Consider the following 189032-nt stretch of genomic DNA (forward strand, 5'->3'; position numbering starts at 1 on the left):
CAAAACGAACATCGTATTCTTTAAGATAATCTGATAAGCTTTTTTGATCCATTGCCTGATCATCCACAACTAAAACGTCAACTATGCTGTTCAACTCCTGATCGTTTGTTTTATTCTCTTTCATCAATTGCTTTGGTTATAATATCTGTATTCTCTTATTCAGGATCATTTTATAAGCGTCGGATACGGGGACGAAATTTTTATGCATAATCAAAGTATTCCCTTCAACCGTATCTATTTTGCCCACATTGATAATGAACGAACGATGTACACGCAAAAAAGTCTGTCCGGGCAGCTTGTCTTCAATAGATTTTAAAGAAGAGTGTACAGAATATACCTTTTCATTTAAGTAAATCTTTACATAGTCGCCTTTGGCCTCCAGATAATTAATATCGTTTAGTTTAATACGCCTGATTACGCCAGAATCCCTGATAAAAACAAAATCGTCTTGCTGGTTATTCAAAAATAAGTTTTGGATATTATGAATTTCCTTTGCCTTATTTATGGCGATTAAAAACCGGTCTGGGGTGATCGGTTTGGTAATAAAGTCAACAACATTCAAATCAAACGCAGTGGCCGCATAATCTTTTTTAGAAGTAATAAATATAATCAGCGGACGTGTATCACCCAGGCCTTTAACCAGCTCTATCCCAGATATGCCCGGCATCTCGATATCAAGCAAGAGTAAGTCTATTTTATGAACGGCTAAATTTCGATAAGCCTCGGCGGCATTTTCGCATTCAGCAATCAATTTTAAAGCTGGATCAACCTGCAAAAGGTGGCTCACTACCCGCCTGGCGATTACATGATCATCAACTATTAAACAATTCATTACTATGGGATTATCGTTGCAATTAAAACTAAGCATAACCTGCAGGAATATTTTGATAAATAAATAATGAACAAAATGAATAAAATATATATTTGTAGAAAATTTTCCCCATTTTCAACGCGCGCATTGCCCCATTCGTCTAGGTTTTTTGCCTTTCTAAAGACTAGATATAGTCAAAACAAACATCCAGGAGTAGATTTGTATAGTATTTAACAGCAATCGTCAATCATAAAAAATAAAAAAACAAAATGAACAAAATTAGAACAATCGCATTCGCTACATTAAGTATCCTATCCGTTTATAGTGCGAAAGCGCAAAACTTTAAGGAGCCTGTTAGCTATAAACTTAAGAATGGCATGAATATCATTATTTCGGAAAATGAACGTTCACCAAAGGCATATTCGAGCTTTACTTTAGATACTAAAGCCTTTGAAGGCAAAAAAGATGGTATAGTGGAGTTGTTAAATGCCGTGTTAAACGAAAACGTAAGCAAAAACGCAAATATTAGCTTTAAGGAAAACAGCGGTAAACTGGCTACATCAAATGCTGATCTGGATAAAGACCTGGCAACAATGGCTTCGGTTATTCAACATGCCAATTTCGATCAAAAAACTTTTAATACCGCAAAAGCAAAATTAATTGCCAGTATAAAATTGCAGGATTACGATTACGACCAAACGGTAAATGAAAATTCGATTAATGCATTAACCCTGGCCGATGTAAAAAACTTTTACAGTCAGATTTCTCCTGAAAAAACCTTTTTAACCATTGCAGGTGATGTTGAATTAAATACAGCCAAAGCATCAGCTAAAAAAGCTTTTGGCAACTGGAACCGGACACAAGAACTTGCATTAACTGTGGCAAGGTAATATTAAAATTAAATTCAGGCCCTTTGATTAATTTCAAAGGGCTTTTTTTATGCCCAAAATGTTACAAGTGATTGGGCTTTAACTATCCGTATTCAAAGAATCATTCAATATATTCGCTTGAAATAAAATCATCATTTCTGAAAAAAAAGATATATGAAAAAATTCTATATACCCCTACTTTTTGTTGCTTTAAGTTTATCTCTGCAGGCTCAAATTGTAGTTAACCGAAATCAGGATATTGATAAAATGGTTAAGGCCGTCAACCAGGATTCACTAAAATCGTATATCAGTAAAATGGTTTCATTCGGAACAAGAAATACGCTCAGTGATATTAAAAGTAAAACAAAAGGAATTGGAGCCGCCAGAAACTGGGTGGTGAATAAATTTAATCAGTTTGCAAAGCAAAGCGATGGCAGGCTTACCGCATACCTCGATACCATTACTTTTAAACCTGATGGCAAAAGAGTAGACCAGCCTACCCTTTTGGGCAATGCTGTAGCCATACTGAAAGGCACTGATGTAAACGATAAACGCGTTTATGTGGTGAGCGGGCACCTCGATAGCCGTGTTACCGATGTAATGAACAGAACCAGTGATGCGCCAGGCGCCAATGATGATGGCAGTGGTGTTGCAGGGGTAATCGAGGCTGCAAGGATTATGAGTCAGTATAAATTTTCAGCAACCATAATTTTTGTAGCAGTAAGCGGTGAAGAACAATCTTTATTAGGCTCTGGTTTTATGGCTGCAAAAGCAAAAAAAGAAAACTGGAATGTAGATGCCATGTTAAACAATGATATGATTGGCAGCAATAACAGTAGCGAAACACAAATCATCGATAATACCAGGTTACGCGTATTTAGCGAGGGTTTACCCAGCTTCGACCTGGATAAAAATGCAAAAAGTATCCGTCAGTTTGGTTTAGAGAATGATGGCAAAAGCCGTCAGTTGGCACGATATGTTAAAGAAATCGGCGAGCGTTATGTAGATCAGTTGGAAGTTAAATTAATTTACAGAAACGACAGGTTTCTCCGCGGCGGAGACCATACCCCATTTGTAGAAAATGGATTTACTGCAGTGCGCATCACTGAAATGAACGAAAACTTCGATCACCAGCACCAGGACCTTAGAACGGAGAAAGGTATTAGATATGGCGACCTTCAGGAATTTATGGATTTCGAATATTTATGTAAAAATACAGGTGTAAATATTGCTGTTTTGGCCAACCTGGCTAAAGCCCCATCAAGTCCTATCGAAGTAAAAGTTGATGTCAAAAACCTGAGTAACGCTACCTTTTTATACTGGAAAGCACCTGCTAATGGTAGTGTAAAGGGTTATTATGTTTTAATGCGCGAAACCAGCAGCGCCGTTTGGGAAAAGAAATTTTTCACCTCATCCACCGAATTAAGATTGCCTTACAGTAAAGACAATTATTTATTTGCCGTTCAAAGTATCGGAAATGACGATATTGAGAGCCTACCGGTAGTGCCGGGTATTGGCAGATGATAAAACATTTAGGGTTTGCCGTTGTTTAAATCCAAATTTAGCGTATGAAATTTAAACCTTTAGCTTTTATTGTTAATATTGCCATCACACTGGGGGTTGGTGCTTTAGGAGGCTGGGCAACCGCGCAATCGGTTAAAACCTGGTACCCCACATTAAACAAACCATCCTTTAATCCACCAAACTGGCTTTTCGCACCCGTTTGGACGACACTTTATGTCCTTATTGGCATCGCTGCTTATCTGGTATGGATCAGGCGCGATAAAATTGTTCATTTCCCACGGACAGTTGCGATTTACCTTATCCAGTTAATTTTAAATCTAGGCTGGTCATTTATTTTCTTTTACCTGCATGAGATAGGCTTTGCCCTGGCCGAAATTATTTTACTGTTAATAATCATTGTGGTTAATGCTTTTATGTTCTATAGAATAAACAAATGGGCGGGTTTAATATTTATCCCCTACATCCTTTGGGTAACTTTTGCATCATTTTTAACATACAACATTTTCATATTGAATTAATTTTAAAAGAAAACCCTATTTTTAGGAAGTGGTAACTTTTAAAAGATCTTTGCTGATACTCTTCGTTCTGTGCTGTAACCAATTGCAGGCGCAAAAGGTAGGTCTTGTGTTTAGCGGTGGTGGTGCAAAAGGATTGGCGCACATTGGCACCTTAAAGGCGCTGGAAGAAAACCACATCCCTATCGATTACATTACGGGCACATCGATGGGTGGCATTGTTGGTGCCATGTATGCCGCAGGTTATAGCCCTGCAGAAATAGAAAAAATTGCACTGAGCAACGACTTCCAAAATTGGGTAAATGGTCGATACACCAGCGATTACACCTATTACTTCCAGAAAAATGCGCCCAATGCTTCTATGCTTACGGCAAAAGTGGCTATTGATACGGGTTTTCATTTTAGTTTCCGTTCTAACCTGATTAACGATATTCCGTTAAATTTTGCCTTTCTTGAGCTTTTTTCGCAGGCTTCAGCTGTTTCTAAAGATAATTTCGATAATCTTTTTGTTCCCTATCGCTGTATGGTAGCAGATGTGCTTTCGCAAAAAAGTATCACCGTAAGCAAGGGGAGTTTAGCCGAAGCAGTAAGGGCAACCATGACGGTTCCGATCATCTATCGCCCGATTAAACTAGACGGAAAATATGTTTTTGACGGGGGCCTGTACAACAATTTCCCTGCCGATGTAATGGAAAGAGATTTTAAACCTGATTTTGTAATCGGCGCCAATGTTTCGTCCAAAACCTACAACGAATACCCTAAAAACATCGACGATCGTTTAATGAACCGCTTTTTGGTATACATGTTTCTCTCCAAATCGGATTCGACCATGATCGGGAAAAACGGTGTATACATCCAACCCAATTTAGCTACTTATAGTGTAACTAATTTTGCTCCGGTAGAAGAACTGATCAAAAAAGGCTATGATGCAACAATAGCCGATATGCCAAGAATTAAAGCGTTAATCAGCAAAAGGGTGAGCGATGAAGAACTGGCAAAAAGAAGGGAAAAATTTAATGCAAAAAAACCAGACCTGAAATTCAGCAACATCATCGTAACAGGCGTAAACAGCCAACAAAAAAAATATGTGGAAAGGCTTTTTAAGAGCGATAAAGTTAGTTTTAACCTGCAAGACATTAAACGTGGATATTATAAACTGGTTGCCGATCAAACTTTCGAAACAGTATATCCTAAAATCACTTATCAGGCGGCAACAGACAGTTATACTTTTGAGGTAGTGGCACAGCCCAAAAAGAGTTTCAAACTCGAATTAGGCGGCAATATCTCTACAAGACCCATCAGCAATGTTTTTTTGGGCGCCCAGTATAATTACCTTAACCGAAAATCTTACACTTTTGGAACCAGCTTTTACTCCGGCCGTTTTTACGAATCGGTACAGGTAAATGGCCGGGTAGATTATCCAACCAGGCTACCCTTGTTTCTGGCGGCCGAGTTAACCTATAATCACTGGAATTTTTATAATACCAGCCAGATCTTTATCGAAAACCCACGCCCTATTTACATCGAACAATCCGACCGGAAGATTGATCTCATGATGGGAATGCCTTTAAATTACAACACCAAAATTGTGCTCCATGCTACATTTATCAACAACAATGACCGTTACAGCCCAAACAATACCTTTGCCGTAGGCGATTTATTAGATCAAACCATATTTAATGGTTTCAGAGGCTCACTAAACTTCGAAAAAAACTCGTTGAACAGAAAACAATATGCCACCAATGGGCAAAGCTTTTCGCTAAGTTTTAACTATACTACGGGTCGCGAAAATTATAATCCTGGTAACATTTTCCGCAATACCCCTGGTTTTGTTAAAATTCCCGGCAGTAGCCGGCTCCACCAATGGGGCAGCATTAAGCTCACTCAGGAAAACTACTTTTTACACCTTAAAAAATATACTTTGGGTTATATTATTGAAGGTGTTATTTCCAACCAACCCTTATTTAGCAATTATTACGCAACCCTCTTAACCGCTCCGGCCTTCTACCCCCTGCAAGATAGCCGCTCGTTATTTCTGGATAAGTTTAGGGCAACTACCTATGCCGCCGGCGGCATAAAAAACATTTATAATGTTAAAAAAAATCTAGACTTTAGATTAGAAGGTTATTTATTTTTACCGCATAAAGAGTTTGAGCTGAATAATTTCCAGGATATAAATTATGCAAAGCCCATTACAAAAATACGCTATGCAGGTACTGCTGGACTGGTTTATCACTCACCGCTGGGGCCGGTTAGCCTAAGTTATAATTTATATAATGATGCTGTTAAAAGAAATGGTGTATTATTGCATATCGGTTATTTAATTTACAATAAACGTTCTATCGAATGAAACGAATCTTACTCATGCTTTCACTGTGTTTAATCGGGCTTTTCAGCTTTGCACAAACCGCAGCAATCAATAATTTTCTGGTAAAAGAGAATTTGCTTAAAAACAATAAGCTGGCCATTATAGCTGCCGATTCGTTAAACAACCCTAACGAAAATATAAACGGAACCTATACTTTTAGCGTAAGTGGTTTTACACAGGTACTGAAATTTAACGATGGTATAGCCGTGTTACCTTTACCAATTGATAAATCTACCTTCGTATATATTAAACATCAAAACGACTCCGGCACGCACAGCAAACTGGTGTACGTGTATAAAAAAGATACCGATTTAAGTCCGTATGCCATAAATAGTTTATGGCTTTTCATCATTCCCATTATACTCGTTATTATTGCTTTTGCTTTCCGCAAACTCATCATATTTGTGGTCATTATATTTTTGGTATTCGTGTATTTTAACCATAGTAATGGCTTAAACCTTTCTACCTTTTTCGAAAGTATATTTGATGGGTTAAAGAATTTGATTTGATGTAAGGAGAAAAGAGTTGTCAACTTTTATAGCTTGGTTCCCTCGCCAAAATCGTCATTTCAAGGCTGGGCTAGCGCGAGCCGAAGCAACCTTTCCCTATAAATTTAATGCGTTCTATTTTTTAGAAAAGCAATACCTGTGGTACTTCGGTTATACCCGTCCCGCGCTTTGCCTAATCCCGATATAATTATACAATGATAAAGAAATCACCTAAATCGGGATAACGCTGTCGGTCGGGTTTATTTTACTACAGATAGCAGCACTGTTATAGCCCCTTAAGCCCGATCGAAGCGAGATGCCGGTTATTTCAATCGGCAGAAGCGGGAGCGGGACTACAGAGAACCAATAGCTTCTGCAACTGCCTTCCAATAAAAGAAGCTGAAGTTAAGATCTGTTTAGCTTTTAAATAAAAAAATCATCATTGCGAGGCTGGGCTAGTGCGAGCCGAAGCAACCTTTCCCCATAAATTGAAATGCGAATTCTATTTTTTTAGAAAAGCAATACCTGTGGTACTTCGGTTATACCCGTCCCGCCCTTTGCTTAATCCGATATAATTAAGCAATAATAAAAGAAAATCACCTAAATCGGGATAACACTGTCGGTCGGGTTTATTTTACTACAGGTAGCAATACCATTGTAGTGCCTTAAGCCTTTCGTGTGGACACATCTTTTGGTTTGGGTTTTTTATACGTTTTGCTAGCTTGCTTTAATAAATTACAGGTTTAACCGAAGAACACCGTCAATCCCAAGGGCCGGGAGAATCAAAAAAACAGGAGTAGTTCATTACAATTGGCACGAACAAACCTGAAACGCAGTGGTTTTGTGTTCGTAATCACTGAATTAAATCTTAAAAGAGCATTGAACACAAAACAAAGTGCCGTTGTTTTTTTGATGTACGTGAGATTGTGTAAAGGGCCCATTGCTGGATTGACAAAGCGCTTTGGGTACTTTGGCGCTCCAAAGTACCATGCCACCGCGGCATAGAGCGGAAAAATAAATATTTTGCGTTCACGCTCGTTTCTGACGAGTATGAAAATAACAAATCGTTTTTTAAGGATTAATCATTATTTTTTTTACTAAATTTTTTAGTAAATTTGATTCATGGAAAATCTATTTTTAGTGTGTTTGGTCCCTCCTGTTTCTATCGTGGAAGACATCGACGAGATCAGGACATACATTTCAGACAAATTTAATGTGTACGAATCATTAAAACGCCCTGCGCACATCACCCTGTACCCTCCGGTAAAGCTGTCGGCATTTGATGCGGAAAAAAGATTTTTTAGTGCTTTATCGGATGCTTCTTTCAGTCAACCCTTTACACAGGTGCTTAGAAACTTCAATTCATTTTTAGAGCATACCTTTTATCTCGACGTTGAGCAAAATGAAGGACTGATGGCGCTGGAAAAACAGATCACTAAAGCATTACAACCTTTAAAATTGCTGGAGAAAAAAGAAAAGTTTAATCCGCATTTAACTTTAGCTTTCAGGGATGTAAAACCACCTATTTTCAAACAGATTTCTGCCGAATTTAAAGACCGGAAATTTAAACGCGAATTCCCCGTTTCATCCTTTTCAGTTTATAAACACATGGATAAAAGATGGCAACCCTTTAAAGAATTCTCTTTTAAAGATCCCGATACTAAGCCCACAGCATTAAACCTTTTCGGTTAATTAGAATGGCATGCCAATGCCAAAGTTGTATTGTATAAAACGATAGGTATCAGGTCCGTGTGTGGCGTTATAGCTATCTTTAAAATCTCTTGCCCCAGATAAAAATTTGCTGATTACCCACTGATCTGATCCCACAAACTGAGGATCTTTCAGTTTCAGTCCTACATCAAACCTGAAAACAAAATACTGTACATCATACCTTAATCCAATACCAGTACCAATAGCAATTTGCTTGGCCAATTTACTAAGTTTAAATACGGTTAACTCATCCAGCTCTGGCGATTGATAAGCAATCGACTGGCCTTTACGGATATTCCAGATATTACCCGCATCCACAAAAGCGGCGCCTTTCAAAGTTGCACCGAAAAATTTCCGGGCAAGCGTAAACCTATATTCGAAATTAGTCTCGATCCGCATTTCTCCAATCTGGTCAATTCCAAAAACTGCCTTTCGCACTTCATCACTGGCAAGCACCTCTCTGTTATAATTACCAGGGCCAATGGTTCTGGCTTGCCAGGCCCTCAGGCCATTTGATCCCCCCGCAAAAAATAGTTTTTCAAAAGGAATCCCCGTTAAAACGGAATTACCATAGGCATAGGCCAATCCGGTGTTTAAACGGGCAATAAATAGCCTTTCGCCGCCCAAGTGTTTATACCACCTGATATCTACCTCTGGTCTGGAGTACTGATTAAAAGGCAAACCTAATATCTTTGCCGGGTCGTCGTTTGCAGGGTTATGTTTAGATCCCGTTAACTTGGAGATACCTTGCAGCATATTACCTGCTATATCCATCCCTGCCCTTAAATAAACAAAAGTCCTGAATTGGTTTAACTTATCAGCATTCAGCGTATACGTATATTTCATGCCCAATGTTAAATCTTTACGATCGAGCAGCGCAGAATAATAAAGGTTGTTAAACCGGGTAACGGCATCGATCTTGGTCGTATCCAGGTTACCAAAACGGTACTCAAAATTTAATGGCGTAAAAGAGTGCAGCTTAGATTTGGTTTCAAACCAATCGTAAGTAATGGAGTTGATAAAAATCCTCCTTACCGAAACATCTTTTTGTAAGGCATAAATGTAACTCGTTGAAAAGGTGGTGTGCGGCATTCCGTTTCCACCTAAAACCGGGTTGTAAAAAGGAATCATCAATCTCGGTACCGAAATACTGGCACTGATTGAAAAGTCGCGCTGATAAATATCACTAAAAACCTTGGCTCCGTTACCAATCCGCGATTGCAAACCACCTTTTACCTGAAGTTCAAATCGTTCTGCTCCCCTGAAAATATTGTTATTGGTATAGGTATTTCCGATGGTAAAGCCAACTGTTCCCCCATTAAACGGCACCTCACCCTCCACGCGGTTGCTCATTACCTTTTGAGGAGTGAGCAAAATGATCGCATTGATTTTATTAGAAGTACTATCTCTTCTGAAATAATCGATCTTTACATTTTTGAAAACATTGAGCTCATACAAGCGATCGTAAGTGAGGTTTTCATTCCGGATATCATAAAGATCACCTTGCTTCAGAAAATCGTACCGAACGATTGGATTACGCCTGTAGCGCTTGGAAAAATCAGTATATATAATCCCATTCAAAGTATCTTTGCTTAATTTATATCTTGCCGAATCGGGCAAACCATCAGGATTTGGTGCAATTAACAAATGGGTGTAGCCGATATTAAACTGCTTATGCGGACCATTCGCAGGATCGGTTACATTAAGATTCAAATCTATTTTATTAGTCTTGGAGCTTGCTTCGGCACCATACACATCAAAATTCACATAAGGCCTTAAGAAATAGAAATACCCATTTTCTTTCATAATGCGATAAATCTGCTCCCTTTCATAAGTTAAAGAGTCTTCATCGTACTGCATGCCCTTATGTAAATGCGTCATTTTAGCCTTATTCGATTCGTAAAGGTTCTTAATATTTGCATTTGGGATCGAATCGGAAAGTTTCTCAATAAAATAAGCAGGTCCGGGTTTTGCACTGAATACAATTTCGGCCTTTTTATCTGCAATCTTTATGGCAGAAGTTACTTCAGCCTGGCGATAACCCTTACTTTTTAAAAATTTTTGTATCTGTGTTCTCGAAATCTCCACCAGTGTGCTATCCAGAATGGCTGGTGGCGTCCCAAATGGTTTAATGTCGCTGGTTTTATAGCGACCATCTTTTGTATTGAACAAATTGTACAAAGGTACATTGATGCTCAACTTCGATGCTGGTCTGATATCTTTCTGAACATAATTGTAAGCCTGTTCTTCAAATTTAGCATCAACGCTATCGATCGTTACCTTTTTCACTATCGATTGATAGTCGGCAATGTACTTAGTTGATGAGCAGGCCTGAATTAAAACAATAATAAATAGTAATATTGCAGTGCTTTTCAGTTTAATATTTATTGAGTTTTGGTATGCTTTCAAAATCACAGATTAGTTTTATAAAGTCGTTACATCAAAAAAAATACCGTAAAGAACATGGTTTATTTATTGTTGAAGGTATAAAATCCATAAAAGAATTTTTCCAATCAAACTACCAGATCCATACTGTATTTTACAACAGCGAACAATACAATTTGTTACCCAAATTGCCTGCAAATATAAACTTATTTGAAGTAAAGAACGCTGAATTAGACAAGATTAGTACGCTGCAAACGCCACAAGGCTTTTTAGCACTCGTCTACATCCCTAAAAACAAAGAATTAGATCTAAAAGCGCTAAAAAATCAGTTCACTTTGGTTTTAGATGGTGTTCAGGATCCGGGCAATATGGGTACCATCATCAGAACGGCCGATTGGTTTGGCTTTAAAAACATCATCTGCTCTGCAGACTGTGTAGAAGTATTCAATCCAAAAACGGTACAGGCCACAATGGGCTCTTTGGCAAGGGTAAGTATTTATGAAGCAGATTTACCAGCACTACTGGAGAAAAATACCATCCCCGTATTTGGGGCATTGTTAGATGGCGAATCGATTTACAAAACGCAATGGGGAACTGAAGGACTGGTGATTTTAGGCAATGAAGGAAAGGGAATATCGGCAGAAGTGATCAAAAAAATAAATAAACCGGTAACCATTCCGAGAATTGGAGAAGCCGAATCGTTAAACGTGGCCGTAAGTGCAGCAATCTTTTGTGCTGAGTTAGTGCGAGTTCGAAATTAAATTGAGATATTATTTGCGGGCTAACTAATAATTGCTATTTTTGCAGCCTTGAATTTAAGGGTCGAGTGGCCGAGTGGCTAGGCAGAGGTCTGCAAAACCTTCTACAGCGGTTCGAATCCGCTCTCGACCTCCATTTGTACAAATAAAATAATTAAAAGGTTATTACCATGGCAGTTACCAGATTAAAAAGAAAAGACAGAAGAAATAAAAATACAGCTCACCAAGAGGTAGCATTTTTAAAGAGAGCAACTAACATCGAGTTAGGAAGCCGCTCTGCACAACCTAAAAACGATCAATTAGCTAAAAACAATGCTGTTTTAGCTACTTTGGCAAAATAGTTTTTAGAAATCTCTTCTTAAAGATTTAAAGCATCCTTCTGATCAAAGGATGCTTTTTTTTATGCACGGATATTTTTAATACACCAGGTGATAAAAGAATAAATCAAACAGATTCCAATAACCTGCCAATCATCATTCATCCACATTCATCTGGAAGGGCGGAAATATTGTCCAGGTTATACCAAAACTTAGTGTCCTACCCGAATCAACAAAACGATAATTGTAATTATCGTGTCCAAAAGTATAATTGGCAAAAAAACCAAACGCTTTCGTTTTTGGAAATGGATAAACGGTAAGTATGGTTTCACTTCTAAAAGGATCTACAAAAGGATGCGCGCCTTGAATAAGCTCCATCCGCTCCGCAACAGAAGCACGAACATTTTTCAATTGCTTAATAAATTCATATCGAAGCTGCCACCGGTATCGCCCGTAGATCCGAATATCGTTTTCGGTAAAACCACCGAAATTACCTACACCCAAAAACCGGTTATGGTACAACAAAAGCCCGCCTGTAACAGAATGCGTTCTTGAAGGTAGATTTTCACTATTTTTATTATTCCGGTAATTAATCAGCAGTTCGGTTAGATTAGTGGAAAAATTCGCACTTCTACGGTTCAGGATTGCCGAAAGATTGGTTTCTGGTGTAATTTTATCATAAAGCGCCTCACTTTCCGGTGATCCATCAACGAGGGCCTCAGAAAAGGCACTTCCAGACTGCCCATTCGAATAATGGCCACTTTCTAAGGAAATGGCAATAAAATTATTATCATTCAACCTACGCATCATTTGGCCACCAAGCTGTACCCTATACGAGGGCATAATCACAGGCAAAGACTCACTGTCGTACATTCTAAGCTGCGATCTAAAAGCAACGTATGCAGCAAATACATTCTTTTTCAAAGGTTTTTCCATTAAACCTTTCTCCATATTATTAAAAAAGCTGTAACGTACATTTGGGTTTGCTTCGAAAACAAGTTTTTCGGAAGAAAGCACACTGGTTTTATAACCTAGATTTGCATCTTCACCAATCGGATAATACTCGTGGAAATCATTAAAGCTCTTTTGAGCTTTTACTGAAAATACAACACAAGCGAACAACAGCGTTAAAATATTTTTTTTCATATTTTGGGTATTAAAGCATAATATTTTCAATTTTATCAAACAGCGCCGGGTCTATCTTTCCTGTATAGATACGGGAGCCTGATGCTATTTTATTAAAATACCATAAATAGGTAAACCCTTGTTGATTCAACTCAGCAATCAATGATTTCCTGAGATCAATGGAAGTTATTTCCAGAAAAAAAGTCGCATCAATCCGTTCTACTATCGCACCAGACTGAGCGATAAACGTCTTGATGTTATTGAGCTGGGCTTCAGAAGCTCCCGTTACCACAAGAACATTGGCATACAACATAACTAGCTTATTTTAAGAGATTTAATTAATAACTGTATTAAATCTATGCTTAAAGCAGGGCCTGCACAATACCTAGTATTAAGTATTTTTGGAAGATATTTAATGGAGGGGCAATTTTAGTTATTGTTAATTACGGGAACCAGACGAATGGAATAATGCTCCTACAAGAATTCATCTGGATATTTTCAAGTACAGACATCTTTTTTAAGATCAAAAACTTAATTTTATATTATTGTTCATTTATTTTTAAAGTATATGAATCTTAAAAATGTATTAGATCAGCTTAAATCACTGGCAGATGAGAAAGTCCGTGCCATGCATATTAAAAACGGCGCCAGAGAAAACATTTTTGGTGTTAAAATGGGCGACATCAGGGCAGTAGCGAAAAAGATCAAAACCGATCATGAGCTTGCACTTCAACTTTGGGAAACCGAAAATATTGATGCCAGGTTGCTTGCCATTTTAATCCTGAAACCAAAAGCACTATCGGCAGCACAAATTGAGCAGATGGTCGCTTCAGAAAATTTTACCTGGGCTGCAGATTGGTTTTACAACTACATTGTTAAAGAATACCCGGATAAAGAGCAGTTTCGTGAAAAGTGGATGAATTCGGGTAATATTATGCTGGCCCGGGCAGGCTGGAGCCTAACCAGCGGACGTATAAGCCGGGCTCCTGAAGGACTGGACATTCCTGCCATTCTCGATCGGATTGAAAAAGAAATGCCTAAAGTAGCCCCAGAAATCCAATGGACAATGAACACCGCATTGGCGCAGATTGGCATTAACCATCCAGATTATCGAGAAAGCGCTTTAGCTATAGGCGAAAAACTTGGCATATATCGCGATTACCCTGTCTCTAAAGGCTGTACCTCCCCCTTTGCGCCCATCTGGATTAATGAGATGGTAAGCCGGCAGAAGTAGTCTTTTACCTATTATCAGCATATTTCATGTATGCTATCCCTCTATTTGAAGCAGGCCCGACAAATAGTATTTAATCATAAATTCAGGCCTTGTTAAATAAACAATCGTAAGCATCCCGATTATTTTCAATCGGGATAAGGCGAATGGCGGAAAACAAGTACCTATGAAATGCTGTCCTTCATTTTCTAAACATAAAAGACTTTTATAATCATTAGGAAATGAGGCTTCTGTTCTTTTGGCTATTTCAGACCCGCTTTTGGTGCGAGTTCCGATGCTGATTTAGTGCCGATTTATCGGTCAAGGATCGGAAGCTCTCCCCGACAATCGGGTTTATTTAACCTGGGTCGGCGCACTGAAAGCAAGCCGTTGTTTATAAACCCGACAGAAGCGAACACGAATCCGGTTTTTTTCATCGGGTGAAGTAAAGCGGATGGCGGGGCTACAGTACCCATGAAACGTTAAACTTTCATTTCCTAAAAAAGAAAAAATTAATAATGATTAAGAAACGGCTGGTTCTGCTCTTTTGGCAATTTCAGCCCCGATTTTATAGGCAAACCTTGCTAACTAAACCTGATAATAGCGTAAAACCCGCAGGAGAGAAACGAGTGATGGCTCGGTGCAGGGTGACGACTATATTTAAACCAGTTCTTTACAGATGCTTTTGATCAAGCCTGGTCCTTCATATATAAAACCCGTATACAATTGAACTAAAGATGCACCAGCATCTAATTTCTCTTTTGCATCTTTTGCGGAATGTATTCCACCTACTCCAATAATTGGAAATGCTTTGTTTGATTTCGCTGAAAGATAACGAATGACTTCCGTAGAGCGTTCTTTAACAGGTTTACCACTCAAACCACCGGTTTCACCAGTTAAATCTTTCTCAGTAGCCAGATTTTCCCGGCTAATGGTTGTATTGGTGGCAATAATGCCTGCAATTTTGGTTTCCGCAACAATTTCGATAATATCGTCTAATTGCGCATCAGTTAAATCAGGCGCGATTTTTAATAAAATCGGACGTGAGATATCGTTTTTACGATTACGTTGCTGTAAAGTATTCAGGATTTTCTTCAGGGGTTCTTTTTCCTGAAGTTCGCGTAGGCCTGGTGTATTGGGCGAACTTACATTGACCACAAAATAATCGACCACATCAAAAAGGCGATCGAAACATTTAATATAGTCGCTTACGGCATCTTCATTTGGGGTAGCTTTGTTTTTACCAATATTTCCACCTACAACAATATCAGGATGTTTATCTTTTAGCAGACGCAAACGCTCGGCCATTACATCTACCCCCTTATTGTTAAAACCCATCCGGTTAATTAAAGCTTCATCATTAGGTAAGCGGAACATCCGGGGTTTATCGTTTCCGGGCTGAGGCATTGGCGTTACGGTACCCACTTCGATAAATCCGAAGCCTAAATTGCTAAGCGGCTCTACATATTCACCGTTTTTATCAAATCCGGCAGCCAAACCCACAGGATTTCTGAATTTGATGCCAAAAACCTCGCGTTCTAAACCTTTAATATGCACATCAAAGCTGCTACGGATAATGGTTTTACCAAGCGGAAATTTATCATTAAACCATTTTAACCGCTTAACTACAAAATAATGTACGTTTTCAGGGTCAAATTTGAAGAATATTGGTTTAATAAGGCGATACATGGCACGAAGATAAGAACTTAATGCTAATTATGGAAGATGGAAAATGTAAAAGGAAAGATGGAAACCTTTATGACGTACAAAATTTTGGTTGATGACTCATCGTCAATAGTAAAATTGCCATGAGCAGATAGTACACTAGCCTATCAACCATTTACCAAAAGCAATCAACTACAAACCAGCTCACAACTTCCATTCTACATCTTCCATCCTACATCTTCCATCCTACATCTTCCCTTTTACATCCCTAATATGCTGCCGTAAACTGCTCCTGGTGGTGTGCATTATTTTCCAGCTCATCGGCAATAACAATTGCTAAATCTTCCACCGATAAAATAGAACGGCCTTCTTCATTAAAAACCGGACTTGTTTTACCCAAACGGTATTTTCCGGTGCGGCCAGTTGTGATGCCTTGATGCATCTCAATAGCCGGACTAAAAAACAACCAATCCAATTCTTTCTCTTGCTTTAAGGTATTAAAATAATCCCTTACTGCTGTTGCACCTGGCTTGTATTCGGCTGGGAAGTTTGGTCCATCTACAATTTGGTGACCATCGATCTGCAAAGTACCCGCTCCACCAATAAAAATATAACGTTTAACACCCGATGCTTTTACAGCAGCCTGAATGGCCTCTGCGCCCTGTACCGTATCGTTGTATAAATTTGGATTGGCCCAACCCGCGTTAAAAGCACTTACTACTGCATCGGCACCAGTTAAAGCTGTTGCTAGTTTTTCAGTGTCCAAAACATCAACAGCGATCTTACGCACATGATCATCGTTATGCTCAATTTTAGTGGTATCGCGCGCAATGGCGATCACTTCATTCCCACGACTTACTAATTCGTTCAAAATGGCTTTGCCTACAAATCCAGAGGCTCCTATTAATGCTACTTTCATATTATTTAATTTTTAAAATTGATTAATCTGTCTTAAATTGTAATATTTTTTATTACAGTTATGTTTAAAATTTTTTATTTAAAACCTGCACTAAAATCTTTTAAAGTTTTAGCCGAAAGATTCTTTACTAAAGCAGTTTCTGCTTCATCATATAAATCGGTTAAATGTTTAGTGATCTGTCTACCTACCGGACAATCGGGATTAGGTTCATTTTTGCTTTCGCCTAACAGGCTTTTTTGTTTAACGGCCCGGTAAACATCTCCAAGGTTAATATCAGCAGGGTTTTTAGCTAGGGTTGAGCCACCACCCTTCCCTTCTTTACTTTGAACAAAACCGTATTTATGCAAATTGGCCAGTTCCTTTCTCACCAGAACAGGATTACAGTTGATACTACCTGCAATGTATTCAGAATTCAATAGCTGCCCCTTCACCTGATCGAGGAGCGTAAGAATGTGAAGCGATATAGAAAAATGACTGCTATTCATACTGTAACTATTTTTATTACAGAACAAAGGTATGATAATTTTTATACATCATAAAAATTTAACATCATTTAACCCTGCACTGACAATTGTAATGCCTTACCGTTTTATTGATCAATTAAAATTTGAGGATATTGAGCAGATAGGCGTTATATCGAGTATCAATTTAAAACAGTAATAATGATTAAACAGGCACTTAAAAGCTTTTGTTTTTACAAAAATTGTTTTCTAATGTTGATGTCACACGAATTAGCCCCGTATTACCTCACTATAAATATTAATGTTGCTGGCTTATCCTATTTGACTTTCCAGCTGAAAAAAGCCTTTAAATTTCGTACTTTTGCAGCCGAAATGATTTCAATAAATAATTTAACCTTCCTGATTGGCTCAAGGGCCTTGTACGATGACGCGAACTGGCACATTAAACCTGGCGACAGAGCTGGTTTAATCGGCGCCAATGGAACAGGAAAATCAACACTTTTAAAAATAATTGTAGGCGAATACGCACCAAGTTCGGGTACCGTTTCCATGTCGAAAGACTTGAAAATTGGTTACTTAAACCAGGATTTACTCTCTTACGATTCGCACCATAGCATTTTGCATGTGGCCATGGAGGCTTTTGAGCGCCAAAACCAATTGCATGATGAGATTGAAGAACTGCTTAAAAAAATCGAAACCGATTATAGCGAAGAGGTTTTATTTAAATTAAGCGATAAACAGCAAGAGTTTGAAGCTTTAGATGGCTATAACATCGAATATAGGGCCAACGAAATTTTAGCTGGTTTGGGTTTCAGTACGGCAGATCAGTTACGCCCTTTAAATACCTTCTCAGGAGGTTGGCGTATGCGTGTAATGCTGGCAAAAATTTTATTGCAAACACCTGATATCTTATTACTGGATGAGCCTACCAACCACATGGATTTACCTTCCATTAAATGGTTGGAAAACTATTTAATGGGTTTTGAAGGTGCCATTGTAATTGTATCTCACGATAGGTATTTCTTAGATAAAATTGTAAACCGTACGGTAGAATCGCGTAAGGGGAAATTAACCGTTTATGCGGGTAATTATAGCTTCTATGTGGAAGAAAAAGCCTTGCGTGGCGAAATCCAGAAAGGCGAGTTTAAAAACCAACAGGCCAAAATCAAACAGGAAGAACGTTTAATTGAGCGTTTTAAAGCGAAGGCGAGTAAGGCTAAAATGGCACAATCGCGCATGAAAGCTTTAGATAAGATGGAGCGTATTGATGATGTGGATGATGATAACCCAACCGTAAACTTTGCTTTCAAATTCTCTAAACCTTCGGGCAGGCACGTAGTGCGTATAGAACATGCCAATAAGAGTTATCCAAATGTGCATATTTTGGATGATGCTGAAGGCGTGATTGAAAAAGGGGATAAAATTGCCTTGATCGGTGCAAACGGTAAGGGTAAATCTACTCTATTGAGAATGATTGCCGGAGCCGAAAAATTTGAAGGTTTCTGCGAAACTGGTCATAACGTAACCACCACTTTCTTTGCGCAGCACCAATTGGAATCGCTGCATTTAGAAAATTCAATTTTAGAAGAATTACAAGCCTTTGCTCCAAAACATAGCGATACGGAATTACGTAGTATTTTAGGTTGTTTCCTTTTTACCGGTGATGATGTTTTCAAAAAAATCAAAGTACTTTCGGGGGGAGAAAAATCACGCGTGGCCCTGGCTAAATCGTTAACCACAGATTCTAATTTCCTGATTCTGGATGAGCCCACCAACCACCTGGATATCCAGTCGGTTAATATCCTGATTCAGGCATTGCAACAGTTTGAAGGTACTTTTATTGCCGTATCTCACGACAGGTATTTCCTGGATAATGTAGCCAACAAAATCTGGTTTATCGAAAGCGGAAAAATTAAACAATACCCTGGTACTTATGCCGAATATGAAGAATGGAATAGCAAAAGGATAATTCCGGCGGCTAAACCTATTCCGGTTAAAATGCCAGAAAAGCAAAAGGAACAGCCAAAACCTGTTACGCCAAATGCAGCCAATCAATTAAAAAAACTGAACGACGAGCTGCAAAAAACAGAGAAGTTAATTACCGAACTGGAGCAGCAGGTTAAAAATATAGAAGCAGAATTGGCAGATGAGCATGTTTATGCCAACGCCGATAAATTAGCAGAAGCCAACAAACGTTATTTGGCCACTAAACAGGAGTTAGATCTTAGCCAAAATAAATGGGAAAGTTTAGCTGCTGAAATTATGGAGCTGGAGGCTTAGTTTAAGTTAATATAGATATACGGCCGTCTCGATTTATATCGGAACGGCTTTTTTGTTTTGTAATGATTCTTTTTGCCACGGAAACACGGATTAGCACGGAAGGAGTTAAATTCTTCGTCCCGTCATCTCGACTGGAAAGCAGTGGAATGGAGAGGTCTATCTCGAGTTAGATTTCTCGACTTCGTTGCACTCCGCTCGAAATGACAGCACTGGGATCTTCCTTGCCAATCCCTGCCTCGGTGGCTAAACTTAAAGATGGGTTTTGCCACTTCCCAATAAAACTTTACTTTTAACCATGCAGAAAATATTAATTCCGGTTTTATTTTTCATCTCCAGCCTGGCCTTTGCGCAAAACGACAAAACGTTTACCAACGAGAATAAAATTTATCTTCCAAATATTAAAACTGTACTTTGTTATAACAGTAATAAAGAGCAGAGTTTACCTGTAATTATGCTCAACTCGTCAGAAACGATAACTTTTTCGTTCGATGACTTACTGGCGGGGACCCAAAACTACTGGTATACCATTGAACATTGCACCGCAGAATGGGAAACATCGAAAATTTCGAGCATCGATTATTTAGGGAGTTTTAATGATGACCGCATCATCAATTACCGCTACTCTTCTAATACCGCACGAAAATATACACATTACGAAATCAGCTTACCCAATACCCAAATCCAGCCAAAAATTGGGGGAAATTATGTGTTGAAAGTGTATTTAGATGGCGACAAAAACAAACCTGTTATTTCGCAACGCTTTTACATGCTCGACAATCAGGTTGCTGTGGCCGCTGATGTAAATAACTCCATGCAGGTGGAAAACAGGAATTATAAACAAAAAATCAATTTCACCATTAATCACGCCTTCCCTATCCCAAACCCCTATCAGGATGTAAAGGCTGTGGTGATGCAAAACTTTAATGCCAATACCATTCAGGTCAATACCAAACCATCATTTGTAAGGCCGAACCAATTGGTTTATAACGACCTTAATACCAACGATTTTTGGGGAGATAACGAATTCAGGAAGTTTGATACCAGGAGTTTAAGGTATAAGGCTGATAATGTGAAGGATATTTATCGCGATAATCAATCTGTAAACGTAATGCTTTTTCAGGATGCACCCAGAACGGTCGGTGCTTTTGCCAATCAGTACGATGAAAATGGAAACTTTTTTATCCGCAATACCGACGGACGGGACGATAAAACGGAGGCAGAATACATGAGTGTTTTATTTACCTTAAATGCCCCTGCACCCAGCCCGAATGGCGATGCTTATGTTGTTGGCCGGTTTAACAATTACACCATGAGTAATGAAAACAAACTACTTTACGATGCCGGCAGGAAACAGTTTTATGGCAATGTGATACTTAAACAAGGCCTCTACGATTATGAGTTTGCCTGGTATAATAAAGACACCAGGATAATGGAAACTAAACCTTTTGAGGGCGCATTTTTCCAGACTGAAAACAGCTATCAGATTTTTGTTTATTATCGTCGCCCCGGCGCACGCTGGGATACCCTCGTTGGTTACACCAACCTGAGCAATAAAGTTACCGATAGAAGGTAAGTCAGCTTGCAATGTTAATACATCAAAAATGCAAAACAAACGATGTAAGATATATAAGCTTAAATGACCTTGTATTCTTAAGTGGTAAATGAGCTTTTACCTATAATACTCTTAGACAATTAATTATAACTAAGATCGATTTAAAAGATCTTCGCCAATTAGATCCTGAAACAAGTTTAGGATGACGATAGCTTTAATTGTCAACTTGACTTTTAATGTGACAATACTTACCTTTATTGTTACATAAATTTTCTTTGTTTTAAATGTGGTTATTTACTTTAGCATTTCAGAAAGTAACCAGATAAACACCTAGAGAATAAGTGTATCTAACCAAAAATTATGTTTAAAAAGTTAATTGCCGCAGCATTAATAGCCTATCCTTGTGCACACATTTCAGCACAAACTTCCAGTGATTCGTACACACAATCCATTAACGGAACAAAACTAAAATTCGACATGCAGGCTATACCAGCAGGCAAATTTAAGATGGGAAGTAAAACAGGGAAAGCAGATGAGCAACCTGTTCATGAGGTTAAACTCGATGCCTTCTGGATAGGGAAACATGAAGTAACCTGGGATATTTTTGAGCCTTTCCTGTATCGTGATTACGAAAAACAAGCCAGCATAAGTGCTATTCCGGCTGAAGTAGATGCCGTTACCAGACCTACAAAACCTTATCTCGACATGACTTTTGGTATGGGTAAAGAACACCAGCCAGCCGTAGCCATGACCCAATATAACGCCATCCAATTTTGCAAATGGCTATATGTACGTACAGGTATTTTTTACCGTTTGCCAACCGAAGCAGAATGGGAATATGCCTGTAAAGCCGGTACTGAAACCAATTATTCTTTTGGAAATGATGCATCAAAACTAGGTGATTATGCCTGGTACAAGGATAATAGCGATAACAAAACACATCAGGTAGGACAAAAAAAACCGAATGCATGGGGATTATTTGATATGTATGGCAATGTGAGCGAATGGACCTATGATCAATATATCGCTGATTTTTACAGCCAAAGCAAAGATAAAACTGCAGAAAACCCTGTAGCCGTACCTGAAAAACTCTACCCAAATGCAGTTCGTGGCGGCTCCTATGATGAAACGCCCAACAACTTAACTTCAACAGCCAGATTAGCGTCTGATCCATCCTGGAAACAATTAGATCCACAGATTCCTAAAAGCAATTGGTGGTTCCCCGAAGCTCCGTTTGTAGGTATGCGCCTGGTACGTCCGGTAAAAACACCATCGAAAGCAGAAATAGATGCTTATTACAATAAACAACCTATAAAAGACTTTTAAAAAACACAAGCAACCACAATAAAAAAACTAAACACATGAAAAAACCAATTAACCAACAAGATCGTCGCGATTTTTTAAAGGCAACCGCCATGCTGGCAGGTGGAGCCATGATAAGCAGTATTCCATTGGCCGGGGCTTATGCTTCGGGCTCTGACACCATAAAAATTGCCTTGATTGGCTGTGGCGACCGCGGAACAGGCGCTGCTTTCCAGGCATTAAGTACCAAATTCAATATTAAGCTGGTGGCTATGGCCGATGCCTTTCAGGATCGCTTAGACAGCAGTTATCAATCATTAAACGGAAAATTCGCAGCGAAGATGGATGTTCCTAAAGAACGCCAGTTTGTGGGTTTCGATGCTTATTTAAAAGCTATTCCATTAGCTGATGTAGTGTTGTTAACCACTCCTCCGGGCTTCCGTCCTATCCATTTCGAAGAAGCGGTTAAACAGAACAAACAAGTTTTCATGGAAAAACCGGTTGCTGTAGATGCTCCAGGTATTAGAAAGGTTTTGGCCGCAGCGGAAGAAGCTAAAAAGAAAAAATTAAATGTGGTGGTAGGCTTGCAACGCCGTTACCAGACCAACTATCGCGAATCGATGAAACGCATTAACGATGGTGCTATTGGCGATATCATGTCGGGCCAGGTTTACTGGAACAGTGGTGGCGTTTGGGTACGTCCGCGTAAAGCGAACCAAACCGAAATGGAATACCAAATGAGAAACTGGTATTATTTCAACTGGTTATGCGGCGATCATATCGTTGAGCAACATGTACACAATATCGATATTGCCAACTGGATAAAAAACGGACATCCCACCTCCGTACAGGGAACAGGTAGCCGCGCCTGGAGAACAGGGAAAGACTATGGCGAGATTTACGACAATCACTCTATCGAATTAACTTATGCAGATGGCGCGGTAATCCATAGCCAGTGCCGACATTTCGAAGGCATCAGTAACCGGGTGGATGAATCTTTCCAGGGTACCAAAGGTAAGATTTACCTTTCCGGCAGCAACCAGGCCATCATGAAAGATTACAGCGGTAAAGAACTCTATAACCACAATACCAAAGGAAACGCAAATCCTTACCAAACAGAACACGACGAACTGTTCGATGCGGTTTCTAAGGGAGAATACAGATTTAGTAATGTAGATTATGCTGCAACCAGTACGTTCTCTGCAATTATCGGTCGTTATGCCACTTATTCTGGTCAAACCATTAAATGGGATGAGGCTTTAGCGTCGAACATCAGTTTAATGCCTGAGCGTTTTGCATGGGATGCGAACCCAAGATTAATGCCTGATGAAAAAGGACTATACCCTATTGCCATGCCTGGACAAGCAAAGGTGATCTAACACGAAATTGATGCGTTATAGATTTTTGCTTTTCCTGTTACCACTGATTTTTGCTTTCTCTTTGAAAAAGGAGTTAAGGCAATACAAAATCAATGGTCTTGCACAGGGAACTGATTATGCTATAATGTACTATGCTACTGATAGTTTAGCCACTCAGGCAGGCATAGATAGTTTATTAAACCAAATTGATTTATCGATGTCGCTTTACAAAAAGGGATCATTGATAAATCAGTTTAATTCGGCAGAAAAAGAAATCAAAACCGATCGTTTAATAAATGATGTGTTGAAAAGGAGTTTCGAGATCAATCAGGATACAAAAGGAGTTTTCGATATTACTGTTGCCCCACTGGTTCAGGTCTGGGGCTTTGGTCCGAAAGAGTCTAAAACCGAACCAGATCCCTCCGCCATTAAATCGATACTGGCCTGCGTAGGCATGAAAAACCTGAAGCTAAAGAATGGCTTATTAACCAAACTGAAACCCTGCGTGCAAATTGATTTAAACGGAATTGCCCAGGGATACAGCGTCGATTTAATTGCTGCTTATCTCGAAAAAAAAGGCATTAAACAGTATGTGGCCGAATTAGGAGGTGAAATTCGGATTTCAGGACCTAAACCCAATGGCGAAACGATGAAAATTGGTATTGAAGGACCCGATAAAGATGGCACTCCCGTAATCAGGCACATTGCCGCCATCAATTCTGGCGCCATTACCACCTCTGGCAATTACCGGAAATTCCACCAGAGCGGGAAGAAAAAGATTTCTCACCTGATCGATTCTAAAACCGGTTATCCTTTAGATAATGAGATGATTAGCGTAACCGTATACGCCAATGATGCCATTACAGCAGATGGCTATGACAATGCCTTAATGGCCATGCACCTTAAAGATGCCATTGCCTTTGTAGAAAGCAGAAAAAACCTCGAAGCTTATTTTGTGTACCACCAAAAAGATGGCAAAGTAGCCGACACCTTAACCACAGGATTTAAAAAATTAATTACACACTAGTATCTATCCGTTTAATAACAAACCGATGAAAAGAAGTGAATTTATAAGAAACAGCTTATTCACTGCCGGTGCAATTGCTACCGGGGCAGGAATTAACAATACTTTTGCGGCTGAAAAGTCTAATATCCTAAGCGATAAGGTTTTTAACATGGATTATGCCCCACATCAGGGCATGTTCGAAAACCATGCAGGCAAGAATTTTTTAGATCAGATCCAGTTTATGTACGATAAGGGTTTCCGTGCTATCGAAGATAACGGTTACCTCAACCGCTCGATAGAAGAACAGGAAAAAATTGGAAACCTGCTGGCCAAACTGGGTATGCGCATGGGTGTTTTCGTTGTAGATGGCGGCGATAACTGGAAAACCTCTTTAACCACCGGAAAAAAGGAGTTTAAAGATAAATTTGTCGAAACCTGTAAAAAATCAGTAGAAGCAGCTAAACGCTGTAATGCTAAATGGCTTACCGTAGTACCTGGTTTTTACGAACGTAATTTACCTTATGGCAATCAATTTGCCAATGTAATTGATGCCATGCGTGCCGGTGCAGAGATTTTTGAACCCCACGGTTTAATTATGGTTTTGGAAACCTTGAGCGATACCCCGGAGCTTTTCCTTCAAAAAACAAATGAAACTTATGCAGTTTGTAAAGCGGTAAAAAGTCCTTCGTGTAAAATCCTTTATGATATTTACCACATGCAACGTACAGAAGGTGATTTAATCAAAACCATCGATCGCTGCTGGGACGAAATTGCATACATCCAGATTGGTGATAATCCAGGGCGGAAAGAACCTACCACCGGAGAGATCAATTATAAAAACCTCTTTAAACACCTGCACAAAAAAGGTTATAAGGGTGTGATGGGGATGGAACATGGCAACTCCAAAGGTGGAAAAGAAGGCGAACTGGCTGTTATTTCGGCTTACCGGGCTGAGGATAACTTTTTGTAAATAAAAAAATTCGTTGTTGCGAGAAGGAACGACAGCCTGCCCCAAATTTCGGGAAAGCAATCTTAAAACAATCACCACTAGCGGGCGCATTAAGATTCCCGTCTGCACGGGAATGACGCGTGGAGGGTTAGATGTCAGCGTCATTCCCAACTTGATTGGGAATCGTAATGCGTTGAAACGGCATTAAGCTGCTAGGATTCTATTCTGCACAGGAATGGCGCGTATGGTTAAATGTCACCGTCATTGTGAGAAGGAACGATAGCCTGTCCCGAATTTCGGGAAAGCAATCTTAAAACAATCACCACTAGCGGGCGCATTAAGATTCCCATCTGCACGGGAATGACGCGTGGAGGATTAGATGTCAGCGTCATTCCCAACTTGATTGGGAATCGTAATGCGTCGAAAAGGCATTAAAGCTACTTGGATTCTAGTCTGCACAGGAATGGTGTGTATGGTAAATGTCAGCGTCATTCCCAACTTGATTGGGAATCTTAATGCGTTGAAACGGCATTAAGCCAACGCCGTGGTCTGTGTCCCCACAGACCACAATATCACCCTCTTCTCCTACCCCACCTTCAACACCCAAACCGATACACTTCCGGCATTACAGTGAAACTCGGCCCAGCCATTTTCATCAATGATTACCTCCTGCTCCCTATAACCTAAGGCATCAACAAAGGTTTTTCCGGCAAAGTGTTTACCGATTTCCATTTCTTTAAAGCCTTCTTCTCCTGTGCTCATCAATACCGCCAGGCCGCTATTTTCATGTTCCTCATCACCTGTACGGGTCCAGCCGACACAAATACTATGGTCAAAATAATCGCGCTGCTCGCCATAGGCTAAAGCTGTACGGATTTTACTCATGGTTTCTACCACCGGAATTGGAACCAACTCTACATGTACCTCATCCCCTTCTTTGTCTTTATCATCATAAATTCCCCCATACAGATCGGGAAAGAACAAACATGGAATACCCTGTATACGCAACAGGATAATCGCATAAGCCAAAGGCCTGAACCAAAAATCGACATAAGATTCGAGTGCCTGCAAAGGTTGCGAATCATGATTATCAACAAATGTTACGGCCAAATCCGGCTTCACCTGAACCAGGGTTCCATCAAAAATCGTTTGCATATCAAATGCTTCATCCTTACTCGCCAGGAAAAAATTATGGTGCAAAAGTGAATCGAATATTTGCGTTCTGCCACCGGTGATTTCGATATAGTTTAATTGCCCCTCTCTATCCACCACATTCCAATCTTCGGCCACAATAAAAAACTCCCGGTTAAATTTTTGATTCAGGTGATCGATCCACTCTACAATAAAATCCGGATTGATGTGTTTAACCGCATCCAATCGAAAACCATCTACTTTGGTGGTTTCGACAACCCATTCACCCCAGTATTTTAACTCTTCCACAACCGCCCTGTTGCGGTAATCGATATCATTAAACATCAGGTAATCGTAATTGCCAAATTCAGTAGAAGGAACTTCTTCAAAACCTTCACCTAAATAATTCTGGATCGAATAAATGGCTGTTTCTTGGAGGTCTTCTGCCCAGTCTACGCCGCTAAAGCATTCATGATTCCAAATGAATTCAGAATATTTCCCTTGCCGCGCAGGAAAAGTAAACTTCGTCCAGGCTTCTATTTCGAAAACATCGCTGGTAAATTCGTTTCTATTTTCAGGGTTTACAGTTCTAACGGCTACTTTTTCAAGTTCATCACCCCCAGCTTTGTGGTTAAAAACCACATCGGCTAAAACACCAATCCCATTATCGTGAAGTGCTTCAATCGCTTTGATATATTCGTCTTTCGAGCCATGTTTGGTATTTACACTTCCTTTCTGGTCGAACTCACCTAAATCGAATAAATCATAAACGGCATAACCAACATCATAGGCCGCATTATTCGATTTATAAGCCGGAGGCAGCCAAACGGATGTTATACCAATTTCTTTTAAATGACTGGCTTCGGCAGCTACTTTAGTCCACAAATTTTGTTCTTCATTATAATACCAATGGAAAAATTGGATCAGGGTCTGGTTTTGCATTAATTCGATTTTTTTAAGGATAACATGATTGCTGATGAATTGTTTTCGGATTTACATCAGGAACCCTGCAAATTCTTGTCCCGCTGATGGCGCTGATCACCGCAGAAAAAACAAATAAATCTGCGAAAATCGATTAAATCTGCGGGAATATACTTACATATCTTGTCCCACTGATGGCGCAGATCAACGCAGAAAAACAAACAGATCTGCGAAAATCTATTGAATCTGCGGGAACATAACTTACACATTCTTGTCCCGCTGATGGCGCAGATCACCGCAGAAAAACAAACAGATCTGCGAAAATCTATTGAATCTGCGGGAACATAACTTACACATCTTGTCCCGCTGATGGCGCAGATCACCGCAGAAAAACAAACAGATCTGCGAAAATCTATTGAATCTGCGGGAACATAACTTACACATCTTCTCCTGCTGATTGCGCAGGTCACCGCAGAAAAAACAAATAAATCTGCGAAAATCTATTAAATCTGCGGCAACATAACTTATACATCTTGTCCCGCTGACTGCGCACATCACCGCAGAAAACGGATGGCATATTGCGAACCCATAACATTATGCTGATCATGAAATAGATCCTGAAATAAATTCAGGATGACGACCGCCTATCTTATTTTAACCACATTTTACTTACTTTTGCGCTTAAATGAGTTTAAAAAAGAAATTTGCCAGAGAAAGTTTTACCATCATGAATGAATTGGTATTACCAAACGATACCAATACCTTAAATAACCTGATGGGTGGGCGTTTGCTTCACTGGATGGATATTGCAGCGGCAATTTCGGCTCAAAAACACTGTAACCGCATTGTAGTAACCGCTTCGGTTGATAACGTTTCTTTTAAGCACCCCATTAAATTAGGCGATGTAATTACCATTGAGGCCAAAGTAACCAGGGCTTTTAATACTTCGGTGGAGGTTCGTTTAGATGTTTGGGCAGAGAATATTCCAAGTGGTGCACGCCAAAAAAGTAACGAGGCTTACTATACCTTTGTTGCAGTTGACCAGAGTGCCCGTACCATACCTGTACCAGAACTTATCCCGGAAACGCCCGAAGAAAAGGATTTGTTTGATGGCGCTTTACGCCGCAGGCAATTACGTTTGGTTTTAGGCGGAAAAATGAATCCTGATGATGCCAGCGAACTAAAAGCACTTTTCTTTAAAGCATAATTTTTACATTAAATTCCTTTCTGCTTAGCATGATTGTTTTATTTTAGCGCTTTACCCTACGCTGAAAAATATGACAACTTATACCATTCTTATTATTTTAAGCGGATTAGTTATTTTCTCTTATCTGTTTGATTTAGTGGCGAGTAAAACCAAAATACCCTCGGTTTTATTACTACTGCTTTTGGGTATTGGTTTACGTTTACTGGTTGATAACCTGAAGATACAAACCTTCAATTTTCTCTCTATCCTACCCACATTGGGTACTGTAGGTTTGATTTTGATTGTTTTTGAGGGCTCGCTGGAACTTAAATACGACCGGCATAAAAACAAGATTATCCGCAGTGCCTTTTTCTCTGCTTTAAGCATTTTATTGGGTACGATCGCTGTAATTACCACTATTATTTACCAGATCAGCCACCACGATTTATATACCTGTATTGCAAATGCCATTCCCTTCAGCGTAATCAGTTCGGCTATTGCCATCCCTTCGGCAGCGGCATTAAACAACCACGACAAAGAATTTGTAATTTATGAATCTTCTTTCTCCGATATTTTAGGGATTATCATCTTCAATTTTGCCATTACCAACCATTCGATCACTACATCGGCTTTTATTGGCTTAGGTTTAAGTACCTTCCTAATCCTTTTACTATCGGCCATTGCCTGTGTGGTGTTGCTGTACGTGATGGGACGATTGGTGCATCACATTAAATTCTTTTTAATTATAGCCATCCTAATACTGGTTTATGCCATTGGTCAATCCTACCACCTCTCCTCCCTGGTGTTAATTTTAAGCACGGGCCTGTTCCTGAACAATGCTGATGCCATTGAGAATGCCTGGTTCAGAAGTGTCTTTTTATACAAAAATTTAACGGCCGATTTATCCCAGCTCTATCAGTTATCGGCAGAAAGCGCCTTTATCCTCCGTACTTTTTTCTTCGTAATTTTTGGCTTTACCATGAATATAAGCAGCCTGAACGATAAAATTGTACTGGCCAATGGTTTCTTCATGCTTATATCGATTTACATCATCAGAGTGGTGTTTCTCAAAATATTCAAAAAAGAAAACCTGAGTCCGATTTTATACATTGCACCCCGCGGACTCATTAGTATTTTGCTTTATTTTAACCTGCCAGATTCTTTAAAAATACCGGAGGTTGGTACACCGTTTCTGTTCCTGGTGGTCTTGGGATCGAGTATTGTCATGACGCTGGGGATAACCTTGAGTAAAAGAAATAGTGTGGTTCATTAGTCATTGGTTCATTGGTCATTAGTTGATTTGGTTAATTGTATAAACTGGTTAACCGATTAATTGAGGCCAGTCATTAGTTCATTGGTCATTAGTTCATTTGGTTAATTGTATAAACTGGTAACTCTCCAAACGCCATACGCCCATCGCAATACGCCCTACGCCTAAGGCTTAAACTTAGCCGAAATGGTTTTTAGCTGGTGCAACTCGGCCAGTACATTTGGATTGGCCTGATAATAAATAGAATAATAACTGAGTTCGTTTAACTTATTTCCATCTGGTTTACGAAAGTTAAAACGTGCAAGATTCGGATTAATGGCATGAATAGGTAGTGCAACAGCATTTGCAAGTACCGTAAAAATGACAGAAAAAAAAGTAGCTGATACATCTTCCTTAAAGGTCGGCTCTTCCTTACCCCATTGATCAACCATTCTACCACTAGCGTCCATTTTATATTCTTCAGACCGGGTTTCACCAATTTTAATAAAACTCATCCCTTCATAGCCTTTTTTAATCGTTCTGATCTGTACGGTTTTAATTTCGCTTACCGGAACCTTGATAAATTCGCCGTCATGATTCAGAATGGCATTCACTGAATCAACTTTATATAAAATGCCTTTGTATTTCCCATTTTGGGTTTTAAGAACGGCGATATAGGGTTTTATACTTTGCGCCTGTGCCAGAGTAAGCAAGAAGAAAAAGAGAAGTGTAAAATAGATGGTTTTCATATGAGGTATTAAGAACTTATTTAAGTTAATACATTTTTTACTTAATTTAAAGATTTCTGTAAAGGTGAGGATTAATTTATTGTATAAAATTCAATATTAATGATGTATACATTTATTTTTTTGGCTCCGGGCAAAGCCTTGCCTCGGCTCGCCGCCGCCGAAGGGCTTTTTCTTTTTGATGTCAAAAAGACCAGCGGAGCTAGCTAGAACGCAGTTAAAAAAATGAAAACAGGTGAAAAAACAAAAAACACCGGCTGAAAATTTTTCTTTCGAAGCTAGTGAGACGGCTTTTTCAGTGGAGCCCGAAAAATTTGTTAGGCCGGATTTAAGTAGAACGGAGACTTAATGCTACGGCCTAGCTATGCGGAAATGCCTAGGCACTACAAGTACTCATCAACAGACAACTGCAAGATAACATCATTGATAGCGGAGTCGAAATGTTACAAAAAACAGCTCATTAAGGTTTATCAGTATAATAAGCTTTTGAATACTTTTCAAGTTTCTGATACTCGTTTGCAAAAAGACTCATGTCTTTATTAATTCTGAGCATCATTTTATTGGCTAAAATCTCACAGGCCAATCCATAACCTACACCAGCTACAACCCCGGCAGATGTTATAGTCGCTAAAATAGTCAACTGCGAATCATCAGGAAGATCGCTCAAAAATGCTGTAGAACCAATAGCGGCACCGCAAATGGTACCGTACAACAAGCCTTGTGCAGTTGTAAAGCTATTTTTCTTCAAACGAATACTCATGATGTTTTGAGCCTTGATCACCACAGATTTTCCATGATCCATAACCGTAAGTCCTTCACTATTTATTTTCTCCAAAATTCCTTTATGGGTGCCTAAAGAATCCGTTCTTACCTTAACCTGGTAATTGATATATTCCTGCGACCTGCTTTCGCTTACAAACAGGCAGGTAACCAGAATAATAATGGTAGCGATTATGTTAAACTTCATGTTGAGTGCGTTAATATTAAACTGAAAACTGTTAATTGCTAACTGTTAATTGCTAACTGAAAACTGCAAACTGATCAGCTTCCCATTTCCAGAATCTTATCAAATTCTGCTGCTTTTAAGGGCATAACTGATAACCGTCCTTGTCTAACCAACGAAATATCGGTTAAACTAGGTTCAGCCTTAATTTGTTCGAGTGAAACCGGGTTTTTCAGCGTTTCTACAGGAGATAAATCAACCACTACCCAGTTGGCATCATCAGTAGTGGGATCCTGATAAAACTCTTTTACTACTTTTGCAATACCCACCACATTTTTACCTTCATTACTGTGATAAAAAAGCACCAAATCACCCTCTTTCATCGCTTTTAGGTTATTCCGTGCCTGATAATTACGAACGCCATCCCAAAAGGTACGACCATCTTTGTTAAACTTTTCCCAACTGTATTTAAAAGGCTCTGATTTTACTAACCAATGATTCATGCTACGCTTTGTTTATTTCTATGATTGAAGCTCAAAACTAACAAAACGGAATGGAATAGGAAATAGGTGATGAAGAATGGTGGAAGTATAAGAAGATTAAGAGCTGCGCTTCATCCCAGATAAATCTAGTCCGGCTCCCTACGCTGGCGCACGCGTGCCGCGTGTGCATTTCCATATCACCTTTACAGTTCATCTAAATCTATTAATCCTTTGCCTCCGCTATAATCTATTGCACTGCTATATTTCCAATGCCAGGCCTCGTTAACAAAATCACCAACAACAGGATTGTCATGCAAATAATCTGCCTTTTGCTCAATAACTGAGGTACTCCACAATTCTATTGGTTTATTATTATGCTGCCAAAATTGATATCCTTTAACCTTACTGCTTTTTGAGCCTGCCCGCTTAAACATCCATAGCAGCCATTCTTTTCTACTTTCCTGGCTGTTCTCTATAATTGCTTTTACAATTTCTTTGGAAGTAAATTCTTTAATCCGTCCTAGCAGAATATCTGGATTATGATTTTTTGCACTAAAAATTAAATGTATGTGACTTGACATAATGCACCAGCAATAAATTTCTAAACCTAGGTTTTTCTTGCAGTAAATTAAGCTATCAACGACAATATCGCAATATAAATGCCTCACAAATATATCTATCCAATATACTGTTGCAAAACTTACAAAATATAATCCTTCCTTATTGTAAAATTTATATTTACGGCTCATTCCTTTATGTTTTATCCACACCTGCGCTAGCAGAAACATGTACATCTTCTTATATACCGGGATGAATTAACCATTTTGACCATGGGATAGCTGGTGGTAAAATGGCTTTAATTAGGAGACTTTATTCTGATTTAAATATATGGAAAGAAAATTGTACTTTATTAAATACTATTGGATACTTGCTAAGGATTTACTTTAGCAATTATTTGTATATTCCTTCAGCAATGTTGCACACGCGGCACGCGTGCGCCAGCGAGGTAGATTAAATGAAGTAAACAATTTTACCTTAATTTATTATATTGTATATATCAACCTTCTAATAATCATAAATCCTATAACACTCTCGCATGAAACGTTTCAAAGAAGACATAAAGACCATCATTGAGCTTATTACATTTGGCTTGGTATACCTAAGTGTTTTGACGATAGACAACCCAGTGCTATGTTACATCTTCTTAGGGATATGGGTAGTTTATTGGTGTGCTAACATTTATTCTAAAATTCAATACAGAAAAGGTAATGCAGAATACCTTTTGATTCCTACAATTAATGACGAATATTCTAAAATGACCTCAATAATATTAGGAGTAATACTTATTTCATTAGGTGGCATATTTGCGTTCTGGATGCCGAATATTTTCCAGCTTAACCTAATCATGTTTATTGTAGGAATATTGCTATTTATAAATGGTATACTAGATTTACCGAAAGGTAGAATCGAAAGTGATGGAAAAATTCTATCAATAACGGGACTTAAGGAGAAGATCGAAATCAAGAACATCGAGACACTAGAAATAATCACTAATAAAATTATTATCACTGACAATATAAATAAGGTTACAAGAATTGATAATTTCAACCTTGATCTAAATTACGCCGAGAGAATCAGGGTCTACCTTCAACAAAAAAGTAATGGTCTTGGATTTGTTATTAAAAACAAGGTTGAATAAGATAGATAATTAATCGTTAAACTGCTCCCTCTAATCCGATCGGATTGTAATTAGATAAATTGTGCTGGTGCGAGTCTTCAACTCGTACCAATATAAAAATTCTAAAATTTAGAAAGTCGAAATCCTAAACTTCCATAATTTTCGAGATATAATAATCACATAATTAGGGCACGCGCGTGAGAAAAACATAGTTAAGCCTATTATCTATTTTCGTGGTGAACTGCACACGCGGCACGCGTGCGCCAGCGAGCGACAAAAATAATGCTCCACTGACAAACGCGAGGGCGGCATTTCCCTGAAAAATACTTCATCTAAAAATCAAATGCCGGCTATAATTTCAGACCGGCATTTGTTCAGTTTTATTAATTTATCTGGCGGTTAGTACAGAAAATGTTCCCTTTATCGGGTTAGCATTAGGCTTAATCTGAATAAAATAAACATAGGCCCCTTCGGCCAATGGGGCGCCGTTATACTGACCATCCCAATCGTTGCTATAATTGGTTTTACTATAAACCAGTTTGCCGTTAGTAGAAAATACCCTCACCCAGTTTTTCGGATACTGTTCGATATTCTTAATCAGCCATATATCATTTACACCATCGCCATTGGGTGTTAAAATATTTTGCACTTTAATTTCTTGATCGGTCTGCTCAAGCGTTAAATTTTCATCCAGCTTCATTTTTTTCGGTGGTGCCTTGGCCATGAGCAGCGGTGCCTGCATATTTAAGCCTTCTATATTTTGTGTCGTATCTACGGTATACTCAATATAGGGTTTATAGGCTGCAGCACCCTCTTTTGTAGAGAATGAAGTAAAAACAGCATCGGTGAGTGCTGTGATTTTTAAACTCAGCAAACTATCAGACGGCATATGCTGCAATTGATTGGTCACATCAAAAGCCACAGAAGCTGCCGCAGGGGTGCCATCCTGAACATTAATTAAGGTATCGGCCGCAGGCGCATTAGCCCATTTAAGGGTACTTTCGGTCCAGTTATTGTTGTTAACCTTTTCTAGTCGCCATTTAGTGGTGGAGGCGCCTAAACTATATAATTTTACCTTGGCGCTGATTACTTTCCCTTTAACATTGTGAAGGTCGAATTTAAGGTAACCTTCTCTCCGGTAACTTACACCATCGCTTTTAACCTCCATGTAGGTATAACTACCAAAATTATTATTGGCAAAAGTACCGTCTTTAACAAATGCATCAGCAATTACAGGTGCAGTTTTAACAGCTAATGCCGAAACCGCCGTATCTACAGTGAAGAGTATTTTGGGCGGAAAACTACCTTGTCTGGAAGATACTGCCGACCAAATATATCCCACATTTGATGGTACATCTATTTTGACAGATAAAATGCTATCCGTACCCAGGCTATTTAACAATGGCGTAACATCAAAATAGACATAACCAACAGCACTCGCCCCTGCTACGCCCGAAATTACCGCGGCATCTGCAGCAGGTTTATTATTCCAGATAATTCCTGTTTCGGTCCAGCTATTATTACTCACTTTGTGTAAGTTCCATTGGGTGCTTACGGCGCCTGTAACATATAACCTGAGTTTTGCGTTGATGGCATTGCCCTTTACACCATGCATATCAAACTTCAAATAAGCTTCTCTGGTATAACCATTACTGCCATAACTCATGGCCAGATAAGAATTTAAACCATAGTTGGTTGTAGCGTAAGTACCATCCTGCACAAACGAATCGGCAAGGGTAACTGTACTATCGCTTTTTATGGTTGATGTTCCTTTTAAAGCCTTGATTTGTATGGGTTCACCTTCGTAGAGATCGCTAACTTTGGCGGTGTTTACGGTAACCATAGAAGAATCTGCTGCTGGCGTAATTTGCACCGGGCCATTAGCCCTTACAGGCGTAAAAGAGTTGTTTTGGAAAATCCTGTTAAAACCCAGTTTGATTTCGTTATTGGTGTTAAAAGCATTTTTCACATCACTTACATGAATATCTAAACCTGTCGGTTTACGTTTTAATAAGAGCGCAACAGGTTTATCGGCCGATACGCTGAGGTTATCAGCGCCTAAATTAATGGCCTTCGCGTTACTTGTACCCGTAAAAAACACCCCTGTATAACCATTGTAACTGGCAGAAATCAGGTTGGCAGCATTGTAGTTAATATACAGGGATGTAGAATCGGCAGCTAATATTTTAGCATTGAAAAAATTAATCAGATCCGTTTTACTAACCGACGGGACAATTACATAACGATAAGAATCATCTTTTCCTGAACCTGTTGTACCATGGTTAATACTCAGCTGAAAAATATTGACCGATACAGTAGCATTGGTATTTCTTTTATCCAGGTTATACCAGTTGCCTGAGCGCGTTTCGGCTCTTAAAACAGCAGTGGTAGCTATGGTGCTTTTAGGTAAAATAACGTAGCCCACACTATCTTGCCAAAACCACGATGCCGAGGTAATATCTAAAGAAGTTGCCACACTGCTGCCCAAAGCAACAGTTTGTTCTGCTCCACCATTAATTTTGTAATAAGTATCGGTTCTGCGTTGGGTTTGGTTAAGTGTAGTATAAATATCGCCTGCTGCTGCGTCTGCATCACTTACCGCGTTGCCTACACAAATTAAGGCGTCTTTAAAAGCAAAATAAGCCTTGTTTGCTTTTGTTTTGGTATAGGTATGGGTGCGGCTTAAATTGAACATGCCGATACTTACATTCCCATCTGATACGCCCCCTGCAATATCGTTATTACTTTCAGTTCCTGCGCTCCAGGGTACCAGCGGTAGTGTACCTGTTTTTTGTTTAACGGTAGTACCTGGTATGCACCGCCAGTTCCAGCCTACTCTGGCGGTATCATATTCATTTCCCCTGCGGTATAACATCATAGAACCATCTGCAACAAAAAAGTTCATGAGGCCTGCACCACCCGAAGCATCAGAAGATTCTGCCCCTACGGTTCTTTTAGAGAGCATACGGATGACGGTAAAATATTTTGCTGAATGATTTAATATGATATGGGAGTTCCAAAAATATTTAGTCGAATCTATCTGATAGGTTTTATACCCGCTATTGGCAAGTTTAGTTTGTAATGCTTTAACACGTTTATATGGTGCTATTGTCGAATCTGCAACGCTGGTAAATTCGCTGGGCATGGCTGTTAACTGTGTACCAAGTGCCCCTTTAACTGCATTATGCCGGCCAGCAATATTATGCCCGGTAATATTGCCTTTGTAAGCCATCCATTGCATGCCATTTAAGATGATATTCCCCCAGGCCTCTTGTTGTGATTTTGTTAATGCCCACTTACTATTTTTCACCCAAATGGCATATCTCGAAAGATCACGAAGATAATCGGAACCATAACTTGTATTTTGATATTGAGAACCCAATGTAGATGATGCACTGTGCTGGAATAATGTACCATCATAGGCAGCTCCCACAATACCCGAGGAGAGGGTTGTTTTATTGATTTGCAGCGGAATTTGATTGGATATAATAATAGAAATCGTATCCATTGAGGTGCTATCGTCGCATCCTGCTGCAATGCCGGTGTAGCCTAATATCCTGTAACCCACATTCCCCATCCGTTGCCAATCGTAAGTCGCGCCAGGGTTGTTTCCTAAATTAGGGTTATTAAAGGTGCTTTTGCTGGCACCGTTGCTCCAGGTATACCTTAAAAACTGTTTAGCTTTGGTTTTGATGTTTGAGATAATACCACTATAGGAAGGGTTAGCTGCATCGGCCTGAAAATTATCATTTAGTTTCGCCAATATCATCCCTAATGAAGAAGGTTGCGCCATGGCACTTCCCGTCCATGCAAAACCGGGATAATGGTTCAGCCAATAGTTGACAGCATTATACAGTTTAACTTTGGTTGCCTCATTCTGGTAATAAGCAGTAGAATCTGGTCGCTCAAACACATAGAGCAACTTAAAAATCGTATCGGTTAAATCAGCCTGAACACTGTTTCTATTGGTTCTTTTAAAACTTCCGTCTGTATCAATACGGGATAGAATATGGCTTGCAGGTATGGCTTTTACAGCATTGGAATAAGCGTAATTGAAATAATAACTGGATAAGTAGGCATTACGAACCTTTGAAATATCGGTTTGTGCAGCAGCGGTTATGCTACAAAAAATGAAGATGCCGCATAACAGTAATAATTTATAAAACTTTAACATAGGGCGTACTTTTAAGTGAAATTTAGGATGAGTTAAGTTTGTCCAAAGTTGGTTAGCCATTATTCCACACTGTTCATGAGTAGGTAATTTAGCTTCCAGTAAACAAAACCTGTTATGAATGCCGGGGTAACAGCATGATGGATTTAACCCGGCAGGGGCATTTGTTTAATAATATGGTTTGGGCACAGGTTGCATTATCCCGACAGCAGGCCAGGAAACCGCAGCCTAAGGGCATTGCCAGCCCGGAGAGGATTTGAAGTAAATTCATATTGTTTTCTTTAGTATTTGGTTAGCAGGAAGTTGACAGAAAAATAAAAATTGCCTGGTGATCAATAATCTTTTCACTATCGCGATCCTTCAATAAATTTAGATTGAAAAGAAAAAACAATAGGGGTAATATCATAAGTAAATAGGGGTGAAATCTTGAATTTCAATCGGTTATAAACAAATTAGATTCTATAAACACCAAAAAAGGCAATGTTTGAAATTTCATTCACAACATAACATCCATGACGCTTATTGCAAAGAATTTTCAAGACATTGCCCTTAAACAAACGGAACAATAGAGAAATAAACTATCCTTGTTTCTCCATCTCTATAATCAATACCATTGTTATCGACATAAAAACATATTGCCTGTTAGCAAGCAGTTCTTTTATTTATAAACCCTGACGTAATCTATTTCATATTTAAGGGGGAGAATATTTTCATCCAGCCGCCCGCCCAGCGTACCTTCCCTGCCTAAAGCTAAATTAAGAAGGAGGTAAAATTTACTTCTAAAAATTTTTTGGATATTTTGATCTGCTTTTGATATATCAAATTCGAAATATTTAACCGAATCGTAATACATCGCCATTTTATCCTTATCCCATTCAAATGTGTAAAGATGAAAGCCATCATAAGGGCTGCCTACATTAGGATGTTCACCCTTCATACCATATTTCCCGTCAATATCCGAATAGTGCACTGTACCATAAACAGCAGCAGAATCTTTTCCTATATATTCTAAAATATCAATTTCGCCGCAATTTGGCCACTTTACTTCTGTTCGGTTTATGCCCAGCATCCAAATGGCCGGCCATCCTCCAATTCCTTTGGGTACTTTTGCCCGTACTTCTATTTTACCATATTTAAAGTGCTTCTTATTGAGGGTAATGATACTGGCTGATGTAAATTTTGCATCTTTATAATTCTCCTTTTTAGCTTCGATGATGAGGTTTCCATTTGCTACCCTGGCATTTTCTAACCTCGCCTTTGTATAATACTGCGGTTCTTTATTGCGCACAAAACCAACTTCATAATCCCATTTTGTAGAATCGGGCAAGCCTTTGTAGTTAAATTCATCCGCCCATACTAATTTTTTGAAACGGGAAGCATCTTGTGCATTTGCAGTGGTGATGCAAAACCATAGGAAAACGGCAATAAAAAGTTTTGAATACATAAATAAAAAAATAGGAGAAAAAGCTGGGGCATAGCCCCAGCAAAACAAAGAACTAAACAATTAAAAGGATACTAAGGGACAATTTCAATTGGGATTTCCTTTATCACTTTGCTGGTTTCATCAATAGAGTTATTAAAAATGATAAATGTTGCTTTATACTTGCCAACCGTTAGGTATTTGTAATTGTAGGTGGTCAGATTGGCATTTCCGATATTCTTAAGTCCTACGGCCCAGTCTGGTGCCACCCTGCTTACAAACAGGGGCTTCGATATTATCCAGGAAACATTATCAGGTGCAGTAGCCGTGCCGCCAACTACCTGTAATTGTGCAGTTGTTGTTGTCCAGTTAGCAGCCGACGTTCCTTCACTGAATTTTGTCCAGTACGGATTATCATTTGCTAAATTTGAAATAACCTGTGGTCCTTCAGGCAAAATGGTATTTACAGCAAAGTTGGTAATCGTCCAGGTTCTTTGTGTAGAACCCGTTTTCCCGGAATACTTAAATGCAATAAATAAAGAATCGGACGTGCTTTTTACCAGGTCTGATAAATCTATGGTTCCAGATGCGATTGCTGTTCCGGTTGATAACGTTGCCCTGCCCGTAATATCTACCCAGTTAGCGGCCAAAGCACTCTGGGCATCTAACTTAGGCAGGCCATTAATGGCTAAAACCTGTAAAGTATTGCTTTGTGTACCAAACTGCGCCAACGAAGTAAATGATAATTGCGGCTTACCACTTACCGCTGTACGTTCGCGATAATCGTAATTACGACCCGCATCGCCCGTATAAACCGATACATTGGCTGCATATCCGCTGAAAGCGAACTGTACTGTCTCACCAAGCTTAAAAGTGGATACACCATTAATCAACTGACCATTTGTTACCGTAACATTTAATGTTGGAGCCTCTACTCCTAATTTTTTACTACATGACAGGCCTAAACATAACGCCGGCAAGACCATATAAAAAAGATATTTTGATTTCATAATTTTTAGGATTAATAGCCGGGATTTTGTGTTAATGAGGTATTTAATGAAATATCGTATTGAGGGATTGGCAGCAAAAGATTTCTTGGGCTGACATTGTTGGCCGGAGTAGCAGGTCCGGTGGCGCCAGGTTGTCCATTGGTTAAATTAGGTACACCATTCGCCAATGCGTAGGCAAGAAAATCTTTCATGTCGTTGTAAAAATTCCCCCATCTGATCAAATCCTGGCGCCTTACCCCCTCATAACATAACTCGCGGGCTCTTTCATCCCGAATGGCTTTTTGAAAATCATCTTTTGATAGGTTTGCAGGTAAGTCTGCATCGGTTGCCGATGTTATGGTTGCAGTAGCAGCTGCACCTGTGCCACCACCGCCGCTAAAAGCAATGGTTGGTGCAACCGTATAATATGGTGCGGCTATATTACCTTTATTTGTGAGTATAACACCCGTAACTTTACCGCCAGAAATGGTAGCCGTACCAGTTGCACCCGAGCCACCACCGCCCGTGATGGTAACCGTTGGCACCGTAGTATACCCACTGCCACCATTTGTTATGGTAACCGCTTTTACCAAATTCCCCTGTAATATCCCAAAACCCCTTCTTCTTATCTGATTGATATCACTATAGGCCTGTGGAGTTGGTCCATTAATATAATTTTCGGCTTCCGCACGCATTAATAAAACATCAGCATATCGGATAATCGGGTAATTTTGTGGTGTTGTATTTTTATCTTTCGGCGTAGCAACTTCGTACTCCCGTCTAAACTTACCGGCATACATTAACCAGGGGTTGGTAATTGGCGCCGATTTTACACCAGGTATGCCTGTTCCCCAGTTATAATTGGCGCAGTTCCAGTCTCTTCTTAAATCAAATGATACTTTTGGATTTGCTGTACTAGCAGGATCTACATCATAAGAATCGAATAGTTTTTTACTTACGGTCAACCAGCCTGCAGAGCCACCTATATTCAGATCGGATGAGGGTGTACCCATATAGTTTCCTAATGCACCACCACCTGCACCATATATGGTAACGTTCGAGCCGTAAAACTCTACTTCCCACATACTTTCTTTGATATCATACTTATCCTGGGCAATGTTGATGAATATCTGCTGGTAGTTTGGGTTTAATGCATGTTCTCCCGAATTAATAACTTTATTTGTCCAGGTTAACACATCATTATATTTAGAAATATCATTTATCGGAAAACCTGCCATCCTCAGACAAACCTTCGCTAAAATGGCTTGTACAGCAGTTTGCGTAACCACCCCGCTGCTGACTACCTTTGTTGTTTTTTGCGAAGCCAGAAGGCCTTCGGCAGTGGTCATATCCGCCAGCACCTGGTTAAAAACGTCTTTTTGTGGTGTGCGCGCAACATTTACATCCTGGATAGATCCTGTTGGCTTTAAAATAAGCGGAACATCGCCAAAATTGCTGGCCAGGATAAAATAAAAGTACGCCCTTAAAAAAAGAGTTTCTCCTTTAATTAAGCTCCTTTTACTTTCATCCATGACAGGTTTGTTAATATTTTCAATCAATAAATTAGCCCTTTCAATCCCAAAATACAGATCCCGCCACATGGTGGTTACCGAAGCATTATTGGAATCGTAATTATACATGGTTTCCTGTGGTACTCCAGTAGCTCTTGTACAAACCTCATCAGTACTTATATTCAGGTGAAAGGAATAAATGGCCTGATATAACCCGCTTGTAGCAAGGGTTCGGTAAACGCCGTTTAATGCCGTTTGCAGTTCGGCGGCTGTGTTATAATAGTTTGTTGGCGTAACAAATTCTGTTGGTGTAGTATCCAACACTTTTTTACAAGAGCACATTGCTGCCACAAAAAAGATAAGTGTTATATATATACGTTTCATAACGAAATCTGATTTAAAATGAAGTGTTTAATCCAAATACAATTGTTCTGGGACGAGGATATGCTGAAAAATCAAATCCAGGGGTCAGCACTGAATTCCGGGTCGAAACTTCAGGATCAGGACCTGAATAATTGGTCATGGTAAACAAGTTTTGAGCACTGGCATACACCCTTAAACTCGATAGCTTTATTTTATCCAATAGTTTCTTCGAAAAATTGTAGCCGAGAGATACTGTTTTCAACCTGAGGTAAGAACCATCTTCAACTACATTGGATGAATAGGTGTTTATACCGCCACCTGCTCTATAATAGGTATTGCTCGGATTGGTAGGCGACCATCTATCGATATAAGTTGCAAATTGATTAAGGAATGGATTATTGGATGTAGATCCTTCAAACATTAATCTATTGGCATTAATTAAATTATTACCGTACGACCATTGGAAGAATACATTTAAATCGAAATTTTTATAGGTAAAATTGTTAGAAAAACCACCTACATGTAATGGAAGGCCACGACCGATAATTGTTCTGTCCTGCTCGTTCACGACGCCATCCCCGTTGATGTCTTTAAATTTGATATCACCAGGTTTAATGTTTGCACGGGCATTGCTGTTTGTTGGGATATTTGATTTTAAAGCATATGCGCCGTTAGGCATTCTATCAAAATCGCTGTACTGGTAAATACCATCAAATATGTGTCCGTATAGCTGGCCTACAGACTGTCCAAGTACCGATATGTAAGGAGGAATGTTTGAATATCTGGTATCAAAACCAACTGTAGTAGCCAGATATTGTTGATTTTCGGCTAAAGCAACCACTTTATTCTTGTTAAAGCTAATATTGAAGTTGGTCGTCCACCGGAAATTTTTGCTCTGAATATTTACCGTATTCAGGGTAAGCTCTAAACCGTCATTTTGCATGGCACCAACATTCTTGAAAGCATTACTGGCACCTGTTGTATAAGGTAATTGGGCATTCAATAATAAATCACTGGTTTTTTTACGGTAAATATCTGCCGTAAGGAGTATGCGTTGTTTTAAAAAGCCTAGATCTATTCCGATATTGGTTTGCCTGGAAGTTTCCCATTTCAAACCTTCGTTTCCAAAGGTTCCGATCATTGCACTTAACTCTGGCGGGTTATTGTTAAAAGAATAACTTTGGTTTAAAGGAAATGCAAGTTGAGATAAGTATGCAAAGTCTGATACACGGTTATTACCAGTTTCTCCATAACTTGTTCTGATCTTAGCGTCAGAAAGAATTTTAGCATCCTTAAGGAAACTTTCATTTTTTATTTTCCAGGCTGCCGATAACGCGGGGAAATATCCCCATTTCTCGCCAGGAGCAAATCTGGATGAACCATCTGCACGATAAGAAGCGGTAAACAGGTAAGTTGATTTGTAATCATAACTAACGCGGGTAAAAAATGACTGCATGCCCCAGGTAGAATTTACCGATCTTGCTACAATTGAGGTTGATAGGTCTAATGCATCAAGTCCAAGCGATTCATTCGGCACATTGGTGGCACTAAAACCAGCCGATCCGGTTTTGGCAAATTGATTACTGAAACCAATTACTGCATTTAAGTTATGCGCATTATTAATTTTCTTTGCATAAGTAAGCGTATTTTCATTTAACCAGGTAGAACCTGTGTTATTGTAAATAGAACCGTTAACTTTCTGTGCAGTATAAGGACCCCCTAAAGCAGTATTCGAACCATAAAAGACATTCACCCTTGCATTGGCAATTGAAATGCCACCGGTAGATTTTAATTTTAATCCTTTTATTATCTCATATTCTACATAAGCGTTTGCATCAAGGTTATTTGATTTGTTGTTATTGATGCGGTTTTTTAAATCAAGAATCGGATTAGCCCTGTAATCGGAATATACATTTACTGCGGGAAGTCCGGGATCATACAGCTGATCATCAATCGGCAATAAACTTCCTGTTATCGGACGGTAACCCCATATCGAATAGAGTGTATTAATTGATGCCGAGAAATTAGATGATCCGATAGGCCCACCATACGATTGGGTATAACTGTAATTAACATTTATGCCCGCTTTAACTTTTTTACTAACGTTATGATCAAGCGTAAACCTACTTTGTATGCGACTAAACCCTGAATTAATGATAATGCCTTCCTGATCCTGATAGTTGGTTGATAACGAATATTTAGTCTGATCTGCACCACCTCTTAAAGATAAAGAGTGGTTTTGATAAGGTGCAATTTTAAACAGTTGGTCCTGGTAATCTGTTCCCTGTAAACCCTGGTACGATTCCAGTGTTCTTCCCTCAATAAAATACCCCTGAGCAGTACCTACAGGATCCAGTTCATTGGCCAGTTTAACAAAATTATAAGGATCCATTACAGCAATTCTCTTTGTATTTTCCTGTAAACCATAATAGCCGTTATAGGCTACAACAGGCTTGCCTGTTTTTCCTCTTTTGGTTACAATCTGAATTACGCCATTCGCTCCTCTTGACCCATAAATAGCGGTTGCCGCAGCATCTTTCAATACATCGATACTTTCAATATCATCGGGATTTATAGAATTGTTATTTGCATTGTCCATCGGAAAACCATCGATAACATAAAGTGGCGAGTTATCCTGCGTAATCGAACCCGCACCACGGATTACAATGTTTGATACCGCCCCCGGCTGTCCATCGCTACCTGCTACCTGAACGCCTGCAACACGTCCTGCCAGGGCTTCTTCGAATGATTTAACCGGGGCTTTTTCAAAATCACTCATTTTCACTGAAGCAATTGAAGTTGACAGGTCGTTTCTGTTTGCCGATCCATAACCGATTACAACAACATCACTTAGGCCTATTGATGATGGTTTTAAGGTTATATTGATAGTTGTTTTGGCACCTACACTCACCGTTTCAGCCTGGTAGCCAACATAATTGAACACCAACTGATCGGCAGGCAATGCCTGGATTCTGTACCTTCCCTCTTCATCTGTCTGCGTAATGATTTTAGAACCTTTTACCTGGATAGTTACCCCAGGTATCGTTTGCTTCTGCCCATCAGTAACTACCCCTATAATGGTTTTGCTCTGCGCAAAAACCTGGGTACCGACTATTGACATTAAGAGTACTAATAAAAGTTCAGTGAAATTCCGCGCCCGGATTATAGCGCCTATGGCCCTACGCCCTCTGTAAAGTTTATTCATAATTTAAGAATTAGTTTGGTTAGTATATCGGCCCGCTTCTTTTGAATAAGATATCGGTCAACAGCAAACCTATCATTATTGAATGGTTAGATAGGGGTTATTTTCTAACGAATTAGGGGTTGTTTTCTATAAATAGCATTACAAATCGAAGGAAATAATACCTTCATCGTTCAAACCAGACAGCAGTTAATTCTAAGCAAAAACGACAGCGTTATTTAACCGCATTATTTTTTAAATACCATAAAATCCGGGGCTGGGCAGCGGGCGAAGGCAAATCCTTCTATAGAAAAAAATAATCTTTTATAAAAACACCCCTATATATTTAGAATTGCAACACCTCTTTATTATCCACTGTGATTATTTTAGCATAAAAAATCGAAGTGTAGTGAAAGAAACAATTCCTTTATCACTTAGATTTAGTTGCCCTTGAGTTTTATCCTTTGAGCAGCTGTATCTGCTTATCATTTCTGGACTAAGGGTAGCGGAATGGGTACTTTCCTGGAAGATAATTTTATAGATAAATTGGGTATTTCTTATAAAAATTTAGTTTATTATTGTACTAACTCCCTAACCAATATGTTATTCTCGTGCTAAAGTTTACTTACAGCTTTATAAGTGCAGTAGTAATGACGTTCATTGCTGTACTCCTATCTCCCTTGCGGATCAGTGCGCAGCAGCAAATTTATTTCGACCATTTTAATGTTGAAAAAGGACTTTCTCAAAACTCGGTTTTAACTATTATTCAGGATAAAGAGGGCTTTATGTGGTTCGGCACACAATATGGCTTAAATAGATACGATGGCTATCGCTTTAAAATATACCGCAACACCGGTTTAAAAAATGCCATAAGCGCAAATGAAATAAATTATTTGTTTAACGACCATGAACAAAACCTTTGGGTGGCTACATCTAATGGATTAAACAAGTATAATCCTGAAAAAGATGCATTTGAAAAAATCGTTATCAATAGCTCAAAAAAATGGTCTGGCAGCCATGTTATTACCTGCATTTATGAGGATCGTAAGTCTAACTTATGGATAGGCTCGATAAACGGTCTGACTAAGATGGTTAAAAACCCGCCCTATAAATCGGAGCTTTTTCTCAAATCAGGATTAAATGGTTTAGCCTCAAACGAGATAAAAGCGATATCCGAAGATGATTCGGGCAAAATCTGGGTGGGCACAACCAAAGGACTAACCGTTATTGATCAGATAAACGGCCATTATGCATTTAAAACCTACCAAGCAGATGGCAAACCAGGCAGCCTGGCCGATAATTATATCACCACAATTGTTACCGACAAACAGCACCGCATGTGGGTAGGAACGCAAAGCGGTGGATTTAGTACTTTCAATAAAAAAACAAATGCATTTGTAAATTATAATAACGGAAAAAATGGCGCTGTAAATGATAATATCAGAAAAATGATATTTGACAATAAAGGGAACTTATGGATAGGCTCTTTAGAAGGATTAATGATTATGAATCCTTCAACTGGCAAAATCTCATCTATTAAACATGATACAGAGAACCGAAAAAGCTTAAGTCAAAATTCCGTCTATAGTTTATTTATGGATAAAGCCAATGCTATTTGGGTGGGCACCTATTTTGGCGGGGTAAATGTAACCTACCCTACTACTACCGTCTTCAACAATTTTCAAAACGGACATATAAATCCAGCTTTCAGCGACAATGTGGTGAGTTCTGTTTTAGAAGAAAATGGAGGCAAAAATTTATGGATAGGAACTGAAGGCGGCGGATTGAACTTTTATGAAAAATCATCTAACAAAAACACTTTATACAAAAACATTCAGAACAACAGCAGTAGTCTAGGTTCAAATCTTATTAAGGTATTATTAAAGGATAAAGATGAAAATCTGTGGATCGGAACCCATGGTGGTGGTTTAAATTATCTAGCCAGGGGCAGCAACGTTTTTAAACGGTTTTTATACAATGCTGAAGACCAGATTGCAACCAGCAGAGAAATACCTGCCCTGGCAGAAGATGAAGAGGGAATCATTTGGGTGGGCACACAAAACGGACTATACAAAAGCAATGAATTAAAAAATATATTTACACGTTATAACGTAAATACAGCTTCAGGCATCGTTGAAAAACCATCCATAAAATGTTTGTTAAATGATGCAGAAGACAATCTCTGGATGGGCACCACCTCAGAGCTGTATATCAAACCCAACGGACAAGACACGTTTGCCCCGGTTTTGCAGCGCATCAAAAACATCAGGCCCAAAATAAAATACATCAACACCATTGCACAAGATTCGAAAAAGCAAATTTGGATCGGTAGTTATTATGGTGGCCTATATTGTTACCGGCCTCAAAATAATACCATAGAAATTTTTACGGAAGAAAACGGTCTGCCGAGCAACAATATCCAGGCAATTTTGGAAGATGATGGCCATAATTTATGGATTAGTACGAGTAACGGCCTTTCTGTATATAACCCCGGAACCAGGCACTTTAAAAATTATAATACGAGTGATGGCCTGCTCAACAATGTTTTCAATAAAAATGCAAGGCTAAAAAGCGTAAATGGAGCGCTTTACTTTGGTGGTTATAATGGTTTAACCAGTTTTTATCCTAACAATATCCAGAGCAATAATGTGGCCTCACCAGTTGTTTTTACAGATTTAAAACTGTTTAACACTTCGATAAGCGTGGATGATGAAAGCGGTTTGCTAAAAGCCGATATAAATTTTACAAATAAACTGGTATTAGCTTATGATCAGAATACATTAACCATCGAATTTGCCTTATTAAATTTTATTAAATCAGGCAAAAATCATTTTGCCTATAAGCTGGATGGCTACGATAAAAACTGGAATACGGTTAGTGTGCCTGCAGCCACCTATACAAACCTGCCTTCTGGTTCTTATACCTTTTTGGTTAAAGGTATAAACAATGATGGGGTGTATAGTGCAAACATCCGTCGGATTGAAATTGTAGTGAACCCACCTTTTTACGGAACCTGGTGGGCTTATCTATTTTATTTCTGTGTAGCAGCAGCCATTTTAGTTATCATTATCCGCTATTTATTAATTAGGGCCATATTTAAAAAGGAAAAAGAAATTAACGAACATAAACTCGAATTTTTCACCAATATTTCTCACGAGATACGCACACCACTTACGCTAATTGTTGGACCATTAGAAGACCTGATTGAAACCGAAAAAGATAATCCTCAACTTTATAGATCGCTTCAGCCCATTAAAAACAATGCCGACCGTTTGATGAACCTGGTTACCGAATTACTGGATTTCAGGAAAGCTGAAAGCGGGAAAATGCCATTACATGTCGGTTCAGGAAACATTGTTAAATTCTGCCGCGAAATTTTCATGGCATTTCAGAATATGGCCATTTCCAAGCAAATCGAATATAATTTCGAAGCCGATAAAGAAGAAATACAACTATACTTCGACAAGGTTCAACTGGAGAAAGTGTTTTTCAATTTACTGTCTAACGCTTTTAAATTTACACCTAAAGAAGGTAAGATTAATTTTAAAATTGAGGAAAGCGATCATTTAGTCACGATTAAAATTTGTGATAATGGACCGGGTATTCCCCTGGCTGAACAGGAAAATTTATTTGAGCGCTTTTATCAGGCAAAATCAGCCAGTACAATTGGTACGGGTTTAGGTTTGTCTTTTTCGAAAAGCATTTTAGACCTCCACCATGGAAATATCACTTTTGAAAATATTCCGCAAAATGCAGATGCATCCGGGCTCACCTGTTTTAAAGTAAGCCTGAAAACCGGCAAAAGCCATTTTAAGGAAAGTGATTTTGTCACAGATGATGTTTACGACCATGATGAAGCCAGGTATGGCAACTTCTTAACAAATGCTGTAGAAAACGAAAGCGCAGGTGAAAATCTGGTATTAGCCGAAGAACAAAGTTATCATGTTTTGCTGGTGGAGGATAATGATGATGTACGTTCATTTCTTAAGAAATCGCTGGAAACAAAATATCATGTACATGAGAGCGAAAATGGCTTAAAAGGATTGGAAAAGGCATTTGAAATCATCCCTGATATTATTATTAGCGATGTAATGATGCCCGTATTGGATGGTTTGGAACTTTGCCGCCGGTTAAAAACAGATGAAAGGACCAGTCACATTCCAATTGTTTTATTAACAGCGAGGTCGGCCTATGTTCATCAGGTAAATGGCCTCGAAAATGGGGCAGACAGCTATATCATGAAACCTTTTAACTTAAAGATTTTGCAGCTCCATATCCAGAATCTTTTAAATGCCCGCGAAAAGATTAAACAAAAATTTGCAGGCATCATTCAACTCGAGCCTAAAAACCTGCTTGTCAATACCACCGAGCAAAATTTCCTGCATAAAATTATTCAAATCATTGAAACAAAAATGACAGACCCTGATTTTGATGTACCCATGCTCTCCTCAGAAATTGGTATGAGCCAACCAACCCTTTATAAAAAAATCAGGGCCCTGACCGACTTATCTGTAAATGAATTTATCAAGTCTATCCGGTTAAAAAGGGCAGCTCAATTACTAAAACAAAAAATTGGTAACATATCAGATGTGGCCTATGCTGTTGGCTATACGGACAGGAAATATTTTAGTATAGAATTTAAAAAATATTTTGGCAAATCACCAACCGAGTTCATACAGGATGAACTTTAGCGGGTTCTTCATATATGGAAATTGTGATCCAGATCGCCCATGATCCCCCATTTCCTATTTTTTAAAAATCGTTTAAAATCCCTCCTTTCTGGTTAAAGATTTAAACCTAAGCTCAACCTATCTATTTCGTTACACAACAGCAAACGTTTGCGTATACAGACTAGCCTGAAAATGGCATTATTTTAATCAGCAAATTACTAATTTGGAGGATGAAATATCTATTCTTACTCTGTTTCTTAGGTTTTTATCTAACCACTGAGGCTCAAAACAGGCCTAATGCTAATATCGATTGGAGCAAAGTTAACCCTGGATTGCAGGTTAGTTTTGCCTCTTCAAATATACGTTTTGCAAAAGAAGCGCCGCCTGAAATAGCGATGCAGAAAACATGGTCGACAAAAGCATGGAAAGGTGAAAAAATAAACACCCAAGTGTTGTTGTGGAGCGGAGCACAAACAAAATCGATCAAACTACAGGTTTCTGACCTGAAAGATGCACAAGGAAATGTATTAAAAAAAGAAAACATCAGCAGCGGATTTTTAAAATATGTAATTACCGACGAATTTAAAGGTGGTTGTGGTTACCGAAAAGCAAAAGATTTCGATTCTTCTTACGTAGCCGACATTATAGATACTAAAACCGCAGCACTTAGCCTGTCAAAAAACAATACCCAACCCGTTTGGTTAAGTATAAAAGTACCGGCAAATGCTAAAGCAGGCAATTATACTGGCCAGATTAAAGTAATTGGCGATAAAGAACAGGTGTTACAAATTGCTGTTCATGTATTAGACAGAACGCTCCCTCCTGCCAGCAAATGGAAGTACGATTTAGATCTTTGGCAACACCCACAAGCCATTGCGCGTGTACACAATGTTGAAACCTGGAGTGCCGAACATTTCTCCTTAATGAAAGAATATTATCAAATGTTGGCCAATGCAGGGCAAAAAACAATCACAGCCAGTATCGTAAACGAGCCCTGGGGCCATCAAACTTTTGACGATTATCCGAGTTTGATTAAATGGACCAAAAAGAAGGATGGCAGCTGGAAATATGATTATAGTTTATTTGATAAATACATCGCTTTTGTAATGGAATGTGGCATTACAGACCGTATAAACTGCTATAGTATGGTGCCTTGGAAAATTGCCTTCACCTATTATGATGAAAATCTTGGGAAAGAAGCTGTACTTAAGGATGCCATTGGATCGGAACCTTATAATCTTTTCTGGAAAACCATGTTGATTGATTTCACTGCGCATTTAAAACAAAAAGGATGGTTTGCCAAAACTTATATTGCGATGGACGAGAGGCCTATGGAAGCCATGAAAGCAGTCATCAAATTACTGAAAGAAACAGATAAAGATTGGAAAATAGCGCTTGCCGGAGATTACCATGGCGAGATAGAAGGTGATATTGATAACTATTGCATCGCTTCGAAATGGGATTTCCCGGCCGAGGTACTACAAAAGCGTAAACAACAAGGCAAAATTAGCACCTGGTATACTTGCTGCACCGAACCCTATCCAAATGCTTTTACCTTCTCTTCACCAGCAGAACAGGTTTGGATGGGCTGGTATTCGGCAAATAAAGCCTTGGATGGATATGTAAGATGGGCTTATAACAGCTGGACAAAAAATCCGCTGGTTGATAGTCGTTTTACGGCCTGGCCAGCTGGCGATACCTATCAGATTTATCCAGGTCCATTGAGTTCGGTTAGGTTTGAAAAGCTTATTGAAGGCGCCCAGGATTTTGAAAAGATTTTGTTATTGAAAGCGCAGTATACCGCCAATAAAAATACCAAACAACTTCATGCGCTGAATAGTGCATTGGCCACCTTCGACATTAAATTATTGGCAAACACCTCAGCAGATGAAATGCTGCAAAAAGTAAAAAACCTGTTAAATGACTAAGAGCATAAGTTTAAAGATTCAATTTTTGGTATGTACGTTGTGCTTTTTTAGCGCATCTTACGCACAAAAAAACACCGATTTTAAGTGGTTTAACCCACGATCTAATGATTACACCACCTTAAAAGGTAAGGCCTGGCAAAATACCGATAGTGCAAATTATTTTACCAGAATACCTGCAAAAGCCGAAAAAAATGTACGAGATGCGGTGTGGAACCTGGCTAAAAACACTGCCGGTGAGTACCTTGATTTTGTAACCAACGCCAGCCAAATCCGGGTTAACTATCAGGTAACCGGAGGAAAAAGCATGGAAAATATGGTGACCATTGGGGTCAGCGGCGTAGACCTCTATGCACAGGACACCAAAAATAACTGGCATTGGGTTAAAGGGGCATACAGTTTTGGTGATACCATCAGTTTTAAATATCAAAACTTCGACAGTACGGTAAATATTAAAAAATATCGTCTATATCTGCCACTATACAATACACCGAAATGGCTTAAAATAGGTGTAGAAAAGAAGTTCGACTTTAAGGTAGAAATGGCTGACGAAAAATTGCCACTGGTTTTTTATGGCACCTCTATTATGCAAGGTGCATCGGCCAGCAGGCCAGGTTTAGCCTGGTCAAATATTCTGGGCAGGAAATTAGATAAACCTGTAATTAACCTGGGCTTTTCGGGCAATGGCCGCCTGGAAAAACCATTGATTGATTTAATGAATGAAATTGATGCACAGCTTTTCGTTTTAGACTGTCAGCCTAATTTACACGACAAAAAAACTTATAGTGAAACCGAGATTGAAACCAGGATTGTTAATGCGGTAAATGATCTTAAACAAAAACACCCTAAAGTTCCGATTTTGCTGGTAGAACATAGCGGTGGTTTGGCTCACCTCAATTTAGACTCGGAATTAACCGGCAGGTATATCTGGACATCGAAGATTCTGGCCAATACTTATCAAAAATTAAAAAAAGAGGGTAACAAAAATATTTTCATCCTTACTGCCCAACAGATTGGTTTTACCGATGAGAGTACAATTGACGGCACCCATCCTAACGATTTAGGCATGATGCAATATGCAGATGCTTATCAAAAAATAATCAATAAAATTCTGGGACAAAAGAACCAGTAAATACAAAAAGCAGTTGGTGTAGAAATACCAACTGCTTTTTATTTATTCAATACACAGACTGATTTTTGTTGCTTGTATTACTTTTTAATTTTGCTGGTATCAACGTCCCAATTATCGGTTCTGAAAGGGGCTACAGGTAAACCAGCTTTACTAAAGAGATTGCCTATACCTGCATTGCTAAATTGATAGCGCACCGCGGCAGGGGTTTTTACCTGTCCGTTTGAAACAAAAAGCTTATTACCTTTTACTTTAACCTTTGCCGGATAAAATAACTTATCTGCACCAGCGATAAAAATTTCCTTTGGCGTATCTCCTTTAATTGTCAATCCACTTTCTGCATTATTGAATTCGATTACGATATCGCTTTTTTCTACTGTAAAGGATTTAAAAAGTGGATTTTTATAACCTGCTTTTTTCTGTCCATAGGTTTCGGCCAATGCTAAATTTGCCAGACGTAAGCCTACATCTTTTTTATTATTAGGGTGAATATTTAAAGTATCAGTAACCAGATCAGAAATAACAACCATTCCCGTTTTTGATGTTGACAGGTTCCTGGTTTGCGCCTCCCGTACCAATGCGCCGACATTGTATTTATCGTATTTAAAAGGGGCGATCTGCACGTAATAAAAAGGGAAATCATTGTTCCAGGCCTTGCGCCAGGCACCTAACATTGTATTAATTAATTCGGTATAACTTGCAGGTGTATCTCTGTTACTTTCCCCCTGGTACCAAATGGTTCCTGCAATACTGTAATTAACCATAGGGGCAATCATGGCGTTGTAAGTATAACCAGGCGCTACCGGCCACCAGGCAGTAGGTGCATTTTTCGTTGCTGCGTCTTTCAATACCGCATTATTTTCTACCAGTTGCTCAGGCGTCCAGGTTTCGGCAGGAGTACCACCCCAATTGCTGTTAATCAGACCTATAGGGATATTCAGGTCCTGGTTGAGGTGTTTACCAAAGTAATAGCCTACTGCACTAAAAGTTTTTAAGGTATTGCTGTCGCAAACGGTCCACGTGCTATTGATATCATCTTGCGGTGTTTTCGAAGTGGTTTTTGGCACATTGAATAGTTTGATATTCAGTTTGCTCAGGTGTTCGAACTCTTCTTTGATGCTTTTAATTCCGGTACTGTAATTCCATTCCATGTTCGATTGCCCGCTACATACCCATACCTCTCCTATCCACACATTTTCGAGTACAATTTTGTTTCCAGCCTGAAAAGTGATGTTGTACGGACCGCCAGCTTGTGGGGTTTTCAGTTCAACCTGCCAGGCCGCATTTCCATCGGCGCTAACTTCGGTTACCTGATTATCCCAGGAGGTGGTAATTTTTATTTTCTCCGCAGGCGAAGCCCAACCCCATAGTTTGGTCGTCGATTTTTGCTGCAATACCATATTGCTGCTTAATATACCCGGCAGGCGGATATTGGCATGAAGTGATAACGCTAAAAAGCTGAGAATAATGGAAAATATTGTTTTTTTCATCTTGAGTAAAATTTTAAAGTTTTGCCATAATGCTTTTGGCATCCTGGTCTTCATATTGATCGATAAGCTTGTTTAATTTGCCTTTTAGCTGGGCAACAATACCTTCGTATCCTTTTTTGCCATATAAATTATTTTCTTCTGAAGGGTCATTTTTCAGATCGTATAACTCCCAGGCATTAACACGTTTGTAAAAGCGGATTAACTTATATCGCTCAGTTCTCACACCAAAATGCGGTGATACCGAATGTTCTCCATTTTCATAATAATGATAAAACATGGCATCCCTAAAGGCCACTTTTTTTGATTGAAACAAAGGCAGCATCGATTTTCCCTGCATGGCCTGTGGTATGTTAAGTTTTGCGGCATCGAGCAATGTTGGTGCAATATCCAGATTCATGACTAATGTTTCACTTTTGCTACCTGGTTTAATTACGCCGGGGTAACTCATTACCATGGGTGTTCTGAAAGATTCTTCATACATAAAACGTTTATCAAACCAACCATGCTCACCTAAATAAAAACCCTGATCTGAAAGGTAGATAACAATGGTATTTTTCGTCAGATTGTGTTTGTCAAGGTAATCTAGTGTACGGCCAATGTTTCGGTCGAGCGATGCAGCTGTGCTTAAATAATCGCGCATGTAACGCTCATACTTCCATTCTACCAAAGCCTTACCGGTTAAATTCCGGCTTTTTAAATCTGCTTCAATGGGCTTATAGTAAGCATCAAACCTCGCTCGTTGTGCTACATTCATTCGGTTAACGCTACCCTCTCCATTTTTACTGTAAGAAAGCATTTTCAGATCGTAGCCCATTAACATGGTTTTATCAATCGTCATATCCTGTACTTTTGCAGCTTCCCGGTTTACATAATTGTCGTAAAAGTTTTTAGGCATAGGGAATTTCACCTGATCAAATTTTCCCATATCAGTCGTATCAGGAAGCCAGGTACGGTGTGTGGCTTTGTGTCCTATAACCAGGCAAAACGGCTTTGACTGGTCTCTGTTATCTAACCATTGTTCAGATGCATCTTCAATTAAATTGGTTACATAACCTTCTTTGTGTACCGCTTTACCGTTCATATCGATAAAATCGGGGTTGTAGTATTGTCCCTGATCTGGCAGGATGCTGTAATAATCAAATCCCTGAGGTTTATCGCCCAGGTGCAACTTGCCTATCCACGCGGTTTGATATCCGCCAGCCTGAAGATGTTTGGCGAAATTATCCTGACCATGATCAAAATGAGAGGTCTCGTTATCTTTAAAGCCATTTTTATGACTGTATAATCCTGTTAATATAACTGCCCGGCTTGGCCCGCAAATAGAATTGGTTACATAAGCTTTGTTAAAGGTTACCCCCGATTGGGCAATACGATCAATATTGGGTGTTTTAGTTAATTTACTGCCGTAACTGCTTATGGCCTGAAAAGCATGATCATCGGAAATAATGATTACAATATTGGGCTTTTGCTGGGCATAGCTTAATTTACAAAGTAATAGTGCACTGATTAATATTATTTTTTTCATTTGTGGTTTGATATAGATCGTATTAAAAGGTTTGTTATTACATTTTCAGGTCTCCCTTAGGCAGGATGACAATTCTACCTTGATGATACCTACCCGTAAATTTACAATCTAATTTTAATACCCTTTCATTTCGCCTGATGAAAGTATCTTAAAGGCATCTATTGTATCCTATTTATCATAAACACTCATTTCTCAGCTAATAACTTTGTAATGATTGGTTTTAAAGCCATTGCCCAGGCCTTGTAGCCGTCTGCCTGTAAATGAATACCATCGCTTCCATATTTTGTGGGATCTAAATCGCCATTTGCCAATAAAAACGGAGAGGCAATTGATTGGTAAGTATAATTTTTACGCGGCAATTTGGCCAGTAATAAATGAACCTTTTCATACTTCGCTCTCCTTTCATCATCTCTTTTTATCCCAACAGGCAAAGGCCCCAATAGGAGTATCTTGGTTGAAGGCATATTTTTGCTGGTCCAATCGGTTACTTTACTAATGGCTGCTACAATTTCTTCAGGACTATCGCCTGCACTAATGTTGTTCACACCAATCATCACCACCATTACCTTTGGTTTAGCTTTTGCATAATTGCCATTTTGCAAACGCCATAATATATTTTGGCTTCTATCGCCAGAAATACCTGCGCTTTCCCATTTTAAGTTTACAAAAACACTGTCAAAAGCTTTAAAGCCAGGTTTATAGGTTACCGAGGTTCTATGTCCGCCTGTGCCCTGGGTAATCGAATTGCCTAAAAAAAGAATATCGAGGTTTTTCTCGGCCAGCAACAAACTATCTATATTTTCATGCTGTGCCCACCAGTCTTTACCTGGAGTCCAGCCTGCACCCGATCTGTATTCTGAACTTGGAGCCGCAATCGCTGCGAAATTTACCTTCTGTCCGGTTGCCCTTAAAATAAAATCGGTAATAGGTGTAGGATTTGGCAAACTATGTGGATGATGGTTAACATTTGCTTTATGGATTACGGTAATATTGCCCCCGTTTTCGCGTACTATTTTTTCAAAAGGTGTGGTATTTTCGGCAATAGGTACCACATCATCCACATCTCCTACCACATGCAGCATCGGGAAACCCAGTTTGGCAATTTTTGCGGCGTGATCTAAGGGGCTGTTTTTAAAATTATCGGCCTGTGTTTCTGTAAGGTTATAATCTTTTTTAAAATCTTCCCAGGGCTCTCTTGCTCCGGCATTTCTTTTTTTGCCCGGCCAGCTTTTTAAATCGAGTACAGGCGCATCTGCATAAATACAAGCTACTTTTTCGGGATTGGCCAGGGCCCAATTATACACATATACGCCACCACGACTCATACCTTCTAAAGCTACTTTTTTCGAAAGTCCGCATGTTTGCATCAGGTTATAAAACTTATTCCACAAGCCAACGGCTTCGGCATTGCCAAAAAGCTCTGCTACATCGCAGTAAACAATATGGAAACCACGTTCCAGTAAAGAAACATCTGTTTGTGGCTCATGCCCCCAGAAACGGGCACGCCATACCCATGGATGGCCTTTCGCCACCACTTTTGGTTTAACTACTTTACAATCACGGCCGTTAAGTTTAAAGCTGGCACATTCAAAGCCATTAAATTCAGTGATATTTTTGTCTTCATTTATTTTAGAAAAAATGTCGGAATTTTCAGTTCTGTTTTGAGTGATGGCCTCATACAACCTCGTTGCAATAATGGAAGCACCAATTGATGCAGGGTGGATTTTATCCGGAAACATACTTTCCTTATCAACAAACAGCGGATGAAGATTAATGATTTCCAGTTTTTCACGATATGCTACATGCTGTATCATTGGAATAATCCGGTTCACCAGAACAGGATCGGAAATGTAAGTGGTATCGGTAGAAAATGCAGCTACAGGGGCAACTAAGATAATGCGGGGTTTAGTTGATAAATGCCTAAAGCTGTTAATCAGTTCCTTGTATGTATTTTCAAATTCATCATATCTGTTTCTATTTTGTCCTTTACTATCGTTGGTACCTAATTTGATCAGTACGATATTGGGTTCGCTCTTTAAGGCATCGGCGTATGCTTTAGTTTTCCAATAAGGATTGACGGTATTTTTTAACACGGTAGCGCCGCTATGACCGAAGTTCATGACCTCGTATCCACTGCCTAACATATTTTGCAACTGTGCCGGGTAACTGTTTTTTTCGCGGTTGGCAATGCCCATGCCATAGGTAATGCTGTTGCCTACGCAGGCTATTTTTATTTTTTGGGCAAAGCCTGAAGTGCTGGCTACAACAAATAAAATAGTGGTAAAAATTATGGTTTTCATCCGTGAGTAACTTGTTTTTAGTGGTGATGAGGCTATTATGATTTTATAGTTGTTCTGTTTAGGTGGTATTTTTCAAAAATAAATGTTTACAAAAAACAATAAAAAGTTTAGCATAACTACACAAATATACATAGTTTAAAAAAACTTTTACAGCTGCTTATCTCTTTTTTAATAAAGATGATATCACATTGTGCAGCAATAAGATTGCAATTTAAAAAGCATACAAAGATTAGCTAAGATTTTAATTTCATGATGTATGTTATAACTTTTATAATTAAGACAATCTAATCAAAAAACCTAAACCTGTTTTCTTTTAAAAGCTTCAAAATCCACTCATTTTCTGATTGAACACGATACATTTTAACGAAATCAATTATGGGTTCATCAGCACTTGCTCAATCAACAGACCTATCAGCTTTGTACTTACAGTTTTAAAAACCTGTGCCCTTTGATTAAAAAACTGCTTAAATTTCATCAATTATCATTCAGCAGGATAGATGCAAATGCTTAAAAATTTTGCTTTTAGATATCATAATTACAGTTAATTGGGATACAGGCTAAAGCATTCATGGAATCTATCGATCCATTCATAGAGTGTTTATGCCTATTCATCTATTATCTATTTTAAGAAATACTAATATGTGCTACGTTTGTCATGATCATATTAATGCAATACACAGGTAACTAAGCTAATAAAGGGACACTAGGGATGGAATCCACTTTTTAGTTACATTCTTACTGTGATGTTAATAATGACTATAGAGGGGGCATTCCGGGATGATTTCGCCCCCTCTGCTTTTTTGAAGATTATTTACTTATCGCTCTCAATCCTTTCGATTTCCGGTCTGCAACAGAAAAATGGCTAATCGAAGGTATTCCTTTTGAAGAAATAATATTCAACCTGATTTTTGAAGCATTTACATATTCGGGTAAATTAATAATCTTACAGGCTTCTACCCTTTCATCGGTATAAATGGTTTGCCATTCGCCATTAAAAACAGTTATACTATACTGCTGAATGTGGAACTTACGGATGGATGAAAAGCCATCTTTAAGATCAATCATTTCCGGTTGCTCCATTAAGGTAATCCTGTTGATTTTTTTCGGACCTTTTAAATCCATGGTTAAGGTCGCCGTGGTATCGCCAGCCGTCCACCAGGTTTCTAAACTGTAATCGTTGGCTTTTTCAGGTGCATTCTTTTTATCCGCACTCGAATTGGATGCTTCAATAGGTACATTGAAAGCCAGATTGGTATAACCACCCGGCAATTGATTTTTACCATCCCTAATGCCTATCCTATCTGCCAGTGCTAAAATCCGTAAACGTTCATGCGCCCTGATTTGTCCGTGCTGATCTGGCGGAACATTTAAAATCATGATATTGTTGTTGGCCGTTGTCCAATAGAATAACTCTTCCAACTCATCTACTCCCCGTGCAGGTAACATTTCCTTTTTCTGGAACCAGTTCCACCGATCGGATAAACACAAGGTATGCTCTAATATTAAATAATGCGAAGCACCGTCGCGCGTAAACATTTTGGGGTCGTCCCATCGTGCCAGATTCGGATCCTTAGTCCTAAAATCAACTGGCCACCAGCGGATAGGGTCGCCTTTCTGCATGTCGGTCGGGTTTTGTATGGCCGTAATTTTCTCAGGCTTACCAATGGTATGGTTTACGGTAATTAAACAATTGGGCTGTAATTTGCGGATATGACTGTAAAGCTCAGGAATATGCCAGTCGGCATCTTTTTTTGCCCAGCCTCCATCGAACCAGATTTCACATATCTTACCATAATTGGTTAATAGTTCAGTTAACTGGTTTTTCATAAAGTTAACATAAACCTGCGGGTCAGGATTGTTATGCGCAGGTTCATGCCGATCCCATAACGAATAATAGAAACCCAGTTCGATTCCATATTTTTTACAGGCTTTAGCTACTGCAGCAACAACATCTGTTTTTACAGGTGATGATGCAACATCGTAATCGGTATACTGACTATCCCATAAAGCAAAACCGTCATGATGTTTGGTTACCAAAATAACATACCTAAACCCAGCTTCTTTTGCCGTTTTCACCCATTGATCACAATCTAATTGATCAGGCCGGTAAGAGGAAACAGGAAGTTTACCATCAGACCATTCCACTTCATTAAAAGTATTTAAGCCAAAGTGCATAAACATGCCGTATCCCCGTTTAATTTGGCTAAGCTGTAAGGCTGATGGGCTTTGTGCTTTTAGCGAACAGCTTATTAATATCAAAAACCAGCTTAAACCTATTGATGTATAACTTGCTGCTTTTTTAAATCTGATTTTATACATGAGAATGGTTGATATTTATAGTTTTGTTAATTTAACCGCAAAGGACGCGGCGTGAAAGCTCAGCGTCCTTTGCAGTTTGATCTTTTTTACTAAAGTATTATTCGTAACCGTTTTCAAAAACAATGGTCTGTTGCTTTTTCAGGTTCACTTCGGCAATTCCATCATCGCCCATTTTCACCGTTCCGGCAGGCAGATTTTTCGCCACATAGGTTTTAAAAGGTAGTTTTATCCTAAGTACACCTGCTTTTTCTGCATACACTTTTACTTTTGTTGGCACACCGTTTTCTTTATTACCGCTTACTAAAAAGGCACCTTCGGCACGCAGGTTATTAAAAGTAACATCCTTCCAGCTTTGTGGTACAGCCGGAAATGCCTGTATATAACCATTTCTGCTCTGTAATAAAAGCTCCTGTACGCCCTGTGCAAAAGCAAAATTGCCCTCTAAGGTAAACGGACGATAGGTAAAACCAGAGTACTGCCCCCCTTTCTGATCGCCGTTTAAGTGGAAACTATTTGGTGAACAGAAATTTGAAGCAAAAATTTCCAGTTGTTTCGCGGCTTTATCAGCCTGGTAAGCTCTTGCATATAAAGATGCCATCCAGCTAAAAGAGTAACCACACCATGCCCTTGTACCAATTTCTTCTAACTGTTTTAAGGAGTTCTCAATAATAGTTTTATCTTTTTCGTGGTTAACATCTAATAAGTCGAGCGGATAAATGGCCATATATTGCGAAAAGTGTCTGTGCGAACTCGTTAAGTTAGATCCGGGTGCTATCGTAAAACCGGTTTCATTTATTTCATAATCGGGCAATTGATTTAAAATTTCTGCCCAATGTTTACTTTCGTCTATTTTACCGTTTGCTTTGCTTACTTCGGCTGCAGCTTTAAACAAAAATTTTGCTAAGCCTAAATCAAAATTCGTCCAGTTTAAGAACCAGGCTTTAATACTGTTATCGTTATACTCCGGACTAGAGCTCAGTGGTAATTTTCTTTTACCATCTTTTAAGCGCGTTATATTTTCGAGATAGGTTGCCGCTTCATGGATGTACGGATAGGCCCTGGTTTTAAGAAAAGTATCGTCCATGCTGTACTTCCACTGCCAATAAAAATGCTGCGAGGTCCATGCACTTACCGTTGGTGAAAGCGCATATTGGATCCATCCACCCATTGGGTCGCCATTTAGTGTAATTACGCCTGGAACATTTAAACCTTCAACGCCAAAATATTGCTTCGTATAAGTCAGATTACGTTCTCTGATTTTCCATAACCAATCGGTAAAGGTGGCACCTTCAGCCAGGTGGTTAGCGGTATAAGTTGGCCAATAACTCAACTGGGTATTTAAGTCGTTATGAAAATCGCCCTTCCAGGGTGGTAAGCTCCCGTTATCAGCCGTCCAAACGGCTTGTAAAGTGATGGCTGGCGCACCTTTTCTCGCTACGCAACCCAATTTGTATAGCTCTAAATAATATTGTTTTTGTATGAGTTGATCCGGCACGGAAATACTCGATTTATTCCAGAAATCCTTCCACCATTTGGTATGTGTATCCCAGCCGGTAGGCTCTTTAGCGGTTGATGAGATAACAGCTAAAGTTGCCGTTTTATCATTGCTGATGGTCCAGGAGCCGATTACATTGCCATTGGCCATTTTTTTCCATTGCACCAACACTTCATAATAATGACCTTCGTAGGTAGGCTGACGATATCGGATACTGTTTGCAGTATGGGTAACAGTTCCTTTGCTATAACCCAGTTTTTGTAAACCTTCGCCTGCATGACTGTTATCGCCTTTTTCTGTTACATTATTGGCGTAATTATGCACAATTAAGTTCGGTAAGATGGCCGTTGATTTAAGGTTTTCAAAACTAAAATATCCTTGTTGCTGGGCGGCATGGATATAACAGTTAAAAACGGTACCATTTTCGAATTTAACGGTGTTTAAAGCCGTTTCGATATCCAATCCGTTCGATACAACTTTACCTAGTTTAGCAATATCAAATTCCATTGCCGCGGCAGGCAACTTAGTTGGATAGGGACTTCTGTCATAAGGTTCATCGCCTATTTTTTGAACGGCAGCGTAGTTGTTTTTGAGAACCTGCTCTTCTACCCATTTAAAGTTAAGCTTCGAAATATCCAGCGCTTTTCGTTCATCCCACAAATCTGCACGATCTAATGAAAGGCGAAGTTTATTGTTTTTTTCCCAGATTAAAACACCTAACATTCCGTTTCCCAAAGGCATGGCTTCATCCCACTTGTTGGCGAGTTTAGGAAAGGAAAGATTATAAGGTTTTAATGATTGTGCAAAGCCTGCGCCAGAAAAGCACAGGAGTAATAAAACGATGGCAATTTTAGTTTTCATTTGTGTTTAGAAATGGTTAGCACTTGTATGTGTATCAATTTCTAAAATAATGATATTAAATTACAATAAAACGCCTAAAATTTACGCAAACGTTTGACAGTGAATATAGAACAGGCTTTTGCGAAAAAAAGATTAGTGCACGATTTTGAAAACGAGTTCTTTTAAAAGTTCTCCGTCGTCAACATTGCCGGTACTATCTAAACCTTTGCTTTTTAAATCGTACTCGCGGAGGAGGCCAATTACCTGGAAAACTTTTCCAGTGTTGTAATTTCTTGCCGCTACCTCATAATCTTTGATAAAAAATGGAGGCACCCCCAAAGCTGAAGCGGCATCGGCCTTATTGGGGATATAGTGGTATTTTAGCAGTTTAGTAAAATACCCCCCTAAATTGGCCAAAACCATTACTGTTGGGTTAGCTTTAGGGTTACTGGCGAAATAATTGATAATTTTATTGCATTTTAATACATCGCGGATGGCCAAAGCTTTCTGCAATTCGAAAACGTTATATTCTTTACTAATGCCAATGTTTTTCTGAACCAGATCGGTATTAATGGTTACCTCTTTTGAAACATTGAGCATTAACTTTTCGATCTCATTGGCAATTTTAGAAAGATCGGTTCCTAAATATTCGGCCATTAAAGCCGATGCCTGCTGATCGATTTTGTAACCTTTATCTTTAATAAATTCTTCAATCCAGGGCACCAGTTTATAATCGCGGACCGGATCTGACTGAAAAATCAGTCCGCTTTTATTAATGGCCTTATATATTTTTTTGCGTTTATCGAAGTTTGCATACTTAAAAGCTAAAACTAAAATGGTACTTGGCAAAGGTTTTTCGAAATAGTTGAGTACAAACTCGCCCTCTTTGCTACTCGAATCTTCTTTACCCCATTTTAAATCCTGTGCTTCCTTAACAATAACCACCTGATAATCAGACATCATTGGGTAGCGCTTCGCTGCACCCAGAACGGTAGCCATATCGGTATCTTTTCCGTACAAAACAGTCTGATTGAAGCCTTTTTCGGCATCGTTCAATAGTTTATCCTCAATATAATCTGTTACTTGATCGATATAGTAAGATTCTTCGCCATGTAATAAGTACACGGGTTTGAATTTGCGGGCTTTGATATCTTTAATAATTTCGGCAGCAGTCATTGTTGGTAAAATTACGATTTAGGTTTAAGGATTTGGGTAAATGTTTATAATTTAAGATATGAGATTTGAGATGTGAGATACCAGATTTGAGATACCAGATTTGAGGCATGAGATAGTAGGTGGGTGTTTTCCTTGCATATCTTAGAATTAATTAACTTTGGCGCTGTAAAAATTGACAGATTGCTTTATTTACAGAAAACTGAATTGTTAACTACCAACCGAAACTGCCAAAGAAATGTTTACGCCTACCCCGCTTAACCTTCCGCCCTATCCCTTTAAAATTACACAGAAAGATGACGTGGTTTTTATTTTCGATGAGCTCAGGAAGAAACATCTGGTACTTACGCCCGAAGAATGGGTCCGGCAGCATTTTATACAGAACCTGATTTTGGAAAAGAAATTTCCGCGTACGTTAATCCAGATTGAAGGTGGTTTGGTTTTAAACCAATTACAAAAGCGGAGCGACATTTTAGTATACAATACCGCAGGCGAAAAGCTGATGTTAATTGAATGTAAAGCACCAAAAGTAAAGATTACCCAATCGGTTTTCGATCAGGCATCGCGCTACAACTCCATACACCAGGCAAAATGGATAGTGCTAACCAATGGTTTGCAGCATGTTTATGCGAGGATGGATACGGAAAAGGGTAGCTTTAATTTCGTACAGGAAATGCCTGAATATTTGGGATTATAGTTTTTTTTTTGCCACGGAAGCACGGAAAAACACGGAGTTAAATTTTTACGAAAGATCTGTAGTCGAAGAACATCTGCTCATTGGAGAAAATCATTCATAGCATGTACGGTGATTTGATGGAAATCAGATACAGTAGCCTTTAGGTTTATCCAGCCCCGCTCCCGCTTCTCCCCACTTTATGCCGGGCTCCTGCTTTGATCGGGTTTAGGGCACAGCCAGCAAAACCATTAGGGGTTGCATAGCGCAAGAATAACGGCTTTTTTCTAAATCATGCGATTCATCTATCGGAGTGTTTCACCGACCGAAACTAAATTGCCACGGAAGCACGGAATAGCATTACCTATTTTCATCATACTATTCAGCCCTCCATAGCAGCAAAAACCCTCCGACTTTAAACTTGATTGAAATAAAAAGCTCACAGCGTAGCGAGGACTTGTAATGAAAACCAGGACGAACTTTAAAAAAAATTTACAACAACTGCTTTCCAAAAAACATGAAAAGACTTGATTTACAATTATCGTAGTTTGAACCTTATCAAGCCCTTAATCTATCGGTTGGTGTTTCACCGACCGAAACTAAATTTGCCACGGAAACACGGAAGCACGGAATAGCATTACCTATTTTCATCATACTATTCAGCCCTCCATAGCAGCAAAAACCCTCCGGCTTTAAACCTGATTGAAATGAAAAGCCCACAGCGTAGCGAGGACTTGTAATGAAAAGCAGGACGAACTTTAAAAAGATTTACAACAACTGCTTTCCAAAAAACATGAAAAGACTTGATTCACAGCCACGATAAAATTGAACCTTATCAAAGCCCATAATCTATCGGTTGGTGTCTCACCGACCGAAACTAAATTTGCCACGGAAGCACGGAATAGCATTATCTATTTTCATCATACTATTCAACCCTCCATAGCAGCAAAAACCCTCCGGCTTTAAACCTGATTGAAATGAAAAGCCCACAGCGTAGTGAGGACTTGTAATGAAAAGCAGGACGAACTTTAAAAGAAGAACAACAACTGCTTTCCAAAAAACATGAAAAGATTTGATTCACAATTACGATACTTTGAACCTTATCAAAGCACGCCAAAAACAATCCTTCGACAAGCTCAGGATGCTACATGAGCTACACACTATATTCTTTCTTCCAAACCTGCTTATTACCGGTGTAAATGGCTTCGTTACACATGGCTACACATATAGCCGCCTGGGTGCCGGTATTGATGTTCGATGCAGGTTCCTTTTTGGTAGTAATCGATTTATAAAATTCATCTAAGGCATAATTCGTACCATCGATAGTGGCTTTATCCAAAATCGGGATTCCGCCATCTTTATTCACTACAATTTTTGTGGCTCCGGTTACCCCATCGACAATACCCAATTCTTTTTTAGTGCTTTCTTCGGGATAAAATAAGCCCGTATTGGTAAGCAAAGAAACCGAACCTTTGGTGCCTTTTATTTTAAACAGATAACCATCGTGTGCATTGCCGCAAGTGGCTCCAAAGTTGCCGATCATGCCTTTTTCGTTATAACGGAGAATGGCCTGAATATTATCGTAGGTTTCGCGACCGTCTTTAAACACATCTATCCCACCCGAGCCCATAATTTCATCGGGTTGTGTTTCGAAAGCCCAGTTGATAAAATCGATCTGGTGCGATAAAAGTTCGGCAGCCAAACCGCCGGAATATTCCTTGTACATCCGCCAGTTAATTTTACGTTCTAAAGCCGGTTCCGGAACGGCTCTGCGCCAGTTACCATTGCGGTCCCAACGGCAATCGATCTGACTAACCTTGCCCAAATAACCGCTTTGGATCATATCCTTCACCTTAAAATACAAAGGCGAATAACGGTATTGATACCCTACCTGAAAAACCTGGTTGGGATATTGTTTTACCAGTTTTTTAAGTTCGAGTGCCTGAGCAATATTGTAGGTCATGGTTTTTTCTACATACACATGTTTGCCGGCCAGCACAGCATCTTTAGCAATGCTGAAATGCTCGCTTAAAGGGGTAGCAATAAAAACCGCGTTAATGGTTTTATCGTCTAAAACTTTATGGTAATCTTTTATGGCTTTTGCATCAGCGGGAACGTACTTTTCGGTTTCCTTAAGCCTAAAATCGAGTAAATCGCAATAGGCTTTAATTTTATATTTTGCAGGCATTGATTTAATTACCGACAAAACACCTTTACCGCGATCGCCACAACCAATCATGGCCACATTAATGATTTCATCGGCTACTAAACTGGCAAAACCCTGGTTGCCCAAAAATAAACCAGAACCTATTATAGCAGATGTTTTAACAAAAGATCGACGATGCATGGTATGTTAATATTTTTTTTCTTTATTCGTAAATATATTTAATCACAGATTAATTCAGATAACCTAAATCCGATTATTAATATTGGCTTAGAGTTTTCTCCGATATTTTTAACTCACAATCGTCACCCTGAATTTATTTCAGGGTCTATCTAACAAGAAAGATGCTGATCCCGAACATTCGTGACAGCATGACGATCGCGTTAAGAAAAGTAGGTTAAAACTAATCAAAACGCATAAATATTAATCGAACTCAGGTTACAATGTTTTAATTTTAATGGTCCTAAAATCGACCTTATTACCATGGTCCTGCAGAAGGATATGCCCTTTTGGTGCCTCACCAAAGTTTTTCCAATCTTTATATTTACTGATGGCAACCAGTTTTTTAAATTCTTCTGAGCCACGGGTATATTCTAAAACTTTTACGCCATTTAAATAATGTTCTACCTTGTTATTCGGGTATACCACCAAACGGCCATTGTTCCAGCTTCCGATTGGGCGCAGGTAACGGGCTTCTTTTTTCGAAGTCATTAAATCGTATAACGATGCCAAAGTGCGGTTTCCATCTCTGCCCAATTTTGCATCAGGATGCAGTACATCATCTAAAACCTGATACTCGAGACCAATAGCAGAGCCAGTATTTTTTTCGCTCAGGGTAACAAAATATTTTACGCCACTGTTGGCACCCGGAGTCAGCTTAAATTCGAAGGACAGATCAAAAGCGGCATATTCTGCTTTGGTTACAATATCACCTCCATTGGTTGATTCGGCACCTCCTGATGGTTCTACGCTGATTACACCATCGGCAATTTTCCATCCTTTGGCAGGGAAAGTAGTTTTATAAGCACCAACCCAGCCCGCATTGCTTTTACCATCGAACAATAATTTATAACCTTCTGATTTTTCGTAGGCAGATAAGGTATTGGGGGTTAAATTAACGGTATAAATTCCTTTTGGAAAAGCTTTGGCTTTTAAACCTTCGGTTTGAATATTGATGTTCTTGAAATAAACTTTCTTGCCATCGTTATCTAAATTAGCGCCAATTCCGTGAACCTGTAAACCAATAAACCCTGATTTATCCAAGGTATCGATCACATAGGCAACTGGTGTTCCATTTACCCAGGTTTTAGTTTCGTTGCCAATACATTCTATTTTGTAATGGTTAAACTCATTCTTTTTATACAATGGTTTTGCTGATGGATTAAGTTCTAAAGGATATAGCCATAATCTTCTGGCTTCGTCGTAAATTCCACCTGTCCATGCGCGGGGTGTGGGATCTATTTCCATCTGTCTGCCAAAAACCAATCCTTTACCGTTATTCCCTTCTGGTTTAATATGACTGCGTGTTTGCACGCCCGAGTTGGTGGTTTCGCCTTCTAATTTTACATCAAGTTCTAAAATGAAATCGCCATATTCTTTTTCGGTGATCAAAAATGAATTTGGTGTGCCTTTGGTCATCGTTCCGATAATCATTCCATCTTCAACTTTATACGGAGCAACACCTGCTACGGCTTTCCAACCGGTAAGTGTTTTACCGTCAAATAAGGGTTTTGCTTTTTGAGCAGCAGCTGATAAACTGATTAGCGAAAGGGCTAGAATACTATATTTTTTGAAATTTAACATGGTTGGTTTTTTCTTGCCGTCATTGCGAGGAAGAATGACGAAGCAATCTTTCTGGAAGGTCGATTGCTTTGCACTCCCAATGACGATATTTCTATTTTTTTAATATTTAAATACTTTTCCGTTTGCAATTACTTCTTGTCTGCTTTCATCGAAAGTAGCTTTCGCGCCTGTTCTCACAGCCGCATTCGTCATGATATTGGCAATAGAGTGCGAATAACCTGCTTCTACAGGTGCATTTGGTGTTTTACGGCTACGCACACATTCCATCCAGTTACGCATATGGCCAGAGGTTAAGGCATCACCGCCCATATTGGCTCCGGTTGCTGCTTTAATTTCGCTTTTACTTAAATCAAACTCAGGCAAAAGATTGGCTTTCAACCCCATGGCTGCAGCTTCTTTTTCTTTTAAGCCACCTTTCGGCGATACTTTATTGGTCATCAGATTCAACTCACCACCGTTCGAATAGTAAACCTCGCCTACATCACCCACACTATTCTGCATCCTAGAGGTAAAAGTAACCTGAAAACCGTCGGTGGTATCGGGCTGGCCATAATCGAATACAGCAACCATCGAATCCCAGTTTCTGCGGCCATCTTTCCAGGTGTAAATACCGCCGTTGGCCACTACACTCCGTGGATGTTTTAAATTGGTAAACCAATGTACCGTATCAATCTGGTGCGACATCCATTGCCCGGGCATTCCCGACGAATAAGGCCAGAATAATCTATATTCCAGGTATTTTCTCGGATCGAAGGCTTCAACGGGACGATTCAATAAGAAACGTTTCCAATCAATATCCTCTTCTTTTAGTTTGGCTACCAAATCGGGTCTGCGCCACCTGCCTGGCTGGTTTACATTCCAGACTAAATCGACAGCAGTGATCGGCCCAAATTTTCCATCCTGAATAAATTTTGCCGCATTGGTATAATTCTCCCCACTTCTTCGCTGTGAGCCAATCTGTACAATCTGTTTACTCGCCTTAACGGCTTTAAATGCAGCTTTGGCGTCGTCCATGGTTTCGGCAAAGGGTTTTTCTACATAGGCATCGCAACTGGCTTTTACGGCCTCGATGGTGTGAAGCGCATGCTGAAAATCGGCTGTACTGATAATTACCGCATCAAGATCTTTAGTTGCATAAAGCTCATCATTGTTCCGGCAGGCTTTAATATCGTGACCAAATTTTGCTTTTAAATGGGCAATTCCTAAATCCCTCCGGTAGTTCCACAAATCAGAAAGACCAACGATATCGAAATTCAGCTCCTTGTGGTGGTTCATAAAACAAGGCAACAGCGTTTCTTTAAAACGATCAGAAAATCCAACAACACCAACACGTACCCTATCGTTTGCACCAATAATACGACCATAACTTTTAGCACTCATACCCATGGTACCTGCATAGGTGGCCGCAGCAAATATTGCCGATTGCTTAATAAATTTTCTTCTGGAATTTTCCATTTACGGATATTAGGTTAGATTATCGCTTAACTGGTTTGCCATTTGACAAACTATTTTAATAAAACCTAAAATATGGTTAATAAAAACAAACCTTAAATTTTAGTAAGTAATATTTTTGAAACTTTATATTAAAATAATGGCTTACAATCGTATTAACCTTAAATAAATAGCCAGGAGGCCAGTTTTTAAAGCAATATGTTATTTTTATCGCTGGCTAGGAAAACGTTTGAAATAATTTATTCAGGTAATTTTATTGGAGTATTAAAAAATTACCTGAAAGGCTTTTATTGCCTCCAGTTATTCGTTGTTGTTTGAATAACCAAAGTATCGCGATCTTGTAGCTCATTTAAGAAACGATCATTGAAATCACCAAACAGGTGACCGCTAAAAAGAGCAGTTCTATTATACAAGCGCAATTTATAAAGATAACCAGGGATAGTAAGGGCTTTTTTGTTCCCAGTAGCTTTAAATCCTAAATCTGCCCTGTAAATAACGGAAGGCGTTGATGTTGGCTGATTAATTACCCTTACAGGCTGGGTATAAATACTGGTCCTATATATTAAAAAAGACCGGTCAAGTGAAGCCTGGTTTCCGAACACCGTTCCAGAAAATAGATGAATATCTCCCTTAAAATCAATATTGGCAGAATCTTTCACTTTATAAGTCCAAAATCCTTCTAATGCACCTGGATATTTAATTTCAGCAGAATCGGGTTTGGTGAATTTTATCTGATAAAAATTTGCATCAAAAGAATTGGCAAAGGCATTTCCCGCAAAATTGGTAATTTTTTGTTGATCCAAAACTTCACCATCTCTGGTCCACATCCTCATTTTCCCTCTACTATAAGATTTATAATTTAAGGAAATTGGATATTTCAGTTCTTCTTCCTTATCGCTCTCTTTTTTACAGGAAACAATAAATAATAATAAGCAGGAAAAGATGTATAATAAATTTCGAGAGCGCATCATATTTTTTAATTAAAGATCTACAAGGTTTTTAGAACCTTATAGATCTATAAGGGTATTATCCTAAAACCGCTAAACTTTCTTCAATAATTTTGATTTTAGCTTCAGCATCAGCCTTTTTATTACGCTCGTTGGCAATAATTTCGGGCTTTGCGTTTTGCACAAAACGTTCGTTGCTCAATTTAGCATCTACCGACTTTAAAAAGCCCTGTAAATATACTAAATCCGCATTTAAACGCTCGCGTTCTGCTTCTATATCAACGTTTTCGGTTAACGGAATAAAGAATTCGTCTTTACCAGCCATAAAAGCAGTTGCACCAACAATTTTATCGTTCACTATTTCAGCTTCTGATACATTGGCCAATTTGAAAACAATGTTTAACCATTTCTCGTAATCGAGATCAGAATTTATTTTGATGCTTAACGGCAACGCTTCCTTAGGCGAAATCTGTTTCTGATTTCTTACATTCCTAATTTCAGCTACCACGGTTTTAATTACCTCTGCATCTTTCAGCAGTTTCTCATCAAATGTTCCGCCTTTCGGGAATTCGGCCACAATACAGCAATCCATTTCTCCACGGTCGGCAAACAAATCATCATGCCATAACTCTTCGGTAATGAAAGGCATGTTCGGGTGCAATAATTTGATGATATTTTCAAAGAATGCAATCGTCGCTTTATAACTCTCTGCGTCTATCGGCTGCTGGTAAGCAGGTTTAACCATTTCTAAATACCATGCACAGAAATCATCCCAAACCAGCTTGTAGGTAATCATTAATGCTTCCGACAGGCGGTATTGCTTAAAGTTAGCTTCAATTTCAACCAGGGCTTCGTTAAAGCGGTTTTCGAACCATGAAATGGCCTGGGTATTCGGGTTAGCGAGATTCTCGTCTACTTCCCATCCCTTTACTAAACGGAAGGCATTCCAGATTTTGCTGGCAAAGTTACGCCCCTGTTCACAGTAGCTTTCATCGAACATTAAATCATTGCCTGCAGGCGATGACATTAACATCCCTACACGAACCGCATCGGCACCATATTTTTCGATCAATCCAATCGGATCAGGCGAATTACCCAACGATTTAGACATTTTACGGCCTAATTTATCCCGTACAATACCCGTTAAATACACATTGGTAAATGGCTTTTTCCCCATAAACTCATGCCCAGCCATAATCATACGGGCCACCCAGAAGAATAAAATCTCAGGAGCCGTTACCAGATCGTTGGTTGGATAATAATAATTGATGTCTTTATTTTCAGGATTTTTAAACCCATCGAAAACCGAAATCGGCCATAACCATGATGAAAACCAGGTATCCATCACATCATCATCTTGCCTTAAAAATGGCTCTAACTGATGTTTGAATCCTGCTTTTTCCGTTTCGGAACAACTTTCGTCCAGGTGTTTTTTCTTCCAGAATTCTTCTAATGCTTCGTCTTTGGTTTTGGCAACCACCCAATTTCCTTTATCATCATACCAGGCCGGAATTCTCTGTCCCCACCATAACTGGCGACTAATGTTCCAATCGCGGACATTTTCCATCCAGTGGCGGTATGTATTTTCAAATTTATTTGGGATCAGGTTTACTTCACCATTCAATACATCATCCAAAGCTGGTTGTGCCATTTCTTTCATCTTCACAAACCATTGCATCGAAAGCTTAGGTTCGATAGCGGCATCAGTACGTTCAGAAAAACCAACCTGCGATTTATAATCTTCCACTTTCTCTAAATGACCGGCCTCTTCCAGCATTTTGGCGATTTTTTTACGGGCAACAAACCTGTCCTCACCCACTAAAATAACGGCTAATTCATTTAAAGTTCCATCATCGTTTAAGATATCGGTAACCGGCAAATTATGTTTAACACCCAGTTCATAATCGTTCAGATCGTGCGCTGGTGTAACTTTTAGGCAGCCTGTACCGAATTCGATATCAACATACTCATCTTCAATAACTGGGATTTCGTGATTAACCAAAGGCACAAAAACTTTTTTGCCTTTTAAGTGCATAAAACGTTCGTCATTCGGGTTGATACAGATTGCGGCATCGGCCATAATCGTTTCAGGACGCGTAGTCGCGATCGTTAAAAACTGATCTTCGGTTCCCGAAATCAGGTATTTAATATAGTATAGTTTTTGGTTTACTTCCTTACGGATAACCTCTTCATCAGATACAGCCGTTTTACCAGCCGGATCCCAGTTTACCATGCGGATACCGCGATAAATCCATCCTTTTTTGTACAAGTGAATAAATGAATCGATAACCGCTTCAGAAAGATCTTCTTCCATCGTAAAGCGGGTACGGTCCCAATCGCAACTTGCACCTAATTTCTTTAACTGCTCTAAAATAATGCCACCGTATTTTTCCTTCCACTCCCAGGCATATTTTAAAAATTCTTCGCGGGAAAGGTCTTTTTTGTTAATCCCCTGCTCTTTTAACATGGCCACAACCTTTGCTTCGGTAGCAATAGAGGCATGATCAGTTCCGGGAACCCAACAAGCATTTTTACCTTGCATACGAGCCTTACGGATTAAAACGTCCTGAATGGTATTGTTAAGCATATGCCCCATGTGCAGCACACCCGTTACGTTTGGCGGCGGAATGACGATGGTGTAAGGTTCGCGCTCATCGGGTTCTGAGTGAAAAAATTTCTTCGATAGCCAATAGCTATACCATTTATCTTCTGTTTCTGCAGGATTGTACTTGGTGGATATGCTCATGAATGATATTAAAAGTCCAAAAATAGCTAATTAAGCTGAAAGCTGAAAGACTAAAACAGCTAACGCCATTTCATTCTGTACAGAAGAGAAATATGTTTTATTTTTTTGAAAAGCAGGTGCAGCATTCCATTTTAAAGTTAGTCCTGCTTTCCGTTTCAAGTCCTCCCCCGATGCTAATTAAGTGCCGATTCACCGGTAAAGAACCGGGATGCGGGCTTTACACTTCAATCAGGTTTATAAATATGGGTTTGTGTCACCTAAATTATACGCTAATACATATGCTTGGATAGATAATTGTATTTTAGTATAGAAATAATATTCAAACTACTATGAATACAAAAAACTTCAAAATTGGTTATGCTATCTTACGCGTATCAATGGCCATCATTTTATTATCTCACAGTGTGTTTGGGATGTTTGATGGCGGCATTAATGATTTCGGAAATTTTTATTTAAATAAAATTGGTTTTGCGCCGTTTGGAGTAGCGATTGCCTGGATAATTAAACTTTCACATATAGTTTGTGCGCTATTGCTAGTGATGAACAAATATATCCGGCTGGCATGTTTTGCAACAATATTCGTATTGACTATGGGAATAATCATGGTTCACTTTAAAGAAGGTTGGTTTGTGGTGGGCGGTGGAAGAAATGGTATAGAGTATAATTTTGTACTGATAAGTGTACTTATTGCAATTGTGTTTTTTAATACTCCTGATCAAAATAAAGCAGCAGGCTAATCTAGATCATCAAAAACATCATCTAAAATCAACTCAAAACCTGGCAGTACCGATGAAGTGATTTTTTCGCTATGGGTAAATATTTTAGAAGGCTGGAATTTACCTTCCTCGTTTAAGGTATAAATTAAAATATTCTGATCGCTTTGGCTCACCACCCAATATTCTTTAACGCCGAATTCTTCGTAAACACGATATTTATTAAGCAGTTCCATTTTGGCATTTCCTGGAGATAAAATTTCAATCACCACATCAGGCGCACCGATACAGCCGCGGGCATCCAACTTACTTTTATCACAAACAACACAAATATCGGGTTGTAGGACAGTAAAAACATCTTTATCAGCTTTACTTGCTTTTGGAAAGCGAACATCGAACGGAGCGGAATAAACTTTGCATGGTTTATCGCTCAAAAAATTGATTAATGGCTTTAATAAATTGATAGATACCTCTTGATGCACCCTTGATGGCGCAGGACTCATCTTAAAGATTTTCCCTTTAATCAGTTCTACCCTTTCAGGGAAAAGCCAGTTTAAATAATTGGCATAGCTATATGTTAATGATGCATCAAGTTCATTGAACTGCTTAACGGGCTCATCATCGTTTAAAATCGGATATGGAACAGGTTTAGACATCATCGAAATCATTAACAAAATTGACACACAAAAATGATGATTTTACAAATCCTCAAAAACATCATCCAAGGCCAATTCGAAACCTGGTAATACCGATGATGTAATTTTTTCGCTAAGGGTAAATATTTTAGAAGGCTGGAATTTACCTTCCTCGTTTAAGGTATAAATTAAAATATTCTGGTCGCTTTGGCTCACCACCCAATATTCTTTAACGCCAAATTCTTCGTAAACACGGTATTTATTAAGCAGTTCCATTTTGGTATTTCCTGGAGATAAAACCTCGACAACAAGATCAGGCGCGCCGATACAACCGCGGGCATCCAACTTACTTTTATCACAAACAACACAAATATCAGGTTGCAGGACAGTAAAAACATCTTTATCAGCTTTGCTTTTTTTAGGGAAACGAACATCAAACGGAGCAGAATAAACTTTGCAAGGTTTATCTTTTAGAAAAACACCTAAATTCAAAAAAATGCTGCCGGCCACTTCCTGATGAACTCTTGAGGGCGCAGGACTCATTTTAAAGATTTTACCTTTAATCAGTTCTACCCTTTCAGGAAAAAGCCAGTTTAAATAATTTGCATAGCTATATGTTAATGATGCATCAAGCTCATTAAATTGCATAACGGGCTCATCATCTAATATTGGATATGGAACAGGTTTAGACATAAACGAATATACTAATTTTTATAGTAATACATTTTATCTATTTTTCAACATATCTTACTTATCCTTAATGAATTAAGAACATTAAATTCTAAATAACTCCTTAACTATCTCAATTTACTTAATGGTAAAAGTATAAGTGTACTAGAATTTCATCTTCTGAATTCTTACGGCATTTAAGATAGCCAAAAGTGCCACACCAACATCTGCAAAAACGGCTTCCCACATGGTAGCAATACCGCCTGCACCTAAAATCAAAACCAGCGCTTTTACCGCAAATGCCAATGCGATATTCTGGATTACCACATTTTTAGTTGCCTTACCTATTTTCACTGCAGTTGCAATTTTAGAAGGTTGATCAGTTTGAATAACCACATCTGCGGTTTCAATAGCTGCGTCGCTACCCATCGCGCCCATGGCAATACCAATATCGCTGATGGCCAGTACAGGTGTATCATTAATTCCATCACCAACAAAGGCCACCACTTTGCTTTTGTCGCTTTTAATTTCCTCAAGCTTGGCTACTTTATCTTCAGGCATTAAATCGCCAAAGTAAGTATCAATACCTAAACTTGTTGCCACTTTTTTAACAATGGAGGTTTTGTCACCACTCAACATCACAACCTGTTTTATTCCGTTTTCATGAAGTTGTTTAATGGCTGCTGCAGCATCTTCTTTTATTTCATCAGCAATCAGCACATAGCCGATATATTTCTGGTCAGCAGCAACTACTACAATGCTTTCTTCGATATCGTTTATTGCAGCATCAAATTCAATATTAAATTTCGCTAACAATTTAGCGTTGCCAGCCAAAACCGATTTACCATTGACCAATCCGCTTAAACCCATTCCGGCAATTTCCTCAATGTTTTCTGCAGGATGAATTTCTTTCTGGCCTGCATATGCTACAATAGCCTTAGCAATTGGGTGGGTTGATTTGGCTTCAACAGCGGTTAATAGGTTTAAAAATTCTGTTTCATCAATACTACTTTCTACTTTCTGAACATTAAAAACGCCCTTTGTTAAGGTCCCTGTTTTGTCCATTACAACAGTGTTGAGTTTAGTAATTAAATCGAGAAAGTTAGAGCCTTTAAAAAGAATTCCATTTGCCGATGCCGCACCAATCCCTCCAAAATAACCTAAAGGGATAGAAATAACCAGCGCACAAGGGCAGGATATCACCAGGAAAACCAGCGAACGATACAACCAGGTTTGGAAATGATATTCGCTTCCTAAAACCAAAATTGGAATAGTAACCAGCGCGAGGGCTAAAAAGAAAACAATTGGTGTATATATTTTCGCAAACTTGCGGATAAAGAGTTCGGTTTTAGCTTTACGCGTAGTAGCATTTTGAACCATTTCCAAAATCCGCGACAAGGCACTATCGGCAAAAGCTTTGGTTACTTTTACTTCGATTACTTTATCCAGATTAAGCATCCCCGCTAAAATCGATTCACCTTTATTAATGGTACGCGGTTTACTTTCGCCTGTTAAAGCAGCGGTATTAAAACTGCTTTTATCACTGATGAGTTCCCCGTCTAAAGGGATTTTTTCCCCAGCCTTTACTTGTATGGTTTCGCCAATTTCTACCTTTTCGGGATTAATATCCTCGTATTTTCCGTTGCGGAATACATGTGCTATATCTGCGCGAACATCAAGCAAAGCTTTAATATTTCTTTTGGCGCGATTTACCGCTGCCATTTGAAACAACTCACCAATGGTATAAAAAAGCATCACCGTTACCCCTTCGGGATATTCACCAATGGCAAAAGCACCAATAGTAGCGATAGACATTAAAGAGAATTCGGTAAAGAAATCTTTTGCTTTAAAAGTTTCCCAAACCTCTCGTAAAACCGGAATTCCAACAGGTAAATAAGCCAAGATATACCAATATGGCCGGATGATCTGAAATGCAGGCACCGTAAAAAGGTTATCAAATGCAATTCCGATCAGCAACATAAGCAATGTTACAATGGCCGGCAAATAAGTTTGAAAGGCTGAAGGATCTCCGCCATGGTCGTGATCGTGGTCATCACCTTCTTCATGTGCATGATCGTGGTTATGTTTTGGTTCAGCATGTACTTTAGTGCTGCAACAGCTATCTTCTTTATCGTGGGAATGGCTCATTATTATAAATTATAACATCATTTATCAATTGATTTAAACCTCAACGATTTAAAAAAGGATGAGGTTGAGTTAAGCATTTTCAAATTTATGGAAAATAAAATGCTTTATCCCGAATCATTCTTAATAGCAATAATTTTTACAAGCACACAATAAATTTTGTTAAAAAATGTTAATAGTGTATAAAAGATTTAAAATCATGAAATCTATTAAAATTTCCTTTTCAGCGTCCGAACTGATCAGACGACTTGGTTTAGCAAAAATTTACTATTGGTTTAACAAGTAATATTCTTAATATATAACACCAGTATTAATTAGTATTTCATAAATTTCGCATAATTACTAACTTATTAAGCGAATGAAATACCAAAATTTGAAAAGATATTTTGCGGCACTGGGTATAGTCGCTGCTGGCTTTTCTGCAAATGCACAAACCAAAAAATTTATCGACCCTGCTAACATGGATCTTTCCGTTAAGCCAGGCAACGATTTCTACACCTACGCAAGTGGCAACTGGATAAAAAACAATCCTGTTCCTGCCAAAGAAACACGCTGGGGTTCATTTAACGAATTGCGCGATTTCAACATCAATGCCGTAAAGTCTTTAGTTGAAGATGCAGCTGCTGATCAATCTGCTCCTGCAGGCTCCGTTAAACGTAGAGTTGGCGATTTTTATACGGCTGCCATGGATAGTGCAACCATCGAAAAACTGGGCTATACACCAATAAAAGCCGATCTACAAAAAATTAAACAGATTAAAAACATTCAGGGCGTGCTTGATCAGGTGGCTTACATGCGAACCAATGGTTTAGGCGGTGGAATGTTCGGACTGGGCGTTGGGCAAGACCGCAAGAATGTAAACAAATACATGGTGAATATCGGTCAGGGCGGCACAACGCTTCCCGATCGCGATTATTATCTGAAAGATGATACACGCAGTGTTAAAATCCGCGAGGCTTACAACACGTACATGGTTACTTTGTTTACTTTAACAGGAAGTACGCCTGAAGAAGCAAAACAAAAAGCAGCAACCGTTTATGCCATTGAAAAGCAATTTGCTGAAGCACAAATGAGCCGTTTAGAAATGCGTGATCCTTACGCTATCTATAACAAGCTTACTGTTGCGGAATTAAATAAAAAAACACCAGACATTAACTGGACAACTTATTTGCCTAAATTCAAAATCAAAAACCAAGATACCGTTCTGGTTTCTTCGCCTAAATTTATGGTGAGTCTGGATGGAATGTTGAAATCGGTTCCGGTTGCAGATTGGCAAACTTATTTAGAATGGAACATTTTAAAAGGTTCTGCTTCCAGTTTAAGTTCTCCGTTTGTTAAGGCGAGTTTCGCTTTTACGCAGGCACAAACTGGTCAGAAAGTACAAACACCACGTTGGCAACGGATGTCATCTTTAACCGATGGCACTATTGGCGAATTATTAGGTCAGCTTTACGTAGCCAAGTATTTTAAACCCGAAGCTAAAGAACGCATGAACCAGATGATTGTGAACTTGCGTAAAGCATTCGAAATCAGAATTAATGGTTTAGAGTGGATGAGCCCTGAAACCAAGCAAAAAGCATTAGCTAAACTACATGCATTTACGCCAAAAGTAGGTTATCCGGAAAAATGGAAAAACTACGATGGTTTAGCGATTAATAAAGATACTTATTTCCAAAACTTACGTAATGCAAGTGTTTGGGGCTATAACGAAATGGTTGATCAGTTAGGTAAACCCGTTGACCGCAAACGTTTTGGCATGACACCTCCAACCGTTAATGCTTACTACAGCCCTACTTTGAACGAAATTGTTTTCCCTGCCGGTATTTTGCAATTCCCTTTCTTCGATCCAAATGCTGATGATGCTGTTAATTACGGTGGTATTGGTGCAGTAATTGGTCACGAAATGAGCCATGGTTTTGATGATAGCGGAAGCCAGTACGATGCTGCCGGTAACTTAAAAAACTGGTGGACAGCTGAAGACAAAGCAAAATTTGATGCTAAAACCAAAGCTTTGGGTGAGCAGTTTGATGCTTATACCGTTTTAGATACGGTCCATGTAATCGGCAAATTAACCATGGGCGAAAACATTGGCGATTTAGGTGGCTTAAATGCAGCTTACACTGCTTTTAAAATGACTAAACAAGGTCAAAGTAATGAGAAAATTGATGGTTTTACGCCAGATCAGCGTTTCTTCCTGGCTTGGGCACAGGTATGGAGAGGTAATATTTTGCCAGAAAGTGCTGCTCAGTTAATTAAAACCGATCCACACTCTCCTGGCCCATACCGTACCATTGGTGCTCCTGTAAATATGGATGCATGGTACAATGCTTTTGATGTTAAACCTGGCGATAAATTATATAAAAAACCAGAAGACAGAATTAGAATGTGGTAGATTGAGGTGAAAGGCGGAAGGTTAAAAGGTGGAGGGTTTAAGGTTCTCCATTCGATAGCTTAGAATCAAGTATTTTATATCATCCCTATATTACAAGCGCCCCGATTTAATTGGGGCGTTTTGTTTTATTACCGTGCAGCCAGATGCTAACATCCTGCTGCACGATTAGTTCGTGTCTCCACGAATCAAAAATTAAACTAAGCTTAATATTTCTTCCCAGACAAAAATTAATCTATCTCCTTTCAAAAATTCTTAATTATCATTCTATCTTTGGAAAAACATAAACCCTTTTCATGAAAAGCATATTCAAAGCCCTCTTTGTCCTAGGTTTAACTTTATTTTCTTCAACAAGCTTTGCTCAGGATAATAAGTTAATCAGTCTTGAAGCACTGGTAAATAAAACCGATCCGGCCTGGCCTTTGGTAAAAAAGTGGATCGACTCTGCAAAAAATAAGGTGGAGATTCTGCCTGTTGATTCTGCAAAAGCAAAAGAAGTTTTATATCATTCACAAATGACTACCTATGCTACCTTGGGCTCGGTAATTTACAATACCGGGGGCATAATGGTGGATAACGGCTGGATTAGAATTTTAGGTTCAGGCAGTGAAAGACTGAGCCGGAATATTGCCGAATGGAATAAAGGAAAAACCATAAAAGAGTACGGCGATAACATTCCTTATCTTTTAATTGCCGATGATGCGGTAGGCGGTTTCTTTGCCATTAATTACGGCGGTTTAGGCAAAGACATTAAAAACGTGTATTACCTTGAACCAAACAGTTTAACCTGGCAACCACTTGGCGCCGGCTATGGTGAGTTTCTTGTTTTTTGTTTCGATAGCGATCTTTCTAAATTTTATAAAGGCCTACGTTGGAGCAGCTGGAACCAGTTTATTGCAAATTTAGATGGCACCAAAACCTATAGCTTTCGCCCTTATTTATGGGAGGAAGGAACCGACATCGATAAGTGTACACGGAAACTGGTCGGGATTGAAGAAATGTATCGTTTTAATATCATGAAGTCGAAAGAACTGAATGCTGATAAAGGCATAAAAAAAGACGATACAAAAAAGGAGGAAACCAAAAACGAACAATAAGTTCCCAGAGAAAGAAACTTGTATCAGAATTGTATTGAAGTTATTCAGTGACTCTATGCCAGAATTTAAGCATATTTAGCCTGTGTTTTCTTAGGTAGTTTAGCCAAGACCATCGCTCTTGAATCGGCTACTCTTTTTTTCAGTTCTGTTTCATTAAACACCTCCAGGTTTTCAACACGAATCCATTGTCGTTTAGCCATGTGATGGGCCTGCTGTATGCCATCTCTGGCCGTTAAGGTATCAAACTCTTCGGGATCACACTTTATAGAAAAACTGTTGTCTTCATCGATAGCGATTATGAAATACATTTTTTCTTCAATCATAAAGCATAAATGCCCCCATTTCATTCCCTCGGTTGTACCAGGTAAATTCAGGCAATATTCTCTGAAAGATTCGATATCCATATTTTGTTTAGGGTTTAGGGTTTAGGGTTTAGGGTTTAGGGTTTAGGGTAAGATCAAAACTAATAACAAAAGATTAAAGCTGAAAGGGCAAAGAGAAAATTCAGGGCTCGGGAGTCCGATGTGCGAAGATTAAAGCGTATTAGCATTCCACCTTAGTCAGGCTAATTATCTTGAAATCCAAAAATCCTATTCATCCTGTTCCTATATTTGTATCATTATCTTGAAAAACCCAGGAATCCTTAAAATCTAAGCTCATGAATATTATAACGCCTACTGCTGATGGCTCGAATACACTCTACAATGAAACTATAGGCGAACACTACCACAGTAAACATGGCGCATTACAGGAAAGCAAACATGTATTTATTGATGCTGGGTTGAAATTTGCTTCTGCCGATCAGACTGAAATCTCCATTTTGGAAATTGGCTTTGGCACCGGACTCAATTTTATTTTAAGTTTCGAATATTGTGTTGCCAACGGTCTTCATCTTAATTATACCAGCATTGAGGCCTTTCCACTTACCACAGCAGTAATTGAGCAAACTGGTTATGCAGCATATGTGCCCGAGACAATATGGACCGATTTTATTTCAAATTATCCTGAGGCGTTAAAATCCCCTCAAAAATTAACTTCGCTTTGCACATTGGAAATTCCGCACACTACCCTGGCCGAATACCAGAGCAACCAACAATTTGACCTGATTTATTATGATGCCTTTTCGGTACAACACCAGCCCGAAATGTGGAGTGATGAAATTATTGCGCATGCCTGCAGTTTCTTAAAACCCGGCGGAACTTTTGTTACCTATGCAATTACCGGAAAATTGAAAAGAGCCGTTAAGGCCTGCGGATTTACCATCGAAAAATTACCCGGTGCTCCAGGAAAAAGGGAAATGCTGAGAGCAATTAAAGAGATGTAATAATGGAAAATGTAAGATGGATGATGGGCGATTTGCAGAAACACGTTAATAGAAGAGCTGCCAGAAGTAGCTAAACCTGGGTGAAGCGGCAGCCTCCGTTTTTTCTACGGAGCTACAGCGCAACACAGGAATAACAATAAAAGCGGCTGTTGATTGCTTTCCGAAAAAAAAACTCCCTCATCTCATTTTGACATAATTTCGACCTCCCATAAAAACTGCTGGCTCCAGGATTTGTTAGTTAAACATTAACATTCGTATCATGGAAAAAAGAATTTTAGGAAAAACCGATTTAAATATTGCACCCATTGTATTTGGAGGAAATGTATTTGGCTGGACGGTTGATGAGCAAAAGTCGTTCGAGATATTAAACCAATTTGTAGAAAGCGGCTTCAATTTTATCGATACGGCCGATGTGTATTCGCGTTGGGTACCTGGCAATAAAGGTGGCGAATCGGAAACGATTATTGGCAAATGGCTTAAGAAACATAACAAACGCCACGACATTATTATCGCCACCAAGGTAGGCGCTGACATGGGCCAGGGCAAATCGTTAAAGAAAGATTACATCATAAACGAAGTAGAACATTCTTTATCACGCCTGCAAACAGATTATGTCGATCTCTATTTTTCTCATTACGATGACGAAAATACGCCAGTTGAAGAAACCTTAAGTGCTTACGAAACTTTAATCAAAGCCGGTAAAGTCCGTTGGATTGGTGCATCAAACTTTTCTGCTGATCGATTGAAAGAATCTCTGATTTATGCTACCCAACACAGCCTGCCGCGTTACGAAGTTTACCAACCCGGATACAACCTTTACGAAAGAGAAAACTTTGAGCAGGAACACAAAAAAATCTGTCTGGATTATGGCTTAGGAGTGGTGAGCTATTATTCGTTGGCCAGTGGTTTCTTAACCGGAAAATACCGTAGCGAAAATGATCTGAATAAAAGCCAGCGTGGTGGTGGCATTAAAAAATTCCTGAACGAACGGGGTTTTAAAATTTTAACAGCGTTGGATAAGCTTGCTGAAAAGCACCATGTTGAGCCAGCTTCGGTAGCGCTGGCCTGGTTAATTCATCACCCGTCAATCACCGCACCAATCGCAAGTGTTACCGATTTAAGTCAGTTAAAATCGTTTATTGAAGCAGCAAATTTAAAATTATCAACTGAAGATATTTCCCTTTTAGATAAAGCGAGCAGCTATTAAGAAATAATCTCTTATATTTAAATGCCCGATTAATGAAACAATTAATCGGGCATTTTGTATTAAACAGGATTTAAATTATATGAAAGACAAACTATCGTTTCTACCTAAGCTTGCACTGGTTCTTTTCTGTTTAATTAGCTTAACCTACATTGCCATTTTAGGGCAATCGCTGTTAGCTCCTTTACTTTTCTCCTTTTTGATGGCGATTTTATTGCTGCCGGTGGGCAACTTTTTAGAACGGCGATTAAAGTTTAAACGAAGTTTATCTACCATCGTTTCGGTCATCCTGATGATAGCTGTTATTGGGGGAATTATCTATTTCTTCGGTAATCAATTAAGCGATTTATGGGCCGATTGGCCTTTGCTTAAAGAAAAAGCGAATGTTTCTTACCATGAACTCCAAAAATGGATTTCGCACACTTTCGGGGTAAATTCTCAGAAACAACTCGATTATTTAAATGACAGCACAGAGAAAGCTTTGGCCACCAGCGCCGCAATTGTCGCGACCACCCTGGCTACCCTATCCTCTACCCTGTTGTTTTTAGGTTTCACGCTACTTTTTACCTTCTTTATTTTAAACTACCGCAGGGTTTTATTTACGTTTTTAACTTCGGTGTTTAGAGAAGAACATAAAGAAAAGGTTTCCGAAATTGTTAGTCAGATTCAGTACATCATTAAAAAATATATCATCGGTTTATTTCTCCAGATGCTTATTGTTACGGTATTAATGATTACCGTACTGAGTTTATTAGGTGTTAAATATGCGGTCCTGTTAGGTCTGGTGGCCGGTATTTTTAATGTGGTGCCTTATTTGGGGATATTCTTTGCCCTGTTAATAAGCTGCCTGATTACTTTTGCAACAGCAGGTGCAGGTAAAGTACTCCTGGTTTTGATTGCTTTTGTTGGCGTTCATGCTATAGATGGAAATGTACTAATGCCACTGGTGGTGGGTTCGAAAGTAAAAATAAATGCTTTATTTGCCTTTATTGGTATTGTAGTGGGCGAAATGATTTGGGGCATATCGGGTATGTTCTTATGCATCCCTTATCTGGCCATGCTAAAAATAATTTTCGATAGAGTGGATAACTTAAAACCATGGGGCATTTTAATGGGCGAAGAACATAAACCCGACAAAAAGAAACGTGTTTACCGGATTACCAAAAAGATTAAATTAGAAGAAAAAGATTAATATGGCCGAAAACAGATCGCCTCATATTTTAAGCACTTCGGCCAATCTCTTGGGCATTTGCTTTATTGTACTTACTTCTTTAAAAAAACTTGCACTTACCGATGGTTCCTTAATTGACGAATTTGCCGTAGCTGCCGTTATGTTTTTTATGACCAGTTGCATCTTATCTTTTATCTCGATGAGAAGACAAAAAACGACAAGCCAGCGGCTAGAAAAAGTTGCCGACTTCGTATTTTTGTCTGGCTTATTGGTATTGTTTATTGCTACAATTTTAATAGCCTTTAATTTAATAAAATAGATTTCTGTTCATGAAACCCTTATTCGTACTCATCATCGTTTATGTGGCACTACTGGCTTTTGGTGGCCACACTACCTTTGATAAAGGAAATATTTTTGCAGGTAATATCGCCATGGGCGTGATGTTACTTTTTACCGCTATCGGGCATTTCAAGTTTAAAACCAGTATGGCTGCGATGATCCCCTTATTTATCCCTAAAAAAGTAGAAATCGTACTTTTAACAGGGGTTCTGGAAATCTTATTCGCAGTTGGATTGGCAATAGTAAGCACCAGACAATTGACCGGAATAGCATTGATTATTTTCTACATAGCCATTTTACCCGCAAATATTTATGCAGCCAAACACCGCATCAATTATGAAGATCTGCATAAACCAGGACCGGGGCCAAAATATTTATGGTTCAGAATACCTTTTCAGCTTTTCTTAATCGCCTGGGTTTGGTACTTTAGCGTTCGATAAATATAGTTCAACCATAAAACATGCCTAACAATCCAATTCCTGCAAGTGCCGGTAATCCGGCTGATGCCTTTACCCGCTTACTCACTGTTTTAGATACGTTGCGTACGCAATGCCCCTGGGATAAAAAACAGACCATGGAAACACTGCGCCATTTAACTATAGAAGAAACTTATGAGTTGAGTGATGCCATTTTAGAGGGTGATTTAGACGAAATAAAAAAGGAACTTGGCGATGTGATGATGCATTTGGTTTTCTATTCGAGAATTGCTTCAGAAACCAACGATTTTAATATTACCGATGTGTTAAACGGAGTTTGCGATAAACTGGTAAACCGGCACCCACATATTTATGGCGATGTTGAGGTGCAGAACGAAGAAGATGTAAAACGCAATTGGGAACAGATAAAACTAAAAGAAGGCAATAAATCAGTGTTGGCTGGTGTTCCATCATCACTACCTGCGCTGGTTAAGGCTTCCCGCATTCAGGAAAAAGCCCGCGGCGTAGGTTTCGATTGGGAAGATAAAAATCAGGTATGGGAAAAAGTAGAAGAAGAACTGCAGGAATTTAAAACGGAATTTAATGTTAGCGATAATACGGCCATTGATATCGAAAAGGCAGAATCAGAATTTGGCGATGTACTTTTCTCCCTCATCAATTATGCACGTTTCATTAACATCAATCCCGAAAATGCATTAGAAAAAACGAATAAAAAATTCATCAAACGTTTTCAATACCTCGAAACCAAAGCTAAAGAAAACGGAAAAGCCTTAGCCGACATGACCCTTGCGGAGATGGACATCTATTGGAATGAAGCGAAGAAAATATAGCTAAAAGGAGTAAAATCGCAAAATTCATATTAAATTTGCGATTACATTCGCAAAATTTATATTAAATTTGCGATTATGATTTCCAGAGCAATATCAAATTCGATTGAAAAACACCTAAAGGATGAAAAAGCAATCATCCTTTTAGGCCCAAGGCAAGTTGGAAAAAGTACGCTCTTACAGCAACTATCTTCAAAATTTGCCAAACCAATTATGTGGTGGAATGGTGATGATGCAGATGTTAGAACAATATTAACCGATACCACCTCTACATCCTTACGTGCCCTTCTCGGAAAATCAAAAACATTGGTAATTGATGAAGCACAACGAATTGATAACATTGGCCTGTCTATAAAATTAATAATCGACCAGCTTAAAGATGTAAAAGTAATTGCTACTGGTTCTTCGGCTTTTGAGTTGGCTAATCATATTAACGAACCGCTTACCGGTAGAAAATGGGAATATAATCTGTTTCCTTTTTCATTTGGAGAAATGGTAGCGGAACATGGCCTGCTTACCGAAAAAAGGTTATTACATCACCGTTTGGTTTACGGCTACTATCCCGAAATAGTGAATAATCCGGGAGGAGAAGAAATACGGTTAAAACAATTATCAGATAGTTATCTCTATAAGGACGTCTTAACCTGGGAAAAAATACAAAAGCCAGATAAGATGGAAAAATTAATCCAGGCTTTAGCTTTTCAGGTTGGCAATGAGGTATCGTACAACGAACTGGGCCAATTATCGGGTTTAGACAATCAAACAACAGAGAAATATATCGATTTGCTCGAAAAAGCATTCATCGTATTCAGATTGGGTTCTTTAAGCAGAAACTTAAGAAATGAACTAAAGAAAAGCCGGAAAATCTACTTTTACGACAATGGGATCAGAAATGCAGTCATTAATCAATTCAGTCCGGCAGTGTTAAGACAGGATATTGGTGCCATTTGGGAAAATTTCGTCATTAGTGAACGGGTTAAGTTTCTCGCTTACAAACAGATTAACTGTAACCAATACTTTTGGCGCACACATGCACAACAGGAAGTTGATTATATTGAAGAAAGAAACGGGTTAATGAATGCCTACGAATTTAAATGGAATCCAAAATCAAATGTGAAATTTCCAAAAACATTTTTAGCTGCTTACGAAAATGTGGAAACCAAAGTCATTACGCCAGACAATGTAAGCGAATTTCTGCTATAGATAAAATTCCCCATCTACGTAATACCATTTCCCGTCTTCTAACCTGAAATTAGATTTTTCATGCAATATTTCAGTTTGGAACTTCTTGTTCAGGTAATAGGCTTTAAACTCCACGACATCAAAATCTGAAAAAACAATTTCGAGTTTTAGCCATTTTGTGTTTTTCGCACTGCTTAAATATGCGCTTTTCGAATGCCCTTTTCTTTTACTGGGGTGTGTGGTGTCGTAAAGGTATCCAGCATCAGCTACCACAAAAGCTGCATACCTTGAACGCATTAAAGCCTCTGCAGTGGGTGCCACTTTCGCTTTTAAATGATAAGGCTGGCAACAATTTTTAAAGCTGGTCCCACTTCCGCAAGGACAGTTTATTAAATCCATGATTAAATTTTACGACACAAAAATATGATTTAATATTCCTGCTGCTAAAATTTCCGTAAAATTGCAGCTGAAAAATGAGGTATTTCTTTCACATTGCATATCAAGGCCAGTACTATAGTGGATGGCAAAAACAACCTGGGGTTAAAAGCGTTCAGGAAGTTATTGAGCAAACCCTATCGAAGATTTTAAAATCGCCTATTGCTATTAATGGCTGTGGACGGACAGATGCGCATGTACATGCCAGTCAGTTTTTTTTCCATGCTGATATTGAAAAAGATATTGATTTCGATCTGCTTTACATTTTGAATAAAGCCTTACCTTATAATATTGCGGTATTCGACATTATTAAGATGGAAGGAAAGCCTCATGCCCGTTTTGATGCTGTACAACGGAAATATGATTACTTTATCCATACCTATAAAGATCCTTTTTTAAGCACCCAGAGTTCCTTTTATCAATTGAACAATCTCGATTTTGATAAAATGAAAGCCGTTGTAAAATTATTATCCCAATACAAAGATTACCGGGCTTTTTGTACCCATCCTGATAAATACGAACATACCATCTGCAATGTAATGGAGGCCGATTTATTTGTAAATCCAAAGGGCGACAGGCTGAGGTTTCATATTGCCAGTAACCGCTTTTTGGGTAAAATGATCCGCATTATTATGGGTAAAATGCTAATGGTAGGCAAAGGAGAACTCAGCTTTGATGAATTTGAAAGCGAACTGATTACCTTACAGCCTTCAAAACTATCGTTACCTGCTCATCCCACAGGCCTATACCTATCGAAAGTCACCTATCCTTATTTAAACCTCGAACCCAGGACTGAATTTATCCATAGTACACAGGGTATAGACTGGATTTCAATTGAAGTGTAGCGTTTTGATTTTGAACTCCGTTTAAGGGGTATGAAAGTTCAAATCTGTATCTTCCTGTTTGCCCTGGTCCTATCTTTAGGCTGTAAAAAATCTACAACTGTAGATGTTTTATTGGATGGAAACTATACAGGTGTATTGGTAATTACCAATAGTACCAGATCTGTGCCCGTAACCCGCCCCATTTCAATCTCGTTACAGGGTGGAAAATTCAACATTACACCAGGAGCTGATGCCAACCTAAAACCATCGGGAGGCAAGGGAACCTATACTTTTAAAAACGGGATCGGATATTTCACTGATGAGGGTGTTTGGACTGCAGATTTTGATTGGAATATGATTTTAAACGGCGAATACGATATCAGAAGTAGTGGAGTGGATTTAACCCTTAGAAAAAGGTTCAGTGCAAAAACAGATTCTTCGCCTACGACCTCTTATGCGACTATAGATTATGAATATATTTTAAAAAGAAGTAATTAATCCATATATAAATGAAAAAATTAATACCCTCCTTTTTAATCTTAGTTATGTTCGCTTTTGGATGCGAGAAGAAATCCGAAACAAAAACGACGAATTACGAATTTGAAATCAATACTTCAAAATCAATTGGTGCATCTACATTAGTACTAAAAACGATTAGTGATAGCCGTTGCCCAATAAATGCTGATTGTATTAGCGCCGGGGGAGCAAAAGCATATTTCAAATTAACAGGCAATAATACTGATCAGGAAATTATTTTATGCAAAGGAGATTGTGGCACCTTAGCAAGTGTAGCCATCATTAAAATTAACGGCGTAGATTATTCACTCAAATTAATTGACATCACACCATATCCTCAACTCCAGAAAAGTAGTGTTACACAAACTGTAAAAGTTGAGTTGACAAGAGCTTAAGTTTAGGTTTGCTTGGGCATCGGAAATGATCTGTTCGGTGACCCAAGTTTTTTCCTTATTTAAACCGGATTGCTTTTAGCGGAGAAACCTTACTGATCAATAGCGAAGGGATAATCAAAACCGTTAAACACACCACTACCGTAACGATATTAAGCAGCAGCACATCGATAAAATGAAATTCTATTGGTGCATATGCTAAAAAATAAGAAGCCTGGTTAAGTTTGAAAATGTGGGTGGCCTGTTGTAAAAAACCGAGGCCTAAGCCTAAAATATTTCCAAGTAATAAGCCAATACCAATTAAATAAGCTGCATTATAAAGAAAAATCTTCATAATGCTCCAGTTACTGGCGCCAAAAGATTTTAGCATCCCGATCATATTTGTTTTTTCTAAAATCATGATCAGCAATGCCGTAACCATGTTAATTACCCCTACAATGAGCATCAGGATTAAAAGCACTTTGGTGTTTACATCAAGAAGGCCTAACCAGGTAAAAATATTAGGAAAATTTTCTTCAATGGAATAGGAGCGCAAATTGCGTGGAAGCTTTTCATAAATATCATCGGCAATAGGCTTAAGTCTGTTAAAATCTTTGATCCTGATTTCTAAACCACCAATTTCATCGGCTTTCCAATTATTAAGGCGTTTAATGATGTTCAGGTTGCCCAGCACAAAGCCCTTATCAATATCTTCTACACCAATATCGTAAATGCCGACAATTTTAAATTTACGCGGCCGCAACTGGTTTTGAACAAAATACATGATAAAATCATCACCGGTTTTAAGCTTTAAACGATTTGCGGTATAATTCGAAATGAGCAGTTCTTGCATGGCAGCCGTACTATCAGAAAAATCGATAATGGTTCCGCTGATAATGTGCTGTTTAATGTAATCCCATTTATAGTTTTTGTCTACCCCTTTAAAATTAATGCCTTCAATTTCATTATTGGCCGAAAGGATGCCCGGTTTTGTAGCAAAGGGATAATAATATTCAATATCGGGATTGTTTTTGAGCATCTTTTTCGTTTCTCCATCAAGGACAAAGGGAGAATGCTCAAATGAATTATTCAGGTCGTAACGGGTAATCTGTACATCGCCTAAATATCCCCGTACTTTATCCTGAATTTCAGTTTTAAAGCCTTTGATAATGGCTATAGAAAGAATCATAACAGCCAAACTCAACATCACGCCTGCTATTGCAATGCGGACAATAAGTTTTGAAAAAGTACGCTCAGATTTAATGGCTATCCGCCCTGCTATGAAATATTCGAAATTCAATTTAATCAATTTGTGGTAACAAAAATGCTCAATTCCTTTTTAAAAATGGCATTTTCGAAAATAAATAACCAACTTTAAACATCAGTCATTAAGTTATAACCAGAAAACACCAATAGCATAATTAAAATATGTTGTAAATTGTTTTGTTATAATACCGGAAGATTAGAATAATAATAAAAATGAAAAATTATATCAGCTTTGCGCTAACCAGTTTAATTGCATTATCGGCCTGCGGACAACCAAAACCGCTTGAACAGGAAGTTCTTGGAAAGAAAAGTCCTGAAAACAGAAAACTGATGATTAAGACTGTTAAACTGCCTTCGACAATTAAAACCGGTGCAGAGCAGACCGAAAAATACCTCCCGCTTTTAAAAGGAAAACGTGTGGGTATGGTGGTTAACCCTACCTCGATTATTGGTGCGCAGACTTCGGTTGATAGCCTGTTGAAACGAGGAGTTAAAATCCAGAAGATATTTGGTCCTGAGCATGGCTTTAGAGGCAACGCCAGTGCTGGTGTTACTGTTAATGATGATGTTGACACCAAAACAGGCATAAAAGCCATTTCACTTTATGGCAAACACAGTACACCTACAGCTGAAGATTTAGCCGATATCGACATTATGGTGTTCGATATTCAGGATGTTGGTGTTCGTTTTTACACTTATATCAACACGCTGCAACACGTTATGGAAGCTTGTGCAGCAAACAATAAAACGTTGTTGATTTTAGATCGACCGAATCCAAATGGCTATTTAATCGACGGACCAATTTTAGATCCTAAATTTAAATCGGGTATTGGCGTACAACCTATTCCAATTGCCCATGGCTTAACAGTTGGCGAATATGCGCAGATGCTAAACGGTGAAGGCTGGTTAAAGGATAAGGTGAAATGTAAGATTACCATTATCAAAAACGCCGGTTATAATCATGATATGGAGTACACCTTACCTGTTAAACCTTCTCCTAACCTGAATACACAGCAATCTATTTTGCTTTACCCTTCGACCTGTTTATTCGAGGGTACGTATTTAAATCACGGACGTGGCACAATGTTTCCTTTTACCGTTGTTGGAGCACCTTACCTTAAGGGGAAATTTGATTTCAGTTTTACGCCAAAAAGCATAAAAGGTATGTCTGAAACGCCATTATTTCAAGATCAGGTTTGTTATGGTTTAGATTTAAGAACTTACGATACTTCAAAACTGGTAAAATCGAAACAGGTAAACATTAGCTGGTTAATTGAGTTGTATAAGGCATCGCCAAGAAAGGAGGATTTCTTTAACACCAAACTGAGTAAGGAAATGGGTACTATTGAAAGATTAGTTGGTGTGGCAGATTTCAGGCAACAGGTAATTGATGGAAAGAGTGAAGCCGAAATTAGAGCAAGCTGGGAACCAGGCTTAAGTGCTTATAAAACCATGCGCAAGAAATATTTGCTTTATAATTAAGGAGTGAATGACAGAAGGATTGAATGATTGAATTGTCCTTGCAATTATTTTCAAACTTAACAGAAGGAGGTTTGTTATTATAGATAATTGATAGGCACTGTGCTATTCAATCATTCAAACTCAATCATTTAATCATTACAACCATGAGCGGTCCAAAAATCAAAAGTGATAAACCAGGAAGCAATTATCAGGAAGAAGTACCTAAAGGCCGGGAACCTGTTGACCATAAAACGGTACGGCACGAGAATGACAGTACACCTAATAAAGCACCAAAAACAAGTAACCCGGCTAAGCAGCGTGAGCTTGAGGAGCAACCTGTTCATCCGATAAAAAAGGCGCCTAAAGAATAAAAAGTTACACCAGTTAATCGTGAATTAGTGTAATTAAATTTTTAGTGCAAAACAAAATGTGGCGCCTTGCCCCTCTTCGCTCTCTACCCAAATTCTTCCTCCTTCATTTTTGATAATTTCTGCCGAAATGTAAAGCCCCAGGCCTAAACCCGGATAGGTATGTTGCAGATTTCCACCCACCCGATAAAACTGATCGAAAACCATATGCTGTAGTGCTTTCGAAATCCCGATTCCATAATCGCGTACAAACAAAATAACTTCATCGTTCAATGCATAAGTATGCACATCAATCTGATTGGCATCGCTAGAATATTTAATGGCATTTGATAAAAAATTGGTGATTACCTGGCCAATACGTTCGCGATCGACATAAACCCAGCTGTTGCTTTTAAAATCGGTTTTGATCTGATGTTTAGACGTGATATGCTGCATTTCATCGACTATTTCACCTACAGCCTGATCAAAATCAAATTTTATGGGATTAAAAGTCATTTTGCCCGATTGTATTTTGGTTACATCAAGCAAATCGCCAATTAAACCGGTTAAGCGGTTCAATTGTAAATCCATTTTGCGTACCATGCCAGCCTTTTTCTCATCACCTTCATTCCTGATCATCTTCTCCAATACCTGGGCATAAGCTTTTATACTGGTTACCGGCGTTTTAAGCTCATGACTCGCAATGCCCAAAAATTCGTCTTTCTGTTGCTGAAGCTGAACCTGTTTCGTCACATCCATTGCTGCATGTAAAATGGCGTAAACCTTTCCCTGGGCATTTCTCAAAGGTTTATAGGTAAAATTAAACCAAAGCTTTTCCATCTTACCGTTAACAGGTAATACCGCCTCCTGCTGATCGGCATGATAAGGAATCCCTGTACGATAAACCTCTTTTAAAATATCGATAAAAGGTTGTCCTTTTAACTCAGGAATGGCTTCTTCCATCGGCTTTCCGATTACGCGCTTATCTTTCCCCCAAAACCGCAGCATTTCATCGTTAGCCAGCGAGATGATAATATCTTCCGTTTCGTAATAACCTGTGGCCATTGGGGTATCCAATAATAAATTCCTGAAACGTTCTTCGCTTTTAGCCATTTCCATCCGCGAATGTACCAGCGAGGTAATTTCGTTCGCAACGACCATAATGCCAGTTACGATATTATGCTGATCGCGGATAGGATCATAAACAAAATTGAAATAAAAATCCTGAAGCACACCATCACGCTCCAACCTCGCCATTGTCTCATAGCCATAGTGGGCCACCCCTGTTTGGTAAACCTGAGTTAGCAAATCGGGAAAGGGTTGTCCTTTCAGTTCAGGCAAACCATCAATTAAATTCAGCCCGATTACTGCTTCTGTTTTACCCCATAGTTTTAAAAGATCTGCATTTGCCTGTTCGATTATAAAATTTTCGCCCCTCAAAATGCCAATGGCTACAGGTGCATCCTGAATCATCTTGCGAAAAAGTTCTTCACTGGCTTTAACCTTTAACCGGGCATTTACCAGTTCGGTAACATCTGTTGCATTATTCAGAATTCCCCAAACCTTGCCATCATTATCTTTTAGGGGTTTATAAATAAAATCGAAATAAAAGGTCTGTAAAACACCATTGTTAATCAGCATTACCCGGTCTTCTTTGGTTTCGTAAGCAATACCGGTTTCGCGTACGTTCTGAAGGATCTCTAAAAAAGGCTGCTCTTTAAGCTCGGGCAAAGCAATGGCAAGTTCTTGTCCAATTACCGAATGATCTCTTCCCCATGCTTTAAGCATTGCTTTATTAGCTACTTTAATGTTCATTTTCTCCCCAATATACAGTCCGATCGGCATTGGAGATTCTTCGATTAACGTATAAAAAACAGCAGCGTTATCGTCAAGGTTAATTTGCATAAAGGGATAAAAAAAACAAATATAATGGGTTTTCTATTTACTACCTGATTTTAAGAATGATAATAAAACTTTCTCGTCATGTGCCAAACCTAATTTACCTGATACTTTATTATTATTCATTTTTTTCATGTATTTACTTAGCTCATTGTTTTCGTAAGCGGTAAGCAATAAAGGATATACGTAAGAACTCTTGCAAACAGCTCTCGTATTGCCTAATTTTTTTGCTACACAATCTAAAACCGTTACAATTGTTTTTTTCGAATTCAGGTTCAAATTTTCGTCAGCACTGCACTTCGAAAACTGGCGTAATGCCTCTAACGTTCCGCCCCAGGTTCTAAAATCTTTTGCGGTAAAGTCGTCGCCTGTAATTTCTTTAATGTAAGTATTGATTTTGCCCGAATCGATACTTTTATGCTCTTTTCCATTCGAATAAAACTGAAATAATTCCTGTCCGGGGATGTCCCTGCATTTCTTAACCAGTTTTGCCAGCGACCGATCATTTAACTCAACTTTTTGCTGAACGCCCTTTTTACCAACAAAATCCATCGTGATTGTACTACCGTTTATTTTAACATGTTTATCCCTAAGTGTAGTTAAACCAAACGAGCCATACAGTTGCTTATAACTTTCGTTCCCCACACGGATGAGTGTTTTTTGGAGTACATCTACCGAAATGGCCAGTACTTTTCGTTCGTCGAAATCTTTTCTTCGCAAGTCTTTTTCCAGATTTTTCCGCGCATTGGGTAATGCTTTTCCAAATTCCAATAAACGAAAATATTTATCCTCCGATCGGCGACTTGTCCACTTGGCGTGGTATTTATATTGTTTCCTGCCGGCAGCATCAATACCTGTAACCTGAAGGTATGCATTTGGTTTATTGGCAATCCATACATTTTGCCATGCTGGTGGAATAACCAAAGCTTTTATCCGATCGAGGTATTTCTCATCGGTGATTTTGTTTCCATCTTTATCTTCGTAATGAAATTTACCTGGTTTTCCTTTACGGTAAATCCCAGGTAGCGCATCAGTTACATATACTAATCCACTTGCCCGAACAACATCTTTGCCTTGTACCATTTTTTGCCTATAAGTATGGGTTTATTTTTAGTTATTTTGCAAAACTTTAACGCGGGCAGCCGCGTTATTTTAAAACACAACACTTTCTTTATGAAAATAGTTTTTATGGGCACGCCCGATTTCGCGGTAGCCTCTTTAGATGCCTTGGTACAAGCCAATTTCGATGTAGTTGCAGTAGTTACTGCGCCAGATAAACCTGCCGGCCGCGGCCAAAAACTGAATGAAAGTGCCGTAAAAAAATATGCCGTAGAAAAAGGAATCCCTGTTCTACAGCCTGAAAAATTAAAGAATCCCGAATTTATTGAGGAACTGAGATCTTATCAAGCCGATTTACAAGTGGTTGTGGCTTTTAGGATGTTACCGGAAATAGTTTGGAATATGCCAGCTAAAGGAACCATCAATTTACATGGTTCGCTGTTGCCGCAATACCGCGGCGCTGCCCCGATTAACCATGCCATTATAAACGGCGAAAAAGAAAGTGGTGTCACTACATTTTTCCTTAAACAGGAAATTGATACAGGTGATATTATCCTTAGTGACAGCGTTCCCATTGCCGACGATGAAACTGCGGGCGACTTGCACGATAAACTAATGGTTGTAGGCGCAAATCTTTTAGTAAAAACACTTCATGCCGTTGAAGCCAATAATATAACCGAACAGCCCCAGCCACAAAATGAGGATTTAAAACATGCGCCAAAGATTTTTAAAGAAGATTGCAAAATCGACTGGAACAATCCGGCGCAAACCATTCATAATTTAATCCGCGGTTTAAGCCCTTATCCAACCGCTTTTACCATACTTAATGACAAAAACTTAAAGGTATTTAAGGCCGAAATAGAAGATAAAGAACCAGGTATTGTAGCCGGAGGCTTTTTAACTGATGGTAAAACTTATTTAAAATTTGCCGCAAAAGATGGCTTTATCAAACTTTTAGATATCCAGTACGAAGGCAAAAAGCGGATGCTTATTGAAGATTTTTTAAGGGGGATGCGGTTGTAATTAAAAATTTGAGTTGTCAACTTTAATAGCCATGTTGCTAAAAAGTTGAGAACTCTTCTAATAGATTTTACAACAGCATGAAAGATTGAGCAGTCCAATTATTTGGGTTTAAATTGCATAGTAGAACTGTTCATTGTTAAATAAACCCGACCGACAGCGTTATCCCGATTTCTCCATCGGGATTAAGCAAAGGGCGGGACTAGCGGAATCGAAGCACCACAGGTATTGCTTTCCAAAAAAATAATGAATTTAGGCTAAAGATCTCAGCATTCTGTTGTCAATTTGAAAGGATCTATACAGCATGAAAGATGCTGAAATAAATTCAGCATGACGGCAGTGATACTAGCGAAACCGAAGCACCACAGGTATTGCTTTCCAAAAAAAAATGAAATTAGTTTATCTGTTGGCAATTTGAAAGGATCTCTACGTAGCATGAAAGATGCTGAAATAAATTCAGCATGACGACAAGAGGTAGTCTGTACGCCAAGATCATGGAATAGCATTATAAATGATTCAATTTCTCAATCAAAAATTTTGATACCTCGTTAAAATAACGTTTCCTGCCGTAGCCCATCACCCATTGAATACCCTGGGTGGCGTTGGTGATAAAAACTTCTTCGGCTTCTTTTAATATTTCTGGGTTGATCTGTGCTTCGATTAATGGCATGTCGTGCATTTTACACAATTGCATAATGGCGGTACGCATTACACCACTTATACAACCTTCAGCAAGTGAGGGGGTATAAATCTGTTTGTTGTACACTACAAAAACATTGGCACTGATGCTTTCGCAAAGAAAACCATATTGGTTCAGAATCATGGCCTCATCTAAGCGGTTCTGGCTTTTAAAAAGTCCGGCCATTACATAAAGCAGCGCATTGGCTGTTTTAAAATTCGAGAGTTTATTAACGGGTTTGGTCATTTCATCAAAAACATCAATGATTAAACCTTTGCTGTTCAACTCATATGTAGATGCTTTTAAGGGAATACCTTCCAAAATGTAACCTGCTTTATTTATTTCGGGGGTATAAACGCCTGCTCCTCCCCTGTAAACCGAAAGGCGGAAACGAACATTACCATTCCATTTATTACGTTTGGCCAAATCGGCGGTTTTCTGACGCAGAAAATAATCATCCATTAAAGCGTGACCGTCAATTTTAAGCGCTTTCATGCCAGCCGTTAGTCTATCGGCATGTAAGTCGGCAAATTGCAGCTTATTATTGATCATCCGCATACTTTCGAATAATCCATCGCCAAATTTGAAACTTCTGTTCGAAGCTGTTAAAATCGGGGCATCTACCGTCTGGAATTCATCATTAAATAAAAGGTACTCCTGAAGCATATTTTATGATGTAGCGATATAATTTTCCCACTTGGTTAAGCCAGCTTTAAAATCGGGCGGCAACGGCGATTCAAAATACATATACTCTTTAGTGGTTGGGTGAATAAAACCCAAACTTTGTGCATGTAAAGCCTGACGTGGCAACAATTCAAAACAATTATCTACGAACTGTTTGTACTTGTTAAACGTAGTTCCTTTTAAAATCTTATCACCACCATACATGGCATCATTAAAAAGAGGATGCCCGATGTGCTGCATGTGTGCCCTGATCTGGTGTGTACGGCCGGTTTCAAGCTCGCAGCTGATCAAGGTAACATAACCCAAACGCTTCAATACCTTATAGTGCGTTACAGACCATTTCCCTTTTTCTTCATCATCATAAATATCCATCACACGGCGGTCTTTCGCACTTCTGCCAATGTAACCGGTTACGGTTCCATCGTTTTCGATATCGCCCCAAACCAGTGCAATATATTTACGGGTAATGCTGTGATCGAAAAACTGGCGGGCCAAATGCGTAATCGATTTTTCATTTTTACTGATCAGCAATAAACCCGAGGTATCCTTATCAATGCGGTGAACCAATCCTGGCCTGCCATCATTACCCGGCAGCTGAGGGAGTTGCTCAAAATGGAAGGCCAAAGCATTAACCAGGGTTCCGGTATAGTTATTAAAACCAGGGTGTACTACCATCCCGGCAGCTTTATTTACCACCAAAAGATCGCTATCCTCGTAAATGATATCAAGTGGTAAATCTTCAGGATAAACTTCGGTGTCGCGCGGTGGGTGCGGTAAAACAATCGATATTTCATCATAAGGTTTAACCTTATAACTCGCTTTTATCTGTTTTTGATTAACCAGCACATTCCCCGCATCAATTGCATTTTGAATACGGTTTCGGGAGGCATTTTCTACGCGCACCATCAAAAATTTATCAATGCGCAGCAAAGACTGCCCTTTATCGACAATTATTTTTAAATGTTCATATAATTCCTGCTCTTCTGATTCCTGCAATTCGACCACATTTTCCATGGCGCAAAAATAAACTTTTAACTTCAAGAATTTTTCAATGATTGCAGTTTTCGGAAAAACAGCCCTATCTTTACTGTCAATCAAAACATTCTAAATTTTTTATATGAAAAAATGCTACTCTTTAAAGGCGTTATGCGCCTTATTTTTATTGGTAACGGCTCAAAAAGCAAGTGCTCAACAAGATGTTGGAGACCTGTTTGTGGGCGGACCGGCTGATGCAACTAAATTGGTAAATGCCTATTTTGACCCTTTGTACAAAGGTTTGGGTTTGGGATTGACTGATGGATGGTCGAACACAGCCAAATCGAAAGGTTTTTTAAAATTTGACGTGCGGGTATCTGCCTCTGCAGCATTTGTGCCGCAATCGGCCAGAAGTTATGATGTAAATACCTTGGGTTTAAGTAATATCAAACCTGCACCTGGAGCATCATCTATAGGTCCTACTGCATTTGGCGATGACCATGAAGGTGGTAAAATGGAAGTTTACACGAACAATGGTATTCCAACGGGTAAATTTTTCAATTTGCCACAAGGTGTAGGTTTCCATGTGGTGCCTTCGGCACAAATTCAGGCAACATTAGGCTTACCTAAAAACATTGATGTTACTTTAAGAGCGATGCCAAAAATTAAATTAGGCAGCGACTTAGGCAGCTTATCAATGATCGGCTTCGGTGCTAAAGTTGAACTTTTACCGCTTTTTATGGGTTCAACTACAGAGAAATTAGTTCCTGTTGATATTGCAATAGCAGGAGGTTTTACCCAGTACAAATATAATTTGCCTTTGAATATCAATAATACGACAAATTCAGATCAGCATATTGATGCCAAATTCAATGGTGTAAATTTTGACGCCATCGTTTCTAAAAAGATCCTGTTCTTCACCCCTTTTGCCAGCATCGGTTACCAAACCTCGAACACCAATTTAAAGGCACTTGGTACTTATAAATTTGAAGATGGTGGTAGCAATGCCACTTATGTTGATCCCATTTCGGTGAAACAAACGGATATTGACGGCGTAAGGGGAAGTTTAGGCTTCCAGTTGAAATTCGGTTTCTTTAAATTTTATGGTTCATATACTGCTGCAAAATACAGTATGGTTAATGCTGGTTTCGGTTTCGGTATTGGCAAGTAATTAATATAACGTGGTATTATTAAGGTAGTATGGTCATCCTGAGCTTGTCGAAGGAGGTTTTATATATTTAAACCGTTTCGACAGGCTCAACCTGACATATTCTAATTCAGATTAATGATACCGCTTTTATTTATTTTAACACGTGTTCGAAGAAATATATAGTCCTGTACAAAAAATAACATTTGCACCTTTCAACAACCTGTTTGTTAAACGGGATGATCTTATTGACCCTTATATTTCTGGCAATAAATGGCGGAAGCTAAAATATATCTTAGCCAGGGCCAAAGCAGCACACAAATCGCATCTGGTTACTTTCGGGGGTGCCTATTCTAATCACCTTGTAGCCACCGCAGCCGCAGCATCGAGATCAGGCTTAACCGCTACCGCTTTTGTACGTGGCGAAGAGGTAAAGAATGAGCTGTTATTGCTGTGCCGTTTATTTGGAATGAAACTCATTTTCACCGACCGCGAAAGTTATCGGAATAAGCAAAAACTGTTTCAACAGCATTTTGAAAATGACCACCAGGCTTATTTTATTGATGAAGGCGGCGCTTCGGCTGAAGCCACTATAGGCTGCGCAGAGGTAATCAGCGAATTGACAGAAACATACGATCACATTTTTTGTGCTGCCGGAACAGGAACAACTGCTGCAGGCTTATTGAGCGGTATTCAGCAACAGGGTTTAAGCACAAAACTCCATATCATACCCGTACTAAAAGGGGGCTTGTTTATCAAAGATGAAATAGCTAAATATACTCCCCTATCCAATCATCTTGAGCTTCACCTCGATTATCATTTTGGGGGCTATGCAAAAACCACTCCTGAATTGATCAGTTTTATCAAAACCTTTACTTCAAAAACCGGACTGCTTTTAGATCCGGTTTATACGGCAAAAATGTTTTATGCCATCCAGGACCTGGTAAACCAAGGCATTATTGGTAAAGATGAAAAAGTGCTGGCCATTCATACGGGCGGGCTTATGGGGCTATTTGGCATGAAGGATAAGTTTTAACAAACAGCCTTCATTATTTATAGACTCCAAAAACAAATTGAATAAAAAAAGGGTCCTCATTGCTGAGGAACCCCAATAAGATCTCTAAAATCGTCCCGTGATTTGATTCTTGTTATAAAAGTATCGCTCCTTTCTTTGGAATGAAATAAAAATAGAGCAAGGCTACAATATAATAGATGAAGATGCACTATCTATATACATTGAATAATAAATCAGCTCACATCATCGGCATTTAGTTCTTTTTATGATCTTCTTTCATTAAAAACCTGAAATTCGGCAATGGATGGTGTCTCTTTGGCATGTGTAATACGGATGCGAACTTTACTGGTCCAAATGCGATCGAAGCGGTGAATTTTAATGCGATCTTCATTTTTTCCCTCAAAAGCTTTTTTCCATTCCGCACCGTTCCAATATTCAAGTACATAAGTATCTATATTTTCTTTTTGCTCTGCTACAACAATCATATTTATAGCTTTCTCATTTTTAAAATCAACTTCGTACCAAGGATTTGTGACCGCACTATTCGATTCCCATGACGACCTGTAGCTATCGTCATTTGCAAAGTCCATAATATTCATATCATTGCTCCAGCTCGAGTTGCTTGCCTGGTTTTTGGCGAGATTACTGGAAATGATCGGCAAAGCCAATGGTGGGAGTGTTTTGGTTGGTCCTTCATTCTTCCATAATTGGCCAACTTCTTTTAAGGCAGCCAGTGCATTATCATCAATTAAGCCATCTTTGTTTGGTGCTACGTTGAGAATAAAATTACAGCTTGCGGTATTTAAAGGTTTAATTAACCCATCTACAATTTCCTGTGGTTTTCTTACCGGAACCGTTGGAAAATCGGTTTTCCAAAACCATGAAGTATTAATGGGTAAACAAGCTAAAGTTGGCATCACTTTACTTTCTTTAGGCATCCGCTGGCCTGCGCCCATTTCGTAAGTTTTAATGTCAGTATAATAAAGCCCTTCGGATGGATATTTTGCACCGTTTAAATCCATCACTAAGCAATCAGGTTGCAGCGTTTTAATCAAAGTATAAATATCTTCGAAAGGTACATCATCATAAGAGATTCTCGACCATGGCGCATCCCAACCATCAATAATTAAAGCTTCAATTTTGCCGTATTTGGTTAACAGCTCGGTTAATTGCTGTTTAATCATATCGATATGTTTTGGCGTAATCTGATTGGGCCTCAATTTATGGTGTGTATCCAAAATGGAATAATACAGCATCACTTTTAATCCATTTGCCCGGAAAGCGTCGGTAAACTGCTTTACCACATCTTTTCCATAAGGACTGTTCATTACATTATAATCGGTGCTTTTGGTATCCCAGATACAAAATCCGCTGTGGTGTTTGGTGGTTAAACAGCCATAACTCATGTTAGCCGATTTAGCCGCTTTTGCCCACTGGCTTGCGTCGAGCTTTTTGGGATTGAACAATTTCGGAGAAGCTTCAGGATCAGGCCAATCTGCATTTGCATAAGTTGGAATGTTATAATGGATAAACATGCCAAAACGCAGGTCAACAAATTGCTGCTGAAGTGTATTTAATTTCTTCGAGGCATCAGTAGGAGTCCCTTGCGCTAAGGCGCCGAAGGAAAGCAGCATGAAAACAATTACTAAAACGTTTTTCTGAATGGTTACGAGTTTCATTTTTGTGCGTAGTATAGTTTAAGAATGTGGAATGGTTTTTCGGTAAAGTTAATTTTCTTAAACGATATTGCACAATATATCTGGTGTTATGTTTAACATAAAAAGGGGCATATCACCCCCTGCAAATCGCGCAGAAAAGCGCTGATTTGTAATTTTATGCTGCGTAATCTGTGTGGTTATTGTTTACCGATTAATCGTTTTCACGCACTTTGTTCCAGATATCAGCGTAAAGTTCTTCGTGGCGTTTAAATTGCAGGTGTACATAAGGGCAGAGTGGAATGACCTTCAGCTTATTTGTACGCACATAATTGACCATTGCATCAAGCAATAGCTTTGCGTAACCTTTGCCTTCTTTTTCGGGATCAATTTCGGTATGATAAACGGTTAGATCTCCTCCCTGAATATCAAAAACCATTTCTCCATATTTTTCACCTTCATCATAAAGTTCGAAGGCGCTTGGCTCTTCCTTTTGAATATTTAATTTAACTTCTGCCATAATTTACCTAATATAATTTTTAAAATTTGATGCTCCACTGATGCAGCATTAAATAGCTGCCCAATCAATTAAAGGTAACCAATATCTGTTGATTTATGTATATCTGCCATCATACCTTAACCATTTTATGACCTGGCATTCTTTAGCGCCTTATTCTTCTTACCCCAGGCGCTTAATTGACAAAAAATCGGGAGAAAATCCAAGGCTATCGGTGTTAGCTCATATTCTACCCTAGGCGGAACCTCTGCATAAACAGTTCTTTTAACCAGCTCATCCTGCTCTAATGCACGCAACTGCAAAGTCAACATCCGTTCTGTTATATATGGGAATTCTTTTTTCAATTCGCTAAACCTCAATTTTCGGTTTCCAAGTTTATCCAATATTACAATTTTCCATCTCCCGCCTATTTTGTTGGCGGCGTAAGTCAGATCGCAATCTGTTATAAATTTTTCGTTGAGGGTATAGGTCGAATTTTCTTTTCGTGCCGTCATTACTTACAAATTTGTTTGTACCATACAAATGGTGGTGTATCCTATAAAAATACGTGGTATGGGTTATTATTGCAAGGTCATTTTAATCACAAGAAAATATGGACTTATATTTAACCGGAAAAACGGCATTGGTAACCGGGGCCTCTAAAGGAATTGGCCGAGCAATAGCAAAAGAGCTGGCAAAAGAAGGGGTAAAAGTTTTTGCCACAGGCCGCAACCAACAATCATTAGATAACCTTTTCACTGAGATTGTCGCCGAAGGCAGCCCCGCTCCCATTGTTTTTGCACAAGACCTATTGGCGTCCGACGCACCTTACAAAATTGCCACTGCAGCCTTAGCTTCACTTGGCCATATCGACATCCTCATCAATAATGCAGGGCAAAGTCAGCCTGTAGATGTTGCAGGTCAGGAAGAACCCTGGACCAGATCGATGGCTTTAGATTTTGAGCGGCCCAGACTACTCACGCAAGCGTTATTACCACATTTCATAGACCGGAAACAAGGCACAATACTTAATCTGACCAGTACTTACGAATTACGCTCCCTAAATGTTTCTGCGGTGGCCAAGGCGGCAGTGGCCATGTGGTCGAAACAACTTGCCGGTGAGTTGGGCAAATATGGAATCAGGGTAAACTGTTTGCAACCGGGACTTATCGACACTGAAAACATCAGGCCTTATTTCCCTGGCGATGAGCGCCGGAAATATGCAGAAAGTGAAATTCCTTTGCAAGATTTTGGTGAAGTGCAGGATATGGCAAATATGGCTGTTTTCCTGGTTTCGCCACGGGCCAAATATGTAACAGGAACGGTTTCGGTGGTAGATGGCGGAGCAAGGCGTTCGGCATTCTGATACTTACTATTAAACAGGAAATAAGAGAATCAATCAGTTTATCGAATTTACGATGAAGCAGTTTATAAACGATCAAAGCCCACAGAAAAAATGAGTCTATATAACTTTCACTGTTTCAAAACATAATTACAGTAGAACTGTAAGACTACCACTAAATTGCTTACAGTCTGGAGCTAAATTGATTACATAAAAATAAACACCTGCAGGTAGTGCTGTGCCATTCATCTTTCCATCAAAAGATTTTTGATAACCTTCAGAGGTAAAAACCACATTGCCATTTCTGTTAAAAACTTTCACACTTGCCTTAGGATATTGATTAATATTTTTGATTTGCCATATATCATTAATCCCGTCATCGTTAGGACTAATTGAACTGGGAATCTCTATTGTCTTTTCAGAAAATATAACAGGTACAGCAGCCCTTTCACTTTCACATGTTCCATTTGCCAAACTAATGAAGAAAGTAGAAGACCTTGATATTTTCAATTTAAAAATACCCGTTTCATTACTGGCCAATAAATTTCCATTTGTAGCTTTATCATACAGATTAAAGACTCCTGAAGTGGCGGCACTAGCCCTGATCATACCATCACCTTCTGCGCAAAGCAAAGATGGGCTTACAATAGGCGGACTGATGACTTCTCCTAAATTGGAAATTGTAAAACTGAGGCTTTGTTCAGAACAAACGGAGTTACTATTATCTGTTATGGTTAAAGTGTAAATACCTTTCTTAACATTGTTTAATTCAGCTTTTGTAGATATAATTTCATGATCAGCATTTCTCCAAACATATTGATAGGGAACAATACCACCCTGAATAGAAATATTTGTAATAGACCCTACCCCCATTCCACAACGATCATCCATAATATTTGCACTTTCAGCATCAATTAAAAGCGGAATAATCTTTTTAATTACATAGGAATTATAAAAACTCTCGCATCCATTTTCATCTTGTAGATAAAGCTGATAATTTCCTTCACTTAAATTTAAAATTTCATTATTATCACCAATTTGTGCTCCTGCCTCATTTAACCACTTAAATCTGACCGCCCCCTGGTAACCTGAGACATTTACTTTAATTGCACCATTGTTCAAATTACAGGTTGCAGGCGTAACCGCAAATGGAAAATCGGGATAAGCTACGGGACTTTGTCGGATGATGTTAAAAGTACGATTAGCTGTACAGTACCCATTACTAACTATTAAGGTATATTTTCCCGCAGCCAAATTTTCGAGTTCAGGCTTATCCCCTACCAATGCACCAGATCCGTTAATCCATTTAAAGTTAAAATTGGCATCTGAAGATGTAATAACAAGTTTTTTAATATAACCGTCATCTGCCATACAGCTCGCATTTTGTATGTCTGCTGTTTGATCGCTTATGGTTATTGCATTTAATATCGGAATATCAAAATCGTAGAACGCCGCTCCACAAGTACCTTCATCACTTACCTCAAGATAATACTTTCCCCCAGGTACATTAGTTAGTTCACTATCTCGGCTGATTATTTTTCCTTCTCCATCCTTCCAAACCAGTTTAATTTTACCCACACCTGAAACAATAATATTTGTAATGCTCCCATTTGCGCTACCACAACCAGCTTTAGTAACATTAACCTTATCATTGTCTATTGAAGGCACACCCTTAGCCAGAATTTCGAAAGGACCAAAAATTGCGGAGCAGTCATCAGAAGTTAGTACCTGTAATGTGTATTTCCCACTTTTCACGTTGCTCAGGGTTAAACTGTTTCCTTTTACTTCTCCCTTTTCATTTATCCATTTCAGTGATTTTGTGGTAAAATCACTTTGGTTAGATATAAAAAGATTTTTAATTCCGCCGTCTGATTGATTACAATTTTCAGGACTAATAGACATAATGCCCGTAAAAAGCTGAGGCTGCCCGTCTTTTACTTGATAGGATAAAGTTTGTGTTTTACAGGTGGTACCTAAAAATGCCTGAAAGGTGTATATATCAGGTTTAACATTTATTAGTTCTTCTGTATTTCCTACAAAATTACCCTTACTATCTTGCCACTGTATGCGTGTTGCCCCCTGAACTTTTAAACCTTTAATGGATCCATTGGCCAGGCCGCAACTGGTATTTTTAACAATAACATTTCCAGCCAGAAAGCTGAGGCCAAGGAATTTAGATGTCCGGTTATTTATGCTAGCTGACGCGGTAAAACCGATATCAGAAGGAATAGTGATACTCCAGTTACCTGATGCATCGGCCGTAGTAGTTGCGGCATAAGCTTTAGCTTCACATTGCATACATTCGCCATCGGTATATACTTCAATTTCAGCATTAGGAGTAGCCGTACCAATCAGCGTTCCATTACTATAACTTGTGATGCTTATCACCGGAAGCTCTACCTTGCTATTTTCAGGTTTATAAACAATGCTCTGTGCAGTACAATAAATCGAATTTCTCTGCAAAAGGATATCACCACAATTATTTGCATAAACACCTGGTCCAAATCCTCCATATTTGTTGTTGGCCAATGTATTTGCCTGTGCTCCATCCTTTCCACCGATCAATACGTTATTGCAAGCATCGAAATTAAGCAAAGAATGCGCATAAGAACCTTGGGCATTTAGCGCACCTACACCGAAGCTATTCCCCTGTATAAGCATTGTAACCGATATATCCTTAAAACTGAAACCGGCACTCATCGAAGTAAAATTATTAAGTAGTTCTACTCTTTTGAAATTTTGAATGTTATGCGGTTCTGATAAACCACCTTTAAGCAGCTCATCGCCAAAAACATTATTTTTAATCACGCAGATTTCACCTCTTTGCTGCGCACTTTGTGTAGATGGATCAATACCGGTAATCAGCATGCCATTGTAAATATATCCACACTGATTGCCTTCTGCCTTGGTATCACCCCCTATTACAATATTATCACATTGATAAAACCTTAACATAGAACCAAATGCAGTTCCCAATAATTCGGTACGTTCCGGATTGAAGGCAAACCAATTGTTTGAAACTTTGATTTTATTGCACTTGAACATATTAATATTCACATCGATGTTACCATATACATTTCCTTTATTTGGCGCCCCTATAATAATATTTTCGCAATTATTGAGAGAGATTGGAGTAGACGATCTTGAGGCTCCATTGGCAAAAAAAGAAAAGTAAAAGCCGTAGATTTCCAGATTCTTTAAATTCGTGCCTAAAAAACCAATCGGAGTTATATTAGAAATGTAGGATATACTGGTTTTCATCGTTACTTTTGCGCTAGATAAGCCTAGTCCAGGTCCAGATAAAGTTGTGGCATCGATTACTAAGTTTGACGAAAGTATTAATGGGCTCTCTATACTAATCAGAGCCGGCAGATTGGTGATATTGAAATAAATATAGTCTGTTTCGGCAATACCGTTAGCTGCCGCCATTTGCAGCGCTTCCCTTAATGAACCTGTCCCGCTGTCTCCATTACTGCTAACAGTGAAAACAGCAGCTCTTAAAACATACGAATACAAAACAAAAAGTAACAGAAGAGCGATAATCTTTCGCATGTTTAATAAGAAAATTTAGATGTGCAAATATATAAAACCTGTAGAGTTTAACATAACTGTCTATGCAATGAGTTTGCAAAGCATTCACTAAGGTAATTATTTGAACAACGAGTTCTTAAATGGAGCTTTCCTGTAAAAAAGTTTTCCACATCTGTGAAGTCCAAAATCCGATTTTGTCTATAATCATACTTTAAACTGTTTAAACCTATTTTTTATGCTACGGGTACAAAAAGTGCTTAAATTTTGATTTTAGGCACATTTAACTAAATTTGAAATATACCAAATCCAAGTTTATGTATCAATTAACAGTACCTGCAGATCGCGTTAACGAATCGTTAAGTAAGCACATTTTGGCCGATGGTTTCGACCTGACTTATGATATGGAAAAGAGTCATGGTGCTTACATTTACGATGCTAAACACAACAGAACTTTACTCGATTTTTTTACCTGTTTCGCATCAGTTCCTTTAGGTTATAACCACCCTAAAATGATCAATGATGAAGCGTTTAAAAAGAATCTTTTCCTCGCGGCTTTGGCCAACCCATCTAACTCTGATGTGTACACGCAGCAATATGCACAGTTTGTTGAAACATTCTCTAAAGTTGGTATTCCTGATTATCTGCCCCATGCTTTTTTTATTGCAGGGGGCGGTTTGGCCGTAGAAAACGCAATTAAGGTAGCCATGGACTGGAAAGTTCAAAAAAACTTTGCAAAAGGATACACTGAAGAAAAAGGTTTTAAAGTTTTACACTTCGAAAGGGCTTTTCATGGCAGAACGGGTTATACTTTAAGCTTAACGAATACGCTACCCGATAAAACCAAATGGTTTGCGAAATTCGATTGGCCAAGGGTTGCTGTTCCGGAAGTTAAATTTCCACTTTCAGGAAATAATTTAAGTCATGCCATTCAAACCGAAGAAACATCTTTAGCTCAGATCAAAAAAGCATTCGCTGATAATAAAGATGATATCTGCGCCATCATTGTAGAACCCATACAATCTGAAGGTGGCGATAACCACCTGCGGGAAGAGTTTTTAATTCAAATCAAGGCCCTGGCGGATGAAAATGATGCTTTCCTGATTTATGATGAAGTGCAAACCGGCGTTGGTTTAACCGGTAAATTCTGGTGCCACCAACATTTTAGCGAAAAAGCGAGGCCCGATATTTTGGCTTTTGGTAAAAAAATGCAGGTTTGCGGCATCCTCGTTGGCCATAAAGTAGATGAAGTTGAAACCAATGTATTTAAAGTGCCGAGCCGGATTAACTCTACCTGGGGCGGTAATCTGGTGGATATGGTCCGTTCGACACAGATTTTACAGATAGTAGAGGAAGATCAGCTATGTGAGAATGCTACAAAAATAGGTTTGTATTTAAAAGATCAACTCGAAAATCTATCGCACAGGTTCGATCAAATGACCAATGTGCGTGGAAGAGGTTTGTTATGTTCTTTTGATTTCCCTACCAAAGAAATGCGCAATACATTTATTGCTAAAGGATTGGAAAACAATGTGATGTTTTTGGGCTGTGGAGAGAAAACCATTCGCTTTCGCCCGGCACTTTGCATTGAGCAAAAACATATTGACGAAGGCTTGACGGTTATGGATAAAATATTGCCTTTATTGTAGGCATGAATAGAAAATTGTTAGTTTATTTTGTAGTTGCAGGGGTTTTAATACTGATCTTTTTCATGGTTAAAGATGTTTTTGATCAGCCTGGAATTGAGGATATGAAAGCTGGTTTTAAAGAAATTGCAAAGTATAGAAACGCAAATAACACTGGCCCTGTACAACGGATTTACATCTTAACAGTTAAAGATTCGGTATGGAAAGAAATGGAAGATTATGGCAATTTAATGCCCCATACCAAATACGGCAATACAAAAGTTTACTTCTTCATGCAAAGCGAAAATGTTCCAAAAACATTGCAGCCTGGAGCAGTAAATTTTGACCCACAGTTTAACAAAGCCTGCATTGCCTTATATGAAAAAAGTGCAATGAGTCAGGTAGCATTTAATAAACATCCTTTTTAACAGAAGGTAAAATCTGGGAAGTTAATTGCCTAAAGGTTAATGCTTATTGATTTGGAAATGAAGGATCCGGTGCATTTGGCATCTTCAGTCCCGCTTTTGTTTCTGCCGATGCTAAGCTAGTGCCGATTTATCGGTATAGAATCGGCATTCACGACAATCGGATTTATAAACAAAGTTAGTTCCCGGAGAACCAGCCCTTCTTCAATAAACCTGACAGCAGCGAAATCCTTTTTGCTTGCAGCAACCCTTAGTATGTTAGCACTACAAAACCGCAAAAAGATTGTAGCGAATGGCAGGACTACAGTACCTATGAAATACTGACAATCATTTCCAAATCCTAAAATTTCATTATTTATTGTCCGCATGAGCCTTCGACTATGCTTAGACGGACAAACTATTTTAAAATTAAACAAAAGCAGAAAAACCTGTTATGGCCCGCCCTACAATCAGCGTATTAATTTCTTTTGTGCCCTCATACGAATAAATTGCTTCTGCATCCGCCACGAAACGTGCTACATTATACTCGAGCAAAATACCATTCCCACCCATCACTTCTCTTGCCCTGCTCACCACATCGCGTGTTCTTAACGAACAGAATACTTTAGCTAAAGAGGCATGTTCATCTTTCAACAAACCCTGATCCTGTAATTGCGACAAGCGAAAACAGAGCGTTTGCATCGCCGTTAAGTTCGACAGCATTTCGACCAGGTGGTTTTGGATTAATTGAAAAGAAGCTATAGGTTTCCCAAACTGTTTTCGTGTACGGGTATAATCCAAAGCATTTTCATAGGCTCCGCGGGCACAGCCAACCGCCTGCCAGGCGACACCTGCCCTTGTCATTTGTAATACCTTGGCCGTATCTTTAAATGAATTTGCATTTTGCAGGCGATCAGCTTCTTCAACTTCGCAATTGGTTAATGTAATAATGCCATTCTGCACAATCCGCAAGGCCATTTTATCCTGCATTTTTTCTACGGCAAAACCAGGATTATCTTTTTTTACAATAAAGCCTTTCACTTCGCCACTTTCTTCGTCTCGTGCCCAAATAATTAAAATATCGGCGAAAGTAGCGTTACCAATCCATTTTTTCTGTCCATTCAATATCCATTTGCCATCAACTTTTTTACAGGTGGTGGTTAAGCCTCCAGCTGCTGCCGAACCCACTTCAGGTTCCGTTAACCCAAATGCACCAATAATTTTAAATTGCTGCATTATCGGCAGCCATTGCTGTTTTTGTTCCTCTGAGCCACATAAATAGATTGATCCCATGGCGAGGCCACTCTGTACACCAAAAAATGTAGAAATGGAGGTATCAATCCGCGCCATTTCCATTGCTAAAATCCCTTCCATTAAATTCGATTTCCCCGGACAGCCATAACCTTTGTAGGTTAAACCACAAATATTGAGTTCGGCAAGTTTTGGAATGATTTCGAAAGGGAATTCTGCCTTGTTCCAGTAATGGTTAACAATGGGTTTTACTTCCTTCTCTAGAAAGGCACGTACCTTTAACTGAAGCTCACGATCTTCATCTTTTAACGCCTCATCGCCCAAATGGTAGAAATCGCCTTCAATTGGCGGTAATTCTTTCTTTTCACCCGATCCACCCATCATTTTCATCATCCCCTGAATTTGTTTATCATCCAGGTTGGATATGGTCTCGACCATTTTGGGTAAATCGACTTTTTTCGATAAAGCCTCTAATTTATCGAAATCAACATGTTTGAAAAGATTGTACGCGTTTTTGAGAGAAGAGAATATATTCGCCATTATTATTCGTTTTGAGAATAACAAACGAAGCGCAGTTTTGTTGGGCTGTTTTTTTCCCACCACCTAAGGCACCTGAGATCATCTGAGCAATTTAAAATAGTGCACCGCCTAAGGTGTTCTCAGGTGGTTAATCCTTTACCTCAAATCAAATAAACTATCAACACCCAGCAATTTCCGGGAAGTAAAGCCTTCGCCAAAAGTGGAACCAATGCTTTTACCGAATTCCCTGGCACGGCCAATCACACTTTCGAAAAACTCCGGCGACGAAATATAAGTTTGCAATCCATCCACCTCAGGGTTATAAAACTGTGTTTTAAAAGCCTTAATAGATTCAATTTTCTTATCTATATGATCAGATATATCCACAATAATATCAGGTTTTAAGTATCTATCCTGAATGTATTGCAATAATAATCGTGGGCGATGTGCTTCCTGCTGAACACCATCAATTGAAGTTTCTATTTTTGGTAAGCCTGATAAAAAAACAGAATCGTAAACCAGATCGCCTGCTCTTCCATGATCAGGGTGACGGTCTTCTAAAGCATTGCTTAAAATAATTTCGGGTTGATATTTCCTGATGGCTTTAATCACTTCCAAACGGTGAAACTCATCATTCTGAAAAAAGCCATCCCTCAATCTTAAATTTTCACGGGCATGTAAACCTAAAATTTCCGCCGAGGCTGCTGCTTCTTCATCTCTTGTTTCTGCTGTACCTCGTGTACCCAGTTCGCCTCTGGTTAAATCTACAATTCCAACTTTTTTACCAAGGGCAATATGTTTTAAAATAGTACCTGAACAGCAAAGCTCTGCGTCATCAGGATGCACGGCTATAACTAAAATATCTAACTTCATGATGTAATTATTGGGCATTTTGGTTCAGCAGTTGCTGAATTTTCTTTTTAATTTTCGAACTTAATGGCTTGGTGAAGGGTAAAAAATAATCTTCCAGCTCGCCATTTCTGTTCACGATATATTTATGAAAGTTCCAACGGGGTTTCGAACTTAATTTTGTGTTTTGCTTTTTCTCACTCAGGAATTGATAAAGCGGATGGGCATGTGCGCCCCGAACCATAATCTTATCAAAAACAGGAAATTTTACACCATGGTTAACCTCGCAAAAAGAGGAGATATCAGCACCGTTTAGTGGTTCCTGTTTTCCAAAATCGTTCGTAGGGAAACCCAGGATTTCAAAATCAGGACTATTAATTTCGTCTTTAAGCTGCTGTAATTCCTTTAATTGCGGCGTAAAACCACATTCTGATGCGGTATTTACAATTAAAATAACCTTGTTCCGGTAGGCTGATAACGGCTGTTCTTCGCCATTAATTTTCTTAACCTTAAATGAATAAATATTCGGAATGCGTTCCTGCATTATATGTTATTGATAAAATCCTGAAGTGCGGATAATGGATTCGATATCCCTATCCTCATTCGGATCGTAAGTGCTTTTTAAATTATGTCCTACCACGCGGGCCACAATCTGATACGAAAATGCAGCAAAACCACCTTTGGTTTGCTTCACAATATCGTATGTTGTTCTACCCACTTCTCTGTCGATCAGTTTCGTTAAAATCTGACCTTGTGTAATCGTTAATTCTTTGATTTCGCGGTTAAACATGTCTTTAATTTCTTTATCACATTGCTTAACCAGTTGTTTTTGTTCCTTTTTCTCTGGGGTCCGGGCTAAATCCTGCTCCAGTTGCTCGTACCTGCGTTTAGCAAACAATGCATATGGCATTACTTTTAATACGTTATACCTTAGGCGATTATATGCAGCTTGTTCTGCCGGCGATTTCCAGATTCTGGCGGCATAAATAGATACATCGTTAAGCTGCATCCACGGAATCATTACACCATTATCGTTTGTTGAGGCTACTCTTATTGTATCGCTTTTACCCAATTTAGGAAATATTGGTGCCGCAGGATCCTGAGCTCGTAGCGAAATGCTACAAATCATTACAATACAAAGAAAAAAGAGCCCTTTAATTTTCATAAATTTATACTTTTACAAAGTTAGGTGTTATTTCATATATTAGTTGTTTCACAAAACTAATATAAGTTTTATTCATAAATAAGACGCAATTTTTACGCAAAAAATACAAATGAAAACAGAGTTAGTGATTGATTTAGAGGCGGAAAAGCAAGAAATTCTAAAAAGATATAGGGCATTATTACGGGCAAGCAAATCTACTTTACAGAAGGGCGATAAAAAAGAAATCAGGAAAGCTTTTGATATGGCATTGGAAAGCCATAAAGATATGCGCCGAAAATCTGGCGAACCCTATATTTACCATCCTATTGCGGTGGCGCAGATTGCTGCTGAAGAAATCGGACTTGGAACAACTTCTATTGTATGTGCCTTATTGCACGATGTGGTAGAAGACACCGATATCACTTTAGAAGATATTGAACGTGAATTTGGCAAAAAAACCGCCAAAATTATCGACGGGTTGACCAAGATTTCTGGCGTTTTCGATACCAATAGCTCTTTGCAGGCCGAGAATTTCCGTAAAATGCTGCTTACCCTGGCTGATGATGTAAGGGTGATCCTCATCAAACTTGCCGATCGTTTGCATAACATGCGTACCATGGATTTTATGCCCCGCCACAAGCAGCTTAAAATCGCTTCAGAAACCATTTACCTGTATGCACCACTGGCCCATCGCCTGGGCTTATATGCCATAAAATCAGAGCTGGAAGATCTTTCGATGAAATATCTCGACCCTGATACTTACAAATTCATCGCAAAAAAATTAAACGAGAAAAAGGCAGAACGTGCGCTTTTCATCAAAAAATTCGTAGAACCAATTGACGAGATTGTTCACGAACAGGGTTTAGTGGCTGATGTTTATGGCAGACCAAAATCAATCCACTCCATCTGGAATAAGATGAAAAAGAAAAATATTCCTTTCGAAGAGGTTTATGATCTTTTTGCCATCCGGATTATTTTGGATTCGGCACCAGAAAATGAAAAAGCTGATTGCTGGAAAGCATATTCTATTGTAACCGATTTATACCGCCCAAATCCAGATCGTTTACGCGATTGGGTTTCTTCACCAAAAGGAAATGGCTACGAAAGTTTGCATACCACGGTAATGGGACCCCGCGGGCAATGGGTTGAGGTACAGATCCGTACACAACGTATGAACGAAATTGCCGAGAAAGGTTTTGCGGCACACTGGAAATATAAAGAATCGAGTAACGATAATGGATTAGATCAGTGGATCCAGAAAGTTCGTGAAATGCTGAGCAATCCTGAAGCCAATGCTTTAGATTTCCTGGATGATTTCAAAATGAACCTTTTCTCGGATGAGATTTTTATTTTCACGCCAAAAGGTGCTTTGATCCAATTGCCTTTAGGTGCTACCGCATTAGATTTTGCTTTCGAAATCCATACCGATGTAGGCGCTACCTGTATCGGCGCAAAAGTGAACCACAAACTCGTTCCTATTTCGTACAAGCTGCAAAATGGCGATCAGGTCGAAATTATCACCTCAAGCAAACAAACTCCTAAAGAAGACTGGCTGAATGTAGTGGTTACTGCTAAAGCTAAATCAAAAATTAAGTCATCTTTAAAGGAAGAAAAGCGGAAAATTGCCGAAAATGGCAAGGAAATCTTAGAAAGGAAGCTGAAATCATTAAAAATCACCTACAATACCGATAATTTACAAAAGCTGAGTTATTTCTTTAAACTGCCTTCTACCCAAGAACTTTTTGTAAATGTTGCATTAGGAAAAATCGAACTGAAAGATATAAAAGAATATCTATCCAGCGAGAAAGAAGTAGAAAATCGCGGACCAGAACGTCCTGAAAACCTTTCAGTTGACGGAATTAAGAGTAAAATTAAAGGTGGAGAATCTGATATTTTACTGATCGGCGAAGACATGCAGCGCATTGATTATACCTTGGCCGCCTGTTGCAACCCTATACCAGGCGATGATGTTTTTGGATTTATCACTGTGAGTGAAGGCATAAAGATACACCGCACCAACTGCCCTAATGCGGCACAATTAATGGCCAATTATGGTTATCGGGTAGTCAAAGCCAAATGGAACAAACAACAGGAATTAACTTTCTTAACTGGTTTACGCATTGTAGGTATTGATGACGTTGGCTTAATCAACAACATTACCAGGGTTATTTCTACCGACTTTAAAGTAAATATGAGATCGATTACGGTTGATACCAATGAAGGAATTTTTGATGGTTCGATTATGATTTTTGTAAACGATACCGAACACCTGGAAAACCTGATTAAAAATTTATTAAAAGTGAGAGGTGTTACAGGCGTAACGCGGTTTGATGCATAGTTAGTCCGAAAGTCGGAAGTCCGGAGTCAGAAGTCTAGATGCTAAGTTACACGCTATTTGCAAATTGAACTTCGGACAGCCGTCTTCCGACCTCCGACTTATTACAACATTTCAACAATCAAACGCTATAACAATCAAACAATTTACCTACCTTTGAATGGAGTTTAAAAACTATGTCAGAACAAAAAACAAATGAGCTCGTTCGCAAGATTTTTGAGGCTTATTTAGAAAACAAAAATCTACGTAAAACACCAGAGCGTTTCGCGATACTGGAAGAGATCTATTCAAGAAACGATCACTTTGATGTAGAAACCCTTTATATCCACATGAAAAACCAAAAGTACCGCGTAAGTCGTGCTACGGTTTACAACACATTGGAGTTATTGGTTTCATGCGATTTAGTTACCAAGCACCAGTTTGGTAAAAACATGGCACAATTCGAAAAATCTTATGGTTACCGCCAGCACGATCACGTAATTTGTATCGAATGTGGTAAAGTAGTAGAATTCTGCGATCCCCGAATCCACCAGATCCAAACCATGGTTGGTGATCTTTTAAAATTTGATGTTAAACACCATTCGTTAAACCTTTATGGCTTCTGCTCTGATTGCAGTATGGCCAGAAAAGTAAGCGAAAGTGCAGTAACAGCCGAAAAAATTGAACAAAATTAAATCATAATACAAATAAAACCAGCTTAATTTATTAAATAATGACGCAAGTAGATGTACTTCTCGGCCTGCAATGGGGTGATGAAGGAAAGGGAAAAATCGTTGATGTACTAAGTCCAAAATATGATCTTATTGCCCGTTTTCAGGGTGGCCCAAATGCCGGACATACTTTAGAGTTCGATGGCAAAAAATTCGTTTTAAACACTATCCCTTCAGGAATTTTTAACGAAAAAACCATGAACCTGATTGGTAATGGTGTAGTAATCGACCCTATTATCCTAAAAAGAGAGTTAGATAATTTAAAAAAAGCTGGTCATGATCCTGTTGCCGATGGCAAACTGGTAATTGCCCGTAAAGCACACTTAATTTTACCAACCCACCAATTATTGGATGCTGCTAACGAAGCACGCATGGGTAAAAATAAAATTGGATCAACTTTAAAAGGTATCGGTCCAACTTATATGGATAAAACCGGCCGTAACGGTTTACGTGTTGGCGATACTACCCTACCTGATTTCAAAGAGCGTTATGCTAAATTGGTAGAAAAACACACTGAAATTCTTTCGCATTACGAAGGTTTCGAATATGAACTGGCTGAGAAAGAAGCATCATTCTTCGAAGCAATCGAATTCTTAAAAACCATTCCTCACGTTGATAGCGAACATTATGTAAATGGTTTCTTAAAAGAAGGAAAAGCGGTTTTAGCAGAAGGTGCACAGGGAACATTACTGGATGTAGATTTCGGTTCATATCCTTTCGTAACCTCAAGTAACACGACCACTGCTGGTGCCTGTACTGGTTTGGGTATTGCACCTAATAAAGTCGGTGCTGTTTATGGTATCTTCAAAGCCTATTGCACACGCGTTGGTGGCGGTCCTTTCCCTACCGAATTAGATAATGAAGTTGGCGAAAATTTACGCGCTTTAGGTCACGAGTTTGGTGCAACTACAGGTCGCGCACGTCGTTGTGGCTGGATTGATCTTCCTGCTTTAAAATATGCCATCATGTTAAACGGTGTAACCGAGTTAATTATGATGAAAGCTGACGTGCTGGATACTTTCGATACCATTTATGCTTGTACCCACTATGAATATAATGGAGAAACGATTGATTACATGCCGTATGACATCATTTCTATCGAACCAAAACCAGTATTAAAAGCCATTGATGGTTGGGCTACCGATGTAACTAAAATTACTTCTGTGGATGAAATTCCAGCTAAATTAACTGATTATATTGCCTTCTTAGAAAAAGAATTAGAAGTGCCAATCAAATTCCTTTCTGTAGGACCAGATAGGGCACAAACTTTAGAGTTACGTTAATAATACTCAGTTCGTAATGCTGAATTTATTTCAGCATCTATATTGTTCGTTAACTAATAGTCCCTGAAATAAATTCAGGGTGAAGACCAGAAAAAAAGCAACCTGCAAGGGTTGCTTTTTTTTGTTTAGTTAATTATCATAAAAAAATCGTCATCTCGACCGTAGCAAAGCGAAGCGGAGAGATCTGCCTAACAGATTTCTCCACTCCGCTCGAAATGACGATCGCCCGATAAAAAAATTAATTTCTTACAATTATCAATGCTATTTTTACCTTTGCCGCAGCTTGAAAACCACACAAAACATATCCCATTTTAAACAAAAAGCTTTGCATTGGGCCAACCAGTTCGAGGTTTGCTGCTTTTTAGATTCAAATAACTACAAAGATGCTTACTCAGCTTACGATTTCATTATTGCTGTCGACGCAGATCATGAACTAAAATGCGCCACCGGGAATGCATTTGATCAACTAAAAAGTTTTTATGCACTACATAAACAGTGGATTTTTGGCTTTTTCGGCTACGATTTAAAAAACGAAATAGAAGATCTTCATTCTAATAATTCAGATCATTTAAATTTTCCAGATTTATACTTTTTTGTCCCAAAATACCTGATTGCCTTTAAAAACGGCAATGCCGAGGTGCTGATTGGCCCTGAATCGATTTTAACAGAGATTGATTCCTTTCAGCTTAAAACAGAAATCCAATCTAAAAAAGCAAAAGTAACACATCGGTTGTCGAAAGGCCAATATGTTCAAAAAGTAGAAGCCTTAAGAGACCATATTATTCGTGGTGATATTTATGAAGTTAATTTCTGCCAGGAGTTTTTTGCTGAAAATGCAGAAATAGATCCTGTTCAAACTTTCGAAGCATTAAACAGCGTCTCACCCACTCCATTTGCCGGTTATTTTAAAGTTCAGCGCAACTATATTTTATCTGCAACACCAGAAAGATTTTTGTGCAAACGCGGATCGAAACTCACCTCGCAACCCATTAAAGGAACCGCGAAAAGAAGTTTAGACCCAATGGAAGATGAGGCTATAAAACTGCAGCTCAGGAACGACATTAAAGAACAGGCCGAAAATGTAATGATAGTTGATCTGGTACGCCACGACCTCACCAAATCGGCTGTTAAAGGTTCTGTTACCGTCGACGAGTTATTCGGCATCTACAGCTTCCCTCAGGTGCATCAAATGATTTCTACCATTAGTTGCGAATTAAATCCAGCAATCCATTTTATCGACGCCATCAAAAATGCATTTCCAATGGGCTCTATGACGGGCGCTCCAAAGGTTAAAGCCATGAAATTGATCGAAGCATACGAAGTGACTAAAAGGGGCATTTATTCGGGCTCCTTTGGCTGCATCAGTGCAGCTGGTGATTTCGATTTTAATGTAGTGATCAGAAGCATCTTATATAATGCCGCATCCAAATATTTATCTTTTCAGGTTGGAGGAGCCATCACCTACCAAAGCAATGCTGTTTTAGAATACGAAGAGTGTTTACTGAAAGCCAGTGCTATTTTGAAGGTACTTGAAGGTTAATTGGTTCACTAGTCATTGGCCATTGGTTAAAGGGGGCACTCTCCAAGCGATTCGACTATATAAATCGTCGTCATCTCGACTGGAACGCAGTGGAATGGAGAGATCTATCAGTTATATCCTCTCCTCTCGTCGTAGCGTCTCGCTACGACGTAAATAAAACTTAAAAGGTCTTAGCGAGACACTAAGACCAGATAATGTTAAAAAGACCCTGAAATAAATCTTTCTCGTCGTAGCGTCTCGCTACGACATAAATAAAACTTAAAAGGTGGGGGTGGAATGGAGAGATCTATCTATCCAGATTTCTCGACTGCGTTACACTCCGCTCGAAATGACGGTAATTTAAAACGGGACGAAAACAAAAAAAGGTGGAATTTTCTGCATCATGCAAAACCTTCCACCTTAAACCTTAAGCCCTAAACCTTATTTCTTATAATACTGCTGTGCTTCTGGTAAATATTTTTGGATCTGAGCAATACGGGTAGCATCACTTGGGTGAGTACTTAAAAACTCAGCTGGTTTTTGAGCTCCTGCAGATGCAGCAGACATCCTGTTCCAGAAACTGGTTGCATTTTGAGGATTGTAGCCGGCCATTGCCATAAAAATCAAGCCTAAACGGTCGGCCTCTAATTCCTGATTGCGACTGAATTTTAACATCGCTACCGGCGTACCCACACCATAAAGGGTATTAAAAATAGATTGTGTTTTTGGGTTTTTAGATAATGCAACACCTGCTGCTGCACCAATACCTTGTGCAACCATTTCCTGCGACATCCGTTCTGCAGAGTGACCTGCAATGGCATGGGCAATCTCGTGTCCCATTACCGTTGCTAAACCCGCATCATCCTGGGTAACAGGCAAAATACCGGTATAAACCACAATCTTACCTCCTGGCATACACCAGGCATTTTTCTCATTATTTTGTACAACGTTCACTTCCCACTGGTAATCTGCAATGAGGTTACCATAGTTATTGCTGTTCATATACGATTTCACAGCTGTGATTAATCTACTGCCAATGGTTTTAACTTTCAAAGCCTGCGCATTCGAAGCGGGTAAAACCGTCGTTTTATTTTCTGTTAAAAAGGTGCTGTACGCCTGGAATGCCATTGGCAAAACCTGGTCGTTACTCACTAAATCAAATCGGCTACGACCTGTTAAAGGAACAGTGGAACAGGAGTTAAATAATAAAATCCCAGCAACACTTGCTGTTAAAAATAACTTTTTCATAAATTCGATTTTAAATGATTTGTAAATAAGGTGATAAGCAAAACCGATGATTAAACAGTAAGCCTATCAATAAGTTTTAATGAAATGTGTTTTGTTTAATTAATTAGTTTTCTTCCTAAACAAATACACTTTAGATTCTTTGCCTTTCAGCAATCTTTCGAGATTTTTTTGGTGGGTAACCAGGATTAGAATACAAACCACCATGCCGTAAAGCACTTCAGATTTGATCGAAACCTGAAACAAAAAGACCACACTCAGTGGAAAAGTAAATCCCGCGCAAATGGAGCTTAATGAAACATATTTGGTTAACAACAATACCACCACAAAAACCAGAACACAAAGCATAGATGCTTCGAAGTTAACTGCCAAAATCATTCCAAAAAGTGTGGCTACACCTTTTCCACCCCTAAAGCCGGCAAAAACAGGAAATAAATGTCCCATTACTGCGGTTACACCGAGTGCAAGTTGATAATTAACAAAAACAACTGAATTTTGTGGCCCGGTAACCGACATGCCAATCAGATAGGCCAGATTGGTTGCGGTATAACCTTTTGCAATATCGATGATCATTACTGCAATTCCGGCTTTTTTACCCAGCACCCTGAAGGTATTGGTTGCGCCAGCGTTACCACTGCCATACTCTCTTACATCAACGCCATAAAAGGCCTGACCAAGCCATACAGCTGTTGGTATAGATCCAAAAAGGTAGGCAATTAATAACGCGCTGAGAGAATAAACCGTAACCATAGCCTACAATGATACAAAAAATAAGCTTTTAATTTTATAGCAAATCACTTTAGTATGCTTTTAAACTCATATCCAGGCTTTTCACAGAGTGTGTAAGTGCGCCCATCGAAATAAAATCTACTCCACAAGCGGCATATGCTGCCACATTCTCTTCTGTAATGCCACCGGAAGCCTCTGTGATAAATTTACCATCGATTAATTTAACCGCTGCCCTTAAGTTTTCGAAACTGAAATTATCAAGCATAATACGGTCTACACCACCAATAGCCAAAACCTGAGATAATTCATCTAAATTCCTCACTTCAATTTCGATCTGAAGGGTTTTATTTTGATCAATCAGATATTTTTTAGCAGCTGTAATGGCATTTGAAATCCCTCCTGCATAATCTACATGATTGTCTTTAATCAAGATCATATCATACAAGCCAATACGGTGATTTACACCTCCACCAATCCGAACAGCCCACTTTTCTAAATAGCGAAGCCCTGGGGTAGTTTTACGGGTATCTAAAATTTTGGTTTTGGTTGTTTTTAACAAAGAAACAATCCGATGGGTTTTAGTAGCAATGCCACTCATGCGCTGCATACAGTTTAAAACCAACCGTTCGGCAATTAAAATGGCATGTGTACTTCCGGAAACGGTTAAGGCAATATCGCCCACTTTTACTTCGGCACCATCCTGTAACAATACATCAACTTTCAGTTCGGCATCAACCTCCTTAAAAATCTCAAGAGCCAGTTCAATTCCAGCCAAAACACCATTTTCTTTGATAATCAGTTTTGCTTTTCCCTGCGTTCCGGCTGGAATTGTTGAAAGTGAAGTATGATCACCATCGCCAACATCTTCGGTAAGGGCATTTTTTATGAATTGATGTATAAGTTGAGTATCCAAAATGTAGATTTTATGCCGCAAAAATAAGAATTATTTGTTAGCAGACAATTTACTGACGGGTTAAAGTGAATTGTAACTTATAAAACGCAGTTGGATATGCAGATGGAAACTTCGAAAGTCGAGCTGATTCTATTTACCTTAATCTTTAGCAGGCTCTATCCTTAATTCGGTAATCGAAAAGCTGGTGTTGAATTTTTTCATCGTGATGGAAACCCTGAAAGTCTCTTTTGCAGTACCTAAAATAATTACGCCAAAACGATAATTTGGATTGGTATTAATTTTATGAAAAATACTTGTTTTTACCGGCGGATGTTTGACAAAAAAATCTCTTAAAATCTGTTCACCCTGTGCTTTTGAGTATACATCTTCCTCGTCAACAATAATCAGTTCGATGGTTGAGGCGAAACTTTTGGCAATTTCTTTCGAGTTGCCAGCCTTAAAATACGAGGATAAATCATCAATAATATCTGCCTGAAGAGCTGTAGGGTGATATAATGATGACAAACTAATAATGAGTAAAAATAAGCTCCGGATCATTTCTGTATTTTATACAGAACCCTATAGCTAAAATTATGCCATTAGCGTATCAAAAAAAGGATTTCTTCATTTGTATAAGCTTCAATAAAGTTATATTTGCCATATAAACAAAACACTAAAACATGTTATACATGAAAATGTTTTAATGTGGATCAATAAATTTTACAATAAAAATGGTAAACGATAAAAAACTCGCGCTTATAATTCTAGATGGTTGGGGCTACGGAAAACAAGATAATTCTGATGCTGCATATGCCGCCAACACTCCTTTTTTCGATTCTTTACTACAGCATTACCCAAATTCTAAACTTGAAGCGTCTGGTGAAGCAGTAGGCCTGCCAGCCGGACAGATGGGAAACTCGGAAGTTGGGCACATGAACTTAGGTGCAGGCCGGGTAGTTTACCAGGAGCTTGGCCGGATCAACAAATCAATTACCGATAGAGAATTGCATAGCAATCCGGTTTTGGTAAGTGCGTTCGATTATGCGAAACAGCATAACAAAGCAGTTCACTTTATCGGTCTGGTTTCAAACGGTGGTGTGCATGCCCATATCGAACATTTAAAAGCTTTATGCGATGCTGCTAATGAAGCTAATGTGCCAAATACTTTTGTTCATGCTTTTTTAGATGGCCGCGATACCGATCCAAACTCTGGCCTGGGCTTTATTGCTGATCTGGAAAACCATATCCAAAACAGCAATGCTAAATTGGCGACCATGGTTGGCCGTTATTACGCAATGGACCGCGATAACCGTTGGGAGCGCGTTAAACAAGCTTACGATGTAATGGTAAATGGCATTGGTGAAAAAACACAAGATGCTTTGGCGGCGATCAAAAAATCCTATGCTGATGGCGTAACTGATGAGTTTTTAAAACCAATTGTATTAACACAGGGTAATGGTGCACCAGTAGCTACCATTCAAAATGATGATGTGGTAATCTGTTTTAATTTCCGTACCGATAGAGGTCGTGAAATTACCACTGCATTAACGCAAAAAGATTTCCCGGAACAGCAGATGCATAAACTGCCGTTGTATTATGTTACCATGACTACTTACGATGAGAGTTTCGAAAAGGTAAACGTAATTTTCACCAAAGATGATTTAACCCAAACCATTGGTGAAGTATTGGCTGATAACAATAAAAATCAGATCCGTATTGCTGAAACCGAAAAATATCCTCACGTAACTTTCTTCTTTTCCGGAGGACGGGAAGCCGAATTTAAAAACGAAAAACGCCTTTTAATTCCTTCCCCAAAAGTAGCTACCTACGATCTTCAGCCTGAAATGAGTGCCGCAGGAATTACCGATGCCATTACCAAAGAAATGGAAACAGGATGGGCCGATTTTATTTGCTTAAACTTTGCCAATCCAGATATGGTTGGTCACACAGGCGTTTTTGAGGCTGTGGTAAAAGCAGTAGAAACTGCAGATAAATGTGCAGAAACGGTGGTAAAAAAAGGTTTGGAAAATGGTTATTCGTTTATTCTTTTGGCCGATCACGGAAACTCTGAATTTATGGTGAATGGTGATGGATCTGCCAATACAGCGCATACCACCAACCTGGTTCCTTGTATTTTAATCGATAAGGATTATAAAAGCATTGCAGATGGCAAGTTAGGCGACATTGCCCCTACTATTTTAAAAATATTAGGCGTGGCTATTCCAGCAGAAATGACAGGAAATGTTTTAGTATAATGATTAAAAAACTTGTTATCCTGGTATTTACTTTGGCAATGTTTTCCTGCAATCAGCGAAAAGAAGCTGAAGCAAATACCGATTTATTGTATTTTGATCTAAAGGGATATTTTGGAAAGGAAATTTCGCGCTTACAAAAGCTAAACCCAGTCGTTAATAAAACCGTTAGTGTAAATGGAACAGCCGAAAACAAAACCGCTAAAATTGCTGACTGGGCAAAAGAATTAGCCATTTTCGTTAATGCTGATATCAATAAAACCTCGTGGAAAGGAAGTTTTAAAGCAACAGCACAAAATGGCGTAGATATTTATACTTCTGATAATAGAAAAATCCCTGTTAAGAAGGTTTCTATCACCTGGAATGGTCAGAAAGCAGGTAAAATAGAGATTATTATCGATAACAAAAATATCTTATACCAATCTCAGGATACCTTAACCTACTGTCCGGATAGCCTGTACGCGATCAGAAAACAGCAGAAAATTAGATTGCTAAAGCAAAAGAAGTATTCAGTGATTGGAAAGCTGAAATAAAAAAAATGGGACCCGAAAATATTCGAGTCCCATTTTTCTTTAAAGGCTATATTTTATTTTAGGCTTGCAATTTGCGCCTTATCGTAGGTTACCCAATCGACAATATCTTTTCTTAATGGCTGCAAGGTTAATACTTTCTGAAAATCAGCGATAGAGTTATTGAACAACGCTACACAAGCTGCTTTTTCTTCCTTTTTCTTTGCTTTAAAAGATCTGAAAATTGCATAATCTTTATAAGCTAAACCACGGTTCTGAAACATCTGGGCATCTTCATCTCCATTAATTTCAATGGCTTTTGTAAAATCTTTGAGAGATGCCAAATAAAAGTTTTCGCGCATGCTATTTAACGATTCTTTAGGATCGTTAGCGATTTTTAACCTGGCTATACCACGATAATAATAAGCAGAAACCTCAGTAGGTTTAATGGTTAATAACCGGCTGTAAGTGGCAATACATTTCTCGTATTCGCGATTTTGGAAATAAGAATATCCAAGCATCTGGAGCACATTTGCATTATCAGGCGTTTTAGTATCAGCTTTTTCTAATTGTATAGCGGCAGTTTTATAATCACCTTTCATCATCGCCTGCATGCTTCTTTCGTAATTGCCTTGCGCGAAACTACTGGTTGATGTAAAAATAATTAATCCTAAAATCGCCTTTTTAAAATAGTTCATGTATGAGTAATAAGTTTAACAAATCTAACGCCTAACCAAATTTATAGGAGAAATTTTTTGCAATATAATCCTATTCTGATAATTTAAAAGTTTTTAATTTTCTTTCATTCAAAACCAATTGTCCTAAACATTAGCTTAAACGCTAAAATATGCTTTATATGATATTGGCGGAAATATTTATATTACTCTGCCTTTTTAACATAAGATTAATATTATTTTCACTTTGGCACAAGAGTTGAATTTATTAACTTAATACCAAAATTAAACAAAGTGAATACGATTAAACTGCCAGTTTGTCGTTAGCGGAAAATGTGATAATGAGTAAACAAGATATATTTGATTTCCATACAGCAATGCCAATCATAAACGAGGATACCGAATTTTTTCCCTTAATGTCTCAGCAAGACGAGGAGGAAATGAACAATGAGGAAACGCCCGAAACGTTGGCCATATTGCCTTTGCGAAACACAGTTTTATTTCCAGGAGTAGTTATCCCTATTACGGTTGGAAGAGATAAATCAATTAAGTTAATTAAAGAAGCTTACAAAGGAAATAAGATTATTGGGGTTGTTTCTCAAAAAGACGTTTCCATTGAAGACCCTACTTTTGAGCAGCTTAACACGGTTGGTACTGTTGCAAACATCATTAAGCTATTGCAGATGCCTGATGGAAATACCACCGTAATTATTCAGGGTAAACAACGTTTCAGCTTAATTGAAGAGGTGCAGAACGAGCCTTACATTAAAGCGGTTGTTAAAAAATTCGAAGAGCAAAAGCACAAGGCAGATAAAGAGTTTAAAACGTTAATCGCTTCTATACGCGAGATGTCTGCTCAGATTATCCAGCTTTCGCCAAATATTCCAAGTGAAGCCAGTATTGCACTTAAAAACATCGAGAGCAATTCATTTTTGATCAATTTCATTTCATCAAACATGAATGCCGAAATGGCTGATAAGCAAAAAATCCTTGAAATGGATAAACTGCAGGAAAGGGCACAAAAGGTAATGGAACTGCTAATGGTCGAATTGCAGATGCTGGAACTGAGAAATCAGATCCAATCGAAAGTACGTACCGATTTAGACAAACAACAACGCGATTATTTCTTAAATCAACAATTAAAAACCATTCAGGAAGAATTGGGCGGTAACTCTGCCGATTTAGAATTTGATGCTTTACAGGAAAAGGCCAAAAAGAAAAAATGGGCCAAAGCTGTTGCCGAACATTTTGATAAGGAGTTAGATAAGTTGGGAAGAATGAATCCTGCTGCTCCCGATTATTCTGTTCAGTTAAACTATTTAGAACTCCTTTTAGATTTACCCTGGAGCGAGTTTACAAAAGATAATTTCGACCTAAAAAGAGCACAACGTATCTTAGATAAAGATCACTTTGGTTTAGAAAAAGTGAAGCAGCGTATTATCGAATACTTAGCCGTTCTAAAACTAAAGCGCAATATGAAAGCGCCAATTTTATGTTTGGTTGGCCCTCCGGGAGTTGGTAAAACATCTTTAGGAAAGTCGATTGCCAAAGCATTAGGGCGTAAGTATGTACGTATGGCTTTAGGCGGTATCCGCGATGAAGCAGAAATCAGAGGTCACCGTAAAACTTATATCGGTGCAATGCCAGGCCGTATTATTTCATCGATTAAAAAAGCGGGTGCAGATAATCCTGTTTTTGTTTTGGATGAGATTGATAAAGTAGGCACCGACCACCGTGGCGATCCATCATCAGCTTTGCTTGAGGTATTAGATCCCGAGCAAAACAGCGCCTTCTACGATCATTATGTAGAAATGGACTACGATTTATCGAACATCCTGTTTATTGCAACAGCAAACTCATTAAGCACCATACAACCTGCATTATTAGATCGTATGGAGATTATTGAAGTAAACGGATATACGATTGAAGAAAAAATAGAAATCGCTAAAAAATACCTGTTGCCAAAACAGAAAGAAAACCATGGTTTACAAACCAAGGATATTAACCTGAAAACGCCGCTGATTGAAAAGGTGATTGAAGATTATACCAGAGAATCGGGTGTGCGTGGTTTGGAGAAAAAAATAGGTTCTCTAGTGCGTGGTGTGGCTACAAAAATTGCGATGGAAGAAACCTACGATTCAAATTTAAACAATGAAGATGTAGAGCGTATTTTAGGTGCACCGATATACGATAAAGACTTGTACGAAGGAAATGAAGTGGCTGGAGTAGTAACAGGTTTGGCCTGGACAAGTGTTGGAGGAGATATTTTATTTATCGAATCGAGCTTAAGTCCCGGAAAAGGTAAACTTACTTTAACGGGTAACCTGGGTGATGTAATGAAAGAATCGGCAGTTATTGCACTAGCCTATTTACGTGCACACGCAGCCGAATTTGATATAGATTACACTTTATTTGATAACTGGGATGTTCACGTACACGTGCCGGCTGGTGCTACACCAAAAGACGGACCTTCGGCCGGGGTAACCATGCTTACTGCCTTAACGTCGGCATTTACACAACGTAAAGTAAAACAGCATTTAGCCATGACTGGTGAGATTACCCTACGTGGAAAAGTACTTCCGGTTGGTGGGATTAAAGAAAAAATTCTTGCAGCAAAAAGGGCAAACATTAAAGAAATTATCCTTTGCAAAAGCAACCGCAAAGATATTTTAGAAATTAAAGAAAGTTACATTAAGGATTTAAAATTCCATTATGTAACCGAAATGAGCGAAGTAATTGAATTGGCCTTAACCAAGAATAAGGTAAAAAAACCTTTAGATTTAAGTGTTAAAATTGCGCCGATTGTAAACTAATTACAATTCTTTTGGATTAATAATCAAAAATCCAATTACAATAAATACTTTTATAGCCCAGGTAAATTGCCTGGGCTTTTTTATGAGATCATTTTTATTCACCATAGTTTTTTGTTTGGTTGTTTCAACCAGTTTTGCTCAATCCTTTAAAAACGAATTCGGTTTTAAAACCGAAAACGATGCCTATTTGGCTACATTAAATGACCGGTATTATACCAACGGATTATTTATCTACTTCCGCCATGCCCTAAACACCGAAAAATTATCGGATAAAATAGAGAAAAAGACCTACGAAATTTCTGCCGGACAGAAAATGTATACGCCTTATTGGGGTCAGGTTCCAAACAAAGAAGATCAGGACAGGCCTTTTGCAGGTTATCTTTATGCTGGTGGGGCTTACTCTGTTTTTTATAAAAATGAAAGTATTTTAAAAACCAGTGTAGAACTGGGAACCGTAGGTCCTAACTCGCTTGCCCAAACAGCACAACGTTTCCTGCACAAAACCGTAGGATTTTATACGCCTGCAGGCTGGGATTACCAGATTAAAAATGAACTGGCTGCAAACCTTACTGCAAATTACAGCAAATTGCTTCTCCGACCTGAAGACCCGATTGTGGATATCAGTGCGCAAGGTTATGCCAATTTAGGCACAACTTTTTCGGGTTTGGGTGCATCGGTACTTTTTAGGGCCGGTAAATTAAATCAATTGTTCAACAGTGCTTATCATAATGCAGTCATCGGAAATTCGAAAACAAAAAGCTTAAACAATTCGGAATTTTTCTTTTATGTAAAACCGCAGCTAAACTTTGTTGCTTACGATGCCACCATACAGGGAAGTCTTTTTAATGATAACAGCCCGTTAACCTTTGGGGTAAAACCCATTGTTTTTGAACAACAGTTTGGTGTAAATTATAGTTCAAAAAGATTTACAGCCGATTTTAACATCATCTTTAAAACCAAAGAAGTTAAAAGTGTGGCGAAGCCACAGAATTATGGCGGTTTAAGTTTGTATTATCGGTTTGGGAAAAGTTAGGTAATTGTTAGATTGTTAATTTGTTTCATTGTTGAACAGTCCATCGCCCAAGCAATCGTTAGAAGATTATTAATAATCAGTTACTTTCCGATTTCTTTTCTTTTCGGCATTCACAGCCTTATTCTTCAATCTTTTTTGAATAACTGCTTTAGGGATTTTGGTTGCTTTTCTTTTCTTCTGAACCTGAAGCGATCGTTTTAACAATTCAATCAACTTGGCTACAGTTTTTTCTTTATTCAGTAACTGGCTCCGGTCTTCCTGAGAAACAATATGTAATAATCCTTCAGTATCCAGGCGGTGCGCTAACCTGGATTTTAAGAGCGTTTTTTCATCTTCGTCGAAATAAGCCGCAGTTTCGAGGTCGAAAATCAATTCTACCTTACTCGAAACTTTATTTACATTTTGCCCACCTTTGCCCCCACTTCTGGAAGTTTTAAAACTAACTGATCGTAAAATTTCTTCTCTTGTAGGCAACATGCCGCAAAAGTAAGAATTTGTAAACAGGAAAAAAACAGGTTATTCTCCTTCTTTTGTTTCGCTTACCTTACTGCGTAAACCCACAATATCCTTATCCAACTGATAAATTCCTCCCCGATCACTACCCACTAACTGAAGTTTCTCTAACATCGTTTTCGCCATTTTTTCTTCTTCAAGCTGTTCATCTAAATACCATTGTAAAAATTTAAAGGTGAGATAATCTTTCTCATTCAATGAAAGTTCTACCAAATCGTTGATACTTTTTGACACCAGCAACTCATTATCCAGAAAATCCTGAAACACTTCTATCACCTGCCCGAAAGAATTTCTGGGCATTTCAAGAGCAGTAATAATCGCATGTCCATCGCGATCATTGATATAATGGATCAATTTGAGCATATGATGACGTTCTTCGTCACTCTGGCGGTAAAAAAACTCAGTATACCCCTCTAAACCCGGCTGCGTTTCTAGCCAAGAGGCAATGCCCAGATAAACTTGTGATGATTCGGCTTCCAATTTAACCTGGTTATTCAGCGCCGTCAACATTTTTTCAGATAGTAACATAAACTTGTATTTATTTTATAGGTAAACACATTACAATAAATCAATGTTTTAGCATGAGCTTGTTTAGAATCTATCTTTATATTCTCAAAAAAATTCAGCATTCTGTTTGTATTTTTTACCTTTGTGCTACGATGAAGAAAAACCTGGTAATAGCAATAGATGGCTATTCATCTTGCGGAAAAAGCACATTAGCGAAAGCATTGGCTAAAAAATTAGGTTTCATTTATGTAGATAGCGGAGCGATGTATCGTGCCGTTACGCTCTATTTCTTAAGAAATAACATCGATATTACTGATGATACTAAAGTTGTTGATGCACTACAACATATCGAATTAAATTTCCATTCCCGCGATTACGAATCCCATATCACACTTAATGGTGAAGAAGTTTCAGATGAAATCCGTTTGATGCCGGTTTCTGAAAATGTAAGTGAGGTTTCTGCCCATAAAATCGTTCGTCATGAAATGGTGAAACAACAGCAACGCATGGGTAAATCGAAAAACATTGTAATGGATGGCCGTGATATCGGCACTACCGTTTTCCCTGATGCCCCCGTGAAATTCTTTATGACAGCCGATCCGAAAATCAGGGCCGAACGCAGATTTAAGGAACTGGAGAGCAAAGGCAATAACGAAACCACTTTGGAAGAGGTTTTTGAAAACCTGGCACACCGCGACTACGCCGATACGACTAGAAAGGAAAGTCCATTGGTTCGGGCTGATGATGCCATTATTTTAGATAATACCGATCTTACCCAGGAAGAACAACTGGCTTTTGCAATGGAAAAAGTAGAACCGTTTTTGGTTCATTAGACCATTTGTTCACTGGTCATTTGTTCATTAGTTCATTGGTTCATTGGTTCATTGGTTAATGGTTAATGGTTTAAATCGGTTAACTGATGTCTATTGCTGCATCCTAAATGCATAGCTTAGTTAATCGCCTTAAGACTAGGGATTTTAGACTAAATAGATTTCTCCATTTCCGCGGTGCTCCAATCGAAATGACGTATCTCTAAGGTTAATTGCTGTCGGTTAACTGGTTCCAAGCTATGAGCTACAAGACTATCAACCATGAACTATCCGACTATTATCCATAGACTTCGGACTCCCGACTTCCCTCCGTTTCCTGAGATAGAAAAAATTTCATATTTTTAGCACTTAACCCAAATGTTACTATGAAATTAAAATCAATTTATCTGGCGGTATTATTTTTATCGCTTAGTATTCTGAATGCAAATGCTCAAAAAGGCTGGATCAATCTCTTTAATGGAAAAGATTTAAAAGATTGGAACATCAAAATTGCCAAACACGAATACAAAGAAAATTTTGCCAATACTTTCCGCGTAGAAAATGGTGTGATGAAAGTAAGTTATGATGGATACAATGAATTTGACAGACAATACGGGCATATCTTCTATAAAAAACCGTTTTCGGCCTATCTTTTAAAAGTTACTTATCGTTTTGTTGGCGATCAGGCTAAAGGCGGTGAAGGTTGGGCAACCAGAAATAGCGGCGCCATGTTACATTGCCAGGACCCGGCAACGATGTTAAAAGACCAGGATTTTCCGATTTCAATTGAGGCCCAAATTCTGGGTGGAGACGGTGAACATGAACGCCACACCAGTAACGTTTGCACACCGGGAACATTAATAAATTATAATGGGAAACTATTTACCGGACACTGTTTAGATTCTAAATCGAAAACTTATGCTGGCGACCAATGGGTAACTGCTGAATTTTTAGTGTTAGGTGATTCGGTTGTAAAACACATTATAGCAGGCGAAGTGGTTTTAGAATACACTAAACCTCAAATTGGGGGCGGTAGCGTTTCTAATTTCGACCCGAAAGTTAAAATAGACGGCAAAGCATTAACTTCAGGTTACATTTCTTTACAAAGTGAAAGCCATCCGATAGAATTTAAAACGGTGCAACTTTACGATTTGGAAGCGTACATGAAAGATAAAGCAAAACTGGACAAGGTATTGGCTAAAATATTAAAAGAGTAAACCATATTAATACTCAGTTGTTAAATGATGATGTAAAAACCTTACACCTAAATTTACACGATGCTCAACCGTCACTTATTTAAACCCGCTACCCTACTATTCTTTCTTTTACTTGCCAATATTACTTTTGGGCAAACTGCTTACAAAGTAAAAGACATTCCAGATCCCAAAAAAAATGGTGAAGGTTATGTAAGTGATCCTGATGATATTTTGGGAAGTAGTGCGGTTTCGGGTTTAAATAATACCATTGCCCGGTTTGAACGTGAAACCAATGTTCAGGTGGCAGTGGTAATTGTTAACGATTTCGATCACGATAAAGAAGATTTCGATTTTGCCTACGAGCTTTTTAATACCTGGGGAATCGGGCAAAAGACGAGCAATAACGGATTGTTGTTATTTATTGCGAAAGATCGCCGCAAATACCGCTTTATTACAGGCACCGGAACGGAAGGTGTATTACCGGATGTAAAGCTTAAACATATTGCCGAGCAAAACCTCTTGCCTGCTTTCAGACAAAATGATTTCAATACAGGGATTACCAATACCCTAAATGCCATTGGGGTAATTATTTTAAACCCTGAACATCAATCAGAACTCAACCAGTTTTTCACTCAACGCGAAAGCAACAGTTCGCTCGAAAATTTTTGGCTCCCTACGGGAATTATCCTGCTGGCCTTTTTCGGGGTGTTCAAAATCGTAAACAGGCAGGCTAAAAATGGTCTAAATTTAAAAGGTTTTGACAAGAATAAAAATAGTTATGATACAACCATAGCGAAAGGCTGTGGCGTGATTTTCTTTATAGTATTTGTTTCTATTTTCATCTTTGTTTTTACCGGTGCTTTTGACCTATTTAAAAAAATAAAATTAACGCACATTCCCTACATCCTTTTTGCTATACTGGCCATCGCGCTTTTCTTTCGGTACCTCTTCTATTTGTCGGCACTGAGAAAAGCACACCAGGACGATAAAAATTTCTTTGATGCTGTAGTGGCTTTCCATAAAAAGAACTGGTGGTTAATACTATTCTCTCCTATCATTTTAATTGCAATGATACTCCACCTCATCAGGCGTGTTAAAACAATTGATCGTTTCAAACCAGTTTTGGATAGTAAAAACAAGCCGATGATCCGGGTTGATCGCGATATCAATACCGAAGGAAAACCATTTTTAACGGCAGGGCAGCGAAAAGAAGAAGTTGTTTTAGCATACGACTACGATATCTGGGAAAGTGCTGATCATCAACAACACATCATTAAGGCATGGCCTGCAGAAGAATACAATAGTTATACCGAATGCCCTGAGTGCGCTTTTAGAACTTACAAACTGAATAAACGGGTAACCGTTAAAAAGGCTACATACAGTCATGAGGGCCAGGCGAAGCTAATAAACGAATGTAGTTTTTGTAAAAAAACAGAATTTATAAAATGGATAACATTGGCCATGCTGGTCGAATCGAGTTCATCATCAAGTTCCTCTTCTTCCGGCAGCTCATCGTCTTCATCATCAGGCAGTAGCTGGGGTGGTGGTAGCAGCAGCGGTGGTGGTACCGGCGGAAGCTGGTAATTGACTCAAAAAATAAACTATGAAAAAGATCATCTTCATTACTGCAGTTTTTTTTGTCATTCTTGTATGCTTTTGGATTAGCATCAGGTTTTTCGGAATTTTTAACACCTACAAGAATGTTTCCGCTGCAAACGAACCCAATGTGGCCGTTGATCAAATTGTGACGGCATCTAACTTAAAAGAAGCTAAAAGAGGTGATTTCGTAGTAGTAAAAACGAATGGTGAGCGTTGCATATACCGACTTTGTGCCCTGGCCGGAGATAAAATTGAACTAAAAATGGGCGAAGTTTATCTAAACGGCAAGTTGATGGTCCAAAATTACGACACTAAGCATAGCTATAATTTCAGCAATAAAATATACAATGACTTAGTTAGTTCAGGTAAAATAAAGGCTGAAGAAACCATGTATGCCATTGGAGACGACATTCATATGGAGCTTATTGATGCTCAGGCTAAAAAAGCTGGTATTTATCAGTACAAAGAAGTAAAAACGCCTGCATACCGTGATGAGCAAATCGAGCAACAATGGTCAAGGAAGTGGAATGTAGATAATTTTGGTCCTGCCCTGGTTCCAAAAGACAGCTTTTTTGTGCTCGGAGATAACAGAAACAACGCCCGAGACTCCAGATATATTGGTTTTGTCAAAAAAAGTGATCTGCAAGGTGTAGTTTTATAACCATATCGTTTTTACTTTTTTCAATCTTATCCCCTCCTATTAAATTATTTTCTAATTTTGAAACACTTAGCACGGTGTTTGCTTATAGCGTGTTTGCAATTACCTATTAAAACTGTTTCGCAGAATCCAATACTTATGACCAGAATTTTTTTCCTCCTCATCGCTCTTTCTATTTTTGCTAACCGATTAAATGCGCAGGAATTGTATCGCGTTAAGGCCGACAAATTGCGTGTAAGGGAAAGCAGCGATCCGAAAAGTAAGGTTATTGGAAATATTGCCCAAAATGAAAACATTACGGTTTTAGATGCCAGCAATGCCAAGTTCTACAAAGTAAAGTTTAAAAACCGCGAAGGCTGGGTAAGCAAAGATTTTATCGAAAAAATTGTTCCGGCAGCCAAACCAGCAACTCCTCAGGCAAATACCGCACCGCCTGCAGCTACTACTCAAACGGCAACCAGCACTGACATGTACCGCTCAACTGCAGATGATTTGAGGGTTAGGGAAAAAGCTGATCCGAAAAGTAAGATTATCGGATACCTGCCCAAAGATGAAAATGTTGCCGTTATTGATTCCTCAAACACAAGTTTCTACAAAATCAAGGTTACCAACGGCGAAGGATGGGTGAGTAAAGAATTTTTGGTGAGAATCTCTCCGGTGAAAACTACAGCCGAAAAAACAAGCATTGCCGCATCGGTACCTCAAGAAAACAAAGATTATACGAATATTATCTTTTTTGCGGTTGTGGCCTTAATCCTGATCACCATATTGTACTTTTCGATTAAATATGCCAGCGGCAATAAATTTTTAATCGGCTTTTCAGTAATTGTAATCCTGGTAACCGGTTATTTCTGCTACATTACTTTTATACAGGCAAAAGTGGTAACAGGTACTTTTGCAAGCAATGAAGATATACAGTACAAAACTTTCAACTTTAAATCGAAAGATTCGGTAACCGTTACCGATGCCTATACTGATTCTATTTTCACTTCTAAATATGTGATCGAAGGTGACATGATCAAACTTTACGATCAGCAGAACACGATTATGTTATTAATCAGGGATGATGAAACGTTAATTGGCGAAGGTTTTACCAGAGGGACGTTTACCAAGAAATAAATCCAGGATCATCAAACGTTATACCGATGATTCGTTCTGTTGGGACGAGTCATAAACCAAGGCAACCAATTTTAAATACGGTTCGTCCCATCGGGACGGTTTATGGGTAGCAAATAACATTTTTGTTATTTGTGTAACGTTCTGTAGGAACGTTTGGTGGGAAATTGTGCACAATCCTTTGTTTTTAAACCTGATAGAGCGGAATAGCCCGGAGCGTAGCGAGGACTATAAGCGATAGCAGGGCTGCAGTTTCCGATGAAATGCGGGGCGCTCATTTTCAAATCATTAACAAACAAAACCTACAATATTTCTGAATTTAGCCTGATAGATGCTGAAATAAATTCAGCATGACGCAAAAGCTGATTCTTAATCCGCTAAAAATCAGCAACATTTATTAAAAAAATCTTTTCTATTAATTAAAAATTTTTTACCTTTGCAGTCCCTAAATAGGGAAAAAAGGAGATAATTAATTAATGGCTAAAAAACAAGTAGCAGAAAAAGAATTAGCAGCTAAAACAGCTGAACTTCAGGGAGAAGGCGGACGCCTGACTGAAAAAGAAACGATTGAATCAGAAGCTGATTCAGTTTCGATCGAATCGATCAAATCATCATTGGCTACACCATCGGAAGATTTCGATTGGGATGCAGATGAAAAAGTTTTCGGTAATTACAATGATGCAGACCGTAAAAAGTTTGAAGATATGTATGCCGGAACATTCAATCAGATCACTAAAGGTGAAATCATTAGCGGTATCGTTGTTTCAATTAACAACAAAGACGTAGTATTAAACGTTGGTTTTAAATCAGACGGTTTAGTTTCTACTTCAGAATTCCGTGATACACCAGATCTTAAAATCGGCGATTCAGTTGACGTTTTCGTTGAAGCACCAGAAGATGCTAACGGTCAATTGATCCTTTCTCGCAAAAGAGCTAAAACCCAAAGATCATGGGAAGCAATTAACGAGGCACTTGAAAATGATAGAATCATCAATGGTTTCGTTAAGAGCCGTACTAAAGGTGGTTTAATCGTTGATATCATGGGCGTTGAAGCTTTCTTACCAGGATCTCAAATTGATATTAAACCTATCCGCGATTACGATGTATACGTGGGTAAAACAATGGAATTTAAAGTTGTTAAAATTAACCATGAGTTTAAAAACGTAGTTGTTTCTCATAAAGTGTTAATTGAAGACGATTTAGAAAGCCAAAAAGTAGAGATCGTTTCTAAATTAGAAAAAGGTCAGGTATTAGAAGGTACTGTTAAAAACATTACTGATTTCGGTGTGTTCATCGATTTAGGTGGTGTTGATGGTTTACTTCACATTACTGATATTTCTTGGGGCCGCATAGAGCATCCAAAAGAAGTATTATCATTAGATGAAAAAATCAACGTGGTTGTTTTAGATTTCGATGATGAGAAAAAACGTATCGCTTTAGGCTTAAAACAATTAACTCCACACCCTTGGGAGAACTTAAGCACCGACATTCAGGTTGGTTCTAAAGTAAAAGGAAAAATCGTAACTGTTGCAGATTACGGTGCTTTCTTAGAAATCATACCAGGTGTTGAAGGTTTAATCCACGTTTCTGAAATGAGCTGGTCACAAAACTTAAGAAATCCACAAGAATTCTTAAAAGTTGGTGATGAGATCGAAGCTGAAGTTTTAACTTTAGACAGAGACGAGCGCAAAATGAGCTTAGGTATTAAACAATTATCTAACGATCCATGGCAAGAAGTTGCGGCTAAATTCCCAGTTGGAAGCAAGCACAAAGCAACTGTTAAAAACATGACTAACTTCGGTGTTTTTGTTGAAATCGAAGAAGGTATTGATGGTTTAATCCACATCTCTGATTTATCTTGGTCTAAAAAAGTAAACCACCCTAACGAATTCACTAAAGTTGGTGATGTATTAGACGTAGTTGTTTTAGAACTTGATGTTGATAACCGTAAATTAAGCTTAGGTCACAAACAATTAGAAGAAAACCCTTGGGATACTTTCGAAACGATCTTCACTTTAGATTCGGTTCACCAGGGTACTGTTGTTAAAGTAACTGATAAAGGTGCTGTTATTGCTTTACCATATGGTGTAGAAGGTTTCGTACCAACTAAACACATGGTTAAAGAAGATGGTACTTCAGTTAAAGCTGAAGAAACCAATGACTTCAAAATCATTGAATTCAACAAAGAAGCAAAACGCATTGTAGTATCTCACGCCCGTATCTGGGAAGAGGTTAAAGCTGAAGCTGTTGCTGAAGAAAGAGCAACTAAGAAAAAAGAAGCTAAAGCTGCTGTAACTGCGGTTAAAAAAGTTAAAGATTCTGTAGAGAAATCTACTTTAGGAGACTTAGACGTATTGGCTCAATTGAAATCGCAATTAGAAGGCGAAGAAAGCAAAGCTAAAAAAGGCTAGTTCTTTTTAACTGATCATATTAATCCCGATAGCGAAAGTTATCGGGATTTTTTTTTGAGTTTTTTTACTACAGAGAACATGGCTTTATTCATTACCTTGATTGATCGTCATTTCGAGCGTAGTGCAACGAAGTCGAGAAATCTAATTAGCAGATCTCTCCATTTCGCTGCGCTTCAGTCGAGATGACGATTTCTATATGAGTTTATCATGCTGAGGCACGAAGCATCTTTCTCACTGATTGCTATAGAGTTTATGTAACAAAACAATCCATTCTTATATACTTATTCCGTGCATCCCTCTTATTATTACTATTTTTGAAAATCATAACCAAGCCTTTTCAGCATGAGAAAAATTATTCTTTTATTTTTTACGATTATTTCCTTCAATCTTTCTGCTCAAGAAGTAAATATTATCCCACAACCAGCAAAACTGGAAGTAAAATCAAAAGAATTGCCGTTTAAAATAGATAGCGCTACCGTAATATATACAAATGATTCATTGGCTAATCCATCGGTAGCTTTTCTTCAAAATTACCTTAGTAAAAATTATAATTTCCAACTCAAAATCAATAGAATCCCAGACATAAGTCGAACTAACGTTATAAATTTGATAATTGACGAAAAGTTTTCTAATCGGAAAGAATACATCCTAACGGTTACGAATAAATCAATAATTATAGGCGCTACTTCTGACACCTCTATCTTTCAAGGCATTCAAACCTTGATTCAACTATTACCAACTTCAAAATCAATTCCATTCCAAATCCCATCGGTTTCCATTACCGATTACCCCCGTTTCGATTACCGTGGTATGCACCTCGATGTAAGTCGCCATTTTTTTGATGTGGCTTTTGTAAAACAGTATATCGATTATTTAGCGCTTCATAAAATGAATTATTTCCACTGGCATTTAACTGATGACCATGGCTGGCGGATTGAAATCAAAAAATATCCTAAGCTTACGGAAATTGGCGCCTGGAGGAATGGCAGCATCATTGGTTTGTGGCCAGGACAAGGGAACGAAAATATAAAATATCAGGTATTGCCGGCAGAAGTAAAAATTACACCAAAAGATGCTGTTATTAAAACAGATGGTATCCGTCATGGTGGTTATTACACCCAGGAACAAATTAAAGATGTGGTTGATTATGCTGCTAAACGTTACATCACCATCATTCCGGAAATAGAAATGCCTGCACACAGCATGGCCTTATTAGCGGCTTACCCCGAGTTAGGAACAACACCGGACAAAAAATACCAGGTTGCCGAAACCTGGGGAATGATGAATAAATACAACAATGTACTCCAGGCTTCTGACACCACTTTTAAATTTTTGGAGAATGTACTAAGTGAGGTAATGGCCTTGTTTCCGTCGCAATACATTCACATTGGTGGCGATGAAGCTTCTAAAGTGTGGTGGAAACAATCTGCTGTTTCGCAACAGGTGATGAAAGCCAATGGTTTGAAAAATGAAAGCGAACTGCAAAGTTATTTCATCCGCAGGATGGAAAAATTTGTCAACAGTAAAGGTAAAACCATCATCGGCTGGAATGAGATTTTACAAGGTGGATTAGCACCCAATGCAGTGGTGATGAGCTGGCAAAGCGAAAAAGGAGGAATTGAAGCCGCTAAGCAAAATCATAAAGCCATTATGACACCGGAAGATAAGCTGTACTTTAACCATGGCCAGTTCGTAAAAGAAGATAGCCTCGCTGCAAATAAATTTTCGCCTTTAATTGATGTGTACAATTATGAACCCATACCGGCAGAATTAAATGCCGAACAGGCAAAATACATTTGGGGCGCACAGGGCTGCTTGTGGAGTGAATACATTACCAATCCGGCGAAAGTGCAATACTTGCTTTTTCCAAGGTTAGATGCCTTAAGTGAAATTTTATGGAGTCCGAAAGAAAAGCGGAATTATCCGGATTTTCAAAAAAGGCTAAAAACGCAGTTTAAACGCTACGATTTAATGGGAATTACCTATTCTAAAAGGTATTTAGAAAATTAATTTCCGATTGCTGTAATTTTCCCATGCTGTTGCTTACTAACTGTTCAAATCAATTAAAATAGCAATGGAAAACAACAATTCAAAATTAGGTATCGCTGCATTTTTAAGTATCGTAGCCAATACAACAGGCGTTCAAGGTTATACCAAATATTTCTTATTCACGGTGGCCCTGATCTCGTTAGTCATCGGAATTTATCAATACCAGAAGATATTTAAAGCGAATCAATTATCGAAAGGCAGATAAGCTATAACATATGATTGAAAAATCTTATCTCAACAAACTGGAAGCACATAAAGGCATTATCTATAAAATGGTAAACCTTTATGCCGATGATGAAGAGGACCGCAAAGATTTGTATCAGGAAATTGTTTTTCAAAGCTGGAGTGCTTATGGCAGGTTTAAGGGTGATGCTAAATTTTCTACCTGGCTTTACAAGCTTAGTTTAAATGTATCGCTTTCATTTCTGAGCAAACAGAAAAAGCATAGCCAGGTTAAAGAACGGGGGCAATTTGATCATTACTTCGAGCCGCCCGAATTATCAGAACGGGCCGATTGGCTGTATCGCTGTATCAAACAATTAACCGAAATCGACCGAAGTATCATCATGCTTCATCTTGATGGTTTCGATAACACCGAAATAAGCGAAATGACAGGAATATCACGAAACAACACCAATGTGAAGTTACATCGGATTAAACAACAATTAAGTACACTGCTAACCCGTAAATAAAATGAATTTAGAACAAGAATGGCAAAATTTGAGTGGAGAATTTAACTCAGGGGTAGACAAAATAGACATCTCGAATATCACCATTGATGAAAAATCGCACAGTCTTCTGCAAGATTTACTATTTAAGCTAAAATGGAAATTAAGATGGATCAGAATTATCGATTTACCCATCTTGGCTATGGCCTTTTTTATAAAAGGAGATTTAAAGTTCCTCCTGCTTTTTGTGTTTATCACTTATGAAATTTCGAGGGCTTTAGGAGTTAACAGCTTCAGGAAAATAAAAACCGGTATAGATTATAATGCCAACACTAAACAAGTACTTACTGACAATTTGAAGGCTATTAAAAGAATTTTAAGAGGTGAAACCATTTATGGATATATTTTCTTGCCGCTTGCGGGACCAACTGGCTGGCTAGCATATCAGCTATATGTACATCAAACTTTTGAAAAGGTATTCAGTTTACCCCATTTTTTTATTCAAATGGTATTACTTATCCTCATTGGCATACCGTTTATTTACATCGCAAAAAAAATGAACGATAGCATATTTGCTAAACCTTTAAAAGAACTTAACGAAAAAATAAATGATTTAATGGATTAACTGATTTGCCACCTGCATTTGATATGCGCCCGGCGTAATCCCAACTATCTTTTTAAATGCCCTGATAAAGTAATTGGCATCACTAAAACCAAGCTCGTAACTGATTGAGGCTACCTTAGCACCAGGTTGAGCCAGTAAAAGTTTGGCTTTATTAATCTTTTCGGTTAAAATAAAATCATTTGGGCTGATGCCAAGCTCGCGTTTAAACAACCGGTAAAATGTGGCTTTGCTCATGCAGGCCTTATCGCTCAGGCTATTGATACTGATTTTTTCGTTCAGGTTGGTTTTAATATAGTTCAATACAAAAGCCAGTGGGTTTTGGTTTAGGTTATAACCATCATCGCTAATGGTTTTAAGATTTTGGGTCTGCATAATGCGGACCAACAGTTCTTTTAAGGTTAAATCAGCTAAAACATCTTTTTCTTTTGTCCGCTCCGAGCAAATCCTGATCACCTTATTAATCAGGTAGGCAATTTCTTCATTGTTATAAAAATGGTATTCATCGTAATTTAGCAGCCATTTCTCATTACTCCCCTCTTTCGGAAAAAACTCGTTTAAATAAGCAATTGTTTTTTGAATCTGCTCCTGATCGATAGCCAGGGCAATACATTGGGTTGGATTAAGGTTAGTCGCCTCCGGAAAATCAATTTCCATGGTAACGGCAGGCGGAACAATAACAGTTTGGCCAGGGAAATAATCAAAGCCTTTCTTATCAAATAAATGCATCACTTTTTTCCCCCTCAACATACTCGTAATTACGAAGTCGTTAAAAGTAAGCGGAACTCTATACGATTCGGTATAGGTTTCGAAAACATTTAATTCGCATCGCTCTAAGGTATAGGAAGTCCTGTTCTCTACCAGAGTTTGCAACGTTTCCGAAGCACTGAGCTTTACCTGATCTAATGTATGCTGCATAAACCGAAATAATTTGATTAGAAATATTTGCTATAAATCAAATATAATTATTTCATCTTATTATACCTCCACGTCCAAAACACCTATTACAGCTATACAAGCCTCAATCTTCGCTGGCTGGGTCTAAGATCGTTTAGCGTTTCAATATGGTTACATAAGCTGAAACAATAGTGCTATCAATTGATCCGATTATACTATCTGCTCCATCTGCTTTGCCATTAGGTTTGTATTAACCAAATCTTATAACCGCAAAAATCATGATGAGCAATCCCTTTAAAATCCTTTACCTAAACCGCTCATGATGGTTTTTAAGCATTTAAAAATCAATAATAATTATGGAAAATTTAATTGAGAAACCATCATTTAAACCCCAGTACGATAACTATATCGGAGGGAAATTTGTAGCACCTGTTAAAGGAGCTTACTTCGATAATATTTCACCGATTGATGGCAAAGTTTTTACCAAAGCAGCACACTCCACCAAAGAAGATTTAGAGTTAGCCGTTGATGCTGCTCACGAAGCATTTAAAACCTGGAGCAAAACCTCTTCTACGGAAAGAAGCATCATTTTAAACAAGATTGCACAACGGATGGAAGATAACCTCGAATATCTGGCAGCAGTTGAAACCATAGATAACGGAAAAGCGGTTAGAGAAACCTTAGCAGCAGATTTACCGCTGGGTGTAGACCACTTCAGATACTTTGCAGGGGTTATCCGTGCAGAAGAAGGTTCATTATCAGAACTCGATCAGAATACCGTTTCGTTAATTGTACATGAACCAATTGGTGTTGTGGCCCAGATAATTCCCTGGAATTTTCCATTGTTAATGGGCATCTGGAAACTGGCTCCTGCCCTGGCTGCCAGCAACTGCGTGGTTTTAAAACCAGCAGAAAGTACCCCGGTTTCGATTATGGTTTTAATGGAATTAATCGGCGATTTATTGCCTCCGGGTGTGGTAAATGTGGTAAACGGATTTGGTTCAGAGCTTGGCCGTGCATTGGTTACGAATCCTAAAGTTTCGAAAGCTGCCTTTACGGGCTCTACCCCTACGGGCAGATTAGTCATGCAATATGCAACCGAAAATATTATCCCCGTTACACTGGAACTTGGTGGAAAATCGCCTAACATTTTCTTCAGCTCGGTAATGGCCGAAGATGATGCCTTTTTAGATAAAGCGGTAGAAGGAGCGGTAATGTTTGCTTTAAACCAGGGCGAAATCTGTACCTGCCCATCTCGTTTATTGATCCAGGAAGATATTTACGAAAAATTTATTGCAAAGGTAATTGAGCGAACCAAAGCAATAAAAATAGGCAGTCCGCTGGATAGAACCGTGATGATGGGTGCCCAGGCCTCTAAAATCCAGTTCGAAAAAATTGCCGCTTACATTAAGTTAGGTAAAGAAGAAGGTGCTGAAGTTTTAACCGGGGGAGAAATTAATGAACTACCTGGCGAATTGGGTGGTGGTTATTACATCAAACCAACCATTTTTAAAGGTCACAACAAAATGAGGATTTTCCAGGAGGAAATTTTCGGTCCGGTATTGGCCGTTACAACCTTTAAAACAGTTGAAGAAGCCATTGAAATTGCAAACGACACTTTGTATGGTTTAGGTGCTGGTGTATGGACCCGCGATGCACATGAGCTTTACCAGGTGCCAAGAGCCATTCAGGCAGGCCGTGTTTGGGTTAACCAATACCACGCCTACCCTGCTGGTGCACCTTTTGGCGGCTACAAACAATCGGGTGTGGGTAGAGAAAACCATAAAATGATGTTGGGACACTACCGCCAGACTAAAAACATGCTCATTTCTTACGATAAAAATAAATTAGGTTTCTTTTAACAGGAAATAAAGATTTACAAATCTAGTTCCGCTGATTTTGTCGATTACCGCAGGTCTTAAAGATCTGCGGTTTTCAAAAAAAAAATCCATTTCAACCTAAAAAACAGATCATGATCAAGCGTATAGACAGTACAGAAAAAGCAAAAGAGCTGATTGCCGTACTTAAAGAAAAACACGGCGAACTGATGTTTTATCAGGCTGGTGGATGTTGCGAAGGTACACAGCCACAATGTTTCGAAAAAGGAGGCTACTACCTGCGGATGCGCGACGTTTGTTTGGGTGAAATAGAAGGCTGTGAGTTTTGGGTAGACCGGGATCTTTTCGAATACTGGAAATTCTCGCACTTTACTTTAGATGTGCTGGATGGATTTGGCGTGGGTGGTTTTTCTTTAGAAACCCCGCTTCAAAAAACATTTAAAATTCACTACAGACTGTTCTCTGAAGAAGAACTAAAAGACCTTGAGCCCGTTAAAACGGCAGAATAAAATATTGTTAGTTGGTAAACACAGGTCAGTTTGGAGAAATCCGGCTGACCTTTTTTGATTACTGTTTCGTCATGCTGAATTTATTTCAGCATCTACCATGCTAAAAAGCCCCTGACCATGAACCAGACATTAGGCTTTAAACGATCTGTCTTGTAGTTTATTCATTAATCAAATCTGGCTAAAAATAACTTCCATTGAAGACTTACGTAATTTTGAAAATTAATGCAATCTTTGCATTAAAAATTAAACCATGCGTAAACTATTTGCCGTCCTTTCTACCATTATTACCTTATTTGCCATCAAAGAAACGGTATACGTATTTACTTCCACTGAGGCAGACATGGTTAAGCAAAAAGCGATCATGATTGTAATTGCCTTAAGTATCACTATTCCGTTAATTATTTTAACACTTTGGCTTTGGTCGCCGGGCAGAAAGAAAAATGATCAGCAAAACTAAGCGATAAACTTACTTTTCAATTCGGGTGTTGGTACCCAGCAACTTTCCTGCCTACCCCACCATTGGTAACGGTTTTTGGCAATAATGTCGTAAAACCAATCACGGATAAATTTCGGAACCAGGAGAAATACATAAAGAAGCGGAATCAATCCATTAAGTTTTCCGGCTACCCGTAATGCGGCTGATGATTTGGTGTAAAGCCTTCCCGCTTGCAGTAACAAAATGGTATTTAATTTCTGAGGATCAGCATTAAATTTCGACAAAACTTCTTTGGCATAATCACCCTGCAGTGCAGTAAATTTGAATTGATCTTTTTTATCGTGTGCAATAACAAACTGGACCGATGCATTGCACAGATTACAAACGCCATCAAAGAAGATTACAGGTTGCCCGATCATATGCTATAAAAATAAAGCTTTTTAATAAGATAAATATCTGAGGAATGTCTAATAAAGATGAATTGATCAGCAGAACAATCCACGTGCAGAAAATTGGATCTTTGATCAATACAGCGCTTTGGTTTTTACCCCCAATAACTGCAAAAAAAGGCCATCTAAACCGGATGGAAACGGCAGCTCGCGGTTGAAAACCGGGACTATAGTGTACAGCCGGACTCACATTAAAATGAAAAACAGTCTTTGCTTTTCAAATTTAAGCTGAAAATAGAAAGTCTGAATGAGCTAGAAGCGTAAAGACTAAAGCTTAAAGGCATAAATGATAACGCCAAAACTATGATCAAACAAATTGACCTTTGGTCTTTTTGCTTTGGTCTTTAATCTCTCTACCTATAAAAATTTATTTTATGCATTTACATTTTGATAAAGAACTATTTAACTATAAAACGTTAAAACAATCTCCATTCAACTTTCTTACCTTAAAACATTTTTATATATTTGCCCAATCCTTCTTCAATGCAAAAGAAAACACTTCTTGACGGACAAAAAATTCAGATTACAATTAAGAGGCTCTGCCATCAATTAATTGAAAACCACGACGATTTCGCGAATACCGTTTTAATTGGCATCCAGCCGCGGGGTATTTTTCTGGCAGATCGCATACATCAGGATCTTCAGCTTATCCTAAAAAACAAGAAAATTTTAAAGGGAAACCTTGATATTACTTTCTTTAGGGATGATTTCCGCCGTAAAGACGGACTGGTTACTGCGAGCAGCAACTCGATTGATTTTATCATCGAAGGCAAAAAAGTAATCTTAATTGATGATGTACTTTGGACCGGCAGAACCATTAGGGCTGCACTTGATGCCCTGCTTGCTTATGGCCGCCCGGAGAAAGTGGAACTTTTGGTTTTAATAGACCGCAGGTTTAGCAGACATCTACCTATCGAACCCGATTACATTGGGCATCAGGTAGATAGCTTAAACTCACAACAGGTAAAAGTAACCTGGGCGAGTGAAGGAAGTGAAGACAAAGTGATTTTAATATCGGAACCGCCCTTGCCAAAATGAGCATAGACACCTTCCAGAATAATTATTTTGGCATGGAAGCTCTATCTGACAATTAAAACGATATAATAAACAGATAAAAATAATAAATAAAAATGGCAGCAGAAAAACTATCAACCCGACATCTTTTAGGCATTAAAGATATTAACCGGAATGATATCGAATTGATTTTCGAAACTGCAGATAATTTCAAGGAAGTGATTAACAGACCGATAAAAAAGGTTCCTTCACTTCGTGATATTACGATTGCCAATATCTTTTTCGAAAACTCTACCCGTACCAAACTTTCATTCGAACTTGCCGAAAAAAGGCTTTCGGCCGATGTGGTTAATTTTGCGGCCTCATCTTCATCAGTAAGCAAGGGCGAAACCCTGATCGATACCGTGAACAACATCTTATCGATGAAAGTGGATATGGTGGTAATGCGTCATCCTTATGCTGGTGCTGGTCAGTTTTTAAGTAAACATGTAAAGGCCCAGATTGTAAATGCCGGAGATGGTGCCCACGAGCACCCAACACAGGCCTTGCTTGATGCCTTCTCTATCCGCCAGAAACTGGGCGACGTAGCGGGCAAAAAAGTAGTCATTGTAGGCGACATCCTGCACTCGCGTGTAGCCATTTCAAACATCCTGTGCCTGCAGCGTTTAGGCGCAGAGGTAATGGTTTGCGGGCCTACCACCTTAATCCCGAAACACATTCATCAACTTGGAGTAAAGGTTGAGCATAACCTAATCAAAGCCCTGAACTGGTGCGATGTAGCCAACATGCTCCGTATCCAGCTGGAGCGTCAGGACATTAAATATTTCCCATCTTTAAGGGAATATGCCATGATGTACGGCTTAAACAAACAGATCTTAGATAACCTCGATAAAGAAATCATTGTCATGCACCCAGGCCCTATAAACAGAGGCGTGGAGATTACCAGTGATGTAGCCGACAGCAAACAATCAATCATTCTTGAACAGGTAGAAAACGGAGTGGCCGTGAGGATGGCGGTGCTGTATCTATTGGCAAGTCAGGGGTAGGTTAGTTTGGAGTTCTTAGTCTTGAGTCTATAGTCGGGAGTCGGAAGTCCTAAGTTCAGAGTAATCAGCTGCATTGGTTGATGGTTTGATATAGTTCAAGATTTCATGGTGGCATATGGCAACTTAACAATCCCCAACAATTTAACAATTACTACAATACAGTTAAACAATTAACCGGTTAACCAAGAAGAGCAATCTCACACTAGGCGGTCAATCTACCAATTAATAATGACCAATAAACCTAACTTTTCCACATTCGTTCAGCCCTTAATACCAAACCAAAAATCCTGTCGTTAATTTGTGTTATTAACAGATGTTAATTACTTCTGTTGATAAGCTTTGATACTATTTCTAATTTAGTACCAACCATATTTGAAACCAATGCAGAAAAAATACCTACTAATTCCGCTAATTTTAGCAGGAAGTTTTAGCACCTACGCTCAGGTTAGCGCTGTGCAAAACCTCAACAAAAACTATCAAACGGGCTTAGAATTATTAGACAAAGAAAAATACACTGCAGCTGCGCAACAGTTTAAACTTGTTGAGCTGCAACGTTATAAACCTTCTACCCAAACGGAGAGCAATGCTGAATTATCTTTACTGAAAGAGAATGCCAAATTTTATGCCGCCGTTTGCGCACTGGAGTTAACCAATAGCGATGCCGAAAGTTTGTTTCAGGCGTTTATACGCGATTATCCGTTAAACCCGAACACCAAACTGGCTTATTTCTACGTTGGAAAAACTTATTTCAACCAGAAAAACTATAAAAAAGCTTTAGAATGGTTCGAAAAAACAGATCCTTCTACCCTTTTGGGCAAACAAAGAAACGAATACCAGTTTAAACAAGGTTATGCTTATTTCGAACTTAAAGATTACGACAAGGCAGAACCTTTATTCGAAAAAGTTAAAAAAGAAGAAGGCGATTTTCAGGAAAGTGCCACCTACTACTTTGCTTATATCAATTACTTAAATAAAGAGTATAAAACGGCATTGGCCAACTTCGAAAAGTTAAAAGGCTCTCCTACTTACGAGGCCAGTTATCCATACTACATCACTTCGATGTACTATCTTGACGAGCGTTACGATGATGTAATCAGCTATGCTTTGGCAGCTATTCAAAAAACCAAACAACAGTTCGAACCAGAAATGCTGAGTTTAGTTGCCGCATCTTATTTTGCAAAATCGGAATTTAAAAATGCTGAAAAGTATTTCGCCGAATATTATGCAAAAGATAAAAGCGAAACCAAGAATAACCTCTTCATTTACCAGTACGGATACTCTTTATTCCAGAATAAAAAGTACAAAGAATCGGTTGCCGTTTTAGAAAAACTAAATACCGATGATGTTTACCTTCAAAATGGTATGCATACTTTGGGTAAAGCCTTTATTCAATTGGGCGATAAACCAAAAGCGCAGAGTGCTTTTTTCAGGGCATCGCGTTTAAGTTTTGATAAAGGGATACAGGAAGAAGCCTGGTTAAATTATGCCAAATTAAGTTACGAATTAGAATTCCACCAACAGGCTTTAGAGGCCACGCAGGGTTTCTTAAAAACTTTCCCTAAATCGCGTAAAATAAACGAAGCGAAAACTTTATTGGGTGAGGTTTTATTAACCACCAAAAACTATCAGGCAGCTGTAGATATTTTAGAACCTATTCCGGATAAAAACCTTGAAGCGAAAGAAGCTTACCAGAAGGTGACCTATTTCCGCGGATTAGAGTTTTATAACGAAAGGGCTTTCCCTAATGCATTATCAATGTTTTTACGTTCTGAAAAGTTCCCTGAAGACAATGAAATTAATGCTTTAAACACGTACTGGAAAGCAGAATCGATGTACGAGCTGCGTAAGTTCGGCGAAGCGGTTACCACCTTCGAGAAATTCCTGAAGATGCCCGATGCCGATAAAACCGGTGTTTATAATTTCGCGAATTATGCCCTGGCATATGCGGCTTTCGAAGATGAGAAATACAGCAAGGCAGCCAATTATTTCGAAAAATTCCTGGCTGGTAATGATAAAGACCAAAAAACCATTGATGATGCCACCATCCGTTTAGCCGATTCGTATTTCGTAAACAAAAACTACGGTGATGCAATGGCTAATTATAACAAAATCATCAGCCGCAACACCACATCAGAAGATTATGCCACTTTCCAGAAAGGAATGATCCAGGGACTGGAAAACCAGTACGATGCAAAAATTGCAACCATGCAGAGTTTATTAAAGGCTTTTCCAAACTCAAACTATGCAGATGATGCCGGCTTCGAAACAGCTTATACCTATTTCAACAAAGGCGATTTTGATAAATCTAAATCAGATCTGGTAGAACTGGTTGCTAAATATCCGCGCAGTAGTTATGTAGCAAAAGCTTTGGTTACCATTGGTTTGGTACAATATAACCAGGATCAGGATGATGCTGCTTTAGAATCGTTCAAAAAGGTAATCCGTGATTATCCAACTGCCGACGAAGCTAAACAGGCCATGGAATCGATCAAGAACATCTATGTAGACCGTGGCGATGCGAATGGTTTTATTGCTTATGCCGCTACCACCCCCCTTGGAAATTACTCCGGTTCAGAACAGGATAACATCGTTTTTGCCGCAGCCAATAATACTTATTTAAAGGGCGATGCCAACGGTGCATTCCAGGCTGTAAATGCTTATTTTGATAAATTCCCTAAAGCCAACCACGAAAAAGAAGCTAAATTTATCAGGGCAGAATCGCTGGTTAAATTAGGTCGTCCGGATGAAGCCATTCCAGATTACGAGTTTATCTTAAACGACTGGACAAGCGATTATACCGAACGTTCTTTGGTGAGCATCTCTCAGCTTTTCTTAAACCAAAAGAAATATAACGAGGCGATTGTTTACCTGAAAAGATTAGAAACGACAACCGATTACAAATCGCACTATAGTTTTGCCATCAACAATTTGTTAAAGGCTTACACGGCCTTAAACATGCCTGATGACATGCTTAAATATGCACAATTGACCAAAGAATCGGAAAAAGCTTCAGAAGAAGAAAAAAACAGTTCGAGTTTATACTCTGGTAAAGCTTACTTGTTAAAAGGTGATACCACCACAGCCATTAAAGAATTTAAAAATGTAGTGGCCAAAACAAAAACCATTGCAGCCGCAGAAGCCAAATACAATCTGGCTTTATTGGAATACAACAAAGGTGATTTCAAAACCTCATCTAAAACCTGTTTTGATCTGGTTAACAACATGGCTGCTTACGATTACTGGGTAGCGAAGGCATTTATCCTTTTATCTGATAATTATGTAGCCCTGAAAGACAATTTACAGGCAAAAAGTACACTTCTCAGTATAATTGATAATTACGAAGGCAAGGATGATATCATCCCGACAGCCAAAGAAAAACTAGAAAAACTAAACCAGAAGAAGTAGCATTATGAAATCGATTAAATATATATATAGTTCACTGTTTTTGTTAGCTGCTGGATTAATGACTGCTCAGGCGCAGGATAAAAAAACTGAGGAAAAAGGGGTGGTAAACGAAGAGATTGAAGTAGTGCGCCCGTACAAACCAATTTTGGCCGAGGCTGTAAAGCTGAGAAGAAGCCCGAATCTGGATGATGTTAAAACTTACAAAGCAAAACTGAACTACAGCATTTTGGATAGAAAGCTGGAGTTGAACAGTGATATCCAGAAGTTACAGGCACAGGCTTTAGCCGAAGAAAAAGAAAGCATTTTAGTTAATAATTATGTAAAAGGTGCGTTCGGATCGCTGGCTACACTTTTAGGCGAAGCTTATTTTAATACCGGTAAAGATGAAGGTTTACAGGTTGGTGGATACTTTAAACATTTTAGTCAGGAAGGAAAGCTGAATAAACAAAACAGCAGCAACCAACAGTTAAGCATTTTTGGTCGTAGCATTTTAGAGCAGAATACCGTGAGTGGCCGCATCAATTTTGAGCGTAATGGTACTTACTTTTATGGCATAGATGATACCAGACCTACGCTAAATCCTAACCCTGATAAACAAGCTTTAACCACCATTGAACTGGAAGGCGAACTGGTAAAAAACTTTACCGAAGATGAAGATGCTTTTAGTTATGCATTAAAAGCCAATGCTTATATCTGGAATGATAAATTCAGTGCAAAGGAAAATTACCTGAGCTTAAACGGTTATGTAAACAAACGCATTAATTCGTTAAACTTAGGCTTAGCCGCCTCAACCGAATTTGGTAACAGCAAAGATGCTTTAACCAGTGTTGGTAATAACCTCCTGCGTTTAAATCCATACATCCGTTTACAGGTTAAAGGTGCTAAAATTACTGCCGGGATTAATTTCGTACAGGAGTTTGGTGCATTCAGCAGCTCTAAAATCTTCCCTGCCGTTACGGCCGATTTCACTTTAATTCCTGATTATCTACAGGTTTTTGGAGAAGTTAAAGGTGATGTCAACAGAAACTCCCTAAAAGGGTTTACGGATGAAAACCCCTGGTTAAACAGCAATATCGTAGTGAGAAACACGGTTGAAAAGTTAAGTTTCAGTGCTGGTATTAAAGGTACCGGTGGACCGGGTTTTGGTTACAAAGCACGGGTATATGTAAAACAGTTTGATGACATGCCATTGTTCATCAACAACTTTACTGATTTTAACAAATTTGATGTAATATATGATTTCGGTAAAACGAAATTAACAGGTTTAGAAGGTGAAATTTCTGTTCAGGTAAGCGATGCCTTAAAATGGACAGGTAAATTAAACATCGACGATTGGAAGCCTGCTGCCGAGACTTATTCGTGGTTTAAACCAGGTTTAAAAGTAAGTTCGAACTTTGTTTATACCTACAATAAAAAACTAAGCTTTAACGCAGGTGTGGTTATTCAGGACGATATTAAAGCAAAAGTAAACATTTCTAATCCGGTTAATCCTGCACAATATGTGGTGCCGAATCCATTAATAGAGGAAATTAAAACAGTGAAGGGTTATGTTGATTTAGGCCTTGGTGCTGATTACCGCATCAACAAAAAATTCTCTGTTTTTGCCAAAGCAAACAATATCTTAAATACCAACTACAGCAGATATTTGTATTATCAGGCAAACGGATTTAATATTTTTGGTGGTTTGACTTACTCCTTTTAAAAAATAAAATTTATTTTTAATGTGTTATACGCCTTTAAGTTAAACTTAAAGGCGTATTTTGTTTATCATTAAATAGAAACATAGCGAACCTCAAAAACAACCTGGCATGAAACAAATATTCACAACCATCTTAACTATTTTGGCCTTGACTTCTTACGGTCAGGATAAAAACAACTATACTCATTTTAATAAATTAACAGAAGTTGAAGGGACAGATTATGTGATTGCAAGCGTTGAAAATTGGAGAAAAGTAGCTGATGCCAAAAACAAATACCTGTTGTTCATTAATACTAAAAACGGACAAAGCAAACAGGTAGATTTCCCGGCTGATGGTTATTTCGAAAAAATTGAACAGGTGAAGATTGATAACCTAGGGATTAACCACATTATTATTTCTGCGCAAACGATCGACCTTGACGAAAAAAAGGGAATTGACTGGAACGACCCGAAACAGATTATCATCTTATCTCCCGACGGACAAAAAAGAACACAGTTAACAGATAATAAACTCTTCGTAAGAACCTGGGTTGTGAATAAACAAACAGGAACGATGGTTGTAACAGGGCACACTGACACCAACAACAATAACAAGTACGACAAAACGGATAGAAGCGAAATTTTAATTTACGACTTAAAAACGCTGAAACTGGTTAATAAAATTTGAGAAAAATTGACGTATAATTAAAGCTTCTCTATTAACCATATTTGTAATATCTATACCCCTGTCAAATATTTTTGTCTGATAGGGGCTTCCTCAAAATTTTTGTTGAAACGCTGAAAGGGATCATATTTCTATTCAGAATATTTCGTATTATTACATATGGCTTTAAATCAAAAGCCTAATCATCCCCTGAATTATTTCATGTTTAACTAAATTAAAAAAGCTTATGTTGAGCTCAGAAACCGGCTATGCAAAAAATTCGGCCAATTTGAAAGATTTAATTATTAGGTTAAAAACTTTGGGAACTGATTACCAACCACCAAAAGCCATGTATGAAGTAAAGGCATTAGAACTGTTATCAAAAAATGCCGACGATGCCATGCTGGTGGTGAACCAACTGCTGCCAGTTTACAGCAAAGCCGTTGATGAGCAGGAACTCATTTTTAAACCCTTAAATAAGCTGATTACGAGAAGCTATAATTATTTAAAGGCGGCGATAGCTAATCCTGCAGCACTACAAACCGCCAAAACGATTGCTGATCATTTAAGGGGTCAGGTAAGAAAAAAAGTTTTGAGTACAGGTGATTCTTCTACTCCCACCCGAACACGCCTCTCTTACGACAGTAAAGTGGAAAATTTAAAACAGTATATTGAAGTTTTAATTACCAGCCACGTTTATGAGCCAAAAGAAACAGTTATCAGTATTAAATCTTTACAGACATTGCTTATCGCAATGGAAAGTAGTATTACATCGGTAGCTGTAGCTAAAACTCCTTTAGACGATGCCCGAAAAAAACGACACACCATTTTTATGCAGCCCAGATTGGTTTGGTAGAAACAGTATTTGGGGTTAAAAATTATATTAAGGCATCATTAAGTACTGATCATCCGGAACGTAAACATATTTTAGCATTAACATTTAGAAAAATGCCTTAGTCAATATAGATGTCCAAAATGATTATCTCTTTTAATTTTTTTAATAGGTTATCTGAATAAAGATGGCCTATTTTTTTTTGAACTGGTAATTAATTATACAGGGACAAGCATAAAAGTTATATCTTTCAATTTTCAACTGATCAAATATGTTAAACCGATTATTAGTATTTGCATTTATCTCAATTGTTTTTTCAGCTTGCGTGCAGAAAGACATAAAACAGTTTGTAACAGAAAACCGGGTGGATATCAAAACCATATCGCCAGATTCGACTAATTTTTCTGAATTGGAAGCTATTGGCCAGGCAATTGGTGATTCGAGAGTAGTCATGATGGGCGAACAAGATCATGGCGACTCACCAGCTTTTTTAGCGAAAACAAGATTGATTAAATATCTTCACGAAAAGAAAGGATTCAATGTTTTGGCATTTGAGAGTGACTTTTTTGCATTGAATGAGGGCTGGGATCGGCTGGAAAAACAAAAGTCTAAAATTGATCCTTTCCTCTTAAATAATATTTTTAGTGTATGGACTAAGTGTAATTCCTGCGATGACCTTTTGTATCAATATGTACCAAAAACATTCAGAGATAAAAATCCACTTATCATATCTGGTTTCGATAATCAGGTACATGGGCTTTATAGCAAAGAAAAGCTGAAAACATTTCTTGATAATTATCTGAAAAGTAAAAAGATAAATTACACGAACACTGAAAAATATAAAGTAGATTTTCTTTCCTTTATCGACTCAATAACGTATAATAAAAATCTTCAAAAACAGCGAAATTTTAAGGGAGCATTACAACAAATTAACCGTGAACTTTCGGTAACTGATACTACGACTTTTGAAAGCATGTTACTTAAAAGCTTAAATGCTTTAACCAAAAGTGAGATTTCTTTTTTGAACAAGGGTGGTGATTATAACCAAATTAGAGATAAACAAATGGCTGAGAATTTAAAATGGCTCTTAAAATACAAGTTTCCAAAAGAAAAAATAATTGTCTGGGCGCATAATGCGCATATCCTCAAACATCCCGAACTCATAAAAAAATCGAAACGGCATACTGGAGATGAGATGAAAACGATGGGCAATTTTTTCACAGCAGATCCACAGCTTAATGAACAAACTTATATCTTAGGTTTTAACTCCAGAGTTGGAACCTCAGGTTTAGTTACCATCGAAAAAAAATATGCTGCAGAGCCACCAGCGAAGAACAGTTTCGAAACCTGGATTCCTGAAACTGTACCCTATTCTTTTGTAAACTTTAAGCAGTTTCGTGAAGAAAATCCAGGCAATAAAAAACATTTTCTGATGAAAGGTGTGTATCATTTTACTGATTCTGCATCGTGGACGGATATTTACGATGGCATTTTTTATATTCGGGAGATGTATCCTTGTGCCTTGGTGGTTAAATAAATTCTAAAAAACCGCTTTTTACGCCAATAGTTTCACAAAACAACATCATCAATTCCTTTAGAATACACCCCTATGAAAATATTTAATGTACAGCCCATCACAATAAATGAATACATCTACAATGATCAATATATAAAGGAAAGCAAAACATCTTACGATTATCAATCTGGCTTCGAAATTACCGGAGAAAAAATTGGAGAAACAAATACAATGTTCATCTCCTTTGAGATCCTTTACTGTGTAGAAGCGGTTACAGATGATAAAGAAATTGTTAGCCCCACTGGCCCAAACTCCTGGGATGTTAACGTTTCATTTTCAATTGGAGACGAGGTATTTATCTCTTATAAAAGTTCGTGTCAGTTTAACTTTGAAAGTGAAGGTTTTGATGCAGATGTAACCTCATTAACTCATTTTTTAACCGATTATCAGGCGCATACCAGCTTATTTTTTAGTCAGTATGGATATAAGCCTTTGTTAGCAATTGAAGAAGAAACGCGTTTGCGCCACACCTTAACGGCCGACGCTAAACTTGCAATTGAAAACTTGCGCGAAAACAATATGTATGAGTTTTAAATCTGCTCGCTCCAATGCTAGAAATCGCTGGTAATTTACAATAACGCTTCTTTAATTTGCAACAAAGCACCTGAAGTTCACAACAACACTCCTGCAATTAGCAACAAAGCATATGCAGTTTACAATAAGGCTCCAGCATCGTAAAACAAGACTACTGCAATTGGCAACAAGGCAACTGTAGTCTACATCAAGCCACATGCAGTATGCAACAAGGCTATGAATTCAGGCCATTCCAACAATTAATTACTTATCCCACCATACCCTAGCCGTAAGTACATCGCCCCCCGCTATCCTGGCTACTGCATCTTTATAGTTTTGAGGATTGTTCAGTACCTCCGTCGATAGGTAAATCATCCGGCGTGGTATGGTACCATTGGTAACGTTGCCTTTGTAGCTAATCGGGGTAAGTTTAGGATAATCGCTCCTTTTCCAGTTTAACCAGGCTTCTATAAAATTAAAATTGGTGCCCGTAGCTACCCAGTATTGGGTGTTTATGGCGTTTAATGCACTTTGTGTAGTGCTTTCATCAAGCGGATTCTGGTTAACAAATGTGGTAATTTTATTGGCATCAACCGCAGCGAGAGGATCTAACTGCGCAAGCGACTGTATAGCTCCAGTTAATCCGTTGGTATAATGTAGTTTAGCCGTGCCATTAATATTCCAACCCCTCACCTTAGCCTCGGCCAGTAAAAATTCAGTTTCTGCATAGCTCAAAATAAAAATCGGTCCTCCCAGTTTAAGGTAGATGTTAGTCCGTGGTCTGGAGTATTTTCCGAGCGGGGCAAAATCGCTTCCGGTACCTGTACCACCCGGATAGTTTGGTGAATGACTGATATCAGTTGCCCCACCCTGCAGATCATATCCATTAGGCATACCCACCTGAACTGCTGCGTCGGTATTTCCACTCAAGTTCTGATCGGCATTTCTGGTCAGTCCGTCTTTTGGTACCTCACCAATGACTGCCAGCCTGGGGTCGTTGGTATTTTTTAACTGATCGATTAAGGTTTTACTCCAACGTACTTCCAGGTAATCAGAAAAGGTCCTCAAAGCCAGCGATGTTCCGTTCTGGCTGTTAAATGAAGAAGCGTCGGTTAAGAGGATCGCATTATCATTTATACTGGTAAAGGTTTTATCAGCAGCTTTCTCTGCCCAAAGTTTTGCTTTCTCCGGATCGGCCTTGGTTAAACGCATCGCAATCCTGAGCATTAGTGAGTAGCCAAACTTTTTCCACTTGCTTATATCGCCTTTGTAAAAAAGATCGGCAGTTGGTCCGGGTTTTTCAGTATCCAGTTGTGCGGTAGCGGCCTCAAGATCATTCAGCATTTGGTTGTAAATATCTTCCTGGCGGTCGTAAACAGGATATTTAATCCCCTGCATGGCCTTAACGGCCTGCGTATAGGGTACATCGCCATAGGTATCGGTAATCCGTTGCAAAATCAACACAAACATAATATCACCTATCGCAATCAGGTTTTGATAAGCTACGGGATCTTTCAATCTGGCCAGTCGCTGCATCTCCCTGATGTAGGAAGCATCAGTATAACCCTCGTCGAAAATGCGGCCCTGATAATCGGTGAAACTGCCTACATTAATATATTTATCGCCATTGTTGTAATAGTAATAAGTAGAAGACAATAATTGCATCATGGTGCTCTGGTAGAGCAGCTGATAATAACCCAGATTGGCATATTTTAGCTGCGCCTGTGCCAGCAGACTGTTCGGATCGTAATTGTTTTCGGTAAGTTTAGTGGGATCGGTATTAATCTCATCCAGCTTTGCTTTAGAACAGCTGCCCATTAAAACCAGGAAGAACACACCAATGATATATAACTTGTTCTGGCTCATCCTTTATTTAAATTTAAAGTTAAAATTGATTCCAAAGCTACGTGTAGCCGGTAGCGAGGCGCCTTCTATCCCCGCGTAACCTAATGTAGGCGAAAACTGCGATTCAGGATCGATGTTTTTGGTGTATTTAAGCAGCGTAAACAGATTCCGGGCCACCAGATCGATCCCCACACTGCTAAATGGTGTTCTTTTCAAAAAACGCGGATCAAAAGCATAACCTAAAGTCGCTTGCCTCAGTTTGATAAAACTCCCGTTAAGCACCGATAAGGTAGAAATGTTGGTGGCCAGCTCGGGGTAATAAGCATAAGCCGGAACATTAATCGTGTTCTTTTGACCGTTTTCTAACACGCCTTCGGCAACAATACCGGTCGCCCTGCCCACTAAGGTCGCCTTGTTTAAACCCAGCACATAGCTATAATATTCAGTTGCCGAAAGAATTTTATTGCCGAAACGGTAATCAATCAGGAAGGAAAAGCTAAACCGTTTATAGTTAAAACTATTGGTTATGCCACCATATAAAGTAGGCATGGTACCGCCCATGGGGATAAAATTGCCTCGTTTAGGTATGCCATCCGATCCGATAATGATGTTTCCGCTGGCATCGCGCAGGTAATCGTAAGCCATAATCTGGGTAATTGGTTTCCCTACCACTAAGGCTGTATTGGCGTTTAAAGGCCTGTAGGTGCCTGTAAGGGTATAATTGCTATTGCCATCGATAGAGAGTAGTGTATTTTTCACCTTGGTGAGATTAAAATTAACCTGCCATTTGCTTGTTGTGGTCAGAATTGGTGTATAGCCAAGTGCAAGTTCTATTCCCGCATTGCGGGTTTCGCCCAGATTAACGTAGGCCGAGGTAAAACCGGTAGTTACAGACTGTTTTGCATTGATGATTTCGTTGTGGGTAATGCGATTGAAATAGGTAAAATCGATATCCAGCCGGCTGTTGAAAAACTTCAGATCGAGGCCTGCTTCTATTTCATTCAGGGTAAAGGGTTTTAAATTGTAGTTGGGCAGATCGCCTGAAAAGCCACCTACAGGCGTACCATTCACCTGATTATCTACAGTATAATAAATCTGTGTGGTATAGGGAACAATGGGTTCGCCGCTGGTTTTGGCAAAATCCAGGCGTAGTTTACCGAAATCCAGGCCTTTCCACTTCAAGAGGTCTGAAAAAATAAAACTGCCTGATATCCCCGGCACAAAAATACCGCGATTGTTGGCAGGCAAAGTAGAATAGATATCGTACCGCCCGGTAACCGAGAAATTAAGAAAACGCTGATAGCTTAGATCGGCCGTGTAATAAGCAGATTCTGTTACGATCTTTGAAATGGCCAGTGTTTTGGTGCTGGTAATCAGATTTTCGGGAACATATAAATAAGGGACTTTAAACTGTGAGCCTATTATCTTTTCGCTGTTGCCTTTTCTTTCGCGGTAATTGGCGCCCATAGAAAGTTCAAGATTCAGTTTATCGCTCAGGTTACTGCTGGCACTCAGCAGGATATCGCTATTCAGTTCCGAAGTACGATTCTGGTTATAAGCATTTATGCCCCCCTGCCGGTTGATAGAAAAAGCAGTTCCAGTGGGTAAAATACTCACCACCTCATCTTTACTCGAATCGTAACCTATTCTTCCCTGAATGGATGCCCAACTGGCCAATTGATATTTCAGTACTGCTGAAGAGATATAACGGTTCCGATTGGCATAATCGGCTTGTTTATTCATCAGGAAATAAGGATTGGTTTTGTATTCATCGGCGTTCCAACGGCTTTCGAAACCTGTTGCGGCATCAAAACCGGGTGCCAGAATAGACTGATCTAAACTGGTGGCCAGAGCAGAAATGCCGTAATTAGGGTTTAAAGGACCATCGCTCAGGTAACTCTTGTTTTTATTCCATTCGTAAATATAATTACCCGTTAAGCTGAGCGATATTTTGGGACTTAAAGCTACTGTACCATAAAAATTTAACGTTTTACGGTTTAAAGACCCGTTGGTTAAAACAGAATTATAATCCATATTGGAAACCGACACACGATAATTGTTCTTTATATTCCCTCCAACCAGCGAAACTGTATTGATAAATGCCGGAGCCGTGCGGTAAAAAGTCTGAATGTTATTTTTCACAGGAGAATAAGGCCGCATAGAACCATCTACCTGAGGGGTTAATTTGCCATCCATGATTTCTCCCCAGCTTAATAAACCAGTAGAAATGGCATTGTACAAATCCGCAGGACGCTTGTTTTGAGCCCCTTGTCCATATAAATATTGAAAATCAGTTGAATTAACCGGAACATCGAAAGACAGGTTCGTATTGTATTCGAACTTCGCTTTGGTATCCTCTCCTCCGCTTTTCAGATTAATGAGGATTACGCCATTTGCAGCCCTTGCACCATATAAAGCCGAAGCGGCCGATCCTTTTAATATGGTTATCGTTTCGATATCGTCTGGGTTGATATTGCTGATACCATCGCCATAGTCGGCACCACCATATTCATTAGCACTGCCCCTAATGCTGTTATCGATGGGTACACCATTTACGATAAATAATGGCGAAGCGGCAGTCATGCTCGAAACACCCCTGATGAGCACCCGTGCCGCTGAGCCAGGACCACCATTTACGCCAGTAATGTTTAGTCCGGCAACCCTGCCCTGCAGTGCCATAATCAGGTTGCTTTCTCTTGCTTTGGTAATAGATGAGCCTTTAATGGTGGTAAGGGCATAACCCACCTTATGATTATCTTTTTCGATACCCAATGCGGTAATCACGACCTCTTTTAAAAAACGAACACTATCCCTATCCATTTTTCCTTCGGCGTTTTTTCTGATCACAATTAAATTATTGGGAAGCACCGAATAAGTGTACCCACTGCCAAGCAGGAGTTGATCGATTACTTTTATGGCCTCTTCTTCTTCAACTTTGATTGATACCCGATGTTTAGGGATTTTAGATTCGCCGTATGCGAAGTGGTAAAGGGTTTGCGTTTGTATGGCTGCTATTACCTGTTCAAAACTGGCTTCGGTAAAATTTAGGCTAACCTTGGTTTGTGCGTATACACCTAGCGGAAAAATCAATCCAATTAATAATATGATTCTCTGCGCACAATTCATGGCTACAAATATACATGGCTTAACGGTATGTGCTAACGATAGATATATACATTTTCGCCCTTTATCGAATAATTGAAGTTTTCGATCAGTTTTAGCACCTCTAAAGCTTCGGGGAGCGTTTCTTTATCTACATGGCCCGTAAATCTTACTGACTTAAGTTCAGGTTCTTTAAAGGTTATTTTGATGCCATACCAACGCTCAAACAGTTTGGCTACTTCATCAAAACTGTTGTTTTTATAGATGAGCTCGTGGTTTGTCCATGCGGTTTCTAATATACGATCAGGTCCTGTACCATTAAAGTGAGTGAGCTGGCTCATACTTGCTTTACCACCTGCCAAAGTAAATTTATCGCTTGGCTTTAGGGTAAATGTTTGTGCAGTATTGTTTTTAAGGGAGATGGATACCTTCCCTCTGATTAAGGTGGTTTCGGTAAAAGCATCGTTCTGGTAAGCTTTAACATCAAATGCGGTACCCAGTACTTTTACAGCCAGCTGTTCCGTATGCACAATAAAAGGATGTTTGGGATCTTTTTTAACATCAAAAAACGCCTCACCAGATAAGTAAACATCCCTTGTATCTGTCGTAAAATGTTCGGGATATTTTAAGCTGCTCCCTGAATTGATTTTTACAGTAGAGCCATCAGCGAGTACAAGGGTTTTCACCTCTGCGGCTTTAGTTAATACCTGTGTTAGGGGTAACTGATCTGTTTTATTGAAGAAAATGGTTTCTCTATTGTAAACCAATAGCCCTGCAATAATAATAGTCAGCACCGCAGCAATTTTAAACCAGATGCTGTAAGGTTTATTTTTGGTAAACGTTAAACCCGATTCAGCAGGAACTTTAATACGGGTTTTGATCCGGTCAAAAACCAGGTTGATATTTTCATCTTCAACAGCTTCAGCATCAAAATAAGTTTGTAACCGTTCATACTCCGCCCTAAGCGAACTATTTCCAGCTAAAATAGATTTCAGTTCAACAGATTCATCCGGTGAAATTTCACCGGCCAATTGTTTTCCAAGCAATTCTGTAAATCTTTGATCTGTCATTTTTTTTCCGTCCTTTATTATATGTTCCTTTTTCCGTTAAAATTGCCTACAAAAAATATAAAAAAGATAACGTACCTGCTAAGATAATCAGGGAGATCAGTTTTCCCAGTTTTTTTTCATCAGCTCCCCTATCTTTTAATGGTTGCAAAACCAAACGAAGTTTAGCAATGGCCCTGAACAATTGAGTCTGTACCGTTCGGGGTGAGATATTCAATAGCTCAGCCACTTCTTTGTACTTCATTCCGCTTTCTTTTATCAGCCTGAAAACAGTAGCCGCCTGTGGTGCTAAACCTGCAATGGCCTGGTCGAGCTGCTGATGCAGTTCCTTAGTTTCGAGAATATATTCTGGTGTATGGGTTGATACTGAAATATTGTCCTTTTCATTAACTAAATCGATAAACGTAACCGCCGAATTTTTTTTAAGGTATTTAAGCGATTGATTTTTAACCGCGATAAAAAAATAACTTTCGGGATTTAATACATGGGTACTGTTGCTGCGGTTTTCCCAGCATTTTACAAATACCTCGGCTACAAGATCTTCTGCAACATGTTTATCAACCACATAATAAACGGAAAACTTAATTAACCGGCTATACAGAAAGCGATACAGCTGCTCAAAAGATTTGATATCACTTTCGAGGCAAATCTTATTCCATAAAACGACTAGATCTGGCTTAGCTGCTTTCAACTTGGTTAGTTTAGTAAATCGAATGTAAAGTAATTAAAAAAAAATCATAAAAAAATTTTAAGCCTGTAGGCAGTTTGTCAAAAAAAAGGATTCTTGTTAATGGTGTTCTACCTTATACACTAACTATTTTATAGAACTTTTGATGCAGAAAACAATAAATAACGAGCAATATGTGCTTGGAATCGATATCGGGGGCTCACATATTACTGCTGCTTTGCTCGATATGCAACAGCGCAATATCCTTAAAAACACTTATACCCGCGAGCGGGTCGACTCGCACGCATCGGCAGAGCAGATCATCCATACCTGGTGTAATGCCATTAGCATAGCTTACAAAAAAGCGGGAGTAGAAATTGGCCGCTTAGGCATAGCCATGCCCGGGCCTTTCGATTATGAAAACGGCATCTCCTATATCGCTGGCAACGATAAGTACGCCGCCTTTTATGGATTAAATGTAAAAGACCTGCTGGCTGGTGAACTGCAGATCAACCACGATCAGATTTTGATGAGTAACGATGCCTCTTGTTTTTTAGCCGGAGAAGTATTTGCAGGCGAAGCCCGTGCCTACCAAAACCTGATTGGCATTACATTGGGTACCGGACTGGGGAGTGCCATATGTGTGGAAGGAAAAATTACAGATGCCAATCTGTGGTGTTCGCCTTTTTTGAATGGTGTAGCAGAAGATTACCTTTCTACCCGCTGGTTTTTGAAACGCTATTACGAACTTACAGGATTAAATATCCTGAATGTTCGCGAACTGACCTTGCTTTATGATGAGAACCCGACGGTACGGAAAATATTTACGGAATTTGGCCATCACCTTGGTTTTTTCCTCAAAAAATTTCAACAGGATTATGCAGCCGAAGCGATTGTAATTGGCGGTAACATTGCCAATGCTTCCGGCCGTTTTGTACCAAATGTGATTAAATACCTCGAATCGCAGGGCATCACCACACCTATCCACATCTCCAGGCTAAATGAAGATGCCGCGCTGGTTGGTGCCGCAGGTTGTTGGGCAGTTGGCCTTGCTAACTTGAACGAAAGAATCTGATTTTGGACGATTGAGCTTGAAGCATCGCCATTGCTAAACCAATTTTTCATCGGATGAAGCCTGCCCTATGTTTTCAGTGTTTCCGTGGCTGCAAAAAAAAATAAAATAAATCAATTTCCTTGTAGGCAATTTGTGTAAGCAAAATACTCTTATCTATAAAACCCTCAGGATGGAATCCTTAAGGTGAAAAACAATTAACCAAATACTTATTCAAAATTATTCGTAATGAATATGAAAAAATCTTTACAGCTCACGTGCTTATTGCTTTATGCATCCACAGGCCTGTATGCAGCTACACCAAACGATCATTTTAACCGTGCCGTTTCTTTCCATTCTGTTTATCAGGATGTGATTAAAGGAACAGTAAAAGACGAAACGGGTGCGACCCTTCCGGGAGTAACCATTACGATAAAGGGTGCCCAAGGCGGAACCCAAAGCAATACTTCAGGGCAATACAGTATTCCGGCTAAAGCGGGTGATGTTTTGGTATTTTCGTTTATCGGTTACCAGAGCAAAGAGGTTACCGTAGGCACACAAAGCACCATTGATGTTACTTTAGGCAGTGATTCTAAAAACCTCGAAACGGTTGTGGTAACTGCTTTAGGGGTAAAAAGATCAGAGAAATCTTTAACCTACAATACACAACAGGTATCGGGCGATGAACTGTCAAAAGTAAAAAGTCCAAATTTAATGAACTCCTTAAATGGAAAGGTTGCAGGTTTAACCATTAGTCCAAGTGCATCGGGTGTTGGTGGTTCGGCAAAGGTAATTTTGAGGGGAAGCCGTTCGGTAAGTGGCAATAACCAACCCTTATATGTGATTGATGGGGTTCCAATCAGCAATAATGGAAACGCAAATGGCCAGCAGAACAGCGTGTTCGGTGGTGGTCAGGATGGTGGTGATGGTATCTCTAACCTTAATCCTGATGATATTGCCAGCATCACTGTTTTAGAAGGTGCATCAGCCGCAGCCCTTTACGGTAGCCAGGCACAGAATGGTGTAATTTTAATTACCACCAAACAAGGTAAGGCAGGAAAAGCCGAAATTGGTTTTTCATCAGGTGTGACCATTGATAATATTGCTTACGAGCCAAAGTTCCAGAACAGTTACGGACCTGCATCTACCACAACGAGAGATAGCTGGGGTGGTGGAATCAGCAATACGACCGATAATTTAAAAGATTTTTTCAAAACGGGAATTAACACCTCGAATGCGATAAATCTTTCTGGCGGATCGGAAATGGCGCAAACGTATTTTTCTTATTCCAACACCTACGCCAGTGGCATTCAGCCAGGCAATAAGTTAAACCGGAACAACTTAAACCTTCGCGAAACAGCTAAGTTTTTCGATAACAAATTAACGGTAGATGGAAGTGTGAACTACATCAATCAACGCATCAACAACAGTCCTTCTTTAGGTTTGTATTTAAATCCGTTATTAGGTTTATATCTTTTCCCCAGAGGCGTTGATATTACCCCTTATAAAGATCAGTATTTATTGGCTGGCAATACAGGTGGAGCACGCCAAAACTGGCTGGGTGGCGCTGCTGATATTAACCAAAACCCATGGTGGTTAACCAATTTAAATCCGAATACATCAGTGCGTAACCGTTTCTTATTGAGCGGAAGCGTTAAATATGATGTTGCACCATGGTTAAATGTACAGGTAAGGGGAAATATGGATCGTACTACGGATGATTATGAAAACCGCAGATACTCGGGTATTGCAACCAATTTCAACTCTACCGGAACAGGTTATTTTGCACAGAGCAACCAAACCTATGTACAAAAATATGTAGATGCGATTGCCAACATTACCATTCCAATGGGTGGTTCTGATTTTAAAGTGAATGGATTGATCGGTGGAAGCATTAACGACCAGAAAACGTCAGGTTTATCTTTAGGTGGCAACCTTTCGGCGGTTGATTTCTTCTCGCCTGCTAACACCATCGTTGCCCTTCCAGGTACCTTTACCGGAAATACCTTAAGCAATGTAGTGCCAATTGTTCCAAATCACAGCCAGCTACAGGCCGTATTTGGTAACGCCAATATCTCGTATAAAGACTGGGCATTCTTAACGGTAACAGGCAGAAACGATTGGTCTTCTAACTTATCGTATACACCAAACGATTCTTATTTCTATCCATCAGTTGGTTTATCATTCATTGTTTCGCAGATGTTCAAACTTCCTGAGGCCATTACTTACGCCAAATTAAGGGGAACTTATGCAGAAGTTGGAAATACCGTTCCGCCATACCTTACGTTTATTCAAAATACCTTAAAATCAGATGGTGCATTAAATTTCAACACCAATGCTGCTTTCAGGGAGTTAAAACCTGAAAGAACAAAATCATTTGAGGTGGGTACCGATTTACGTTTCCTGTCAAACAGAATCAATTTCAGCTTTACCTATTATAAAACCAATACCAAAAACCAGTATATCCCTGTAGTGGCACCTCCTTCCTCGTTGGTATCAACAGGCTATCTGAATGCAGGTAATGTAGAGAACAAAGGTTTCCAGTTTATTTTAGGTGCTGATGTTGTTAAAGGCGATGGACTGAACTGGAATACCTCAATAAACGGTTCGTTAAACAGGAATAAAATCATCGATATCGCTTCTGCTGATAAAATTAACAGTGTAGATTTAACAGGCGCAGGCAATACCTCTTATATTTCGAGGCTAAAAGTGGGTGGTTCTTACGGTGATATTTATAGCTATACTTTACAAAGAGATGCACAAAACCGCATCATATTAGGTGGAGATGGAACAACTGCTTCGCCCTATACACCGCTAAAAAGTAAAGAATTTAACTACGTAGGCAATCCAAACCCAAAATTCCAACTGGGATGGAATAACAGTTTCAATTATAAAGATTTCAGCTTAAGTTTCTTAGTTGATGGTAAATTCGGCGGTCAGGTATTATCACTTACCGAAGCCTTAATGGACGAAGCAGGTGTATCTGAAGCAACTGGTAATGCCAGGGCTCAAGGCGGCGTTAAAATTGATGGTGTAGATACAAAAGGTAACGCAGTATCTACAACGGTTAATCCACAAGCTTACTATTCTTTTGTGGGTGGCAGATCGGGTGTATCTGGCGAATATATTTATAGCGCTACAGTGGTCCGTTTAAGAGAAGCTGCTTTAGGTTATACTCTCCCGTTAACCGGCAAAACGTTTAAAAGTGTTAAATTTTCGGTTACTGGCAGAAACCTGTTTTATTTCTATAAAAAGGCGCCTTTCGATCCTGAAATCACCATGTCTACCGGCAATGGTTTATCTGGTGTAGATGTTTTTAACCAGCCTGCAACACGCAGTTTAGGCTTCAATCTAAATTTATCATTTTAACTCTATTCAAAAACAACATGAAAACTATATATCATAAATCCTCCAATAACGGGATTAAAGGATTGTCTGCTGTTTTGCTGGCATCTTTGATGTCCTTAAATTTTGGATGTACAAAAAACTTTGAAGATTTTAACACCAACCCAACGGCACTTTCACCTGAGCAGACTACTGCGCTTTTAAAATCGGCAATTGGTCCAATAGAGCAAGAAATTTTTCACAACTATCAGATTGCACAAAACCTCAGTGCCGATGCTTTTAGTGGTTACATGATGGCACCTACACCTTTCGGTGGCGGGATCAACAACATGAATTATTCGCTAAATGATGGCTGGAACAGTGCCGGTTTTAACGATCAGTATAATTATGTAATGGCTCCGATTTCTAAAATCGGCCAGAGCGAGGTAAAAACCAAATCGCCTGAAGCCTGGGGAATTGCCCTTTTGGTTCAGGTAATGGCCATGAGCAGGGTAACAGATAAATTTGGCCCGATTCCATATACTACGGCAGGTTCTTCTTTGGTATCTACACCTTATGAAGATCAGAAAACGGTTTATAATGCCTTTTTTAAACAGATCGATACAGCAGCCAATAACTTACAGGCCTATATTGCTGCCAATCCTGGTAAAACGTCTTTTTTTGATAAGGGCGATTTAATCTATGCTGGCGATCCGGTTAAATGGTTAAAATTAGCCAACTCTTTACGTTTACGCTTGGCTACACGTATTGTAAAGGCTGACGCGGCGACGGCTAAACTTCAGGCCGAAAAAGCTTTAAGTGCACCTGGCGGTTTATTAACTACTGCAGCAGATAATGCAGCGGTAGCACAATCGGGTACAAGAGACAACGACTTATGGGTGGTTACCGTTGCTTACGATGGTGATAATGCCTTAGGTGCAGCTTTGCAAACGTATCTGGTGGGTTATAACGATCCGCGCTTACCGGTTTATGCCAGACCTGCTACCGATCCTTTATTTACGGGTCAATATATAGGAATCAGATCGGGTGCAAACACCTCATTTAATGGTCTGGGTAAAGCAGGTTATAAAACTTATTCTACTTTAAACTCAACAGATAATGCCAAATCGCCTATCGGACAAAAAGCACCACAAATTTTAATGACTGCTGCTGAAGTTTGGTTTTTAAAGGCGGAGGCTGCTTTACGTGGCTGGACAGGTGCAGGAGATGCACAAACCAATTATGAAACCGGAATTACCACCTCTTTACAGCAATGGAGCGTAGCTGCAGGAAGTTATTTAGCAGATGCAACCAGTAAACCTACAGCCTATGTAGATCCAAAAAATGCCGGAAACAATGCTGCAGCCGTAAGTACAATAACCGTAAAATGGGACCCTACATCTACCAATGAACTAAAATTAGAGCGCATTATTACACAAAAATGGCTGGCTATTTTCCCTGACGGACAGGAAGCCTGGAGTGAATACAGACGTACAGGTTACCCTAAATTATTTGCAGTAGCCAATAATAACAGTGCAGGAAGTATCAATACCCAAACCCAGATCAGAAGATTACCATTTCCATCAACTGAATACGGAAATGGTAACAGCGCCGAGGTTGTTAAAGCGGTTGGCCTTTTAGGCGGACCAGACAATGGCGGTACCAGATTATGGTGGGATATCGATAAACCGAATTTCTAATCGCCCCAAGCATTACCCGGTAGGATGACGTAAGTTGTCCTACCGTTTTTATAAAAACCTATTTCTAACCAAAATTTTTAAACCTATGAGAAAACTAACCGTTTTCGGCGTATTGCTGTTAACAGCTTTCGCCTTGTTGTACGCTTGTAAAAAAGCCAATTCTGAAAGAGAAGACAACCAATTAAATTCCAAAAGTACAGCCCGGGCTGCAACCAATGCTTCTGCCCTGGCATTAACCGCTCCATTCATGACCGCCTACGTGGAGGTTAACAGTAACAATTTTGTAAATCCGGGTTGTTATACCTACGGAACTTCAGCAAGTCAGTTATTTGGTGTTTCTGTTATTTTTGCGGCGAATATCAATTCAGTAAATGGCACACCTACCCTATACTTCAATCCGCAGGTACAGGAAACTTTAAATTCGGGTAAGGTAGCTTATCTTAAATCACTAGGCATAAAAGTAGTGCTCGATGTACTTGGGAATCACCAAAATGCAGGCTGGGGCTGTTTTACCACCTATGCCCAGGCTGATGCCTTTGCCATTCAATGTGCCAATGCCGTACAGCAATATGGCTTAGATGGAATTGATATTGATGATGAGTATTCTGCCTGTACTGCAAATGATGGTTCGCTCGTGCTGGCAGCTGCAGCGTTGAGGGCACGTATGGGTGCCGACAAACTGATTACCATGGCTGCATTCAATCAGGCCAATTATTTTACGTCTACTTATAACAACCAAAAACTGGGCGATATTTTAGATTATGTATTTGAGCAAACTTACTTTTCTACCAATTATGCGGGTCGTTTACAGCCTTACATTAATGCTGGTGTACCCAAAAGTAAATTGGGCTTAGGTACTGATTTGGGTAATAGCGATCAGGCAGCAGTAGCCACTTATGTAAAAAATAATGGTTTGGCCAGTGCAATGGTTTATAATGTCGCCAACAACTCTCAAACCAAATTATCGGCCATGTCTAACGTTTTGTATGGTTCTGCAACTGCCGTAAAAGCAAACTGTATCGATGGAAATGGAGGTACACCACCAGCAGCTGGAAACCGTTCATTGGTTTTCGACGGCACAAATGAATATTTAAATTCGAATACTTTCAATCTTGCCGGTACCAGCTTAACTTACGAAGCCTGGGTTAAACCAAGCGCTTTTAAAGCTACTGCGCCAAATATCTCAACCATTATGGGTATTGAAGTGAGCGACGCCAATGTGGCTTTGCTCCGTTTAGGTGATGCTTCCTTAGCCAATAATAAAGTACAGTTTGTATTGAATACAGGTGGTGCAACACCTAAAAAACTAAATTCAGCGACAGCCCTAAGTGCCAATACCTGGTATCATATTGCGGCTACATACGATGGCTCGACCATGAAAATCTACATCAATGGAACTTTAGATGCCAGCATGAGCGCAACTGGTACTATTGCTGCCAATGGTACGTTCCAGATTTCGAGAAGCTGGGATGCCAACAGAGGTTTCAATGGTCAGTTTGATGAAATGCGGGTTTGGAAATCGGCACTGGCACAGTCGGCAATTTCTGCCAACAAATGTAGTGTAAGTGCAAGCAGTACCAACTTGGAGGCCTATTGGAAATTTGACGAAGACACCGGAACCACCATTGCTGATGCAACCGGGCACGGGCACACTGCAAGCTTACTTAATATGGAGAGTACCGATTGGTCTACTACCGTTCCTTGTTTATAGGCGCTTTTCATAATTGTTAATTACCAAAAAACCTAAGAAGAGGTCGTCATTGCGAAGCCAATTTTTCATTTGATGAAGCAATCCTTATAGCAGGGGCTCGCAAGCATAAAAGATTGCTCTGTTGTTCCTCCCCGCAATGACGACCTTTCTATTTAATCTATCAATAGTAGCCTACACGAGGCAAGCCTACATACTTTATCAGCTCAACGAGACAGATCTGAATTGTTTTTGTTTCATGATACAGCCGCTTTTAAATTCCCCTTTTTCGTTTTCAACATACGCTTTTCTATCGTAAAGCGTTTCTATGGCTTAGGTTTTAGCTTCAAATTAGATATTATATCGATTTAGCCATTTGCTTACTAGCATACCATTTCTATCTTTGTAACCGTTATCTTTGCACGGATACAGCTATAGGTTTAAAAAACTATGATTTTTTTCATAACTAAAATAACAAAACTGTACTCGTTTTTGTCTCTTTATTGGAATAGGATGTGTAATAGCACCCATAGACACTATTTGAAGGTAGAATATAATTTTTAATTTTAAACGCTTAATTTTACCCGAATGGATATCTTATCATACCTGTTAGAACTCTTGCAGCAACGCAAAGAAGTTGGTATTACCGGCTTGGGCACCTTTTATAAAAAGAAATACCCGGGAAGATACGATAAGGAAAAACAAACGTTTTTGCCTCCCGGATATACGCTGCAGTTTTCGGCCGAAGTAACCGAAGAAGATGCTTTAGCCAATTTTATTTCGGCTAAAACGAATACTGCAATTGAAGATGCCCGTAATCAAATCGCTGGGTTTGTTGAAGAAGTCAATCAAAAATTAGAGCTAAACCATGAGGCCGAACTGCAAAATACCGGCCGCTTATTTTTTACCGAACAAGGATTAGGTTTCGAACCGGTTAAAAACATGAACTATGGTTCTGAGTTTTACGGACTTCCGTCATTGGCAGAAACCGCAGTTGAAGAAACAAAAACCGATTCACCCCAACCAGAGGAAGAAGTTTATGATGAAATTGCGGAAGCACCGGCGGTAACTTCTCCATTTGAAAATAAGTCGTACCAGGCCCCGGTAATCGAAAATATTGAATTGGATGAAGTTAAAGATGATCTTAAAAACACTTTAAAGCATACGGAAAACGCTGCAGCAGAAATTACTGAGGCGCCTGATTTTATCAAAGAACAGCACGAAGAACATCCAAACCGTTTTGGTCATACGCCAGAATCGGAGGTAGAAAATATTGCTGCCGAACAACATGCGATTGAAACACCTGAATCGGCTGAAACACCAACTGAGGAAGAAGAAATAGCAAATACTGTTGATGAAGTAGAAATACCTGCACCGGAAGTTGAAAATATCGCGACTGAACATCCTGCTATTGAAACACCAGAATCAGACGATGCACAAGATGAAACAAATGTTGCAGAAAATACTGCTGCATCTGAAGAAGCCAATACAGTAGAAGTCCCAGAAACGGTTATCCCGCAAAGTGAACACCCAGGCCGTTTCTCGCTGAGGTCGGAATCAGAGGAACCAAAAACATACATCAATTTAGAAGACGAAGCTAAAAAAGAAGAGCCAGTAATTGAGGCGCCAGCGTTTATAAAAGAGCAGCATGCTGAGCACCCAAACCGTTTTGGCCATGATCCAATTGAACATGGGGATGAAACGCGGCAAGGAATGTCTACCTGGCTGATGATTACCATTGCCGTTTTGGCCTTGGTGGTTATTGCAGCGATAACCTATCTGGTTAAGCCCGAATTATTCACCGGTGAAACAACAGCGCCTGTAAAACAGGAACAAGCAATTGTCGATTCGCCAAAGGTTGTTATCGATACCTTACAAGCTAAACAGGATTCAATAGCCAAAACAGATAGCATTTTAAAAGCCAATCAGGTTCAGAAAAAAGCAGATACCCTTAAAAAAGTAGCGGCAAAACCTGCGGTTAAACCTATTGTAGAAACACCAAAAGAAAATAAAATTGTACCAAACCCTGGTCCTTCTACGTTTTACGTTATTGCAGCGTCTTTTCAATCAGAGAAAAAAGCAATGATATTTATTAAACAAATGGAAAAAATCGGTTTAAATGCTGAAATCGCAAAAGTACCCGGCCGTTTAAAAAAGGTAAGTATAGCGAGTTTTACAACTGAAAAAGAAGCTAAAGAACAGAAAGATATTTTACAGAAAAAACTAAAAGGAAAAGGATATTTCGTACAACAAAAATCTAACAACACACAACCATAATGATAACTTTATTAATTCAGGACACCACACAAGCATTACAAGACACCGCAAATGCGGTTAACCAGGCAGTAACACAACCACAACCAGAATTACATTTTATCGATCTGCTTTTTAAAGGCGGCTGGGTAATGATTCCATTGGCCTTCCTCGCTTTTTTAGCTTTGATTATTTTTGTTGAACGTTACTTAACCATTAAAAAAGCAACTAAAGACGAATCGAACCTAATGGGGCAGATCAGGTCTTATATCCAATCCGGAAATTTAGAGGGCGCAATGTCGCTTTTAAGAAACAATAACTCTCCGCTTTCGCGCATGTTGCAAAAAGGTTTAAAACGCATTGGTCGCCCAATTAAAGACATTGAAGGTGCGATTGAAAATGTGGGTAAATTAGAGGTTTCTAAATTAGAGAAGAACATCAGTATATTGGGTATTGTTGCAGGTATTGCGCCAATGCTTGGTTTCGTAGGTACCATTGTGGGGGTTATTACGATTTTCCACCAGGTATCCATAAAAGGTGCAATTGAAATCGGTACGATTTCTGGTGGTTTATATACCAAAATGATTACTTCTGCAACCGGATTAATTATCGGTATTATCGCTTACGTACTGTATCACATTTTAAACATTATGGTTGAAAAAATCATTCTTAAAATGGAAACCGATGCAATTGATTTTATTGATTTACTAGAAGAACCAGGCAAATAATGAATTTACGCAAAAGAACAAAAGGATCGGTAGAAGTACATACTTCAGCGTTGAACGATATTATGTTCTTCCTGATGTTGTTTTTCTTATTGGCCTCTGCCGTGGTAAATCCTACGGTGGTTAAATTATTATTGCCGCAATCATCAAGCGGGCAGCAATCTACCGCCAAGAAAGCAGTTACGGTTACGATAGACGAAAACCTTAAATATTTCGTTGAAAAAAAACCAGTGAGCATTGAAGAATTAGAGCCAACTTTGGCATCATACCAAAAACTGGCACCAGATATGACCATTCTTTTATATGTATCGCGCAATGTGACATATCAGGATGGATTTGTGGTAAACGATATTGCCAATAAATTAAAATTAAAACTTGTTGTAGCCGTTGAGCCTAAAAAATAATGAACTACAAAGCACAAAACGTACCTAACGAGGAAAATAATTACCCTAAGGCCATTGCCATAGCAAGCGGAATTATGGGCTTTTTATTGTTGATCAGCTTTTTTATTGTGATTGGTTCTTTCCAGCCACCTGAAGAAGTAGGTATGGGTGGTATGGTTGTAAATTATGGAACTTCTGCTGAAGGTATGGGCGATGATTATACGAGTATTGAAGAACCATCGGCAGATCCAAATGCGAATGGCAAACCACCTGAAAAGGTAACGCCAGAAGAAAAAGTTACCCCAACCACATCTACCCAAAGCAGCGACAAAGAAGTACAAACACAAAATACGGAAGATGCCATTGCGGTAAACACCAAACCTACAAAACCAACCACAGCGGCACCAACCCCGGTTACGGAAGATAAACCGGCCAAACCGGTAATTAACCAAAACGCACTTTACAAAGGCAAAAAGAATACTGGCCAGGGTCAGGGAGATGGAACCGGAAAAACACCAGGCAACCAGGGCGATAAAGATGGCGATCCGTTAGCATCAAATTATGGCGAAGGTGGTTCCGGAAATGGCAATGTACAGTTATCATTGGCGAGCAGAAAATTTATCGATATCCCTAGAATTCAGGATGACGGACAAAGCGCAGGTAAAATTGCTGTTCAAATTCGTGTAGATAAAAACGGTAAAGTGGTCCAGGCCCGTGCAGGAGCAAAAGGCACTACCCTATCTGATTTAACCCTCTGGAGAAAATGTGAGCAGGCGGTATTAGGCGCAAGTTTAAACAAATTAGAATCAGCTCCTGATGTACAAACCGGAATTGTGATATTCAACTTCAAAGTGAAATAAAAAAATAAAAAAGGTCTGTGTCCCAACAGACCATTTTTATTATTATCGTCACCCTTTAAAACAAACAGCTAATAACATAAATCTGTTAGTTATAGGATTAGCCTGACGATAAACTCACTACAATCCATGGTCTGTGTCCTCACAGACCATCAAAATCATTTAAAGATCTCAGAAGTTTCCCCCAAAACAACCAGCCAAAACTTCGGAAGAAATCTCCTCATTTCGTTTCATAATAACTCCAGTCAACTTATATTTGATGCTTATTATGAACTACCAACAAACGCTTGATTTTTTATACAGTAAACTCCCGATGTTTACCCGCGTTGGCGCATCTGCTTTCAAAAAAGATTTAACCAATACCATTATTCTTTGTGAGGCTTTGGATAATCCACAGGATAAATTTAAAAGCATCCATGTGGCGGGTACCAATGGAAAAGGATCCACATCACACATGCTGGCTTCGGTATTGCAGGCGCAGGGATACAAAACAGGACTATACACTTCTCCCCACTTAAAAGATTTCCGCGAACGCATCCGCATCAACGGAAAAATGATGAGCAAAACTGAAGTCGTGTCGTTCGTAAAAGATCAGCAAAAACTGATCGAAAAAACGGAGCCTTCTTTTTTCGAAGTTACTGTGGCCATGGCATTCGATCATTTTGCTAAACACGAGGTAGATGTGGCGGTAATCGAAGTGGGTTTAGGCGGAAGATTAGATTCGACCAACATCATTACCCCGCAAATTTCGGTGATTACCAATATCAGTCTCGACCACATGAACATGCTGGGCAATACTCTGGCAGAAATTGCCGGCGAAAAGGCAGGTATTATTAAAAAGAATATCCCAGTCGTTATTGGCGAAACACAGGAAGAATCTGCTCCTGTATTTATAAACAAAGCTAAATCGCAAGCTGCACCCATTGTTTTTGCCGATGCTGTATTAACCGCGAAAGATTTTAAAATCAGGAACAATAAACTTTCCTTATCCGTATATCAGAAAGATGAAATCAAATACAAAAATCTTCAGAGCGATCTTACCGGGGTTTATCAGCATAAAAATATTTTAACGGTTTTAGAAACGCTGGCTGTGCTGAACGAAAAAACAGGTATTAAAATCGACCAAAATGCAATATACAAAGGGATAAGTCAGGTTAAAAAGCAAACCGGTTTACAGGGACGCTGGCAAACTTTGGCTAAAAATCCTTTAGTTATCTGCGATACCGGCCATAATGAAGCGGGCATTACCGAGGTAATTAAAAACATCGCGCAAACCACTTATCAAAACCTGCACATTGTTTTTGGAATGGTAAAGGACAAAGATATTTCGAAAGTTTTATCCTTAATGCCAAAAAATGCGACTTACTATTTTTGCAAACCAGATTTAGAACGCGGTTTAGCAGCTGATGAACTTAAAGAACAGGCGGCAACATTTAATTTAATTGGAAGCAGTTATGCTTCGGTAGCCGAGGCCAAAGAAAAGGCCATTCAATCAGCCGATCCAAAAGATTTGGTTTTTATTGGTGGAAGTACGTTTGTGGTAGCCGAAGCGATATAAGCAAAGGAGATCAATACCATCATCTCCTTTGCTTATAATTAAACTACTGTGCTTCCAGTAGCCATTGCTGATTTGATGATCCCGAAGTACCATTCATACTATACTGAACAATCTTAGTACCACTGCTTGTACCACTACCCGGATTGTCAAGAACATAATGATTCGAAAGATTACTTTGAATTACATATTTATTGGCGCCAACAGGAATTAAATTCCATTTTTGATTTGCTCCATTTGTAACGGTATACTGAATGATGTTCCCATTTAATGCCTGTACCCCTCCTGAAATATCCAATGCTTTAGTGCTGTTGGCATTAACAATAACATAACTTGTTCCCTGCGTATTAAATTGCCACTTCTGGCCATTGCCGGTAGCACTGGTACTTTGAACTAAAAAGGCACTATTAGCTGTGCTGTTATTTTCTATGGCGAGGTAAAGTCCGCTTGATGCATTTTTTATTTTATACCATGTACTGGCTGAAATGCCATTGGTAACCGGCACTGTTAGTGGTGTTGAATTCTGGTTAAAAATATCTGTAAGGGTAATTCTAACCGAATAACTACCTGTTCCTAGGGTACTGGAAATGGTTACGGATCTTTTTTGAGGCAATACCTCATTTACCGTACTAACTACTCCACCTGATGAATTTAGTAATTCTATTTTTGAAGAAAGTTGCGGACTTTTGAGCTGATTGTTTACCCAGTTTACGGTAACCGTATTACCACTGGCAACAGCCGTTGCAGATTGTACTTCTCCAATGGTTAATGTAGGTGCAGTGCCTTGGTTGCTTTGTGCCGGAAGGCTTAATGTGCGTCCTGTACCAAAAGCGGCACTAGGTTGTGTATTTCCTCCATGTTCCATAAAATAAGCATCTTCAGTAGTATCATAACCTGAATTAAAAGCCCTGTCGTAAATCCCGTTTCTACCTTCATCTCCAGCATTGGCACTAAAACTTCTGCTGGTATGTTTCACCCAGGTATTGCTTGTGCTTAAGTTCCAGCAATCTTTAAAAAATGCCTTTCTAACATATCTTCCATCATAATCAGGATTAGTTCCAACCCAGTTTTCTAAAAACGCATCGTTACCCGAACCCAGAAAGGTGGTGCGCTCAGGAATAGCCAATGTACTGGTATGAAACCAGACACCACTCGATTGATTTTGGATAAAAGTGCCTATATATAATTTCCCATCACGTTTCCATGCCCTTAAGGCTATATTGTACCAGGTGTTAAGCGCCCATTGGTATGGATTAATTGTTTTATATCCATCACCTTCTCCTCCAAACCGACTGCTAATGGTTTGTGGGCCTGTATAAGCCACTTCAGAATAGATCCCGCCAGCAGTATTCGGATCCCATAATGAGGAAATAAGGATGTTTGGTGTTCCAAAGGAATTATCAGGTGTTTGCTGTAAGCCTGCATAGCCACCCGAATAATTATGTACAGAAAAATATTCGGCATTGGCAGATTGTGTAATTTTTATTTTATGTATTTTGGCAATAGCATCAGACGGAAAAGAAAAATAAAGATGTTCTGATGGAGCAGCGTTTTCTCCGCTGACAAGAGCTGCATTCACCGAACTCATTTTGGGTATTGATAATTGGGGATTTTCAGCAATAATGTTCTTTTGACAAGACATCATGGAAAATAATAGCATCATCCAAGCCGTTAACGACCAGGAAAAAAAAGTAAATGGTTTCATAATTTTTTTAGATTAGGTTAGGAATGTATTTGGTTATTAAAACTACTCATAAAACTATGCTGATATTATTTTTTGTCTACACAAACGATTGACTGCCCTTTTAGACCTGAAATAATTATTTTAACAACCTAAAAATGAGGCACCTAATCCGAATTATATGATTTTTACCCTTCAAATTCAAAGTATTGAACCAATTAACCGCTTTCTGACTTGTATCAATAAGGCAAACGTTTGCGCGTAATTAATACTACATATCCGATTAGCCTATCAATATTGCAATAGTTTCTAAATCTTTACATAAACTTCAAAATATCTTCACTTAAAAGTTATTACTTTAGCCCTTTAACTAAAACACAATGAAGAAAATATCCTGTCTAATCTTTACCATTTCTATTTTTTCGATTTCGCTTTCCTCAGCCCAAACTAAAAAACCTGCCACAGCAACTGCTAAAGCATTCCCTGCCGAAGTTGCCCGTCCTAAACTGGTGGTTGGCTTAGTGGTTGACCAAATGCGCTGGGATTATCTATACCGCTATTATAACCGCTATAGCAACGGTGGTTTTAAAAGATTAATAAATGAGGGTTTTTCTGTAGAAAATACATTTATTCCCTATACCCCAACTTATACTGCATGTGGCCATACCTGTATCTATACGGGTTCGGTTCCGGCGGTTCATGGTATTATCGGCAACGACTGGTATGATCCTGAAACTAAAAAGAATGTATATTGTACTGAAGATTCTTCTGCATCTACTGTTGGCAGTACACCTTCATCAGAAGGGAATATGTCGCCTAAAAATATGTTAACCACCACCATTACTGATGAATTGAGGTTAGCTACAAATTTTAGAGGTAAAGTAATCGGCATTTCATTAAAAGACAGGGGTTCGATCCTTCCGGCTGGCCACGCGGCAAATGCGGCATATTGGTATCAAGGCAGCACCGGAAACTGGATTACCAGTACTTATTATATGAAAGAAGTACCCACCTGGATTGCTGATTACAATAAGCTGAAATTAGCCAATAAGTTTTATGCAAAAAACTGGGAAACATTGTATCCAATGAATACTTATGTAAACAGCACTGCAGATGAGAAAGCTTACGAAGGAAAAGCGAGTACCTTCCCTCACCAGCTTACCCAAAACATTGATAAAAACTTCGATGCCATCAGAAGTACACCTTACGGTAACACCATCACTTTAGACCTGGCCAAATTGGCCATTCTTTCTGAAGATTTAGGACAGGATAACATTACCGATTTTCTGGCAGTAAGCTGTTCATCTACCGATTATGTTGGTCATGCTTACGGTCCGAATTCAGTCGAAGCAGAAGATACCTATTTACGTTTAGATAAAGACTTCGAGGAGTTTTTCAATTACCTGGATAAAAAAGTAGGTAAAGGAAACTATACCGTATTTTTAACTGCCGACCACGGTGCTGCCCATGTTCCTGGATTTATGCAGGAGAATAAATTACCTTCAGGCGTAGTGAGCGATAGAGATATTGCAAACAAATTAAATGCTTATTTAAATGATAAATTTAAGGTTAACAATATTGTTTTAAAATCGATGAATAACCAGATCATTTTCGATCATGACAAAACTGACAAAGGGAATGTGAGTTTCGATGTAATTAAATCGGCATCGGTAGAATTCTTAAAAAGATTAGACGGTTTCCAGAATGCAGTTGATATTGCTAAAATATCACAATCTACCATTCAGGAAATCCAGAAAAAAATGATTACAAACGGATACAATGCCCGTAGAAGTGGTGATATTTATTATGTACTAGCCCCAAACTGGTTTAATGGTGGTAGCACAGGTACTACGCACGGAAACTGGAACCCCTACGATTCGCATATCCCATTGGTTTTTATGGGCTGGGGGATCAAAGCCGGAGCATCTAATAAAACACATTACATGACCGATATTGCGCCTACCCTGGCGGCACTACTCCATATTCAAATGCCAAATGGTACTGTTGGAGAACCGATCACAGAGATTACCAATAAATAATTCGAAAAACTATGCCCACCGGCATAGTTTTTTTGTTTTAAAGCAAAAGTGATAGGTCCTTAAAAAGTATTCTCATCGCGTGGAGGAATCCCGACTGCGTCCCTATGGTGTGGACGCATCTTTTGATTGTTTTTTATGCATTTTGCTAACCAACGTTAATAAAGTTCAGACTTTACCAAAGAACGTCGTCAATCCCAAGTGGCAGAAAAATCAAAAAAACAGTTACAGAATAGAACAAATTGCACCACCAAACCTTAAACACAGTGGTTTTGTGTTCAATAATGATGATTCTCTGCTTTTAAAATGTATTGAACACAAAGCCCGAAGGGCTCAATCAGACCAAAGAAAATAAAAACAATTCCTGATTAAACGAAGTGCTGCTGTTTTTTTGATGAGCCTGGGACAGTGAGAAGCCACATTGCCGGATTGACAAAGCGCTTTGGGTACTTTGGCGCTCCAACCCCGATGAAAATCGGGTCTTGAGCACAAATAAAACATCATGATCTGCGAAAAACTACCATGCCCCCGCGGCAGAGAGCGGAAAAATTAATACTTTTCGTAAACGTTAGTTCTTTTTGGACTAGATATTTTTAATACCAAAAAAGATGCTGAAATAAATTCAGCATGACGATCGACCTGGACTAGAAGCTAAAAATTAATTCATTATTAATAAATGTTAATCTAATTATTTCTTACATATCCTCAAATGTATACATGCTAAAAATATTAAACCATTTTCCCTATTTTAGATCATGGCAACATACACCGCAACCAAACTTACCCCCATGCTCGAGTCGCATGATATGCCGGCAACATTAAAATTCTATACTGAAATTTTAAATTTCAGCTGTGCTGCAAAATTCGATGACCTGAGCTGGTTAAGTCTCCAGAAAGATGGTATAGAAATAATGTTCTGTATCCCTAATGTGCACCACAATATCCCCAAACCGATTATGAGCGGCTCACTTTATATCAAAACAAACGAAGTAGAAAGCCTCTGGGAAAGTTTAAAAGATACCTGCGAAGTTTGTTACCCGCTTGAAGATTTCGAATTTGGCATGAGAGAGTTTGCCATTTACGACAATAACGGTTATTTACTGCAATTCGGGCGAGATTTATAGCTGAACCAAAAGCCATAACGGTATAGGGTATTCGCTGTTTAAGCTGCTTATTTTAGTACATTTGCGTACCAAATATATTTGGAAACAAGGATCGGTAATGAGCGCATACCGACCCCTAAAATCCCATAGTATGCAACAAGTAGAAATCTATAAGCCTAAAAATAAAATCCGTTTTGTAACCGCTGCTTCTCTTTTCGATGGGCACGATGCAACCATTAATATCATGCGTCGTATCCTCCAGTCTTCAGGGGCTGAAGTTATCCACCTCGGCCATAACCGGTCAGTTGATGAAGTGGTAAATTGTGCCATTCAGGAAGATGTTCAGGGTATTGCAATGACTTCTTATCAGGGCGGACACATTGAGTATTTCAAATACATGTACGATCTCCTGCAGGAAAGAGGATCAGGCCACATCAAAATATTTGCAGGTGGCGGTGGTGTAATTTTACCTTCAGAAATTGAAGAACTCCAGGCCTACGGAATTTCTAAAATATACTCTCCAGATGACGGGCGCAAGATGGGTTTACAGGGCATGATCAATGATATGCTCGCACAAACCGATTTCATGACCAAAGCCAGCATCACCAACGAGCTCGAAACCATTCCTGCAAAAGATATCAAAGCCATTGCCGGAGCCATTACGGTTGCAGAAAATGATCCTGAAGGTGCCCAGAAATTTGTTGATGAATTAAAGAAACTTTCCAAAAATAACACTGCTCCTATTTTAGGTATCACCGGAACCGGTGGGGCAGGAAAATCATCATTGGTAGATGAATTGGTACGTCGTTTTCTGGTAGAAGTGAAAGATAAAACCTTAGCCATTATCTCCGTTGATCCTTCAAAAAGGAAAACCGGGGGTGCATTATTGGGCGATCGGATCCGGATGAATGCCATCAATAACCCGAGGGTTTACATGCGCTCCTTAGCTACCCGGCAGGCAAACCTTGCACTATCTAAAAACGTACAGGAAAGTATCGATATCTGCAAAGCGGCAGGTTACGATTTAATTATTGTAGAAACCTCAGGCATTGGCCAATCCGATACCGAAATTACCGAGCATTGTGATGTATCCTTATACGTAATGACGCCTGAATTTGGTGCAGCAACACAACTTGAAAAAATCGACATGCTTGATTTTGCCGATCTGGTGGCCATTAACAAATTTGATAAAAGAGGTGCTTTGGATGCTTTACGTGATGTACGCAAACAATACAAGCGCAACCATAATATTTTCGACGCCAAGGATGATGAAATTCCGGTTTATGGCACCATGGCTTCGCAGTTTAACGATCCGGGCATGAATAACCTGTTTGTGGCCTTAATGGAGCAGATCAAGGTAAAAACCGGAACTGATTTTAAGGCCAAAATGGAACTCACTTCAGATCAGTCAGAGAAGATTTACATCATCCCTCCCGATCGCATCCGCTATTTGGCAGAAATTGCCGAAGCAAGCCAGATGTATAACGAATGGGTAGATAAACAGGCAACAATTGCCCGCAAAATGTACCAACTGAAAGGTGTAATTGATCTGTTAAGTGAGGCAAATTTACCTGACAAATCAAAAGTCTCCTCAGCAGGGGGAGATTTAGAGGGGGTTTATGCTTTTTTCGAAGAACAGTTAGATGGCGAATGCAAACGTTTATTGCGTCAATGGCCGGATACCAAAAGGGCATACAAGGAAGAATTTTTCATTTATAAAGTCCGCGATAAAGAGATTAAACAACCCTTATTTTACGAATCACTTTCAAAGCTGAATATACCAAAAGTCTCTTTGCCGAGGTATGAAGATTGGGGAGATATATTAAGGTGGCTGTTAACCGAAAATCTTCCGGGCGAATTCCCCTATGCAGCAGGTGTATTCCCGCTAAAAAGAGAAGGAGAAGATCCGACACGGATGTTCGCAGGAGAAGGTGGCCCTGAAAGAACGAATAAACGTTTTCACTATGTTTCTTTAGGTCAGCCCGCACATCGCTTATCAACCGCTTTTGATTCTGTTACGCTTTATGGAGAAGATCCGCATATCCGCCCCGATATTTATGGAAAAATCGGAAACTCGGGTGTAAGTATTGCCACTTTGGATGATGCTAAAAAACTCTATTCGGGTTTTGATTTATGTGCGCCATCAACCTCTGTATCCATGACCATTAACGGTCCGGCCCCAATGTTATTAGGCTTTTTCATGAATGCCGCCATCGATCAGCAATGTGAGAGATACATTATCGAAAATGATTTAACCAAAGAAGTTGAGGCTAAAATTGATGCCATCTATCAGGCGAAAAATATACCAAGACCGTCATACAACGGTACTTTACCCGAAGGAAACGATGGTTTAGGTCTGATGCTTTTAGGTGTTACCGGCGATCAGGTTTTACCAGCCGATATTTATGCGAAGATCAGGACCAAAGCCATCAGTTCGGTTAGAGGCACTGTTCAGGCCGATATTTTAAAAGAAGACCAGGCACAGAATACCTGTATCTTCTCTACCGAGTTTGCGCTGAGGATGATGGGCGATATCCAGAAATACTTTATTGATGAAAAAGTAAGGAATTTTTATTCGGTGTCCATTTCCGGCTATCATATTGCCGAAGCAGGTGCTAACCCCATTTCGCAGCTGGCCTTTACCCTCAGCAATGGATTTACCTTTGTTGAATATTATTTAAGCAGGGGCATGCATATCGATGATTTCGCCCCTAATTTATCTTTTTTCTTCTCTAACGGTATCGACCCGGAATATGCCGTTATTGGTCGCGTAGCCAGAAGAATATGGGCTAAAGCCATTAAGAATAAATACAAAGGAAACGATCGATCACAGAAGCTTAAATACCATATCCAAACTTCTGGCCGTTCCTTACATGCACAGGAAATCGATTTTAATGATATCCGTACCACTTTACAGGCACTCTATGCGATATACGATAACTGTAATTCATTACACACCAATGCCTACGATGAGGCCATTACTACTCCTACAGAAGAATCTGTTAGGAGAGCGATGGCTATTCAATTGATCATTAACAGAGAACTGGGACTGGCCAAAAACGAGAACCCATTACAGGGCGCCTTTATTATTGAAGAATTAACCGATCTGGTAGAAGATGCTGTGCTTGCCGAATTCAAACGCATCAACGATCGTGGCGGCGTTTTAGGTGCTATGGAAACGATGTATCAACGTGGAAAAATTCAGGAAGAAAGCTTGTATTACGAAACACTTAAACACACAGGCGAATATCCGATTGTTGGTGTGAATACTTTTTTAAACAAGAATGGCTCACCGACTATTGTTCCGGGAGAAGTAATACGCGCTACAGAAGATGAAAAACAATACCAGATTTCGGCATTGCAAAAATTTCAGGATCGTAACGCAGACCGTGCAGCAGATCTTTTAAAACAACTTCAAAAATCGGCCATAGCAGGCGATAATATTTTCGAGCAGCTCATGGAAGTATGTAAAATATGTTCGTTAGGACAAATTAGCAAAGCGCTTTACGAAGTTGGCGGTCAGTATAGAAGAAATATGTAAATGAGGGCAATATTATTAATCTTTATACTTGGCTTTGCGATCCAAGCCTCGGCTCAGAAAATGCCCGAGTCATCATTTATTATGGTATTAGGTGTGGCCCAGGATGGTGGCTACCCACACATGGGTTGTCAGAAAAACTGCTGTAAAATGGCCTGGAAAGATGAAAAGTTAAGAAGAAATGTGGTTTCACTTGCTTTGGTAGATCCTAAAACCAAAAAATGGTGGCTTTTTGAAGCAACACCTGATATTAAGGCACAGCTTCAGGATTTTAGAAAAAAAACGAATGAAACTTATCCTTATTTACCAGAAGGCGTATTTCTTACACATGCTCACATTGGTCATTACACAGGCCTCATGGAATTCGGCAGGGAGGTAATGGCCACACGCAATCTAAATGTGTATGTACTCTCCAAATTCAAATCTTTTTTAACAGAAAACGGCCCATGGAGCCAATTGGTTTCCTTAAAAAACATCAACCTTATCGAACTGAAGGCAAATAATCCCCTTGCCATAGCAGAAAATAAGATCACCGCATTTACTGTTCCTCATCGCGACGAATTTTCGGAAACAGCTGGTTTTAAGATAGAAACACCTGCAAAGAAGTATCTTTTCATCCCTGATATTGATAAATGGAGCAAATGGGACAAAAGTATTATTGAAGAAGTAAAAAAAGTGGATGTAGCTATGCTCGATGCTACATTTTATACCAATGCCGAACTCGGTAATCGACCTATTTCAGAAGTACCACATCCACTGGTAACCGAAACAGAAGGCTTATTTGATAAAGAAGATGGTGCCATTAAACATAAAATTTTCTTAATCCACTTCAATCATACCAACCCTTTACTTTGGGATTTACCTACACAAAAACAGGTTTTTAAAAATGGATTTAATATTGCGAAACAGGGGGATGTTTATTGATAATTCAATATTTCAATTCTAAAGATTTTAGTTCTCCTATTTAATGCGATCGTCATGCTGAATTTATTTCAGCATCTTTCTTGCAAGATAGACCCTGATCCCGAAGGTTCGGTACAGGGGTGACGAATCTTACTTATAGGGATATTTAATCAACAAAAAAAGCCCTGATTTTACATCGGGGCTTCCATATATCTATCAATTGCTCTTATCCGGCAATCCAGCTAAATTTATAATCTATAGTTGGGTTTTTCATGCGCTCAGCAACACGTAATAAACGCGAAGGTAAAGCCATAATATAATCGCGGGCTTTTTCACCAGCTTCATTTAAATCACGCATCCCCTCAATTTTCCAATCTTCAATCAACTGTTGCATAATCTCAACATAATCAATCGCGGTATAAACACCTAAACGTTGCGCAGCATCAGTAAAGTGACCAAATGTTTGACCTATTTTCAAACCTACCTCGCGTAAGAAATGCGCTGGCATTACAATTTTCTGGCGCATCATATCTTCAAAAGCCAACATCGCTTCATTAGGGTCAACCTCAAAAATACGGTTCATGAAATCTTTATAAGCTTTTGCATGTCTGGCTTCATCCGATGCAATTACACCACACATTCTGGACAATAAAGTATCGCCGTCTTTTTTTGCTAAAGAGGCTACCCTTCTGTGTGAAATGTTAGTGGCCATCTCCTGGAAAGAAGTGTAAATAAAGTTGCGGTAAGGATCATGACCGGTACCAATATCGAAACCATCAGCAATCAGGTATTGAGTAGAAATTTCCATCTGGCGCATATCTACACGGCCCGACAGGTATAAATATTTATTCAATAAATCACCATGACGGTTTTCTTCTGCAGTCCAGTGTCTGTTCCATTTCATCCAGCCGCCGTCTTCCTTCATGCTTGGTCCCTGCACCATGGCCAACCACGATTCGTATGTAGGTAATGCTTCTTCAGTGATCGTATCACCTATTAATACAGCTACAAGATCGTAAGAAAGATCCTTTGCATTATCCCTTAAAATTCTAATATCTTGATAAAATGTTTCGCTAGTAGAATCAGGAAGAAAATCAGACGGTTGCCAGTTAGTATCAATTGGTTTTAGATAGGTATCCATCATCTCCAGCATATACTTTTCTATATGCACCATTACTTCCCTTCTTTTATCTGCAAAAAAACTCATTACTTTTGTTTATATATTGTTAACAACAAAGATAACCAAATATTACAGCAAACCTTGTGATATTAACATATTTAGCATTAAATGAGTTTTAAAAGAGCTCTAAATTATCAACATCCCGCTTTAATAGGTTAAAAGCATAGTTTAACTCACATGGTAGCATCATCCAGATGATTAAATATCTGACGATTTGGAACGTAACATTAAGGACATCCAATCACTTAATTACCCTAACAGCTTAATGGTTGAAATAAGCCCTGTTATAATTCCTTTTATCATTAAGTAATTTAGGACATTAAGAAACATGTTATCCAAATCCTTAACAGCTTAATATGGTAGAAATAACGATTTAGGCTTACAGGTTTGCAAACGAGATTTAAAACCATAGCCATGCATTTCGAAGTTTTTGGAGCGCAATTCCTGCACCATGTAGGCTGGGTCCTGTCCTGCTGTCCGCTGCAATCCTTTTGGATAGCTGTGTGATCAACAATATAGCTGTAACCAAAAGGGATTTT

The 189032-nt window shown here is 38.9% G+C and carries 147 protein-coding genes and 1 tRNA gene (1 of these 148 only partly in view); 86 read left to right on the top strand and 62 right to left on the bottom strand.

Annotated elements, in window-relative coordinates:
* Both AC04QZ_RS07805 and AC04QZ_RS07810 read right to left on the bottom strand, forming a co-directional pair.
* Positions 1 to 124, bottom strand: the 5' end (the start) of a protein-coding gene (locus tag AC04QZ_RS07805) for a response regulator (protein ID WP_478357296.1). 659 nt of this gene lie to the left of the window's left edge; only the first 124 of its 783 coding nucleotides appear in the window; its start codon is at positions 122 to 124; the stop codon falls past the left edge of the window.
* 12 nt (positions 125 to 136) lie between these two features.
* Positions 137 to 832: a LytR/AlgR family response regulator transcription factor gene (locus AC04QZ_RS07810; RefSeq protein ID WP_478357297.1), complete on the bottom strand. Its 696-nt coding sequence runs from the start codon at positions 830 to 832 to the stop codon at positions 137 to 139.
* 248 nt (positions 833 to 1080) lie between these two features.
* On the opposite strand from AC04QZ_RS07810, the gene AC04QZ_RS07815 reads away from it, so the two are divergent.
* The 6 genes from AC04QZ_RS07815 (at position 1081) to AC04QZ_RS07840 (ending at position 8267) form a co-directional block, all read left to right on the top strand.
* On the top strand, positions 1081 to 1701 hold the full coding sequence (locus tag AC04QZ_RS07815) for a peptidase M16 family protein (protein ID WP_478357298.1): 621 nt from the start codon (positions 1081 to 1083) through the stop codon (positions 1699 to 1701).
* Positions 1702 to 1854: 153 nt separating this feature from the next.
* Positions 1855 to 3204, top strand: a complete 1350-nt coding sequence (locus tag AC04QZ_RS07820; protein WP_478357299.1) for a M28 family metallopeptidase — start codon at positions 1855 to 1857, stop codon at positions 3202 to 3204.
* 44 nt (positions 3205 to 3248) lie between these two features.
* A complete protein-coding gene (locus AC04QZ_RS07825) occupies positions 3249 to 3722 on the top strand; it encodes a TspO/MBR family protein (RefSeq protein WP_478357300.1) in 474 nt (157 codons plus the stop codon).
* A gap of 49 nt (positions 3723 to 3771) precedes the next feature.
* The gene (locus AC04QZ_RS07830) at positions 3772 to 6069 is read left to right on the top strand and encodes a patatin-like phospholipase family protein (protein WP_478357301.1); all 2298 of its coding nucleotides are present in this window, start codon (positions 3772 to 3774) and stop codon (positions 6067 to 6069) included.
* Positions 6066 to 6596, top strand: a complete 531-nt coding sequence (locus tag AC04QZ_RS07835) for a hypothetical protein (protein ID WP_086547247.1) — start codon at positions 6066 to 6068, stop codon at positions 6594 to 6596. Before AC04QZ_RS07830 ends, AC04QZ_RS07835 begins: the two co-directional genes overlap by 4 nt.
* 1101 nt (positions 6597 to 7697) lie before the next feature.
* Positions 7698 to 8267: a 2'-5' RNA ligase family protein gene (locus tag AC04QZ_RS07840; RefSeq protein ID WP_478357302.1), complete on the top strand. Its 570-nt coding sequence runs from the start codon at positions 7698 to 7700 to the stop codon at positions 8265 to 8267.
* Here AC04QZ_RS07840 and tamL read toward each other — a convergent pair whose 3' ends face one another.
* On the bottom strand, positions 8268 to 10694 hold the full coding sequence (tamL, locus tag AC04QZ_RS07845; protein ID WP_478357303.1) for a translocation and assembly module lipoprotein TamL: 2427 nt from the start codon (positions 10692 to 10694) through the stop codon (positions 8268 to 8270). It abuts the gene before it with no gap.
* On the opposite strand from tamL, the gene AC04QZ_RS07850 reads away from it, so the two are divergent.
* From AC04QZ_RS07850 to AC04QZ_RS07860, 3 genes are all read left to right on the top strand, one after another.
* The gene (locus AC04QZ_RS07850; RefSeq protein WP_478357304.1) at positions 10685 to 11431 is read left to right on the top strand and encodes a TrmH family RNA methyltransferase; all 747 of its coding nucleotides are present in this window, start codon (positions 10685 to 10687) and stop codon (positions 11429 to 11431) included. The genes tamL and AC04QZ_RS07850 overlap by 10 nt on opposite strands.
* Before the next feature lie 59 nt (positions 11432 to 11490).
* A tRNA-Cys gene (locus tag AC04QZ_RS07855) sits at positions 11491 to 11564 on the top strand.
* A 34-nt stretch (positions 11565 to 11598) separates the two neighbouring features.
* Positions 11599 to 11769: a hypothetical protein gene (locus tag AC04QZ_RS07860; RefSeq protein WP_057933572.1), complete on the top strand. Its 171-nt coding sequence runs from the start codon at positions 11599 to 11601 to the stop codon at positions 11767 to 11769.
* A gap of 132 nt (positions 11770 to 11901) precedes the next feature.
* On the opposite strand, the gene AC04QZ_RS07865 is transcribed toward AC04QZ_RS07860, so the two are convergent.
* Positions 11902 to 12891, bottom strand: a complete 990-nt coding sequence (locus AC04QZ_RS07865; RefSeq protein WP_478357305.1) for a hypothetical protein — start codon at positions 12889 to 12891, stop codon at positions 11902 to 11904.
* 10 nt (positions 12892 to 12901) lie between these two features.
* Complete coding sequence (locus AC04QZ_RS07870; RefSeq protein WP_086547252.1) at positions 12902 to 13183, bottom strand: hypothetical protein; 282 nt, start codon at positions 13181 to 13183, stop codon at positions 12902 to 12904.
* 255 nt (positions 13184 to 13438) lie between these two features.
* Here AC04QZ_RS07870 and AC04QZ_RS07875 point away from each other — a divergent pair, with 255 nt between their 5' ends.
* Positions 13439 to 14104 (top strand): DNA alkylation repair protein, encoded by a 666-nt coding sequence (locus AC04QZ_RS07875; protein WP_086547253.1) that lies wholly within the window; start codon positions 13439 to 13441, stop codon positions 14102 to 14104.
* 636 nt (positions 14105 to 14740) lie between these two features.
* Here the strand turns inward: AC04QZ_RS07875 and AC04QZ_RS07880 are convergent.
* From AC04QZ_RS07880 to AC04QZ_RS07890, 3 genes are all read right to left on the bottom strand, one after another.
* Positions 14741 to 15769 carry a quinone-dependent dihydroorotate dehydrogenase gene (locus AC04QZ_RS07880; RefSeq protein ID WP_478357307.1) on the bottom strand — a complete coding sequence of 343 codons (1029 nt, stop codon included), beginning with the start codon at positions 15767 to 15769 and terminating at the stop codon, positions 14741 to 14743.
* Between the two features lie 244 nt (positions 15770 to 16013).
* Positions 16014 to 16664, bottom strand: a complete 651-nt coding sequence (locus tag AC04QZ_RS07885) for an NAD(P)-dependent oxidoreductase (protein ID WP_478357308.1) — start codon at positions 16662 to 16664, stop codon at positions 16014 to 16016.
* A gap of 74 nt (positions 16665 to 16738) precedes the next feature.
* Positions 16739 to 17149 (bottom strand): Rrf2 family transcriptional regulator, encoded by a 411-nt coding sequence (locus AC04QZ_RS07890; protein WP_086547256.1) that lies wholly within the window; start codon positions 17147 to 17149, stop codon positions 16739 to 16741.
* Between the two features lie 348 nt (positions 17150 to 17497).
* Between AC04QZ_RS07890 and AC04QZ_RS07895 the strand changes: the two genes are divergently transcribed.
* From AC04QZ_RS07895 to AC04QZ_RS07920, 6 genes are all read left to right on the top strand, one after another.
* Positions 17498 to 19405, top strand: a complete 1908-nt coding sequence (locus tag AC04QZ_RS07895) for an ABC-F family ATP-binding cassette domain-containing protein (RefSeq protein ID WP_086549379.1) — start codon at positions 17498 to 17500, stop codon at positions 19403 to 19405.
* A 295-nt stretch (positions 19406 to 19700) separates the two neighbouring features.
* On the top strand, positions 19701 to 20978 hold the full coding sequence (locus tag AC04QZ_RS07900; RefSeq protein WP_478357309.1) for a type IX secretion system plug protein: 1278 nt from the start codon (positions 19701 to 19703) through the stop codon (positions 20976 to 20978).
* A 339-nt stretch (positions 20979 to 21317) separates the two neighbouring features.
* Positions 21318 to 22283: a formylglycine-generating enzyme family protein gene (locus tag AC04QZ_RS07905; RefSeq protein ID WP_086547258.1), complete on the top strand. Its 966-nt coding sequence runs from the start codon at positions 21318 to 21320 to the stop codon at positions 22281 to 22283.
* A 35-nt stretch (positions 22284 to 22318) separates the two neighbouring features.
* On the top strand, positions 22319 to 23638 hold the full coding sequence (locus AC04QZ_RS07910) for a Gfo/Idh/MocA family protein (RefSeq protein WP_086547259.1): 1320 nt from the start codon (positions 22319 to 22321) through the stop codon (positions 23636 to 23638).
* 10 nt (positions 23639 to 23648) lie between these two features.
* Positions 23649 to 24644 (top strand): FAD:protein FMN transferase, encoded by a 996-nt coding sequence (locus AC04QZ_RS07915; protein ID WP_478357310.1) that lies wholly within the window; start codon positions 23649 to 23651, stop codon positions 24642 to 24644.
* A 25-nt stretch (positions 24645 to 24669) separates the two neighbouring features.
* Positions 24670 to 25593: a hydroxypyruvate isomerase family protein gene (locus tag AC04QZ_RS07920; RefSeq protein WP_478357311.1), complete on the top strand. Its 924-nt coding sequence runs from the start codon at positions 24670 to 24672 to the stop codon at positions 25591 to 25593.
* A 564-nt stretch (positions 25594 to 26157) separates the two neighbouring features.
* On the opposite strand, the gene AC04QZ_RS07925 is transcribed toward AC04QZ_RS07920, so the two are convergent.
* Positions 26158 to 27645, bottom strand: a complete 1488-nt coding sequence (locus tag AC04QZ_RS07925; protein WP_478357312.1) for an alpha-amylase — start codon at positions 27643 to 27645, stop codon at positions 26158 to 26160.
* Between the two features lie 664 nt (positions 27646 to 28309).
* Between AC04QZ_RS07925 and AC04QZ_RS07930 the strand changes: the two genes are divergently transcribed.
* A complete protein-coding gene (locus tag AC04QZ_RS07930) occupies positions 28310 to 28831 on the top strand; it encodes an acyl-CoA thioesterase (protein ID WP_086547263.1) in 522 nt (173 codons plus the stop codon).
* A 70-nt stretch (positions 28832 to 28901) separates the two neighbouring features.
* On the top strand, positions 28902 to 30083 hold the full coding sequence (locus AC04QZ_RS07935; RefSeq protein WP_086547264.1) for a cation:proton antiporter: 1182 nt from the start codon (positions 28902 to 28904) through the stop codon (positions 30081 to 30083).
* Positions 30084 to 30244: 161 nt separating this feature from the next.
* On the opposite strand, the gene AC04QZ_RS07940 is transcribed toward AC04QZ_RS07935, so the two are convergent.
* The 4 genes from AC04QZ_RS07940 to AC04QZ_RS07955 form a co-directional block, all read right to left on the bottom strand.
* On the bottom strand, positions 30245 to 30808 hold the full coding sequence (locus tag AC04QZ_RS07940; RefSeq protein WP_478357313.1) for a hypothetical protein: 564 nt from the start codon (positions 30806 to 30808) through the stop codon (positions 30245 to 30247).
* A gap of 457 nt (positions 30809 to 31265) precedes the next feature.
* Positions 31266 to 31772 (bottom strand): hypothetical protein, encoded by a 507-nt coding sequence (locus tag AC04QZ_RS07945; RefSeq protein ID WP_478357314.1) that lies wholly within the window; start codon positions 31770 to 31772, stop codon positions 31266 to 31268.
* Between the two features lie 74 nt (positions 31773 to 31846).
* Positions 31847 to 32251, bottom strand: coding sequence for an EVE domain-containing protein (locus AC04QZ_RS07950; protein ID WP_478357315.1), 405 nt, complete (start codon positions 32249 to 32251; stop codon positions 31847 to 31849).
* Between the two features lie 182 nt (positions 32252 to 32433).
* Positions 32434 to 32979: a transposase gene (locus tag AC04QZ_RS07955; RefSeq protein ID WP_478357316.1), complete on the bottom strand. Its 546-nt coding sequence runs from the start codon at positions 32977 to 32979 to the stop codon at positions 32434 to 32436.
* Between the two features lie 347 nt (positions 32980 to 33326).
* On the opposite strand from AC04QZ_RS07955, the gene AC04QZ_RS07960 reads away from it, so the two are divergent.
* Entirely contained in the window at positions 33327 to 33929 is a 603-nt protein-coding gene (locus AC04QZ_RS07960; RefSeq protein WP_478357317.1) for a hypothetical protein, read from the top strand.
* Positions 33930 to 34296: 367 nt separating this feature from the next.
* On the opposite strand, the gene AC04QZ_RS07965 is transcribed toward AC04QZ_RS07960, so the two are convergent.
* From AC04QZ_RS07965 to AC04QZ_RS07985, 5 genes are all read right to left on the bottom strand, one after another.
* A complete protein-coding gene (locus AC04QZ_RS07965; RefSeq protein ID WP_478357318.1) occupies positions 34297 to 38082 on the bottom strand; it encodes a CBM96 family carbohydrate-binding protein in 3786 nt (1261 codons plus the stop codon).
* Positions 38083 to 38737: 655 nt separating this feature from the next.
* Positions 38738 to 39523 carry a glycoside hydrolase family 16 protein gene (locus tag AC04QZ_RS07970; RefSeq protein ID WP_478357319.1) on the bottom strand — a complete coding sequence of 262 codons (786 nt, stop codon included), beginning with the start codon at positions 39521 to 39523 and terminating at the stop codon, positions 38738 to 38740.
* A gap of 71 nt (positions 39524 to 39594) precedes the next feature.
* On the bottom strand, positions 39595 to 40509 hold the full coding sequence (locus AC04QZ_RS07975; RefSeq protein WP_086547291.1) for a DUF5017 domain-containing protein: 915 nt from the start codon (positions 40507 to 40509) through the stop codon (positions 39595 to 39597).
* Positions 40510 to 40520: 11 nt separating this feature from the next.
* The gene (locus tag AC04QZ_RS07980) at positions 40521 to 42383 is read right to left on the bottom strand and encodes a RagB/SusD family nutrient uptake outer membrane protein (protein WP_478357320.1); all 1863 of its coding nucleotides are present in this window, start codon (positions 42381 to 42383) and stop codon (positions 40521 to 40523) included.
* 13 nt (positions 42384 to 42396) lie between these two features.
* Complete coding sequence (locus AC04QZ_RS07985; protein ID WP_478357321.1) at positions 42397 to 45567, bottom strand: SusC/RagA family TonB-linked outer membrane protein; 3171 nt, start codon at positions 45565 to 45567, stop codon at positions 42397 to 42399.
* A gap of 626 nt (positions 45568 to 46193) precedes the next feature.
* Between AC04QZ_RS07985 and AC04QZ_RS07990 the strand changes: the two genes are divergently transcribed.
* From AC04QZ_RS07990 to AC04QZ_RS08000, 3 genes are all read left to right on the top strand, one after another.
* Positions 46194 to 50234 (top strand): hybrid sensor histidine kinase/response regulator, encoded by a 4041-nt coding sequence (locus tag AC04QZ_RS07990; protein WP_478357323.1) that lies wholly within the window; start codon positions 46194 to 46196, stop codon positions 50232 to 50234.
* 209 nt (positions 50235 to 50443) lie between these two features.
* On the top strand, positions 50444 to 52141 hold the full coding sequence (locus AC04QZ_RS07995) for a DUF4091 domain-containing protein (protein ID WP_478357324.1): 1698 nt from the start codon (positions 50444 to 50446) through the stop codon (positions 52139 to 52141).
* Positions 52134 to 53270, top strand: a complete 1137-nt coding sequence (locus AC04QZ_RS08000; RefSeq protein WP_478357325.1) for an SGNH/GDSL hydrolase family protein — start codon at positions 52134 to 52136, stop codon at positions 53268 to 53270. The genes AC04QZ_RS07995 and AC04QZ_RS08000 overlap by 8 nt, the downstream gene beginning before the upstream one ends.
* Before the next feature lie 77 nt (positions 53271 to 53347).
* Here the strand turns inward: AC04QZ_RS08000 and AC04QZ_RS08005 are convergent, their stop codons facing one another.
* The 6 genes from AC04QZ_RS08005 to holA form a co-directional block, all read right to left on the bottom strand.
* Positions 53348 to 54757: a sialate O-acetylesterase gene (locus tag AC04QZ_RS08005; RefSeq protein WP_478357326.1), complete on the bottom strand. Its 1410-nt coding sequence runs from the start codon at positions 54755 to 54757 to the stop codon at positions 53348 to 53350.
* Between the two features lie 13 nt (positions 54758 to 54770).
* On the bottom strand, positions 54771 to 56282 hold the full coding sequence (locus AC04QZ_RS08010) for a sulfatase family protein (protein WP_478357327.1): 1512 nt from the start codon (positions 56280 to 56282) through the stop codon (positions 54771 to 54773).
* Positions 56283 to 56467: 185 nt separating this feature from the next.
* Positions 56468 to 58582 (bottom strand): GDSL-type esterase/lipase family protein, encoded by a 2115-nt coding sequence (locus AC04QZ_RS08015; protein ID WP_478357328.1) that lies wholly within the window; start codon positions 58580 to 58582, stop codon positions 56468 to 56470.
* Between the two features lie 807 nt (positions 58583 to 59389).
* Positions 59390 to 60901 (bottom strand): alpha-L-fucosidase, encoded by a 1512-nt coding sequence (locus tag AC04QZ_RS08020; RefSeq protein WP_478357329.1) that lies wholly within the window; start codon positions 60899 to 60901, stop codon positions 59390 to 59392.
* A gap of 97 nt (positions 60902 to 60998) precedes the next feature.
* A complete protein-coding gene (locus tag AC04QZ_RS08025) occupies positions 60999 to 63257 on the bottom strand; it encodes a glycosyl hydrolase family 95 catalytic domain-containing protein (protein WP_478357330.1) in 2259 nt (752 codons plus the stop codon).
* Between the two features lie 132 nt (positions 63258 to 63389).
* The gene (holA, locus tag AC04QZ_RS08030) at positions 63390 to 64412 is read right to left on the bottom strand and encodes a DNA polymerase III subunit delta (protein WP_478357331.1); all 1023 of its coding nucleotides are present in this window, start codon (positions 64410 to 64412) and stop codon (positions 63390 to 63392) included.
* A 235-nt stretch (positions 64413 to 64647) separates the two neighbouring features.
* Here holA and AC04QZ_RS08035 point away from each other — a divergent pair, with 235 nt between their 5' ends.
* Positions 64648 to 65106: a type I restriction enzyme HsdR N-terminal domain-containing protein gene (locus AC04QZ_RS08035; RefSeq protein ID WP_086547303.1), complete on the top strand. Its 459-nt coding sequence runs from the start codon at positions 64648 to 64650 to the stop codon at positions 65104 to 65106.
* 1129 nt (positions 65107 to 66235) lie between these two features.
* Here AC04QZ_RS08035 and AC04QZ_RS08040 read toward each other — a convergent pair.
* The 5 genes from AC04QZ_RS08040 to AC04QZ_RS08060 form a co-directional block, all read right to left on the bottom strand.
* A complete protein-coding gene (locus tag AC04QZ_RS08040) occupies positions 66236 to 67429 on the bottom strand; it encodes a Gfo/Idh/MocA family protein (RefSeq protein WP_478357332.1) in 1194 nt (397 codons plus the stop codon).
* A 255-nt stretch (positions 67430 to 67684) separates the two neighbouring features.
* Complete coding sequence (locus tag AC04QZ_RS08045) at positions 67685 to 69049, bottom strand: 3-keto-disaccharide hydrolase (protein ID WP_478357333.1); 1365 nt, start codon at positions 69047 to 69049, stop codon at positions 67685 to 67687.
* 99 nt (positions 69050 to 69148) lie between these two features.
* The gene (locus AC04QZ_RS08050) at positions 69149 to 70504 is read right to left on the bottom strand and encodes a Gfo/Idh/MocA family protein (RefSeq protein WP_086547307.1); all 1356 of its coding nucleotides are present in this window, start codon (positions 70502 to 70504) and stop codon (positions 69149 to 69151) included.
* 284 nt (positions 70505 to 70788) lie between these two features.
* Positions 70789 to 71472, bottom strand: a complete 684-nt coding sequence (locus AC04QZ_RS08055; protein ID WP_478357334.1) for a hypothetical protein — start codon at positions 71470 to 71472, stop codon at positions 70789 to 70791.
* Between the two features lie 55 nt (positions 71473 to 71527).
* On the bottom strand, positions 71528 to 74194 hold the full coding sequence (locus tag AC04QZ_RS08060) for a valine--tRNA ligase (protein WP_478357335.1): 2667 nt from the start codon (positions 74192 to 74194) through the stop codon (positions 71528 to 71530).
* 329 nt (positions 74195 to 74523) lie between these two features.
* Between AC04QZ_RS08060 and AC04QZ_RS08065 the strand changes: the two genes are divergently transcribed.
* On the top strand, positions 74524 to 74931 hold the full coding sequence (locus AC04QZ_RS08065) for a DoxX family protein (RefSeq protein ID WP_478357336.1): 408 nt from the start codon (positions 74524 to 74526) through the stop codon (positions 74929 to 74931).
* Here the strand turns inward: AC04QZ_RS08065 and AC04QZ_RS08070 are convergent.
* The 3 genes from AC04QZ_RS08070 to AC04QZ_RS08080 form a co-directional block, all read right to left on the bottom strand.
* Complete coding sequence (locus AC04QZ_RS08070) at positions 74928 to 75590, bottom strand: Uma2 family endonuclease (RefSeq protein WP_478357337.1); 663 nt, start codon at positions 75588 to 75590, stop codon at positions 74928 to 74930. The genes AC04QZ_RS08065 and AC04QZ_RS08070 overlap by 4 nt on opposite strands.
* Before the next feature lie 15 nt (positions 75591 to 75605).
* Entirely contained in the window at positions 75606 to 76235 is a 630-nt protein-coding gene (locus AC04QZ_RS08075; protein WP_478357338.1) for a Uma2 family endonuclease, read from the bottom strand.
* Positions 76236 to 76376: 141 nt separating this feature from the next.
* Positions 76377 to 78359, bottom strand: a complete 1983-nt coding sequence (locus tag AC04QZ_RS08080) for a heavy metal translocating P-type ATPase (RefSeq protein ID WP_478357339.1) — start codon at positions 78357 to 78359, stop codon at positions 76377 to 76379.
* A 355-nt stretch (positions 78360 to 78714) separates the two neighbouring features.
* Between AC04QZ_RS08080 and AC04QZ_RS08085 the strand changes: the two genes are divergently transcribed.
* Together AC04QZ_RS08085 and AC04QZ_RS08090 are read left to right on the top strand one after the other, a co-directional pair.
* The gene (locus tag AC04QZ_RS08085; RefSeq protein WP_478357340.1) at positions 78715 to 80748 is read left to right on the top strand and encodes a M13 family metallopeptidase; all 2034 of its coding nucleotides are present in this window, start codon (positions 78715 to 78717) and stop codon (positions 80746 to 80748) included.
* Positions 80749 to 81041: 293 nt separating this feature from the next.
* Positions 81042 to 81842 (top strand): DUF2625 domain-containing protein, encoded by an 801-nt coding sequence (locus tag AC04QZ_RS08090; RefSeq protein ID WP_478357341.1) that lies wholly within the window; start codon positions 81042 to 81044, stop codon positions 81840 to 81842.
* Positions 81843 to 81907: 65 nt separating this feature from the next.
* On the opposite strand, the gene AC04QZ_RS08095 is transcribed toward AC04QZ_RS08090, so the two are convergent.
* The gene (locus AC04QZ_RS08095) at positions 81908 to 82246 is read right to left on the bottom strand and encodes an MmcQ/YjbR family DNA-binding protein (protein ID WP_478357342.1); all 339 of its coding nucleotides are present in this window, start codon (positions 82244 to 82246) and stop codon (positions 81908 to 81910) included.
* Positions 82247 to 82500: 254 nt separating this feature from the next.
* Between AC04QZ_RS08095 and mnmC2 the strand changes: the two genes are divergently transcribed.
* From mnmC2 to AC04QZ_RS08130, 7 genes are all read left to right on the top strand, one after another.
* On the top strand, positions 82501 to 83166 hold the full coding sequence (gene mnmC2 / locus AC04QZ_RS08100) for a tRNA (5-methylaminomethyl-2-thiouridine)(34)-methyltransferase MnmC2 (RefSeq protein ID WP_478357343.1): 666 nt from the start codon (positions 82501 to 82503) through the stop codon (positions 83164 to 83166).
* Between the two features lie 259 nt (positions 83167 to 83425).
* Positions 83426 to 84373 carry an aldo/keto reductase gene (locus tag AC04QZ_RS08105; RefSeq protein ID WP_478357344.1) on the top strand — a complete coding sequence of 316 codons (948 nt, stop codon included), beginning with the start codon at positions 83426 to 83428 and terminating at the stop codon, positions 84371 to 84373.
* 79 nt (positions 84374 to 84452) lie between these two features.
* Positions 84453 to 85562: an AI-2E family transporter gene (locus tag AC04QZ_RS08110; protein ID WP_478357345.1), complete on the top strand. Its 1110-nt coding sequence runs from the start codon at positions 84453 to 84455 to the stop codon at positions 85560 to 85562.
* 1 nt (position 85563) lies between these two features.
* Positions 85564 to 85860, top strand: coding sequence for a hypothetical protein (locus AC04QZ_RS08115; protein ID WP_086547320.1), 297 nt, complete (start codon positions 85564 to 85566; stop codon positions 85858 to 85860).
* Between the two features lie 10 nt (positions 85861 to 85870).
* A complete protein-coding gene (locus tag AC04QZ_RS08120; RefSeq protein WP_086547321.1) occupies positions 85871 to 86320 on the top strand; it encodes a DoxX family protein in 450 nt (149 codons plus the stop codon).
* A 20-nt stretch (positions 86321 to 86340) separates the two neighbouring features.
* Entirely contained in the window at positions 86341 to 87147 is an 807-nt protein-coding gene (gene mazG / locus AC04QZ_RS08125) for a nucleoside triphosphate pyrophosphohydrolase (RefSeq protein WP_478357346.1), read from the top strand.
* A gap of 75 nt (positions 87148 to 87222) precedes the next feature.
* Positions 87223 to 88347: an ATP-binding protein gene (locus tag AC04QZ_RS08130; protein ID WP_478357347.1), complete on the top strand. Its 1125-nt coding sequence runs from the start codon at positions 87223 to 87225 to the stop codon at positions 88345 to 88347.
* On the opposite strand, the gene AC04QZ_RS08135 is transcribed toward AC04QZ_RS08130, so the two are convergent.
* Positions 88342 to 88725 carry a YchJ family protein gene (locus AC04QZ_RS08135; RefSeq protein WP_478357348.1) on the bottom strand — a complete coding sequence of 128 codons (384 nt, stop codon included), beginning with the start codon at positions 88723 to 88725 and terminating at the stop codon, positions 88342 to 88344. The two genes, AC04QZ_RS08130 and AC04QZ_RS08135, sit on opposite strands and share 6 nt — an antisense overlap.
* 74 nt (positions 88726 to 88799) lie before the next feature.
* Here AC04QZ_RS08135 and AC04QZ_RS08140 point away from each other — a divergent pair, with 74 nt between their 5' ends.
* Genes AC04QZ_RS08140 through AC04QZ_RS08150 form a run of 3 tightly spaced genes read left to right on the top strand, consistent with a single transcriptional unit; the run spans position 88800 to position 90496 of the window.
* The gene (locus AC04QZ_RS08140; protein WP_478357349.1) at positions 88800 to 89606 is read left to right on the top strand and encodes a tRNA pseudouridine synthase A; all 807 of its coding nucleotides are present in this window, start codon (positions 88800 to 88802) and stop codon (positions 89604 to 89606) included.
* 30 nt (positions 89607 to 89636) lie between these two features.
* Positions 89637 to 90083 carry a hypothetical protein gene (locus tag AC04QZ_RS08145; protein ID WP_478357351.1) on the top strand — a complete coding sequence of 149 codons (447 nt, stop codon included), beginning with the start codon at positions 89637 to 89639 and terminating at the stop codon, positions 90081 to 90083.
* Between the two features lie 11 nt (positions 90084 to 90094).
* Positions 90095 to 90496: a hypothetical protein gene (locus AC04QZ_RS08150; protein ID WP_478357352.1), complete on the top strand. Its 402-nt coding sequence runs from the start codon at positions 90095 to 90097 to the stop codon at positions 90494 to 90496.
* Between the two features lie 55 nt (positions 90497 to 90551).
* Here the strand turns inward: AC04QZ_RS08150 and AC04QZ_RS08155 are convergent, their stop codons facing one another.
* Positions 90552 to 91772 (bottom strand): ABC transporter permease, encoded by a 1221-nt coding sequence (locus AC04QZ_RS08155; RefSeq protein ID WP_086549382.1) that lies wholly within the window; start codon positions 91770 to 91772, stop codon positions 90552 to 90554.
* A 179-nt stretch (positions 91773 to 91951) separates the two neighbouring features.
* On the opposite strand from AC04QZ_RS08155, the gene AC04QZ_RS08160 reads away from it, so the two are divergent.
* Positions 91952 to 93220 carry an exo-beta-N-acetylmuramidase NamZ family protein gene (locus tag AC04QZ_RS08160; RefSeq protein WP_086547326.1) on the top strand — a complete coding sequence of 423 codons (1269 nt, stop codon included), beginning with the start codon at positions 91952 to 91954 and terminating at the stop codon, positions 93218 to 93220.
* 143 nt (positions 93221 to 93363) lie between these two features.
* Complete coding sequence (locus AC04QZ_RS08165; RefSeq protein ID WP_478357353.1) at positions 93364 to 93570, top strand: hypothetical protein; 207 nt, start codon at positions 93364 to 93366, stop codon at positions 93568 to 93570.
* Between the two features lie 33 nt (positions 93571 to 93603).
* On the opposite strand, the gene AC04QZ_RS08170 is transcribed toward AC04QZ_RS08165, so the two are convergent.
* Positions 93604 to 95451 carry a PAS domain-containing sensor histidine kinase gene (locus AC04QZ_RS08170; RefSeq protein WP_478357354.1) on the bottom strand — a complete coding sequence of 616 codons (1848 nt, stop codon included), beginning with the start codon at positions 95449 to 95451 and terminating at the stop codon, positions 93604 to 93606.
* A gap of 33 nt (positions 95452 to 95484) precedes the next feature.
* Positions 95485 to 96528 (bottom strand): DNA topoisomerase IB, encoded by a 1044-nt coding sequence (locus AC04QZ_RS08175; RefSeq protein ID WP_478357355.1) that lies wholly within the window; start codon positions 96526 to 96528, stop codon positions 95485 to 95487.
* A 90-nt stretch (positions 96529 to 96618) separates the two neighbouring features.
* Between AC04QZ_RS08175 and fmt the strand changes: the two genes are divergently transcribed.
* The gene (gene fmt / locus AC04QZ_RS08180) at positions 96619 to 97527 is read left to right on the top strand and encodes a methionyl-tRNA formyltransferase (protein ID WP_478357356.1); all 909 of its coding nucleotides are present in this window, start codon (positions 96619 to 96621) and stop codon (positions 97525 to 97527) included.
* Positions 97528 to 98029: 502 nt separating this feature from the next.
* Here fmt and AC04QZ_RS08185 read toward each other — a convergent pair.
* Positions 98030 to 98869, bottom strand: a complete 840-nt coding sequence (locus tag AC04QZ_RS08185; protein ID WP_478357357.1) for an aminotransferase class IV — start codon at positions 98867 to 98869, stop codon at positions 98030 to 98032.
* Positions 98870 to 98872: 3 nt separating this feature from the next.
* On the bottom strand, positions 98873 to 99901 hold the full coding sequence (locus AC04QZ_RS08190) for an RluA family pseudouridine synthase (RefSeq protein ID WP_478357421.1): 1029 nt from the start codon (positions 99899 to 99901) through the stop codon (positions 98873 to 98875).
* 103 nt (positions 99902 to 100004) lie between these two features.
* On the opposite strand from AC04QZ_RS08190, the gene AC04QZ_RS08195 reads away from it, so the two are divergent.
* Together AC04QZ_RS08195 and AC04QZ_RS08200 are read left to right on the top strand one after the other, a co-directional pair.
* Complete coding sequence (locus tag AC04QZ_RS08195; protein WP_478357358.1) at positions 100005 to 101033, top strand: DUF6588 family protein; 1029 nt, start codon at positions 100005 to 100007, stop codon at positions 101031 to 101033.
* Positions 101034 to 101175: 142 nt separating this feature from the next.
* The gene (locus AC04QZ_RS08200) at positions 101176 to 102045 is read left to right on the top strand and encodes a 1-aminocyclopropane-1-carboxylate deaminase/D-cysteine desulfhydrase (RefSeq protein WP_478357359.1); all 870 of its coding nucleotides are present in this window, start codon (positions 101176 to 101178) and stop codon (positions 102043 to 102045) included.
* Between the two features lie 242 nt (positions 102046 to 102287).
* Here AC04QZ_RS08200 and AC04QZ_RS08205 read toward each other — a convergent pair whose 3' ends face one another.
* From AC04QZ_RS08205 to AC04QZ_RS08215, 3 genes are all read right to left on the bottom strand, one after another.
* Entirely contained in the window at positions 102288 to 103703 is a 1416-nt protein-coding gene (locus AC04QZ_RS08205) for an alpha-L-fucosidase (protein WP_478357360.1), read from the bottom strand.
* 190 nt (positions 103704 to 103893) lie between these two features.
* Positions 103894 to 104199, bottom strand: a complete 306-nt coding sequence (locus AC04QZ_RS08210; protein ID WP_478357361.1) for a GNAT family N-acetyltransferase — start codon at positions 104197 to 104199, stop codon at positions 103894 to 103896.
* 125 nt (positions 104200 to 104324) lie between these two features.
* Positions 104325 to 104690, bottom strand: a complete 366-nt coding sequence (locus AC04QZ_RS08215) for a winged helix-turn-helix transcriptional regulator (RefSeq protein ID WP_478357363.1) — start codon at positions 104688 to 104690, stop codon at positions 104325 to 104327.
* A gap of 98 nt (positions 104691 to 104788) precedes the next feature.
* Here AC04QZ_RS08215 and AC04QZ_RS08220 point away from each other — a divergent pair, with 98 nt between their 5' ends.
* Positions 104789 to 105541 carry an SDR family NAD(P)-dependent oxidoreductase gene (locus AC04QZ_RS08220; protein WP_478357364.1) on the top strand — a complete coding sequence of 251 codons (753 nt, stop codon included), beginning with the start codon at positions 104789 to 104791 and terminating at the stop codon, positions 105539 to 105541.
* A gap of 126 nt (positions 105542 to 105667) precedes the next feature.
* Here AC04QZ_RS08220 and AC04QZ_RS08225 read toward each other — a convergent pair whose 3' ends face one another.
* Positions 105668 to 109069, bottom strand: coding sequence for a gliding motility-associated C-terminal domain-containing protein (locus AC04QZ_RS08225; protein ID WP_478357365.1), 3402 nt, complete (start codon positions 109067 to 109069; stop codon positions 105668 to 105670).
* A gap of 293 nt (positions 109070 to 109362) precedes the next feature.
* Between AC04QZ_RS08225 and lat the strand changes: the two genes are divergently transcribed.
* Both lat and AC04QZ_RS08235 read left to right on the top strand, forming a co-directional pair.
* Positions 109363 to 110694 (top strand): L-lysine 6-transaminase, encoded by a 1332-nt coding sequence (gene lat, locus AC04QZ_RS08230; RefSeq protein WP_478357366.1) that lies wholly within the window; start codon positions 109363 to 109365, stop codon positions 110692 to 110694.
* 2 nt (positions 110695 to 110696) lie between these two features.
* Complete coding sequence (locus tag AC04QZ_RS08235; RefSeq protein ID WP_478357367.1) at positions 110697 to 111098, top strand: hypothetical protein; 402 nt, start codon at positions 110697 to 110699, stop codon at positions 111096 to 111098.
* A 405-nt stretch (positions 111099 to 111503) separates the two neighbouring features.
* Here the strand turns inward: AC04QZ_RS08235 and AC04QZ_RS08240 are convergent, their stop codons facing one another.
* The 4 genes from AC04QZ_RS08240 to AC04QZ_RS08255 all read right to left on the bottom strand — a co-directional run bounded on the left by AC04QZ_RS08240 (position 111504) and on the right by AC04QZ_RS08255 (position 114858).
* Positions 111504 to 112865, bottom strand: coding sequence for an acyl-CoA dehydrogenase family protein (locus tag AC04QZ_RS08240; RefSeq protein WP_478357368.1), 1362 nt, complete (start codon positions 112863 to 112865; stop codon positions 111504 to 111506).
* Between the two features lie 135 nt (positions 112866 to 113000).
* Positions 113001 to 113717 (bottom strand): bacillithiol biosynthesis deacetylase BshB1, encoded by a 717-nt coding sequence (bshB1, locus tag AC04QZ_RS08245; RefSeq protein ID WP_478357369.1) that lies wholly within the window; start codon positions 113715 to 113717, stop codon positions 113001 to 113003.
* Positions 113718 to 113724: 7 nt separating this feature from the next.
* Positions 113725 to 114237: a glutathione peroxidase gene (locus tag AC04QZ_RS08250; protein ID WP_086547341.1), complete on the bottom strand. Its 513-nt coding sequence runs from the start codon at positions 114235 to 114237 to the stop codon at positions 113725 to 113727.
* A 6-nt stretch (positions 114238 to 114243) separates the two neighbouring features.
* Positions 114244 to 114858, bottom strand: a complete 615-nt coding sequence (locus AC04QZ_RS08255) for a DUF4294 domain-containing protein (RefSeq protein ID WP_086547342.1) — start codon at positions 114856 to 114858, stop codon at positions 114244 to 114246.
* Between the two features lie 109 nt (positions 114859 to 114967).
* Here AC04QZ_RS08255 and AC04QZ_RS08260 point away from each other — a divergent pair, with 109 nt between their 5' ends.
* From AC04QZ_RS08260 to AC04QZ_RS08275, 4 genes are all read left to right on the top strand, one after another.
* Positions 114968 to 117175 (top strand): RelA/SpoT family protein, encoded by a 2208-nt coding sequence (locus AC04QZ_RS08260; RefSeq protein ID WP_055906427.1) that lies wholly within the window; start codon positions 114968 to 114970, stop codon positions 117173 to 117175.
* Between the two features lie 173 nt (positions 117176 to 117348).
* Entirely contained in the window at positions 117349 to 117846 is a 498-nt protein-coding gene (locus AC04QZ_RS08265; protein WP_086547343.1) for a Fur family transcriptional regulator, read from the top strand.
* Positions 117847 to 117884: 38 nt separating this feature from the next.
* On the top strand, positions 117885 to 119165 hold the full coding sequence (locus tag AC04QZ_RS08270; protein ID WP_057933642.1) for an adenylosuccinate synthase: 1281 nt from the start codon (positions 117885 to 117887) through the stop codon (positions 119163 to 119165).
* A gap of 283 nt (positions 119166 to 119448) precedes the next feature.
* Positions 119449 to 120705 carry an anthranilate synthase component I family protein gene (locus tag AC04QZ_RS08275; RefSeq protein ID WP_478357370.1) on the top strand — a complete coding sequence of 419 codons (1257 nt, stop codon included), beginning with the start codon at positions 119449 to 119451 and terminating at the stop codon, positions 120703 to 120705.
* A gap of 420 nt (positions 120706 to 121125) precedes the next feature.
* Here AC04QZ_RS08275 and AC04QZ_RS08280 read toward each other — a convergent pair whose 3' ends face one another.
* The 4 genes from AC04QZ_RS08280 to AC04QZ_RS08295 all read right to left on the bottom strand — a co-directional run bounded on the left by AC04QZ_RS08280 (position 121126) and on the right by AC04QZ_RS08295 (position 124108).
* Positions 121126 to 121932 (bottom strand): M48 family metallopeptidase, encoded by an 807-nt coding sequence (locus AC04QZ_RS08280; RefSeq protein ID WP_478357371.1) that lies wholly within the window; start codon positions 121930 to 121932, stop codon positions 121126 to 121128.
* A gap of 99 nt (positions 121933 to 122031) precedes the next feature.
* Positions 122032 to 122679: a glycerol-3-phosphate 1-O-acyltransferase PlsY gene (plsY, locus tag AC04QZ_RS08285; protein WP_029279402.1), complete on the bottom strand. Its 648-nt coding sequence runs from the start codon at positions 122677 to 122679 to the stop codon at positions 122032 to 122034.
* Positions 122680 to 122728: 49 nt separating this feature from the next.
* Positions 122729 to 123571 carry a carboxylating nicotinate-nucleotide diphosphorylase gene (nadC, locus tag AC04QZ_RS08290; protein WP_478357372.1) on the bottom strand — a complete coding sequence of 281 codons (843 nt, stop codon included), beginning with the start codon at positions 123569 to 123571 and terminating at the stop codon, positions 122729 to 122731.
* Positions 123572 to 123709: 138 nt separating this feature from the next.
* Positions 123710 to 124108, bottom strand: a complete 399-nt coding sequence (locus AC04QZ_RS08295) for a DUF4783 domain-containing protein (RefSeq protein ID WP_086547351.1) — start codon at positions 124106 to 124108, stop codon at positions 123710 to 123712.
* A 173-nt stretch (positions 124109 to 124281) separates the two neighbouring features.
* Between AC04QZ_RS08295 and gpmI the strand changes: the two genes are divergently transcribed.
* Together gpmI and AC04QZ_RS08305 are read left to right on the top strand one after the other, a co-directional pair.
* Complete coding sequence (gene gpmI / locus AC04QZ_RS08300; RefSeq protein WP_478357374.1) at positions 124282 to 125805, top strand: 2,3-bisphosphoglycerate-independent phosphoglycerate mutase; 1524 nt, start codon at positions 124282 to 124284, stop codon at positions 125803 to 125805.
* Positions 125805 to 126335, top strand: coding sequence for a hypothetical protein (locus tag AC04QZ_RS08305; RefSeq protein WP_478357375.1), 531 nt, complete (start codon positions 125805 to 125807; stop codon positions 126333 to 126335). Before gpmI ends, AC04QZ_RS08305 begins: the two co-directional genes overlap by 1 nt.
* Positions 126336 to 126388: 53 nt before the next feature.
* Here the strand turns inward: AC04QZ_RS08305 and AC04QZ_RS08310 are convergent, their stop codons facing one another.
* Positions 126389 to 127009 carry a tetratricopeptide repeat protein gene (locus AC04QZ_RS08310; RefSeq protein ID WP_086547354.1) on the bottom strand — a complete coding sequence of 207 codons (621 nt, stop codon included), beginning with the start codon at positions 127007 to 127009 and terminating at the stop codon, positions 126389 to 126391.
* 317 nt (positions 127010 to 127326) lie between these two features.
* Between AC04QZ_RS08310 and lon the strand changes: the two genes are divergently transcribed.
* A complete protein-coding gene (lon, locus tag AC04QZ_RS08315; RefSeq protein WP_086547355.1) occupies positions 127327 to 129798 on the top strand; it encodes an endopeptidase La in 2472 nt (823 codons plus the stop codon).
* Between the two features lie 82 nt (positions 129799 to 129880).
* A complete protein-coding gene (locus tag AC04QZ_RS08320; RefSeq protein WP_478357376.1) occupies positions 129881 to 130831 on the top strand; it encodes a lipid A deacylase LpxR family protein in 951 nt (316 codons plus the stop codon).
* A gap of 69 nt (positions 130832 to 130900) precedes the next feature.
* Here the strand turns inward: AC04QZ_RS08320 and arfB are convergent, their stop codons facing one another.
* Together arfB and AC04QZ_RS08330 are read right to left on the bottom strand one after the other, a co-directional pair.
* Positions 130901 to 131308, bottom strand: a complete 408-nt coding sequence (gene arfB / locus AC04QZ_RS08325; protein WP_478357377.1) for an alternative ribosome rescue aminoacyl-tRNA hydrolase ArfB — start codon at positions 131306 to 131308, stop codon at positions 130901 to 130903.
* A 39-nt stretch (positions 131309 to 131347) separates the two neighbouring features.
* The gene (locus AC04QZ_RS08330) at positions 131348 to 131872 is read right to left on the bottom strand and encodes a ferritin (RefSeq protein WP_478357378.1); all 525 of its coding nucleotides are present in this window, start codon (positions 131870 to 131872) and stop codon (positions 131348 to 131350) included.
* Between the two features lie 131 nt (positions 131873 to 132003).
* Between AC04QZ_RS08330 and cmk the strand changes: the two genes are divergently transcribed.
* From cmk to AC04QZ_RS08380, 10 genes are all read left to right on the top strand, one after another.
* The gene (cmk, locus tag AC04QZ_RS08335) at positions 132004 to 132684 is read left to right on the top strand and encodes a (d)CMP kinase (RefSeq protein WP_086547360.1); all 681 of its coding nucleotides are present in this window, start codon (positions 132004 to 132006) and stop codon (positions 132682 to 132684) included.
* A 362-nt stretch (positions 132685 to 133046) separates the two neighbouring features.
* Positions 133047 to 133877 carry a 3-keto-disaccharide hydrolase gene (locus tag AC04QZ_RS08340; protein WP_478357379.1) on the top strand — a complete coding sequence of 277 codons (831 nt, stop codon included), beginning with the start codon at positions 133047 to 133049 and terminating at the stop codon, positions 133875 to 133877.
* A 60-nt stretch (positions 133878 to 133937) separates the two neighbouring features.
* A complete protein-coding gene (locus AC04QZ_RS08345; protein WP_478357380.1) occupies positions 133938 to 135440 on the top strand; it encodes a TPM domain-containing protein in 1503 nt (500 codons plus the stop codon).
* Between the two features lie 19 nt (positions 135441 to 135459).
* Positions 135460 to 136116, top strand: coding sequence for a signal peptidase I (gene lepB / locus AC04QZ_RS08350; RefSeq protein WP_478357381.1), 657 nt, complete (start codon positions 135460 to 135462; stop codon positions 136114 to 136116).
* A 135-nt stretch (positions 136117 to 136251) separates the two neighbouring features.
* A complete protein-coding gene (locus AC04QZ_RS08355) occupies positions 136252 to 137232 on the top strand; it encodes an SH3 domain-containing protein (RefSeq protein ID WP_478357382.1) in 981 nt (326 codons plus the stop codon).
* Positions 137233 to 137705: 473 nt separating this feature from the next.
* Entirely contained in the window at positions 137706 to 139640 is a 1935-nt protein-coding gene (rpsA, locus tag AC04QZ_RS08360; protein WP_057933658.1) for a 30S ribosomal protein S1, read from the top strand.
* Positions 139641 to 139982: 342 nt separating this feature from the next.
* Complete coding sequence (locus tag AC04QZ_RS08365) at positions 139983 to 141650, top strand: beta-N-acetylhexosaminidase (RefSeq protein WP_478357383.1); 1668 nt, start codon at positions 139983 to 139985, stop codon at positions 141648 to 141650.
* 64 nt (positions 141651 to 141714) lie between these two features.
* The gene (locus tag AC04QZ_RS08370; RefSeq protein ID WP_478357384.1) at positions 141715 to 141894 is read left to right on the top strand and encodes a hypothetical protein; all 180 of its coding nucleotides are present in this window, start codon (positions 141715 to 141717) and stop codon (positions 141892 to 141894) included.
* Between the two features lie 10 nt (positions 141895 to 141904).
* Complete coding sequence (locus AC04QZ_RS08375; RefSeq protein WP_478357385.1) at positions 141905 to 142381, top strand: RNA polymerase sigma factor; 477 nt, start codon at positions 141905 to 141907, stop codon at positions 142379 to 142381.
* Between the two features lies 1 nt (position 142382).
* Positions 142383 to 142982: a hypothetical protein gene (locus AC04QZ_RS08380; protein ID WP_478357386.1), complete on the top strand. Its 600-nt coding sequence runs from the start codon at positions 142383 to 142385 to the stop codon at positions 142980 to 142982.
* Here the strand turns inward: AC04QZ_RS08380 and AC04QZ_RS08385 are convergent.
* Entirely contained in the window at positions 142971 to 143897 is a 927-nt protein-coding gene (locus AC04QZ_RS08385; RefSeq protein ID WP_086547369.1) for an AraC family transcriptional regulator, read from the bottom strand. The two genes, AC04QZ_RS08380 and AC04QZ_RS08385, sit on opposite strands and share 12 nt — an antisense overlap.
* 335 nt (positions 143898 to 144232) lie before the next feature.
* On the opposite strand from AC04QZ_RS08385, the gene AC04QZ_RS08390 reads away from it, so the two are divergent.
* The 3 genes from AC04QZ_RS08390 to AC04QZ_RS08400 all read left to right on the top strand — a co-directional run bounded on the left by AC04QZ_RS08390 (position 144233) and on the right by AC04QZ_RS08400 (position 146680).
* Complete coding sequence (locus AC04QZ_RS08390) at positions 144233 to 145738, top strand: aldehyde dehydrogenase family protein (RefSeq protein WP_478357387.1); 1506 nt, start codon at positions 144233 to 144235, stop codon at positions 145736 to 145738.
* A 110-nt stretch (positions 145739 to 145848) separates the two neighbouring features.
* Entirely contained in the window at positions 145849 to 146223 is a 375-nt protein-coding gene (locus AC04QZ_RS08395; protein ID WP_478357388.1) for a DUF779 domain-containing protein, read from the top strand.
* 250 nt (positions 146224 to 146473) lie between these two features.
* Complete coding sequence (locus tag AC04QZ_RS08400) at positions 146474 to 146680, top strand: hypothetical protein (RefSeq protein WP_029279360.1); 207 nt, start codon at positions 146474 to 146476, stop codon at positions 146678 to 146680.
* Here AC04QZ_RS08400 and AC04QZ_RS08405 read toward each other — a convergent pair.
* Complete coding sequence (locus tag AC04QZ_RS08405) at positions 146677 to 147078, bottom strand: thiol-disulfide oxidoreductase DCC family protein (RefSeq protein ID WP_478357389.1); 402 nt, start codon at positions 147076 to 147078, stop codon at positions 146677 to 146679. The two genes, AC04QZ_RS08400 and AC04QZ_RS08405, sit on opposite strands and share 4 nt — an antisense overlap.
* 513 nt (positions 147079 to 147591) lie before the next feature.
* Between AC04QZ_RS08405 and pyrR the strand changes: the two genes are divergently transcribed.
* The 8 genes from pyrR (at position 147592) to AC04QZ_RS08445 (ending at position 157857) form a co-directional block, all read left to right on the top strand.
* Complete coding sequence (gene pyrR, locus AC04QZ_RS08410; protein WP_086547373.1) at positions 147592 to 148146, top strand: bifunctional pyr operon transcriptional regulator/uracil phosphoribosyltransferase PyrR; 555 nt, start codon at positions 147592 to 147594, stop codon at positions 148144 to 148146.
* Positions 148147 to 148238: 92 nt separating this feature from the next.
* Entirely contained in the window at positions 148239 to 149168 is a 930-nt protein-coding gene (locus AC04QZ_RS08415) for an aspartate carbamoyltransferase catalytic subunit (protein ID WP_029279355.1), read from the top strand.
* A 381-nt stretch (positions 149169 to 149549) separates the two neighbouring features.
* The gene (locus AC04QZ_RS08420) at positions 149550 to 152573 is read left to right on the top strand and encodes a tetratricopeptide repeat protein (RefSeq protein ID WP_478357390.1); all 3024 of its coding nucleotides are present in this window, start codon (positions 149550 to 149552) and stop codon (positions 152571 to 152573) included.
* Between the two features lie 4 nt (positions 152574 to 152577).
* Positions 152578 to 154275: a TonB-dependent receptor gene (locus AC04QZ_RS08425; RefSeq protein WP_478357391.1), complete on the top strand. Its 1698-nt coding sequence runs from the start codon at positions 152578 to 152580 to the stop codon at positions 154273 to 154275.
* A 106-nt stretch (positions 154276 to 154381) separates the two neighbouring features.
* The gene (locus tag AC04QZ_RS08430) at positions 154382 to 154939 is read left to right on the top strand and encodes a hypothetical protein (RefSeq protein ID WP_478357392.1); all 558 of its coding nucleotides are present in this window, start codon (positions 154382 to 154384) and stop codon (positions 154937 to 154939) included.
* Positions 154940 to 155162: 223 nt separating this feature from the next.
* Positions 155163 to 155771 (top strand): hypothetical protein, encoded by a 609-nt coding sequence (locus AC04QZ_RS08435; protein WP_478357393.1) that lies wholly within the window; start codon positions 155163 to 155165, stop codon positions 155769 to 155771.
* A 301-nt stretch (positions 155772 to 156072) separates the two neighbouring features.
* On the top strand, positions 156073 to 157284 hold the full coding sequence (locus AC04QZ_RS08440) for an erythromycin esterase family protein (protein ID WP_478357394.1): 1212 nt from the start codon (positions 156073 to 156075) through the stop codon (positions 157282 to 157284).
* Positions 157285 to 157356: 72 nt separating this feature from the next.
* A complete protein-coding gene (locus tag AC04QZ_RS08445) occupies positions 157357 to 157857 on the top strand; it encodes a hypothetical protein (RefSeq protein ID WP_478357395.1) in 501 nt (166 codons plus the stop codon).
* Positions 157858 to 158100: 243 nt separating this feature from the next.
* Here the strand turns inward: AC04QZ_RS08445 and AC04QZ_RS08450 are convergent, their stop codons facing one another.
* From AC04QZ_RS08450 to AC04QZ_RS08465, 4 genes are read right to left on the bottom strand one after another with little or no spacing between them, the layout of a single operon-like run.
* Positions 158101 to 159702 (bottom strand): SusD/RagB family nutrient-binding outer membrane lipoprotein, encoded by a 1602-nt coding sequence (locus AC04QZ_RS08450; protein WP_478357396.1) that lies wholly within the window; start codon positions 159700 to 159702, stop codon positions 158101 to 158103.
* Between the two features lie 3 nt (positions 159703 to 159705).
* The gene (locus AC04QZ_RS08455) at positions 159706 to 162807 is read right to left on the bottom strand and encodes a SusC/RagA family TonB-linked outer membrane protein (RefSeq protein ID WP_478357397.1); all 3102 of its coding nucleotides are present in this window, start codon (positions 162805 to 162807) and stop codon (positions 159706 to 159708) included.
* Positions 162808 to 162839: 32 nt separating this feature from the next.
* Positions 162840 to 163853: a FecR family protein gene (locus AC04QZ_RS08460; RefSeq protein ID WP_478357398.1), complete on the bottom strand. Its 1014-nt coding sequence runs from the start codon at positions 163851 to 163853 to the stop codon at positions 162840 to 162842.
* A 46-nt stretch (positions 163854 to 163899) separates the two neighbouring features.
* On the bottom strand, positions 163900 to 164541 hold the full coding sequence (locus tag AC04QZ_RS08465; protein ID WP_478357399.1) for an RNA polymerase sigma-70 factor: 642 nt from the start codon (positions 164539 to 164541) through the stop codon (positions 163900 to 163902).
* Positions 164542 to 164683: 142 nt separating this feature from the next.
* Between AC04QZ_RS08465 and AC04QZ_RS08470 the strand changes: the two genes are divergently transcribed.
* From AC04QZ_RS08470 to AC04QZ_RS08510, 9 genes are all read left to right on the top strand, one after another.
* On the top strand, positions 164684 to 165592 hold the full coding sequence (locus AC04QZ_RS08470) for an ROK family protein (protein WP_478357401.1): 909 nt from the start codon (positions 164684 to 164686) through the stop codon (positions 165590 to 165592).
* A gap of 231 nt (positions 165593 to 165823) precedes the next feature.
* Positions 165824 to 168937 (top strand): SusC/RagA family TonB-linked outer membrane protein, encoded by a 3114-nt coding sequence (locus tag AC04QZ_RS08475; RefSeq protein WP_478357402.1) that lies wholly within the window; start codon positions 165824 to 165826, stop codon positions 168935 to 168937.
* Positions 168938 to 168954: 17 nt separating this feature from the next.
* Complete coding sequence (locus AC04QZ_RS08480; RefSeq protein WP_478357403.1) at positions 168955 to 170592, top strand: SusD/RagB family nutrient-binding outer membrane lipoprotein; 1638 nt, start codon at positions 168955 to 168957, stop codon at positions 170590 to 170592.
* A gap of 85 nt (positions 170593 to 170677) precedes the next feature.
* Positions 170678 to 172303: a LamG-like jellyroll fold domain-containing protein gene (locus AC04QZ_RS08485; RefSeq protein WP_478357404.1), complete on the top strand. Its 1626-nt coding sequence runs from the start codon at positions 170678 to 170680 to the stop codon at positions 172301 to 172303.
* Positions 172304 to 172867: 564 nt separating this feature from the next.
* Positions 172868 to 174556, top strand: coding sequence for an HU domain-containing protein (locus AC04QZ_RS08490; RefSeq protein WP_478357405.1), 1689 nt, complete (start codon positions 172868 to 172870; stop codon positions 174554 to 174556).
* A complete protein-coding gene (locus AC04QZ_RS08495) occupies positions 174556 to 175260 on the top strand; it encodes a MotA/TolQ/ExbB proton channel family protein (protein WP_086547390.1) in 705 nt (234 codons plus the stop codon). The genes AC04QZ_RS08490 and AC04QZ_RS08495 overlap by 1 nt, the downstream gene beginning before the upstream one ends.
* Positions 175260 to 175661, top strand: coding sequence for an ExbD/TolR family protein (locus AC04QZ_RS08500; protein ID WP_025144642.1), 402 nt, complete (start codon positions 175260 to 175262; stop codon positions 175659 to 175661). The genes AC04QZ_RS08495 and AC04QZ_RS08500 overlap by 1 nt, the downstream gene beginning before the upstream one ends.
* The gene (locus AC04QZ_RS08505) at positions 175661 to 176500 is read left to right on the top strand and encodes an energy transducer TonB (protein ID WP_086547391.1); all 840 of its coding nucleotides are present in this window, start codon (positions 175661 to 175663) and stop codon (positions 176498 to 176500) included. Before AC04QZ_RS08500 ends, AC04QZ_RS08505 begins: the two co-directional genes overlap by 1 nt.
* Before the next feature lie 265 nt (positions 176501 to 176765).
* A complete protein-coding gene (locus AC04QZ_RS08510; protein WP_478357406.1) occupies positions 176766 to 178055 on the top strand; it encodes a bifunctional folylpolyglutamate synthase/dihydrofolate synthase in 1290 nt (429 codons plus the stop codon).
* A gap of 43 nt (positions 178056 to 178098) precedes the next feature.
* On the opposite strand, the gene AC04QZ_RS08515 is transcribed toward AC04QZ_RS08510, so the two are convergent.
* On the bottom strand, positions 178099 to 179715 hold the full coding sequence (locus AC04QZ_RS08515; protein ID WP_478357407.1) for a DUF3472 domain-containing protein: 1617 nt from the start codon (positions 179713 to 179715) through the stop codon (positions 178099 to 178101).
* A gap of 398 nt (positions 179716 to 180113) precedes the next feature.
* Between AC04QZ_RS08515 and pafA the strand changes: the two genes are divergently transcribed.
* From pafA to AC04QZ_RS08535, 4 genes are all read left to right on the top strand, one after another.
* Positions 180114 to 181772, top strand: coding sequence for an alkaline phosphatase PafA (gene pafA / locus AC04QZ_RS08520; RefSeq protein ID WP_478357408.1), 1659 nt, complete (start codon positions 180114 to 180116; stop codon positions 181770 to 181772).
* Positions 181773 to 182524: 752 nt separating this feature from the next.
* On the top strand, positions 182525 to 182893 hold the full coding sequence (locus AC04QZ_RS08525; RefSeq protein ID WP_086547396.1) for a VOC family protein: 369 nt from the start codon (positions 182525 to 182527) through the stop codon (positions 182891 to 182893).
* A 130-nt stretch (positions 182894 to 183023) separates the two neighbouring features.
* On the top strand, positions 183024 to 186413 hold the full coding sequence (locus AC04QZ_RS08530; RefSeq protein WP_478357409.1) for a methylmalonyl-CoA mutase family protein: 3390 nt from the start codon (positions 183024 to 183026) through the stop codon (positions 186411 to 186413).
* A 60-nt stretch (positions 186414 to 186473) separates the two neighbouring features.
* The gene (locus AC04QZ_RS08535; protein WP_478357410.1) at positions 186474 to 187334 is read left to right on the top strand and encodes an MBL fold metallo-hydrolase; all 861 of its coding nucleotides are present in this window, start codon (positions 186474 to 186476) and stop codon (positions 187332 to 187334) included.
* Between the two features lie 205 nt (positions 187335 to 187539).
* Here the strand turns inward: AC04QZ_RS08535 and AC04QZ_RS08540 are convergent, their stop codons facing one another.
* Positions 187540 to 188520, bottom strand: coding sequence for an acyl-ACP desaturase (locus AC04QZ_RS08540; RefSeq protein ID WP_086547398.1), 981 nt, complete (start codon positions 188518 to 188520; stop codon positions 187540 to 187542).
* Positions 188521 to 189032 lie beyond the last annotated feature (512 nt).

The sequence above is a fragment of the Pedobacter folensis genome, assembly GCF_056490665.1.

Bases quoted from the DNA above. Each gene is read 5' to 3' on its own strand.
- AC04QZ_RS08535 (WP_478357410.1), top strand. From the start codon at position 186,474: ATGCCCGAGTCATCATTTATTATGGTATTAGGTGTGGCCCAGGATGGT.
- AC04QZ_RS08165 (WP_478357353.1), top strand. From the start codon at position 93,364: ATGAGCGGTCCAAAAATCAAAAGTGATAAACCAGGAAGCAATTATCAG.
- lon (WP_086547355.1), top strand. From the start codon at position 127,327: ATGAGTAAACAAGATATATTTGATTTCCATACAGCAATGCCAATCATA.
- AC04QZ_RS07980 (WP_478357320.1), bottom strand. From the start codon at position 42,383: ATGAAACGTATATATATAACACTTATCTTTTTTGTGGCAGCAATGTGC.
- bshB1 (WP_478357369.1), bottom strand. From the start codon at position 113,717: ATGAAGTTAGATATTTTAGTTATAGCCGTGCATCCTGATGACGCAGAG.
- AC04QZ_RS08390 (WP_478357387.1), top strand. From the start codon at position 144,233: ATGGAAAATTTAATTGAGAAACCATCATTTAAACCCCAGTACGATAAC.
- AC04QZ_RS08420 (WP_478357390.1), top strand. From the start codon at position 149,550: ATGCAGAAAAAATACCTACTAATTCCGCTAATTTTAGCAGGAAGTTTT.
- AC04QZ_RS08485 (WP_478357404.1), top strand. From the start codon at position 170,678: ATGAGAAAACTAACCGTTTTCGGCGTATTGCTGTTAACAGCTTTCGCC.
- AC04QZ_RS08120 (WP_086547321.1), top strand. From the start codon at position 85,871: ATGAAACCCTTATTCGTACTCATCATCGTTTATGTGGCACTACTGGCT.
- AC04QZ_RS08525 (WP_086547396.1), top strand. From the start codon at position 182,525: ATGGCAACATACACCGCAACCAAACTTACCCCCATGCTCGAGTCGCAT.
- AC04QZ_RS08260 (WP_055906427.1), top strand. From the start codon at position 114,968: ATGAAAACAGAGTTAGTGATTGATTTAGAGGCGGAAAAGCAAGAAATT.
- AC04QZ_RS07875 (WP_086547253.1), top strand. From the start codon at position 13,439: ATGAATCTTAAAAATGTATTAGATCAGCTTAAATCACTGGCAGATGAG.
- AC04QZ_RS07865 (WP_478357305.1), bottom strand. From the start codon at position 12,891: ATGAAAAAAAATATTTTAACGCTGTTGTTCGCTTGTGTTGTATTTTCA.
- AC04QZ_RS07825 (WP_478357300.1), top strand. From the start codon at position 3,249: ATGAAATTTAAACCTTTAGCTTTTATTGTTAATATTGCCATCACACTG.
- AC04QZ_RS08375 (WP_478357385.1), top strand. From the start codon at position 141,905: ATGATTGAAAAATCTTATCTCAACAAACTGGAAGCACATAAAGGCATT.
- AC04QZ_RS07905 (WP_086547258.1), top strand. From the start codon at position 21,318: ATGTTTAAAAAGTTAATTGCCGCAGCATTAATAGCCTATCCTTGTGCA.
- AC04QZ_RS08380 (WP_478357386.1), top strand. From the start codon at position 142,383: ATGAATTTAGAACAAGAATGGCAAAATTTGAGTGGAGAATTTAACTCA.
- AC04QZ_RS08400 (WP_029279360.1), top strand. From the start codon at position 146,474: ATGCGTAAACTATTTGCCGTCCTTTCTACCATTATTACCTTATTTGCC.
- AC04QZ_RS08355 (WP_478357382.1), top strand. From the start codon at position 136,252: ATGACCAGAATTTTTTTCCTCCTCATCGCTCTTTCTATTTTTGCTAAC.
- AC04QZ_RS08035 (WP_086547303.1), top strand. From the start codon at position 64,648: ATGTTTACGCCTACCCCGCTTAACCTTCCGCCCTATCCCTTTAAAATT.
- AC04QZ_RS08225 (WP_478357365.1), bottom strand. From the start codon at position 109,069: ATGCGAAAGATTATCGCTCTTCTGTTACTTTTTGTTTTGTATTCGTAT.
- AC04QZ_RS08160 (WP_086547326.1), top strand. From the start codon at position 91,952: ATGAAAAATTATATCAGCTTTGCGCTAACCAGTTTAATTGCATTATCG.
- AC04QZ_RS07860 (WP_057933572.1), top strand. From the start codon at position 11,599: ATGGCAGTTACCAGATTAAAAAGAAAAGACAGAAGAAATAAAAATACA.
- AC04QZ_RS08430 (WP_478357392.1), top strand. From the start codon at position 154,382: ATGAAACAAATATTCACAACCATCTTAACTATTTTGGCCTTGACTTCT.
- AC04QZ_RS08190 (WP_478357421.1), bottom strand. From the start codon at position 99,901: ATGGAAAATGTGGTCGAATTGCAGGAATCAGAAGAGCAGGAATTATAT.
- AC04QZ_RS08490 (WP_478357405.1), top strand. From the start codon at position 172,868: ATGGATATCTTATCATACCTGTTAGAACTCTTGCAGCAACGCAAAGAA.
- AC04QZ_RS08095 (WP_478357342.1), bottom strand. From the start codon at position 82,246: ATGGATATCGAATCTTTCAGAGAATATTGCCTGAATTTACCTGGTACA.
- AC04QZ_RS08065 (WP_478357336.1), top strand. From the start codon at position 74,524: ATGAATACAAAAAACTTCAAAATTGGTTATGCTATCTTACGCGTATCA.
- AC04QZ_RS08210 (WP_478357361.1), bottom strand. From the start codon at position 104,199: ATGGCAGAAGTTAAATTAAATATTCAAAAGGAAGAGCCAAGCGCCTTC.
- AC04QZ_RS08460 (WP_478357398.1), bottom strand. From the start codon at position 163,853: ATGACAGATCAAAGATTTACAGAATTGCTTGGAAAACAATTGGCCGGT.
- AC04QZ_RS08055 (WP_478357334.1), bottom strand. From the start codon at position 71,472: ATGATGCGCTCTCGAAATTTATTATACATCTTTTCCTGCTTATTATTA.
- AC04QZ_RS08510 (WP_478357406.1), top strand. From the start codon at position 176,766: ATGAACTACCAACAAACGCTTGATTTTTTATACAGTAAACTCCCGATG.
- AC04QZ_RS07835 (WP_086547247.1), top strand. From the start codon at position 6,066: ATGAAACGAATCTTACTCATGCTTTCACTGTGTTTAATCGGGCTTTTC.
- AC04QZ_RS08240 (WP_478357368.1), bottom strand. From the start codon at position 112,865: ATGGCGAATATATTCTCTTCTCTCAAAAACGCGTACAATCTTTTCAAA.
- lat (WP_478357366.1), top strand. From the start codon at position 109,363: ATGTATCAATTAACAGTACCTGCAGATCGCGTTAACGAATCGTTAAGT.
- AC04QZ_RS07960 (WP_478357317.1), top strand. From the start codon at position 33,327: ATGAAACGTTTCAAAGAAGACATAAAGACCATCATTGAGCTTATTACA.
- AC04QZ_RS07925 (WP_478357312.1), bottom strand. From the start codon at position 27,645: ATGCAAAACCAGACCCTGATCCAATTTTTCCATTGGTATTATAATGAA.
- AC04QZ_RS08215 (WP_478357363.1), bottom strand. From the start codon at position 104,690: ATGACGGCACGAAAAGAAAATTCGACCTATACCCTCAACGAAAAATTT.
- AC04QZ_RS08175 (WP_478357355.1), bottom strand. From the start codon at position 96,528: ATGGTACAAGGCAAAGATGTTGTTCGGGCAAGTGGATTAGTATATGTA.
- plsY (WP_029279402.1), bottom strand. From the start codon at position 122,679: ATGGTTACGGTTTATTCTCTCAGCGCGTTATTAATTGCCTACCTTTTT.
- AC04QZ_RS08370 (WP_478357384.1), top strand. From the start codon at position 141,715: ATGGAAAACAACAATTCAAAATTAGGTATCGCTGCATTTTTAAGTATC.
- AC04QZ_RS07945 (WP_478357314.1), bottom strand. From the start codon at position 31,772: ATGAAGTTTAACATAATCGCTACCATTATTATTCTGGTTACCTGCCTG.
- AC04QZ_RS07995 (WP_478357324.1), top strand. From the start codon at position 50,444: ATGAAATATCTATTCTTACTCTGTTTCTTAGGTTTTTATCTAACCACT.
- AC04QZ_RS08415 (WP_029279355.1), top strand. From the start codon at position 148,239: ATGGCAGCAGAAAAACTATCAACCCGACATCTTTTAGGCATTAAAGAT.
- AC04QZ_RS07820 (WP_478357299.1), top strand. From the start codon at position 1,855: ATGAAAAAATTCTATATACCCCTACTTTTTGTTGCTTTAAGTTTATCT.
- AC04QZ_RS08090 (WP_478357341.1), top strand. From the start codon at position 81,042: ATGAAAAGCATATTCAAAGCCCTCTTTGTCCTAGGTTTAACTTTATTT.
- AC04QZ_RS08405 (WP_478357389.1), bottom strand. From the start codon at position 147,078: ATGATCGGGCAACCTGTAATCTTCTTTGATGGCGTTTGTAATCTGTGC.
- AC04QZ_RS08445 (WP_478357395.1), top strand. From the start codon at position 157,357: ATGAAAATATTTAATGTACAGCCCATCACAATAAATGAATACATCTAC.
- AC04QZ_RS08010 (WP_478357327.1), bottom strand. From the start codon at position 56,282: ATGAAAAAAATAATATTAATCAGTGCACTATTACTTTGTAAATTAAGC.
- AC04QZ_RS07870 (WP_086547252.1), bottom strand. From the start codon at position 13,183: ATGTTGTATGCCAATGTTCTTGTGGTAACGGGAGCTTCTGAAGCCCAG.
- lepB (WP_478357381.1), top strand. From the start codon at position 135,460: ATGAAAAAGATCATCTTCATTACTGCAGTTTTTTTTGTCATTCTTGTA.
- AC04QZ_RS08455 (WP_478357397.1), bottom strand. From the start codon at position 162,807: ATGAATTGTGCGCAGAGAATCATATTATTAATTGGATTGATTTTTCCG.
- arfB (WP_478357377.1), bottom strand. From the start codon at position 131,308: ATGTTGCCTACAAGAGAAGAAATTTTACGATCAGTTAGTTTTAAAACT.
- mazG (WP_478357346.1), top strand. From the start codon at position 86,341: ATGCCTAACAATCCAATTCCTGCAAGTGCCGGTAATCCGGCTGATGCC.
- AC04QZ_RS07955 (WP_478357316.1), bottom strand. From the start codon at position 32,979: ATGAGCCGTAAATATAAATTTTACAATAAGGAAGGATTATATTTTGTA.
- AC04QZ_RS07850 (WP_478357304.1), top strand. From the start codon at position 10,685: ATGCTTTCAAAATCACAGATTAGTTTTATAAAGTCGTTACATCAAAAA.
- AC04QZ_RS07990 (WP_478357323.1), top strand. From the start codon at position 46,194: ATGACGTTCATTGCTGTACTCCTATCTCCCTTGCGGATCAGTGCGCAG.
- AC04QZ_RS08435 (WP_478357393.1), top strand. From the start codon at position 155,163: ATGTTGAGCTCAGAAACCGGCTATGCAAAAAATTCGGCCAATTTGAAA.
- holA (WP_478357331.1), bottom strand. From the start codon at position 64,412: ATGACTGCTGCCGAAATTATTAAAGATATCAAAGCCCGCAAATTCAAA.
- AC04QZ_RS08470 (WP_478357401.1), top strand. From the start codon at position 164,684: ATGCAGAAAACAATAAATAACGAGCAATATGTGCTTGGAATCGATATC.
- AC04QZ_RS08015 (WP_478357328.1), bottom strand. From the start codon at position 58,582: ATGAAAACCATAATTTTTACCACTATTTTATTTGTTGTAGCCAGCACT.
- AC04QZ_RS08425 (WP_478357391.1), top strand. From the start codon at position 152,578: ATGAAATCGATTAAATATATATATAGTTCACTGTTTTTGTTAGCTGCT.
- AC04QZ_RS08250 (WP_086547341.1), bottom strand. From the start codon at position 114,237: ATGCAGGAACGCATTCCGAATATTTATTCATTTAAGGTTAAGAAAATT.
- AC04QZ_RS08045 (WP_478357333.1), bottom strand. From the start codon at position 69,049: ATGTTAAATTTCAAAAAATATAGTATTCTAGCCCTTTCGCTAATCAGT.
- pyrR (WP_086547373.1), top strand. From the start codon at position 147,592: ATGCAAAAGAAAACACTTCTTGACGGACAAAAAATTCAGATTACAATT.
- AC04QZ_RS08235 (WP_478357367.1), top strand. From the start codon at position 110,697: ATGAATAGAAAATTGTTAGTTTATTTTGTAGTTGCAGGGGTTTTAATA.
- AC04QZ_RS08385 (WP_086547369.1), bottom strand. From the start codon at position 143,897: ATGCAGCATACATTAGATCAGGTAAAGCTCAGTGCTTCGGAAACGTTG.
- AC04QZ_RS08195 (WP_478357358.1), top strand. From the start codon at position 100,005: ATGAAAAAATGCTACTCTTTAAAGGCGTTATGCGCCTTATTTTTATTG.
- AC04QZ_RS08080 (WP_478357339.1), bottom strand. From the start codon at position 78,359: ATGAGCCATTCCCACGATAAAGAAGATAGCTGTTGCAGCACTAAAGTA.
- AC04QZ_RS08005 (WP_478357326.1), bottom strand. From the start codon at position 54,757: ATGAAAAAAACAATATTTTCCATTATTCTCAGCTTTTTAGCGTTATCA.
- AC04QZ_RS08130 (WP_478357347.1), top strand. From the start codon at position 87,223: ATGATTTCCAGAGCAATATCAAATTCGATTGAAAAACACCTAAAGGAT.
- AC04QZ_RS08040 (WP_478357332.1), bottom strand. From the start codon at position 67,429: ATGCATCGTCGATCTTTTGTTAAAACATCTGCTATAATAGGTTCTGGT.
- fmt (WP_478357356.1), top strand. From the start codon at position 96,619: ATGAAAATAGTTTTTATGGGCACGCCCGATTTCGCGGTAGCCTCTTTA.
- AC04QZ_RS08495 (WP_086547390.1), top strand. From the start codon at position 174,556: ATGATAACTTTATTAATTCAGGACACCACACAAGCATTACAAGACACC.
- AC04QZ_RS07815 (WP_478357298.1), top strand. From the start codon at position 1,081: ATGAACAAAATTAGAACAATCGCATTCGCTACATTAAGTATCCTATCC.
- AC04QZ_RS08075 (WP_478357338.1), bottom strand. From the start codon at position 76,235: ATGTCTAAACCTGTTCCATATCCAATATTAGATGATGAGCCCGTTATG.
- AC04QZ_RS07880 (WP_478357307.1), bottom strand. From the start codon at position 15,769: ATGTATCGCCTTATTAAACCAATATTCTTCAAATTTGACCCTGAAAAC.
- AC04QZ_RS08280 (WP_478357371.1), bottom strand. From the start codon at position 121,932: ATGAAAAAGTTATTTTTAACAGCAAGTGTTGCTGGGATTTTATTATTT.
- AC04QZ_RS08480 (WP_478357403.1), top strand. From the start codon at position 168,955: ATGAAAACTATATATCATAAATCCTCCAATAACGGGATTAAAGGATTG.
- AC04QZ_RS08150 (WP_478357352.1), top strand. From the start codon at position 90,095: ATGAAAAAATTAATACCCTCCTTTTTAATCTTAGTTATGTTCGCTTTT.
- AC04QZ_RS08110 (WP_478357345.1), top strand. From the start codon at position 84,453: ATGAAAGACAAACTATCGTTTCTACCTAAGCTTGCACTGGTTCTTTTC.
- AC04QZ_RS08345 (WP_478357380.1), top strand. From the start codon at position 133,938: ATGCTCAACCGTCACTTATTTAAACCCGCTACCCTACTATTCTTTCTT.
- AC04QZ_RS08135 (WP_478357348.1), bottom strand. From the start codon at position 88,725: ATGGATTTAATAAACTGTCCTTGCGGAAGTGGGACCAGCTTTAAAAAT.
- AC04QZ_RS07930 (WP_086547263.1), top strand. From the start codon at position 28,310: ATGAGTTTAAAAAAGAAATTTGCCAGAGAAAGTTTTACCATCATGAAT.
- AC04QZ_RS08395 (WP_478357388.1), top strand. From the start codon at position 145,849: ATGATCAAGCGTATAGACAGTACAGAAAAAGCAAAAGAGCTGATTGCC.
- AC04QZ_RS08540 (WP_086547398.1), bottom strand. From the start codon at position 188,520: ATGAGTTTTTTTGCAGATAAAAGAAGGGAAGTAATGGTGCATATAGAA.
- AC04QZ_RS08475 (WP_478357402.1), top strand. From the start codon at position 165,824: ATGAAAAAATCTTTACAGCTCACGTGCTTATTGCTTTATGCATCCACA.
- AC04QZ_RS07940 (WP_478357313.1), bottom strand. From the start codon at position 30,808: ATGAAAACCATCTATTTTACACTTCTCTTTTTCTTCTTGCTTACTCTG.
- AC04QZ_RS07920 (WP_478357311.1), top strand. From the start codon at position 24,670: ATGAAAAGAAGTGAATTTATAAGAAACAGCTTATTCACTGCCGGTGCA.
- AC04QZ_RS08295 (WP_086547351.1), bottom strand. From the start codon at position 124,108: ATGATCCGGAGCTTATTTTTACTCATTATTAGTTTGTCATCATTATAT.
- AC04QZ_RS07970 (WP_478357319.1), bottom strand. From the start codon at position 39,523: ATGTATTCAAAACTTTTTATTGCCGTTTTCCTATGGTTTTGCATCACC.
- AC04QZ_RS07890 (WP_086547256.1), bottom strand. From the start codon at position 17,149: ATGAATAGCAGTCATTTTTCTATATCGCTTCACATTCTTACGCTCCTC.
- AC04QZ_RS08060 (WP_478357335.1), bottom strand. From the start codon at position 74,194: ATGAGCATATCCACCAAGTACAATCCTGCAGAAACAGAAGATAAATGG.
- pafA (WP_478357408.1), top strand. From the start codon at position 180,114: ATGAAGAAAATATCCTGTCTAATCTTTACCATTTCTATTTTTTCGATT.
- AC04QZ_RS08115 (WP_086547320.1), top strand. From the start codon at position 85,564: ATGGCCGAAAACAGATCGCCTCATATTTTAAGCACTTCGGCCAATCTC.
- AC04QZ_RS08310 (WP_086547354.1), bottom strand. From the start codon at position 127,009: ATGAACTATTTTAAAAAGGCGATTTTAGGATTAATTATTTTTACATCA.
- AC04QZ_RS07840 (WP_478357302.1), top strand. From the start codon at position 7,698: ATGGAAAATCTATTTTTAGTGTGTTTGGTCCCTCCTGTTTCTATCGTG.
- gpmI (WP_478357374.1), top strand. From the start codon at position 124,282: ATGGTAAACGATAAAAAACTCGCGCTTATAATTCTAGATGGTTGGGGC.
- AC04QZ_RS08320 (WP_478357376.1), top strand. From the start codon at position 129,881: ATGAGATCATTTTTATTCACCATAGTTTTTTGTTTGGTTGTTTCAACC.
- AC04QZ_RS08305 (WP_478357375.1), top strand. From the start codon at position 125,805: ATGATTAAAAAACTTGTTATCCTGGTATTTACTTTGGCAATGTTTTCC.
- AC04QZ_RS08505 (WP_086547391.1), top strand. From the start codon at position 175,661: ATGAACTACAAAGCACAAAACGTACCTAACGAGGAAAATAATTACCCT.
- AC04QZ_RS08500 (WP_025144642.1), top strand. From the start codon at position 175,260: ATGAATTTACGCAAAAGAACAAAAGGATCGGTAGAAGTACATACTTCA.
- AC04QZ_RS08340 (WP_478357379.1), top strand. From the start codon at position 133,047: ATGAAATTAAAATCAATTTATCTGGCGGTATTATTTTTATCGCTTAGT.
- AC04QZ_RS08145 (WP_478357351.1), top strand. From the start codon at position 89,637: ATGAAAGTTCAAATCTGTATCTTCCTGTTTGCCCTGGTCCTATCTTTA.
- AC04QZ_RS08000 (WP_478357325.1), top strand. From the start codon at position 52,134: ATGACTAAGAGCATAAGTTTAAAGATTCAATTTTTGGTATGTACGTTG.
- AC04QZ_RS07900 (WP_478357309.1), top strand. From the start codon at position 19,701: ATGCAGAAAATATTAATTCCGGTTTTATTTTTCATCTCCAGCCTGGCC.
- AC04QZ_RS07950 (WP_478357315.1), bottom strand. From the start codon at position 32,251: ATGAATCATTGGTTAGTAAAATCAGAGCCTTTTAAATACAGTTGGGAA.
- AC04QZ_RS08530 (WP_478357409.1), top strand. From the start codon at position 183,024: ATGCAACAAGTAGAAATCTATAAGCCTAAAAATAAAATCCGTTTTGTA.
- AC04QZ_RS08105 (WP_478357344.1), top strand. From the start codon at position 83,426: ATGGAAAAAAGAATTTTAGGAAAAACCGATTTAAATATTGCACCCATT.
- AC04QZ_RS08050 (WP_086547307.1), bottom strand. From the start codon at position 70,504: ATGGAAAATTCCAGAAGAAAATTTATTAAGCAATCGGCAATATTTGCT.
- AC04QZ_RS08265 (WP_086547343.1), top strand. From the start codon at position 117,349: ATGTCAGAACAAAAAACAAATGAGCTCGTTCGCAAGATTTTTGAGGCT.
- rpsA (WP_057933658.1), top strand. From the start codon at position 137,706: ATGGCTAAAAAACAAGTAGCAGAAAAAGAATTAGCAGCTAAAACAGCT.
- AC04QZ_RS07915 (WP_478357310.1), top strand. From the start codon at position 23,649: ATGCGTTATAGATTTTTGCTTTTCCTGTTACCACTGATTTTTGCTTTC.
- AC04QZ_RS08025 (WP_478357330.1), bottom strand. From the start codon at position 63,257: ATGAAAACTAAAATTGCCATCGTTTTATTACTCCTGTGCTTTTCTGGC.
- AC04QZ_RS08140 (WP_478357349.1), top strand. From the start codon at position 88,800: ATGAGGTATTTCTTTCACATTGCATATCAAGGCCAGTACTATAGTGGA.
- AC04QZ_RS07935 (WP_086547264.1), top strand. From the start codon at position 28,902: ATGACAACTTATACCATTCTTATTATTTTAAGCGGATTAGTTATTTTC.
- AC04QZ_RS08020 (WP_478357329.1), bottom strand. From the start codon at position 60,901: ATGTATAAAATCAGATTTAAAAAAGCAGCAAGTTATACATCAATAGGT.
- AC04QZ_RS08515 (WP_478357407.1), bottom strand. From the start codon at position 179,715: ATGATGCTATTATTTTCCATGATGTCTTGTCAAAAGAACATTATTGCT.
- AC04QZ_RS07885 (WP_478357308.1), bottom strand. From the start codon at position 16,664: ATGAAAGTAGCATTAATAGGAGCCTCTGGATTTGTAGGCAAAGCCATT.
- AC04QZ_RS08255 (WP_086547342.1), bottom strand. From the start codon at position 114,858: ATGAAAATTAAAGGGCTCTTTTTTCTTTGTATTGTAATGATTTGTAGC.
- AC04QZ_RS08270 (WP_057933642.1), top strand. From the start codon at position 117,885: ATGACGCAAGTAGATGTACTTCTCGGCCTGCAATGGGGTGATGAAGGA.
- AC04QZ_RS08085 (WP_478357340.1), top strand. From the start codon at position 78,715: ATGAAATACCAAAATTTGAAAAGATATTTTGCGGCACTGGGTATAGTC.
- AC04QZ_RS07965 (WP_478357318.1), bottom strand. From the start codon at position 38,082: ATGTTAAAGTTTTATAAATTATTACTGTTATGCGGCATCTTCATTTTT.
- AC04QZ_RS07810 (WP_478357297.1), bottom strand. From the start codon at position 832: ATGAATTGTTTAATAGTTGATGATCATGTAATCGCCAGGCGGGTAGTG.
- AC04QZ_RS08205 (WP_478357360.1), bottom strand. From the start codon at position 103,703: ATGAAACTCGTAACCATTCAGAAAAACGTTTTAGTAATTGTTTTCATG.
- AC04QZ_RS08170 (WP_478357354.1), bottom strand. From the start codon at position 95,451: ATGCAAATTAACCTTGACGATAACGCTGCTGTTTTTTATACGTTAATC.
- AC04QZ_RS07895 (WP_086549379.1), top strand. From the start codon at position 17,498: ATGATTTCAATAAATAATTTAACCTTCCTGATTGGCTCAAGGGCCTTG.
- AC04QZ_RS08365 (WP_478357383.1), top strand. From the start codon at position 139,983: ATGAGAAAAATTATTCTTTTATTTTTTACGATTATTTCCTTCAATCTT.
- mnmC2 (WP_478357343.1), top strand. From the start codon at position 82,501: ATGAATATTATAACGCCTACTGCTGATGGCTCGAATACACTCTACAAT.
- AC04QZ_RS08220 (WP_478357364.1), top strand. From the start codon at position 104,789: ATGGACTTATATTTAACCGGAAAAACGGCATTGGTAACCGGGGCCTCT.
- cmk (WP_086547360.1), top strand. From the start codon at position 132,004: ATGAAGAAAAACCTGGTAATAGCAATAGATGGCTATTCATCTTGCGGA.
- AC04QZ_RS08330 (WP_478357378.1), bottom strand. From the start codon at position 131,872: ATGTTACTATCTGAAAAAATGTTGACGGCGCTGAATAACCAGGTTAAA.
- AC04QZ_RS07975 (WP_086547291.1), bottom strand. From the start codon at position 40,509: ATGAAATCAAAATATCTTTTTTATATGGTCTTGCCGGCGTTATGTTTA.
- AC04QZ_RS07910 (WP_086547259.1), top strand. From the start codon at position 22,319: ATGAAAAAACCAATTAACCAACAAGATCGTCGCGATTTTTTAAAGGCA.
- AC04QZ_RS08185 (WP_478357357.1), bottom strand. From the start codon at position 98,869: ATGCTTCAGGAGTACCTTTTATTTAATGATGAATTCCAGACGGTAGAT.
- AC04QZ_RS07985 (WP_478357321.1), bottom strand. From the start codon at position 45,567: ATGAATAAACTTTACAGAGGGCGTAGGGCCATAGGCGCTATAATCCGG.
- AC04QZ_RS08450 (WP_478357396.1), bottom strand. From the start codon at position 159,702: ATGAGCCAGAACAAGTTATATATCATTGGTGTGTTCTTCCTGGTTTTA.